This is a genomic window from Streptomyces sp. P9-A4, from assembly GCF_036634195.1.
Taxonomy (GTDB): Bacteria; Actinomycetota; Actinomycetes; order Streptomycetales; family Streptomycetaceae; genus Streptomyces.
Genome location: NZ_JAZIFY010000001.1, coordinates 571,851 through 802,536, shown reverse-complemented (window position 1 = coordinate 802,536; position 230,686 = coordinate 571,851). Strand labels below are relative to the sequence as shown.

General features: G+C 73.3%; 173 protein-coding genes and 4 pseudogenes (2 of these 177 only partly in view). 95 read left to right on the top strand and 82 right to left on the bottom strand.

Going from position 1 to position 230,686, the window contains the following annotated elements; genetic code table 11:
* On the top strand, positions 1-752 hold the 3' portion of the coding sequence (locus V4Y03_RS03405) for a sigma-70 family RNA polymerase sigma factor (RefSeq protein ID WP_332433944.1). 187 nt of this gene lie to the left of the window's left edge; 752 of the gene's 939 nt are visible here — the last part of the coding sequence; its start codon lies beyond the left edge, outside the window; it ends in the stop codon at positions 750-752.
* A gap of 60 nt (positions 753-812) precedes the next feature.
* Here V4Y03_RS03405 and V4Y03_RS03400 read toward each other — a convergent pair whose 3' ends face one another.
* Positions 813-1,265: a VOC family protein gene (locus tag V4Y03_RS03400; RefSeq protein ID WP_332433943.1), complete on the bottom strand. Its 453-nt coding sequence runs from the start codon at positions 1,263-1,265 to the stop codon at positions 813-815.
* A gap of 184 nt (positions 1,266-1,449) precedes the next feature.
* Here V4Y03_RS03400 and V4Y03_RS03395 point away from each other — a divergent pair, with 184 nt between their 5' ends.
* Positions 1,450-2,826, top strand: coding sequence for a cytochrome P450 (locus V4Y03_RS03395; RefSeq protein ID WP_332433942.1), 1,377 nt, complete (start codon positions 1,450-1,452; stop codon positions 2,824-2,826).
* Between the two features lie 31 nt (positions 2,827-2,857).
* Here the strand turns inward: V4Y03_RS03395 and V4Y03_RS03390 are convergent, their stop codons facing one another.
* The 4 genes from V4Y03_RS03390 to V4Y03_RS03375 form a co-directional block, all read right to left on the bottom strand.
* Positions 2,858-4,069, bottom strand: a complete 1,212-nt coding sequence (locus V4Y03_RS03390; RefSeq protein WP_317878100.1) for a helix-turn-helix domain-containing protein — start codon at positions 4,067-4,069, stop codon at positions 2,858-2,860.
* 215 nt (positions 4,070-4,284) lie between these two features.
* Positions 4,285-5,226: a hypothetical protein gene (locus tag V4Y03_RS03385; RefSeq protein ID WP_332433941.1), complete on the bottom strand. Its 942-nt coding sequence runs from the start codon at positions 5,224-5,226 to the stop codon at positions 4,285-4,287.
* A gap of 56 nt (positions 5,227-5,282) precedes the next feature.
* Positions 5,283-6,932: a DUF6801 domain-containing protein gene (locus tag V4Y03_RS03380; RefSeq protein ID WP_332433940.1), complete on the bottom strand. Its 1,650-nt coding sequence runs from the start codon at positions 6,930-6,932 to the stop codon at positions 5,283-5,285.
* Between the two features lie 120 nt (positions 6,933-7,052).
* On the bottom strand, positions 7,053-7,688 hold the full coding sequence (locus V4Y03_RS03375) for a hypothetical protein (protein WP_317876229.1): 636 nt from the start codon (positions 7,686-7,688) through the stop codon (positions 7,053-7,055).
* A gap of 520 nt (positions 7,689-8,208) precedes the next feature.
* Between V4Y03_RS03375 and V4Y03_RS03370 the strand changes: the two genes are divergently transcribed.
* The 13 genes from V4Y03_RS03370 to V4Y03_RS03310 are packed head-to-tail and all read left to right on the top strand — an operon-like array spanning position 8,209 to position 20,295.
* Positions 8,209-9,225, top strand: coding sequence for an ABC transporter ATP-binding protein (locus V4Y03_RS03370; protein ID WP_317876228.1), 1,017 nt, complete (start codon positions 8,209-8,211; stop codon positions 9,223-9,225).
* Positions 9,222-9,986 (top strand): MlaE family ABC transporter permease, encoded by a 765-nt coding sequence (locus V4Y03_RS03365; protein WP_209493641.1) that lies wholly within the window; start codon positions 9,222-9,224, stop codon positions 9,984-9,986. Before V4Y03_RS03370 ends, V4Y03_RS03365 begins: the two co-directional genes overlap by 4 nt.
* Positions 9,987-9,991: 5 nt before the next feature.
* A complete protein-coding gene (locus V4Y03_RS03360) occupies positions 9,992-10,798 on the top strand; it encodes an MlaE family ABC transporter permease (RefSeq protein WP_250769500.1) in 807 nt (268 codons plus the stop codon).
* Position 10,799: 1 nt separating this feature from the next.
* Entirely contained in the window at positions 10,800-12,053 is a 1,254-nt protein-coding gene (locus tag V4Y03_RS03355) for an MCE family protein (protein WP_317876227.1), read from the top strand.
* Entirely contained in the window at positions 12,050-13,105 is a 1,056-nt protein-coding gene (locus V4Y03_RS03350; protein ID WP_332433939.1) for an MCE family protein, read from the top strand. Before V4Y03_RS03355 ends, V4Y03_RS03350 begins: the two co-directional genes overlap by 4 nt.
* Complete coding sequence (locus V4Y03_RS03345; protein WP_317876225.1) at positions 13,102-14,148, top strand: MCE family protein; 1,047 nt, start codon at positions 13,102-13,104, stop codon at positions 14,146-14,148. Before V4Y03_RS03350 ends, V4Y03_RS03345 begins: the two co-directional genes overlap by 4 nt.
* The gene (locus V4Y03_RS03340) at positions 14,145-15,170 is read left to right on the top strand and encodes an MCE family protein (RefSeq protein WP_332433938.1); all 1,026 of its coding nucleotides are present in this window, start codon (positions 14,145-14,147) and stop codon (positions 15,168-15,170) included. Before V4Y03_RS03345 ends, V4Y03_RS03340 begins: the two co-directional genes overlap by 4 nt.
* The gene (locus V4Y03_RS03335; RefSeq protein ID WP_317876223.1) at positions 15,167-16,405 is read left to right on the top strand and encodes an MCE family protein; all 1,239 of its coding nucleotides are present in this window, start codon (positions 15,167-15,169) and stop codon (positions 16,403-16,405) included. The genes V4Y03_RS03340 and V4Y03_RS03335 overlap by 4 nt, the downstream gene beginning before the upstream one ends.
* On the top strand, positions 16,402-17,676 hold the full coding sequence (locus V4Y03_RS03330; protein ID WP_332433937.1) for an MlaD family protein: 1,275 nt from the start codon (positions 16,402-16,404) through the stop codon (positions 17,674-17,676). Before V4Y03_RS03335 ends, V4Y03_RS03330 begins: the two co-directional genes overlap by 4 nt.
* Entirely contained in the window at positions 17,673-18,188 is a 516-nt protein-coding gene (locus tag V4Y03_RS03325; protein WP_317876221.1) for a hypothetical protein, read from the top strand. Before V4Y03_RS03330 ends, V4Y03_RS03325 begins: the two co-directional genes overlap by 4 nt.
* The gene (locus V4Y03_RS03320; RefSeq protein ID WP_442809754.1) at positions 18,185-18,880 is read left to right on the top strand and encodes a hypothetical protein; all 696 of its coding nucleotides are present in this window, start codon (positions 18,185-18,187) and stop codon (positions 18,878-18,880) included. The genes V4Y03_RS03325 and V4Y03_RS03320 overlap by 4 nt, the downstream gene beginning before the upstream one ends.
* 26 nt (positions 18,881-18,906) lie before the next feature.
* Positions 18,907-19,449: a hypothetical protein gene (locus V4Y03_RS03315; RefSeq protein WP_332433936.1), complete on the top strand. Its 543-nt coding sequence runs from the start codon at positions 18,907-18,909 to the stop codon at positions 19,447-19,449.
* Positions 19,450-19,497: 48 nt separating this feature from the next.
* The gene (locus V4Y03_RS03310; RefSeq protein WP_332433935.1) at positions 19,498-20,295 is read left to right on the top strand and encodes a hypothetical protein; all 798 of its coding nucleotides are present in this window, start codon (positions 19,498-19,500) and stop codon (positions 20,293-20,295) included.
* Positions 20,296-20,362: 67 nt separating this feature from the next.
* Here V4Y03_RS03310 and V4Y03_RS03305 read toward each other — a convergent pair whose 3' ends face one another.
* Together V4Y03_RS03305 and V4Y03_RS03300 are read right to left on the bottom strand one after the other, a co-directional pair.
* A complete protein-coding gene (locus tag V4Y03_RS03305; protein WP_332433934.1) occupies positions 20,363-21,133 on the bottom strand; it encodes a putative protein N(5)-glutamine methyltransferase in 771 nt (256 codons plus the stop codon).
* Positions 21,126-21,608 (bottom strand): glutathione peroxidase, encoded by a 483-nt coding sequence (locus V4Y03_RS03300; protein WP_317875930.1) that lies wholly within the window; start codon positions 21,606-21,608, stop codon positions 21,126-21,128. Before V4Y03_RS03300 ends, V4Y03_RS03305 begins: the two co-directional genes overlap by 8 nt.
* 36 nt (positions 21,609-21,644) lie before the next feature.
* Between V4Y03_RS03300 and V4Y03_RS03295 the strand changes: the two genes are divergently transcribed.
* Both V4Y03_RS03295 and V4Y03_RS03290 read left to right on the top strand, forming a co-directional pair.
* Positions 21,645-21,869 (top strand): DUF6011 domain-containing protein, encoded by a 225-nt coding sequence (locus tag V4Y03_RS03295; RefSeq protein ID WP_332433933.1) that lies wholly within the window; start codon positions 21,645-21,647, stop codon positions 21,867-21,869.
* 51 nt (positions 21,870-21,920) lie between these two features.
* Positions 21,921-22,712 (top strand): DUF2785 domain-containing protein, encoded by a 792-nt coding sequence (locus V4Y03_RS03290; RefSeq protein ID WP_332433932.1) that lies wholly within the window; start codon positions 21,921-21,923, stop codon positions 22,710-22,712.
* Between the two features lie 40 nt (positions 22,713-22,752).
* On the opposite strand, the gene V4Y03_RS03285 is transcribed toward V4Y03_RS03290, so the two are convergent.
* Positions 22,753-23,616: an acyl-CoA thioesterase gene (locus V4Y03_RS03285; RefSeq protein WP_332433931.1), complete on the bottom strand. Its 864-nt coding sequence runs from the start codon at positions 23,614-23,616 to the stop codon at positions 22,753-22,755.
* Between the two features lie 13 nt (positions 23,617-23,629).
* The gene (locus tag V4Y03_RS03280) at positions 23,630-26,203 is read right to left on the bottom strand and encodes a DEAD/DEAH box helicase (protein ID WP_317875934.1); all 2,574 of its coding nucleotides are present in this window, start codon (positions 26,201-26,203) and stop codon (positions 23,630-23,632) included.
* Positions 26,204-26,273: 70 nt separating this feature from the next.
* Between V4Y03_RS03280 and V4Y03_RS03275 the strand changes: the two genes are divergently transcribed.
* Complete coding sequence (locus V4Y03_RS03275) at positions 26,274-27,065, top strand: metal-dependent hydrolase (RefSeq protein ID WP_332433930.1); 792 nt, start codon at positions 26,274-26,276, stop codon at positions 27,063-27,065.
* A gap of 80 nt (positions 27,066-27,145) precedes the next feature.
* A pseudogene (locus V4Y03_RS03270) lies at positions 27,146-27,975 on the top strand (IS5 family transposase).
* A 101-nt stretch (positions 27,976-28,076) separates the two neighbouring features.
* Here the strand turns inward: V4Y03_RS03270 and V4Y03_RS03265 are convergent.
* Both V4Y03_RS03265 and V4Y03_RS03260 read right to left on the bottom strand, forming a co-directional pair.
* Positions 28,077-29,858, bottom strand: a complete 1,782-nt coding sequence (locus V4Y03_RS03265) for an ABC transporter ATP-binding protein (RefSeq protein ID WP_317875936.1) — start codon at positions 29,856-29,858, stop codon at positions 28,077-28,079.
* The gene (locus tag V4Y03_RS03260) at positions 29,855-31,666 is read right to left on the bottom strand and encodes an ABC transporter ATP-binding protein (protein ID WP_332433929.1); all 1,812 of its coding nucleotides are present in this window, start codon (positions 31,664-31,666) and stop codon (positions 29,855-29,857) included. Before V4Y03_RS03260 ends, V4Y03_RS03265 begins: the two co-directional genes overlap by 4 nt.
* Positions 31,667-31,859: 193 nt before the next feature.
* On the opposite strand from V4Y03_RS03260, the gene V4Y03_RS03255 reads away from it, so the two are divergent.
* A complete protein-coding gene (locus V4Y03_RS03255) occupies positions 31,860-33,467 on the top strand; it encodes a peptide-N4-asparagine amidase (protein ID WP_332433928.1) in 1,608 nt (535 codons plus the stop codon).
* Positions 33,468-33,515: 48 nt separating this feature from the next.
* On the opposite strand, the gene V4Y03_RS03250 is transcribed toward V4Y03_RS03255, so the two are convergent.
* The 3 genes from V4Y03_RS03250 to V4Y03_RS03240 all read right to left on the bottom strand — a co-directional run bounded on the left by V4Y03_RS03250 (position 33,516) and on the right by V4Y03_RS03240 (position 38,675).
* Positions 33,516-34,940, bottom strand: coding sequence for a Gfo/Idh/MocA family protein (locus tag V4Y03_RS03250; RefSeq protein WP_332433927.1), 1,425 nt, complete (start codon positions 34,938-34,940; stop codon positions 33,516-33,518).
* 257 nt (positions 34,941-35,197) lie between these two features.
* Positions 35,198-38,122: an FAD-binding and (Fe-S)-binding domain-containing protein gene (locus tag V4Y03_RS03245; RefSeq protein ID WP_332433926.1), complete on the bottom strand. Its 2,925-nt coding sequence runs from the start codon at positions 38,120-38,122 to the stop codon at positions 35,198-35,200.
* Between the two features lie 73 nt (positions 38,123-38,195).
* A complete protein-coding gene (locus V4Y03_RS03240) occupies positions 38,196-38,675 on the bottom strand; it encodes a MarR family winged helix-turn-helix transcriptional regulator (RefSeq protein ID WP_317876715.1) in 480 nt (159 codons plus the stop codon).
* A gap of 90 nt (positions 38,676-38,765) precedes the next feature.
* Between V4Y03_RS03240 and V4Y03_RS03235 the strand changes: the two genes are divergently transcribed.
* Both V4Y03_RS03235 and mltG read left to right on the top strand, forming a co-directional pair.
* Positions 38,766-40,634 carry an ABC transporter ATP-binding protein gene (locus tag V4Y03_RS03235; protein ID WP_317876719.1) on the top strand — a complete coding sequence of 623 codons (1,869 nt, stop codon included), beginning with the start codon at positions 38,766-38,768 and terminating at the stop codon, positions 40,632-40,634.
* A gap of 287 nt (positions 40,635-40,921) precedes the next feature.
* Positions 40,922-41,824 carry an endolytic transglycosylase MltG gene (gene mltG / locus V4Y03_RS03230; RefSeq protein ID WP_332433925.1) on the top strand — a complete coding sequence of 301 codons (903 nt, stop codon included), beginning with the start codon at positions 40,922-40,924 and terminating at the stop codon, positions 41,822-41,824.
* 12 nt (positions 41,825-41,836) lie between these two features.
* Here mltG and V4Y03_RS03225 read toward each other — a convergent pair whose 3' ends face one another.
* The 4 genes and pseudogenes from V4Y03_RS03225 to V4Y03_RS03210 all read right to left on the bottom strand — a co-directional run.
* Positions 41,837-42,976 carry an NAD(P)-binding domain-containing protein gene (locus V4Y03_RS03225; RefSeq protein ID WP_443079722.1) on the bottom strand — a complete coding sequence of 380 codons (1,140 nt, stop codon included), beginning with the start codon at positions 42,974-42,976 and terminating at the stop codon, positions 41,837-41,839.
* 99 nt (positions 42,977-43,075) lie between these two features.
* On the bottom strand, positions 43,076-44,287 hold the full coding sequence (locus V4Y03_RS03220; RefSeq protein WP_332433924.1) for an LLM class flavin-dependent oxidoreductase: 1,212 nt from the start codon (positions 44,285-44,287) through the stop codon (positions 43,076-43,078).
* Complete coding sequence (locus V4Y03_RS03215; protein WP_332433923.1) at positions 44,287-44,964, bottom strand: hypothetical protein; 678 nt, start codon at positions 44,962-44,964, stop codon at positions 44,287-44,289. Before V4Y03_RS03215 ends, V4Y03_RS03220 begins: the two co-directional genes overlap by 1 nt.
* A gap of 35 nt (positions 44,965-44,999) precedes the next feature.
* Positions 45,000-45,164, bottom strand: a pseudogene (locus V4Y03_RS03210) (sulfonate ABC transporter ATP-binding protein); the annotation flags it as partial.
* 766 nt (positions 45,165-45,930) lie between these two features.
* On the opposite strand from V4Y03_RS03210, the gene V4Y03_RS03205 reads away from it, so the two are divergent.
* Both V4Y03_RS03205 and V4Y03_RS03200 read left to right on the top strand, forming a co-directional pair.
* Positions 45,931-46,479, top strand: a complete 549-nt coding sequence (locus tag V4Y03_RS03205; protein ID WP_332433922.1) for an FABP family protein — start codon at positions 45,931-45,933, stop codon at positions 46,477-46,479.
* Between the two features lie 4 nt (positions 46,480-46,483).
* Positions 46,484-48,604, top strand: a complete 2,121-nt coding sequence (locus V4Y03_RS03200; protein ID WP_332433921.1) for a prolyl oligopeptidase family serine peptidase — start codon at positions 46,484-46,486, stop codon at positions 48,602-48,604.
* On the opposite strand, the gene V4Y03_RS03195 is transcribed toward V4Y03_RS03200, so the two are convergent.
* The gene (locus V4Y03_RS03195; RefSeq protein ID WP_317876122.1) at positions 48,552-49,535 is read right to left on the bottom strand and encodes a helix-turn-helix transcriptional regulator; all 984 of its coding nucleotides are present in this window, start codon (positions 49,533-49,535) and stop codon (positions 48,552-48,554) included. The two genes, V4Y03_RS03200 and V4Y03_RS03195, sit on opposite strands and share 53 nt — an antisense overlap.
* 148 nt (positions 49,536-49,683) lie before the next feature.
* Here V4Y03_RS03195 and V4Y03_RS03190 point away from each other — a divergent pair, with 148 nt between their 5' ends.
* Both V4Y03_RS03190 and V4Y03_RS03185 read left to right on the top strand, forming a co-directional pair.
* Entirely contained in the window at positions 49,684-51,096 is a 1,413-nt protein-coding gene (locus V4Y03_RS03190) for an aminopeptidase P family protein (RefSeq protein ID WP_332433920.1), read from the top strand.
* A 194-nt stretch (positions 51,097-51,290) separates the two neighbouring features.
* Positions 51,291-51,782: a nuclear transport factor 2 family protein gene (locus V4Y03_RS03185; protein ID WP_317876120.1), complete on the top strand. Its 492-nt coding sequence runs from the start codon at positions 51,291-51,293 to the stop codon at positions 51,780-51,782.
* Here V4Y03_RS03185 and V4Y03_RS03180 read toward each other — a convergent pair.
* A complete protein-coding gene (locus tag V4Y03_RS03180; protein WP_332433919.1) occupies positions 51,705-52,595 on the bottom strand; it encodes an ABC transporter permease in 891 nt (296 codons plus the stop codon). The genes V4Y03_RS03185 and V4Y03_RS03180 overlap by 78 nt on opposite strands.
* Complete coding sequence (locus tag V4Y03_RS03175; RefSeq protein WP_332433918.1) at positions 52,592-53,512, bottom strand: ATP-binding cassette domain-containing protein; 921 nt, start codon at positions 53,510-53,512, stop codon at positions 52,592-52,594. Before V4Y03_RS03175 ends, V4Y03_RS03180 begins: the two co-directional genes overlap by 4 nt.
* Before the next feature lie 207 nt (positions 53,513-53,719).
* On the opposite strand from V4Y03_RS03175, the gene V4Y03_RS03170 reads away from it, so the two are divergent.
* The 3 genes from V4Y03_RS03170 (at position 53,720) to V4Y03_RS03160 (ending at position 56,187) form a co-directional block, all read left to right on the top strand.
* On the top strand, positions 53,720-54,901 hold the full coding sequence (locus tag V4Y03_RS03170; protein ID WP_317876117.1) for a sensor histidine kinase: 1,182 nt from the start codon (positions 53,720-53,722) through the stop codon (positions 54,899-54,901).
* Complete coding sequence (locus V4Y03_RS03165) at positions 54,898-55,560, top strand: response regulator transcription factor (protein WP_332433917.1); 663 nt, start codon at positions 54,898-54,900, stop codon at positions 55,558-55,560. Before V4Y03_RS03170 ends, V4Y03_RS03165 begins: the two co-directional genes overlap by 4 nt.
* 216 nt (positions 55,561-55,776) lie before the next feature.
* Positions 55,777-56,187 (top strand): STAS domain-containing protein, encoded by a 411-nt coding sequence (locus V4Y03_RS03160; RefSeq protein WP_332433916.1) that lies wholly within the window; start codon positions 55,777-55,779, stop codon positions 56,185-56,187.
* Here the strand turns inward: V4Y03_RS03160 and V4Y03_RS03155 are convergent.
* Positions 56,184-56,357 (bottom strand): annotated as a pseudogene (locus tag V4Y03_RS03155) (DNA-binding response regulator); the annotation flags it as partial. The gene V4Y03_RS03160 and the pseudogene V4Y03_RS03155 sit on opposite strands and share 4 nt — an antisense overlap.
* Before the next feature lie 24 nt (positions 56,358-56,381).
* On the opposite strand from V4Y03_RS03155, the gene V4Y03_RS03150 reads away from it, so the two are divergent.
* Complete coding sequence (locus V4Y03_RS03150; RefSeq protein ID WP_317876114.1) at positions 56,382-56,801, top strand: hypothetical protein; 420 nt, start codon at positions 56,382-56,384, stop codon at positions 56,799-56,801.
* A gap of 369 nt (positions 56,802-57,170) precedes the next feature.
* On the opposite strand, the gene V4Y03_RS03145 is transcribed toward V4Y03_RS03150, so the two are convergent.
* Positions 57,171-57,830, bottom strand: coding sequence for a class I SAM-dependent DNA methyltransferase (locus V4Y03_RS03145; protein WP_332433915.1), 660 nt, complete (start codon positions 57,828-57,830; stop codon positions 57,171-57,173).
* A gap of 87 nt (positions 57,831-57,917) precedes the next feature.
* Here V4Y03_RS03145 and V4Y03_RS03140 point away from each other — a divergent pair, with 87 nt between their 5' ends.
* Positions 57,918-58,544 carry an isochorismatase family protein gene (locus V4Y03_RS03140; RefSeq protein ID WP_317876112.1) on the top strand — a complete coding sequence of 209 codons (627 nt, stop codon included), beginning with the start codon at positions 57,918-57,920 and terminating at the stop codon, positions 58,542-58,544.
* 339 nt (positions 58,545-58,883) lie between these two features.
* The gene (locus V4Y03_RS03130) at positions 58,884-61,523 is read left to right on the top strand and encodes an NB-ARC domain-containing protein (RefSeq protein ID WP_332433914.1); all 2,640 of its coding nucleotides are present in this window, start codon (positions 58,884-58,886) and stop codon (positions 61,521-61,523) included.
* Between the two features lie 51 nt (positions 61,524-61,574).
* On the opposite strand, the gene V4Y03_RS03125 is transcribed toward V4Y03_RS03130, so the two are convergent.
* A complete protein-coding gene (locus V4Y03_RS03125; RefSeq protein ID WP_332437095.1) occupies positions 61,575-63,473 on the bottom strand; it encodes a hypothetical protein in 1,899 nt (632 codons plus the stop codon).
* A gap of 322 nt (positions 63,474-63,795) precedes the next feature.
* On the opposite strand from V4Y03_RS03125, the gene V4Y03_RS03120 reads away from it, so the two are divergent.
* The gene (locus V4Y03_RS03120) at positions 63,796-64,182 is read left to right on the top strand and encodes an anti-sigma factor antagonist (protein WP_332433913.1); all 387 of its coding nucleotides are present in this window, start codon (positions 63,796-63,798) and stop codon (positions 64,180-64,182) included.
* Between the two features lie 102 nt (positions 64,183-64,284).
* Positions 64,285-64,731, top strand: coding sequence for an ArsR/SmtB family transcription factor (locus V4Y03_RS03115; RefSeq protein ID WP_332433912.1), 447 nt, complete (start codon positions 64,285-64,287; stop codon positions 64,729-64,731).
* 104 nt (positions 64,732-64,835) lie between these two features.
* Here the strand turns inward: V4Y03_RS03115 and V4Y03_RS03110 are convergent, their stop codons facing one another.
* From V4Y03_RS03110 to V4Y03_RS03095, 4 genes are all read right to left on the bottom strand, one after another.
* A complete protein-coding gene (locus V4Y03_RS03110; RefSeq protein ID WP_332433911.1) occupies positions 64,836-65,369 on the bottom strand; it encodes a carboxymuconolactone decarboxylase family protein in 534 nt (177 codons plus the stop codon).
* Positions 65,370-65,447: 78 nt separating this feature from the next.
* Positions 65,448-65,777, bottom strand: a complete 330-nt coding sequence (locus V4Y03_RS03105) for an NAD(P)-binding protein (protein ID WP_332433910.1) — start codon at positions 65,775-65,777, stop codon at positions 65,448-65,450.
* 22 nt (positions 65,778-65,799) lie between these two features.
* On the bottom strand, positions 65,800-67,536 hold the full coding sequence (locus V4Y03_RS03100; protein ID WP_332433909.1) for an FAD-dependent monooxygenase: 1,737 nt from the start codon (positions 67,534-67,536) through the stop codon (positions 65,800-65,802).
* Positions 67,537-68,142: 606 nt separating this feature from the next.
* On the bottom strand, positions 68,143-69,651 hold the full coding sequence (locus V4Y03_RS03095; RefSeq protein WP_332433908.1) for an aminotransferase-like domain-containing protein: 1,509 nt from the start codon (positions 69,649-69,651) through the stop codon (positions 68,143-68,145).
* 132 nt (positions 69,652-69,783) lie between these two features.
* On the opposite strand from V4Y03_RS03095, the gene V4Y03_RS03090 reads away from it, so the two are divergent.
* Both V4Y03_RS03090 and V4Y03_RS03085 read left to right on the top strand, forming a co-directional pair.
* Entirely contained in the window at positions 69,784-71,034 is a 1,251-nt protein-coding gene (locus V4Y03_RS03090) for a Tm-1-like ATP-binding domain-containing protein (protein ID WP_332433907.1), read from the top strand.
* Between the two features lie 112 nt (positions 71,035-71,146).
* Positions 71,147-71,980, top strand: a complete 834-nt coding sequence (locus V4Y03_RS03085; protein WP_317878642.1) for a phosphoenolpyruvate hydrolase family protein — start codon at positions 71,147-71,149, stop codon at positions 71,978-71,980.
* Positions 71,981-72,018: 38 nt separating this feature from the next.
* On the opposite strand, the gene V4Y03_RS03080 is transcribed toward V4Y03_RS03085, so the two are convergent.
* On the bottom strand, positions 72,019-73,890 hold the full coding sequence (locus V4Y03_RS03080) for a serine/threonine-protein kinase (protein WP_443079858.1): 1,872 nt from the start codon (positions 73,888-73,890) through the stop codon (positions 72,019-72,021).
* Between the two features lie 347 nt (positions 73,891-74,237).
* Here V4Y03_RS03080 and V4Y03_RS03075 point away from each other — a divergent pair, with 347 nt between their 5' ends.
* Complete coding sequence (locus tag V4Y03_RS03075; protein ID WP_317877287.1) at positions 74,238-76,298, top strand: SpoIIE family protein phosphatase; 2,061 nt, start codon at positions 74,238-74,240, stop codon at positions 76,296-76,298.
* A 34-nt stretch (positions 76,299-76,332) separates the two neighbouring features.
* Here V4Y03_RS03075 and V4Y03_RS03070 read toward each other — a convergent pair whose 3' ends face one another.
* The 3 genes from V4Y03_RS03070 to V4Y03_RS03060 form a co-directional block, all read right to left on the bottom strand.
* Positions 76,333-76,959 carry a DinB family protein gene (locus V4Y03_RS03070; RefSeq protein WP_317877286.1) on the bottom strand — a complete coding sequence of 209 codons (627 nt, stop codon included), beginning with the start codon at positions 76,957-76,959 and terminating at the stop codon, positions 76,333-76,335.
* 180 nt (positions 76,960-77,139) lie between these two features.
* Positions 77,140-77,544, bottom strand: a complete 405-nt coding sequence (locus V4Y03_RS03065) for a TOBE domain-containing protein (protein WP_332433905.1) — start codon at positions 77,542-77,544, stop codon at positions 77,140-77,142.
* Positions 77,545-77,554: 10 nt separating this feature from the next.
* The gene (locus tag V4Y03_RS03060) at positions 77,555-78,031 is read right to left on the bottom strand and encodes an Lrp/AsnC family transcriptional regulator (RefSeq protein ID WP_317877284.1); all 477 of its coding nucleotides are present in this window, start codon (positions 78,029-78,031) and stop codon (positions 77,555-77,557) included.
* A 169-nt stretch (positions 78,032-78,200) separates the two neighbouring features.
* On the opposite strand from V4Y03_RS03060, the gene V4Y03_RS03055 reads away from it, so the two are divergent.
* The 4 genes from V4Y03_RS03055 (at position 78,201) to V4Y03_RS03040 (ending at position 82,821) form a co-directional block, all read left to right on the top strand.
* Positions 78,201-78,608, top strand: coding sequence for a YciI family protein (locus tag V4Y03_RS03055; RefSeq protein ID WP_317877283.1), 408 nt, complete (start codon positions 78,201-78,203; stop codon positions 78,606-78,608).
* Between the two features lie 66 nt (positions 78,609-78,674).
* Positions 78,675-79,820 (top strand): RNA polymerase sigma factor, encoded by a 1,146-nt coding sequence (locus V4Y03_RS03050; RefSeq protein ID WP_332437094.1) that lies wholly within the window; start codon positions 78,675-78,677, stop codon positions 79,818-79,820.
* 299 nt (positions 79,821-80,119) lie between these two features.
* On the top strand, positions 80,120-81,622 hold the full coding sequence (locus V4Y03_RS03045; RefSeq protein WP_332437093.1) for an FUSC family protein: 1,503 nt from the start codon (positions 80,120-80,122) through the stop codon (positions 81,620-81,622).
* Positions 81,623-81,765: 143 nt separating this feature from the next.
* On the top strand, positions 81,766-82,821 hold the full coding sequence (locus tag V4Y03_RS03040) for a lactonase family protein (protein ID WP_332433904.1): 1,056 nt from the start codon (positions 81,766-81,768) through the stop codon (positions 82,819-82,821).
* Positions 82,822-82,916: 95 nt separating this feature from the next.
* Here V4Y03_RS03040 and V4Y03_RS03035 read toward each other — a convergent pair whose 3' ends face one another.
* Together V4Y03_RS03035 and V4Y03_RS03030 are read right to left on the bottom strand one after the other, a co-directional pair.
* Positions 82,917-83,840: a sirohydrochlorin chelatase gene (locus V4Y03_RS03035; RefSeq protein WP_332433903.1), complete on the bottom strand. Its 924-nt coding sequence runs from the start codon at positions 83,838-83,840 to the stop codon at positions 82,917-82,919.
* 134 nt (positions 83,841-83,974) lie between these two features.
* Entirely contained in the window at positions 83,975-84,997 is a 1,023-nt protein-coding gene (locus V4Y03_RS03030; protein ID WP_332433902.1) for an N-acetylglucosamine kinase, read from the bottom strand.
* 32 nt (positions 84,998-85,029) lie between these two features.
* Here V4Y03_RS03030 and V4Y03_RS03025 point away from each other — a divergent pair, with 32 nt between their 5' ends.
* Positions 85,030-85,707 (top strand): uracil-DNA glycosylase, encoded by a 678-nt coding sequence (locus V4Y03_RS03025; protein WP_332433901.1) that lies wholly within the window; start codon positions 85,030-85,032, stop codon positions 85,705-85,707.
* Between the two features lie 101 nt (positions 85,708-85,808).
* On the opposite strand, the gene V4Y03_RS03020 is transcribed toward V4Y03_RS03025, so the two are convergent.
* Positions 85,809-86,891, bottom strand: coding sequence for a WD40/YVTN/BNR-like repeat-containing protein (locus V4Y03_RS03020; protein WP_317876463.1), 1,083 nt, complete (start codon positions 86,889-86,891; stop codon positions 85,809-85,811).
* A 124-nt stretch (positions 86,892-87,015) separates the two neighbouring features.
* Complete coding sequence (locus tag V4Y03_RS03015; protein WP_332433900.1) at positions 87,016-88,098, bottom strand: NADH:flavin oxidoreductase/NADH oxidase; 1,083 nt, start codon at positions 88,096-88,098, stop codon at positions 87,016-87,018.
* Positions 88,099-88,222: 124 nt separating this feature from the next.
* On the opposite strand from V4Y03_RS03015, the gene V4Y03_RS03010 reads away from it, so the two are divergent.
* On the top strand, positions 88,223-88,576 hold the full coding sequence (locus V4Y03_RS03010) for an ArsR/SmtB family transcription factor (protein WP_317876461.1): 354 nt from the start codon (positions 88,223-88,225) through the stop codon (positions 88,574-88,576).
* A gap of 102 nt (positions 88,577-88,678) precedes the next feature.
* Here V4Y03_RS03010 and V4Y03_RS03005 read toward each other — a convergent pair whose 3' ends face one another.
* On the bottom strand, positions 88,679-89,329 hold the full coding sequence (locus V4Y03_RS03005; RefSeq protein ID WP_317876460.1) for a DUF305 domain-containing protein: 651 nt from the start codon (positions 89,327-89,329) through the stop codon (positions 88,679-88,681).
* A gap of 176 nt (positions 89,330-89,505) precedes the next feature.
* Here V4Y03_RS03005 and V4Y03_RS03000 point away from each other — a divergent pair, with 176 nt between their 5' ends.
* The gene (locus V4Y03_RS03000; RefSeq protein ID WP_317876459.1) at positions 89,506-91,041 is read left to right on the top strand and encodes an LVIVD repeat-containing protein; all 1,536 of its coding nucleotides are present in this window, start codon (positions 89,506-89,508) and stop codon (positions 91,039-91,041) included.
* On the opposite strand, the gene V4Y03_RS02995 is transcribed toward V4Y03_RS03000, so the two are convergent.
* From V4Y03_RS02995 to V4Y03_RS02980, 4 genes are all read right to left on the bottom strand, one after another.
* A complete protein-coding gene (locus V4Y03_RS02995; protein WP_332433899.1) occupies positions 91,020-91,691 on the bottom strand; it encodes a TetR/AcrR family transcriptional regulator in 672 nt (223 codons plus the stop codon). The genes V4Y03_RS03000 and V4Y03_RS02995 overlap by 22 nt on opposite strands.
* A gap of 129 nt (positions 91,692-91,820) precedes the next feature.
* Positions 91,821-92,495, bottom strand: a complete 675-nt coding sequence (locus V4Y03_RS02990) for a phosphatase PAP2 family protein (RefSeq protein WP_317876457.1) — start codon at positions 92,493-92,495, stop codon at positions 91,821-91,823.
* Positions 92,496-92,606: 111 nt separating this feature from the next.
* Positions 92,607-93,542: a M56 family metallopeptidase gene (locus V4Y03_RS02985; RefSeq protein WP_332433898.1), complete on the bottom strand. Its 936-nt coding sequence runs from the start codon at positions 93,540-93,542 to the stop codon at positions 92,607-92,609.
* Positions 93,543-93,693: 151 nt separating this feature from the next.
* Positions 93,694-94,296 (bottom strand): DUF5134 domain-containing protein, encoded by a 603-nt coding sequence (locus V4Y03_RS02980; RefSeq protein ID WP_332433897.1) that lies wholly within the window; start codon positions 94,294-94,296, stop codon positions 93,694-93,696.
* 172 nt (positions 94,297-94,468) lie between these two features.
* On the opposite strand from V4Y03_RS02980, the gene V4Y03_RS02975 reads away from it, so the two are divergent.
* The 5 genes from V4Y03_RS02975 (at position 94,469) to V4Y03_RS02955 (ending at position 99,429) form a co-directional block, all read left to right on the top strand.
* Positions 94,469-95,020, top strand: a complete 552-nt coding sequence (locus tag V4Y03_RS02975) for a GNAT family N-acetyltransferase (RefSeq protein WP_317876454.1) — start codon at positions 94,469-94,471, stop codon at positions 95,018-95,020.
* Positions 95,021-95,200: 180 nt separating this feature from the next.
* Positions 95,201-96,607 (top strand): DUF6421 family protein, encoded by a 1,407-nt coding sequence (locus tag V4Y03_RS02970; RefSeq protein ID WP_317876453.1) that lies wholly within the window; start codon positions 95,201-95,203, stop codon positions 96,605-96,607.
* A gap of 35 nt (positions 96,608-96,642) precedes the next feature.
* Positions 96,643-97,404, top strand: coding sequence for an SDR family oxidoreductase (locus tag V4Y03_RS02965; protein ID WP_332433896.1), 762 nt, complete (start codon positions 96,643-96,645; stop codon positions 97,402-97,404).
* A complete protein-coding gene (locus tag V4Y03_RS02960; protein WP_317877149.1) occupies positions 97,401-98,480 on the top strand; it encodes a threonine aldolase family protein in 1,080 nt (359 codons plus the stop codon). The genes V4Y03_RS02965 and V4Y03_RS02960 overlap by 4 nt, the downstream gene beginning before the upstream one ends.
* Before the next feature lie 256 nt (positions 98,481-98,736).
* Positions 98,737-99,429 carry a B3/B4 domain-containing protein gene (locus V4Y03_RS02955; RefSeq protein WP_332433895.1) on the top strand — a complete coding sequence of 231 codons (693 nt, stop codon included), beginning with the start codon at positions 98,737-98,739 and terminating at the stop codon, positions 99,427-99,429.
* Positions 99,430-99,543: 114 nt separating this feature from the next.
* Here the strand turns inward: V4Y03_RS02955 and V4Y03_RS02950 are convergent, their stop codons facing one another.
* Positions 99,544-100,266 carry a lysophospholipid acyltransferase family protein gene (locus V4Y03_RS02950; protein WP_332433894.1) on the bottom strand — a complete coding sequence of 241 codons (723 nt, stop codon included), beginning with the start codon at positions 100,264-100,266 and terminating at the stop codon, positions 99,544-99,546.
* A gap of 261 nt (positions 100,267-100,527) precedes the next feature.
* Here V4Y03_RS02950 and V4Y03_RS02945 point away from each other — a divergent pair, with 261 nt between their 5' ends.
* The 6 genes from V4Y03_RS02945 (at position 100,528) to V4Y03_RS02920 (ending at position 107,260) form a co-directional block, all read left to right on the top strand.
* On the top strand, positions 100,528-100,839 hold the full coding sequence (locus V4Y03_RS02945) for a TlpA family protein disulfide reductase (protein WP_332433893.1): 312 nt from the start codon (positions 100,528-100,530) through the stop codon (positions 100,837-100,839).
* A gap of 197 nt (positions 100,840-101,036) precedes the next feature.
* Entirely contained in the window at positions 101,037-101,567 is a 531-nt protein-coding gene (locus V4Y03_RS02940; protein WP_317877144.1) for a flavin reductase family protein, read from the top strand.
* 199 nt (positions 101,568-101,766) lie between these two features.
* Positions 101,767-102,552 (top strand): electron transfer flavoprotein subunit beta/FixA family protein, encoded by a 786-nt coding sequence (locus V4Y03_RS02935; protein WP_317877143.1) that lies wholly within the window; start codon positions 101,767-101,769, stop codon positions 102,550-102,552.
* 89 nt (positions 102,553-102,641) lie between these two features.
* Complete coding sequence (locus tag V4Y03_RS02930; protein ID WP_317877142.1) at positions 102,642-103,604, top strand: electron transfer flavoprotein subunit alpha/FixB family protein; 963 nt, start codon at positions 102,642-102,644, stop codon at positions 103,602-103,604.
* A gap of 153 nt (positions 103,605-103,757) precedes the next feature.
* Positions 103,758-105,047 carry a DUF6986 family protein gene (locus V4Y03_RS02925; RefSeq protein ID WP_332433892.1) on the top strand — a complete coding sequence of 430 codons (1,290 nt, stop codon included), beginning with the start codon at positions 103,758-103,760 and terminating at the stop codon, positions 105,045-105,047.
* Between the two features lie 89 nt (positions 105,048-105,136).
* Positions 105,137-107,260 (top strand): protein kinase domain-containing protein, encoded by a 2,124-nt coding sequence (locus V4Y03_RS02920; protein WP_443079719.1) that lies wholly within the window; start codon positions 105,137-105,139, stop codon positions 107,258-107,260.
* A 68-nt stretch (positions 107,261-107,328) separates the two neighbouring features.
* Here the strand turns inward: V4Y03_RS02920 and V4Y03_RS02915 are convergent, their stop codons facing one another.
* A complete protein-coding gene (locus tag V4Y03_RS02915; RefSeq protein WP_332437092.1) occupies positions 107,329-108,357 on the bottom strand; it encodes a LacI family DNA-binding transcriptional regulator in 1,029 nt (342 codons plus the stop codon).
* Between the two features lie 187 nt (positions 108,358-108,544).
* Here V4Y03_RS02915 and V4Y03_RS02910 point away from each other — a divergent pair, with 187 nt between their 5' ends.
* On the top strand, positions 108,545-109,555 hold the full coding sequence (locus V4Y03_RS02910) for an ROK family protein (protein ID WP_332433890.1): 1,011 nt from the start codon (positions 108,545-108,547) through the stop codon (positions 109,553-109,555).
* On the opposite strand, the gene V4Y03_RS02905 is transcribed toward V4Y03_RS02910, so the two are convergent.
* A complete protein-coding gene (locus V4Y03_RS02905) occupies positions 109,541-109,723 on the bottom strand; it encodes a hypothetical protein (RefSeq protein ID WP_317876394.1) in 183 nt (60 codons plus the stop codon). The two genes, V4Y03_RS02910 and V4Y03_RS02905, sit on opposite strands and share 15 nt — an antisense overlap.
* Positions 109,724-109,868: 145 nt before the next feature.
* On the opposite strand from V4Y03_RS02905, the gene V4Y03_RS02900 reads away from it, so the two are divergent.
* Positions 109,869-110,903 (top strand): NUDIX hydrolase, encoded by a 1,035-nt coding sequence (locus V4Y03_RS02900; RefSeq protein WP_317876395.1) that lies wholly within the window; start codon positions 109,869-109,871, stop codon positions 110,901-110,903.
* Between the two features lie 100 nt (positions 110,904-111,003).
* On the opposite strand, the gene V4Y03_RS02895 is transcribed toward V4Y03_RS02900, so the two are convergent.
* Together V4Y03_RS02895 and V4Y03_RS02890 are read right to left on the bottom strand one after the other, a co-directional pair.
* Positions 111,004-111,696, bottom strand: a complete 693-nt coding sequence (locus V4Y03_RS02895; protein WP_332437091.1) for an MBL fold metallo-hydrolase — start codon at positions 111,694-111,696, stop codon at positions 111,004-111,006.
* A 108-nt stretch (positions 111,697-111,804) separates the two neighbouring features.
* On the bottom strand, positions 111,805-113,169 hold the full coding sequence (locus V4Y03_RS02890) for a dipeptidase (protein WP_317876396.1): 1,365 nt from the start codon (positions 113,167-113,169) through the stop codon (positions 111,805-111,807).
* 464 nt (positions 113,170-113,633) lie between these two features.
* On the opposite strand from V4Y03_RS02890, the gene V4Y03_RS02885 reads away from it, so the two are divergent.
* Entirely contained in the window at positions 113,634-114,983 is a 1,350-nt protein-coding gene (locus tag V4Y03_RS02885; RefSeq protein WP_317876403.1) for a geranylgeranyl reductase family protein, read from the top strand.
* A 52-nt stretch (positions 114,984-115,035) separates the two neighbouring features.
* Here V4Y03_RS02885 and V4Y03_RS02880 read toward each other — a convergent pair whose 3' ends face one another.
* Complete coding sequence (locus V4Y03_RS02880) at positions 115,036-115,530, bottom strand: nitroreductase family deazaflavin-dependent oxidoreductase (RefSeq protein WP_332433889.1); 495 nt, start codon at positions 115,528-115,530, stop codon at positions 115,036-115,038.
* A gap of 173 nt (positions 115,531-115,703) precedes the next feature.
* Between V4Y03_RS02880 and V4Y03_RS02875 the strand changes: the two genes are divergently transcribed.
* Entirely contained in the window at positions 115,704-116,399 is a 696-nt protein-coding gene (locus V4Y03_RS02875; RefSeq protein ID WP_332433888.1) for a TetR/AcrR family transcriptional regulator, read from the top strand.
* A 44-nt stretch (positions 116,400-116,443) separates the two neighbouring features.
* On the opposite strand, the pseudogene V4Y03_RS02870 reads toward V4Y03_RS02875, so the two are convergent.
* Positions 116,444-116,857, bottom strand: a pseudogene (locus V4Y03_RS02870) (MmyB family transcriptional regulator); the annotation flags it as partial.
* A 161-nt stretch (positions 116,858-117,018) separates the two neighbouring features.
* Here V4Y03_RS02870 and V4Y03_RS02865 point away from each other — a divergent pair.
* Both V4Y03_RS02865 and V4Y03_RS02860 read left to right on the top strand, forming a co-directional pair.
* Complete coding sequence (locus V4Y03_RS02865) at positions 117,019-118,326, top strand: sensor histidine kinase (RefSeq protein WP_332433887.1); 1,308 nt, start codon at positions 117,019-117,021, stop codon at positions 118,324-118,326.
* A complete protein-coding gene (locus V4Y03_RS02860) occupies positions 118,323-118,988 on the top strand; it encodes a response regulator transcription factor (protein WP_332433886.1) in 666 nt (221 codons plus the stop codon). The genes V4Y03_RS02865 and V4Y03_RS02860 overlap by 4 nt, the downstream gene beginning before the upstream one ends.
* A gap of 177 nt (positions 118,989-119,165) precedes the next feature.
* On the opposite strand, the gene V4Y03_RS02855 is transcribed toward V4Y03_RS02860, so the two are convergent.
* Together V4Y03_RS02855 and V4Y03_RS02850 are read right to left on the bottom strand one after the other, a co-directional pair.
* Entirely contained in the window at positions 119,166-119,930 is a 765-nt protein-coding gene (locus V4Y03_RS02855; RefSeq protein ID WP_317876404.1) for a maleylpyruvate isomerase family mycothiol-dependent enzyme, read from the bottom strand.
* Positions 119,931-120,016: 86 nt separating this feature from the next.
* Positions 120,017-121,255 (bottom strand): MFS transporter, encoded by a 1,239-nt coding sequence (locus tag V4Y03_RS02850; protein WP_317876401.1) that lies wholly within the window; start codon positions 121,253-121,255, stop codon positions 120,017-120,019.
* Between the two features lie 127 nt (positions 121,256-121,382).
* On the opposite strand from V4Y03_RS02850, the gene V4Y03_RS02845 reads away from it, so the two are divergent.
* Entirely contained in the window at positions 121,383-122,609 is a 1,227-nt protein-coding gene (locus V4Y03_RS02845; protein ID WP_056563430.1) for an ROK family protein, read from the top strand.
* A 77-nt stretch (positions 122,610-122,686) separates the two neighbouring features.
* Here V4Y03_RS02845 and V4Y03_RS02840 read toward each other — a convergent pair whose 3' ends face one another.
* Positions 122,687-123,157, bottom strand: a complete 471-nt coding sequence (locus V4Y03_RS02840) for an SRPBCC family protein (protein ID WP_332433885.1) — start codon at positions 123,155-123,157, stop codon at positions 122,687-122,689.
* 101 nt (positions 123,158-123,258) lie between these two features.
* On the opposite strand from V4Y03_RS02840, the gene V4Y03_RS02835 reads away from it, so the two are divergent.
* The 4 genes from V4Y03_RS02835 (at position 123,259) to V4Y03_RS02820 (ending at position 128,026) form a co-directional block, all read left to right on the top strand.
* Positions 123,259-124,023, top strand: a complete 765-nt coding sequence (locus V4Y03_RS02835; RefSeq protein WP_317878577.1) for a class I SAM-dependent methyltransferase — start codon at positions 123,259-123,261, stop codon at positions 124,021-124,023.
* A 240-nt stretch (positions 124,024-124,263) separates the two neighbouring features.
* Positions 124,264-124,584 (top strand): SHOCT domain-containing protein, encoded by a 321-nt coding sequence (locus V4Y03_RS02830; protein ID WP_317878578.1) that lies wholly within the window; start codon positions 124,264-124,266, stop codon positions 124,582-124,584.
* Positions 124,581-125,471, top strand: coding sequence for an ABC transporter ATP-binding protein (locus V4Y03_RS02825; protein ID WP_332433884.1), 891 nt, complete (start codon positions 124,581-124,583; stop codon positions 125,469-125,471). Before V4Y03_RS02830 ends, V4Y03_RS02825 begins: the two co-directional genes overlap by 4 nt.
* Complete coding sequence (locus tag V4Y03_RS02820; RefSeq protein WP_332433883.1) at positions 125,468-128,026, top strand: FtsX-like permease family protein; 2,559 nt, start codon at positions 125,468-125,470, stop codon at positions 128,024-128,026. Before V4Y03_RS02825 ends, V4Y03_RS02820 begins: the two co-directional genes overlap by 4 nt.
* A 56-nt stretch (positions 128,027-128,082) precedes the next feature.
* Here the strand turns inward: V4Y03_RS02820 and V4Y03_RS02815 are convergent, their stop codons facing one another.
* On the bottom strand, positions 128,083-128,712 hold the full coding sequence (locus V4Y03_RS02815) for an ATP-binding protein (protein WP_332433882.1): 630 nt from the start codon (positions 128,710-128,712) through the stop codon (positions 128,083-128,085).
* A gap of 205 nt (positions 128,713-128,917) precedes the next feature.
* A complete protein-coding gene (locus V4Y03_RS02810; RefSeq protein WP_332433881.1) occupies positions 128,918-129,256 on the bottom strand; it encodes a hypothetical protein in 339 nt (112 codons plus the stop codon).
* Positions 129,257-129,431: 175 nt separating this feature from the next.
* Here V4Y03_RS02810 and V4Y03_RS02805 point away from each other — a divergent pair, with 175 nt between their 5' ends.
* On the top strand, positions 129,432-130,574 hold the full coding sequence (locus V4Y03_RS02805; protein ID WP_317876542.1) for a PLP-dependent cysteine synthase family protein: 1,143 nt from the start codon (positions 129,432-129,434) through the stop codon (positions 130,572-130,574).
* Here the strand turns inward: V4Y03_RS02805 and V4Y03_RS02800 are convergent.
* From V4Y03_RS02800 to V4Y03_RS02790, 3 genes are all read right to left on the bottom strand, one after another.
* On the bottom strand, positions 130,534-131,034 hold the full coding sequence (locus V4Y03_RS02800; RefSeq protein WP_332433880.1) for an SRPBCC family protein: 501 nt from the start codon (positions 131,032-131,034) through the stop codon (positions 130,534-130,536). The genes V4Y03_RS02805 and V4Y03_RS02800 overlap by 41 nt on opposite strands.
* A gap of 114 nt (positions 131,035-131,148) precedes the next feature.
* On the bottom strand, positions 131,149-131,589 hold the full coding sequence (locus tag V4Y03_RS02795; RefSeq protein ID WP_332433879.1) for an SRPBCC family protein: 441 nt from the start codon (positions 131,587-131,589) through the stop codon (positions 131,149-131,151).
* A complete protein-coding gene (locus tag V4Y03_RS02790; RefSeq protein WP_317876545.1) occupies positions 131,586-132,413 on the bottom strand; it encodes a DeoR/GlpR family DNA-binding transcription regulator in 828 nt (275 codons plus the stop codon). The genes V4Y03_RS02795 and V4Y03_RS02790 overlap by 4 nt, the downstream gene beginning before the upstream one ends.
* A 134-nt stretch (positions 132,414-132,547) precedes the next feature.
* On the opposite strand from V4Y03_RS02790, the gene V4Y03_RS02785 reads away from it, so the two are divergent.
* Positions 132,548-135,034, top strand: coding sequence for a hypothetical protein (locus V4Y03_RS02785; protein ID WP_332433878.1), 2,487 nt, complete (start codon positions 132,548-132,550; stop codon positions 135,032-135,034).
* Here the strand turns inward: V4Y03_RS02785 and V4Y03_RS02780 are convergent.
* From V4Y03_RS02780 to V4Y03_RS02765, 4 genes are all read right to left on the bottom strand, one after another.
* Positions 135,004-137,418: a right-handed parallel beta-helix repeat-containing protein gene (locus V4Y03_RS02780; protein WP_317876547.1), complete on the bottom strand. Its 2,415-nt coding sequence runs from the start codon at positions 137,416-137,418 to the stop codon at positions 135,004-135,006. The genes V4Y03_RS02785 and V4Y03_RS02780 overlap by 31 nt on opposite strands.
* 244 nt (positions 137,419-137,662) lie before the next feature.
* A complete protein-coding gene (locus V4Y03_RS02775) occupies positions 137,663-138,271 on the bottom strand; it encodes an Rv1733c family protein (RefSeq protein WP_332433877.1) in 609 nt (202 codons plus the stop codon).
* A 164-nt stretch (positions 138,272-138,435) separates the two neighbouring features.
* Complete coding sequence (locus V4Y03_RS02770; protein ID WP_317878205.1) at positions 138,436-139,260, bottom strand: MOSC domain-containing protein; 825 nt, start codon at positions 139,258-139,260, stop codon at positions 138,436-138,438.
* 54 nt (positions 139,261-139,314) lie between these two features.
* Positions 139,315-139,812: a DUF6643 family protein gene (locus V4Y03_RS02765; protein ID WP_332433876.1), complete on the bottom strand. Its 498-nt coding sequence runs from the start codon at positions 139,810-139,812 to the stop codon at positions 139,315-139,317.
* Between the two features lie 373 nt (positions 139,813-140,185).
* On the opposite strand from V4Y03_RS02765, the gene V4Y03_RS02760 reads away from it, so the two are divergent.
* Positions 140,186-140,944, top strand: coding sequence for a thioesterase II family protein (locus V4Y03_RS02760; RefSeq protein ID WP_332433875.1), 759 nt, complete (start codon positions 140,186-140,188; stop codon positions 140,942-140,944).
* A 55-nt stretch (positions 140,945-140,999) separates the two neighbouring features.
* Here V4Y03_RS02760 and V4Y03_RS02755 read toward each other — a convergent pair whose 3' ends face one another.
* The 3 genes from V4Y03_RS02755 to V4Y03_RS02745 form a co-directional block, all read right to left on the bottom strand.
* Complete coding sequence (locus tag V4Y03_RS02755) at positions 141,000-141,545, bottom strand: TetR/AcrR family transcriptional regulator (protein WP_317878208.1); 546 nt, start codon at positions 141,543-141,545, stop codon at positions 141,000-141,002.
* Positions 141,546-141,632: 87 nt separating this feature from the next.
* Positions 141,633-144,941: a type I polyketide synthase gene (locus V4Y03_RS02750; protein WP_332433874.1), complete on the bottom strand. Its 3,309-nt coding sequence runs from the start codon at positions 144,939-144,941 to the stop codon at positions 141,633-141,635.
* Positions 144,938-156,937, bottom strand: a complete 12,000-nt coding sequence (locus V4Y03_RS02745) for an SDR family NAD(P)-dependent oxidoreductase (RefSeq protein WP_332433873.1) — start codon at positions 156,935-156,937, stop codon at positions 144,938-144,940. Before V4Y03_RS02745 ends, V4Y03_RS02750 begins: the two co-directional genes overlap by 4 nt.
* Before the next feature lie 197 nt (positions 156,938-157,134).
* On the opposite strand from V4Y03_RS02745, the gene V4Y03_RS02740 reads away from it, so the two are divergent.
* Positions 157,135-158,169, top strand: coding sequence for a 3-oxoacyl-ACP synthase III family protein (locus V4Y03_RS02740; RefSeq protein ID WP_317878281.1), 1,035 nt, complete (start codon positions 157,135-157,137; stop codon positions 158,167-158,169).
* A gap of 92 nt (positions 158,170-158,261) precedes the next feature.
* Here the strand turns inward: V4Y03_RS02740 and V4Y03_RS02735 are convergent, their stop codons facing one another.
* The 4 genes from V4Y03_RS02735 to V4Y03_RS02720 are packed head-to-tail and all read right to left on the bottom strand — an operon-like array spanning position 158,262 to position 162,598.
* Positions 158,262-159,731, bottom strand: a complete 1,470-nt coding sequence (locus V4Y03_RS02735; protein ID WP_332433872.1) for an FAD-dependent monooxygenase — start codon at positions 159,729-159,731, stop codon at positions 158,262-158,264.
* A 4-nt stretch (positions 159,732-159,735) separates the two neighbouring features.
* Positions 159,736-160,614 carry a TIGR03621 family F420-dependent LLM class oxidoreductase gene (locus V4Y03_RS02730; RefSeq protein WP_332433871.1) on the bottom strand — a complete coding sequence of 293 codons (879 nt, stop codon included), beginning with the start codon at positions 160,612-160,614 and terminating at the stop codon, positions 159,736-159,738.
* On the bottom strand, positions 160,611-161,834 hold the full coding sequence (locus tag V4Y03_RS02725; RefSeq protein ID WP_332433870.1) for an alpha/beta hydrolase: 1,224 nt from the start codon (positions 161,832-161,834) through the stop codon (positions 160,611-160,613). The genes V4Y03_RS02730 and V4Y03_RS02725 overlap by 4 nt, the downstream gene beginning before the upstream one ends.
* The gene (locus V4Y03_RS02720; protein WP_317877985.1) at positions 161,831-162,598 is read right to left on the bottom strand and encodes a 2-oxo acid dehydrogenase subunit E2; all 768 of its coding nucleotides are present in this window, start codon (positions 162,596-162,598) and stop codon (positions 161,831-161,833) included. The genes V4Y03_RS02725 and V4Y03_RS02720 overlap by 4 nt, the downstream gene beginning before the upstream one ends.
* Before the next feature lie 166 nt (positions 162,599-162,764).
* Here V4Y03_RS02720 and V4Y03_RS02715 point away from each other — a divergent pair, with 166 nt between their 5' ends.
* The 7 genes from V4Y03_RS02715 to V4Y03_RS02685 all read left to right on the top strand — a co-directional run bounded on the left by V4Y03_RS02715 (position 162,765) and on the right by V4Y03_RS02685 (position 170,831).
* A complete protein-coding gene (locus tag V4Y03_RS02715; protein WP_332433869.1) occupies positions 162,765-164,000 on the top strand; it encodes a cytochrome P450 in 1,236 nt (411 codons plus the stop codon).
* 5 nt (positions 164,001-164,005) lie between these two features.
* Positions 164,006-164,233, top strand: a complete 228-nt coding sequence (locus V4Y03_RS02710) for a ferredoxin (RefSeq protein WP_317877983.1) — start codon at positions 164,006-164,008, stop codon at positions 164,231-164,233.
* Positions 164,230-165,858 carry an ABC transporter substrate-binding protein gene (locus V4Y03_RS02705; RefSeq protein WP_332433868.1) on the top strand — a complete coding sequence of 543 codons (1,629 nt, stop codon included), beginning with the start codon at positions 164,230-164,232 and terminating at the stop codon, positions 165,856-165,858. Before V4Y03_RS02710 ends, V4Y03_RS02705 begins: the two co-directional genes overlap by 4 nt.
* 2 nt (positions 165,859-165,860) lie before the next feature.
* Entirely contained in the window at positions 165,861-166,793 is a 933-nt protein-coding gene (locus tag V4Y03_RS02700) for an ABC transporter permease (RefSeq protein ID WP_332433867.1), read from the top strand.
* The gene (locus V4Y03_RS02695; RefSeq protein WP_332433866.1) at positions 166,790-167,737 is read left to right on the top strand and encodes an ABC transporter permease; all 948 of its coding nucleotides are present in this window, start codon (positions 166,790-166,792) and stop codon (positions 167,735-167,737) included. Before V4Y03_RS02700 ends, V4Y03_RS02695 begins: the two co-directional genes overlap by 4 nt.
* Positions 167,727-169,370: an ABC transporter ATP-binding protein gene (locus tag V4Y03_RS02690; RefSeq protein WP_332433865.1), complete on the top strand. Its 1,644-nt coding sequence runs from the start codon at positions 167,727-167,729 to the stop codon at positions 169,368-169,370. The genes V4Y03_RS02695 and V4Y03_RS02690 overlap by 11 nt, the downstream gene beginning before the upstream one ends.
* 396 nt (positions 169,371-169,766) lie before the next feature.
* Positions 169,767-170,831 (top strand): LLM class flavin-dependent oxidoreductase, encoded by a 1,065-nt coding sequence (locus V4Y03_RS02685; RefSeq protein ID WP_332433864.1) that lies wholly within the window; start codon positions 169,767-169,769, stop codon positions 170,829-170,831.
* Here the strand turns inward: V4Y03_RS02685 and V4Y03_RS02680 are convergent.
* The 10 genes from V4Y03_RS02680 to V4Y03_RS02635 all read right to left on the bottom strand — a co-directional run bounded on the left by V4Y03_RS02680 (position 170,771) and on the right by V4Y03_RS02635 (position 200,751).
* Positions 170,771-171,826 carry an LLM class flavin-dependent oxidoreductase gene (locus V4Y03_RS02680; protein WP_317876808.1) on the bottom strand — a complete coding sequence of 352 codons (1,056 nt, stop codon included), beginning with the start codon at positions 171,824-171,826 and terminating at the stop codon, positions 170,771-170,773. The two genes, V4Y03_RS02685 and V4Y03_RS02680, sit on opposite strands and share 61 nt — an antisense overlap.
* Positions 171,827-171,883: 57 nt before the next feature.
* A complete protein-coding gene (locus V4Y03_RS02675; protein WP_317876809.1) occupies positions 171,884-172,651 on the bottom strand; it encodes an AfsR/SARP family transcriptional regulator in 768 nt (255 codons plus the stop codon).
* Between the two features lie 40 nt (positions 172,652-172,691).
* Entirely contained in the window at positions 172,692-173,192 is a 501-nt protein-coding gene (locus V4Y03_RS02670) for a flavin reductase family protein (protein WP_332437090.1), read from the bottom strand.
* Between the two features lie 136 nt (positions 173,193-173,328).
* Positions 173,329-176,238 carry a helix-turn-helix transcriptional regulator gene (locus V4Y03_RS02665; protein ID WP_332433863.1) on the bottom strand — a complete coding sequence of 970 codons (2,910 nt, stop codon included), beginning with the start codon at positions 176,236-176,238 and terminating at the stop codon, positions 173,329-173,331.
* Between the two features lie 173 nt (positions 176,239-176,411).
* A complete protein-coding gene (locus V4Y03_RS02660) occupies positions 176,412-177,947 on the bottom strand; it encodes an MFS transporter (RefSeq protein WP_332433862.1) in 1,536 nt (511 codons plus the stop codon).
* Positions 177,948-178,083: 136 nt separating this feature from the next.
* On the bottom strand, positions 178,084-184,773 hold the full coding sequence (locus tag V4Y03_RS02655; protein WP_332433861.1) for a type I polyketide synthase: 6,690 nt from the start codon (positions 184,771-184,773) through the stop codon (positions 178,084-178,086).
* 68 nt (positions 184,774-184,841) lie between these two features.
* Positions 184,842-197,570 (bottom strand): SDR family NAD(P)-dependent oxidoreductase, encoded by a 12,729-nt coding sequence (locus V4Y03_RS02650; protein WP_332433860.1) that lies wholly within the window; start codon positions 197,568-197,570, stop codon positions 184,842-184,844.
* Positions 197,571-197,774: 204 nt separating this feature from the next.
* Positions 197,775-198,620, bottom strand: a complete 846-nt coding sequence (locus tag V4Y03_RS02645; protein WP_332433859.1) for a thioesterase II family protein — start codon at positions 198,618-198,620, stop codon at positions 197,775-197,777.
* Positions 198,617-198,859 (bottom strand): acyl carrier protein, encoded by a 243-nt coding sequence (locus tag V4Y03_RS02640; RefSeq protein WP_317878355.1) that lies wholly within the window; start codon positions 198,857-198,859, stop codon positions 198,617-198,619. Before V4Y03_RS02640 ends, V4Y03_RS02645 begins: the two co-directional genes overlap by 4 nt.
* Positions 198,856-200,751, bottom strand: a complete 1,896-nt coding sequence (locus V4Y03_RS02635) for an HAD-IIIC family phosphatase (RefSeq protein WP_332433858.1) — start codon at positions 200,749-200,751, stop codon at positions 198,856-198,858. The genes V4Y03_RS02640 and V4Y03_RS02635 overlap by 4 nt, the downstream gene beginning before the upstream one ends.
* A 243-nt stretch (positions 200,752-200,994) precedes the next feature.
* On the opposite strand from V4Y03_RS02635, the gene V4Y03_RS02630 reads away from it, so the two are divergent.
* The 5 genes from V4Y03_RS02630 to V4Y03_RS02610 all read left to right on the top strand — a co-directional run bounded on the left by V4Y03_RS02630 (position 200,995) and on the right by V4Y03_RS02610 (position 208,030).
* Positions 200,995-201,141 (top strand): hypothetical protein, encoded by a 147-nt coding sequence (locus V4Y03_RS02630; protein ID WP_317878357.1) that lies wholly within the window; start codon positions 200,995-200,997, stop codon positions 201,139-201,141.
* A gap of 98 nt (positions 201,142-201,239) precedes the next feature.
* Positions 201,240-204,689, top strand: coding sequence for a lantibiotic dehydratase (locus V4Y03_RS02625; RefSeq protein WP_332433857.1), 3,450 nt, complete (start codon positions 201,240-201,242; stop codon positions 204,687-204,689).
* Positions 204,690-204,784: 95 nt separating this feature from the next.
* On the top strand, positions 204,785-206,356 hold the full coding sequence (locus V4Y03_RS02620) for a lanthionine synthetase C family protein (protein ID WP_332433856.1): 1,572 nt from the start codon (positions 204,785-204,787) through the stop codon (positions 206,354-206,356).
* Positions 206,357-206,459: 103 nt separating this feature from the next.
* On the top strand, positions 206,460-207,350 hold the full coding sequence (locus tag V4Y03_RS02615; protein WP_317879058.1) for a metallophosphoesterase family protein: 891 nt from the start codon (positions 206,460-206,462) through the stop codon (positions 207,348-207,350).
* A complete protein-coding gene (locus V4Y03_RS02610) occupies positions 207,347-208,030 on the top strand; it encodes a 4'-phosphopantetheinyl transferase family protein (RefSeq protein ID WP_332433855.1) in 684 nt (227 codons plus the stop codon). Before V4Y03_RS02615 ends, V4Y03_RS02610 begins: the two co-directional genes overlap by 4 nt.
* A gap of 75 nt (positions 208,031-208,105) precedes the next feature.
* On the opposite strand, the gene V4Y03_RS02605 is transcribed toward V4Y03_RS02610, so the two are convergent.
* Positions 208,106-209,338, bottom strand: a complete 1,233-nt coding sequence (locus tag V4Y03_RS02605) for a glycosyltransferase (protein WP_332433854.1) — start codon at positions 209,336-209,338, stop codon at positions 208,106-208,108.
* A 58-nt stretch (positions 209,339-209,396) separates the two neighbouring features.
* On the opposite strand from V4Y03_RS02605, the gene V4Y03_RS02600 reads away from it, so the two are divergent.
* From V4Y03_RS02600 to V4Y03_RS02575, 6 genes are all read left to right on the top strand, one after another.
* A complete protein-coding gene (locus tag V4Y03_RS02600) occupies positions 209,397-210,191 on the top strand; it encodes a glutamate racemase (RefSeq protein ID WP_317877535.1) in 795 nt (264 codons plus the stop codon).
* Positions 210,192-210,319: 128 nt separating this feature from the next.
* Positions 210,320-210,886 (top strand): hypothetical protein, encoded by a 567-nt coding sequence (locus V4Y03_RS02595; protein ID WP_317877536.1) that lies wholly within the window; start codon positions 210,320-210,322, stop codon positions 210,884-210,886.
* Between the two features lie 151 nt (positions 210,887-211,037).
* Entirely contained in the window at positions 211,038-212,636 is a 1,599-nt protein-coding gene (gene lnt / locus V4Y03_RS02590; protein ID WP_332433853.1) for an apolipoprotein N-acyltransferase, read from the top strand.
* 18 nt (positions 212,637-212,654) lie between these two features.
* Positions 212,655-213,137 (top strand): NUDIX hydrolase, encoded by a 483-nt coding sequence (locus tag V4Y03_RS02585; RefSeq protein ID WP_317877538.1) that lies wholly within the window; start codon positions 212,655-212,657, stop codon positions 213,135-213,137.
* Between the two features lie 55 nt (positions 213,138-213,192).
* The gene (locus V4Y03_RS02580; RefSeq protein ID WP_317877539.1) at positions 213,193-214,014 is read left to right on the top strand and encodes a 3-hydroxybutyrate dehydrogenase; all 822 of its coding nucleotides are present in this window, start codon (positions 213,193-213,195) and stop codon (positions 214,012-214,014) included.
* A gap of 104 nt (positions 214,015-214,118) precedes the next feature.
* Positions 214,119-216,020, top strand: a complete 1,902-nt coding sequence (locus tag V4Y03_RS02575; protein ID WP_332433852.1) for a helix-turn-helix domain-containing protein — start codon at positions 214,119-214,121, stop codon at positions 216,018-216,020.
* Between the two features lie 70 nt (positions 216,021-216,090).
* Here the strand turns inward: V4Y03_RS02575 and V4Y03_RS02570 are convergent, their stop codons facing one another.
* Positions 216,091-217,458 (bottom strand): MFS transporter, encoded by a 1,368-nt coding sequence (locus V4Y03_RS02570; RefSeq protein ID WP_332433851.1) that lies wholly within the window; start codon positions 217,456-217,458, stop codon positions 216,091-216,093.
* 303 nt (positions 217,459-217,761) lie between these two features.
* Here V4Y03_RS02570 and V4Y03_RS02565 point away from each other — a divergent pair, with 303 nt between their 5' ends.
* On the top strand, positions 217,762-218,592 hold the full coding sequence (locus V4Y03_RS02565) for a hypothetical protein (protein WP_332433850.1): 831 nt from the start codon (positions 217,762-217,764) through the stop codon (positions 218,590-218,592).
* Positions 218,593-218,762: 170 nt separating this feature from the next.
* Here V4Y03_RS02565 and V4Y03_RS02560 read toward each other — a convergent pair whose 3' ends face one another.
* The 3 genes from V4Y03_RS02560 to V4Y03_RS02550 form a co-directional block, all read right to left on the bottom strand.
* Positions 218,763-218,948, bottom strand: a complete 186-nt coding sequence (locus tag V4Y03_RS02560) for a hypothetical protein (protein ID WP_332437302.1) — start codon at positions 218,946-218,948, stop codon at positions 218,763-218,765.
* Between the two features lie 95 nt (positions 218,949-219,043).
* Positions 219,044-221,197, bottom strand: a complete 2,154-nt coding sequence (locus V4Y03_RS02555) for a DUF6351 family protein (RefSeq protein ID WP_317873712.1) — start codon at positions 221,195-221,197, stop codon at positions 219,044-219,046.
* Positions 221,198-221,257: 60 nt separating this feature from the next.
* Positions 221,258-222,400 carry a mandelate racemase/muconate lactonizing enzyme family protein gene (locus V4Y03_RS02550; RefSeq protein WP_317873713.1) on the bottom strand — a complete coding sequence of 381 codons (1,143 nt, stop codon included), beginning with the start codon at positions 222,398-222,400 and terminating at the stop codon, positions 221,258-221,260.
* Between the two features lie 203 nt (positions 222,401-222,603).
* Between V4Y03_RS02550 and V4Y03_RS02545 the strand changes: the two genes are divergently transcribed.
* The 6 genes from V4Y03_RS02545 to V4Y03_RS02520 all read left to right on the top strand — a co-directional run.
* Positions 222,604-223,605, top strand: coding sequence for a LacI family DNA-binding transcriptional regulator (locus tag V4Y03_RS02545; RefSeq protein WP_332433849.1), 1,002 nt, complete (start codon positions 222,604-222,606; stop codon positions 223,603-223,605).
* A 94-nt stretch (positions 223,606-223,699) separates the two neighbouring features.
* Positions 223,700-225,037, top strand: coding sequence for an ABC transporter substrate-binding protein (locus V4Y03_RS02540; RefSeq protein ID WP_332433848.1), 1,338 nt, complete (start codon positions 223,700-223,702; stop codon positions 225,035-225,037).
* A 7-nt stretch (positions 225,038-225,044) separates the two neighbouring features.
* Positions 225,045-225,995 carry a carbohydrate ABC transporter permease gene (locus tag V4Y03_RS02535; RefSeq protein WP_332433847.1) on the top strand — a complete coding sequence of 317 codons (951 nt, stop codon included), beginning with the start codon at positions 225,045-225,047 and terminating at the stop codon, positions 225,993-225,995.
* Positions 225,992-226,873 carry a carbohydrate ABC transporter permease gene (locus V4Y03_RS02530; protein WP_317873717.1) on the top strand — a complete coding sequence of 294 codons (882 nt, stop codon included), beginning with the start codon at positions 225,992-225,994 and terminating at the stop codon, positions 226,871-226,873. Before V4Y03_RS02535 ends, V4Y03_RS02530 begins: the two co-directional genes overlap by 4 nt.
* A 37-nt stretch (positions 226,874-226,910) precedes the next feature.
* Positions 226,911-229,223, top strand: a complete 2,313-nt coding sequence (locus V4Y03_RS02525) for a hypothetical protein (RefSeq protein WP_332433846.1) — start codon at positions 226,911-226,913, stop codon at positions 229,221-229,223.
* On the top strand, positions 229,220-230,686 hold the 5' portion of the coding sequence (locus tag V4Y03_RS02520) for an FAD-dependent oxidoreductase (RefSeq protein WP_332433845.1). 765 nt of this gene lie beyond the right edge of the window; the window shows 1,467 of its 2,232 coding nt (coding positions 1-1,467); it begins with the start codon at positions 229,220-229,222; its stop codon lies beyond the right edge, outside the window. Before V4Y03_RS02525 ends, V4Y03_RS02520 begins: the two co-directional genes overlap by 4 nt.

The following is a 230,686-nucleotide window of genomic DNA, read 5'->3' as shown; positions in this document are numbered from 1 at the left end:
TCTGCGTCGACCGGCTCCGCTCGGCGCACGCCCGCCACGAGCGCGCGGCCGGATCCTGGCTGCCCGAGCCGCTGCTCGACGGCGACCCGATGCTCGGCCCCGCCGCCACCTTCGAGCAGCGCGAATCGGTCTCCCTGGCCGTACTCACCCTCATGGAGCGTCTCTCACCGGTCGAGCGGGCCGCCTATGTGCTGCGCGAGGCCTTCTCGTACCCGCACGCCGAGATCGCCGGGATCCTCGACATCACCGAGTCCGCCAGCCAGCAGCACGTCCACCGGGCCCGGACCCGGATCGCCGCCGAGCGCCGCCGAGGCGAGGAGGTCGACCCCGCGACCGCGCGCCGGGTCGTCGAGGAGTTTCTCGCCGCCGCCGCGTCGGGGCGCACCGAACGGCTGGTGGCGCTGCTCACCTCCGACGTGACGGCGGTGAGCGACGGGGCCGGGCTCGCCCGCCGGCTGCTGCGGTACACGACGCCCGAGCGCGTCGCCTCCCATGTGCGGGCCGGGTTCCGGCCGACACCGGCGAAGCGGCGGCTGGCCGGGGGCTCGCCCGCGTTCCACCTCGCGCGGGTCAACGGCTCCCCGGCCGTCCTCGCCGTGGCCGGCGACCGGGTCGTGGGCACCGTGGTGTTCGAGGTCGCCGACGGCAAGGTCGCGTCCCTGTGCGGGATCGCCGCCGCCGGCCGCCTCGCGCGCCTCGGCGAGGCCTGGCGGCGGTACGGACCCGACGCGCCGGCCGTCCACACCTGGTGACCGGCGCCACCGGTCGCGGGCCGGGCCGGAGCCGGGGCGGGCGCGCGCCCGCCCCCGCTCTCAGACGAGGCAGAACTCGTTGCCCTCAGGGTCCTGGAGGACCACCGCGTAGTAGTCCATGCCGTTCGGCTCGTCCATCGCGTACAGGATCGTGGCGCCCAGGGCCGTCAGACGGGCCACCTCGCCGTCCACCCGCTCCCGGCGCAGAGCCAGCGGGACAGCGCGCCCGCCGCCGACCTTGAGGTCCAGATGGACACGGTTCTTGACGGTCTTCGGCTCGGGGACCTTCTGGAACCAGACGCGCGGGCCCAGGCCCTTCGGGTCCATGATGGATTCCGGCAGCTCTCCGGCGCCGTCGCCCAGCTCGTCCTCGGGGACGCCGATCGCCTCCCAGTACGCCCGCCAGGTGGCGTGGCCCTCGGGCGGCGGGTCGGGGACGTAGCGCAGGGCCTCGATCCAGAAGGGCACCAGCCGCTGCGGGTCGGCGCAGTCGATGGTCAGTTGCAGGGTCATCTCGGGTCGCCCGGATGCTTCCGGCGTTACGGCTCGTTCCATGGTGCGAGCCTCTCAGACGGCACTGACAACCACACTGTTCGAGTCAACCGGCCAGATTCGGACCGCTGTTCGGCCATCCCTACCCGCCAGTCACCTACTGGGGGAGAATCGCTGCGCATCCGCCGACCGAGGGGAACCGACCATGGCCAGCACCACCGGTACCGAAGCGCCCGAACTCGCGGGACTGCCCCTGCTCGGTTCCATGTTCGACCTCAAGAACGACTCCCTGGGCACCTTCCTGCGGGCCCGACGCGAGCACGGCGATGTCGTCCGCATATGCGCGGGACCGCCCGGCATCCGCACCACCGTGTACGGCGTCTTCTCCGCCGAGGGCGCACAACAGGTCCTCGCCGGCGAATCGGCCAACTTCCGTAAGGACAACGCCTTCTACCAGGAGATACGCGAGTCCTTCGGCAACGGCCTGCTCACCAGCCAGGACGAGGACTACCTCCGTCAGCGCCGACTCGTCCAGCCCCTCTTCACCCGCCGCCGCGTCGACGGCTACGCCTCGGCCGTCGCCACCGAGGTCGCCCACCTCACCGGGGAGTGGCGGGACAGCGGTGCCGAATCCGTCGACGTCCTGCAGGAGATGGCCCGCCTCGCCCTGCGCGCCGTCGCCCGCATCCTCTTCGGCACGGACGTCGACGAAGCCGTCGGGATCGTCGAGAACAGCTTCCCCGAACTCGGCGCCTATGTGCTCCGCCGCGGCTACTCCCCGCTCAACGTCCCCCGCGACTGGCCCACCCCCGGCAACCGCCGCGCGGCCCGCGTCCACCGGGCCCTGAACGAGGTCTGCGACCGGATCATCGCCGAACGCCGGGGCGCGGGCGGGGCCGCCCCCGGTGAAGGCGACGACCTCCTCACCCTGCTCGTCGAGGCGGAGAGCGCCGAGGACGGCAGCTTCGACGCGACCGAACTGCGCGAGCAGGTCCTCGTCTTCCTGCTGGCCGGACACGAGACCACCGCCACCTCCCTCGGCTTCGCCCTGCATCTCCTGGCCCTCCACCCGGAGGAGCAGGAGCGGGCCCACGAGGAGGTCGACCGGGTGCTCGGCGGCCGGGACCCCGGCGCCGCCGACCTCGACGCGCTGCCGTACGTCACCCGGGTGCTCAAGGAGGCCATGCGGCTCTTCCCGGCCGCCCCGGTCATCGGGCGCCGCGCCGTCGCCGCCACCGAGGTCGGCGGCGTGACCATCCCGGCCGGCGCGGACGTGATCGTCGCCCCCTGGGTGACCCACCGCCACCCGGACTACTGGGAGGACGCGGACCGCTTCGACCCGGACCGCTTCACCCCCGAGGCGGAGGCGGCCCGTCCCCGGTACGCCTGGTTCCCCTTCGGCGGCGGTCCGCGCGCCTGCATAGGCCAGCACTTCTCGATGCTGGAGTCGGTGATCGCCCTCGCGATGATCCTCCAGCGGTACGACTTCGAGGCGGTCGACACCGAGGTGCCGGTCGCCCCCGCGATCACCCTCCAGGCGGCCGGCCCGGCCCGCTGCCGCCTGCGGCCCCGGCAGGCGTAGGGGCCCCTGGCGGGGCCGGTCCGCGTGGGGCTCAGTCCGTCCGTTTCCCGTTCTGCAGGTGCAGGGAGCGGAGGGCCGCTTCGAGGGCGAAGCGGTGGTCGGGATCGAGGAGCCGGTCACCGAAGTGGTTGTCCAGGTTCCGCAGCCGGTAGCGGACCGTCTGGGCGTGCACGCCCAGCATCTCGCCGACCTGTTCGGCGGGGGCCCGGGTGGAGATGTGGACGCGCAGCGTCTCGATCAGCCGCTCGCGCCGGGTGCCGGACAGGCTGTCGAGCGGGGCCAGTTCGCGCCGGGTGAGATGGGCGACGAGTGCCGGGTCGGACAGCAGCCACAACGTTGTCAGGTGGTCCTCGCAGTGCACGACGGGGGCGTCGGGAACGATGCCGTCGTCGATGAGCTGGAGGACGCGCCGGGCCCAGCGGATGGAGTGCGCGGCCTGCGCGGCCGGCACGGTCGGGCCGATGGCGGCGGGGGTGCCGGCCAGGGCGGAGCCGAGCATCGCGAGGCGCTCGGCGGTGAGCGGGCCGGGGATGAGCAGATGCGGCTCGGGGAGCGTGAGGTCGGCGAGGACGTCACGGTCGAGGCCGGCCTGGACGAGTTCGGCGACGGGGGGCCGGACCGCCACCAGGGTGCATTCGGCGGGGAGCTGCCAGGAGGCCTCCTGGCACAGTTCGGCGATGGTCGCCCGGGGCAGCGGGGGACCGGCGACGACGAGGTGGAGCAGCTGTCTTCGCAGCGCCGCCACATCGGTCACCGCTCTCGCCTGGACCATCAGATAGCCCTCGCGGGAGAGGGCCTCCAACTCGTCGACGTACGCGAAGAGCGCGTCCGCGAAGGCCAGGATGAGGGTGGGGGAGAGGTTGTACGTGCGGCCGATGCTCTTGGCCCGCCGTAACGCGATGCGCGCGCCGAGGCGGTACGCGCCCTGCAGGGTGTCGAGGTCCCGGCCCTCGTAGGCCTCCACCCGGCCGAACTTGCGCAGCAGTTCGTCCCGGAGCGCCGAGTTCCGCCCGGGGTCCGCGACCCTTTCCACGAACGCCGCGAGCGCCTGCTCCACGCCCAGCCGGATCGCGTCCGAGTGGGGCCCCTTGAAGAGGTGGGCGTACACGGGGTAGGCCCGCTGGACCTCCACGCCGATCTCCTTGATGAGGCCGGGTATCTCCGGTCGCATCAGGGCGGCGAACTCCCGGGGGAGCGGATCGAGCGGCTCACCGATGTGCGGTGACTGTGCGGTTGCGGGCATGAACCGATCCCTTGCTCTGCTACGTGACCGGTGGGGGAGCGGCGTGCGGCGCCCGACCTGGTGCGGAGGGCGCCGCCGTGGCCGTCAGTTACGTACCGACGTTGACTGCTGAAGCTAAGACAACTGCTGTGTGCTGTACACAACTTGAGCAGGAGTTGATCCGCCCGAAGGGGCCCGGGGAGTCGACTCGGCCGGTTATCGCCCTTGGGTGGCCGTTACTTGACGGCCGCGTGCCAGTTCTGCGCGAACAGCTTTCCGGCGTCGGGCGCGGCGACACCGGGGGCGTAGAGGCCGGTCAGGTAGGTCTGGGTGTTGTTGAGCGTGATGCTGTTCTTCCCGGCGGCGGACGGCAGTCCGGTCTTGAGGTTCACCGCGCCGTTGACGAGGCCGAGGCCCAGGCCGCAGCCGCTGGCGCCCGGGACGGCGAAGGTCGTGTCGGTCTGGGTGGAGCCGAGCATGTTCAGGCGGCTCATGTCGCCCTCCTCGTTCGGGGAGCCGTCGCCGTTGAAGCGCTCGACGGAGAAGTCGGGGGAGGTGAGGTTGCTCGGGTACAGCATGATCGGGTTGGCCTTCGTACCGATGTAGCAGTTGCTGCCGAGGAACGGGTTCTGGAGGTGGATGCGGACCGGGATCCGCACGATCGGCATGTCGGTGAGGACACCCGCGATCTGGTTGAAGTCCGAGGGAGTGCCGACCGATTCCACGGTGGCGGTGATCTTGTTCAGGCTGGCGTCCGACAGCTGCCGGCAGATGTCCGTGATGAACGGGATGTCGCTCGGACACATCAGCCCGAGCAGACCGCCGGGAACGGTGGCGGAGTCGGCGATGAGCGAGCCGGCGGGCGGTCCGACGACCGTGTTGGTGCCGTCGGCGTTCTGGATCACGCCCATCTGGAGGTTCGTCTTCCCGGTGACGACGGTCGTGTTGCCGAGCTTGATGGTGCCGCTGGGGGAGGAGGACGAGACGCACTGCGGCGCCTGGTCGAGGCCGTCGGCGGCGAGCATCGCGGGGGCGTCGACCGGGCAGCGGTCGAACGGGGCCCAGGAGCCGTTCAGCACGGGGGAGGCCGCGGTCGCCGTGCCGACGGAGACGAAGGCGCCGAGCGCGGTGAGGGCGGAGAGGGTGGCGAGACGGGTGCGGGAGGAGACGAGGGGCATGGCGGTTGCCTTCCGTTGGAGGGGAGCGGAGAAGAAGGAGGGGTGGGTGCGCGGGCTCAGCGCTCGGGCTTGGGGACCACGTACGGCTGACGGTCCGCGGTGCACTGGCCGTCGGTGGGCACCTCGACGCCCACGGCGCAGGTCTGGCCCTGGATCTGCTTGATGTAGTTGCCGGACCCGGAGATGGAGGCGGTGAGGAGCCGGTCGAGGTTCTCGCCGCCGGCGCCGCAGCCCTTGAAGGCGGGAACGGTCACCTCGCCGGTGAGCGGGCCACCGGTGGTGAGGACGTATCCGGTGGCGTCGGTGCCGTTGATGAGCTGCCCCTTGCCCAGGAGCACCAGGTGGTCTCCGGGGTACTTGGCGGGCTGGGGTTCGGGAGAGCTGATCGGCTTCTCCGTACGGCAGGAGGGGCCGACGTCCAGCCGGGTGCCGTTGACCCGGACGTCGAGGACGCGCAGGACCAGGGGGACCCGGATGTAGCTCTCCGCGATGTTGTCGGGGAAGACGAGGAGGATGTCCGACTCGACGGTCATGGGGCCCGCCTGCTCCAGGACCAGCGTCGCCGTGACCGGGGCGAAGCCGAAGGTCAGGAAGGTGGACTCGAAGGGCGGGGACTGCTTTCGCCCCTGGTAGGAGAGGCCGCCGACCGACTTCTGGACCAGGTGCAGGGTGCCGTCGGGGCGGAACTCGATCTCCGGTATGCCCTGTTCGATCTGGACGCAGGAGAGCGGGATGAGCGAGGCGCCGTTCAGCTTCCGTACGTTGGAGTAGCCGGTGATGTACGCCGACAACGACGTGGGGGTCGGCTTCTCGGTCACACAGGGCGGTGCGGCCCGCCGGTCCGGGGCGGCGCCCGGCGTGTTCGCGTCGGCCGCCTTCGCGTCGTCGTCCGCCCGGGGCCCGGTCAGCGGCCCCTTCGCGACCGGGCCGTTCGCCTCCTCGCCCGTACCGGCCTGGCCCTTCCCTCCCGCGGTCGCCGGTGCCTTCGGGGCGTCCGGCCGGGGGAAGGGGGACGAGGTGGAGGGCGGCAGCGGGCCGGACGGCGAGGCGGGCGGCGTGCCCGGTTCTCCGCCGGGGGTGCCGGCGCCGACCGGGACCGTGGCGAGCAGCGTGCGCTCCCGCGCGTCCTCACCGGGTACGCAGCCGACGGAGAGCGCGGCGGGAGTGGTGGCCGCGCCGTCGGCTGCGCTCGGGGCGAGGTCGACGGCCAGACCCCCGGCGGTGAGGGTCAGATCGCCCGCCGCGTCCGTGGTCAGGATCGGGACGTCGCCGGTCGTGGTGAGCGTCAGGGGGCCGTCGGCGGGTACGGCGAGGGGCTCGGCCGTTCCGCGCCAGACGGCGTCCGTGCCCCGTCCGTTCTGCGCCGCGCCGACCGTGAGCTGGGTCTCCGCGCGTACGGTGGCGGCCTTCAGCGCGAGCAGGTCGGCCACGGCGGCGGCCGGGAGTTCCAGCGTCGTCGTCACGTCGGTGGGCCGGATCTCCTCGCCGACGGCGGCCCGTTCGGGGAGGGTGCCCTTGATCCGTACCGTCGCGGGCTGCGCGCCGGAGGGCAGGGTGCACAGATAGGGGATCTCGGCGTCGACCTCGTGCGTGCCCAGGGCCACGGCCGCGGCGGGGAGAAGGGGGGCGAGTGCCACGAGTGCGGCGATGGCCGCGCCGCGCGCGGGGGCGCGGGAAGTGCGCTGGGCGGCTCGCTGGCCTCTCATCTGGGGCTCCGCTCGGATCGTGCGCTCGCGGGCGCGAGGGGGTGAGGGCGGTCGGGGTGCGGACAGCCCGCGTCCGCCCGGCCGGGGTCGCCGGCCGGGCGGACGCGGGTTCCTGCGTCCTTACGGGTTGGAACCGACGATCGTCGGGATGGTGCTGGTGCCCGACACCTTGGCGAGGTAGGCGCCGGTGAAGAGCGGCTTGGCACCGACCGGTACGGCGGAGCCGCAGTTGGTCGACGAGACGACGTTCAGCTCGCCGGAGGTGCTGGCGACGGCGAGCTTGCCCGTCGAGTTGGTGTACGTGCTGGAGGCCTTGCCCGTCACGCGGAAGACACAGGCGCCGACGGTCACCGTGGCGTCGACGTTGCCGACGTAGCCCTTGGTGACACCGGTCGCGGCGGTGTAGTCCTGCGCCACGATCGTCCAGGGGGTGGTCGGCACGGTGGTCACGTTGCCCAGGACGCTGGTGCAGGGCGCGCCGCTGGCGCCGAAGGCGATGGAGCTGATGGATCCGACCGTCGCCGGGTTGCCGGTGGCGCTCTGCATCGTGCCCGAGGCGTTCGACTTCGTACACGTCATGGCGATGCCGTTGACGCTCAGGACGATGTTTCCGCTGTTCGCCGCGGTGAAGCTGGCCGGCGTGGGGTTGACCGTCCAGACCGTGGAGGCCACCGCGGAGGCGGGGCTGACGGCGAGGACGAACGCGGCGGAGGCGGCTCCGGCGACGACGGCGAGGTTTCTGATCGGCTTCTTCATGGCTCTGGGACGCTCCTTGGGGATTGACCGGCAGAGATGGCCGCGGTGGGGGTGGAGAACGGCCGGCGGCCCAGCGATTCTCGGCCGCGAAACCTGACGTTACTTGCGGGAAACTTAGCTGAACAATGGCGGAGTCCAAGATTCTTTGAACAGGTTGCATTGCCTGTCAAGTGGGTGAGCGATGGCGTGAATCCACTTGGTTCCATGGTGCGCAATGTCGACAATTATGATCGATCAACCGGGGTGGCGGATGGCCATTCGGCCCCCTCCCGCGAAAAGTCGGAATCCGGTATTGCCGAGGGAGGTTACTCGGCCGTAGCGTTCCCCGGGCCGACGCTGAGTCGCAGGTCGGCGCAGTAATCTATCTCGCCGGAGACAAGAGTTGATTCCGACTTTGTCTGCGCGGTGACAAATGCCGGAGCGGATCAAGGATTTTGCGCCACATCTATTGTCCGGGTGATCAGTTCCGGCTTACCGTGCGCCCGCGGCGCACACCCGACACACGCTTGCTGGAGGTGGTATGGGAATCGAAGTAGTCGTTGAGGGTCTGACCATGTCCTTTGGCAAGCAGAACATCTGGCAGGACGTGACGCTGACATTGCCGGCCGGAGAGGTGAGCGTCATGCTCGGCCCTTCCGGAACCGGTAAGACCGTCTTCCTGAAGTCGCTCATCGGGCTGCTGAAGCCCCAGCAGGGCCGTGTCCTCATCAACGGGGTCGACATGGTCAGCAGCCCCGAACGGGACATCTACGAGACCCGGAAGCTCTTCGGCCTCATGTTCCAGGACGGAGCCCTCTTCGGCTCCATGACCCTGTTCGACAACATCGCCTTCCCGCTGCGCGAGCACACCCGCAAGCGGGAGTCGGAGATCCGCCGCATCGTCATGGAGCGCATCGAGCTCGTCGGCCTCCTCGGCGCGGAGGGCAAGCTGCCCGGCGAGATCAGCGGAGGCATGCGCAAGCGCGCCGGACTGGCCCGCGCGCTCGTCCTCGACCCGCAGATCGTCCTGTGCGACGAGCCGGACTCCGGGCTCGACCCGGTCCGCACCGCGTACCTCTCCCAGCTGCTGATCGACCTCAACGCGCGGATCGACGCGACGATGCTGATCGTCACCCACAACCTCGACATCGCCGCCACCGTCCCCGACAACATGGGGATGTTCTTCCGGCGCAACCTGGTCACCTTCGGACCGCGCGAAGTCCTTCTCACCAGTGACGAACCGGTGGTCACCCAGTTCCTCGCCGGCCGCCGCGAAGGACCCATCGGCATGTCCGAGGAGAAGGACGCCGCGCTGGTCGCCGCCGAGCTGGACAACTCCGCCGGCCACCCGGTCGCGCCCCGCGTCATCGTCCCGCAGCTGCAACCCTCGCCCGGCCTCCCGCCGCGCGCGGCGGTCGGCCGCCGCCGGGAGCGCGTCCTCGGCATGTTCGACCGGCTGCCGCCCGCCGCCCAGGCCGCCATCCGCGACACCTACGCGAAGGACGACGCGGCGTACACCCTGCCCCAGCGGGAGCGGACCACGGGGAGTGCCTCGTGATCACCGGCGCGCTGCGGCAGACCGGCCGCCTCTTCGCCCTGGCCGCCGAGGTGAGCCGGGCCGTCTTCCGACGGCCCTTCCAGTTCCGGGAGTTCGTCGAGCAGTTCTGGTTCGTCGCGAGCGTCACCATCCTCCCGGCCGCGCTCGTCTCCATCCCCTTCGGCGCGGTGATCGCGCTCCAGGTCGGCTCGCTCACCCAGCAGCTGGGCGCCCAGTCGTTCACCGGCGGCGCCAGCGTCCTCGCCGTCATCCAGCAGGCCAGCCCGCTCATCGTCGCCCTCCTGATCGCCGGAGCCGGCGGGTCCGCCATCTGCGCCGACCTCGGCTCCCGAAAGATCAGGGAGGAGCTGGACGCGATGGAGGTCATGGGCGTCTCGCCCGTGCAGCGACTGGTCGTCCCGCGCGTCCTCGCCACCATGGCGGTCGCCGTCCTGCTCAACGGCATGGTCTCCGTCGTCGGCACGCTGGGCGGCTACTTCTTCAACATCATCCTGCAGGGCGGCACCCCGGGCGCGTATCTCTCCAGCTTCTCCGCCCTCGCCCAGCTGCCCGACCTCTACATCAGCGAACTCAAGGCCCTGATCTTCGGGTTCATCGCGGGCATCGTCGCCGCCTACCGCGGACTCAACCCCCGCGGCGGCCCCAAGGGGGTCGGCGACGCCGTCAACCAGTCCGTCGTCATCACCTTCATGCTGCTGTTCTTCGTGAACATGGTGCTGACGGGCATCTACCTGCAGATCGTCCCGCCGAAGGGAGGCTGAGCGCGATGGCCTCCCCGTTCGTCTGGCTCGACCGGTCCGGTGACCAGCTCCTCTTCTACGTCCGCGCCCTGCTGTGGATCCCGCGCACCCTGCGCCGCTACCTCAGAGAGGTCCAACGGCTCCTCGCCGAGGTCGCGTTCGGCTCCGGCGGCCTCGGAGTCATCGGCGGCACCATCGGCGTGATGATCGCGATGACCCTGTTCACCGGAACCGTCGTCGGCCTCCAGGGCCACGCCGCCCTCGAACAGATCGGCACCGCCGCCTTCACCGGCTTCGTGTCCGCCTACTTCAACACCCGTGAGATCGCCCCGCTCGTCGCCGGGCTCGCCCTCTCCGCGACCGTCGGCGCCGGATTCACCGCCCAGCTCGGCGCCATGCGGATCAACGAGGAGGTCGACGCCCTCGAAGGCATGGGCATCCGCTCCATGCCGTACCTGGTCACCACCCGCATCATCGCGGGTGTCGTCGCCATCGTCCCGCTGTACGCGATCGGCCTCCTCTCCTCCTACCTGGCCTCCCGATACGTGACGGTGCTGTTCAACGGCCAGTCCCAGGGCACGTACGACCACTACTTCAACCTCTTCCTCTCCCCGACGGACGTCCTCCTCTCGGTGCTCAAAGTGCTGATCTTCAGCGTGATGGTGATCATCGCCCACTGCTACTACGGCTTCCGCGCCTCCGGCGGCCCCGCCGGCGTCGGCATCGCCGTCGGCCGCTCCGTGCGCAACGCCATCGTGCTGATCAGCGTCACCGACTTCTTCCTGTCGCTGGCCCTCTGGGGCGCGACCACGACCGTGAAGGTGGCGGGGTGACATGAGCGACTCCCGTGCCGAGACCCTGCGCCGCAGGTTCGCCGGCGTCGTCTTCCTGCTGGTGCCCGCCCTGCTCGCCTGGCTGGCGGTGGCCGTCTACGACAAGAGCTTCACCGCATCGGACCCGATCGTCGTCGAGACCGGCAGCATCGGCAACGAGATGCACCTCGGCGCCGAGGTGAAACTGCGCGGCGTCGTCATCGGCGAGGTCCGCGCGATCGACGCCGTCGACGGCGGAGCCCGCCTCACCCTCGCCATGCGCCCCGGGACCCTGAACCACGTCCCCTCCGACGTCCGCGCCCAGATGCTGCCCACCACGCTCTTCGGTGAACGCTTCGTGGCCCTCGTACCGCCCGAGAGCCCCTCGGCCGCACCGCTGGGACCCGGCGCCGTCATCCCCGAGGACCGCTCCAGCAACGCCATCGAACTCCAGCAGGTCCTGGACAACGTCCTGCCGCTGCTCTCCGCCGTCCAGCCGCAGAAACTGTCGGCGACGCTGTCGGCCGTCTCGCAGGCCCTGGAGGGACGCGGCGACCAGCTCGGCACGACCCTCGCTCAGCTCGACGCGCACCTCCGCGAGTTCAACCCCCATCTGCCCGCCCTCACCCGCGATCTGAAAGAACTCGTGAAGGTCAGCCACCTCTACGCCGACGCAGCCCCGGACATCGTCACGGCGCTCACCGACTTCACCACCACCAGCGGCACCCTCGCCGCCCAGGAGGAGCAGCTCGCCGGCACCCTCGGCGCCACCACCCGCACGGCCCAGGACCTGACCGCCTTCCTGCGGCAGAACAAGGACAACATCATCCGGCTCAGCGCCACGAGCAGGCCCACCCTGCAACTGCTCGCCGAGTACTCCCCGTCCTTCCCCTGCACCCTGCGGACCCTCGCCCAGTTCGTGCCCGCCATGGACAAGGCGCTCGGCAAGGGCACCGACCGCCCCGGACTCCACGTCGACGTCACCACCGTGCCCTCGCGCGGCGCTTACGTGCCCGGCCGCGACACCCCCTCCTACGGATCGGGCGGCGGCCCCCGCTGCTACCCCGTGCCCTACCTCGGCGTCCCCGCCGCACCCGCCGCACGGGCCTCCGCCGCGGCCGACCAGCACCTCGGCCCCGCCAACTCCCCGCAGGAGAACGACCTCGTCAACGAACTCCTCGCCCCCGCGGCGAAGAAGCGGCCCGGCGACCTGCCGGACTGGAGCAGCCTGCTCGCCGGACCCGCGTTCCGCGGTGCGGAGGTGACCCTGCGATGACGACACGGCCCACCCACACCCGACGACGCGGCCTGACCGGGACCCTGCTGAAGTCCCTCGCGTTCGTCCTGGTCACGGCGCTCGCCACCACTGTGCTCGGCTTCAGCATCGCCAACACCGGCGTCGGCTCCGAGACCCGCTCCTACAAGGCGCTGTTCACCGATGTCACCGGGCTCGTCAAGGGCGACTCCGTGCGCATCGCGGGCGTCAAGGTCGGCGAGGTGACCGACGTCCGCGTCGTCGAACGGCGCACCGCCCAGGTCACCTTCACGGTCCGCGAGGACCGGGAGCTGCCCAGGTCGGCCACCGCCGCCGTCAAGTACCTCAACATGGTCGGGCAGCGCTACGTCTCCCTCGGCCGGGGCAGCGGCGAGGTCACCGGCGCCCTCCGGAGCGGGGACACCATCCCGCTCGACCGCACCACACCGGCACTGGACCTGACCCTCCTCTTCAACGGCTTCAAGCCGCTGTTCGAGGGGCTCTCGCCGGCCGACGTGAACGACCTCGCGGGCTCGCTCGTGCAGGTCCTCCAGGGCGAGAGCGGAACCGTCGACAGCCTCCTGAAGCACATCGGCTCCCTCACCAGGACGGTCGCCGCGAAGGACAAGGTGGTCGGCGAGGTCGTCACCCACCTCAACACCGTCCTCACCACCCTCAACACCCGCGAGGCCGGCTTCAAGGACCTCGTCGTCACCCTCCAGAAACTCGTCACCGGCTTCAACACCGACCGCAAACCCCTCGGTGAGGCGGTCCAGGCCGTCGGTGACCTCACCACGACGACCGCCGGGCTGTTCCAGGAGGGACGCGCCCCGCTCAAGAAGGACATCCGCGAACTCGGCCGGCTCTCCGGGACCCTCGGTGACCACAGCCCCCGCATCGAGACGTTCCTCGCCAACACCCCCGGCAAGATGACCGCCCTGGCCCGGCTGTCCTCGTACGGCTCGTGGTTCAACCTCTACCTCTGCGAGGCGCGCGTGAGCGGCGTGGGAACCTCCGACGGCTCGAAGCCGCCGACCGGGATCGCCGTGACCGAAGCGAGGTGCCGCGGATGAGCCCCCGCCTGTTCAAGCCGGTCAAGGAACGCAACCCCGTCGCCGTCGCCGTCGTCGGACTCCTCCTCATCGCCCTCATGGCCACCCTCGCGTACAACGTGGAACGGCTCCCCCTCGTCGGCGGCGACACCGCCTACAGCGCCGACTTCACCGAGGCCGCCGGACTCGACACCGGCGACGAGGTGCGCATCGCCGGCGTCAAGGTCGGCAAGGTCACCGGGGTCGCCCTCGACGGACCCAAGGTCAAGGTGACCTTCGAGGTCGGCGACGCCTGGATCGGCGACCGGTCCACCGCCGCCATCGCCATCAAGACCCTGCTCGGCGAGAAGTACCTGGCGCTCGACCCGCTGGGCTCCGCGCCGCAGGACCCCGGGACCCGCATCCCGCAGACCCGCACGACCTCTCCGTACGATGTCACCCAGGCCTTCCAGGACCTCAGCGGCACCGTCGACGCCATCGACACCGCGAAGCTCGCGGAGAGCTTCGAGACGATCTCCGACACCTTCAAGAACTCCCCGCCGCACGTGCGCAACGCCGCCACCGGCCTGTCCGAACTGTCGAAGACCGTCTCCAAGCGCGACACCGAACTCGCCCGGCTTCTGGAGAACAGCAAGAAGTTCACCAAGACCCTGGAGGACAAGAAGTCCAGCTTCGAGATCCTCCTGGAGGACGGCGGCTCGCTGCTCGGGGAGCTCAGGAAGCGCCGCGACGCCATCCGCGCCCTGCTCAAGGGCAGCCGGGACCTGGGCACCGAACTCAGCGGCCTCGTCGGCGACAACGACCGGCAGCTCGGCCCCACCCTGAAGGCCCTCAGCCGCGTCACCGGCGTCCTGGAGAAGAACAGCGGCCAGCTCGACAAGACGCTCGCGCTCATCGGCCCCTACTACCGGCTCGTCGGCAACACCCTCGGCAACGGCCGCTGGTTCGACAGCTACCTCTGCGGCGTCGTGCCCCGTACCTACGTGCCCGAAGCCTCGCAGCCCAAGACCGGATGCATGCCGCCGCGGACCAAGGCGACGGCCAAGGGGAGCGGTGAACGATGAACAGAGCCAGAAAGCCCCTCGTCGCCGGCCTCGCCCTCGTGGTGCTCGCCGCCTGCGGTCTCGTCGCCGTACGCGTCCTCGGCGACGACGGCACCCGCGTCACCGCCTGGTTCGACCGGGCCGTGGGCATCTACGCCGGATCCGACCTGCGCGTCCTCGGAGTACGGGTCGGGGAGGTCGAGTCCGTGGAGCCGCAGGGCACCCGGGTACGCGTCCGGCTCCGCCTCGACGAGGGCGTACGCGTCCCCGCCGACGCGCGGGCCCTCGTCGTCGCCCCCAGCATCGTCGCCGACCGCTACGTCCAGCTCACCCCCGCCTACAGCACGGGACCCGCCCTCGCCGACGGCGCCGAGCTGCCCGCCTCCCGCAACCGCACCCCCGTCGAGATCGACCAGCTGTACGCCTCCATCACCGAACTCGGCGAGGCGCTCGGCCCCGACGGCGCCAACTCCACCGGAGCCCTCTCCGAACTCCTCGACACCGGCGCGAAGAACCTCAAGGGCAACGGCACCGCCATCGGCACCTCCATCGAGGAGTTCGGCAAGGCCGCCAAGACCCTCGACGGCAGCAGCGAGAAGCTGTTCACCACCCTCAGCCAGCTCCAGACCTTCACCACCATGCTCAAGAACAAGGACGGCGACGTCCGCACCGCGCAGGAACGCCTGGACGAGGTCGTCGGCTACTTCGCCGAGAACAAGGACGACCTCGCCGGCGCCCTCAAGGAACTCGGCAAGGCCCTCGCCCAGGTCAAGACCTTCATCAAGGACAACCGCGGCGAGCTGAAGAAGAACATCGACCGGCTCGTACCCCTCACACAGACCCTCGTCGACCAGCGCGCCTCCCTCGCCGAAGCGCTCGACGTGGCCCCGCTCGCCGCCGGGAACGTCGTCAACGTCTACAACCCGGACACCCGCACCCTCGACGGCCGCGCCAACCTCAACGAGATCAGCGCGGGCGGACCCCTGCTCCCGCTGCCGATGAGCGGCGCCGCCTCGACCAGCACCGGAAAGGGGGAGCGGTGAGACGCGCCACCCTGCCCTCCGGGAAGGCCGCCGGGGCCGGCGCCGTCGGAGTGATCGCGCTCGGCCTCGGCCTCGCCGTCGTCCTCGGCGCGCTCCCCGCCAACCCCTTCCGCTTCGACGGCATCGAGGACCTGCCGCTCCCCGGCGGCGCCGACCTCGGCTCCCACCCCTACACGGTGACCGCCGAACTCGACGACGTACTCAGCCTCGTGCCCCAGTCCGCGGTCAAGGTCAACGACGTCGCCGTCGGCCGCGTCACCGCCATCGAACTGGGCGACGGCACCTGGTCCGCCCGCGTCACCCTGAAGATCAACGGCGACGTACGGCTGCCCGCCGACGCCGGCGCCCGCCTGGAGCAGTCCAGCCTCCTCGGCGAGAAGTACATCCAGCTCGTCGCCCCCCGGAAGGGCGACGGCGCGCGCCTCGCCGACGGCGGTGTCATCCCGCTGGCGCGCACCAGCCGCAACACCGAGGTCGAGGAGGTGTTCGGCGCGCTGTCCCTGCTGCTCAACGGCGGCGGCGTCAACCAGCTCAAGACCATCACCCGGGAACTCAACGCGGCCCTCGGCGGCCGGGAACCCGAGGTCCGCTCCATGCTCGACCGGGTCAACACCCTGGTGACGACCCTGGACGCGCACCGCGGCGACATCACCCGCGCCCTCGACGGCGTCAACCGGCTCTCCGCCACCCTCGCCGGCCGCAAGAAGGACGTCGACACCGTCCTCACCGGCCTCTCACCCGGCCTCAAGACACTGGAGAACCAGCGGGGCTCCCTGCTCACCATGCTCCGCGCCCTGGACACCCTGTCCGGGGTCGCCGTCACCACCATCGACGCCAGCAAGAAGGACATGGTCGCCGACCTCAAGGCCCTCGCGCCGACCCTGACCGCCCTCGCGGACGCCGGCGCCGACCTGCCCGACTCCCTCCAGGTGCTGCTCACCTACCCCTTCACCGACGAGGTGATGAAGGGCATCAAGGGCGACTACCTCAACACCTATCTGCACCTCGCCGCCACGCCGGGGACCGAGGTCATCCCGCCCCTGGTCCCCAAGGCCGACCCCACGCCCGCCCCGACGACGCCCGCCCCCGCCGGCCGGCAGCGGCCCGCGACGGGCGGAGCCGCCCGGAGCCCGGAATCGGCCCTGCCGCTGCCCGCCGTCCCGTCGGGAAGCCCCTCCGGAACCGGTACGACCGGCCGGGCCACCCCCTCGAAGGACGGAGGCGAGAGCCGGTGATCACCCGTACCGTACGGCTGAAGAACCTCGCGTTCCTCGTCATCGCCGTGCTCGTCCTCGGCTTCGTCGGCGTCCGCTACGCCGACCTCGGCCGCTACGCCGGCGTCGCCGACCACTACACCGTCCGGGTCCATCTCGCCCGCACCGGAGGCCTGTTCACCCACTCCGACGTCACCTACCGGGGCGTCTCCGTGGGGCGCGTCGGCGCCATCGACCTCACCGCCGACGGCGTCGTCGCCGAACTGCGCATCAAGAACTCGGCCCCCCTGATCCCCGCCGACGCGCGCGCCGTGGTCGCCGGACTCTCCGCTGTCGGCGAGCAGTACATCGACCTGCGCCCCGAGAGCGACGGCGCCCCCTACCTCGCCGACGGCGCCCGCATCGAGCTGGCCGACACCGAGGTACCGGCACCCGTCACCGACGTCCTCACGAGCATGAACGGCCTCGCCTCCTCCGTACCGCTGGACTCCCTGCGCACGGTCGTCGACGAGTTCGGCAAGGCCTTCGAAGGACACGGCGACGACCTGCAGGTCCTCCTCGACAGCGGCAGCCGCTTCGTCGAGGCCGCCGACACGTCCCTGCCCGCCACCACCCGGCTCATCGACGACGGGGAGGTCGTCCTGCGCACCCAGGCCGACGAGAGCCGCGCCATCCGGGACTTCGCCACCGGCGCGCGCGACCTCGCCGCCACCCTCAAGGGCTCCGACGCCGACCTGCGCCGTCTCCTCGCCGTCGCACCCGACGCGACGGGCCAGGTCAGCGGCCTCCTGCGCGATCTCGACCCGAGCCTGAGCGTCGTCCTCGCCAACCTCCTCACCACCTCGGAGCTCGCCGTCACCCGGCAGCGCGGCATGGAGGAACTGCTCGTGAAGTACCCGGCCGCGGTCTCCGCCGGAGCCACCGCCGTCGACGGAGGACGGGTGAACTTCGGCATGGCCGTCACCTTCTTCAAGCCACTGCCCTGCACCTCCGGATACGGCGGTACGCGCTACCGCAACGGACTCGACCTGGGGACCGCGCCCGCCCTCAACACCCGCGCCTCCTGCACGGGTTCGGCTGCCTCCGGAGTGAACGTACGAGGCTCGGCGCACGCGCCGAAGAGCGGCCCGGTACCCGAACCGGCCCGCCCCGGCTCCCTTCCCTCGGGCGGCGCCCGCACCACGGCCGGCGACCGGGCCACGCTGCCCGGCGCGCTCGCCCTGCCGGGCCAGAACGGCGGGCCGACGGACATGGCCGGGCTCCTCGGCCTGAACACCGGGAGCACACGATGAAGCGGGCCCGGATCCTCGGAGCCGCCGCCCTCGCCGTCGCCCTGGGCTTCTGCGGGACCGGCGCGTGGACCTACGCGCAGGCCCGCACCGACCAGGAACTCGCCTTCGGCCGCGAGCGGGACACCGCGCTGGCCGAGGGACGGAACCGCGTCACCGTCCTGAACACGCTCGACGCCTCGACCCGCGAGCGCGCGGAAGCCGGCATCCGGGCCTGGCGCGAGGCCTCCACCGGCCCGCTCCGCACCGAACTCGGCCGCACCGAGCCCGCGGTGGGCGCCTCCGCGCGCGCCACGGTCACCGAGGCCGCCCTCACCGCGCTCGACACCAGAGCCGGTACGGCGAAGCTCATCGCGACCGTACGCGTCGACGTCACCCCGCGCGGATCCGCCGCCGCGACCACCGACCGCAAGCGCCTGGAAGCCGTCCTGACGCGCACCGGCGAGAACACGTGGAGGGTGGCGGCGCTGACGGCGGTCCCCGTCGCCGGGGCCCAGGAGAGCGAGGACGAGTGACGCGACTGCTGCGCGGGACGACCGACCGGACACTTGAGACGGACGAGGAGCCGACGCCCGTCACGACCGACGAGGCTGCCGACACCCCGGACCAGGCTTCCGAGACCCCTGACCAGGCTTCCGGCACCGCCGACGACCCGACCGGAGCCACGGACGACGCCCCCGCGCGCGGCAGTGGGCGGTTCGCCTTCACCGGCAAGTGGCGCCGCGCCGCCCTCGCCACCGGCGTCGTCGCCCTGCTCATCGGCGGGAGCGCCTTCTTCTACGGCGCCCACCAGCTCCGGTCCACCCCGTCGGCGAGCAACCGGGCGCTCACCGACGCCGCGGCCACCGCCCGCGTCGGCGGCGACGTCGGAGAAGGCCTCGCCCGGATCTTCTCCTACACCCCCGCCCGGACCGACACCGCCGAACGCTCCGCGAGCAACGTGCTGGCCGGACGCGCCGCCCGGCAGTACGAGGAGCTGTTCGCCCAGATCCGCGCGAGTCTGGTCCAGCAGAAGCTCACCCTCAGCACCCAGGCCGTCCGCACCGGAGTGATCGAACTCGACGGGAACACCGCGCGCCTGCTCGTGTTCCTCGACCAGACCTCGCGGCGGGACAAGGCCGCCGCCACCTCCGCCGCGGCCCAGCTCACCGTCACCGCGGAGTTCCGGGGCGACCGGTGGCTGATCGTCGACATCAAGGCCCGCTGAGCATGAGCGGGAGACGGGAGCACCCCATGACACGCGCGGTCCGCACCCCGGCGGGCATCCGCCCGGCCCTGGCCGTGGCCCTCGTGCTCACCCTCGTCGCGGGCGGGTTCGCGGCCTGGGCCGGCCGGGACTGGTACGCGGCGGCGCACGACGACTCCGCCGCGTACGCCCTGCAACGCGACCGGGCGCTCGAAGCGGGGGAGCAGGCCGTACAGAACCTGAACACGCTCGACCACCGGCGCGTGGACCAGGGGATCGACCTCTGGGAGTCCTCCACGACCGGCGAGCTGCACAAGCAACTGGTCGAAGGCCGGACCGAGTTCACCAACCAGGTCAAGACGGCGAAGACGGTGACCACGGCGCGGGTGCTGTCCGGGGCCGTCACGGAGCTCGACGACCGCGCGGGACGGGCCCGGCTGCTCGTCGCCCTGCGGATCACGGTCACCACGCCCGACAGCAAGAGCACGGAGAAGGACAGCCGGATGCTGGGCGAACTCACCCGCGCCGACGGCCAGTGGAAGCTCAGTGGTCTGGGGCAGGCCCCCGTGGGCGGTACGTCGACCGGTTGACCCCGGCCGCACCGCGAGAGCCGCCCGCCCCCGAAAGGACACCGCACGATGCCGACGCCCCGCCACCACCTCAACCGCCAGCGCCGCCGCCAGGCCCTCGCCGACCAGTCGGCCGCCGCCCCCGCCGCCACCCGCGCCGTGTCCGAGGACGGCGCTTCCCGGCCGTCCGGCGGCGCCGGGTCCCGTACGGTGCTCCTCGCCGAGCCCGCCCCCCGGGCCCGCACACGGCCGTCGGCCGCCCCGGCACAGGCCACGGCCGACGAGCCGAAACGGGACACCGCCACGGGCGCGCGCCCCCGTCCCCTCGTCCCGCTCGTCGTCCTGTGCGTCCTGACGCTCCTCCTCGGCGGCTTCGCCGGACTGGCGTACAGCAGGGCGGAGGCGCTCCGCGACGACCCGGTGCGCGGCAACACGGCCCTCACCGACCTGGCCCGTACCAGCGAGATCAAGGGGCAGACCGCCGCGGCCGTGGCCGCGCTCTTCTCCTACGACCACGCCGACCCGGCCCCCTTCGAACGGGCCGGGAAGACCCTCCTCACCGGGAAGGCCGTCGCCCAGCACCGGACGCTGCTCGGCGGGGTGCTCGCCAAGGCGGCCCAGCAGAAGCCGGTGATCACCACGGTGGTCACGGACAGTGCGGTCGAGCGGATCGACGGCGACCGCGCCCGGGTCCTGGTCTACGCCGACCAGAGCAGCGTCAGTACGGCGGGGACCGGCAAGGCCGCCGGAGGGAAGCAGCCGAAGGCCCAGGACCAGGGGGTCTACGCGGGCGCCATGTTCGCCGTGGACGTCGTGCTCCGCGACGGGCGCTGGCTCATCGAGAACATCGACACCTTCGGCCGCTGATCCGCCGGAGAGCCGGGAGAGCCGGGAGGGGCGCCGGGAGGGCCGGGGACGGAACCGAGGTGTCCCGTCACCCCCGCCAGGTGGCGACGAGCACCGTCGCGTACTTCTCCTCGCAGCTGACGATCCGGGCCTCCAGGCCGTACGCGGAGACCGCCTGAAGCGCCGGACCGGTCTGCCGCTCGCTCGTCTCGACCAGCAGGTGCCCGCCCGGCGCCAGCCACAGCGGCGCCTCGGCGGCCACCCGGCGCAGCACGTCCAGACCGTCCGGGCCGCCGTCCAGGGCGACCAGCGGCTCGTGCTCGCGCGCCTCGGGCGGCAGCAGACCGACCTCCTCGGTCGGTACGTACGGCACATTGGCGACGAGGACCTCGACCCGGCCCCGCAGCTCCCCGGGCAGCGGGTCGAAGAGGTCGCCCCCGTACACCCGGCCACCGCGCGGCTCGACGTTCCGCCGGGCGCAGCGCACCGCCGCCGGCTCGATGTCCGAGGCGTGCACCTCCGCGCCCTCGATCCGGTCGAGGAACACCGCGCCCGCCGCGCCGGAGCCGCAGCACAGGTCGAGGCAGACGGCGCCGGGCCGGGCCAGACCCACCGCGTGCTCGACGAGGAACTCCGTACGCCGCCGGGGGACGAACACCCCGCCGTCGACCTCGATCCGCAGCCCGGCGAACTCCGCCCAGCCCACGACGTGCTCCAGCGGCAGGCCCGAGGCCCGCCTCTCGACCATCAGGCCGAGTTCGTCGGCGTCGGCCGCCGCCGCGAACAGCATCTCCGCCTCTTCCTCGGCGAAGACACAGCCCGCGGCGCGCAGCCGCTCGACGACGCCTATGTCAGACAAGCTGGGCCTCGATCGCGGACACGACCTCGGGGGCGTCGGGCTCGGTGCGCGGCCGGAAGCGGGTGACCAGGCCGTCGCGGCCGATCAGGAACTTCTCGAAGTTCCACTGCACGTCACCGGCCTCGCCGTCGGCGTCGGCGACCTTCACCAGCTCCGCGTAGAGCGGGTGGCGGGCCTCGCCGTTGACGTCCGTCTTCTCCAGGAGGGGGAAGGACACGCCGTACGTCGTCGAGCAGAAGGTCCGGATCTCCTCGGCGCTGCCGGGCTCCTGGCCCGCGAACTGGTTGCAGGGCACTCCGAGCACGGTGAAGCCGCGCTCGCCGTACTCCTTCTGCAGCCGCTCCAGACCCACGTACTGCGGGGTGAGGCCGCACTTGGAGGCGACGTTCACGACGAGGACCGCGCGGTCCCGGTAGTCGGCGAGGGAGACCGGCTCGCCGGTCAGGGTCTTCAGCGGGATGTCGTACAGGCTCATGGACAGCTCCTCGGGGGAATAGGGTTTGATCTCAGCATGGGAGACGAACCACTGGCAATCCCGATCGATTCCGCGCCCGGGGCGGCAGCCCGCCCGGTGCGCTGCCGGCTCTGCGGGCGGCCCCTCACGGGGGCCGACTCCCGCCGTACCGGTCTCGGTCCGACCTGCGACGCCAAACTGCACCCGCCGGCCCCGGACATCCGGACCCGCCGCCACGAGGTCGAACAGGACACCCTCCCGGGCATCGACCGGACCTCGTGAGGGACATAATTCGCAGGCGCGCGGCAGGGACGGCGACCTAGTCTGCCCCTCATGATCGACTGGAAGAGCGTCGAGGCCGCCGACTGCGCCGTGCCCGCCGAGCCGCCCATGGACGACCTCGTCCGTGAACTGTCCCGCGCCCTGGCGGACCCCGATCCCCGGATCCGGGACGGCGAGCCCTACGGCGTCCTGGAGACCTGGATCGCGCGCGGGACGATCCCGGCGCCCCGGCGGCTGGAGCTGGGGGACGAGATGGCCGCCCGGTTCACCGACCCGAGGGTCGAGGCCCGCACCTTCGCGCCCCTCGTGCTCGGCATGCTGGTGTCGGCGGGGGACTTCAGGGCCGGCTGGGTGGACGCGTTCGAGCGGTGGTACCCGGCGGAGCGGGATCTGCGCGGCCACGACGGGACGCTCGGCTGGCTGCACGCGGTGGCGCACGGCGCGGACCTGCTCGGCACCTTCGGCCGCCACCCCGAGGTGGCGCCCGTGCGGATGCTGGACCTCGCCGCCGCGCGGCTGACGGCGCCCACCGACCACGTCTACGACCAGCTGGAGGACGACCGCCTGGCACGGGCGGTCGCCCGGGTCCTCACCCGCGCCGATCTGAGCGAACGCGACTCCGTCGACTGGCTCGCCCCGATCGCCGACACCTTCGGCGCCGACCGCGTCAGCACGCCCGTGCCCGCGCACCTCAGCAATGCCCTGCGCACCCTGCGCCTGCTGTACGTCCTCGCCGACCGGGGCGTGCGCCCCACCAGTGAGTTGCCCCCGGAACCGCTCCACCACCGCGAGGCGGTCAAGTCCGGCGTCGCCGCCGTCCTGGACCGGATCGTCAAGCGCTGACCGAAGCGAAGGCGTGACCGTCCGTCCCGCCCGGCGTCGCTCAGAGCTTGCGGAACAGGCCCTCCTGGACCACCGACACCAGCAGCCGGCCCTCGCGGTCGTAGATCCGGCCCCGCGCGAGTCCCCGGCCGCCCGTGGCGATCGGGGACTCCTGGTCGTACAGGAACCACTCGTCGGCGCGGAACGGCCGGTGGAACCACATCGCGTGGTCCAGCGAGGCCATGTCGAAGCCGCGCGGGCCCCACAGCGGCTCCACGGGGATCCGTACCGCGTCGAGCAGCGTCATGTCCGAGGCGTACGTCAGGGCGCAGGTGTGGACCAGCGGGTCGTCGCCCAGCGGCCCCACGGCCCGCATCCACACCGCGGAGCGCGGGTCCGCGCCCTTGACCTCGTCCTTGCTCCAGCGCAGCCGCTCCACGTACCTGATGTCGAAGGGCTGGCGGCGGGCCATCCGCTCCAGCGCCTCCGGCAGCGCCCCCAGGTGGTCGCGGATCTCGTCCGCGAGCCTCGGCAGGCTCTCCGGGTCCGTCATGTGCCTGGGCGGCAGCTGGTGCTCGAAGGCACCCTCCTCCGGCAGGTGGAAGGAGGCCGTCAGGTTGAAGATCGTCCGGCCCTCCTGCACCGCCGTGACCCGCCGGGTCGTGAACGAGCGCCCGTCCCGTATCCGCTCGACCTGGTACACGATCGGCACCCCCGGCCGACCCGGCCGCAGGAAGTAGGCGTGCAGCGAGTGCACCGGCCGGTCGCCGTCCGTGGTGCGGCCGGCCGCCACCAGGGCCTGCCCGGCGACCTGCCCGCCGAAGACCCGCTGCAATGACTCCTGCGGGCTGCGCCCACGGAAGATGTCGACCTCGATCCGCTCCAGGTCGAGCAGGGCGACCAGGCTCTCGGCGGGATTGGTCACGGCGCGTACTCCTCTACAGCTGTCCGACGGCCGTCACACGGAGCACCGCGCGGCCCTCCTCGTCGGAGGCCGCGAGATCCACCTCCGCGCTGATGCCCCAGTCATGGTCGCCGTTCGGGTCGGCGAAGGTCTGCCGGACGCGCCACAGCCCGTGCGCCGCGTCCTCCTCGATGCTGAGCAGCTTCGGGCCGCGCGCGTCCGGACCCGTACCGAGGTCGTCGTACTCGTCCCAGTACGCGTCCATCGCCTCGCCCCACGCGTCGGCGTCCCAGCCGGCCTCGCCGTCCAGCTCGCCCAGCGCGGACAGGTTGTCGAGCGCGGCCAGCTCCACCCGGCGGAACATCGCGTTGCGCACGAGGACCCGGAAGGCGCGGGCGTTGGCCGTGACCGGCTTGACCTGGTCGGCCTTCTCCTGGGCCTCCTCGGCGGTCTGCACCTCCGGGTTGGCCAGCTGCTCCCACTCGTCGAGCAGCGAGGAGTCCACCTGGCGCACCATCTCGCCCAGCCAGGCGATCAGGTCCTCCAGGTCCTCGGTCTTGAGGTCGTCGGGGATGGTGTGGTCGAGCGCCTTGTACGCGCTCGCGAGGTACCGCAGCACGATGCCCTCGGTCCGCGCCAGCTCGTACCAGGAGGTGAACTCGGTGAAGGTCAGCGCCCGTTCGTACATGTCACGGATGACCGACTTCGGCGACACCGGGTGGTCACCGACCCACGGGTGCGACTTCCGGTAGACGTCGTACGCGTGCCAGAGCAGCTCACCCAGCGGCTTCGGGTACGAGATCTCCTGGAGCCGCTCCATCCGCTCCTCGTACTCGACGCCGTCCGCCTTCATCTGCCCGACGGCCTCGCCGCGCGCCTTGTTCTGCATGGCGGCGAGGATCTGGCGCGGGTCGTCGAGCGTCGACTCGACGACGGACACCATGTCCAGGGCGTACGAGGGGGACTCCGGGTCGAGCAGGTCGAAGGCGGCGAGCGCGAACGTCGACAGCGGCTGGTTCAGCGCGAAGTCCTGCTGGAGGTCGACCGTCAGCCGGATCGTGCGGCCCTCGGCGTCCGGGGTGTCCAGCTGCTCCACCACACCGCCGTCGAGCAGCGAGCGGTAGATCGCGATGGCCCGGCGGATGTGCCGCAGCTGGGCCTTGCGCGGCTCGTGGTTGTCCTCCAGGAGCTTGCGCATCGCGTCGAAGGCGTTGCCCGGCCGTGCGATGACCGAGAGCAGCATGATGTTGGTGACCTTGAAGCGGGAGGTCAGCGGCTCGGGCTCGGCGGAGATCAGCCTCTCGAAGGTGGTGTCGCTCCAGGCGACGAAGCCCTCAGGGGCCTTCTTGCGGACCACCTTGCGGCGCTTCTTCGGGTCGTCACCGGCCTTGGCGAGCGCCTTCTCGTTCTCGATGACGTGCTCGGGGGCCTGCGCCACCACATAGCCGGCGGTGTCGAAGCCCGCCCGGCCCGCCCGGCCCGCGATCTGGTGGAACTCACGGGCCCGCAGGGTGCGCACCCGGTTGCCGTCGTACTTGGTCAGGGCGGTGAAGAGCACCGTACGGATCGGCACGTTCACGCCGACGCCGAGCGTGTCCGTCCCGCAGATCACCTTGAGCAGACCGGCCTGCGCCAGCTTCTCGACGAGCCGCCGGTACTTCGGCAGCATGCCCGCGTGGTGCACGCCGATGCCGTGGCGGACGTAACGCGAGAGGTTCTGGCCGAACTTGGTGGTGAAGCGGAAGTTGCCGATCAGCTCGGCGATCTTGTCCTTCTCCTCGCGGGTGCACATGTTGATGCTCATCAGCGACTGCGCCCGCTCGACCGCCTGCGCCTGCGTGAAGTGCACGATGTAGACCGGCGCCTGCTTGGTCTCCAGGAGCTCGGTCAGCGTCTCCGTGATGGGGGTCAGCACGTACTCGTACGAGAGCGGCACCGGTCGGGTCGCCGAGCGGACCACCGAGGTCGGCTTGCCCGTGCGCCGGGTCAGGTCCTTCTCGAACATCGACACGTCGCCGAGCGTCGCCGACATGAGAACGAACTGTGCCTGGGGGAGTTCCAGGATCGGGATCTGCCACGCCCAGCCGCGGTCCTGCTCGGCGTAGAAGTGGAACTCGTCCATGACGACCTGGCCGATGTCGGCGTACTTGCCGTCCCGCAGCGCGATGGAGGCCAGCACCTCCGCCGTGCAGCAGATCACCGGGGCGTCCGCGTTCACGGAGGCGTCGCCGGTCAGCATGCCGACGTTCTCGGTGCCGAAGAGCTTGCACAGGTCGAAGAACTTCTCCGACACCAGCGCCTTGATCGGCGCGGTGTAGAAGGTCACCTGGTCGTTCGCGAGCGCGGTGAAGTGCGCCCCCGCCGCGACCAGCGACTTTCCCGATCCGGTGGGCGTGGAAAGGATCACGTTGGCCCCGGAGACGACCTCGATCAGCGCCTCTTCCTGGGCCGGGTAGAGCGTGATGCCCCGGTCCTCGGCCCAGGAGGAGAAGGCCTCGAAGAGGGCGTCGGGGTCGGCGGTCGGCGGCAGCTGATCGATAAGGGTCACGCCCCCATCTTGCCCGCATTCCGCTCGGATGAGGGAACCGGCCACCGGATCGAAGATCACGAACGATAGGCTCGTCCGTCGACCGGTCGTCAACTGAGCGCCGGCACGGGAGAAACGGGGCGGGCCAACCATGATGGGACCGGCGCATTCGCTGTCCGGAGCGGCGGCCTGGCTGGGTGTCGGAGCGGCGGCGGCCGCCTTCGACCACCCGATGCCCTGGCCGGTTCTCGCCGTCGGCGCGCTCATCTGCGCGGGCGCCGCCCTCGCCCCGGACCTGGACCACAAGTCGGCGACCATCTCGCGCGCCTTCGGACCGGTCTCCAAGGGCCTGTGCGAGATCGTCGACAAGCTGTCGTACGCCGTCTACAAGGCGACCCGCTCCTCGGCCGATCCCCGCAGGTCCGGCGGCCACCGGACCCTCACCCACACCTGGCTCTGGGCGGTCCTGATCGGCGGCGGCGCCTCCGCCGCGGCCGTCACCGGCGGTCGCTGGGCGGTCCTGGCGATCCTCTTCGTCCATCTGGTCCTGGCCGTGGAAGGCCTGCTGTGGCGGGCCGCCCGGATGTCCAGCGACGTGCTGGTGTGGCTGCTCGGAGCCACCAGCGCCTGGATCCTCGCGGGCGTCCTCGACAAGCCCGGCAACGGCTCCGACTGGTTCTTCACCGGCCCCGGCCAGGAGTACCTGTGGCTGGGCCTGCCGATCGTGCTCGGCGCGCTCGTCCACGACATCGGCGACGCCCTGACCGTCTCGGGCTGCCCGATCCTCTGGCCCATCCCGCTCGGCCGCAGGCGCTGGTACCCGATCGGCCCGCCGAAGGGCATGCGCTTCCGGGCCGGCAGCTGGGTCGAGCTGAAGGTCCTGATGCCCGTGTTCATGCTCCTGGGCGGGGTGGGCGGGGCCTCGGCGCTCGGGGTCTTCTAGTGCTGCCATCACACTTGTGTGTGGTTGCAGTACTAGGCGGTGTCTTCAAATGATCACCGCTGGTGGATCATGGTTGCGTGATACGTCGTCATGAGCTGTCTGATGCCGAGTGGGAGTTCGTCCGGCCGTTGCTTCCCGTGTCGTTGCGGGGGCGGAAGCGGCTGGACGATCGCAGGGTGTTGAACGGGATCGTGTGGAAGTTCCGGACCGGGACGGCCTGGCGGGATGTGCCCGAGTGTTATGGGCCGTGGGCCACGCTCCACACGCGTTTTCGCAGGTGGGCGGCGGACGGGACGTTCGACCGGATGCTGCGGGCCGCGCAGGCGAAGGCGGACGCGGCGGGCGACATCGAGTGGCTGGTGTCGGTGGACTCCACGGTCGTCCGCGCCCATCAGCACGCGGCCGGGGCCCGAAAAAGGGGCTCCGCGACCCGGCCCTCGGCCGGTCCCGAGGCGGCCTGACCAGCAAGATCCACCTGGCCTGCGACGGGCGGGGCCGTCCGCTCGGCTTCGTCGCCACGGGCGGCAACACCAACGACTGCACCCGGTTCACCGCGGTGATGGAGGCGATCCGGGTGCCCCGGATCGGTCCGGGACGGCCCCGGGTCCGGCCCGATCACGTGCTGGGAGACAAGGGCTACAGCTCGAAGGCGATCCGTGCCTGGCTCCGCCGTCGGGGCATCCCGCACACGATTCCCGAGCGGGCCGACCAGGTCCGCAACCGGGCCCGGCGAGGCAGCCGCGGAGGCCGCCCGCCGGCCTTCGACCGCGAGGCATACAAGCACCGCAACGTCGTGGAACGCTGCTTCAACCGCCTGAAGCAGTGGCGGGGCATCGCCACCCGATACGACAAGACCGCCCAGTCCTACGAAGCAGCTGTCACCCTCGCCTCACTCCTGATGTGGGCGTGACATTTGACGACAGGGCCTAGGGCCTGTCACGAGGAAGGGGGCCCGCGCCGGACATCCGGTGCGGGCCCCCTTCCTCGTACGCCCTCGCGGGTCCGCGCACATCAGCCGTGCCAGGACCGCCACAGCGCCGCGTACGCCCCGTCCGCGGCGACCAGCTCCTCGTGGCTGCCCAGCTCGCTGATCCTGCCCTCCTCGACCACCGCGATCAGATCGGCGTCGTGCGCGGTGTGCAGCCGGTGCGCGATGGCCACGACCGTCCGCCCGTCCAGGACCCGGCCCAGCGAGCGTTCCAGGTGCCGGGCCGCGCGAGGGTCGAGCAGCGAGGTCGCCTCGTCCAGGACCAGGGTGTGCGGGTCCGCGAGGACCAGCCGGGCCAGCGCGATCTGCTGGGCCTGCGCCGGGGTCAGCGACCGGCCGCCCGAACCGACCTCCGTGTCCAGGCCCTCGTCGAGGCCCCGGGCCCAGACCTCCGCGTCCACCGCCGTGAGCGCGGCCCACAGCTCGGTGTCGGTGGCGCCGGTCCTGGCCAGGAGGAGGTTGTCGCGGAGCGAGCCCACGAAGACATGGTGTTCCTGGTTGACCAGGGCCACGTGCTCGCGGACCCGCTCGGCGGGCATCCGGGCCAGTTCGGCGGCGCCGAGGGTGACCGTGCCCGTCCGCGGGGCGTAGATCCCCGCGAGCAGCCGGCCGAGGGTGGACTTGCCCGCGCCGGACGGGCCGACCAGGGCGAGGCGGGTGCCCGGCGCCACCGTCAGGGTCACCTCGTGCAGCACGTCGGCGCCCTCGCGGTAGCCGAACCGGACCTCGTCCGCGCGGACCGCCCGGCCCTCCGGCCGCACCTCCGCGTCGCCCGCCTCCGGCTCGATGTCCCGGACGCCGACGAGCCTGGCCAGCGACACCTGCGCGACCTGGAGCTCGTCGTACCAGCGCAGCACGATCCCGATCGGGTCGACCAGCATCTGCGAGAGCAGCGCGCCCGTGGTCAGCTGCCCCACGTCGATCCAGCCCTGGAGCACGAACACCCCGCCGAACAGCAGCACCGCGCACAGCACTGTCGTATGGGTGAGGTTGACGACGGGGAAGAGCACCGAGCGCAGGAACAATGTGTACCGTTCCCACGCCACCCACTCCGAGATCCGGCGGTCCGAGAGCGCGATCCGGCGGGCGCCGAGGCGGTGGCTCTCCACCGTGCGGCCCGCGTCGACCGTCTCGGCGAGCGCGGCGGCCACCGCCGCGTATCCCGCGGACTCCGAGCGGTAGGCGGACGGTGCCCGCTTGAAGTACCACCGGGCGCCCACGATCAGCAGCGGCGCGGCGAGCAGCGCGGCCAGCGCCAGCGGCGGCGCCGTCACCGCGAGGCCGCCGAGCAGCAGCCCCGCCCAGACGACGCCGATGGCCAGCTGCGGCACGGCCTCGCGCATCGCGTTGGAGAGCCGGTCGACGTCCGTGGTGATCCGGGAGAGCAGATCGCCGGTCCCGGCCCGTTCGAGCACGCCCGGCGGCAGTCCGACAGCGCGGACGAGGAAGTCCTCGCGCAGGTCCGCGAGCATCTCCTCGCCCAGCATCGCCCCGCGCAGCCGGACCAGCCGCACGAACACGGTCTGGACGAGCAGCGCGACCGCGAACAGTGCGACCGTACGCTCCAGACGCAGGTCACGCGCCCCGTCCGCGAGGCCGTCCACCACCGAACCCAGCAGGTACGGGCCGGCCATCGAGGCGATCACGGAGACCGCGTTCACCCCGATGAGCAGCGCGAACGCCCGGCGGTGCCGGCGCAGCAGCTCACGGACGTAGCCGCGGACGGTGGCGGTCCTCGCGACGGGCAACGTCGTCGCCGTCTTCGGGGCCGCCGGGTCGTACTCCGGAGGCGCCAGGCCGATCATGCCGATTCCCCTTCCAGTGCTTCGAGTTCGCCCGCGCCGCGGGACGCGGTGGCGAGCTCCTCCTCGGTCTCGCGGGTGACGACGGCGCGGTAGCGGGGCTCCGCGGCGAGCAGCGCGCGGTGGGTGCCGACGGCGACCGCCTGCCCCTCGTGCACCAGGACCACCCGGTCGGCGCGGTCCAGGAGCAGCGGCGAGGAGGCGAGGACCACGGTGGTCCTGGTCCTGCGCAGCTCCCTGATGCCGGTGGCGACGGCGGCCTCGGTGTGGGCGTCGACCGCCGAGGTGGGCTCGTCGAGGACGAGCACCTCCGGGTCGGCCACCAGGGACCGCGCGAGCGCGAGACGCTGGCGCTGGCCGCCGGAGAGCGACCGGCCGCGCTCGGTGATGCGGGTGCGCATCGGGTCCCCGTCGGTGTCCACGGAGGCCTGGGAGAGGGCGTCGAGGACGTCCTCGCACCGGGCGGCGGCGAGCGCCGCCTCGGCCGGGACGGCGCCCGAGGCGGGCACGTCGAGCAGTTCGCGCAGGGTGCCCGAGAGCAGCACCGGGTCCTTGTCCTGGACGAGGACGACGGTACGGGCGTCCGTCAGCGGCAGTTCGTCGAGCGGCACCCCGCCGAGGAGTACCGAGGTGTGGTCGGCGTCCGGTTCGGCGGGGTGCCCGCCGAGCCGGTCCGCGAGCCTTCCGGCCACGTCCGGGTCACCGCAGACCACGGCCGTGAGGAGGCCGGCCGGGGCGCGCAGCCCGGTCAGCGGGTCGTACAGGTCGCCGGTCGCCTTCCGTTCCCCGTCCCCGTGCCCGTCCGTGGTCGTGCTCGTACGGCTGAGGGCGAGGACCCGGGCGGCCCGCTTCGCTGAGGGCCGCGAGAAGGAGTACGCCATCGCGATCTCCTCGAAGTTGCGCAGAGCGTGATGGGTGAGGGCCACGGCGCTGTAGACCGTGACCAGCTCGCCGACCCCGATCCGCCCGTCGAGCGCGAGCCGGGTCCCGTACGCCACCACGCCGATCATCAGCAGGCCGGGCAGCACGACCTGGACGGCGGCGATCAGCGCCCACATCCGGGCGCTGTGCACGGCCGCCGCGCGGACCTCCTGGGATGCGGCGCGGTAGCGGCCGAGGAACAGCTCCTCGCCGCCGATGCCGCGCAGCACCCGGAGTCCGGCGACGGTGTCGGAGGCCAGTTCGGTGGCCTTGCCCGCCTTCTCGCGCTGGACGTCCGCCCGGCGGGTCGCGCGGGGGAGCAGCGGCAGCACGGCGAGCGCGATGACGGGGAGGCCGACGGCGACCAGGATCCCCAGGGCCGGCTGGTAGACGACGAGGCCCACGCAGATGACCACGAGGACGACGGCTGCCGCGGCGAACCGGGACAGCGCCTCGACGAACCACCCGATCTTCTCGACGTCGCCGGTGGAGACGGCCACCACCTCGCCGGCGGCGACCCGCCGGGTCAGCACGGAGCCCAGTTCGGCGGTCTTGCGGGAGAGGAGCTGCTGCACCCGGGCGGCGGCCGTGATCCAGTTGGTGATGGCGGTGCGGTGCAGCATCACGTCGCCGAGGGAGATGGCGGCCCCGAGCGCCACGAGCAGCACCCCGGCGAGGGCCAGCCGTCCGCCGTCGCGGTCGACGACGGCCTGGACGGCGATGCCGATGCCGAGCGGAAGACCGGCGATGCCCAGATGGTGCAGCAGTCCCCAGAGCAGGGACTTCACCTGCCCGCCGAGCTGCTGACGGCCGAGCCAGACGAGGAACCGGGTGCCCGAACGGACATCGGGGACCCCTGGGTCGGCATAGGGAAGATCTCGAATCTGCATGGCGTCCCAGGGTCTCCGGGTCTTGTCTGGGGGAACGCGCGCCGGGGGTGTGCGACGGCGGTGTGGAAACCGTGCAAGGTTCGCGGTTTCACCGGGGAGCGGCAATCGAATTTCCCCAAGAGGGAACAGATCGCGCCATGTCCGCTCATCGTCCTCTGGACCGCGCCGCACGACCGCGCTTCACTTCCGCCCCATGAGATCACTCAAGATCATGAGCATGCTCGGCGGCCTGGTCCTCGCCGCCGGGGCCCTGCTCGGCGCGCACCCGGCCGCCGCCGAGGGCCCGAACGGTCCGACGCCCCCGGCCGAGTTCACCAGTGACTGGCACGACCCGGTCACTGCCGCCCCGCCCGTCGGTGCCCCCGGCACCCGCGGCTGCGAGGTCACCCTCGCCGCCGCGCAGTTCCGCGACTTCACGCCCTACCAGGGGAGTTACACCCCGCCCAAGGAGTGCGGCACCCGCTGGAACAAGGTCGTCCTCCGTCTGGAAGGAAAGGTGAAGGGCCGCCAGTACGACCGGCTCGGCCATCTCTCCGTCGGCGGCGTGGAGATCCTCCGCACCTCCACGCCCCAGCCCTCGCCCGACGGCATCGCCTGGTCGGTCGAGAAGGACGTCACCCGCTACCGCGACACCCTCAGCCGCCCCGGGCCCGTCGAGATGCTCATCGGCAATGTCGTGAACGAGACCTACACCGGGGTCATCGACGTCCGCGTCACCCTCACCTTCCACACCGCCCGGGGCCGGGTGAAGCCCGCCGCCGGCACCCCCGACCGGGTCGTCCCGCTCACCGGCTCCACCCTCACCACCCCGCGCAACACCGAACGCGTCCTCGCCGAGGTGTACGCCACCGGCTCCGGCGGCGGCTGCGAGGAGTACTGGTACCTCTCCGTCCCCGACGCCGCCCCCTACTCCTGCCGGGCGACCGGCGGACCGCACCGGGAGGTCCGCGTCTCCGTCGACGGACGCCTCGCCGGCATCGCCGCCCCCTTCCCCACGGTCTGGACCGGCGGCTGGTCCAACCCCTTCCTCTGGTACGTCACCCCCGGGCCGCGCGCCTTCGACGTCCAGCCGGTCGTCTACGACCTGACCCCCTTCGCCGCGCTCCTCAACGACGGCAACGCCCATCGCGTGGAGGTCGCCGTCGCCGGGGTCCCGGCGGACCTGGCCGGCTGGTCCACCCCGACCAACGTGCTGCTCTGGCAGGACGAGGGCAGCGAGGTCGTCACCGGCGGCCTCGACCGCCACGAGGAGAGCGTCCCGATCAACTCGTCGGTGTACACGGCGGGTTCGCCGCACCGGGTCGACACGGAGGCGAGCCACCGGCTCACCGTCGCGGGCCACCTGAACACCTCGCACGGCCGGGTCGACACCACCGTGAGCCGGACCGTCACCGGTGACTCCGTCCACCGCTGGGGCCCGGACGAGAACCCGGACGCGTTCACCGCGCGCTGGACCGACCGGGAGACCGTGACCTCGGGCCGGACCGTCACCCGCACCGACCGGACGTACACCATGGACGGCGAGACCACGATCGGCGCCGGTGACCGGCTGCGGACGGTCCTCACCCTCGGGGACCGCGCCGACACCGCCGTCGTACGCGACGGGCGGCGCCTCTCCTGGTCGCGGCTCGACGACACGTACACCGGGGACGCGACGTACACCACGGGCGTACCGCGCGACCAGCGGCACGCGGTCGGCACCACCACCGAGCGCTACCGGCTCCACGGCTCGGCGGGCTGCTACGACCGGAGCCTGACGACCGTTCAGGGGACGCTCACCGAGGATCTGCGGCGCTGCTGAACACGGCGGTGCCCGGCCCCCCACCGGGGGAGCCGGGCACCGCACACCTCAGACGGGCCGCGCCGAGTCCATCCCCGCGCGGGCCTTGCTCCACTCGCCCCGGGTGAAGTCGGGGATCTCCTGCGGCGCGCCCTTCGCCTTGATCGAGGCGTGGCTGAGCGGCACCGGAGCCGTCCAGGTGGCCGCGTCGTAGACGTCGAAGTCCGGTACGAGCCCCAGCTGCACGCACTGCATCAGGCGGTAGACCATGATGTAGTCCATGCCGCCGTGGCCGCCCGGCGGGTTGGCGTGGTCCTTCCACAGCCAGTGGTCGAACTCGCCGGCGTACGCCGAGAAGTCACCCCACTGGTCGTTCCGGTGGTCCGGCTCGATGTAGATCCGCTCCGGATAGTCCTCGAACACGCCCCGCGTGCCGCCCAGGCTGTTGATCCTGCTGTACGGGTGCGGGGTGGAGACGTCGTGCTCCAGCCGGATCACCCGGCCCAGGGCCGTCTGGACCAGACTGATCGTCCGGTCGCTCTCGATGTACGTCTCCTTCCAGCTGGGGTCGCCGGAGGGCATGTGCTCCGCCCGGTACTCGGCGAGGCCGAGCGCCGGGGTGCCGAAGCTGCTGATGCTCACCACCCGGTCGCCCCGGTTGACGTCCATGTAGTTGGCGACCGGACCGAAGCCGTGGTTGGGGTACAGGTCCCCGCGCAGCCTGGTGTGCCAGAGGCGGCGCCACGGGCCCTCGTAGTACGTGGGGGAGAACATCAGCCCCCGCAGGTCGTGGTTGTACGCCCCCGCCCCGTGCAGCAGCCGGCCGAACTTCCCGGCGTGCGCCATCCGCAGCACCCGCAGCTCGTTCCGGCCGTAGCAGCAGTTCTCCAGCTGCATGCAGTGGCGGCGGGTCTGCTCCGAGAGGTCCACCAGCTCCCACAGCTCGTCGAGCCGCATCGCGACCGGACACTCCACGCCGACGTGCTTGCCGTTCAGCATCGCGGCCCGCGCGATGGCGAAGTGACTGTCCCAGGGGGTGGCCACATGGACGAAGTCGATGTCGGAGCGGGCGCACAGGTTCTCGTAGTCCTCCTCGCCGTGGGTGTACACGGCGGGCGCGGGCTGCCCGGCGGCGACGACCTTCGCGGCGGCCCGCTCGGCCTTCTCGCGCACCGGGTCGCAGACGGCGACCACCCGCACCCAGGGGAGGGCGAGATAGAGGCCGATCATGCCGTTGCCCCGGTTGCCGAGGCCGATCAGCCCGACACGGACGGTGGAACGGCCCTCGAAGGGCACCCCGGCCATGGTGGCCCCGCGGCGCCGGGGGGCGGTGGCCGATCCGGCGGCGGTCTCCGGTGGCGCCGCCGGGGCGGCCGCGGTGGCGGCCTGGGCGTCGATGCCGCCGAGGGCGCCGATACCGAGGCCCGTGCCGGCCGCGGCGGTGCTCCTGAGGACCTTGCGGCGGCTCGGGACGTGCGGACTCTGCTCGTTCATGGAACCTCCCGGACGGTGTGCACGGCTGTTTCATGAATCCCGCACAGGACCCTGGCCCTGGTGTCCGACGGCGCGCAAGGGCGCCGACAGGACTCTTGTGACGGGTAGTTGGACTTTACTGTTCCGGATCTCCCGCCGAGCCGTAGCGAACACCGACCGTCACCCGAACGTACGAAGGGCCCCTCACCGGCCGGGGTGAGGAGCCCTTCTGTCTGGGCTTTGTGACGTACGGTCAGGGCTGAGCCCCTGACGTACGGTCAGGGGCGCGTCGCGCGCTCCAGGGCCAGCAGCACCGATCCGTACGTGCGGCCCGTCGCCCGGTCCATCCCGATCTCGCACATCCGGTTGGCCGAGAGATGCGCGTCGAAGGGGCGGGAGGTGACCTCGGCCGCCTCCCTGGCCGTCGCCGACTCCGTCAGCTCAGGGTGCAGCATCCCCCGGTCACCCGCGAAGGCGCAGCAGCCGGCGTCGACGGGGACGACGACCTCCTCCGCGCAGGCCCCGGCCAACGCGGTCAGCCGGTCCTCGTCGCCCAGATGCCGCATCGAGCAGGTCGGATGGACCACGGCGGAAGCGACCCGGCGGCGCACGTCGAGCCGGGGGAGCAGCTCGTCCGCCGCCCACACCAGCGAATCCAGCACCGTCAGCTCGGCATGCAGCTCCCGGTTGTCCGCCGTCAGGTACGGCACCACCTCGTGCGCGATGCCGAGCGTGCACGAGGAGGCGTCCACCACCAGCGGCAGCTTGCCGCCGGCCGTCCAGCCCCAGGCCGCCTCGACGATCCGGTTGGCCATCACCTCGTTGCCCCGCTCGTACCCCTTGGAGTGCCAGATCGTCGCGCAGCAGGTTCCGGCCACGTCCTCGGGGATCCACACCGGCCGCCCGGCCCGCGCCGACACCGCGACCACGGCCTCGGGCAGCGACGGTCCCGGCTCGCCCTCCGGACCGCCGAAGATGCGGTTCACACAGGCCGGGTAGTAGACGGCGGCGGCCGAAGGCCGGTGCGTGCGGGGAAGCCGCCGCGCCGCCGCGCCGGGGATCTCCGGCAGCCACTCCGGTACGAGGTCGGGGCGGACGGCCTTGCGGGCCAGGCCCGTCACCGATTCCAGGACCCGGTCGCCGATCCGGTCGGCGGCGCCGACCGCGAGCCGGGCGGCGGCCTCCACCGCCCGGAAGTTCTTCGCGGCCAGGGCGGCGACCCGCTCCTCGCGCGGCGAGTGCCGCTCGTGCCGGAACTCCTTCATCAGCGCCCCGGTGTCGATGCCCACCGGGCAGGCCAGCTTGCACGTGGAGTCCCCGGCGCAGGTATCGACGGCGTCGTAGCCGTACGACTCCAGGAGACGGGCCTCGACGGGGGAGCCGTCGGCCTGCCGCATCATCTCCCTGCGCAGCACGATCCGCTGGCGCGGGGTGGTCGTCAGGTCATTGCTGGGACAGGTCGGTTCGCAGAAGCCGCACTCGATGCAGGGATCGGCGATCGGCTCCACCGCCGGGATCGTCTTCAGACCCCGCAGATGGGCCTGCGGGTCCCGGTCGAGGACGATCCTGGGGGCGAGCACCCCGCCGGGGTCGATCGCCTCCTTGACCCGCCACATCAGCTCGGTCGCCTTCGTGCCCCACTCCAGCTCGAGGAAGGGAGCGATGTTGCGCCCGGTGGCGTGCTCCGCCTTCAGCGAGCCGTCGAAGCGCTCCACGGTCACCTTGCAGAACTCGTCCATGAAGGCCGCGTACCGCTCGACGTCGGAGGGGTCGGCCGCGTCGAAGGCCAGCAGGAAGTGCAGGTTGCCGTGCGCCGCGTGACCGGCCACGGCCGCGTCGAAACCGTGCCGCGACTGGAGTTCGAGCAGGGTCGCGCAGGCCTCCGCGAGACGCGCGGGGGGCACCGCGAAGTCCTCGGTGATCAGGGTCGTACCGGAGGGCCGCGAACCGCCGACCGCCGTCACGAAGGCCTTGCGGGCCTTCCAGTAGCCGGAGATCTTCCCCGGGTCACGGGTGAACGCGTTCTCCACGGAGGCCACCGGAGCCACCAGGTCAAGGCCGGTGAGGACCTCCCGCGCCTTCGCCTCGTACGCCTCGCGCGCCGCGGCGTCCGGCGCCCGGAACTCGACCAGCAGCGCCGCCGTCTCCCTGGGCAGCTCCGCCCAGTCCGCCGGCACGCCCGCCACGCTCACCGAGGCCCGCAGCGTGTTGCCGTCCATCAGCTCCACGGCGAGCGCCCCGGCCTCGTTGAACAGGGGCACGGCCTCCGCCGCCGCCGGCAGCGAAGGGAAGAAGAGCAGCGCCGTGGAGACCTCGCGGTCCAGCGGCAGCGTGTCGAAGACGACCTCCGAGATGAAGCCGAAGGTGCCCTCGGAGCCGACCATGAGGCCCCGCAGGATCTCGGTGGGCGTCGCGCCGTCGAGGAAGGCGTCGAGCCGGTAGCCGTTGGTGTTCTTGATGGCGTACTTGGCCCGGATCCGGGCGGTCAGCCCGGCGTCCGCCTCGATCTCCGCCTTGAGCGCCGCCAGCTCCGCGCACAGCCGGGGCTCGGCGCGCGCCAGCTCCTCGTCGGCGTCCGGGCCGGCCGTGTCCACCACGGTCCCGCTCGGCAGCACGACGGTGAGCGAGGAGACGGTCCGGTACGAGTTCCGGGTCGTGCCCGCGGTCATGCCCGAGGCGTTGTTGGCGACGACCCCGCCGATCGTGCAGGCGATGGCGCTCGCCGGGTCGGGCCCCAGGACCCGCCCGTGCGGGGCGAGCGAGGCGTTGGCCCGTACGACGGTGGTGCCGGGACGGATCCGGGCGCGCGCACCGCCGTCCAGGACCTCGACGCCCACCCAGTGGCGGCGCACGTCGACGAGGATGTCCTCGCCCTGCGCCTGGCCGTTGAGGCTGGTCCCCGCCGCACGGAAGACGACCTCGCGGCCCTTGCCGTGCGCGTACGACAGGACGGCGGAGATGTCGTCGATGTCCTCGGCGACCACGACGACCTGCGGGACGAAGCGGTACGGGCTGGCGTCCGAGGCGTAGCGGACCAGGTCGGAGATCTTCGACAGGACCTTCTCCGGGCCGAGCAGCTCGGTCAGCTCCTCGCGCAGCCGCCTCGGCGTCCCCCGGGCCTGGAGCTCCGGCACGCGGTCCGGGGCCGGGGTCCGCTTCGTCCCGGGGCGCAGGGCCTGCGGGTTCGGCTCAAGCAGCGGCATGTCACGGCTCCCCTTCGGCGCGCCCGGGTCCCGGGGAGTGCCCCTGCCGGTGCGGGCAGGCCACCCCCGGGGGTCAGCAGCCGCCCTCCGGACCCGGGTCGACCAGGGCGGACAGCAGACCTCCGAGTTCCTCGCGCTGTTCGACGGTCAATGGAGCAAGGATGTCCTCTGCGGCCGCCCGGCGCGCGCTGCGCAGCTCACGCAGCGTGGCGCGCCCCTCGTCGGTGAGCTCGATCCGGACCACCCGGCGGCTGTTCGGGTCGGGCACCCGGCGGACCCGGCCGACGGCCTCCAGGCCGTCGACGAGACTGGTCACCGCGCGCGGGACGACTTCGAGGCGGGCCGCGAGGTCGGCCATCCGGGGCGGTTCACCGAAGTGTGCGACGGTCCGCAGCAGCCGTGACTGGGCGGGTGTGATGCCGACCGGTTCGAGGTGGCGCTTCTGGATGCGGTGCAGGCGCCGGGTGAGCCGGAGGAGCTGCTCGGCGAGGAGGCCGTCGGCGTCGGGTTCCCCCGGACGGTCGAATCCGGTCGGGACGGCGGAGGTGCTCATACGGGAACAATATCAGGACCATGTTCATTGTGAGCATAGGTAACAATGACCTATGCTCTCATCGGCATCACCGAACCCTCGAAGGAGCCCATGCGCCCCCACGACCAGTCCGACTGGACGCCCCCGCCACGCGACTCCGCCCAGCCCAAGGAGCCCGCGCAGCTGCGGCGCATCCTCGGGCTCTTCCGCCCCTACCGCGCGCGCCTCGTGCTCGTCGGCCTCCTGGTCGGCGCCGCCTCGCTCGTCTCGGTCGCCTCGCCCTTCCTGCTCAGGGAGATCCTGGACACCGCGATCCCCCAGGGCCGCACCGGGCTGCTCAGCCTGCTCGCCCTGGGCATGATCGCCACCGCTGTCCTGACCAGCGTCTTCGGTGTGCTCCAGACTCTGATCTCCACCACCGTCGGCCAGCGCGTCATGCACGACCTGCGCACCGGGGTGTACGAGCAGCTCCAGCGGATGCCGCTGGCCTTCTTCACCCGGACCCGCACCGGCGAGGTCCAGTCCCGCATCGCCAACGACATCGGCGGCATGCAGGCGACGGTGACCTCCACGGCCACCTCCCTCGTCTCCAACCTCACCGCCGTCGTCGCGACCGTCGTCGCCATGCTCGCCCTCGACTGGCGCCTCACCGTCGTCTCGCTGCTCCTGCTGCCCGTCTTCGTCTGGATCAGCCGGCGCGTGGGCCGCGAGCGCAAGCGGATCACCACCCAGCGCCAGAAGCAGATGGCGGCCATGGCCGCGACCGTCACCGAGTCCCTCTCGGTCAGCGGCATCCTGCTCGGCCGCACCATGGGCCGTGCCGACTCGCTGACCAGGTCCTTCGCGGAGGAGTCCGAGCGGCTCGTCGACCTCGAAGTGCGCTCCTCCATGGCCGGGCGGTGGCGGATGTCCACCATCGGCATCGTCATGGCCGCGATGCCCGCCCTGATCTACTGGGCCGCAGGCATCGCCCTCGGCTCGGGCGGCACCGCGATCTCGCTCGGCACGCTCGTCGCCTTCGTCTCGCTCCAGCAGGGCCTGTTCCGGCCCGCCGTCAGCCTGCTCTCCACCGGTGTGCAGATGCAGACCTCGCTCGCGCTCTTCCAGCGCATCTTCGAGTACCTCGACCTGCCCGTGGACATCACCGAGCCCGCCGAGCCCGTCCGGCTCCCCGAGGTCCGGGGCGAGGTCTCCTTCGAGAAGGTCGTCTTCCGGTACGACCCCGAGGGCGCGGGCCGCGCCACCCTCGACGGCATCGACCTGACGGTCCCCGCCGGGGGCAGCCTGGCCGTCGTCGGCCCCACCGGCTCCGGCAAGTCGACCCTCAGCCATCTGGTGCCCCGGCTGTACGACGTCACCGACGGCCGCGTCACGCTCGACGGCGTGGACGTGCGTGACCTGGACTTCGACACGCTGGCCCGCGCGGTGGGCGTCGTCTCCCAGGAGACGTACCTGTTCCACGCCTCCGTCGCCGACAACCTCCGCTTCGCCAAGCCGGACGCCACCGACGAGGAGATCGAGGCCGCCGCGCGCGCCGCCCAGATCCATGAGCACATCGCCTCCCTGCCCGACGGGTACGACACCCTGGTCGGCGAGCGCGGCCACCGCTTCTCGGGCGGCGAGAAGCAGCGCCTGGCCATCGCCCGGACCATCCTGCGCGACCCGCCGGTGCTGATCCTCGACGAGGCCACCAGCGCCCTCGACACCCGCACGGAACACGCTGTGCAGCAGGCCATCGACGCCCTGTCGGCCGGCCGCACCACGATCACCATCGCCCACCGGCTCTCCACCGTCCGCGACGCCGACCAGATCGTCGTCCTCGAGGCGGGCCGGATCGCCGAGCGCGGCACCCATGAGGAACTGCTCGCGCGCGACGGGCGGTACGCGGCTCTGGTCCGCCGGGACGCGCGGAGCCTCCTGGACACCACGAGCGGCGGCGAACAAACGAACGTGGGAGCGGTTGTTCCCCAGAACGTGTGATCGTGCCGGGATTCGTTGCCCAACTCCCGTACGGCATCGGAAGATTGCTTTGTGCGATCGACGGGCTGCAGACCGTGACCGCACAGTCCCACTGATGTACCTGTACGAGGAGAAGCACCACCATGAACGTCATCACCAACCTGCTCGCCGGCGTCCTCCACTTCCTGGGATGGCTCGTCTGACGATCGCAGTGCCCGGCGCCGTCGGTCCCCCGTCCCAGGGGGTCGGCGGCGCCGCCGCGTGCGCGGTTCCCCGGATTCCGGTTCGAGCCGGGTTAGCGTGCGGCCATGACGTACCGGCCGCCGTCACCGTACGCACCCCCACGCCGCCGCTCCCGGCTCCCGTCCCTGGCCCGGGGGCCCCGTCCGCCCCGCCGCCCCCGCCTCACCCGGCGCGGCCGGTTGGCGCTGCTCCTCGGGGCCGTCCTCGCCGTCGCCACCGCGGTCACCGTCCCGCTGCTCCTCTCGCAGGACGAACCTGCGGTCGAACAGCCTCGTACGCTCCTCGTCCCCGAGGGCTGGCGGGCCGGCCGGATCTACACGGCCGTCGACCGGGCGCTCGGACTGCCCGAAGGGACCGCGCGGAAGACCGCGACCGCTCCCGGCACCTCCCTGGCGCTCCCCCCGGCCGCCGGAGGCAATCCCGAGGGCTATCTGTTCCCCGCGACCTATCCCGTGCTCGGCGCCACCACCCCCCAGGGGCTGCTGCGCTTCATGGTGGACACGGCGGCCAAGCGGTTCGGTGCCGCGCGGATCGTCGAGGGCGCGAAGGCACACGGCCTCAGCGTCTATCAGACGGTGATCGCGGCCAGCATCGTGCAGGCCGAGGCCGACAACCCGGAGGACATGGCGAAGGTCGCCCGGGTCGTCCACAACCGGCTGGCCCGGGGCATGGCCCTCCAGATGGACTCGACCCTCAACTACGCGCTGGGCCGCAGCACCGTGGACACGACGTACGAGGACACCCGGAGCGCGAGCCCGTACAACACCTACGAACGCAAGGGCCTGCCGCCGACGCCGATCGGCAACCCGGGCGACGAGGCGCTCGACGCGGTGGTCCGTCCGGCGGACGGCGACTGGCTCTACTTCGTCACGGTGGCCCCCGGCGACACCCGCTTCACGGCCGACTACGCGGCTCACCAGGCGAACGTGGCCGAGTTCAACGCGAACCGGGGCGCGGAGAAGAGCTGAGACGGAGGCCGGTCAGAGGGCGGCCGGGACGACCTGGTCGACCGGGTCGGTCAGGTCGACCGCGCCGGTCCGATCGGGTGCGGCGTCCGCCGTCGTGGGGCGCGCGGTGCGGCCTTCCAGGAGGCGGCGGATGTCGGAGACCGCCGCCCGGCCCGCCCGGTTGGCGCCGATCGTCGAGGCCGAGGGCCCGTAACCGACGAGGTGCACGCGCTCGTCCCGTACCGCACGCGTCCCCTCGACTCGGATGCCGCCGCCCGGTTCGCGCAGCCGCAGCGGGGTCAGATGGTCGATCGCGGCCCGGAAGCCGGTCGCCCACAGGATCACGTCCACGTCGACCGTCCGGCCGTCGTCCCAGGCCGCCCCGGTCGGAGTGATCCGGTCGAACATCGGCAGCCGGTCCAGGACCCCGCCCGCGCGGGCCGCGCGGATCGCGTCGTTGAGGGGGAGCCCGGTGACCGAGACGACGCTCTGCGGCGGCAGCCCGCGCCGTACCCGCTCCTCCACGAGGGCGACGGCCGCCCGGCCCTCCATCTCCCCGAAGGGGCCCTCCCGGAAGACGGGCTCACGCCGGGTCACCCAGAACGTCTCGGCGGCGACCTCCGCGATCTCCATCAGGTGCTGGGTCCCCGAGGCCCCGCCGCCCACGACGAGCACCCGCTTCCCCGCGAATGCCTCAGGGCCGGGGTAGCCGGAGGTGTGCAGCTGGCGTCCCCGGAAGGTCTCCTGCCCCGGGTAGCGGGGCCAGAACGGGCGGTCCCAGGTGCCGGTGGCGTTGATCAGGGCACGGGTCGCGTACGTGCCCTCGGAGGTCTCGACCCGCAGCCGGCCGCCCTCGCCCTCCCGGACGGCGGTGACGTCGACCGGGCGGTGCACCCGCAGGCCGAAGGTCCGCTCATAGGTGTCGAAGTACGTCCCGATCACCTCGGACGAGGGGCGCGCCGGGTCGGCACCGGTCAGCTCCATCCCGGGCAGCGCGTGCATCCCGTGGACCTTGCCGTACGTCAGCGAGGGCCAGCGGAACTGCCAGGCGCCGCCCGGGTGCGGGGCGTGGTCGAGGACGACGAAGTCCCGGTCCGGCTCCAGGCCGGACCGGGACAGATGGAAGGCGGCCGAGAGCCCCGCCTGTCCGGCGCCGATGACGACGACCTCCATGGCGCGCACCTCTGCCGACGCGACCTCTTGTGCCCCGAAAACGTTCACGGTTCTACCAACCGGGACGGGGGCGCGGATCTTCCCGTCCGCCGCCCGCGTCTACCGTCCGCCGGGCACCAGCAGCGGCGCGCCCCCCGGTGCCGAGGCCGGACGGCCGTTCACGGCCGGGACGCCGAGGAGCGGGGAGACCGGGGACGCCGGCAGCAGCCCGCGCGCCGCGAGCTCCGGCCGCACGCCCTCGCCGAACCAGTACGCCTCCTCCAGATGCGGGTACCCGGACAGCACGAAGTGCTCCACGCCCAGGTCGTGGTACTCCTCGATCCGGTCCGCGACCTCGGCGTGGCTGCCGACCAGCGCGGTGCCCGCCCCACCCCGTACCAGACCCACGCCCGCCCAGAGGTTCGGCGAGATCTCCAGCTGGTCGCGGCCGAGGGAGCCGCCCCGGTGGAGCGCCAGCATCCGCTGCTGGCCCACCGACTCGCTGCGGCCGAGCACCCGCTGCGCGGCGGCCACCGTCTCCGCGTCGAGGTCGGAGAGCAGCCGGTCCGCCGTCGCCCAGGCCTCGCGCGAGGAGTCGCGGGAGATCGTGTGCAGCCGGATGCCGAAGCGGACCGTCCGGCCGCGCTCCTCCGCGAGCCCCCGGATCCAGTCGATCTTCTCCTTCACCTGCCAGGGCGGTTCGCCCCAGGTCAGATAGACGTCCGCGTGCTCCGCCGCCACCGGGCCGGCCGCCGCCGACGAGCCGCCGAAGAAGATCTCGGGCAGCGGGTCCGGCGGCAGCGCGGTCAGCCCGCCCTCGATCCGGAAGTGCTCGCCCTCGAAGTCGAACGGCCGGCCGCTCCACGCGCCCCGCACCACCGAGAGGAACTCGGCCGTGCGCGCGTACCGCCGGTCGTGGTCGAGATGGTCGCCGAAGCGGCGCTGTTCGGTGGAGTCGCCGCCGGTCACCACGTTGAGCAGGAGCCGCCCCCGGGTGATCCGTTGGTACGTGGACGCCATCTGGGCCGCCAGCACCGGCGAGATCACTCCGGGCCGGAACGCCACCAGGAACGTGAGGCGTTCGGTGTGCTGGGCGAGCGCGACCGTGGTCAGCCACGCGTCCTCGCACCACGTGCCCGTCGGGGTCAGCACGGCCTCGAAGCCCAGCTGCTCGGCCGCCTTGGCGATCTGGATCAGATAGTCGATGTCGGGCGCCCGCACCCCCGACACGGCACGGGCGCGGGTGATCCCGCCGTCCGTGTAGGCGTGCCGGTCGACGAGGGTCCGGCCGTCGCCGCCGGTCGGCAGGAACCAGTGCAGATGGACGGTCATCAGGAGGCCTTTCGGTAGCTGCGCGCCGGGGTGGTGGACGGCGGCAGGTCCTTGTTGAAACGGCGGTCGACGTAGTCGGCGAAGCGGAAGGTGCGCGGGATCAGCCCGAGGGAGGCGAAGGTGTCGGCGATCCGCTGCTCGGAGGCGACGGCGGCGTCGTCGAGGGCCACCGGGATACGGGTGCCGTTGCTGCGCTTCACGGCGGCCAGGGCCACCTCGTACGGCAGGCCGGTCTCCTTCGCCCAGACCTTCGCCCAGTCCTCGGGGTGCTCGAACACCCAGCCCTGGGCCCGCCGCAGGCGCTCGACGAAGTCGCCGACGGCCTTCGCCCTCGCCGGGTCCGCGAGCGCGGCCGGGGCGGCGACCTGGAAGCCGAGGCCGTTGACGAGGCCGCGCCCGTCGGTGAGCACCCGTCCCTTGCCGCTGAGCAGGACCTGTGAGGTGTACGGGTCCCAGACCGCCCAGGCGTCCACCTTGCCGGTGGTGAACGCGGCCAGCGCGTCGGCCGGCTGGAGCAGCGCCTCGGCGCCGCCCTTCTGGTCGCCGACGTTCAGGACGAGGGAGCCCTCGCCGTCGGAGTTCGACGACGGGCCCGCGGCGGAGGCGCCGGAGCAGGCGGAGGCGACGAGTGCGAGCGGCAGCAGCAGGGCCGCGGTGGACAGACGGAAGGACTTCACTGGTCACTCGTTCCGGTGGTCGGGGCGGTCATCGTTCAGGCCGCCTTTCCTGCGAACTCGCTTTCACCGACGCCGAGTTCGGAGAGCAGGCGGCTTCGGAGCGGGGCGAGGGCCGGATCGCCGAGGGAGCGGGGGCGGTCGAGGCCGACGGTCGTGTCGTACGCGATGACGCCGTCCCGCATCACCAGTGCGCGGTCCGCGCCCACGGCCGCGACCGGGCCCCCGGCCGGGCGTCAGCGACTCGACGTCCAGACGGGGCAAAGGTGAGATATCGGGCGGTGAAGGGGGTGGGGCATGGTCGACCGTCATGGCGGGACTCCGGAGGAGAGCAGGCGGGGGTACGCGTCAGCGGCCGTGGGCGCAGAGCGGGCACGCGCGCACGGCGGACGGAGCGTCAGGGACGAGAGGGCGAAGGGGCGTCAGCGACCGCGGCGACACGCGGCGGAGGCCACCCGCAGCAGGTCGATGTGACCGCGCGTGGTGAGCAGGGCTGTACGCGACATGGCGCGAAGGTAGCGGCGCCGACGCGCCGGGTCAACGGGCGTCTCGCCCCATGGACGGGAGCGGCGGGCAGGTGGGGGAGGTGGCGGGTCGCCCGGCGCGGGGGAGCGGGCTGGGCGCGCGGCGACCGGCGCTGAGCATCGGTGGACCGCCCTGTGCGGCGGGACGGCGCGCCGGCGAGCGGCCCGGCGCCCCGCCACCCGGCGCCCGCTCCGCAGCTCCCGGACTCGCGCTCCCCGCCCGACCTGCCGCCCACCGCCTGAGACCGACCGGCAAATGGGGGGCGGCGTCGCGGGGCTGGGCACGCACATCTGCCGCGTTGTCGTCAATCCCCATGGCTCCGCCATGCCTCAATCCTCCGCCTCGCAGCTGCACGCACCCAGCCCCGCTCCTTCTTCCACCGCCCAATTTGCCGGTCGGTCTAAGCTGCCCACCGGCACACGTCCCGACCCAGGAGCGCAGCGCATGTCCGACCGCGACCGGAAGTTCCCCTACCCCGACGCCTTCCGGGCGGACGAGGCGCCCGCGCCGCACGAGCTGCTTGCGCCGGTGACCGGACTCCTCGGAGTGTGGACCGGCCGGGGGCGCGGTGGGTACCCGACGCTCGCCGAGGAGTTCACGTACGCGCAGGAGGTCACCTTCAGTCACGACGGGCGGCCCTTCCTGCACTACGACGCCCGCGCCTGGCTGATCGACGCCGACGGGACCCCGTTGCGGCCCGCCGCGCGCGAGAGCGGCTGGTGGCGGCTCAAGCCGGAGGGGCACATCGAGGCGCTGATCACCCAGCCCACCGGGATCGCGGAGATCCTCGTCGGCCGGGCCGAGGACGGCGCGATCGACCTCACCACCCATGAGGTCGCCCTCGCCCCCACCGCCAAGCAGGTCGACGCCAGCCGTCGGCGCTACACCCTCACGGACGGCGGCACGCTCGACTTCGTCCACGACCTCGCGGCGGTCGGCAGGCCTCTGGGGCACCACCTCGCGGCCCGGCTGCGGCGCGAGGGCGGACAGTAGAGCCATGGACAAGGCGAACGGGGACGACCCGTACCTGTGGCTGGAGGACATCTCCGGCGAGGCGGCGCTCGCGTGGGTGGCCGAGCGGAACGCCGAGACCGCGCGTGACGTGGCCGGTGACGCCGGGTTCGACGCGCTGAAGACACGGCTGCGCGAGGTGCTCGACGCCTCGGACCGGATTCCCTACCCCGTGCGGCGGGGCGCGTACCTCTACAACTTCTGGAGGGACGCCGAGCACGTACGCGGTGTGTGGCGGCGCACCACCCTGGAGGGGTACCGGGAGGACGAGCCCGAGTGGGAGGTCCTCCTCGACGTCGACGCGCTCGCCGACGCGGAGGGCGAGAAGTGGGTCTGGGACGGGGCGCGGGTGCGGCGGCCCGACTTCGAGCGGGCCCTCGTCAGGCTCTCGCGCGACGGCGGCGACGCCGTCGTGGTCCGTGAATTCGACCTCCTCACCGGGGAGTTCGTCGAGGACGGGTTCCGGCTGCCCGAGGCCAAGACGCGGATCTCCTGGGTCGACGCCGACACCGTCCTGGTCGGTACGGAACTCGGACCTGGCTCGCTCACCGACTCCGGGTACCCGCGCACGGTCCGCAGATGGCGGCGTGGGACTCCCGTGGAGGACGCCGAACTCGTCTTCGAGGCCGACCGGGGCGACGTGGCGGCCTGGGGGTACCGCGACACCACGCCCGGCTTCGAGCGGGAGTTCGTCGGGCGCTCGGTGGACTTCTTCCGCAGCGAGACCCACCTGCTGCGGCCCGACGGCACCCGCGTACGCATCGACGTGCCGGACGACGCCGTCGCCTACGCGCACCGCGAGCACCTGATCGTCACCCTGAAGTCCGCGTGGCTGGACCGGCCCACGGGCTCCCTGCTCGCGTTCGACCTCGACGGGTTCCTGGCGGGGGACCGGACCCACGAGGTGCTGTTCACGCCGGACGCGCGGACCGCGCTCGCCGGACACACCTGGACCCGGAACCACCTGGTCCTGGAGACGATGCGGGACGTCAGCACCCATGTCGAGGTGCTCACCCCCGCCGACGGCGGCGGCTGGACGCGCGACCCGCTCGCGGGGGTCCCCGCCCTGTCTGCGGTCAGCGTCTTCGGCACGGACCCGGACGTCTCCGACGAGTACTTCCTCGATGTGTCCGGCTTCCTCCAGCCCTCCACGCTCCGCTTCGGGCGCATCGGCGCCGGGTCCGAGGCGATCAAGCGGGCCCCGGAACGCTTCGACACCGGCGGCCTCGCCGTCGGACAGCACTTCGCCACCTCCCGGGACGGCACCCGGGTCCCGTACTTCGTCATCGGACCCGACCGCACCACCACCGGCCCCGGCCCCACCCTGCTCTACGGGTACGGCGGCTTCGAGGTCTCCCTCACCCCGTTCTACGGGGCGGTCACGGGCCGGGCCTGGCTGGAGCGCGGCGGCACCTACGTCATCGCCAACATCCGGGGCGGCGGCGAGTACGGCCCCGACTGGCACCAGGCGGCCCTGCGCGCCGAACGGCCCCGGGCCTTCGAGGACTTCGCGGCCGTCGCCGAGGACCTCGTCGCACGGGGGACCACCACCCCGGCCATGCTGGGCGCTAAGGGCGGCAGCAACGGCGGCCTGCTCATGGGCGCCATGCTCACCCGTCACCCCGAGCTGTTCGGCGCGATCGTCGCCCAGGTGCCGCTGCTCGACATGACCCGCTTCCACAAGCTCCTCGCGGGCGCGTCGTGGATCGCCGAGTACGGCGACCCGGACGACGAGGCCGACCGGCCGCACCTCCACGAACTCTCCCCGTACCACCGGCTGGCGGCGGACCGCGCGTACCCGCCGGTCCTGCTGATGACCTCCACCCGCGACGACCGGGTGCACCCCGGACACGCCCGGAAGACGGCGGCGCGGCTGCGGGAGCTGGGTCACCCGGTGCTGTTCCACGAGAACACGGGCGGCGGCCACGCGGGCGCGGGCGACAACGAGCAGGCGGCGCACAACAGCGCGCTCGTCCACACCTATCTGTGGCAGCGGCTCGCCCGCACCGCCCCGGAGGGCGTACCCGCGGGGGAGGGGGCAGCCGCCGGGCCGCTCACAGCCACCCCGAGCGCTGTGCCTGCAACGCCATCTGGAAGCGGCTCGTAGCGCCGAGGCGGGCCATCAGGATCTGCACCCGGCGGAACAGCGTGCGGCGGCTGACCCCGATCTCCCGCGCGATCACCTCGTCGCTCGCTCCGGCCGCGAGGAGCCGGAGCAGGCGACGGTCCGCCGGGAGCAGCGCGGCGGGCCGCGCCGTGCGGCCGTGCAGGGGCAGCGCGCTCTGCCAGGCCTGCTCGAACAGCGCCACGAGCGCCGAGAGCAGCCCGCACGGCTGTACGACCAGCATGGTGTTGTAGACGTCCGTCTCCCTGATCGCCAGGGCGACCAGGGCGTACGCGTCGTCGATGATCAGCAGCTTGACCGGAACCGAGGGCAGTACCCGCGCCTGCTCGCCGGCCTCCACGCACGGCTCGATGGCGTTCTCCAGCTGCCCCGGGTACTCCAGCGACTCCCGCGAGTACACGACGCGCTGCGTCACCCCCCGCGCGAGGGTGGCCAGCGCGTCGTCGGTGGCGCCTTCGAGCGGGAAGTACGGCGGCGAGTCGAACTGCCGGATCTGCTCCCGCGCGCTCGCCCAGGCCTGGCGCATCCGCAGTCCGATGGCGTCGCCGGTGACGACCTCCACGAGCGGGTCGTGGTACCCGGCGAGCCGGTGCCGGCGGAACGAGTCGAAGGCGCCCCCGACCGTGATCCGGGACTCGTCGAGCTCGGCCGCCCGCCGCCGCCCGAGGATCTCCAGGCCGGCGGCCGGCGGCACCGGGGCCACGACGTCCCTTCCCTCCTCGGCGGTGCTCGCCAGACCGGAGTCGACGAGTTCGCGGTACGCCTCCGCCAGCGCTGCCCCTTCGAGACCGGCGGCGGTGCCGATCGCGCTCAGGGGCGCGGGCCCCATGTCGAGCAGCCTGCCGTAGACGCGGACGGCCTCCGGACCGATCCCCAGCAGCCGCAGGGCCTCACCGAGCTTCTCGTTCGCCATGACGCCATTATCGGTCCGCCCGCTCCCCGGGCGTGGCCGATTCGTGCCACTGGCGGTCCTGGGCACCCGGGGCGGCCGGAGAGCGGTACTTTCCGGTTGCCGCCGCCGACCGGTGGCCGAGGAACCCATGCGGAAGAAGGAGCAGGACGTGGCGAAGGGTCGCAAGAACGGCCTCTACGGAGGAGTCTCCGAGGAACTCTCCACCCTGATGAGGACCGGGTGGGCGGACACCGAGCGGCACGATCTCGAACCCGCAGAGCAGGCCCCGTACGCGGCCCGGCGCCGTGCCGAGCTCTCCGCGCACTTCCCCGGCGAGCGCCTGGTGATCCCCTCCGGCAACCTGAAGACCCGCTCCAACGACGACACCTACCCCTTCCGCGCGTACTCCGGCTACGTCCACATGACCGGGGACAAGGCCCGCGACAGCGCCCTGGTCCTCGAACCCCGCGCCGACGGCGGCCACGACGCGTACTGCTACGTGCTGCCCCGCGACAGCCGGGACAACGACGAGTTCTGGATCGGCTACACGGCCGAGCTGTGGATGGGCCGCCGCCCCTCCCTCGCCGAGTACGAGACGGTCCTCGGCCTGCCCTGCCGCGACGTCCGCTCCCTGGCGACGGACCTCGCCGCCGGCGAGGGCGTGCCGACCCGCATCGTCCGCGGCCACGACCCCGTCCTCGAAGCCGCCGTCACCACCGACGAGGAGCGTGACATCGAGCTGGACGGCACGCTCAGCGACCTCCGGCTCGTCAAGGACGCGTGGGAGCTCGGCGAGATGCGCAAGGCGGTGGACTCCACCGTCCGCGGCTTCACCGACTGCGTCGGCGAGCTCTCCCGGGCGGTCGCCACCTCCGAGCGCTGGATCGAGGGCACCTTCTTCCGCCGGGCGCGCCTGGAGGGCAACGCCCTCGGCTACGGCTCGATCTGCGCCGCCGGGGACCACGCGACGATCATGCACTGGACGGAGAACGACGGACCGGTCCGCCCCGGCGAGCTGCTGCTGCTCGACGCCGGTGTGGAGACCCACTCCCTCTACACCGCCGACGTCACCCGCACCCTCCCCATCAGCGGCACCTTCACCGACGTGCAGCGCAAGGTGTACGACGCGGTGTACGAGTCCCAGGAGGCCGGCATCGCGGCCGTGAAGCCGGGCGCCGCCTACCGCGACTTCCACGAGGCGTGCCAGCGCCACCTGGCGGAGCGGCTCGTCGAGTGGGGCTTCATCGAGGGCCCCGCGGACCGCGCGTACGAGCTGGGTCTCCAGCGCCGCTTCACCATGGCGGGCACCGGCCACATGCTCGGCCTGGACGTCCACGACTGCGCGCAGGCGCGCACGGAGGAGTACGTCGACGGCGTCCTGGAGCCGGGCATGGTCCTCACCGTCGAGCCGGGTCTCTACTTCCAGCCCGACGACCTGACCGTGCCGGAGGAGTGGCGCGGGATCGGCGTCCGGATCGAGGACGACCTGGTGGTGACGGAGGACGGCAACGAGAACCTGTCCGCCGGTCTGCCGCGCTCCTCGGACGAGGTCGAGGCGTGGATGGCGAGGTTCGCGGGCTGAGCCGCGATTGAGCCGGGCGGGCGGTCGGGGCGACTGAGGGAGGTCTGCCCCGGCCGCCCGTCCTTTTTCGTGGGGGCGGCCGGAACCCAGTCTTCGTGGCGGCGCCCGGAACCCAGCCGACCACTGGACGGCGAGGCGGCCATGCGATTAGCTGCATCTGCACCTAATCAAAAAGTTGCCCATGGAGCCGCATCATGCACCCGTTCCGTCAGGCCGTGGAGCACCGCGACCACGCCGCCGTCGAGGCCATGCTCGCCGAGGACGTCGTCTTCACCAGCCCGGTGGCCTTCCGCCCGTACCCCGGCAAGGCCATCACCGCCGCCATCCTGCGCGGGGTCGTCCGCGTCTTCACCGACTTCCGGTACGTCCGCGAGATCGAGAGCGCGGACGGCCGCGACCACGCGCTCGTCTTCACCGCGAAGGTCGGGGACAAGGAGATCAACGGCTGCGACTTCCTCCACTTCGACGAGGAGGGGAGGATCGACGACTTCACGGTCATGGTCAGGCCCCTCTCCGCCGCCCAGGCACTGTCCGCCGCCATGGGCGCCCAGTTCGACCGCATCGCGGCGGAGGCCCTCGCGGCGAGCGGCGGTACGGGCGAGGCCCGTTCACACGTCGCGGCGCCGTACGACGACCACGGCGAGTGCGACGGCGATCAGCGGCCAGAGCGCGTACACGGTCCATGAGCCGGGGACGGAGGCGCTGTAGGCGAGCGAATCCGGATCCGGTGCCCAGGTCTGGACGAGACGCTTCCAGGCCGTGACCGGCATCGCATGGCTCACGGCGGCGGACCAGCGTGTGCTCTGCGAGAAGATCGGCGGCAGCATCACCAGGATGAAGGCGCTGGTGACCATGGTGGCGGCGCTGTGCCTGATCAGCGCTCCGAGGCCGAGGCCGGTCAGTGCGCAGACCGGGGCCAGCAGGGCGGAGGCCACCAACGCCTTGAGTACTCCGGGATGGCTGAGCGGAACCCCGGCCCGCTGCGTGTCCAGGACGGCCTGGGACACGAGGAAGCCACCCGTGGAGACGACCGCCCCGACCACGGTCCAGAGCGCGGCGGTGACGACCGCCTTGGCCAGCACCACCGCACCCCGGGCGGGGACGGCCACGGTCGTCGTGCGGATCAGACCGCTGCTGTACTCGCTCACGACGGTGAGCGCGCCGACGCTGCCGGCGACGAGCATCAGCGTCATATAGCCGGCCGCGGGGAACGCGTCGAAGACCTGGAACCCCCGGTCGGCCCGCGCGGCCGGGCTCATCGTCCGAAGGGCGTCGACCTCCGTCAGTGCCGCCACGGCGGCGGACCCGATCACGAACAGCGTGATGAGGGCGAGGGTCCACGGGGTGGAGCGCAGGGACCGTATCTTGATCCATTCGCAGCGGAGCAGGTTGCGGAAACGGACGGGCGGATCGACGACCGCCACGGCCGAGGGGGTCGGGGTGGCCGATGGGGCCGGAGTGCCCGCGGTGGTCGAGGTGGCCGGGGAATGTGTGGTCATCGGGGTTCTCCTGCCCGGTATTCGACGCTCGCGGCGGTGAGTTCCATGAAGGCCTCCTCCAGTGAGGCGGTGCGGGCGGTCAGTTCGTTCAGCAGGATCCGGTTCTCGAAGGCGAGCGCCGCGATCCGGTCCGCCGGCAGACCGGTCACGGCGAGCTTCCCGGCGCCCGCCGGTCCCTCCGGCTCGACCGAGGCCCCCGCGGCGGTCAGTACCGCCGTCAGCTCGGCGGCCTGCCCCGTGCCCACCAGGACGCCCAGGCGGCTGCTGCGCGCCGCGAACTCCCGTACCGGCTCGGCGGCGATGAGCCGGCCCCGGCCGATGACGACCAGCTCGTCGGCGGTGTTCTCCATCTCCGACATCAGATGGCTGGAGAGGAAGACCGTACGGCCCTCGGCCGCGAGACGCCGGAAGAGACGGCGCATCCAGAGCACGCCCTCCGGGTCCATGCCGTTGACCGGCTCGTCGAACATCAGCACCGGCGGGTCGCCGAGCAGCGCGGTGGCGATCCCCAGGCGCTGCTTCATACCGAGCGAGAAGCCGCCGATGCGGCGGCGCGCGGCCTCGGACAGGCCCACCTCGTGCAGCACCTCGTCCACCCTGCGCGGGGAGATCCCGTTGCTGTGGGCCAGGGCGGACAGATGGGCCGCGGCCGTGCGCCCGCCATGGACCTGGCCCGCGTCCAGGAGGGCGCCGACGTGCCGCAGTCCGCGCGGGCGGCTGCGGAAGGGGACTCCGCTGACGGTGGCGGCGCCGCCGGTCGGCGCGTCCAGGCCGAGGATCATGCGCAGGGTGGTGGTCTTGCCCGCCCCGTTCGGGCCCAGGAATCCGGTGACCCGGCCCGGTCGCACGGTGAAGGACAGCTGGTCGACGGCGGTCTTCCCGCCGTAGCGCTTGGTGAGTTCATTGACTTCGATCACAGGCCCAACCCTGCCGGGAGGGCACCGCCCGGTCATGGGGCCGTGGACGGCAATCGACCGGCCGGGTTCGCCCGCGGGTGTAAGTCCGTGGGCGGATTCCCGCAGCGCGGCGGCTGGATAGTGTCGCGGGATGAACGCCGTACGGACCACCCCCTCGCCCGCGCGCCTCGCACAACGCGGCGCCCCTCATGAGCGGCCGCACCTCCGATGACCGGAACGAAGACCACGGCCTGGGCGGGAGGCGCCCTCTACCTCCTCGCGGTGGGCCTGCTCGTCGGAGGTGCGCCGCGCGCCTCGGGCACGGTCCACGGTGTCGGCGCCCTGCTCGCCGCGAGCCTGCTCGTCGGCGTGCTGCGCCGCGCGCCGCTCCCGGCCCTGTGCCTGGCGCTCCTCGGGTCCACCACCGTGGTGGTGGGCGTCCCGGGCTCCGGCGGTGCGAGCCTGTCGGCCGCGTACCAGGGCCAGTTCCTGTCCTTCCTCGCGGTGGACCTCGTCCTGGGCTTCGTCGTCGCCACCCGCGCGCGGCGGACCTCGATCCTCGCCGTGGCCGGATCCCTCGTCGTCCAGCTCCTGGTCATCGGCGGCTTCTCGCGCGGGGACAACCTGACCGTCAACGCCGTCATCGCCCTCCTGGCGACGGCCGCGGCCTGCACGGGCGGACTGCTGATCCGCGAACGCGGCGAGCACGCGGTGGCGTTGCGCTCGCAGGAGCTCGCCGAGGCCGTGACCGCCGAACGGCTGCGCATCGCACGGGAGTTGCACGACATGGTCGCGCACAGCATCGGGATCATCGCCATCCAGGCCGGGGCGGCGAGCCAGGTCATCCGGACCCGGCCCACGGAGGCCGGCGAGGCGCTGCGAGCCATCGAGGCCACCAGCAGGGAGACCCTGTCGGGCCTTCGGCGCACCTTGACGGCGCTCCGCAGGACGGACCCGGGCACGGAGGCCACGGGGAGCGATGGCGGTCTCGCGCCCTCGCCGGGTCTCGCGGACATCGACCGGCTGACGGCGGCCACGGCCGACGCGGGCGTACGGGTGGACGTCCGCCGCAGCGGGCGGGAGCGGCCCCTGCCGGGCGATGTCGACCTGTCCGCCTTCCGTATCGTTCAGGAGGGGCTGACCAACGTGGTCCGCCACGCGGGCACCGGACACTGCCGGGTGCTCATCGGCTACGGGGACGAGGAGCTGACCGTGGAGGTCGTCGACGACGGGCGCGGGGCGATCGAGAAGTACGGCGCGGCCCACGGGTTCGGCCTCGTGGGCATGCGGGAGCGGGTCGCCCTGCTGTCCGGCGACTTCAGTGCCGGGCCGCGCGCCGAGGGCGGATTCCGGGTGGCGGCCCGACTGCCGCTGTCCGACGCCGCCCGCGTTCCCCTGGAGGCCCGATGACCACGGCTCCCCTGCGCATCGTGCTCGCCGACGACCAGCCACTGGTCCGGTCCGGCCTGCGCCTGGTCATGGCCGATCACCCCGATCTGGAGGTCGTCGGAGAGGCCGCGACCGGTGCCGAGGCGGTCCGGCTGGTCAGTGACGTCGACCCCGACGTCGTGGTGATGGACATCCGGATGCCCGGTATGGACGGGATCGAGGCCACGCGCCTGATCACCGCAGGGCCGACCGCGACGCGTGTCCTCGTCCTGACCACCTTCGACGAGGACGACCACGTCTACGGCGCGCTGCGGGCCGGGGCGAGCGGCTTCGTGGTCAAGGACATGGCCCTGAACGACATCCTCGCGGCCGTCCGGGTGGTCGCCACCGGCGACGCGCTGATCGCGCCCGGGGTCACGCGCCGGCTCATCGCCGACTTCGTCGGGCGCCCCACGCGGCGCTCCGCACAGCCGGTCGAGGGCATCACCGAGCGGGAACGGGAGGTCCTGACCCTCATCGGGCGCGGCCTGACGAACACCGAGATCGCGGAGGACCTGTTCATCACGGTGGCCACCGCCAAGTCGCATGTGTCGCGCCTCCTCACCAAACTGGGCGCCCGGGACCGGGTGCAGCTGGTGATCACCGCGTACGAGACGGGGCTCGTGACGCTGCCCGGCTGAACGACCGGAAGCGGATACGGGCGCGGACACGGACAGGGATACGGTCATGCGTACGGGCGCGTATCGGCCTCGTGTGCGCACATCGATTGTCCGTACGAGGTGACATGGGCCCCATATTCACCGATTCAGGTGACAGCGTCCGAGGCGAAACGTCCCTCCCGGAACGGGGGCGGTCACGCTCGGAGCGACACATGGAGCCACCCTGTGGAGCGTCCGATGCAGCTGATCCCCCGTCATGACCCGTACCTCGTCGTCCGATCGGCCGACGGTCACACCGTCGCGTCCCTCCAGGGCGAACTCGACCTCGTCCTGGTGCGGCACCTGCGGCCCGAGCTCGACGCCCTCGTCAGGGAGTCCGACGCCCTGACGGTCGACATCAGGGGCCTCACCTTCTGCGACGCCACCGGACTGGGCCTCCTCGCCCACTGCGCCGGGCGCATGCACCGGCGTGGGGCGCGCTGGCGGCTCGTGTGCGACCAGCCGCGGATCCTGCGGCTGATCCGCCTCACGGCACTGGGCGACCTGCTGCGCCCGGAGGCCGGACTTCCGGACGGGGTGGGCCCCCCTCACCCGGGGCCGGCGGACCCCCGCCCCTCCGCGCCGGGCGAGACGAGCCCCGTCTCATAGGCGGCGATCAGGCGGCGGGTGATCGCCGGGGCCGGCAGCGCGTCGCCCGAGCGGACGAGACGGACCGCCGCCGTGGGGTGCTCCGGGGTCACGTCCTTGAGCGGGAAGCCGCTCGCGCCCGCGCCGAGCGCCGCGTACACGTACCGGTCGAGGTCGTACGTGGTGAGCATGAATCCTCCGCATAGGGTGGCCGCATGTCACTGGGTCAGACAGTTCTCTCGTCCGGTCGTTGGATCCGGCTCACCGAGCTGCGGATGTCCTCGACCTACGCGGGGATGCTGGAGGGCTACCCGTGCAAGCGAGTCAACGACCGGAAGGTCGACTGGCTCCAGCGGGACGCCGAACGCGCGTATGCCTCCATGCCGTTTCATTTCGTTCCGCCCTCCCGCGAGTACCCGGACGAGACCGCCGGCGCCTTCGGCCCCGTCGAGGTGCTGCCATCCGTGTTCTGCGTCGGCGTCTTCGACTCCGCCGCGCTCGACCCGGCGATGGACGGATCCTCCCTTGTCGTCGCCTGGTTCCAGCCCGCCCCCGAGGTACCGGCCGGTGAGGACGCCGATCCCGCGCTTCGCGGCGTCCGCTGGGAGGAGCTGGCCCAGGACTACGAGCTGTAGCGACGGGATTCCGCGCGTACCGCCCGCGGCGCTCTCCGCGGCCGGTCAGCCCGGGTGGGTGAGCGAGCCCAGCGGTGGGCAGGGGACGAGCGCGGTGCCGACGCCGGGACGTTCGACGAAGGCCCGGCCCTCGGCCGCCCGTTGACGCCGGGGAGGCCCGCGGTGCCCACCGCGCCGGGTCCCTCGGTCAGGATCGCCACCTGCAGTTCGTGAACACGGGCGGCGAGTGAGCTGACGGTGTCGACCATGGATCTCCTCGTACCTCGGTGGAGAAGAGCGAAGGGTGTCGAGTCCGTCGCGACCCCGGTGGAGATGACGGGCGGACGCGATGAGCGGCTCCTGCGGGCCGGGGCGGGCTTCTCGCCCGGACTACGCCTTGCGAGCCAGGAGTTGGATCTCGCGGAACTGGCGGCGGTCCGTGGGCTTCGGCTCGAGCCGGAGGCGGGCGGACTCCTCCAAGCCGTGTGCGCGGAGGAGCGCGGCGAGGTGGTCGGGGCACCAGCGGTAGGCCGTCGCCACCGTGTGGTCGTAGGACTGCGACTTCTCGTCGGGGCCGTCCGTGGCCGGGAAGGCGATCAACAGGTGGCCGCCGGGGGCCAGTACCCGGGCGAACTCGGCCAGGACCCCCGGCACGTCCTGCGGCGGCGTGTGGATGACGGACCACCGTGCGAGCACCCCACCGAGCGTGCCGTCCTCGATGTCCAGCGCCGCCATCGAGCCGACCTCGAACCGGATCCCCGGGTGGGCCTCGCGCGCGAGCCCGACCATCACGGGGGAGGCGTCGACTCCGAAGACGTCCAGGCCGAGACCGTGGAGGTGAGCCGTGATGCCACCGGGCCCGCAGCCGAGATCCGCGACCGGGCCGTGGCCGTCGCCGTCGCCGCTCGCCCGTACCAGCTCCGCGAACGCGCTCAGGAGGGCCCGCTCCAGCGGCCGGTCGCGGAGCTGGTCGTGGAACATCTCGGCATACGTGGGGGCGATGGCGTCGTAGGCCTCGCGGGTGGTGTGCAGGGTGTCGAGTTCGGTCACCCGGAGACCCTAGCGGGAGGGCCGGGTGCGCGCCCGGCCGGGCGAAACTCCGTGGCAACAGGGGCCGATGGGACTGATGATGACCTGATGACCTCGTACGCGCCCCCGCCCGCACCCGTACCCGCGCCCCCGCACGCCCCGCCCGTCGACGCCCTGATCGTCGTGGACGTCCAGTCGGCCTTCGTGACCGGCGCCGGGGCCGTGCCCGCCGCCGCCCGGCTCGTCGACCGTACGACCGACCTGATCGCGCGGGCCCGCCGGGCCGGCGCGCTCGTCGTCCACCTCCAGAACGACGGACCTCCCGGCGCGGAGGACGAACCCCACACGCCAGGCTGGGAACTCCACCACCCCGTCGCGCCCGGCCCCCGCGAGACCGTGATCCGCAAGCCGCGCGACGACGGCTTCGAGGGGACCCCGTTGGGCGGCGTGCTCACCGACGCGGGGGTACGCGCGCTCGCCGTCTGCGGAGTGATGTCCGAGATGTGCGTCCAGGCGACGGCCCGTACCGCCCTGGCACGCGGCTACCGGGTCGTCGTTCCCCATGACGCCCATGCCACCCAGAACGTTCCGGCCGCGCCCGGGATCAGCGACGCGATTCCCGCCGCCGTCGTCTCCCGCGTCGCGGCGTACGCCCTGGGGAGCGACGCGGAGGTCACCGTACCGGCGGCCGACGTCACCTTCACGGCTCCCGCCGCGGACCGGGCGGGCGCGTAGAACCTCGCCGCCGTCACCGACGTCACGGTGAACCCCTGCGGGCCGCACTCCTCGTACCACCTCGGCGCCGTCGTCAGCAGGCGCTCGCCCGTGGCTTCGCCACGCTGCTGCTTCGGGGACATGGGCACACCCTGGTGGCCCCGATATAGGAGGAAATCGTTCCTGCGGCGACGGTACGGGTGAGGCGAGCCCCGGCGCCCGGCGGGCGGAACGCGCCACGGGACGCCTCGGCGCGACGGCGAGCGGGCTGTTCAAAGCCTCGCCGATCTCTCTACGGTGGTCACGGGGCGTCCCGTCGACGCACCGGCGCGAGGTGATGCGCGACAGAATGGGGGAGCGGTGGAAGAGCTGGCGGCGCTTGCCATGTCGGGGGTGACGACCGTGTTCGGGCTCGTCGTCTCGGACGTCTGGGAGCAGGCCAAGGCGCGTGACTGGCGCCTGTTCCGCCGCCGGGGCGGAGGCGTGGAGGGTGATCGGCCCGACGGCGCCGGTACGGCCGTGGGCTCGGGCGGCGGTGACCAGGACGGTCAGGACACCGGCCGGGTCGTCGGTGAACTGGAGGCCGCAGGACGCGAGGTGGCGGCAGCGCGGGCCGCCGGGGACGAGACCGCCGCCCGCGCCATCGAGGCGCACTGGAGCGAACGGCTCCTCCGGGTGCTCCGCGACGACCCCGCCGCCGTGGCCGAACTCCAGGAACTCATCGCCGCCTTCGGACCTCCGGCCACCACCGCGTACCACTTCGGCGGGGTGAACCACGGCCCGGCCTTCCAGGGTTCGCGGATCCACGGCGATATCAACGTCACCGTGCACCAGCATCAGGACCCCGCCGCCTCCGGCCCCGTACCTTCCGGCCCCGTACCCTCCGGTCCGCGTCCCGACCAGGTACCCGCCCTGACGGCCGCGTTCGTCAACCGCACCGCCGACCTGTCCGAGCTGGACCGCTGGTTCGGCCCGCCGACAGCACGCGCCGGTACGGCGGGCGGGGCGGCGGTGGCCGGGACCGCGCCGGGCGCGGCCGCGTCCGCCGCCCCGGCGCCGGCCCGGACCGCGTCCGCCCCCGTCGGCATCGGCGTCCTCCACGGGCTGCCCGGTGTCGGCAAGACGGCGACCGCCTGGCACTGGGCCGCCACCGCCCGGGACCAGTACCCCGACGGGCAGCTGTACGTGGACTTCGCCGCCCTCCGCGGACAGACCGGCGGTGACGTCTCCGAGGCCGTCGCCATGTGCCTGCGCGGTCTCGGCGTGACCGACACCTACATGCCCGGCTCGCTCCAGGAACGCGCCGCGCTCTTCCGCTCCCGCACCGCCGACCGACGGCTCCTCGTCGTCCTCGACGACGTCGGCGAGCCCGCCCAGGTCCGCCCGCTCGTCCCCAAGGGCCCCGGCAGCGCCGTACTCGTCACCAGTCAGTCGCCGCTCGGCGAACTCGTCCTCGACGGGGCCCGGACCCTCGCCCTCCGCCCGCTGGACCGGGACGGCGCCCTGCGGCTGCTCGCCGAACGGTGCGGCGCGGACACCGTCGCCGCCGATCCGGCCGCCGCCGAACACCTCGTCGCGCTCTGCGGCGGTCTGCCCGTCGCCCTGCGGATCGCCGCCGCCCGCCTCCTCACCGACCCCTCGCTCACCACGGCCGCCCTGGCCGGGGAACTCGCGGACGAGAACCGCAGGCTCGACGCCCTGTCCCTGGGGCCGCTGGGAGGAGACCACTCGATGTCCGCCGTCCTCAACCCCACGTACCGCCTGCTGCCGACCGGAGCGGCCCGCCTCTACCGGTACCTCGGCTGGCACCCCTGCCGCACCCACGACGCCGACACCTCCGCCGCCGCGCTCGGCGCCACACCCGCCGAGACCGCCCCGCTGCTCGGCCGGCTCGCCGCCGACGGACTGCTCGAACGGACCACCGACGGCCGCTACCGCATGCACGACCTCGTCCGCCTGCACGCGCGCGCGTGCGCCGACGCGGAGGAGCCCGCCACAGGCGAGGCCGCGCTCGTCGACCGTGTCCTCACCCACTTCCTCGTCCTCACGGCGCTCGCCGACCGTGCCGTCCGCGCCGACCGGCTGCGCGTCGCCGACCTCGACGTACTCCTGGACGGGGTACGGGACCCCTTCGCGGCGCCCGGCGGACCCGCACCGCTCATCTGGCTGGAGAGCCGCAGCGCGGACCTCCTCGCCGTGCTGCGCGCCGGCGCCGCCACGGGCGGCCTCGACACCCCCGTATGGCAGCTGGCGGAGGCGTACAGCGTGCTCTTCCTCCACCAGCGGGCCCTGGGGCCCTGGCGGGAATCGCTCGAACTGGGAGCCGCCGCCGCCGCGTCGGCCGTGGCGCCGGCGGCCGAGGCCCGGCTGCGCAGCCTGCTCTCCAGGCCCCTGCTCGACCTGGGCGAGGACGACCGGGCGCGCGCCGCCCTCGACCGGGCCCTCGCCTGCGCCGAGGTCGCCGGGCACGCCGTGCTCAGCGCCTCCGTGCGCGAGTTCGACGGCCGGTACTGGGACCGGCACGATCCGGCTCGCGCCATCGCCGCCTACCGGGCGTCCCTGGAGCTCAACACCCGGGCCGGGGAGGCGCGCGGCGCGGCCATCGCCACCTACTTCCTCGGCTGCGCCCAGGACGCGGCGGGCGAGCCCGCGACCGCCCTGGAGACCCTGCGCACCGCCCACCGGTCGCTGACCGACTGCCGGGACCGGCGCATGGCGGCCCGCGCCACCGCGGCGCTCGGCATCGTCCACGACCACCTCGGCGACACCGACGCGGCGATGCGCGACCTGGAGGACGCCGCCACCACCCTCGGCGCGGAGCACGCCACGCACTACGAGGCCCAGGCACTCGTCGCCCTCGCGGACATCGCGGAGCGCACGGGCCTGCGTACGACGGAGGTCCCCGACTGGCTGACCAGGGCGGCGGACATCCACGAGGCCGGCGGCAGCCCCCTGGCCCCGATCATGCGGGAGCGTCTGAGGGCCCTCGGAGCGGAGTGAGGACGGGGAATCCACGTCCGGGAGGGTGGGCTCAGCGGCTGTGACCTCGGCTCAGCCGGTGGTCGGGCTCCGGCCCGGTGCGGTGACGGTGCGCAGGACCAGGATCAGGACCAGGCCCGCCGCGCCGGAGGCGTCGCCGTACGGCGACCCCTCACCGTGCGGAGCGCGCCCCCCGAGCGCGGGCACCCCACCGTCCGGAGAGCGCCGCTCGTGCACGGACGACAGCCCACCGTCCGGGGCGCGCCCCGCGCGCACGGACACCGGGCCGTCCAGGGGGAGTCCGGTGCGCAGGCACGCGTAGACCGCCGTCGCCGGAAGATGCGGGTCGGTGAAGGAGCCGCCCTGCGTCACCTCGACGCCCCGCCCGTCCCGCAGCCCCACCAGATGGCCGCCCGCGTCGAGCGAGGTCGCCGCCACGAGGCAGCCCGGCCGGGCCCCGAGCGTCTCGTCGATCCAGCCGAGCGCGGCCGTCGCGGTCGCGGCCGGCGCCGCGCTCAGGACGACCGACGCGCTCTCCACGATCCCCAGGTCCCGTTCCGCGTCCGTGCAGGTGAGAGGCGAGAACAGCTCGACGGCGGGGGATCCCGCATCCGGCACCCCGTCCGGGGACCCGTACGTCGCTCCGTCCGGCGACCCTTCCGGCGCTCCGTCCGCCACGGCGGACGGGAAGCGTTCCACCTCGACCACCACGGCCGAAGTCCCGGCGTCCCGGGTCACGCGCGCGCGTACCCGCCAGGACGTGACGGGCTCCGCCGGTACACGGACCGGAGCGAGGGCGCGCACCGGAGGCGGAGCGGACGACGGCTCCGGCAGGCGCAGGAGGTCGTACAGGACCGTGCGCAGCCTGCCGAGCGCCCGTCCCGGTTCGCTGAACGCCCGGTCCGCCACCTCCGCGTACCCCGCGCGCGCCGCCGGCTCGAACGCCGCCTCCACCTGTCCGCGCGCGTCCCGCCCCGGGTCGAGGCGCGGCGCGTGCCGGCCCAGTACCTCCGCCGCCGTACCGGGTACGGAGTCGCTCCCGAACGCCGAGAGCAGCACCGGCCGGCCGAGCGCCGCGCCGTACAGGGTCACCGAGCCGTGGTCCCCGACCACCAGGTCCGACGCGAGGAGCACGGAACGCCAGGCGTGCACCGGCGGGACCAGCAGCAGGCCCGCGTCCAGCGCGGCGGCGAGGTGGCGGCGGAGCTGCCAGGAGCCGTGCGCCGCCCACACGTTGGGGTGGACGACGGCCGCCACGCGGTAGTCGTCGTACGGGAGCGCGCCGAGCAGCCGCGCCGGAAGGCCGGGCCGCTCGCCGAGCAGCGAGGTCGGCCCCCACGTCGAACTGACCACCACGAGCCGCTGCCCGGCGCCGACGCCGAGCGCCGCGCGGTACGCGGACCGCAGCGGCGCGCTGGCCATCAGCTCGTCGAAGCACGGGTCGCCCACCAGGAGCGTGCGGCCGGCCGCCTCGGGGTGGGCGGAGAGCAGTTGTTCGCGCTGGTCCGGATGAGAGGTCGCCAGCCAGGCGCGGCCCGCCGCCAGGAGCGCGTCGGGCACGAGACCGGAGAGCCGGACCCGGTCGGCGCGCGAGTCCGGCACGTACTTCTGGAAGCCGATGCCGTGGGGGAGGACGAGGACGGGGTACGCGCCCTCGGGGACGTCGATGTTCTCGCTGGCGGTCAGGACGAGGTCCGGGGCGAGGTCACGGAGCTGCGTCCAGGGCATCACACGGCAGCCGGAGTCGTGCAGCAGGTCGAGGACGCCGTCGTTGAAGGCGGAGGTGGGGTCGTAAGCGAAGACGACGCTCACCCGGGTGTCGTCGCGCAGGACGGCGGGGAGGCACTCCAGGACCCGGGTGGTGGAGACGACGGTGCGCGCGGCGACGACGAGGGTCCGCTCAGCGGGGAAGGTCCGCCACCGCTCGGCGTCCGGCCCGACGGGAACGCGGAGGGGCCGATCAACGTGCATGGCCACCCCGCCAACGTACGCCCCGCTCACCCGTTACGCGGCTCGCGGCTCGCGGCTCGCGGCTCGCGGCTCGCGGCTCGCGGCTCGCGGCTCGCGGCCATCGTCCTGGTACCTCAATTTCTCGGGGAAGACAACGGTTCCGCGGCCCGGTCGCGGGCCGACCGTCACCCTATCCGTTCGCACCGTCCGGGCGTCCGGCAGGAACCTGTGAATTCAGAGAATTGCATCTTTATGCAAATAGGTGGGATCCTGGTCCGGCCAACCGATGACCGGGCCCTCCGTGCTTCCGCTGTGAGCCCGCACGAGAGGGACGACGACGTACATGACCATCGAATGGCGTTACACCGTCCAACAGGACCTGGGTGTGCTGTCCCTGGCCGGTTTCCTCGGCTCCGACGCCGTGGGGCGCTTCACCGGGGCCGTGGGGTGGGCGGTCGCGCGCGGCACCGGTCCGGTCGTCCTCGACCTGACCAGGCTGCGGGGCTGGTCCGTGGGCGGGCAACTCGCCGTCGCGGAGGCGGCCGTACGGCTCCGCGCCGCCGGCCGGGTCCTCGAACTGGCCGCGATCCCGGCCGACGGCTCCCTCGTGCCGGCCGGTGACGGCCCCGCCGTCCAGGTCCACCGCGACCTGGCCGCCGCACTCGCCGCCCATCGCGGCGCGGGCGCGGAGCAGCGGGAGTGGCGCAGCGATGCGTGGCCGAGCGCCTGAACGGCCCGAAGTTCCCGTCCGGTACGCCCCCGGCCACCGTTCGCGCGAGGATGGGGGCATGGTGCAGAGTGCTGGATCGACGCGACGCGCGGGGTGGATACGATGAGCGCGCCGCTCTACCAACTGAAGGCGGAGTTCTTCAAGACGCTGGGGCATCCGGTGCGCATCCGTGTCCTGGAGCTGTTGAGCGAGCGTGAGCACGGCGTCGCCGAGATGCTGCGCGACACCGGGGTCGAACCGGCCTACCTGTCCCAGCAGTTGGCCGTTCTGCGGCGGGCGAACCTGGTCGCTGCCCGTCGTGAGGGAACGGCCGTGTACTACGTCCTGACGACTCCTCAGGTCGCGGAGCTGCTGCGGACCGCCCGCACGATCCTCTCGGGCGTCCTGGCGGGCCAGGCCGAACTGCTGGCCGACCTCCGGGCCGCACCGCCGGCGCGTAGGGCCCGGGATGCGGCCCGCGTGGCCCCGGACGGGCATCGCCCGGTCCCGGATGCGCCCCGGGTGGCGCGCGAGGCGGCCCCCGAGGGCGAGCGGGCCGTGCTGCCCTGACCCCTCCGGGCTGTCCTCACCTGAGGGCCCTGCGGGCCGGTCGCTCACCCCGAGGTTCCACCGGTCCCGCGGCCGTCCGCCCCTCCTCCCGCCTCTGCCCTGCCTCACCCCTCCGCCTTCTCCGGCTGGATGCCCGCGAGCAGGTTGAAGGCTCCCGTCAGGAGGTTCAGGGTGACCACGCCGACCACCTCCGCGACCACCCGGTCGCTCCAGCCGTGGGCCCGTACCTCCGCCACGTCCTCGTCGCCCAGCGAGCCCGGCTCGGCGAGGACGCGGAGCGCGAGGCCGATCAGCGCGGCCTCGCGGGGGTCGGTCGACGTGCCCTGGCGGGCCAGCTCGATGTCCGTCTCGGTCAGCCCCGCCGCCCGGCCGGCGGCACGGTGCGCCTCGCGGCAGGTGCCGCAGCCGATCCACTCCTGGACGGCGAGCGACAGCTTCTCGCTCAGGGCGCGCGGGATCTTCACCCGCTTCATGGCCCGGGACAGGTTCAGATAGCCGTCGAGCAGCGCGGGCGAGTGCGCCATCGTCGACACCATCTCCCCGACCGAGCCGTGTCGTTCGACGATGTCGGCCAGCAGCTCGCCGGCCCGGCCCGGCGCCTGGTCGGGGGTGAGTGCGGTCAGTCTTCTCGTGGACATGAAGCCTCCTCCGGGGTGCCCTCTGCATACCCTTGGGGGGTATGACGAACGAGAGCCGGGAGAGGTTCCCGGGGAAGATCACCCGGCCGGAGGGCGGCGGCCCGGCGACCGCTTCGGACCGGGCCCCGCGACCGCCCCGGACCGGGGCCCCTCCTCCGCTCCCCCCGGCCTCCCGCTCACCGGCCCGCCCCGCGCACTGCCTTCGGTGATCTCGACCCGGAAACCGAGCCGCTCCAGTTCGTACGCGGCGACCAGCCCGGCCATCCCCGCGCCCACCACGGTGACCGTGCGGTCGGCGCGGGTGCGTCGCTGGGCGCGGATGGCGACGGGGCTGGACGCCGCCGATGGTCCGAGTGACGCAGGTGCTCTGCGTGGCGGCGATGCTCTGTGTGCGGTGGTGCTCTGCATGCCGGTCCGACTCCCGATCGGTTCAGTGCGCACGGCGAGGGCGGAACTGCGGCGACCCGCCGACGGCACCGGGGCCGTCGGCGGCGAACGCCGTGAGGTAGTCGCGGAGCAGGTCGGTACGGGCGAGCGGGGCGACCAGACCCACATAGCCGTCGGGTCGCACCAGTCGGAGGTCGTCGGGATGGCCGAGAGGGCCGGAGCCCGGCTCGTCCCAGGGCGTGACCGGCAGGATCCTGACCGGCACCGGGAGGACGGCGCAGGCCTCCCGCAGGGCGTGCAGCACCTCCACGCGGGCGCGTGAGGCGTCCAGGAGCAGGGTCCAGTACTCGTATCCGAGCAGGGTGTGCAGCCGGGCGGGTTCCGGACTCGGCCGGTCCGAGAGCCGGGTGGTGACCGTGACGTCCGGCATGCGGTCGCCCGCGCGGGGGCCCGAGCGGTGCAGGCGGCCGGCGCGGTGCCAGGACAGGGCGCTGTCCCTTTGGCTGCGCCCCAGGTCGCTCAGGCGCAGGTCCAGCCGCTGCTGGAAGCCGCGCCGGGCGAGGGCGACGGGCACGGTGGCGGTGAACGCCCGGTAGCCCCACGGTGGCAGCGGCAGCTCCATGAAGTTGAACCGCATCTCGCGGATGTACCGCACGGCGAGCAGCCGCTGTTCGTCGCTGTACGTGTCGAGCAGCTCCTCGCCCGCGTGCCCGTGGTGTACGGCGGCCAGCTTCCAGGCGAGGTTGTGGGCGCCGAGGATGCCCACGTTCATGCCGTGGCCGCCGACGGGCGCCCAGGCGTGGGCCGCGTCCCCGGCGAGCAGCCCGCGCCCGCAGCGGAGCCGGGCGGCGACCCGGTCGCTGAACCGGGCCCGGTTCAGCCAGGGCGTCCCGGCGGGCCCGAGCCGCAGCCCCGGCATCCGGGCGGTGTCCGCGACCAGATCCCGGAGTTCGTCGAAGGCGGGGGCGGCGGTCAGCGTGGGATCGGGGTCGTCGCGGAAGCAGGAGAAGCGGTAGCCCCCGCCGGGCAGCGGGAACACGAGCAGCGAGCGGCGCGGGGCGAGGAATATGTGGCCCCGGCCGGGTTCCTCGCCCAGCGGCCAGGTGGGGCGGGCGTTGCCCTGGACGACCTGGAGTCCGGTGCGGCGGCGGCCCTCGAAGGGGATGCCGAGCCGGTCCCTGACCACGCTCGCGGTGCCCTCGCAGCCGACGATCCACGGGGCGGCGGCGGACTCCACCGTGCCGTCGTCGTGCCGCAGCGTGAACTCCGCCCGGTCGTTGTGGACCTTGACGTCCGTCAGCTCGGTGTTCCACTCGACACCGGTGCCGAGCCGCGCCAGCTCCGTGCAGAGGAGCCGCTCGATGTCGTGCTGCTCGATGCTGAGCGGGCGGGCGTACGCCGACCGGGCCCAGCCGGTGGTGAGTTCGCCGAGGACACGGTCCCGGGCGTGGATCGTCACCACGTCCAGCTCCACCCCGTTGCGCCGGAGCGTCTCACCGACCCCGAGGGCGTCGAACGCTTCTCCGGCCCGCGCCCAGAGCACCAGGGCGCGGGCCTCGCGCTTGGTCGCGGGCGCCTTGTCGACGATCCGGACGCGCAGTCCGAGCAGACGCAGCCCGATCGCCAGGGTGAGCCCGACGGGACCGGCGCCGACCACGCAGACGTCCACGTCGCCGGCGCTGGTGCCGGCACCCGTGGCCGAACCGGCACCCGAACTCGAACCCGTGCCCCGGCCCGTACTGCCGGGCTCGTCCTCGCCCGTGTCCCTGTCAGTCCCCACCGGGGTCACCCGCCTTCCGCTGTCCGCCGCTGAGCCGAACCGCTCGGCGCGCCCGGTCTTCAGACTGCGGGCGGACGATCATCTTCAACAGGGCGTGCGGTGGGGCGCGGGAATCACGATGACCTGGGGTGATAACTACCTGTGCATCAGATGTCACGTTTGAGTGACGGTGGATGGATCCGGCCGCCCACGGCTCTTGCCGAGGGGCGGCCCTGACGGGGGTGAAGGACGTCTCGCCGTCGCGGCGCGTACGAACGGCAAGGTCGTCGCATCCGGTCGGCATGGGCGTGTCGCCGCCTGGGACCAGCGGAAACAGGGATCGGCGTGGTGTACGCGCCCAGGCGCGACCGGCAACCCACCGGGAGTGCCGGACTGGCCGAATCGTCACCCTCGGAGGCGGCACCAGCCCTCGGAATCGACCTGCTGGGCGGCGACTGGACGGGCCCGGAGCCCGTCCTCGTCGCGTACGTCCCCCGGGGTGTGGCCAGTTGTCGACAGGGCGGCCGCCTCCGCGCCCGCCCGGAAGGAGCGCCCGCCGGTGGCGGCCCCGACCGCGCGGGCCCCTCACCCGACGGCGCGGGCCCCTCACCCGACGGTGCGGGCCCCTCACCCGACCGTGCGGGCCGCGCACTCCAGGAGGGTCGGGATCGCCGCCGCCAGGGCGTCCGTCCCGTGCGCGTACGGCAGCCGGAGCCTGTCCCGGAAGCCGTCCACCGGCGAGAAGGCCGAGCCCGGCACCACCGACACGCCGTGCCGCCGCGCCAGCTGGGCGAGGGCCTCCGTGTCGGAGCCGGGGACCCGCACCCACAGTGCGGGACCGCCCGCAGGCCGGGTCCACTCCCAGTGCGGCGCCGTCGCGCGCAGCAGCGCCTCCGCCGCGTCCCGCTGCCCCCGCAGTTCCGCCCGGCGACGCGCGCGTGCCTCCGGAAGGCGGTCGAGCAGACGCACGGCGACGAGCTGGTCCACGACCGAACACGACAGGTCCACCGAGGTCTTGATCTTCGCCAGCCGGGACACCACCTGGGGCGAGGACCGGACCCAGCCCACCCGCAGACCGCCCCAGAAGAGCTTCGACAGCGTGCCGACGGTCACCGTCGACCCCATCGGAAGCTCCGCCACGAGCGGCACGGGAGCCGCGTCGTCCCGGGGCGACGTTCGCGGGCCGCCACCGTTCCGGCCGTGCCCGCCGTCTCTCTCGTTCCTCTCGTCTCCCTCATCTCCCAGGGCGAGTTCGGCGCAGGCCGTGTCCTCGACCGTGAACAGCTCCAGGTCCGTCAGGACCCGCTGCCACTCCCTGCGCGCCGCGCCGTCCAGGCTGCGCCCCGTCGGGTTGTGCACCGTCGGCTGGAGGTAGACGAGCCGGGGCCGGCCGTGGGCGCACAGCCGGCGCAGCGCCGCCGGGTCGGCCCCGTTCGCACCCCCGCCGGGACCGTCCCCGCCCACCGGGACGAGTCGGGCGCCACGCGCGCGCAGCGCCTCCAGGGCGCCCCGGTAGGTGGGGTTCTCCACGACCACCGTGTCGCCCGGCTCGACCAGCGCCTGCGCCACCAGCCACACGGCCTGCTGCGAACCCGAGGTCACCAGGATCTGCCCCGCCTCCGTCGGCACCCCCGCCGCCCGGTAGTACGCGGCGATGCCCTCCCGCAGGGCCGGGATGCCGTACGGGTGGTAGCCGTCGTTCCCGAGCAGCGCGCCCAGGTCGCCGCCGCTCAGGGCGTCCACCGCCTCGCCCACCGCGCCGAGACCCGGCAGCGCGCCGCTCGACAGGTCGGCGGTGCCGGCGGTCCGCGAGCGGGCGTCGAAGCTCACGAGCCGCCCCTCGGTCACGTACCCGTCGAGTGCCCCCGACCCCCGCAGCCGGGAGCCGCTGCCCCGCACGCTCTCCAGCCAGCCCTCGCTCTCCAGGAGCCCGTAGGCGGCCGTGACGGTGGACCGGCTCACCCCCAGCACCAGGGCCAGTTCGCGTTGTGAGGGCAGGATGCTGCCGCCCGCCACGTCGCCCCGCTCGGCCAGCTCGCGCAGGGCGTCCGCGAGCCGCCGTGGCAGCGGACCGGGCCCCTCCGACGACCAGCCGGTGAGCAGTCGGGACAAACGGGTCGAAGCAATCCTGGCCATGGCACCCATACTGCGCCACGACGCAGGCCAATCCGGCCCGACTGGTCGTTGTCGCCGCAGGTCACACGACGGAGGATCGACGACGGCGGGACCGGGTCACGGGCCCGGGCGGGACCGGAGAAAGGTGAGGGCATGGCGACCGTCGTGCTGGTCGGCACACTGGACACCAAGGGCGAGGAGTACGCCTGGCTGCGCGAGCGGCTCAGGGAGTACGGCAGCGACGTCCTCCTCGTCGACACCGGGATCATGCCGCCACCCGCCCACGCGCCGGTGGCGGACGTCTCCGCCGATGTCGTCGCGCGGGCCGGGGGCCACGACCTCGCCACGCTGCGGGCCGCCGGGGACCGCGGTGCGGCCGTCGCCGCGATGGCCCAGGGCCTCAGTCGGGTCGTCGTCGACCTCTACCGCAAGGGGCGGCTCCACGCCGTGCTCGCCGCCGCGGGCAGCGGCGGCTCGGCCATCGCCGCGCAGGCCATGCGGGCCCTGCCCATCGGCGTACCGAAGGTGCTCGTCAGCACCATGGCCGGGGGCGACGTCTCCCCGTACGTCGACAGCAGCGACCTCACCCTGATGTACAGCGTCGTCGACATCTCCGGCCTCAACTCCGTCTCCTGCCAGGTCCTCGGCAACGCCGCCGCCGCTGCCGCCGGCATGGCCCGCCGCTACGAGCGCAACCACGACGAGCCCGCGGGCCGGGGGAGGCCGGTCGTCGCGGCCACCATGTTCGGCGTGACGACCCCTGCCGTCGACGTGGCCCGTGCCCGGCTCGCCGAACTCGGCTACGAGGTCCTCGTCTTCCACGCCACCGGCGCGGGCGGCCGGGCCGTCGAGAAGCTCGCGAGGGACGGCATGCTCGACGGCGTTCTCGACCTCACCACCACCGAACTCGCGGACGAACTCGTCGGCGGCGTCCTCAGCGCGGGCCCGTCCCGGCTCACCGCGGCGGGCGCGGTCGGCATCCCGCAGGTCGTCGCCCCCGGCGCCCTCGACATGGTCAACTTCGGACCGGCCGCGACCGTGCCCGAGCGGTTCGCCGGGCGACAGCTGCTCGTCCACAACGCGACCGTGACCCTGATGCGCACCACCGTCGAGGAGATGGCCGAACTCGGCACCTCCATGGGCCGCAAGCTCCGCGACGCACGAGGTCCGTCCGAGGTCTTCTGGCCCCTGCGCGGCATCTCGGCCGTGGACGTGACCGACGGGCCGTTCGCGGACCCGGAGGCGGACCGGGCCGGCCTGGACGCCCTGCGCGCCGCGGTGCGGGGCGGCGAGGTCCGCGTCCACGAACTCGACGCCCACGTCAACGACCCCTCGTTCGCGGTCGCCATGGCCGACCGACTCCACCGGCTGATCACCGAGCACGCGCGCGTGGCTGCCCACTGACCGGGGCGGGGAACCCCGTAACGGCCCCCGAAGAACCCGAAAGACCCCGAAGAACCCCGAACAGTCCCGAAGAACCCCCGCCCCCCCCGCAGACCACCGAGGAGTGATCACCGTGACCACCATCAGCCGTCAGGACGTACTCGACCGGCTGCGCGCCCAGGTCGCCGCCGGCCGTCCGATCGTCGGCGCCGGGGCCGGCACCGGCCTCTCCGCCAAGTGCGCCGAGGACGGCGGCGTCGACCTGCTGATCATCTACAACTCGGGCCGCTACCGGATGGCCGGGCGCGGCTCGCTCGCGGGACTCCTGCCGTACGGGGACGCCAACGCGATCGTCAAGGACATGGCCCGCGAAGTGCTGCCCGTGGTCCGCGACACGCCCGTCCTCGCGGGCGTCTGCGGCACCGACCCCTTCCGCCGCATGGACCTCTTCCTCGACGAGCTCAAGGCCATGGGCTTCGCGGGCGTCCAGAACTTCCCCACGGTCGGCCTCTACGACGGCACCTTCCGCGTCAACCTGGAGGAGACCGGCATGGGGTACGGCCTGGAGGTCGACATGGTCCGCGCCGCCCGCGCGCGCGACCTGCTCACCGCCCCGTACGTCTTCGACCCGGAGCAGGCGGCCGACATGGCGCGCGCGGGAGCCGACGTGCTCGTGCCGCACGTCGGCCTCACCACCAAGGGAGCCATCGGCGCCGGGACGGCCCTGACCCTCGACGCCGCCGCCGCGTCCGTCCAGGAGATGCACGACGCCGCCAAGCGCGTGAACCCCGACATCCTGGTGCTCTGCCACGGCGGGCCGATCGCGGAGCCAGAGGACGCGCGGTACGTCCTGGAGCACACCACCGGGGTCGTCGGCTTCTTCGGCGCCTCCTCCATCGAGCGCCTGCCCACGGAACGGGCCATCACGGAGCAGACCCGCGCGTTCAAGGCGCTGACCACCGGCTGACCCCGTCCGGCCGGCTCCGGTCGACGACCGCCGGACGGTCAGTCCTTGCGGGGGTGGCTCTCCGTCACCCGGCCCTTCGCGTCGGCTTTCAGATAGACGGAGCCGTACGCGTCGGACAGGTACACGGTGATCCCCGCCTCGTTCCCGGCCAGCGTCGAGGCCGGGACGACGACGACGTACCGACTGGTCGGCTTGTCGACACCCAGCTCCTTGTCGGCGCGCTGGAGCAGCGTCGGCAGGGCGTCCCAGTTGAACGCGTCGAGGTCGGCGGGGACCGTGCCGGGGAAGGACGTACCCGATCCCTGACGGACCGCCACGTCCTCGCCCCGGTAGATGTAGCGGTCGTAGCGCTTCGTGCTGCCCTTGACCAGGGACTCGGCGACCGCGTACTCCGGGTACACGACGAAGGCGGTGGCCTTCGTCCCGCCCGAGGCCGCCTTGACGGCGGTGATGGCGGCGCGGACGCCGGCGGGCGTCAGCAGGTTGCGCGGGACGGGATCGGCCTCCGTCGTGCGCGTGGGCTTCGGCGTCGTCCGGGGACGCTGGGCGACCGGGCCCTGCTGCGAGGGCGGAGCGCTGCTCGCCCCGCTGCCCGGGTCGGCCGGCTGCCAGTCCCAGGTCATGGCGGCGACGGGAATGCCGACGGCGAGCACCACCACGGCGGCCGACCCCAGGAACCGGCGGGCGAACCCCCGCCGCCGGCCGTCGGCCCCACGGGCCGGGGAGACGGAGGGAGCCGAGGGGACGGTCACCGCACGGGGGTCGGCCGGGGCCGGAACCGGTGCGGGGGTTGAGGCCAGTGCGGATGCAGGAGTCTCCACAGGCGCAAGAGACTCCGAAGGCGCAGGAGTCTCCGGAGGCGCAGGAGATTCCGGAGGCGCCGGAGACGGAGAAGGTGCGGGAGTCTCCGAAGGCGCAGGAGATTCCGGAGGCGCTGGAGACGGAGAAGGTGCGGGAGCCTCCGGAGGCGCCGGAGACGGGGATGGCGCGGGAGTCTCCGGAGGCCCAGGAGTCCGAGAGGGCGCGGCGGCCGGAGGCGGCGTCAGCCGGAACGAGGTGGCTTCGCTCCCGGGCTCCTCCTCCTCTTCCTCCTCCGCCTCCTTCTCATGGCCGTCCGCTTCCCGAGCCCCGGCCTCCCCGCTCCCCGTCGCCATCTCGCCCAGCACCCGTTCGAGTTCCTCCGCGTCCGGACGGGCCGCCGGGTCCCGTACCAGGAGGCGCGTCAGTACGTCGGTCAGCGCACCGGCCCGCATCGGCGGCGGTACGTCGTCCGAGAGGACGGCCGCGAGCGTCGCGAGGGTGTTCTCCCGGCGCAGCGGGTGGTGGCCCTCGACCGCCACGTACAGGAGCATGCCGAGCGACCACAGGTCGCCCGCCGGGCCGCTGGCCGCCCCGCCGCGGATGCGTTCGGGTGCCATGTAGTCCGGCGAGCCGATGATCGAGCCCGAGGCCGTCAGGACGGTGGACTCGCGGATCGCCGCGATGCCGAAGTCGGTGAGCACCGGCCGCCCGTCGGGGCGCAGCAGTACGTTGGCGGGCTTCACGTCGCGGTGCTCGATGTCCCGCGCGTGGGCGGCCCGCAGGGCGGCGAGCAGCCCCCGGCCGATGGCGACGGCCTCGGCGGGCGTCATCGGGCCCCGGTCGAGCCGGTCCTGCAGTGAGCCTCCGGTGACCAGCTCCATCACGAGCCAGGGGTAGGTCCCCTCGCCCGCGTCCACGATGTGGTGGATGGTCACCACGTTGGGGTGGTCGATCCGGGCCAGGGCGCGGGCCTCGCGCAGGACACGCGCGCGCAGCGTGCGGGCGCCCTCCACGTCGTGCTCGGCCATGGCGGGATCCGGCGGGCGTACCTCCTTCAGCGCCACGTCACGGTGGAGGGCCAGGTCGCGGGCGCGCCAGACCGTTCCCATGCCGCCGCCGCCCAGCCGTTCCACCAGCTCGAAACGGCCGTCGATCACTCTGCTCACGCGCACACCCCTGTACTCCGATCCCCGGAGCGGCGGCCCACGGCCCGGCCCCGCCCACTTCGCCGTACACGTCCGTCCGACAGCGCCCCGCCGAGCTCGCGGACCTGCCCCCCCCGGGGCGTCGCGAGCGGCGTCGGCGGCTGTGACGGGCTCGACCGTACCGTGTGGGGCCGACACCTCCGCCGCCAGCCGATCGGCCGCACTGCGCAGCGCCCCCGGCCAGGTCCTCGGATAGGGTGATTCGGTAGGGATTGCGCCCCCTGGGGCAGGCCGAGGCGTAGGGCGATGCGTTGGAGACTGACCAGTCGTCGAGCAGGGTTCCGCAGCCGCCCCGGGCGGCCGTCGGTGACGCGGGTGTGCTCCGCGAGCTGCTGCCGATCGCCCTCTGGCGGGAGGACGCGGACGGCCGCATCGTCGAGTGGTCGCTCGCCGCGCAGGACCTCCTCGGTCACCGGCCCGAGCATGTGCTCGGGCGGCTCGCCACCCCGCTGCTCGTACCCGACGCCAACCGCGAGCTCGCGGACAAGCTCACCGACCGCGTCCAGGCGGGCGAGACCATGGTCGGCACCCTCCCCGTCCGGCACCGCGACGGGCACACGGTCGCCATGGAGATGTGGATCGTGCCCGCCGCCGACCCGCAGGGGCGGCCGGGGGCGATGCTCATCGCGGTCGAGACCTCCGAGGTCCTGCGGATGCGGGAGAACCTGGCGGCGATGGAGAGCCTCTTCACCCAGTCGCCGATCGGCCTCGCCCTCCTCGGCCCCGACCTGCGGTTCCTGCGGGTCAACGACGCCCTGGCCCGGATGAACGGGGTGACGGCGGCCGAGCACGTGGGCCACCGCCTCACCGAGGTCGTCCCCGGCGTCAACGCCGTCTCCCTCGAATCCCTGATGCGCCAGGTCCTCGAAAGCGGGCACGCCGTCGTCGACGCCCGCCGGGTCGGCCGCACCCCCGCCGACCCCGACCGCGACCACATCTGGTCCTGCTCCTACGCACCGCTCGTCGACCGCGCGGAGCCGCGGTCCCTGGGGATCATCGCCTCCCTCGTCGACATCACCGAGAGCCAGGAGGCGCACAGCGAGGTCGAGCGCGCCCGCCACCGCTTCGCGCTGCTCGCCGAGGCCGGGGCCAGGATCGGTACGACCCTGGACCTGCGGCAGACGGCCGAGGAGGCCGTCCGCTTCCTCGTACCGCAGCTGGCCGACTCCGCCGACGTACAGATGCTGGAGTCCGTCCTCGCACCGGACGACCCGGTCGCCTCCACGCGCGGGGTGCTGCGCCGGCTCGCGGCCCGCTTCCCCGACCCGACCGCCCCCACCTCGCTGCTCGCCACCGGGCAGACCTTCCAGATCCCGCTGGACTCCGTGTACGAGCAGGTCGTCGCGCGCGGACGCCCCATGAACCTCTACACCTCCGACCTCCCGGCGCTCTTCACCGACCCGAGCACGGAGGCGCTCCGCGCCTACTTCGCGACCCGCATCGGTTCGACGCGGCTGGTTCCCATGGTGGCCAGGGGAAAGGTGCTCGGTGCGGTGACGGTGACCCGGCTGCGGACCCGCGAGCCCTTCGACGCCGAGGACTGCGTCCTCATCGACGAGGTCGTCGCCCGCGCCGCCCTCAACATCGACAACGCCCGCCTCTACACCACTCAGCGCGAGGCCGCGCTGACCCTCCAGCGCAGCCTCACCAACAGCGCGCTGCCCGCCGTCACCGGGCTCGAACTGACCGGCCGCTATCTGCCGGCGAGCGCCCATGACGTCGGCGGCGACTGGTTCGACGCCATCGCGCTCCCCGGCGGACGGACCGGTCTCGTCATCGGCGACGTCATGGGACACGGTATCCACGCGGCGGCCGTCATGGGCCAACTGCGCACGGCGGTACGGACCCTGGCCCGGCACGACATCCCGCCGGCGCGGATGCTCAGCTCGCTCGACGCCGTCGTGGCCGACCTCGGTGAGGACACGATGGCGACCTGCGTGTACGCGGTCCACGACCCGGCCACCAAAGGCTGGGTCATCGCCCGCGCCGGCCATCCGCCGCCCGCCGTGGCCACCCCGGACGGGTCTGTCACCTTCCTCGACGGACCGCCGGGAACCCCGCTGGGCACCGGCGCCCACGACTTCGGTACGCAGGAGGTGGCCCTGCCCTCCGGCGGGCTGCTCGTCCTCTACACGGACGGTCTCATCGAGGCCCGCGACCGGGACCTCGACGAGGGGATGCGGCAGCTCGGCCGGGCGCTGCGGCATCTCGACCGCCCCTTGGACGCGCTGTGCGACGAGATCCTCGGGCAGCTGCTCGCGGCGCCCGCGCAGGACGACGTGGCGATGCTGCTGGCCCGTACGACTCGCTGAACTCCCTTACGGGGAAAGGGAACCGCTCCCCGGGTCAGGCGCCCGGGTGCTGGACGCGGAACAGGTCACGGAGCAGCGCGATCTCCGCCCCGTGGTGCAGCAGCTCCTGGTTCATCCACCACACGATCTCCAGGAACGGGTTCTCGGCATCGCTGCCGTGGGGGTACGTGCTGTGCCCGATGGTGTCGAGCGCGGTGTCGTCCGCGGACACCAGCGCCGCCCGCCAGGCGTCGGCCGCCGTGTCGAAGGCGGCGACGGCGGTCGCGGCGTCGCCGCTGATCTCGTAGTCGTCGCGGGTCAGGCTGTGGGTGCCGGTCGTGTGGTCGGCGCGCAGCGCGAGCATCTCGCTGAGGTGGCTCAGCCGCCAGGCGATCGTCGTGAACGGAGGCGGGACGGGGTGCGGCGGGGGCGCGGTCTCCCGGCCCCAGGCACCGACGCCGGTCAGGAGGGCGGCGGCGGGTCCCGGGCCCTCGCTGTGGAGGCGGACGGACCAGCAGCCCGGACCCGGCTCCCAGAAGTACTCCGCGTCGGTCATCGGACCGACCGCGACGTCCGTGCCGTTCCCGCTGTCCACCACCGGGCCCGTCATACGGTCGGTCAATCGCTGCCGGGCGAAGTCGAACTGCTCCAGGAGGGGCAGGAGTCGGGCAGGCGGGGCCATCGAACGCTCCGGGGCAGGGGGACAGGGCGGTCGTACTGTGCCACAGGCCGTTCGCGCCCGCCTTCGGATTTCGGCCGGGTGTTCACGGCCGAGCGTCCGGAGCGGACGGTGCGGAGGCGGGTGCCCGGAGGGGACGGTGCGCCGCCGAGCGCCCGCGGCGGACCGATCGGCGCCGAGCGCTCAGGGCCGGTCGATGTGCACGCTGGTCGACTTCACGCGGGCGGTGGCCTCGACGCCGACCTCGAGCCCCAGTTCCTCGACCGCCTCACGGGTGAGCAGTGACACGAGCCGGTGCGGCCCCGCCTGGATCTCGACCTGCGCGGCGACGTCGCCCAGCTTGACCGCCGTCACGATCCCGGGGAACGCGTTGCGCGCCGAGGTGTACGTCAGGCCCTCGTCGCCCTGGCCGCTCGGCCCGCCCTGGCCGACCTCGACCGCGAAGGCGGCCAGATCGCGTCCCTCGATGAGACGCCGGCCGTTCTCGTCGCGCCGGGTCGTGACCCGGCCGGCGTCGGCCCACCGGCGTACGGTGTCGGGACTCACGCCCAGCAGACGTGACGCCTGCCCGATGGTGTAGGACTGCATGGGCGCCACACTAAGCGGTGCGAGATCGCCCGACCGCCTCGACCAGCGGCAGCAGCCGATGGGCCACCCGCTCCCGCAGCGCGATCTCGGTGCGCGTGCGGACCACGCCCGGCAGCTGGATGAGCCGCTGGATCACGTCCTCCAGATGCCCCGCGTCCCGTGCCACCACCCGGGTCAGCAGGTCGCCGCCGCCGGTGATGGAGAAGGCCTCGACGATCTCCGGCACCCCGGCGAGCGCGTCGCCGACCTCGTCCAGATGCCCCTGCGTCACCTCGACGTGCACGAACGCGAGGACCGGGTGCCCCAGCGCGGCGGGGGAGAGGACCGGACCGGTCGCCGTGATCACCCCGTCCCGCTCCAGACGGTCGATCCTCGCCTGCACGGTGCCCCGCGCCACGCCCAGCACGCGCGCGTACTCCCGCACACTGGTCCGGGGCTGCTCGATGAGCAGCCGCAGGATCCGGGTGTCGAGCTCGTCGACCGCCATGCTCCGTCGTCCTCCTCCGGTACGGAAACACCCCATTCTGGTACGGATTCCACCGCGCGCGGAATTCGGGTGAGAAATTCCGTCCGGGGATGTCGAGAACCCGCGCCGTGCTCCGTCCCCGAGGTGAACGCGCCCACAATGGGCCGTACCGGCACCGAGGAGAACCGTCATGGCCAAGTACCTGCTCCTGAAGCACTACCGCGGCGCTCCGGCCGCCGTGAACGACATCCCCATGGACCGCTGGACGCCGGAGGAGATCTCCGCCCACATCGCGTACATGAACGACTTCGCGGCCCGTCTGGAGAAGACCGGAGAGTTCGTCGACGGCCAGGCGCTCGCCCCCGAGGGAACCTTCGTGCGGTACGACGGAGAGGGCCGCCCGCCGGTCACCGACGGTCCCTTCGCGGAGACCAAGGACCTCATCGCCGGCTGGATGGTGATCGACGTCGACAGCTACGAGCGCGCCGTCGAGCTGGCAGGGGAGCTGTCGGCCGCCCCCGGGGCGGGCGGAGAGCCGATCCACGAGTGGCTCGAACTGCGCCCCTTCCTCTCCGCGCACCCCACCGTCACGGAGTGACCCCACGAAGGAGCGGAGCGCCGCTGTGACCTGCCCGACGACCGAGGCCCCGCTGTGAACGCTCCGCTGGACGAGGCCCTGCTCCGGAGCCTCACACCGAGCGTGATCGGGGTCCTCGTCCGCCGCGGAGCCGACTTCGCGGCGGCCGAGGACGCCGTGCAGGACGCGCTGGTGGAGGCCGTCCGCGTCTGGCCGGCCGACCCGCCCAGGGACCCGAAGGGCTGGCTGGTGACGGTGGCCTGGCGCCGCTTCCTCGACGCGACCCGGGCGGACACCGCCCGGCGTCGCCGGGAGGACCTCGTCGACGAGGAACCGGCGCCCGGTCCCGCGACCGGGACCGACGACACGCTCCAGCTCTACTTCCTGTGCGCCCATCCCTCCCTGACGCCGTCGTCCGCGGTCGCGCTCACGCTGCGCGCCGTGGGCGGGCTCACCACCCGCCAGATCGCGCGGGCCTACCTCGTCCCCGAGGCGACCATGGCGCAGCGCGTCAGCCGCGCCAAGCGCACCGTCTCCGGGGTGCGCTTCGACCGGCCCGGCGACGTCGGCACCGTGCTGCGCGTCCTCTACCTGGTGTTCAACGAGGGCTACTCCGGCGACGTCGACCTCGCCGCCGAGGCCATCCGGCTCACCCGGCGGCTCGCCGCCGGGGTCGACCACCCAGAGGTGTCGGGGCTCCTCGCCCTCATGCTGCTCCACCACGCCCGGCGAGCCGGGCGGACCGCGCCCGACGGCAGTCTGGTGCCGCTTGCCGAGCAGGACCGCGGTCTGTGGGACACGGAGGTCATCGCCGAGGGCGTCGAGATCCTCCAGGCGGCCCTTGCCCGCGACCGGCTGGGTGAGTTCCAGGCGCAGGCGGCGATCGCCGCGCTGCACGCCGACGCGCCCGTCGCCGAGGAGACCGACTGGGTGCAGATCGTCGAGTGGTACGACGAACTCGCGGGGCTGACCGACAGCCCGGTCGTCCGGCTCAACCGGGCGGTGGCCGTGGGGGAGGCCGACGGACCGCACGCGGGTCTCGCGGCGCTCGCGGAACTGAGCGACGCGCTGCCCCGGCACACCGCGGCGGCGGCGTACCTCCACGAGCGCGCGGGGGACCTGGCGACGGCGGCGCGACTGTACGCCGAGGCCGCCCACAAGGCGCCCAACCTGGCCGAACGCGACCATCTGACCCGCCAGGCCGCCCGTCTCAACGCCCACCGGCCCCGCTGACGACAGCCGGGGGCCCGGGCCCCCGGCCGACCTGGTGGTCCGTTGGCCCTCCGTCGGACAGGCCGGACGCCCGCACGCTGGGCCAATGGCCCAGCAACCCTCCGTTGAGTTGAGCCAGAGGCCACCCGAATGCTTTCCTTGTCCTATCCAGGTACTTTCGGCGCCGCGCAGCGCCGGGTCGGCGACGAGGCCGGTCCGGACCGCGGCGCCTTCGTCGTGTCCGCGCGCTCCCACCACCCCGGGAAGCCGCCGACGGGGCGGAAGGCAAGACAAGGGGGCGGTTCACCACCGTGCAGAGGATTTTCGTGGCGCCGGATCCGGGGCTCGTCAGGTTCAAGAACGCGTTCCGCGCCGTCGTCGGCATCGCTCTCGCCGTCGCCCTGGCGGAACTCGCCGGACTGTCGCTGACCGCGTCGATCACGGGCGGCCTGGCCGCGCTGCTCGCGCTGTTCACCGTGACGGACGCGACCGTGCGCGCGCAGCGCGTGACCACCCTGCTCCTTCCGCTGGCCGGCTTCCCCGTCCTCGCCGTCGCGACCGCGCTGCACGACCTCACGCCGCTGCGGGACATCGCCTTCCTCGTGGTGGTCTTCTGCGGCGTGTACGCCCGGCGCTGGGGCCCGCGCGGCCACGCGCTCGGGGTCTTCGCCTTCATGAACTTCTTCACGACCCAGTTCCTGCACGCCGTGCCCTCGCAGCTCCCCGAGCTCTTCGCGGCCGTGGGCATCGCCCTGGCCGCAGCGGGCGCGGTGCGCTTCGTCCTCTGGCCGCTGGAGCGGCGCACGCCGCCCGCCGCCGTGCCCGCCCCGCTGCCCGGCGTCGGACTCGCCCGGGTGACCACCCGGCAGGCGATCCAGGCCGCGGCCGCCTGCGCCGTGGCGCTCGGGATCGGGCAGGTGCTGTCCGAGGACCGCTGGTACTGGGCCGTCGGCACGACCTGGTGGATCTTCGTGAACACCGTGTCGCGGGGAGAGACGCTGGTACGCAGCTTCCGCCGGGTGCTCGGCACCGTGATCGGGATCGGCATCGGCATGGTGGTCGCCATCCCGCTCGACGGGGCGGCGGCACCGACGGCCCTCCTGGTGGCGCTCTGCGTCTTCGGGATCTTCTACACCGCGCCCGTCTCGTACAGCTGGATGACGCTGTCCGTGACCGTGATGGCCGGTCTCCTCTACGGGCTCCTCGGCGTGCTCGATCCGGCGCTGCTGGTGCTCCGGTTCGAAGAGACCGCCGTCGGCGCGGTCTGCGCGGCGCTCGCGGTGCTCCTGATCCTCCCGGTCACCACCCACGCGATCAACGACGCGTGGATCCAGCGGGCCCTGCGGGGCGTGCGGGCCGCCACGTCCGCGTCGCTGGGACGCCTGTCCGGCGACCCGGACGCCGACCCGAGCCCGCACGCGGCGGAGCTGGAACTGCACCTCGGACGCGTACGGATGTCCCTGGCGCCGCTGGTCCACCCGCTGAGCCCCTTCCGTGGCCGCAAGGCCCGAGCCCGTCAGGTGCTCGCGCTCCTCGACGAGTGCGCGGACGAGGTGCGGGGACTCGCCGCGGTCGCGGCCGACCCGGCCGCCGGCCACGACGCCCGGCTCGCGGCGGCCTGCTGGCGCGTAGAGGCCGCCGTCGAGCGGCTGACGTCGCCGCGGAGCGGCGACGGGGCGGGGGAGGAGAGCCCGGCGGCCACCGCCGCCGGACCGGCCGCCGGACAGGCCGCGCTGGGTCATGTGAGCGGTCTGGAGAAGCTCCTGGCCGCCCTGGACGAACCCCTGCGAACCCCGCCGGGCTCCCTGTTGGTCCGCTCCTGACGGCAAGGGCCCGGACCGGACGGGGCCGCACCGGCCCCGCCCGCAGACCCCCACCTCCCCCCGTTCTGGTCTAGACCCCCTGCTACCGTCGGCCCGACGACGGCCGGTCGACCGCGATCGGCCCCGGACACAGGGGAGGCGCCGTGGGCGGCACAGGGACGGTTCAGGGGCGGGACGCCGTACGGGCGTACATCGGGTCCTTCACCTCGGCGGGCGGGCTCGGCGTGCTCGCCGCCGACGTGGACGCGGAGACGGGCGCACTGACCGTCACCGGCGGCAGCGACGCCGTCGCGGACCCCTCGTTCCTCGCCCTCGCGGGCACCGTGCTGCACGCCGTGTCAGAGACGGAGGCGGGGGCCGTCGCCGCCTTCGACATCACCGGGCCCGCACCCCGCCCGCTCGGCCCGCCCGTCCCCGTCGACGGCGCAGCGCCCACCCACCTCGCGCTCGCCGCCGGCCACCTCCTCACCGCCAACTACACCTCCGGCAGTGTCACCGCGCTGCCCCTGGCCGAGGACGGCACCGCCCGCCCCGCCACGACGGTCCTCCGGCACGAGGGCAGCGGCCCCGTCACCGCCCGCCAGGCCGCCCCGCACGCCCACCAGGTGCTCCCCGACCCCAGCGGCCGGTGGGTGGTGAGCGTGGACCTCGGCACCGACTCCGTACGGATCTGCGCCCTGGACGCCGGGACGGGGGCGCTCACCCTCCACGGCGAGACCGCGCTGCGCCCCGGCACCGGCCCGCGCCATCTGGTCTTCCACCCGGCCGGCACGTACGCGTACGTCCTCAACGAGCTGGAGCCCACCCTGACCGTCTGCCGCTGGGACGCCGAGGCGGGCGTGCTCGAACCGCTCGGCGATACCCCTGTGGTCCCCGAGGGCGCCACGGGCCCCAGCCACCCCTCGGAGGTGGTCGTGGCCCCCGACGGCCGCTTCCTCTGGGCGGCCGTGCGCGGTGACGACACCCTCGCGGTGCTCGCCCTCGACGGGGACGGCGCCGCCGCGTCGCTTCTCGCCTCCGTGCCCTGCGGCGGCACCTGGCCCCGCGACCTCACGCTCGACCCGGCCGGCCGGCGCCTGTACGTGGCGAACGAGCGGTCCGGCGACGTCACCTGGTTCACCCTCGACCCGGAGACCGGGACCCCGGCCCGCGCGGGCGCGATCGAGGCCCCGGCAGCCTCCTGCGTCGTCTTCGGCTGAGAACCCCGCACCAGCGCCGCCGCCGTACACACCGAAGGGCCCGCACCGGACATCCGGTGCGGGCCCTTCGGCGTACGGGCGAGGCGGCGCGGACCTCAGAGCGAGGCGGCGCCCTGCGCCTGCTGCGGCGGGATGCCGAGCGCGGCCGTGTACTGCGAGAGCACCAGCTTGCCGATCGCGGGGTAGGCCCCCAGCGGCTCGGCGGCGGCGCAGCCGGCCTCCTTCGAGGCGATGTCGAGCAGACCGTCGGCCAGCTCGGGGCCGATCAGGTACGGGGCGAGCGCCAGGTTCTCCGCACCGGCGGCACGCAGCTGGTCGGCGACGGAGGCGATCGAGCCCTCCTGGTCGAGCGCGGCGGCCATCACCGGGACGGCGAGGCGCGCGGCGAGCAGCATGCCGGTGATCCCGGCGGCCTGGACGGCCTCCTCGCCGCCGACCGTGGCCAGGATGATGCCGTCGGCGGCCGTCGTGACCGTGAACAGCCGGGCGCGGTCGGCGCGGGCGAGCCCCGCCTCGGAGAGACGCACGTGCAGCGCCTCGGCGAGCAGCGGGTGCGGGCCGAGGACATCGGTCAGCTCGGCGGTGTTGCCCGCGTCCATGACGCCCTGGCGCACCTGGCGCGTCTGGGCGCTGTCCGGACCGGCGAGCAGCGGGACGACGACCGCGGCAGGGCCCGTCGGGGCGGTGACCTCACGGCCGGCGGCCACGGCCAGCTCGTACCGCTCGGTGCGCAGCGCGGCGGCGGCCGTCAGCACGGTCGCGAGCGAGGGGTACTCGGTGTCGTCGCCGTCGAGGAAGGCGATCAGGGCGTCGAGGCCGGGCAGCTCGGAGCGGGCGATGCTCACGACCTCTTCGGCGAGCGAGCGTATGGCGGCGGAAGGCGCGCCGGGCACAGCGAGAACCAGTGCGGGAGCGCCCTCGGGCGCCGCCGCGGGTTCGGGGCGACGGTGCCGCCCGGACTGACGGGGTCGAGGCATTCGTACAGGCAGGCCGGAAGCAGGCCCAGTGGGGGAGCTCATGGCCCGGCATGCTACTGGTTTCGCCCGGCGCGCCGTCGGCTGAGGTACGGTCACGCGCCTTCTGCCCCCCTATGTCCCCCCTTGCCGGTGGCAGGGTGGCTTACACCGCCTCCGACCTGGGAGGATGGCCCCGCTCACGCCGCGCCGACGCCGAACAGCCGCAGCAGCGAGGCGTCCTGCGGCAGTCGCGGCGTCCCGGTGGCGAGCGCCGCCGCGAGCGTCACGGCCCCGGCCAGCGGATCGCCCGCCGCGTCCACGGTCCGGGCGTGCGGGAGCCGGTCCCGGAGCGCCGCCCGCAGGGGTACGAGCAGGGGGTCGCCCATCTTGAACAGTCCACCCGTCAGCGCCACCAGCGCCTCCGGTCCCGCCGGGCAGACGGCTTCGGCGGCCTCGGCGATGTGCACGGCCGCCCGCGCGAGGATGTTCGCCGCCACCGGATCCGCGGCGGCGCACCGCCCCACCTCCGGGGCGAAGGAGGCGAGCACCGCGGGCCGGTCCGTACGGGGGTAGAGCGCGCCCGGCAGTCCCGCCGCCGGCCCGAACAGCTTCTCGGCGCGGGCGAGCAGCGCGGCCGAACCGCCGCTCCGCCCGTCGTACGCGCGCATCGCCGCCTCCAGGCCGGCCCGGCCGATCCAGGCGCCGCTGCCGCAGTCGCCGAGGAGATGGCCCCAGCCGTCGGCCCGCCGCCAGGAGCCGAGGTCCGTGCCGAGCGCGATCATGCCGGTGCCGCCCGCGACGACCGCGCCGGGCCGCTGCCCGAGCGCTCCGGCGTACGCCGTGACCGCGTCGGCGGCGAGGGCGACCCGCCGCACCCCCAGGGCCTCGGCGTACGCCCCCGGCAGCTCGGCCCGCAGTTCGTCCCCGAGGGTGGCCATCCCGGCGGCGCCCACCGCGACCGCGAGGAGCGGACGCCCGCCGTGGGCTCCGGTCAGGGACCGGACGGCGGGCAGGGTCTGGTCCAGGAAGTGCCGGGCGGAGATCCCGCCGGAGCCGGTCCGCACCGGCTCGCGGGAGGCGAAGGTGCCGAGGACGGTGCCGGTCGACGCTTCGGCGAGGGCGATCCGGAGTCCCGAACCACCGGAGTCGACACCGACGACCAGGCCGTCGGAGGGGGCGGAGGGCTCGGCGGGGGCGGAGGACTCGCTGCGCTCGGTCACGCTGTCACTGTAGGCCGGTAGAGTGACGGACCGTGACAGCGCGACCGTTGAACGAACTGGTGGAGCCCGGCTGGGCGGAGGCCCTCGCCCCCGTGGCGGGGCGTGTGGCGGAGATGGGCGCCTTCCTGCGGGCGGAGATCGCCGCGGGCCGGACGTACCTGCCGTCCGGGGCGAATGTGCTGCGGGCCTTCCAGCAGCCCTTCGACGATGTGCGGGTCCTGATCGTGGGTCAGGACCCCTACCCGACACCGGGGATGGCGATGGGGCTCAGTTTCTCCGTCGCGCCGGAGGTCCGTCAGCTCCCCGGCAGCCTGGAGAACATCTTCCGGGAGCTGCACACCGACCTGGGGATGCCCCGGCCGTCGAACGGCGATCTCACGCCGTGGACCGGGCAGGGAGTCCTGCTGCTCAACAGGGCGCTGACCACCGCCCCGCGCAAGCCGGCCGCCCACCGGGGCAAGGGCTGGGAAGAGGTGACGGAGCAGGCGATCCGCGCGCTCGCCGCCCGGGGCAAGCCGCTGGTGTCGATCCTGTGGGGCCGGGACGCGCGCAACGCCCGCCCGCTGCTCGTTGATCTGCCGGCCGTCGAGTCCGCGCATCCGTCCCCCATGTCGGCGGACCGGGGCTTCTTCGGCTCCCGGCCGTTCAGTCGCGCCAACGAGATGCTGCTCGGCATGGGCGCCCAGCCGGTGGACTGGCGCCTGCCCTGAGGCAGGGCCGGCCGACCGCCCTGCCCGCCCCCGCACTTGACCGGGGGCGCCCGGATCACCGGCACGTGGCCGGGAGCGCCCCGGCACATGGCCGGGGGTGCTCAGATCACCGCCGCCCGGACACAGAGCACGTCCGGCAGGTGCTCGGCGAGGAGCTGCCAGCTGTCGCCGTCGTCGGCGCTCGCGTACACCTCGCCGTTGCGGTTGCCGAAGTACACGCCCGCGGGGTCCGCGTCGTCCGTGCAGAGCGCGTCCCTGAGGACCGTGCCGTAGTGGTCGCCGCCGGGCAGTCCCTCGGCCAGCGGCTCCCAGGTCGCCCCGGCGTCGCTCGTACGGTAGACCCGGCACCGCCGTCCCGCCGGGACCCGGTCGGAGTCCGCGGTGATGGGGAAGACATAGGCGGTGTCCCGGCGGTGCGGGTGCGCGGCGACCGCGAAGCCGAAGTCGGACGGGAGCCCCGAGCCGATGTCGGACCAGTGGGCGCCCGCGTCGTCGCTGCGGAAGACGCCCCAGTGGTTCTGGAGGTAGAGCCGGTCCAGGTCGCCCGCGTCCTGGGCGATCTTGTGGACGCACTGCCCGAACTCGGGGTGCGGGTCCGGCAGGAACACGGCGGACACCCCGTCGTTCGAGGGCGCCCAGCTGTTCCCGCCGTCCTGTGAGCGGAACACTCCGGCGGTCGACACCGCGACGGTCAGCGCCGCCGGGTCGCGCCGGTCGGTGACCACGGTGTGCACGGCCTCGCCGCCTCCGCCGGGCACCCAGCGGGAGCGCGTCGGGTGCTCCCACAGCGGGCGGACCAGCTCGAAGGACTCGCCGCCGTCCGCCGACCGGAAGAGAGCCGCCGGTTCCGTCCCCGCGTACACGACGCCGGGGGAGTGCTCCGGTGCCGGGTGCAGCTGCCAGACCCGCTCCAGGGAGGCCCCGGTGTCCTCGGGGAACTTCACGGCGGGCCGCTCCGGCTCCGTCCACGTCCTGCCGAGGTCGTCGGAGTGGAAGACGGACGGCCCCCAGTGGGAGCTGTCCCCGCCGACGAGCAGGCGCGGGTTGGGCCCGCGCGTGTCGACGGCGACGGAGTAGACCGCCTGCGCGGGGAAGGCGGGATCGTCGAACTCCCATCGGCCGTCGTGCCTGCGGCCGATGAAGAGCCCCTTGCGGGTGCCTACGGTGAGGAGTACGTCGGGCATGGCTGCCACCTCCAGGACGCCGTTGTCGCGGATACGGGCCAGTCTGCACCCGCCCACTGACAACGGGCCCCCGGACACTCCCGCGCGCCGCCGCCGGCCCGCGTCCCGCGCGGGACGCCCCGGGTCAGATCGCCCAGGCGTACTGCGACGGGGCGTGGGTCGTGGCGCCGAGTTCGCGGGCGGCGCGGCGGGGCCAGGAGGCGTCGCGCAGCAGCTCGCGGCCGAGAAGGACGGCGTCGGCCTCGCCGTTGGCGACGATCTTCTCGGCGTGCTCGCTCTCGGTGATCAGACCGACGGCGGCCACCGGCAGTCCGGTCTCCGCCTTGACGCGGGCGGCGAAGGGCACCTGGTAGCCGGGGCTCAGCGGGATCTGCGCGGGTCCGCCGTTGCCGCCGCTGGAGACGTCGAGGAGGTCGATGCCGTGCTCGCGAAGGAGTGCGGCGAACCGGACGGTCTCGTCGGGCGTCCAGCCCTGCTCCTCCAGCCAGTCGGTGGCCGAGATCCGGAAGAAGACGGGGAGGTCCTCGGGCCAGACCGCCCGGACGGCGTCGACGACCTCCAGGGCGAACCGGGTCCGGTTCTCGAAGGAGCCGCCGTACTCGTCGGTGCGGTGGTTGCTGTGCGGGGAGAGGAACTCGCCGATGAGGTAGCCGTGCGCGCCGTGCACCTCGACGACCTGGAAGCCGGCGTCGAGGGCGCGGCGGGCCGCGTCCGCGAACAGGCCGGTGATCTCCCGGATCCGTTCCACGGTCAGCTCGGTGGGCACGGGGTGGCCCTCGGCGAACTCGACGGGGCTGGGGGCGACGGGCTGCCAGCCGGGGCCGCCGTCGGGGACGGGGCCCCGGCCCTCCCAGGGGCGCTTGGTCGAGGCCTTGCGTCCGGCGTGGCCGATCTGGATGCCGGGCACGGTGCCGTGCTCCTTGAGGAAGCCGGCGATCCGTCGCAGGCTCTCGGTCTGGGTGTCGTTCCAGAGGCCGAGGTCCGCCGGGCTGATCCGGCCCTCGGGGGCGACGGCGGTGGCCTCCACGAGGATGAGTCCGGCGCCGCCGGTGGCGCGGGAGCCGTAGTGGGCGAAGTGCCAGTCCGTGGCGACGCCCGCGTTCGGGCCGGTCATCTCCGCGGAGTACTGGCACATGGGCGCCATCCAGACCCGGTTGGGCACGGTGAGGGACCGCAGGGTGTAGGGCTCGAACAGGGCGACGCTCATGACGGACTCCGTTTCGGGGTGCCTGGAGGGACGCTAGTACGATATCCCTCGTAGTACGAGATCTGTCAAACTACGAGAGTCCTCGTACAATGAGCGGTACCCCGGATGAAGTGGAGCCGCCACGATGACGACGACCACCAGCCCCCGCGAGCTGGAACACCCCGCGCGCGACCGGATCCGCCTGGAAGCGGTGCTCCACGCGCTCGCGGATCCGGTGCGCCTGCAGATCGTGTGGGAGATGGCGCGCGAGGGCGTCGGGCTGAGCTGCTCGTACTTCGACCTCCCGGTCACCAAGTCCACGACGACCCACCACTTCCGGGTGCTCCGCGAAGGCGGCGTCATCCGGCAGACCTACCGGGGTACGGCGAAACTCAACTCCCTGCGCCGCGACGACCTGGACGCCCTCTTCCCCGGCCTCCTCGACAAGGTGCTCACGGCGGTGGCCGCCCAGACCGCCCGCGAGGGCGGCGCGATCTAGGGGGCTCTTCGGGCCATGGGCGGCGGCGGTGCGGTCGTGCCGCCGCCCGGCCGAGCCGTCGGCCGGACAGGCGCGCGGGCCGTCGGACCGTCAGCGCAGGTCCTACAGCGACCGCATCCGGTTGATCTCCGAGGTCTGCTGGGCGATGACGTCGTTCGCCATCTCCTCCACGAGGACGTTGTTTCCCTCGGTCAGGACCTCCGCCGCCATCGTCACCGCGCCCTCGTGGTGCGTGATCATCAGCTTCAGGAACAGTGTGTCGAAGGCCTTGCCCTTCGCCGCGCCCAGTTCCTTCAGCTGGGCCTCGGTGGCCATGCCCGGCATCGAGTGGTGGTCGTGGCCCGTCTGTTCGCGCGGGCCACCGTTGGTTTTCAGCCAACCTTCCATCGCGCCGATCTCCGGCTTCTGCGCCGCCGCGATCCGCTCGGCCACCTTCTTCACCTGCGGGGAGCCCGCCCGGTCCGGGGCGAGGGCCGTCATGGTGAGGGCCTGCCGGTGGTGCACGATCATCATCTGCGCGTAGCGGAAGTCCGCTCCGTTGGGGCTCTCGTCGGGGAGCAGGCGCGCGGCCTCCTCCGGGGATATCCGCCGGGCCGGTTCACCCGGCTTCCCCGGCGCCACCACCGTGTTCCCGGTCGACGCCCCGGCCCTCGGGTCCCCCTTGTCGGGAGCCGACTCGCAGGCGGCCAGGGCGAGTACGGCGACGGCGGACAGGGCCACGGCGACGACGGCACGCTGACGGCGGATCAACAACGCGACCTCCAGGTGTTCTTGCGGGGACAGTGACCGTTCCTAGCACCTTTCTCGGGGTGACCGATCAAAAACCTTCATTACGTCTGCGTTGCCATCTGTTGAGATGTGCACGGCAAGGAAGATACTGCCGGGGTCCAACACCCGTTCAGTGCTGAACGGATACCAGGGAGGACGGAGTGACTTCGTTGCGTACCCCGCGTACCCCATCCATCACGCGTGACCCGCGTGCTCGGATCAGACGCCTGGGCGTGGCATCCGCCGCGGCCGGGCTGCTGGCCACACTGCTCACGACCGGCCCCGCGGCCGCCACACCCGACCCGGGAGACGCCCTCGTGCAGGGCAAGGTCACCTCGCAGCAGGCGGCCGACGCGCGCTCCGCCATCCAGAGCGGCGAGATACCCGGCGTGGACGAGATCGTCCACAGCTCCAACATCGAGCACCTCGCGAACATCCCCAAGGACGCCCTCCAGAGCCTCAACACGGACCTCGCGTTCCAGGGCAAGTACGCCTTCGCCGGCAACTACGACGGCTTCCGGATCTACGACATCAGCAACCCGAAGGCCCCGAAGAGCGTCGCGCAGGTCCTCTGCCCCGGTTCCCAGAACGACATCTCCGTCTCCGGGAACCTGCTGTTCCTCTCGACGGACTCCTCCCGGAGCGACAACTCCTGCGCCAGCACCACGCAGCCCGCCTCGGTCAAGGAATCCTGGGAGGGCATGAAGATCTTCGACATCAGCGACATCGCCAACCCGAAGTACGTCGCCGCCGTCGAGACCTCCTGCGGTTCGCACACCCACACCCTGGTGCCGAAGCGCAAGGACGTGTACGTCTACGTCTCCTCGTACTCGCCCAACGCCGCCTTCCCCGACTGCCAGCCCCCGCACGACGGCATCTCGGTCATCAAGGTGCCCCGCAAGGCGCCCGAGAAGGCCGCGATCGTCAACTTCCCCGTCCTCTTCCCGGGCGAGGGCCCGGACGGCGGCGGCAACCCGGGCGGACCCACCAACCCGGGCGTCTCCAAGACCACGGGCTGCCACGACATCACCGTGCTGCCGGAGAAGAACATCGCCGCCGGTGCCTGCATGGGTGACGGCATCCTCTTCGACATCGAGGACCCCGAGCACCCGAAGGTGATCGACCAGGTCCAGGACAACGTCAACTTCGCGTTCTGGCACTCCGCCACCTTCAACCAGAAGGCCAACAAGGTCGTCTTCACCGACGAGCTCGGCGGCGGCGGCGCGGCCACCTGCAACGCCGAGGTCGGCCCCAACCGCGGTGCCGACGGCATCTACGACATCGTCGGCAAGGGCAAGAAGAGCAAGCTCGTCTTCCGCAGCTACTTCAAGATCCCGCGCCACCAGGCCGACACCGAGAACTGCGTCGCCCACAACGGCTCGCTGATCCCGGTCAAGGGCAAGGACCTCATGGTCCAGGCCTGGTACCAGGGCGGCGTCTCCGTCTGGGACTTCACCGACTCGGCCAAGCCCAAGGAGATCGCCTACTTCGAGCGCGGCCCGCTGTCCGCCACCACCATGTCGACCGGTGGCTCCTGGTCCGCGTACTACTACAACGGCTACATCTACTCGAACGACATCGCCAAGGGCTTCGACGTCCTGAAGCTCTCCGACCGCCGTACCGACCCCGCGAAGCGGATCCGGATGGACGAGCTCAACGTCCAGACGCAGCCGGACTACTCCGACTTCGACGACTGACCGGGCCCATGAGGGCCGGCTGACGGACTGAGCGCCGGCGTGCCGTCGGGCGGACCCCCGCCCGGCGGCACACCCGCCTCCCAGTCCAGCCCGTAACGGTGGAACAGCTCCGACCGCAGCCGCGCGATCGGCATCCCCGCGCCCGGCAGCAGCACCGCCACCACCGCGCCCATCAGCAGGGCGCGCAGCAGCGGATAGTCGGTGTCCACGTCCTCGGAGCCGTACCGCGTGACCGTGTCCCGCAGCAGGAACGCGAGCCGCTGCTGCTCCTCGCACTGCACGAACCCCTCGGCCTGCAGGATGCCCGCCATATGGGTCCGCATCAGCGTGGGGCGCTTCGCCGCCAGGCCCAGGATCGCGTCGATCGCGCGGGCCAGCCGCTCCCGGCCGTCCTCCGTACGGGGCTCCCGCTCCAGCGCCTCCTCCAGCGTGAGGTGCATCAGCCGGTGCACCGCCGCCTGCAGCAACTGCTGCTTGCCGGGGAAGTAGTACGAGATCAGACCACGTGCCGTGCCCGCCCGCTTCGCGATGTCACCGAGGGTGGCCGCCTCGTAGCCCCGGGTGTCGACCAGCTCCACCGTGGCCTGCAGAATGCGCTCCCGCGACCTGCGGCGAAGCTCTTCATTGACCGATGGGCTACGCGGGGACATGCTGGACTCCTGCGTTGACTGGCTGCCAGCCAATATACTCGGCGCATCCCGTCGGCACGCCCGTGTGGCATACCGCCGGGGATGCCGTCTGTTCTGGGCGACACGGGGGATCGTCCAGAACAGGCGGCTTCATCGTTCCTCTTCCATTCTGCTCCCGTCGCCGGCGGGAACCGTGCGCCCGTCCCGCCGCTCGCTCCAGCGGTACGTGAGGACCGCCACGGCCACGCAGCACCAGCCGAACAGCCAGCCCCCGAGCACATCCGAGGGCCAGTGCACGCCCAGGTAGACCCGCGTCCACCCGACCCCCAGGACGGACACGACCGCGGCGCCCGCGAGCGTGCCCCAGCCGCGCCACTCGTCCCGCCAGTGGATCGAGAGGACCCAGAGCAGCAGCCCGCAGGTCACCGTCGCCGTCATCGCGTGCCCCGACGGGAACGCGGCGTACCGCGCCGAGTCGACCGGATCGACCCAGTGCGGCCGGTCCCGCCCCACCAGCGCCTTCAACGCCTGCTGGAGCCCCACGGCCAGCAGGCTGGTCCCCACCACCCACAGGGCCGTCCGCCGCTCCCTGCGCCACCACAGCAGCAGCGCGGTCGCCCCTGCCAGGGCACGCATCGTCCACGGGTCCCATGCCCAGTCGCTGAGGACGCGGTTGAGGTGGGTGAACCCGGGGTGCGTCACGGCGTGCCGGTGGAGAGCCTCGGCGACCGACCGGTCGAAGGAGAGCAGCGGGGCCCAGCCCACGGCGACGAGCACGAGCAGAAGGACGGCCAGAACCCCGGTGACCACGGCGGAGGTGCGCATGCGTCGATCCTGCCCGACGATCCGCACCGGGTGATCGTCACCCCGGTCCCCGCGCGCCGTCGCGTGCGCCGAGGTGCGCGCCCAGGACGGGCCCGCTGTCGCCATCGGCCGCTATCCCAGTGCGCTGAGCGCCGGCACGAACGCCACGAGGACCGGGACCACCGGCACCAGGGACGCGGCGGCCGTGAGCCGGAGCCGGCGTCCGGCCGTGAGCCGGGGCGCGGCGGTGAGCAGCCGGTTCACCCGCAGCGGAAGGTCCGCGTACGGGCCGGACGCGGGGCCGAACACCCCTCGGTCCTCGTTGAGTTCGACGAGGGCGAGCGCGATCGTCAGCCGCCCGAACCGGCGCGAGGCCACGTCGTCGGCAGCCAGCTCCACCAGCCGGTGCATCTCCCCGCGGAAGGCCGCGAACACCGGGATGCCCGGGAATCCGGCCGCCAGCGCCCCGGAGCAGTGCAGCAGCCAGTCGTGCCGGGCGCGCGCGTGCCCCTGCTCGTGCGCCAGGACGGCGTCCAGCTGACGTCCTTTCAGCCGCCGCAGCGCCGCCGTGGTGATGACCAGCCGGGGCGTCGCCCCGGACATCCACCAGGCGTCCGCCCGCTCGCCCTCCAGGATCACGAGACGCTCGCCGCCCGGCTGTTCCCCGGGCAGCAGGGGCGCGCGGACCAGCAGATCGCAGCGGCGCTGCCGCCGCCGGGCGCGGGCGCCGCTGATCTCGCGGCCCAGCATCGCCCCGGTCCACACCCCGCCGGCCGCCAGGGCCACCGCGAGCACCGCGGACCACGGCCCGGTCGTACCCAGCTCGTAGGCGTCGACCACCGCGCGCGGCGCGGGGGCGAAGACCTGGCCCCGGACGGCCTGCCAGGCGGTCGACGCGCTGAACGTCATGGAGAGCGCGAAGCTCAGCAGCACGGCGGCGACCACGCACTGCCAGACCCACAGGGCCACCACGGGTTCTCGCTCCACCCAGTCGGCCCGCGACAGCAGCCGGGGGGCCGCGAGAGCGGTCAGGAGGCCGAGCAGGAACAGCGCGAGGGAGACCCACATGGGCGTCACTTTATGAGCGGGATACGGGTCGGGGGTACGGCCTCGCGAAGCAAGTGACGTACGCCACGGTTTCGTTGCCCGTACGGCGCGCCTCTGGGCCCCTTTGCACCGTGCGGCGCCCACCGCCACCGGCCCGCCCGGTGCCGCGCGCTCACACGGTCAGCAGCATGCCCAGCATCGCGAGCGCCATCGACAGGCGGCAGGCGAGCGTCAGTTCCGGCCGTCTCGCCCAGGCCGGCCCGGGCCCGCCGACGGCCACCGAGGGTGCCCCGGCGGGCACCGGGCCGCGCACGGCCGCCGGTGCCACCACGGGCACGAGTCTCGCGCCCGTGTGGAGCACGTACACCCCGTAGTAGAGGAGAAGCCCGCCCGTGAGCGCGGGTATGCCGCCCGCCGTGCCCGCCGTGTGCCCCGCGTGCGCCCCCGCACCGGCCGAGGCCATCGCCACCGCCATGTAGACCATGGCGAGCGAGCCGACCAGATGGTGCAGATGGTGACGGCCGTGCCGGACCGCCATCAGGGCGTGCAGGGTCGCCCCGCCGAACACCGCCGCGTACACCGCCCAGCTCCACTCCGGCGGCGAGAGCACCGCCGCCGGCAGCGCCATGGACGCCATCCCGAAGCCCATCACCGCCTCGGCGCCCGCCGACCGCCGCTCCTCCCCGGCGCACGCCCGCATCCGCAGCAGGCAGTACACCCCCGTCGCCACGCACAGCGCGACCATCAACCACCCCGAAAGGGCCGGTCCGTGCACGGCACACCTCCCCCTCGACGCCGTCACCTCCAGGGAGGCATGCCCGCCACCGGACGGGCACACGCGGGCGCACAGGCGCGTACAGGCGTACGAAGGGGAGTGAACGGCTCGCGTTAGGCTCGGCACGATCGCGCACGACGATCGCCAGCGCCCGAGGGGAGCCCCCGTTCACATGGACACCGCCACGTCGCACGAGACCGGCCGTATCAGCTACCGCGAGGCGGTCCTGGACGATGTCCCGGCCCTCGTCCCGCTCGTCGAGTCGGCCTACCGGGGCGACGCGAGCCGGGGCGGCTGGACCACGGAGGCGGACATCCTCCAGGGTCAGCGCACCGACCCCGAGGGTGTGGCGGCCGTGATCACCGCGCCCGCCAGCCGCCTCCTGGTCGTCGAGCGCGACGGTGAGCTCGTCGCCTGCTGCCAGCTGGAGCACCGGGGCGAGGCCGCGTACTTCGGCATGTTCGCCGTCCGTCCCGAACTCCAGGGCGCCGGTCTCGGCAAGCTGATCATCGCGGAGGCAGAGCGCCGGGTGCGCGAGGCCTGGGACGTGAGCGAGATGCACATGACGGTGATCTCCGTACGCGAGGAGCTCGTCGCCTGGTACGAGCGGCGCGGCTACCGGCGTACCGGGCGGATGACCCCGTTCCCGTACGGCGACGAGCGCTTCGGGCTGCCCCAGCGCGACGACCTGGAGTTCGAGCTCCTGGTCAAGCCGCTGGGCTGACGGCGGGCCCCTGCCGGGGCCGGGCCGTATGGCGGAAGGGTGGCTTCAACCCTGACCGACAGGAAAAACTTCTGTCGACAGGGGGGTCGCGCAGGATAATTTCTCTTGCCTCCCCTTGTGGTGAAGAACCGTCGATGGTTACGGTGTCTTAACGCGAGGTTCTCCTGTGGAGGAAGAGGCATGACGGAAATTCTTGTGCAGGACGTGACCGGTGGGGGGATATCCACCGACGCCCGGGTGATCGACCACCCCGCCTGGCCCGAGCTCAAGAATGCCGTGGAGGAGATCCGCGTCTGGCAGAGCGCGGACGGTTCCATCGACTTCGAGCGCGAGGGCGCGCCCGCCCGCGCCCTGGCCGAGCTGACCCTCGACCGCGTCATCGCCGCGGTCGAGCAGCTCTCCCCGCTCGTCACGCACGACGGCGCCTACCACCAGGCCCTCGTCTCCGACCTGCGCGCCTGGGTCGAGGGCGGCTTCGCCGTCCCGGACTTCCTGGACTCGCTGCTGGCCTTCCAGCCGGCCGCCGACCGCGTGGACGGGCTCCAGCACCTCGTGCTGTTCCCGATGTACACGCAGAACGGCAACCCGGACCGCAACCTCGAAGCCGTCGTGCTCCGCATGGTGTGGCCGGAGTGGCTCTCCGAGCTGGAGCGCACCCGCTACGACAACCCGCTCTTCTGCGGCATCACCTTCGAGGACTTCACCGCCGGGTACGACACCCACTCGGCCGTCCTCTTCCCGGAGACCATCGCCGTCCGCGAGGCCCCCGAGCGCTTCACCTGGGGCGGCATCTTCTGCGACCGCGAGGCCGCGCGCTTCCGCAAGGTCACCGAGGCCGCGGTCGACACCCTGGGCATCGAGCTGCCCGAGGACATCGCCGCCATGATCGGCGACCAGACCCGCTGCGAGCAGGCCTTCGTGCTCTGGGACATGGTCCACGACCGCACCCACAGCCACGGCGACCTGCCCTTCGACCCCTTCATGATCAAGCAGCGCCAGCCGTTCTGGATGTACGGGCTCGAAGAGCTCCGCTGCGACCTCACGGCCTTCAAGGAGGCCGTGAAGCTGGAGGCCGAGGGCAACGCGCACGGCCGTGACGTGCAGTACGCGGTGCTCTTCGACCGGATGTTCCGCTTCCCGCTCTCCGGCGACCGCAACCGCAACTACGACGGTCTGGGCGGCCAGCTCCTCTTCGCGTACCTCCACAAGAACGACGTGGTGCGCTGGACGGACAACACGCTCAAGATCGACTGGCAGCGGGCCCCCGAGGTCACCAACCAGCTCTGCGCCGAGATCGAGACCCTGTACCGCGACGGCATCGACCGTCCGAAGCTGGTCCACTGGTTCAAGGCGTACGAACTGGTCTCCACCTACCTCGCCCCGCACCCGGGATCGAAGTGGGCCAAGGGTCCCGACGCCCTCGACCTCTCCCTCCCGCCCCGCAAGCTCGTCGACGACGTGCTTCCGGACGAGTTTCCGCTCAGCATGTTCTTTGAGGCCCTCGCCAAGAAGCTGAAGGGCGTGATCGCCGACACGAAGGGGATCACCGCCGCCGACGTCTCGCGGACCGAGCGGGCCGCCGCGTGAGCGCGCGAACCGAGGACACGGAGGAGGCGTCGCCCATGAACGCCAACGGAAACGGCGGGCCGCTCGACGGCGCCGTCATCGCGGTCGCCGGAGCGGCCGGCCCCGCGGGCCGCGCGGTCCTGCTGCGGCTCGCCGAGGCGGGCGCCACGGTGGTCGCGTCCGACGCGGACCCGGCGCGCCTCGCGGAGGCCGTCGACGCCGCCCGCTACGCGCACGGCGGAGCCAAGGTCGTCGGCGACACCGTCGACCTCCTCGACCTGGACGCCACGCGCGACTGGGCCGCCAAGACCGAGAAGGAGTTCGGGCGGATCGACGGCCTGGTCCACCTCGTCGGCGGCTGGCGCGGCAGCGCCTCCTTCACCGAGACGGACCTCGCGGACTGGGGCTTCCTGGAGAAGCTCCTCATCCGCACCGTCCAGCACACCTCGCTCGCCTTCCACGACGGACTGCTGCGGGCCGGCGGACGCGGGCGCTACGCCCTGATCAGCCAGGTCGGCGCGCACAAGCCGCTGGCCAAGAACGCCGCGTACAACGCGGGCAAGGCCGCCGCCGAGGCCTGGACCCTCGCCATGGCGGACTCGTTCCGCAAGCTGGGGGGCGACGACGGCCCGCAGGCGGCGGCTGCCATCCTGGTGATCAAGGCACTGGTGCACGACGCCATGCGCGCCGAACGCCCCAGCGCGAAGTTCGCGGGCTTCACCGACGTGAAGGACCTGGCCGACGAGATCGCCGGGCTCTGGGACAAGCCCGCCCAGGAACTGAATGGACAGCGTCTGTGGCTGACCCCCAAGCCGTGACCCCGGCCCTCGGCCCCCGGACCGACGCACGTCGTCACCACGACCCGTCGGTCCGGGGATTCGCCAGCGACAACTACGCCGGCGCCCACCCCGAGGTCCTCGCGGCGCTCGCCCTCGCCAACGACGGCCATCAGGTCGCCTACGGCGAGGACCAGTACACCGAGCACCTCCAGCGGATCATGCACAGCCACTTCGGCCCCACCGCCGAAGCCTTCCCGGTCTTCAACGGCACCGGGGCGAACGTGACCGCCCTCCAGGCGCTCACCGACCGCTGGGGCGCCGTGATCTGCGCCGAGTCCGCCCACATCAACGTGGACGAGGGCGGTGCCCCGGAGCGGATGGGCGGCCTCAAGCTGCTCACCGTGCCGACCCCGGACGGCAAGCTCACCCCCGAGCTGATCGACCGGCAGGCCTGGGGCTGGGAGGACGAGCACCGGGCGATGCCGCAGGTCGTCTCGATCACCCAGAACACCGAGCTGGGCACCGTCTACACGGTGGACGAGATCCGCGCGATCGTCGAGCACTCCCACGCCAAGGGGATGAAGGTCCACCTCGACGGGGCCCGGATAGCCAACGCCGCCGCCTCGCTCGACGTGCCGATGCGCGCGTTCACCAACGCGGTGGGCGTCGACGTCATCTCGTACGGCGGCACCAAGAACGGCATGCTCTTCGGCGAGGCGATCGTCGTCCTCGACCCGGACGCGGTCAGCCACATGAAGCACCTGCGCAAGCTGTCCATGCAGCTCGCGTCGAAGATGCGCTTCGTGTCGGTGCAGCTGGAGGCCCTCCTCGCGAAGGACCTGTGGCTGCGCAACGCCCGCCACGCCAACGCGATGGCCCAGCGCCTCGCGGCCGGGGTGCGCGAGGTCGACGGGGTGGAGATCCTCTACCCGGTGCAGGCCAACGCGGTCTTCGCCCGTCTCCCGCACGATGTGACCCGGCGGCTCCAGGAGCGCTTCCGCTTCTACTTCTGGGACGAGACGGCCGGCGACGTCCGCTGGATGTGCGCCTTCGACACCACGGAGGACGACGTGGACGCCTTCCTCCAGGCCCTGAAGGAAGAGCTGGCCCGCTGAGCACCACCGGGTGAAGCAGTGCGCGGACATACGGCCGGACGGAAGTCATCGACTTCCGTCCGGCCGTTTCCGTGTGCTCCACCCGCGCCGCCGGGCCGGACCGTGCGGCCATGGTTCAGTGAAGTGCACTATCCAGTGCCCTACACTGGACCTCACCGGCCGTTCCGGACACGCTGCGCGCGGCGTCCGACCGGCCGTACCCCTGGCGGACGCTCCCCACGGAGCTCCGGCCCTGGACCCCGGCGAACGGCGGATCATGACTCTCACGCTCACTGTCTCCGACGAGGTGCGCACCCTCGTCCCCGGCTTCACCTCACTGGTGATCGAGGCCCACGGGCTGGTGAACGGCCCCAGTGACGAGACCGGCTCGGCCCTCCTCGACGAGGCCGCACGGCGGCTCGCCGAGCGCCTCGACGGCCGCACCCCGGACCAGGACCCGCACATCGCCGCCTGGCGCGCCGCGTACACCGCGTTCGGCGCCAAGCCCTCCCGTACCCGCAACTCCGCGGAAGCGCTGGCCAAGCGCGCGCTGGCGGACGGCGGGCTGCCCCGTATCAACCGTCTCGTCGACGTCTACAACGCGATCAGCGTCGCGCACCTGATCCCGGTCGGCGGTGAGGACCTGGGCCGGATCCGGGGCGCGATGCGCCTGGTCAGGGCCGTCGGCGACGAGCCCTTCGTCACCACGGCCGGCGGGGTGGAGACGGTGGAACACCCGGAGCCGGGGGAGATCGTCTGGTGCGACGAGGAGGGCGTCACCTGCCGCCGCTGGAACTGGCGCCAGGGCCCGCGCACCCGGATCGACGACGACACGACCGACGCCGTCTTCCTGCTGGAGGCGCTCGCCCCGATGACGCTGGAGGAGCTGGTCGCGGCGGGGGCGGAGCTGGCCGCTTCCCTGGAGAAGGTGAGCCCGGGGGCCCGGATCACCGTGCGGGACCCGCGGTAGCGGCGGCTGCCCGCAGGGTGCGCGGGCCGGGCTCCGGGTACGCCCTGCGGGGCGCCGGGACCCGCAGTAACGGTTCTTCGTTCGAACGGTGGCGTGCGCGCCCGCGCGCTGCCGTCAGCCGGCTTCCTTGACCTGGGCCGGTGTCGGAGCCGTGCCCCCGAGGTGCGCGGGCACCCACCAGGTGTCACCCGCGTCCTTGGGGCGCACCGGGTAGGCGCGCTGCGCGGCCTCGAGGAGCTCCTGGCAGCGCTCGCGCAGCCGCCGAGTGATGGCGCCCGCGTACTGGTCGGCGGGGGCCTCCAGGGGCTCGCCGACGCGGATCGTCACCGGGATGTGGCTGCGCTTGAAGTTGCGCGGTCGGCCCTTGGTCCAGATGCGCTGCGTACCCCAGAGCGCCATCGGGATCAGCGGGACGCCCGCCTCCTGCGCCAGGCGCGCGGCACCCGTCTTGAAACCCTTGAGGGTGAACGACTGGGAGATGGTCGCCTCGGGGAAGACGCCGATGATCTCGCCGGCCCGGAGCGACTCGAGCGCGTGCTTGTAGGCGTGCTCGCCGGCCGAGCGGTCCACCGGGATGTGCTTCATGCCGCGCATGAGCGGTCCCGAGACCTTGTGGCGGAAGACCGAGTCCTTCGCCATGAAGCGCACCAGGCGCTTCTGCGGGAGCGCGGCCAGGCCCGTGAAGATGAAGTCCAGATAGCTGATGTGGTTGCTCACGAGCACCGCGCCCCCGGTGCGCGGGATGTGCTCCGAACCCTGCGTGTCGATCTTCAGGTCGAGCGCCTTGAACAAGGTCAACGCGGCGCCGATGACCGGCCGATACACGAGTTCTGCCATCTGAGAGGAACCCTTCTTCTGTGCCTGGGGAGGGCTCTCCCGGCGGAAGTTACGCGGCCGTAGGTTTTCGGCTTTGGGCAGATCGTGCCCCATGTGGGCCGCCGTGACCAGTCCAGGCGGCTTCGTACAGGGAGATTCTCGTCACTCGCGGTGGCCGTGGCGGGAATCGAACGCTGCCGTGCGACGCTGCACCTGACGACAGGGCCGGAGAGACCGGCCGGACGGATCCTGAAGAGAAGGCGGCGAAGGCGGGTGACACGAGTGACCGAAGTCCTCGGATCCGAGGTGCTCGGGGCCCCACTGGGGGAGCGCGCCACCCTCGTGCAGTTCTCCACCGCCTTCTGTCAGCCCTGCCGCGCCACCCGCCGCACCCTCGCCGAGGTCGCCGCGATGGTGCCGGGCGTGGGTCATGTGGAGATCGACGCCGAGGAACGGCTCGATCTCGTACGCGCACTGGGCATCGAGCGGACCCCCACGGTGCTCGTCCTCGACCGCGCGGGCCGCGTCGTCCGCCGGGCGTCCGGGCAGCCGCGCACGGCGGACGTCATCGCCGCCCTGGGGCGCGCGGTCTGACGTCGTGACACTTCTCCCACATCCCGGTACGCACTTGACTGCACGCGGCAACGATCGTCACCCTGACGGAGTGCCCCCAGAACTCCTTCTCTACGGCCGGACCCACGTGGACCTGGCCCGCAACGCGAGCGCGCGCTGTCCGGGCGTCTGACGACCCCAGGACCTCTCCCATGCCGCCCTCGCAGAAGGACAACTCCATGACGGTTACGCCGGACCTCCGACCCCGTACGGTTCCCACGATCGGCGCACCCCGACAGGCCTCCCCGGATCTGCTCCGCTCCGTCTTCCGCCGCCACGCGGCCGGTGTCGCGGTCGTCACCGCGCACGGCGAGCACCCCGTCGGTTTCACCGCGACCTCGCTCAACTCCGTCGCCGCCGAACCCCCGCTCATCTCCTTCGGGGTGGGCACCTCCTCCTCCAGCTGGCCCGTCATCGCCGAGGCGGAGCACATCGGCGTGCACATACTCGGCGAGCATCAGGAGGACCTGGCCGCCACCTTCGCGCGCAGCGGCGCCGACCGCTTCGGTGAGGGGACCCGCTGGAGCGTGGGTCCCGAGGGCGTGCCCGTGCTCGACGGCGTACTGGCCTGGCTGGTGTGCCGTGTGGTCGCCCGGGTGCCCGCGGGGGACCACCGGATCGTCATCGCGCAGGCGGTCGCGGGGGACCCGGACGGGGCGGGCCGGCCTCTCCTCTACCATCACGGCCGCTTCAACGCGCTGCGCGACTGAGAGTTCCCGCGCGCGCCACTCTCCGCGCATGGGCCAGATCACATGCCTGAGCGCTTGCTCACTGGTAACAAACTGGGTGTACTGGCGAGTAATATTTCGGTCGGGGCGTCCGGCGCCCCGACCGGAAACCCGCCCTTCAGGCGCCTATGCTGCGAGCAACAAGGCAGCCCAGTTATGACGATGCAGTAGGAGAGCCGGCGTGAGCTTGAGGATCGTTGTCTGTGTGAAGTACGTGCCCGACGCCACCGGCGACCGGCACTTCGCCGATGACCTGACCGTCGACCGCGACGACGTCGACGGCCTGCTGTCGGAGCTCGACGAGTACGCGGTCGAGCAGGCCCTGCAGATCGCCGAAGAGGCCGACGACGCCGAGGTCACCGTGCTCACGGTCGGCCCCGAGGACGCCAAGGACGCGCTGCGCAAGGCGCTCTCCATGGGCGCCGACAAGGCGGTCCACGTCGAGGACGACGACCTGCACGGCACCGACGTGATGGGCACCTCGCTGGTGCTCGCCAAGGCGATCGAGAAGACCGGCTACGACGTCGTCATCGCCGGCATGGCCTCCACCGACGGCACCATGGGCGTCCTCCCGGCGATCCTGGCCGAGCGCCTGGGCGTCCCGCAGGTCACGCTGCTCTCCGAGGTCAAGATCGAGGACGGTAAGGTCACCGGCCGCCGCGACGGCGACACCGCCTCCGAGCAGTTGGAGGCCTCCCTCCCGGCCGTCGTGTCCGTGACCGACCAGTCGGGCGAGGCGCGCTACCCCTCCTTCAAGGGCATCATGGCCGCCAAGAAGAAGCCGGTGGAGTCCCTGGACCTCTCCGACCTCGGCATCGAGGCCGAGGAAGTGGGCCTGGAGGGCTCCTGGACGGCGGTCGACTCCGCCGCCGAGCGTCCGGCGCGCACCGCCGGCACGATCGTCAAGGACGAGGGCGAGGGCGGCAAGCAGCTGGCCGAGTTCCTCGCGAGCCAGAAGTTCATCTAGCCGATTCCCCGGGGCGCGGCCCCGGGACCGGCGGGCTCGCGCAGAGCCACCAGACCGCCCCCTTTCCGTTCGCAGGAGATTGAAGTCCCATGGCTGAGATTCTCGTCTACGTCGACCACGTCGACGGAGCCGTCCGCAAGCCCACCCTGGAGCTGCTGACCCTCGCCCGCCGCCTCGGCGACCCGGTCGCCGTCGCCCTGGGCAACGGCGCCGCCGACACCGCCGCCGCGCTCGCCGAGCACGGCGCGGTGAAGGTCCTGACGGCCGACGCCCCCGAGTTCACCGAGTACCTCGTGGTCCCGAAGGTCGAGGCCCTCCAGGCCGCCTACGAGGCCGTCTCCCCGGCCGCCGTGCTCGTCCCGTCCTCCGCCGAGGGCAAGGAGATCGCGGCCCGCCTCGCGGTCCGCATCGGTTCCGGCATCATCACCGACGCCGTGGACCTGGAGGCCGGTGACGAGGGCCCGGTCGCGACGCAGTCCGCGTTCGCCGCCTCCTTCACCACCAAGTCCCGTGTCTCCAAGGGCACCCCGGTCATCACGGTCAAGCCGAACTCGGCCCCCGTCGAGGCCGCCCCGGCCGCCGGCGCCGTCGAGGCCCTGGCCGTCTCCTTCTCGGAGCAGGCGCACGGCACCAAGGTCGTCGGCCGCACCCCGCGCGAGTCGACCGGCCGCCCGGAGCTGACCGAGGCCGCGATCGTGGTCTCCGGCGGCCGTGGCGTCAACGGTGCCGAGAACTTCGCGATCATCGAGGCGCTCGCCGACTCGCTCGGTGCCGCCGTCGGCGCCTCGCGCGCCGCGGTCGACGCCGGCTGGTACCCGCACTCCAACCAGGTCGGCCAGACCGGCAAGTCGGTCTCGCCGCAGCTGTACATCGCCTCCGGCATCTCCGGCGCGATCCAGCACCGCGCGGGCATGCAGACCTCGAAGACGATCGTCGCGATCAACAAGGACGCCGAGGCGCCGATCTTCGACCTCGTCGACTACGGCGTCGTGGGCGACCTGTTCGACGTCGTCCCGCAGCTGACCGAAGAGGTCAAGACCCGCAAGGGCTGACCTGCGGTTCTGTTGGGCCCGGGGGCCGTACGGTGATCACTCGCCGTGCGGCCCCCGGTCGTTTCGGACAACCATTGACTCAGGTCCCGACGGCCTACTAACTTCGCTATACGGATTGTTGATTCCGTGCAGCGGAAAACAGGAGGATGTGGGATGGGTCAGCAGGAGAAGGTGTCGACGAGCCTCGCGGGCGCGGTCAGCGAGGGCATCAGTGCCTCCCTCGCAGCGGTGGACGCGGAGCTGGACCGCCGCTACCCGGGGGACCCCGGCACCCGCCAGCCCGTCCACACCGTCTACGTACCGGGCAACGTCTTCGACGCCGGAACCATCCGCTCCTGGGGCGACCAGGCCCTCGCCGCCCTCGACGAGCACGCCCCCGACGCCGCCTCCTTCGCCGCCGTCCTCGGCCTCTCCGACGACCTCGCCGAGGACGTCTACGGCCGCGTGCGGGCCAAGCTGGAGCGCGAGCCCATCGAGGACCTGCGGGTCGACTTCGAGGACGGCTACGCGGGCGCCGACGAGGACCAGGACGCCGCCCGGGCCGCCCGGCTGATCTCGGAGGCGTACCGGAACGGCACCGCCGCCCCCTACATGGGCATCCGGATGAAGTGCATGGAGTCCGCCGTACGCGACCGGGGCATCCGCACCACCGACGTCTTCCTCACCGGCCTCCTGGAGAGCGGCGGCCTCCCCGACGGGCTCGTCCTCACCCTCCCCAAGGTCACCTACCCCGAGCAGGTCTCCGCCTTCGTCCGCCTCCTCGAAGCCTTCGAGAAGGCCCACGGCCTCGACGCCGGCCGCCTCGGCTTCGAGATCCAGATCGAGACCAGCCAGTCCATCCTCGCCACCGACGGCACCGCCGCCGTCGCCCGCATGATCGGCGCCGCCGAGGGCCGCGCCACCGGACTGCACTACGGCACCTTCGACTACAGCGCCTGCCTCGGCGTCTCCGCCGCCTACCAGGCCAGCGACCACCCCGCCGCCGACCACGCCAAGGCGATCATGCAGGTCGCCGCCGCGGGCACCGGCGTCCGCGTCTCCGACGGCTCCACCAACGTCCTCCCCGTCGGCACCACCGAGCACGTCCACGAGGCCTGGCGCCTGCACTACGGCCTCACCCGCCGCGCCCTCGCCCGCGCCTACTACCAGGGCTGGGACATGCACCCCGGCCACATCCCCACCCGCTACGCCGCCGTCTTCGCCTTCTACCGCGAGGGCTTCGAGGCCGCCGCCAAGCGCCTCTCCGCCTACGCCAACCACGCCGGCGGCGACGTCATGGACGAGCCCGCCACCGCCAAGGCCCTCAGCTCCTACCTGCTGCGCGGCATCGACTGCGGCGCCCTCGGCACCGCCGAGGTCGACGCGCTCACCGGCATGGACCGCGCCGCGCTCGACCGCTTCGCCGCCCCGCGCCGCGGCGACCTCACCGCCTCCGCCGAGTAGCCGGCGAAAGCCGTCCCGAGCTGATCGGCCCACGGTCTCGAACCAGCCAACTGCCCCGTACCCTGTACGAGTTCACGCGCTGTAGGCGCATGTGCTCGACAGGGAACGGGGCATCGGTGTCATCGGGGGAGAACGAACGGCTCGCGGGCCGCTACAGAGTGGTGCGCCAGCTCGGGCGCGGCGGCATGGGGGTCGTCTGGCATGCAGTCGACGAGGTCCTCGGCCGTGAGGTCGCCGTCAAGGAACTCCGCACCTACACGGACGCGGCCGCACCCGAACTGGCCGATCTGCGCCTGCGGATGACCCGCGAGGCGCGCGCCGCCGCCCGCGTCCGCCACCCCGGAGTCATCGCCGTCCACGACGTCACCGAACACCAGGGCCGGCCGGTCATCGTCATGGAACTCATCGACGGGCCCTCGCTCGACGACGTCCTCGGCACCCGGGGCACCCTCGAACCGGCCGAGGCCGCCCGGATCGGCGCCCACGTCCTGGAAGCACTCGCCGCCGCGCACGAGGTGGGCGTGCTGCACCGGGACGTGAAGCCGGGCAACATCCTGCTCGACCGTCCCCAAGCTCCCGACTCCGCTCGGGCGGGGGAGACCCCATGGGGCCGGATCGTCCTCACCGACTTCGGCATCGCCACGATGGAGGACCCGGGCGACGGCTCCGCGACCCATCTGACCCGCAGCGGCGAGATCGTCGGCTCCCTCGACTACCTCGCCCCCGAGCGCGCCAGGGGTCAGGACCCGGGCCCCGCCTCCGACGTGTGGGCGCTGGGCGCGACCCTGTACGCGGCCGTGGAGGGCGGCTCGCCCTTCCGCCGTACGTCGACCTGGTCGACGCTCGCGGCCATCGTCACCGAGCCCCTCCCGGAACCCCGCCGCGCGGGACCGCTCGCCCCGGTCCTGCTCCGCCTCCTGGACAAGGACCCGGCCGCCCGGCCGACGGCCCGCGAGGCGGCGCGGCTGCTGGGCGCGGTGGGGGAGACGGCTCCGGAGGCGCACGCGGTGGGGGCGGTGGGGGCGCCCGCTTCGGAGGCGACCACTTCGGATGCGCCGGGTGTGGAGACGCCTCTTGCGGGGGCGCAGGACGTGGGGGCGCAGGACCTGGGGGCGCAGGCCGTGGAGGCATCCGCGCCGAACCCGTACGGGGGTTCCGTAGGGCCTATCCCGTACGGGGGTTCCGTGGAGCCGAACCCCTACGGGCGTTCCGTGGAGTCGATCCCCTACGGGGGCGCCGCAGCGCCCAGCCCCTACGGGAGTTCCGTGGAGCCGAACCCGTACGCCGGGGCCGACCCCGCCCCGACGGCGTCTCCGGCGCCCGCCGCCGCGCCGCTCGCCGGGGCCTTCGGTCCGGTCCTCCCCGTGCCACCGCCCGTGCACCTCGACGCGGGCACGGCCGGCCGCGCCGGGACGCGGGCCGCCCGCCGTGCCGGGACGAAGCCCCGCCGGGGGAACGTGCTGGTCGCCGCCTCCGTGACCGCCGTCCTGCTGGCCGGAGGCGGGCTCACGTACGCCCTCATGGACCGGGATTCCGGGGTCCTGGCCTCCGACGGGACGCCGGGCGACAGCGGCCGGGGCGCCGCCGGGGGCGACCAGGGCCGCGCAGTGGACCCGGGGACCAGCGGCGTACCGTCGCCGGGTCGGTCGAGCGGCACCGCCTCGCCCTCCGCCGGGGACCCCTCGGGGCCCGCCCCGTCCGGCTCGGCCGACGGCACCGGCCGCCCCGACCCCGACCGTGCGGACCCGGCATCGGACCCGGACTCCGGGGGCACGGAGTCGCGCGGTCCCGGCACGGGGACCGTGGCCGGCTCCGACGGACAAGGCGGCGGTACGACCGCACCGCGCACGCCCGGCACCCGCACACCCACCACGGGCGCCTCGTCCGGGGGCGGTGGCACGGCCGCGCCCACCACCGGGGCGCCGCCGCCCGCCACGGGCTGCGCGCCGGCCGGCTCCTCCGCCACCTGCCAGGTCGTGCGGAGCGCCACGAGCACCCGCTACGACGGCGGGGAGATGGGCACGGTGGGCTCCGGCCCGCACGTCTTCTTCTGCCAGGTCGACCTGGACCGGAGCGAGACGTACGGCGGACGCACCAGCCGCTGGTTCGCCAGGACGGACGACGACAGCGGCAACACCAACGTCTACCTCAGCGTCCTGCACCTGTCGGGAGGCGCGGGCGGCGGCCCGGTGGAGGGGCTGCGCGTCTGCTGAGCGTCCCTCCGGCGCGCTTCTCGGGAGTGCTGCTCAGTGGTCGTCGGCACGGCAGTGCTCAGCGACGGTCAGTACGGCGTGATCTCGCCCGAGCCCCGGGCGAGGAGCGTCGTGCCGAGGACCACTCGCTCCGGCGCCTCGTCGACCCCGTCGAGCCGCCGGAACAGGCGCTCCGCCGCCGTCCGGCCGAGCGCGGCGGGGTCCTGCGCGACGACCGTGACGCCCAGCAGGTCGGCCAGTTCGATGTCGTCGAAACCGACCAGGGCGACCGGCCGGTCGTGCCCGGCGAGGGCGCGGACCACGGTGACGGTGACCCGGTTGTTCCCCGCGAACAGGGCCGTCACGGGCTCCGGCGCCGCCAGCAACTCGCGTACCGCCGTGCTCACCCGCTCCGGATCCGTGGACCCCAGCGCGATCCGGTCCTCCCGGACGGGGAGGCCCGCGTCCTCCATGGCCGCGCGGTAGCCGCGCAGCCGCTCGGCCGAGGTGTGGATGCGGGGGCGGTCGCCGATGAAGCCGATCCGCCGGTGTCCGTGGGCGATCAGATGGGCCACGCCGTCGTGCGCCCCGCCGAAGCTGTCCGAGAGGACGGCGTCGGCCTCGATCTGCCCCGCCGGACGGTCGACGAAGACGGTGGCGACACCCGCCCTGATCTCCGGCTCCAGATAGCGGTGATCGTCACCGGCGGGGATGACGATCAGGCCGTCGACCCGGCGCGCGCACAGGGCGAGCGCCAACTCCTGCTCCCGGTGCGGGTCCTCGGCGCTTGACCCGTTGATGAGCAGCGACCCGTGCGCCCGCGCGACCTCCTCGACCGCCCGGCTGAGCGGCCCGTAGAACGGGTCGGCGAGATCCTCCAGGACGAGACCGACGGTCGCGGTCCGGCCCTTGCGCAGCACCCGCGCGCTGTCGTTGCGGCGGAAGCCGAGGATCTCGATGGCCTCCCGGACCCGGCGCTCGGTGTCCGGGGTGACCCCCGGCTCGCCGTTCACGACCCGGGACACCGTCTTCAGGCCGACACCCGCGCGCGCGGCGACGTCCTTCATCGTGGGCCGGTTGCCGTAGCGGTGCTCGGAGTGGCGGGCGATATCGGCCACGGTGCGCGGTTCCTTCGTCGTGGGGCGGGACCGGGCATCCGCCGCCAGGGCGCCGTCCGATCGTGTCACTGGCCGAAGCATAGAGTGTGGACAACGTTGTCACGCCGGGGGAGACTGTGCGGGACACCGCCCCGCGAGACGGACATCCCCCGGGTCCGACCGCCGCCGACTGGAGAACCCCGCGCCCATGCAGACCGATTCCGCGACGGTCCCGGCCGAGCGCCGATTCCCTTCCGGCGGCCTCGTCGTCGCCCTCGACATCGGTGGCACCAAGATCGCCGGAGCCCTGGTCGACGCCGGGGGCCGCATCCGGGTCCGCGCGCAGCGGCCCACGCCCGCGCGTGGGGACGGCGAGACGGTGATGCGAGCGGTCGAGGCCGTACTGACCGAACTCTCCGGCTCGCCCCTGTGGGCCTCCGCCGGGGCCGTCGGCATCGGCAGCGCGGGCCCCGTCGACGCGCACCGGGGAACCGTCAGCCCGGTCAACGTGCCCGGCTGGCGCGACTTCCCGCTGGTCGAGCGGGTCCACCGGGCGACGGGCGGACGACCCGTCACGCTGGTCGGTGACGGCGTCGCCATGACGGCCGCGGAACACTGGCTCGGGGCTGCCCGGGGCCATGACAACGCCCTGTGCCTCGTGGTCTCCACGGGCGTCGGCGGCGGTCTGGTCCTCGGAGGACGGGTTCACCCCGGCCCCACCGGCAACGCCGGTCACATCGGCCACATCGTGGTGGACATGGACGGAGACCCCTGCGCCTGCGGCGGACGCGGCTGCGTCGAACGCGTCGCCAGCGGCCCCCACCTGGCCCGCCGCGCCCTGGAAGGCGGCTGGCGGCCGGGACCCGACGGCGACGTCTCCGCCGCGGCCGTGGCCGCCGCCGCGCACGCCGGCGACCCCGTCGCCCTCGCCAGCTTCGCACGCGCGGCGCAGGCCCTGGCGGCGGGCATCGCCGCCACGGCGGCGCTCGTCGAGATCGACATCGCGGTGGTCGGCGGCGGCGTCGCGGGCGCGGGCGAAGTCCTCTTCGCCCCGCTCCGGAGCGCCCTCGCCACCTACGCCACGCTCTCCTTCGTCCGGGACCTGACGGTCGTCCCGGCCGTCACGGGCACGGACGCGGGCCTCCTCGGCGCGGCAGCGGCGGCGCTCGCGGCGGACGGGGGAGGCCCGCCCTCCCCGGCCGCCTCACTCCTCCCGTAGCCGCTCCGGCGTTCGTTGCTCGACGATCACCAGGAAGGCGTCCGACTCCAGGTCCATCACGACCCGGGCCGGCACCCCCTCGTCCCGCCGTGCTCCGGCGAATTCCTCCGCCGGCCAGCTGCCCCGCGGGCCGCCGGCCGGGAAACGTTCGAGAACCGTACGAGTCATCTGCGCACCCCCTCGTGCTTGCGGAACTCAACGACGGCGGCCCGGAAGTGTCACGCACATGCCGAGAAGCCGGGACATGTGTTCGTGGGTTTCCGTGGCAGGGTGTTGCGGGCAAGCCACAGGGGGCTATCCAAGAGGGGGAATCGTGATCGTCTGGGTCAACGGTGCGTTCGGCGCGGGGAAGTCCGGAACCGCACGCGAACTGGTCGATCTGATCCCGAACAGCACGCTGTACGACCCCGAGGTCACCGGCGGGGGACTGCGCCGGCTCCTGCCGGCCAAACGGCTCGCGGAGGTCGAGGACTACCAGGACCTGCCGATCTGGCGGCGCCTGGTGGTGGACACCGCGGCGGCCCTGCTCGCGGAGGTCGGCGGAGTCCTGATCGTTCCGATGACGCTGCTGCGCCAGGAGTACCGCGACGAGATCTTCGGCGGGCTCGCCGCCCGCCGCATCGAGGTGCGCCACGTCCTGCTCGCCCCGGGGGAAACGATCCTGCGACAGCGCATCGACGGACGGGCGGAGTACGGCGACCCCGAGACCGACGCCCGCGTCAGGGAGTGGAGCCACGCGCACATCGCGCCCTACCGCGCCGCGGCGGACTGGCTCACCCGCGACGCCTACGTCCTCGACACCTCGGCGCTCACCGCCACCGAGGCCGCCCGGTCCGTCGCCGACGCGGTCCGGTCCGGCCTCGCCACCCCCTGCGGCATCGTCCAGACCCCCGAGCCGACCGGCGAGACCCTCGCGGCCGGGGTCCTGCTCTTCGACGAGCAGGACCGTTTCCTCCTGGTCGACCCCACCTACAAACCGGGCTGGGAGTTCCCCGGTGGCGTCGTCGAACCCGGCGAACCACCGGCCCGTGCGGGCATGCGTGAGGTGACCGAGGAGATAGGCCTCGAACTGGACGCCGTGCCCCGCCTCCTGCTCGTCGACTGGGAACGCCCCCAGCCCCCGGGCTACGGAGGACTGCGCCTGCTCTTCGACGGCGGAAGGCTCGACGCGGCCGACACCGCGCGTCTCCATCTGCCCGGCGCCGAACTCCGCGGCTGGCGCTTCGTCACAGAGGAGGAGGCAGCCGACCTCCTGCCGCCCGTCCGCTACCGCCGCCTCCGCTGGGCCCTGCGCGCCCGCGAACGCGGCACGGTCCTCAACCTGGAGGCGGGCGTCCCGGTCGGCTGACCTTCAGTGGTCGTCCCCTACGGCCGCCCCCTGCTGAGGAGCCCCTACGGCTGAACTCCCAAGGCCGAACTCCTAAGGCCGAACTCCTCAGGCCGAACCCCTACGCCCGGCCCGCTTCCGCCGCCGCCGCGAACCGCTCCGCCGTGTCCGTGGTCACCGGCGCCCCGTGCCCGCAGCACAGCACCGACGGAGCCAGCTTCGCGAGGCGCCGCATCGAGTCCAGGGCGAGCGGGCGGTCGACGTGCAGGACGCCGAACATCACGTCCGGCACCGAGGCCACCGTGTCCCCGGTGAACAGCACGCCGTGGCGCGGCAGATGGACGGCGATCGAGCCGGGGGTGTGGCCGGGGGCGTGGACCACCACGGCCCCGTCGCCGAAGCCGAGCTCCTCGCCGTCCTCGACCTCCCGGTCCACCCGGGTCGGCGGCGCCTCCGGCGAGGTCAGACCGTGCTCGAACAGCGGGCGTTCCCAGTCGAGGACGTCGGGCTCCGGGACCGGGGCCTCGCCCCGGATCACCGGCGTGTCCAGCCGGTGCGCGAGGATCTCGGCCCCGTGCCGGTCCGCGAGCTCCTGGGCCGAGCCCACGTGGTCCCGGTGGCAGTGGGTCAGCACGATCCGGCGCAGCCGGTCCGGCTCCAGTCCGGCCGCCCGGATCGCCGCCGCCGTCCCGTCCGCCGTGCCGGCCCAGCCCGCGTCGATCAGGGTCAGCTCCTCCTCGTCCTGCCACACGTACGCCTGGCCGATGGAGTAGTCGAGGAGGTGCAACCGAGGGGTGATCCGGGTCGGTTCGATGGATGCCATACGGCGAACCTACGCATCCGCGCAGGTCCGCCGTATGCCTCTACGCTCTCGGCGAGCTTCGCCGAACGCTGAATCGGATCAGTCGTGGGCCGTGGGCCGTCAGGCCTGCTTCGAGCGGGCGTAGTTGACGAGGAAATGCGCCTCGGCGACCGAGAGCCGCTCCAGCTCCTCCGGCGAGACCGACTCGTTCGGCGCGTGGATCTGCGCCTCCGGCTCGCTCAGGCCGATCAGCAGGATCTCCGACTCCGGGTACAGCGACGCCAGCGTGTTGCACAGCGGGATGGACCCGCCCATGCCCGCCGACTGCATCTCCTGACCGGGGTACGCGATCCGCATCGCGTCCGCCATCGACGCGTACGCCGGGCTCGACGTGTCCGCCTGGAACGCCTGCCCCTGGCCGACCTGCTCCAGCGACACGCGCGCGTTCCACGGCGTGTGCTTCTCGATGTGCGCGAAGAGCAGCTTCGTCGCCTCGGCCGCGTCCTGGCCGGGCGGCACCCGCAGGCTGATCTGGGCGCGCGCCGAGGAGGGGATCGACGGGGTCGCGCCGGCCACCGGGTGGCAGTCGATGCCGATCACGGTGACGGCAGGGCGGGCCCAGATCCGGTCCGCGACCGTGCCGGAGCCCGGCAGGTCGACGCCCGCGAGCACCTTCGCGTCCTGGCGGAAGTCCTCCTCCGGGTACTGCAGGCCCTCCCAGGCCTTGTCGCCGGGCAGCCCGTCGATGACGGTGGACCCGTCGGGGCCGCGCAGCGAGTCCAGTACGCGGATCAGCGCGGCCAGCGCGTCCGGCGCGGCGCCGCCGAACTGACCGGAGTGCAGATTGCCCTCCAGGGTCTCGATGCCCACCCGGATCATCGTCATGCCACGCAGGGTCGCGGTCACCGTCGGCAGGCCCACCCGGAAGTTGCCCGCGTCGCCGATCACGATGGCGTCCGAGACGAGGAGTTCGGGGTGCTGCTCGGCGTACCGCTCGAGACCGCCGGTGCCCTGCTCCTCGGAACCCTCGACGATCACCTTGACCGTCACCGGGACGCCGCCGTTGGCCTTGAGGGCGCGCAGCGCGAGCAGGTGCATGACGACACCGCCCTTGCAGTCGGCGGCGCCGCGCCCGTACCAGCGTCCGTTGCGCTCGGTCAGCTCGAACGGCGGGGTGTGCCAGGCGGACTCGTCCAGCTTCGGCTGCACGTCGTAGTGCGCGTAGAGCAGGACCGTCGGCGCGCCGGCCGGGCCGGGCAGGATGCCGTAGACCGACTGCGAACCGTCCGGGGTGTCGAGCAGCGCCACGTCCTGGAAGTCCTCGGCGCGCAGGGCGTCCGCGACCCAGTTCGCGGCGGCCTCGCACTCGCTGCGGGGCGCCACGGCCTCGTCCGCCACCGACTCGAAGGCCACCAGCTCGGTGAGCTCGGCCTTGGCCCGGGGCATCAGGGACCGGACGGTCTCGGCGATCGGATTCGAGGTCATGGGCACGCTCCTGATGGGTGCGACGTTACGACGTAAGGACGGCGTTCGGCGTATGTCGTGGTACGGCGAACGCACCGCCGATCCTACGGCGCGGGTGCCTGGCTACCGCGCCGTAGGATGCGTCAGGAGCAGACCACCGGTCGGATCAGGAGCAGAAGCACATCGTGAGCAGCGAGCACGCAGAGAACGCCGGTCCGGAGAACACCGCGCCCGAAGGCGCGACTCCTGAGGGCATCGGTGTGGAGGCAGCGGCGACGGAACCGGCGAAGGACGGGGCGCCGGACGGGACCACGGAGAAGGCCGGGGCCGGGGCGGATGCCCCGGGTGACGATGCGTCGGACGGGGTGGGCGAGGCGGCCGGGCCGGCTGTGGCGTCCGAGCCGTTCGACGCGGCTGAGGTCCCCGCGTCGGCCGAGTCGTCCGAGGTCCCCGAGCCGGCGGAGTCGGCCGAGGTATGGGACGTCGTGGTCGTCGGTGCCGGGCCGGCCGGGGCCTCCGCGGCCTACGCGGCGGCCGTGGCCGGGCGCCGGGTGCTGATCCTGGAGAAGTCGGAGCTTCCCCGCTACAAGACCTGCGGCGGCGGCATCATCGGCCCCTCCCGCGACTCCCTGCCGCCGGGCTTCGAACTGCCGCTCCAGGACCGGGTGCATGCCGTCACCTTCTCCCTGGACGGACGCTTCGCCCGCACCCGCCGCTCGCGCAAGATGCTCTTCGGGCTCATCAACCGGCCCGAGTTCGACGCGCAGCTCGTCGAGCACGCGCAGAAGGCCGGTGCCGAGCTGCGGACCGGCGCCACGGTGAGCCGGGTGGAACAGCACGGCCCGGCCGTGCCGGACCGGCGGACCGTCGCCGTCGTCCTCGCCGACGGCGAGACCGTGCTCGCGCGCGCGGTCGTCGGCGCCGACGGCAGCGCCAGCCGGATAGGCGCTCACGTGGGGGTGAAGCTCGGTCAGGTCGACCTGGGCCTCGAAGCGGAGATTCCCGTCCCGCCGTCCGTGGCGGAGGACTGGAAGGGCCGCGTCCTCATCGACTGGGGCCCGATGCCCGGCAGCTACGGATGGGTCTTCCCGAAGGGCGACACGCTGACCGTCGGTGTCATCTCGGCGCGCGGTGAAGGCGCCGCGACCAAGCGGTACATGGAGGACTTCGTCGCCCGGCTCGGGCTGTCCGGCTTCGAGCCCACCATCTCCTCCGGTCATCTGACGCGCTGCCGCACCGACGACTCGCCGCTCTCCCGCGGCCGGGTCCTCGTCTGCGGTGACGCGGCCGGTCTCCTGGAGCCGTGGACGCGTGAGGGCATCTCGTACGCGCTCCGCTCGGGCCGGCTCGCCGGCGAGTGGGCGGTACGGGTCGCCGAGGCCAACGACGCGGTCGACGCCCGGCGCCAGGCCCTGAACTACGCCTTCGCCATCAAGGCCGGGCTCGGCGTCGAGATGGCCGTCGGCCGGCGGATGCTCACGGTCTTCGAGCGGCGACCGGGGCTGCTGCACGCGACGATAACGGGACTGCGGCCGGCCTGGAACGCCTTCGCGGACATCACCCGCGGCTCGGCGACCCTCGGCGGCATGGTCCGCTCGAACGGCATGGCCCGGCGCGCGCTGGAACTCCTCGACAAGCGCATGGACACCACGACCGGAGTCGGCCCCGCGGGCCGGGGAGTCGCGCAGAGGGAGCGATCGGCGCCGGAGAACGCGGGTGAGGGCGAGGGCGCGGACGCGGGTGCCGGCGTTGGCGCGGGCACGGCCTCCGGCGCGACCGAGGGTGCGGCCACGAAGGACGCCCAGGAGGCTCCGGGGGCTCCCGAGGCCGTCTGAGGTTCCCGGGATGTGATGCGTACGGCGGACGGGCTCCGCCGCTCCGGTCGGCTCATGCCGCCGGAGTGGCGGGGCCCGTCGGCGTGATGCGGAAGACGGGGTGCTTGGGGGCGATGGCACGCAGCTCCGCGTCGGAGGATTCGGCGCCGACGCCGCCGAAGAAGGCGCCGACCTCGGCCTTCCAGCGCTTGAGGTAGGCGCGGAGGAGTGCGGGCTTGTCGTCATCGGAGACCTCGACGGCGGTGAACTCCTGCACGTGCTTGCCGAGGATCAGCTGCCCGCCCCCCGCGGCCCGCATGTTGTGGGTCCACTGGACGTGGCCGCGAGGCGCCACGAGGTACCGGACGCCGTCGACGGTGAGGAGGTTGACGGGGGTGCGGCGCCACTCGCCGCTCTTGCGGCCCCGGACGGCGAGGACCCGGGAGCCCCAGACGCTGAACCCGCGCCGGGTCGCCCAGGCGACGGCGCGGTTGAACACGTTCACCGTGAACCAGCCGGGCTTCACGACGTGTGCGGCGGGGGTGGAGTCGCTGTGGCGAGCGGGCATGTCTTCCTCCTGTGGAAGCGATGGGGCGGTGGGGCGACGGGCGTCGGGACGGCGGCGGAAGCGAAGTGTGAGCACTGCTCTCGCTTGAGATCAGTGTGCACGCATCGCCGCTCACAATCAAGAGCGGCGCTCTCGTTTCGTATCGGCGCTCTGGAAATGGCACACTGCTCTCCATGACGACCGTTCGAGGAGCCCGCGCCCGCGCCCGCATCGAGATCACCGCAGCCATCAAGGACGAGGCCCGCACCCAGCTCGCAGCCGAAGGCGCCGCGAAGCTGTCCCTGCGCGCCGTCGCCCGCGAACTCGGCATGGTGTCCTCGGCGCTCTACCGCTACTTCCCGAGCCGCGACGACCTGCTCACCGCCCTCATCGTCGACGCCTACGACGCCGTCGGCGCCGCCGCCGAGCGGGCCGCCGCCGAGACCGCCGACCGGCGCCCCCTGGAACGCTGGACCGCCGTCTGCCGGGCGGTCCGCGCCTGGGCCGTCGCCCACCCGCACGAGTACGCCCTGATCTACGGCTCGCCGGTCCCCGGCTACACGGCCCCGCAGGACACCATCGCCCCCGCCGCCCGCGTAGGACTCGTCCTCATCGAGATCGCCCGCCGCGCCCACACCGGCGAGGGCGTCGCCCTCCCGCCGCTCCCGGAGGCCCTCCGCCCCGAGGCCGCCCGGCTGGCCGCCGACATCGCCCCGGACCTGCCCCCGGCGCTCGCCGTCGGCCTCGTGGCCGCCTGGTCGCAGCTCTTCGGCCTGATCTCCTTCGAGGTCTTCGGCCAGTTCCACCGGGTCGTCGAGGACCGCGACACCTTCTTCGCGACGGCCGCCCGCCGACTCGGCCAGGACGTGGGCCTGCTGCCGCGCGGCTGACCCGGTACGAGGGGCCTGGGGCTGCGCCGCCATCCGTCAGCCGGTCACGGGTGGCGGTGCTGTGTGTCCCGTACGGGCGGTGCGGTCCGGGGCGTCGTCATGTCGAGCAGGGTCATGGCGTCGTGGTCGGGGGTGCCGGGTTCGGCGGTGTAGACGCCGAGCCGTTGGCCGGGGGTGCCGTCGAGGAACATGGACTGACCGGTGAGGTTCATGGTGCCGACCTGCGGGTGGTGGAAGGTCTTGCGGGCGGGCTTGGCGCCGGTGACCTCGTACCGTTCCCAGAGCCCGGCGAACTCGGGGCTCTTGAGGAGGAGTTCACCGACGATTCCGACCAGGTCGGGGGCGTCGGGGGCGTCGGGGGCGGTGCCGGCGGTGGCGCGCAGGCGGACGACGCAGGCCCGGACCTGGCGGTCCCGGTCGGGGAACAGCACGCGCGACGCGGGGTGGAGGAAGACGACACCGGCAGCACCCTGTTCTTCGACCACCACGATCCCGCCATGGTCGACTGGCTCGCCCAGCGCCGCGTCGGCTGAGCCGCCCGTCTACTCCGGTGGAAGTACGCGTGACCACCCCGTCTGGCTGACGTCCTCGGAGCGCCCCCGCGACTAGCGTGGCGGGCATGGACCAGGAGCGGACCGGCGGGCGCGGGCACCGGCACGAGGACGGACCCCTCGCACACGGACGCGAACGCGCGAGCGGACGACGTCGCGGGCCCGGGTGGCGCGGGCACGGCATCGCGGAGTCCCGGCTCGACGGCCGGGAGCCCCACCACCCCCGCCGCCCCGGCAGCCGTGGCCTGCCCTGGCGCTCCACCGTCCTCATCACCCTGATCGTCATGGCCGGGACCGGCTTCGCCGCCCGCAACCAGCCCGACCGCGAGGCGGTCGACGCGCTCGGGCGCGCCCTGCTGCTCCTCGGGGCGGCGCCGCTGCTGTTCCGCTACCGGTGGCCCGTACCCGTGGTGTTCACCGTCGCGGCCGTCACCCTCGGCTACCTCGTGGCCGGATACCCGTACGGCCCGGTCTTCGTCCTGATCGCCGTCGCCTGCTTCGCTGCCGTCGTACGCGGTCACCGCACCGCCGCCGCATGGGCCCTCGGCCTCCTCTGGACCGGCCACCTGCTGCTCTCGCACTGGCTCTACCAGTGGCTGCCCCCGGCGGGTGACGGCCCGGCCCCCTGGGGACAGGAGCTCCCGGCGGCGGCGTTCGCCGTCGCCGTACTGGCCGCCTCCGAGACCGTACGGGTGCGGCGCGAGCAGCGGGCGCAGCTGCGGGCCGAGCGGGCTGCCGCCGAGCGGCGCCGCGCCGACGAGGAGCGGCTCCGCATGGCCCGGGAGCTCCACGACGTGCTCGCCCACTCGATCTCCGTGATCAACGTGCAGGCCGGCGTCGGCCTGGCCCTCCTCGACTCCGACCCCGAGCAGGCCCGCACCGCGCTGACCACCATCAAGGCGGCCAGCAAGGAGGCGCTCGGCGAGGTGCGCCAGGTCCTCGACACCCTCCGTACGCCCGGCGACGCACCGCGCGCCCCGGCCCCCGGGCTCGACCGGCTCCCCGAACTCGTCGAACAGGCCGCCGCCACCGGTCTCACCGTCACCGTGGCGACGAGCGGACCGCGTACGGCCCTGCCACCGGGCGCCGACCTCGCCGCCTTCCGGATCGCGCAGGAGGCCCTCACCAACGTGGTGCGCCACTCCGGTTCCCGTACGGCCCGGGTACGGATCGCGTACGGCTCCGGCCGGGTGGACCTGACGGTCGACAACGAGGGCCCCGCCACCGGGACCGAGGCGGGCGGCAGCGGCAACGGGCTCGCCGGGATGCGGGAGCGGGCCGCCGCCCTCGGTGGCACCATCGAGGCGGGCGCCCGCCCGGACGGCGGCTTCCGCGTCCACGCCGTACTCCCGCTCCGCACCGAGGAGACCTCGTGATCCGTGTGCTGCTGGCCGATGACCAGTCGCTGGTACGGGCGGGGTTCCGCGCCTTGCTCGACGCCCAGCCGGACATCGAGGTGGCGGGCGAGGCGGCCGACGGCGCCGACGCGGTGGAGGGGGTGCGGACCCTGCGCCCCGACGTGGTCCTCATGGACATCCGCATGCCCCGGCTCGACGGCCTCGAGGCCACCCGGCGCATCACGGACGACCCGGACCTCGGCGAGGTCCGGGTCGTCATGCTGACCACCTTCGAACTCGACGAGTACGTCTTCGAGGCGATCCGCGCCGGGGCCTCCGGCTTCCTCGTCAAGGACACCGAGCCGGAGGAACTGCTCCGCGCCGTCCGCGCGGTCGTCCACGGTGACGCCCTGCTCTCGCCGGGCGTCACCCGTCGGCTGATCGAGGAGTTCGCCGCCCGCTCCAAGGCCCCGGGGGTCACCGCCGCGCTCGGCGTGCTGACCGAGCGGGAGCGGGAGGTGATGGCCCTGGTGGGGATCGGTCTGTCGAACGTGGAGATCGCCCGCCGCCTCGTCGTCAGCCCGCTCACCGCCAAGACCCACGTCAGCCGCGCCATGGTGAAGCTCGGCGCCCGGGACCGCGCCCAACTCGTCGTCCTCGCCTACGAGTCGGGGCTCGTGCGGCCGGGATGGCTGGGCTGAGTCGGGGTCGCCCGGGGCCGGGAGGGGCCGGGCGGGGTGGACCGAGGCAGGCTCTCGGGGTCGGTCAGGGGCGGCTCATAGGCGGTCGGGGCAAGTCGGGGTCGGCTCGGGGTCGGATCCCGGAGCCGGATCCCGGAGCCGGATCCCGGAGCCGGATCCCAGAGTCGGATCCCGGCGTCAGATCCCGGAGTTCTCCCGCCACAGCCGGGCGAGTCCCTCGTCGCCGGTGAGCGTCACCGCCTCGACGGGCAGCCGGTTCCAGAGCATCAGGTACAACCGGTCGGCGGGGCCGCTCAGTTCGGCGTCAGGTGTTTCCGCCGCCGCGCTCCCCGTCGCTGCCGCCGCGTCCTCGCGCTCCGTCCGGGGCGGTTCGTCCGCCGACAGGCGTACGGTCCAGGCGTCGCCGGTGTCCGTCGTCCGCATCCGCAGGGTCCGGGGCTCGGTCGTACGGACCCGGCTGCGGTCCCGGCCGTGGAAGCCCCGCAGCAGTTCGTCGATGCCGTCGGCGGCGACGGCCGGGTCCACCGGCCCGGGGCCGGCCGCGAGCGCGGACTCGGCGTCCGCACGGTGGACGGTCGTCTCGTGGGCCTGCCGCCGTGCCCAGGACGCCAGCGGCGAAGGCGCGGGCAGGAAGGTCCAGCACTCCAGCGTCTCGGGCGCCGCCCGGAGCGCCGCCACCAGGGCCGTGTGGCCCTCGCGGTAGTACGCGAGCAGCGCGTCGCCGTCGAGGTCCGGTCCTTCGGCCGGCGGCAGGGGCGAGGTGCGCCGCTCGACCACCAGGTCAGTGGCCCAGCGGTGCACCTTCGCCGTGTGCCGGAGGAGGTCCCTGATCCGCCACTCGGGGCAGGTCGGCACCTCCGCGTCCGGGCCGGCCTCCGCCGCCGCGTCCGCCAGGGCCCGGCCGGCCTCTTCCAGTGCGTCGATGTGCTCCGCGATCTTCATGGTTCCCCCGGTGTTCTCGTCCATGGCGCCGATTCTCGCAGCCCGGAGGCAGGAACGCCGGAGTTCCTGACACCTGTGGCGAGGAATCAACCCGCCCTGGACTCCCCGGCGTTCCGTGCCCAGTAGCCCATCGCCGCCGCTCCGGCGGCGAGCACCGCGACCGTGGTGAGTGCCACGGGCAGCGAGATCAGGTCGGCGAGGAAGCCGATGGACGGCGGCCCGAGCAGCATCCCTCCGTAGCCCAGCGTGGACGCCGTCGCCACCCCGCCGGGTCCGGCCACCGCGCCCGCGCGGGCCACGGCGACGGGGAAGATGTTGGCGAGTCCGAGACCGGTCACCGCGAAGCCGAGGAGCGTGGCCCAGACGGTGGGTGCGAGCGCGCCGAGCAGCATCCCGGCGGCGGCCGTCGCGCCGCCCGCGACCAGGGTGCGGGTCTGGCCGAGGCGTTCGAGCAGGGCGGTGCCGGAAAGACGCCCGGCGGTCATCGTCAGGGCGAAGACGGAGTACCCGGCGGCGGCGACCCCGGGGTGTGCGCCGAGGTCCTGTTCGAGATGGAGCGCGCCCCAGTCGGCGAGCGCGCCTTCGCCGTACGCCGTGCAGAGCGCGATCACCCCGAAGACGAGCACGGTGCGCCGCGCCGCTTTGGACGGCCGCGCGCCGCCGCCGTCCCCGGGGGCGGGCGTGGGCGTGAGGGACTCCGGCGTGGCGGGGGAGGGGTGCCGCAGGAGTACGGGCCCGGCGGCGGCGGTCAGGACCAGCCCGACGCCCGTGAGGCCCAGCAGATGAGCGGTGGGGGACAGGCTTCCGGCGAGCAGCCCGCCGAGCCCCGCGCCCAGCATGCCGCCGAGGCTGAACGCGGCGTGGAAGCTCGGCATCACCGGGCGCCGCAGCGCGGTCACGAGGTCGACGGCGGCGCTGTTCATCGCGACGTTGATGCCGCCGTACGCGGCGCCGAAGACGAGCAGGACGAGTCCGAGCGCGAGCGGGGAGCGGGTCAGCGCCGGCAGGGCGACGGAGAGCGAAAGGAGGACGGCGGTCACCACGGTGACGGTGTGCGCGCCGTAACGGCGGCACAGACGGCCCGTCAGGGTCATGGTGATCACGGCGCCCGCCGAGACCCCGAGGAGGGCGAGGCCGAGATCTCCGGCCGAGGCGCCGGTCTGCTGCTTGACGGCGGGGATCCGGACCACCCAGCCGGCGAACAGGAAGCCGTCGAGGGCGAAGAAGAGGGTCAGGGCGGAGCGGAGGCGGGGCAGGGCGTCGGTGGCGGTGTCTCCGCCGGAACCCCCCGATACGGCCATCCGCACTTTGTTTAGTAGCGGCACAAACTAAGGATAGGGGGCGACGGCGGCCGGAATCAACCGTGCGGGCAGCGCGGGAACACGGGCCGGAACCGTGCGCCCACCGGAGTACGGGACCGTCGTACCGCCCGATCGTGGGAGACTCGCCCCCATGAACGGCAAGGCGACGACGACCCGGACACGGCTGGACAGGGGGCGCAACGCGCTCGGCCCCGCGCTGGAACTGGTGCACACCGGAAGGGCGCCGACACGGGCCGTCCTCACCGCCGAACTCGGCGTCACCCGCGCCACCGCCGGGGCGGTCGCCGCCGAACTCGAGGCCCTCGGCCTCATCCGCGTCGACTCCAACCCCGGCGCCGCCGCCGGCTCCCAGGGCCGGCCCTCGCACCGCCTCGCCGTCGACGAGAAGGGCCCCGTCGCCCTCGCCGCCCAGGTCCACGCCGACGGCTTCCGCGCCGCCCTCGTCGGCCTCGGCGGCACCATCGTCGCCACCGCCCCCGGCTGCGTCACCGTCTCCGCCGACCCCGCGCAGGTCCTCGGCGCCGTCGTCGACGCCGGTGCCGCGCTGCTCCGCGAGAGCGGCCGCCGCTGCGTGGGCGCCGGGCTCGCCGCCCCCTCCGCCGTGGCCGAGCCCGAAGGTACCGCGCTCAATCCGCTGCACCTCGCCTGGCCCGCCGGTGCGCAGGTCCGGCAGATCTTCGCCGAGCGGGTACGGGCCGCCGGTATCGAAGGCCCCGCCTTCACCGGCAACGACGTGAACCTCGCCGCCCTCGCCGAGCACCGCCACGGCGCCGGGCGCGGCGCCCGCGACCTGCTGTGCGTGGCCACCGGCCACCGGGGCGTCGGCGGCGCGCTCGTCCTCGACGGGCGCCTGCACACGGGCAGCGCGGGCCTCGCCCTGGAGGTCGGCCACCTCACGGTGAACCCGGAGGGCCGCCCCTGCCACTGCGGCAGCCGGGGCTGCCTGGACGTCGAGACCGACCCGCTCGCCTTCCTGACCGTCGCGGGCCGCACCCCCGGCCCCGAGGTCTCCCTGCTCCAGCAGTCCCGCGACCTGCTGCGCACCAGCCCCGACGACCCGGGCGTCCGGGTCGCCGTCGGGGAGCTGATCGACCGTCTGGGCCTCGGCCTCGCGGGCCTGGTGAACATCCTCAACCCGGACCGGATCATCCTGGGCGGCCTCCACCGGGAACTCCTCGACGCCGACCCGGAGCGCCTCCGCGCGGTCGTCGCCGACCGCAGCCTCTGGGGCCGCAGCGGCGGTGTACCGATCCTCCCCTGCACCCTGGACCACAACAGCCTCGTGGGCGCCGCCGAGCTGGCCTGGCAGCCGGTCCTGGACGACCCGCTGGCCGCTTTGAGCCGCGAGGCGGTCTGAGCAGGCCCGAGCCGTCCGAAGCGCCCTGAGCGGTCGGAACGCCCGGTGCGCGCATCGGCCCCGTCAGGCGCCCGCCGCTACACCTCCGGCCGGCCCTCCGCCAGCGCGGCCAGGCGGTCGAGTGCCATGCGGGTGCCCGTCTCGTTGTCGGCGGCGGGGACCCCGTCGGGAACGCCCTCGTGGACGAGGATCACCTCGGTCCCGCCCTCCATCGGGATCAGCGTGGTCGTAAGGGTCATCGGGCTCCGCAGTCCGGGGTCGTCCGTCTCGAACTCGGTGACCTCGACCACCCGTTCGTCCGGCAGCAGCTCCACGAAGCGCCCGTGGTACGTGTCCGTGCGGGCCCCCGACTTGCCGGTTCCGCCCTCCTCTGCCCCGTACGTCAGGGAGACCCGGAAGACACCCCCCTCGCGTGCGTCGAAGTCGTGTACCTCGCAGGTCATTCCGTACGGCACCCGCCAGCGTGCGACGGCCTCCGGATCGAGGAGGGCCCGGTACACGGCCGAGGGCGGGGCGTCGACATGGCGGGAGACGCGAGTGCTGTACACGCCTTCCAGGCTAGGACGAGTCCGCGCGCACCGCGCTTCTTCGGCCCCTTCGGCCGAAAACCGCTGGGAGAGCGGGCCCGGACGACGTACCGTTCCGCTCCGTGACCACCCAAAGTGATCTTCCTCCGCGCCTCGGCAGTCTCACCTTCCACGGCCCGCTCTCCGAGGCCCGTGCCGCGCGCCTCATCGAGCGCCTCGCCGGCACCGGGCCCGCCGATGTGCTCGACATCGGCTGCGGCTGGGGCGAGTTGCTCCTGCGCGTCCTGGACGCCGCGCCCACCGCCAAGGGCGTCGGCATCGACATCAACGCCGAGGACCTGGCCCGTGGCCGCAAGCTCGCCGAGGCGCGCGGGCTCGCCGACCGGGTCGAGTTCGTCGAGGAGTCGGCGCTCGGCACCGAGCGCGGCCCCGTCGACGCGATCCTCTGCCTCGGGTCCAGCCAGGCGCTCTGCGACCCCGAGGTGCACGACCCCGCCGCCGCCCTGCGCGAACTGCGCCGTCTCGTCCGCCCCGGGGGCCGGGTCGTGCTCGGCGAGGGCTTTTGGGAGCACGCCCCCACCGACGCCGAGCTGGCCGCCATGTGGCCCGGCGCGCACAGCGGCGACCACCTGAGCCTGGGCGCCCTCGTCGACCTCGCGATCGAGGCGGGCTTCCGCCCCGCGTGGATCGAGACCGCGAGCCAGGACGAGTGGGAGGAGTTCGAGTCGGGCTACCGCCACGACACCGAGGTCTGGCTCGCCGCCCACCCCGACCACCCGCTCGCCGCCGAGACCCGCGAGCGCGTCGACCGGCAGCGCTCGACCTGGGTCAACGGCTACCGGGGCGTCCTCGGCATCGCGTACCTCACGCTGGTCGCCGTGGCCTGACCCGAGCGGGGGCGGCGGGGAACGCGGGCCCGCGCCCGCCTCCCCGGGCTCAGATCGATCGCGGTCACCGAGGAAGGCCCTCCCCCGGTGACCGCGTACTCCCCCCCCTCGTACTCCCCCCCCCCTCGTACTCCCTCCGTCGTACGCGCGAAGCCGCTGCCCGTACGACGCCCCGAACCCCCTCCCGGCGAGAGGCTCGAAGCAGGACATCACCACAGCGCACCGAGGAGCTGAACCCTCATGAACACACTCGCCTACGCGGGCCCCGGCCCGTGGGCCCTGCTCTTCCCCCTCGTCTGGGCCGTCGCGATCGTCGGGATCGTCACCGTCGCCCGGCGCGCCGGATGGCGGCGCGGCCGACGCGGCCACGGCCCCTACGGCGGCTTCGACCGCGACGGATCCCTCGGCCGTGACGGTGGTCCGGACGAGAACTCGCCGATCGCCCTGCTCGGCCACCGGTTCGCGGCCGGCGAGATCGACGAGGACGAGTACTGGCGCCGGCTGACCGTCCTCGAGGAGCAGTTCGGCCGCACCACGGACCCCAAGGGGCGTCGGGCATGACCACGCCCCGCACACCGTCCCCGTACCCGCCCGCCCCGCAGCCCCCGGCCGGGTCCGTCTCTCGGACGACTCCTGCCGGGCCCGTGGCCGTGCGCGTCGTCGACGCCGTCAAGGTCTACGGGCGCGGCGACACCGAGGTCCGGGCTCTCGACGGGGTGAGCGTCGACTTCCCCGTCGGCCGTTTCACCGCCGTCATGGGCCCCTCGGGCTCCGGCAAGTCCACCCTCATGCACTGCGCCGCCGGGCTCGACACCCTCACCTCCGGCGCCGCCCTCCTTGGCGACACCGACCTCTCCGCGCTCGACGACCGCCGTCTCACCCTGCTGCGGCGGGACCGGATCGGCTTCGTCTTCCAGGCGTTCAACCTGCTGCCGACGCTCACCGTCGCCGAGAACATCACCCTCCCGCTCGACCTCGCGGGACGCACCGTGGACCGCGAGCGGTTCGACCGGCTCGTCGACACCGTGGGCCTGCGCGACCGGCTCCACCACCGGCCGAGCGAGCTGTCCGGCGGGCAGCAGCAGCGGGTGGCCGTCGCCCGGGCCTTCGCCGGCGACCCCGACGTCGTCTTCGCCGACGAGCCCACCGGCAACCTCGACTCGCGCTCCGGCGAGGAGGTGCTGCGGCTGCTCGGCCGTACGGTACGGGAGACCGGCCGTACGGTCGTCATGGTCACCCACGACCCGGTCGCCGCCGCCCACGCCGACGAGGTGATCTTCCTCGCGGACGGCCGGCTCGTCGACCGCATGACGGCCCCGACGGCCGACCGCGTACTCGACCGTATGAAGGCCTTCGAGGGCGGGCCGACACCCGCGACGGGTCACCGGCCCGCGGAACCCGGGGCCACGGCTCCCGCGCCCCTCACGACCGGGGGAGTGGCGCCATGAGAACCCCCGCCGCCCTCCGCCTCGCCCGTTCCTCCCTCAGCGCTCACCGGCGCCGTTTCCTCGGCACCTTCGCCGCGGTGCTCCTCGGGGTCGCCTTCCTCACCGGCACCCTCGTCATGGGCGACACCCTGCGCGCGAGCTTCGACTCGCTGTTCACCGGCGCCACCCGTGGCACCGACGCCGTCGTCCGCAGCGCCGTCACCGTGACCGCCCCGGGCGAGGCGCAGGGCGCCCGGGGCCCCGTCGACGCGGCGCTCGCCGAGCGCCTCGCGCGCGTGCCCGGGGTCGCGGCCGCCGCGCCCCGGATCGAGGGCGCGGGCCAGCTCCTGGCCGCCGACGGCACCCCCGTCGGCGGCAAGGGCCCGCCCACCCTCGCCGGGAACTGGATCGACGACCCGGCCCTCAACCCGTACAAGCTCGCCGAAGGCCGTGCCCCGAGCGCCACCGGCGAGATCGTCGTCAACCGGGGCGCCGCCAAGACGGCCGGTCTCGGGCTGGGCGACACGACGGTGCTGCGCACCCCCGACCCCGTGAAGGTCACCGTCGTCGGTCTGGCCACCTTCGGCGGCGCCGACGGCATGGGCCAGGTCACCTGGGCCGGCCTCACCCGCGCCGACGCGGAGAAGTACCTGACCGCGCGCCCCGGCGAGGCGACGAGCATCGCCGTACGCGCCGGGCCCGGCGTCTCCCAGGAGGAACTGGTCACCGCCCTGGCGCCCGTCCTGCCCGACGGGGTCGAGGCGATCACCGGGCAGCGGGCCGCCGAGGAGAACACGGAGATGGTCTCCGGCCGCTTCCTCAGCCTCTTCACCACCTTCCTGCTGGTGTTCAGCGGGGTCGCGGTGCTCGTCTCGGTCTTCACCATCCACAACACCTTCGCCGTCCTCGTCGCCCAGCGGACCCGTGAGAACGCCCTGCTGCGCGCGCTCGGCGCCGCCCGCCGTCAGGTCGTCACCGGCACCCTCGTCGAGGCGCTGGCCATCGGTCTGCTCGCCTCGCTCGGCGGTCTGCTCGCCGGGGTCGGCGTCGCCGCCGGACTCCAGGCGCTCTTCCCTGCCGTCGGATTCCCCTTCCCCGAGGGCGACCTCGTCGTGTCCGGCACCTCCCTGGTGCTCCCGCTCGCCGTCGGACTCGCGGTCTGCGCCGGCTCGGCGCTGCTCCCCGCCGTACGGGCCGGTCGTACGGCCCCGCTCGCCGCGCTCCGCGAGACGCAGGTCGACACCTCGGGCACCTCACGCGCGCGCGTGCTGACCGGCGGCGCCCTGCTCGGCGTGGCGGTCGGCACGGTCCTCACCGGAGTGCTCGGCACGCCCTCGCTCTGGCTCGCCGCCACCGGCGCCGCGCTCGCCGTCGCCGCCTTCGTGGTCCTCGGACCGGTCGCCGCCTCGGTCGCACTCCGGGTCCTCGGCCGCCCGCTGCGCGGGGCCAACCGGGGCCTCGCCCGCCGCAACGCGCTGCGCAGCCCCGGGCGTACGGCCGCCACGGCCACCGCCCTGATGATCGGGGTCGCCGTGGTCACCCTCTTCACCGTCTTCGGCGCCTCCCTCAAGGCGACGATGGACGACACGGTCGACCGTTCCTTCGCGGGCGACGTGGCCATCAGCGGGGCCTCGTTCGGTGCGGGCGGCGCCGGGCTCAGCCCGGGTCTCGCGCCCGCCGTCGCCGCCCTGCCCGAGGTGGACACGGCCGTCGGCCTGGGACGCGGAGTGGCCGACGTCGACGGCCGGGGCCGGGCCCTGACCGTCACCGACCCGGCCGCGCTCGCCCGCACCCTCGATCTGGGGGCGGTACGGGGATCCCTCACCGGCCTGGGCGCGGACGGCCTGGCCGTCGCCGCCGACGAGGCCGCCTCGTCCGGTCTGACGCCCGGCCGGACGGCCGTGCTGACGTTCACCGACGGCACCCGGCGCACCTTCACCGTCCGGGCGGTCTACGAACGCTCCGACCTGGCGGGCGACTACCTGGTCACCCGGGAGGCGTGGGCACCGCACCGCACACAGGACGCCGACCGGCTGGTCGCCGTCTCCTTCGCGGACGGCGTCACCGCCGAACGGGGCAAGGCGGCGGTGACGCAGGTAGCCGACCGGTACGGCCGGCCCGAGGTGCAGACCAGGCAGGAGTACGCGGAGTCCTCCGCGGGCGGCATCGACATGATGCTCACCCTCGTCTACGCGCTCCTCGCGCTCGCCGTCCTGATCGCGCTGCTCGGCATCGCGAACACGCTGACCCTGTCCGTCCACGAACGCACCCGGGAACTCGGCCTGTTGCGGGCCGTCGGACAGACCCGGGCGCAGCTGCGGGCCATGGTCCGGTGGGAGTCGGTCCTGGTGGCCGCGTTCGGCACGCTCGGCGGGCTGACGCTGGGCGGCTTCCTGGGGTGGGTGCTCGTCCGCGCCTCCGAGGGCTCGGGCGACAGCGCGTTCGTCTTCGCCCTGCCCGTCGTGCGGCTGGTGGCCGTGGCGCTGGTCGGGCTGCTCGCCGGGGCCGTGGCGGCATGGCGTCCGGCGCGCCGGGCGGCCCGGCTGGAGATCCTCCGGGCGATCGCCACGGAGTGAGCACGGCGGGCGGGGCCCGGCCCGTGGGCCGACGGGCGTTCCTTCCGGAGCGTCGGTCAGCCCGCGTGGCCCACCGGCACCCGGCGGGCCCTGGCGACGGCCGGCGCCGGCGCGAGGGGGGTGGGGCCGGGGGCCGCAGCCGGGTCGGCCGGGACACCGACGGGGACGCCCGGGAAGGGCGCGTACCCCAGGAAGGGGCCCTCGGTGGTGGAGCCGTACACGGCGTAGGAACCCGTCGTGACCGGGACGGCGGGCGGTGGCGCCGAGAGGGTGAACCACACCACCTTCCCGTCGGCCCCGCAGGGACGGACGCCCCAACTCTCGCTGACCGCGCCGACGATGGCGAGGCCGCGGCCGGAGGTGGCCAGCCCGTCGGCACCGCCGGAGAGGTCGAAGGCGTCGAGCGGGTCCGCGCAGCCGGCCTGCGGTATCCGGGGGTCGTTGTCCCGGACGGAGACCGTGAGACGGTCGAGCAACAGCTCGATCTCGACGGTGCACCGCTTGTCCGGCCGTGCGTGCCGGTGGACATTGGTCAGAAGCTCGGTGACGCCCAGGACGGCGGGGTCGACCAGGGCGTCGAGACGCCAGTGGCGCAGATGCGCGGAGACAATCCTGCGGATCTGACCGATCCGCGACGGCAGGGCCTGGAGCTCCACCGCGTAATACCTGCTCGGCTCGCTGATCACGGCTGCGACTCCCCGAAGTAGTCCGGAAGAAGACGAAGATTCGGATCTCACATGCGGTACAGCAGGGTGGCGACCTGAACGTGATGTCACCACCGGTCAACCCTCGGTGAGGTGGTTCCAGCCTGAACCAGTGGTGACCGTCCCGCAACTCACGGCGACGGGGATCAGCGCGGCCCGCCGTCCGTTTCGGGGCCGCCGAAGGGGTTCAGCGGCGGCCCGCCGCCCGCTTCAGGGCCGCGAGGAAGCGCCCCGACGCCTCCGCGTCCTCGTGACGGGCCTCCTCGGCGTCCCCGCTCCCGCCCCGGTCCTTGTGCAGCGTCAGCCGGTACCGGGTGCCGTTGACGGTCGCCACCGCCTCGTCGGGCTTCGCGAACCACGGGCGGCCCGCCCGGACCGCGTCCACCGGCGCGCTGTCGATCTCGCTGCCGTAACTCGTGAGCAGCGCGAGACGGCCGTCCTCGATGCGGACCTCGCCCGCGCGCGTCAGTGACCTGGGCCAGCGGGCGATCCCCACGCCCCTGGCAGTGAACTCGGGTTCCGACATGTCGATCCGCCCCTTTCACCCGGTTGTCGCTCCCAGTGTGCCGGGCCCGCGCCGCCCGCACCAGTGGCCCTACCGCAAGCCATCCCTATGGAGAGTCAAAGGAAACGTTTGCCCAGGTGAGAGGGGTATTGTCGGCATCGGGACAAGCGGGGGAAGCGACCGAGGAGAGGCACGGATGAGCACCACGGAGAACAGCGCGGTGAGCGGCGCAGCCGCCGCGGCGGTGACCGTCGACGTCGACCGCAGCGATCCGGCCTACCGGAACTGGCTCAAGGAGGCAGTCCGCAAGGTCCAGGCGGACGCCAACCGTTCCGCCGACACCCACCTGCTGCGCTTCCCGCTCCCCGAGAAGTGGGGCATCGACCTCTACCTCAAGGACGAGTCGACCCACCCCACCGGCAGCCTCAAGCACCGGCTCGCCCGCTCCCTGTTCCTGTACGGCCTCTGCAACGGCTGGGTCCGGCCGGGCAAGCCCGTCATCGAGGCCTCCAGCGGCTCGACCGCCGTCTCCGAGGCGTACTTCGCGAAGCTCATCGGCGTGCCGTTCATCGCCGTGATGCCGCGTACGACCAGCCCCGAGAAGTGCCGGCTCATCGAGTTCCACGGCGGTCGGTGCCACTTCGTCGACGACTCGCGCACGATGTACGAAGAGGCCGTGGCGCTCGCCGAGCGGACCGGCGGCCACTACATGGACCAGTTCACCTACGCGGAGCGGGCCACCGACTGGCGGGGCAACAACAACATCGCCGAATCGATGTACCAGCAGCTGAAGCTGGAGCGCTACCCGGAGCCCGCCTGGATCGTGGCCACCGCGGGCACCGGCGGCACCTCGGCCACCATCGCCCGCTACGTCCACTACATGCAGCACGACACCCGGATCTGTGTCGCCGACCCGGAGAACTCCTGTTTCTTCGACGGCTGGACACATCACGACCCGAACGCCACCGCCGACTGCGGCTCGCGCATCGAGGGCATCGGGCGCCCCCGGATGGAGCCCAGCTTCGTGCCCGGGGCCGTCGACCGGATGATGAAGGTGCCCGACGCGGCGAGCGTCGCCGCCGTCCGCGCGCTGGAGACCGCGATCGGCCGCAAGGCGGGCGGCTCCACCGGCACCGGGCTGTGGAGCGCCTTCAAGATCGTGGCGGACATGGTCGCCCACGACCGGACCGGCAGTGTCGTCACGCTGATCTGCGACCCCGGCGAGCGCTACCTCGACAAGTACTACTCCGACGAGTGGCTCGACGCGCAGGGGCTCGACATCGCCCCGTACACCGCCGTCATCGAACGCTTCCTGGCGACGGGGGCCTGGCCGGAGTGAGCCGCCGGTCGAGCCGGCGCGCGGCGTCCCGGAAGGACAGCCCCACACCCGGCCCGGCGAGCCGCAGCGCGAGCCGGAACGGGGTCGCGCCGGCGGCGGCCATCGTCCACCGCAGCCGGGTGCCCCGGCCGTCGGGGGAGAGGGTCCACTCCTCGGCCATGGCCGTCACGCCGGGGGCGTTGGTGGAGTCCACCCGGTAGGCGTACCGCAGATCGGGCTCGGCGGCCAGGATCGTCTCCTCGAAGACGATCCCGCCCCGGAGCCGGACGGTGCGGCCGGCCCCGTCGCCGGTCGGGACGGCGGAGGCCACCGCGGTGAACCACGCGGGCGTGCTCCCCACCTCCACGGCGAGCGACCGGTAGACGGCCGCGGGCGGTGCGGCGAGCGCCGCCGTGAACACCAGGCGGACGGGCGCGGATGCGGTGAAGTCGAGCTCCACCGGCGTCAGTCGGCGTGCCATGGACCGAACCTCCAGGACGAAGCGGAAGAGCACCCTAGCTGACGCACTGTCAACAGCACAGAGGGAGGGGGTGCGGAAAGGCCTGCCGAGCGGTTCCCCGCCCGCCGCCCCCGCTCACCCGTTCCGCAGCAGCCCGTCCACCGCCCGGCCGAACAGGAACCGTCCCGCCCACCCCAGCACCGGATCGAAGAGCCGCGGCACCCCGCGCACGGACAGCTCCTCCGTCCACACCACCCGGCTGCCGCCACCGGACGCTCCCGTGACCTCGACCAGCGCCCAACCCCGTACCGACCGGCCCGACTTCTCCAGCCGGCACACCCCGGGGCCGCCCGGCGCCGGAGGTTCCCAGCGCACGACCTCCATCGGGTCGTCGAAGGACAGCCGGCCGATTCCGGTACGGGCGGTGAACCGGGTCCCGGTCCCGTTCGGGCCCGGGGTCAGCACCCGCGTCCGGGTCAGCGGCACCTGCCGGCCGTGCGCCGGCCAGTCCGTGAGCCGCCGCCACACCTCCTCCGGTGCCGTCGGCACCGTCCGCTCCACCCGGAAGAGGGTCACTCCTGCTCCTCGCCCGCCACCACCAGCCCCGGCAGGTGCTCGGCGACCTCCGCCCGTACTCCCTCGGACAGCCCCCGGTCCGTCACCCAGGTGTCCACCTCCGTCAGGTCGGCGAAGGAACTCAGCCCCACCGTCCCCCACTTGGTGTGGTCCGCGACCACCACCACCTGGCGCGCGGACCGCATCAGGCACCGGTTCGTCTCCGCCTCCGCCAGATTCGGCGTGGAGAGACCGGCCTCCACCGACACGCCGTGCACGCCGAGGAACAGCAGGTCGAAGTGGAGCGAGCGGACCGCCCGGTCCGCCACCGGCCCCACCAGGGCGTCGGACGGGGTGCGCATGCCGCCGGTCAGCACCACCGTCGCCGCACCGCGCCGCGACTCGCTCCCGCCGGAGGTGAGTTGGGCCTCGTGGAACACGTCCGCCACCCGTACCGAATTGGTCACCACCGTCAGATCCGGCACGTCCAGGAGGTGCCGGGCGACGGCGTAGGTGGTCGTGCCGCCGGACAGGGCGATCGCCGTACCCGGCGCCACCAGGGCCGCCGCCGCGCGCGCGATGTCGTCCTTGGCACTCGGTTCGAGCACCGACTTGGCCTCGAAACCCGGCTCGTGCGTACTCGCCTCGACCACCGGAACGGCCCCGCCGTGCACCTTCGCGAGCATGCCCTGCCGGGCCAGCGCGTCGAGGTCGCGGCGGATCGTCATGTCCGAGACGCTCAGACGACGGGTCAGCTCGTTGACCCGGACGCCGCCGCGCCGCCGGACCTCGTCGAGGATCAGGGCGCGCCGCTGCTCCGCGAGGAGGTTCTGGTTGTCAGTCACCGCCGGGGCCGGTCCTTCCGCAGAAGACAAGGGGATGGGTGTCGGATTCGGTGAGGGACGGTGCGCAGGCGCACGCCCGTCCGCGATCCTGGTGCCGACGTCGCATCTTCCCACTCCGAGAGGAAGTCGCCTCAGTGTCCCCTGCCACACCCGCCCCGGAGAGCGGGGGCGCGGCGCTCGAACTCCTCGTCCACGGAGTCGGCGGAGCCACCCCCCAGGACATGCTCGACGACCCCAGGACCGTACGGGTCACCGGCGACCGGACCGCCGCCGTGTACCGCCGCGCCGAGGACCTCGACGCCGAGGACCACCCCGAGCGGTACGCGGCCCGCCCGGTCCCGGAGGCGTACTGCTGGTCGAACCTCACCTCCGGCGACGGCGCCCGAGCCCTCTGGCTGCTGCTCCTGCCCTTCATGGTCGTCAACCTGGCGCACTGGATGCGCCCGCCCGCCCGGCGCCGCCCGGGACTCGTCCGGCTGTACGGGGTGCTCGTGAGGCTCGTCGCCCTCACCCTCACCGTGCTGCTCACCGCCGCGGCCTGCGAGGTCGCGCTCGATCTGACGGCCTGGCAGTGCGCGGCCACGGCGGGCTGCGCCGACGCGCACTCCTGGCTGGGCTTCCTCTCCGCCGGCCGTGGCGGCTGGTGGTCCCTGCCGGGCCGCCGTCTCGCGCTCGCCGCGCTGGTGCCGACGGCGCTGGTCGGCCTGCTCTGGTACCTCTCGAACCGCACGTGGAGCGCGTACGAGGCCCAGCGCCCGCCCGCGGGGTACGACGCCCCGCTGCCGGACCCCCGACCCGAACCGGAACCGGCCGGTGCGGAACCCGCCGGTGCGGGACCGGCCGACGGACAGACACACGGCGCCGCGTCCGCCGGCATCACGTCCCCCAGCACCGCGTCTCCCGGGCCCACGCCACCTGACACCGACCCCGCCGAACCCCGCCCCGCCCTCGGCCGCCCCGGTTTCTGGTACGGCCGCCGCCTCGTCGCGCGCCTTCGGGCCGCGCACACCTCCGCCGGGTTCCTCACCGTCGCCGCCGCCCTCGTCACCGCCACCGTCCGGCACGACGCCGTGAACCCGGGTCCCGGTGCCGTCCTGGGCCGGCTGCTCCAGGCCGCCGTAGCCGTCCTCGCCCTGGTCGTCCTCTGGGTCGTGTGCCGACGAGGCCGCAGCGAGCGCCGCCTCGACCTGCGCGTCGAACGGGCCCTGGTCTCCTGGCTGCCCGGCGCCTCCCTCGCCCTCCTCGTGCTCACCGCCCTCCACGCCTGCTGGTCCCGCCCCGGCTGGACCTCCACCGGCACCCTCCCCGGCGACGCCGTGTTCGGTGCCCTCACCCTCGCCCAGGGCGGCCTTGTCGTCGCCCTCGGCGTGGTCGCCCTGCTCCTCCAGCGGCCCCGGCGGGACCCGCGTACCGCCCTGCGCGGACTCGGCGGCCCCGCCGTCGCGATGCTCGCCTGCGCCCTCGGCGGGGTCATGTCCGGGGGAGTGGCCCAGCGGGTCGCCGACTGGCTCGACGGCCCCGCCACCCCCGGCATGGGTGACGCGGGCCCCCGGATCGCCCCGCCCGTGCTGCTCAGCTGGCAGGCGTCCGTGATCCCGGTGCTGCTCCTGCTGCTGCTCGCGCCCGCCGCCGTCCTCGCCGTACGGACCGTGCTGGCCGGCCGACGGCTGCGGGCCGCCGTCGAGGCCGACTACCCGGGCGACGAGCGGGACCCCGTCCGTACCGGGCAGATCGCGGACGGCCGGGCACGGGCGTCGCTCACCGACTCCGCGCCCGTTCTCGTCGGTGTGGTGTCCGGCGCCACCCTGCTCCTCGGGGCCGGCTCCGTCGCGGGCGCCTGGACCAGCGGCAACGTCCCCGGGCGGGCCTTCGACGGCGCCCACCCCGCCCTCGCCCCGCTCGCCTCGGCGACCCAGGCCCTCGGCTCCTGGATGATCGGCTTCGGCTTCCTGCTCTTCGTCACCTGGGGCCGCCGCGCCTACAAGGACGCCTCCGCCCGCCGCACCATCGGCATCCTCTGGGACGTCGGCACCTTCTGGCCGCGCGCCGCCCACCCCTTCGCCCCGCCCTGCTACGCCGAACGGGCGGTCCCCGACCTCACCTGGCGGATGAGCTCCTGGACCCGCAGCACCGGCGGCAGGCTCGTCATCTCCGGCCACTCCCAGGGGAGCGTGCTGGCCGCCGCGGCCGTCTGGCAGCTGCGCCCCGACACCCGGCGTCGCGTCGCGCTCCTCACCTACGGCTCACCCCTGGAGCGGCTCTACGGGCGCTGGTTCCCCGCCTACTTCGGCCCCGAGGCGCTGCGCGGCCTGAACCGTACGGTCCACTGCTGGAGCAACCTCTACCGGGCCACCGACCCCATCGGCGGACCCGTCCGGGTCCCCGCCGAGGACGGCAGGCCGGCGGTCGACGCCGGGGTCCTGCTCGACCCGGTCGCCTACGGCCGCACCCGCGAACACCCGCTGCCCGAACCGATACTGGGCCACTCCGACTACCAGGCCGACCCGGTCTTCGCCGACCGGCGCTCCGCCCTCCTCGACCGCCTGCCGCCCGCCCTCCCACGGCAGCGGGGCGGCGACGAGTCCTCGGATCAGGGGAGTTCGGGAAGATCGTCCGGGTAGAGCAGCGTCAGGTCGTCCGTGCTCGTCTCGGCGAGCGCGGAGACCCGGCCCGCGTGCCGCTCCACCATCGACTCGAAGGTCTGCCGGGCGGTGCGCCCGTTGCCGAACGCCGGGCCCTTCGGCAGCTTCGCGAAGTACACGAGCAGCGCCTCGTCGGTGCCCGCCGCGAGCCGGTACTCGTGCTCGTCCGCCTGCTGGCCCACGATCCTGAGCAGCTCGTCCGGATCGTAGTCCCCGAAGGTGATGGTCCGTGAGAAACGGGAGGCCACACCGGGGTTGACGGTGAGGAAGCGCTCCATCTCCGCCGTGTAGCCCGCGACGATGACCACCACCGCGTCCCGGTGGTCCTCCATCAGCTTCACCAGCGTGTCGATCGCCTCACGGCCGAAGTCCCGGCCCGAGTCCTCCGGCGACAGGGCGTACGCCTCGTCGACGAACAGCACCCCGCCGCGCGCCCGGTCGAAGGCCTCCTGGGTCCGGATGGCCGTCGAGCCGATGTGCTCGCCGACCAGGTCCACCCGGGAGACCTCCACCAGATGACCGCGCTCCAGGACCCCGAGCGAGGCGAGGATCTCGCCGTACAGCCGGGCCACCGTGGTCTTTCCGGTGCCGGGGTTGCCGGTGAAGACCAGATGGCGGCGGACCGAGGCCGCCTTGAGCCCTGCCTCCTGGCGCCTGCGCCCCACCTCGATCATGTTGGTGAGGCTGCGTACCTCCAGCTTCACGCTCTCCAGACCCACCAGGGCGTCCAGTTCCCCGAGCACGTCCTGCGAGGAGCGGGCCGAGGGCGCGGGCTCCGGGGCGGCCGGCACCGGTACGGCCGGCGCCGGGGTGCGCGGCACGGGCACCGTCCCGAGCAGCCCCGGCGACTGCGTGGCCGTCAGGACCGTCCCGCCGTCCGGTACGGAGGAGCGGACCGCGCTCTCGTCGCTCGTGCAGTCCTCGGCGCTCGCCCCCTCCTCCGGGAACTCGTAGCCGCCGCGAGCGCAGCGCTCCGTACGGCACTTGCGCAGGCTCGTCCGGCAGCCGTCCGTGACGTGGAACCCGTAGCCGCCGCTGCCCGTGACCCGGCAGCCGGTGAAGGTGCCGCGGCCCTCCGCGGAGACGTAGAAACCCGCCTCGGCGGGCGAGGTGACGGTGCACCGGTCGATCGTCGGGTCGGCGCCCTTGGTGACGATGACGCCGGTCTGCACGGAGTCGATCGTGCAGCCGCCGAGGGTGCCGCCGCTGCCGTGGTCCCGGAACCAGGCGCCCGTGGAGGCCTCCCGGATCCGGCAGTCGTCGAGCTGGGCCGTGGCCCCGTCGCTCACCGACACCGCCGTGTTCCGCACCTGCGAGAGGTCGCTGTCGACGACGTCCACCCGCGAACCCCGGTCGAGGACGAACAGCGCGTCCGGTACGTCGTGCACCCGGCAGGCGTCGAGGACGGCGGTCGCCCCGTCGCTGACCCACACCGCCGGGTAGTCGCCCGTGCTGTCGTGGATCTCGCACTGGTTGGCGTCCACCCGGGTTCCCGGGTCCCACACGGAGAGGCCGTTGCGGCCGAACCGGCGGACGGTCGACCGGGTCAGCGTCAGCACCGAGCGGGAGCGCAGGTCGACCGCGTTCTCCGGCACGTCGTGGATGTCGCAGTCCGACAGCGTCAGGACCGCGTCCGTGTCGAGGGTGATGCCGTCCGCCGAGGTGCGGTGCACCGAGGAGTCCGTGAGATGGGCGGTGGCCCTGGCCGCGATCTGCAGGCCCGCGCCCTTGATCTCGTACACCTCGCAGCCGACGCCCTCAAGGCCGCTGCCCTCGCCGGTCACGGCGATCCCGGCGCCGGACGCGTGGTGGACCCGGCAGCGCTCCAGGCGCGGATGCGCCCCGCCCCGTACCGAGATCCCCGCCTGTCCGGCGGACACCACCTCGCACTCCTCGAACACCCCGCCCGCGCCGTCGAGCACGGCGATGCCGACCCCGGCGGGATTGTCGACCGTGCAGCGCCGGACCGTCGGGCGGGCCGAACCCCGCACCTCTATCCCGGCGGCCGAGCGGGTCATGATCCGCAGGTCGAGCAGTTCGGGGGTGCCGTCCTCGACGAGCAGCGCCGGCGCGGCGACGTCCTGCCCCTCGATGTGCAGGTCCCGCACGGTGACGGAGGCGCGGAGCGTCAGCGGCACCCCGTCCGGCGGTGCGATCCGCACCGAGCCGATGCCGCCCTCGGGGCCGCGCAGGGTGACCGCCCGCCGCACCACGAGGTTCTCCCGGTACGTGCCGGGGGCGACGGTCAGCACGTCCCCGTCCCCGGCGGCCTCGAGGGCGGCGGCAAGCGAGGGGTACTCACCCGTGCGGCGCCGCCACCGCGATGTGCCGGTGTGCGTCACCTGGACCGTGCCCTGTGCCATGGGTGTGTCCTGCCCCCGCCTCATGCCTCGCCGCTGATCCGATGCCCCACCGTAGCGCGCGCCGGGCCACGGGGTTGACGGGTCTCGGGCCCGCACCCGTACGGACGGCCGGGCAGGTGACGGGCTCGGTCGGGGACGGTCGGGGGTGGTCGAGGTCGGTCGGGCTCGATCGCGCTCCGGCCCGGTCCGGCCGACGGGCGGCCGGGACACAGGCCCGCCCGCCCGGTCGGCGGGGGCCGGGGGGTCAGCTGCCCGTGCCCGTACGGCCCCAGTCCGGGCCCGTCGCCGCCCACGCGCGGTCCAGGCGCGCGTACCGCGTCAGCACGAGACGGCGTACGGCGAGACGGCGGACGGTCTCGACCAGGAGGCCCGCGAGCAGAGCGGCCGTCAGACCGGCGACCACCGCGTGCGCGCGGGCCGCGTCCGCGTTCATCGGCGCGGCCACGGGCTGCCCGGACCGGTCCGTCCAGAGCGGGAAGGTGGAGCCGGGCGCGGAGCGCCGCCGGGCCGTCGACACCGTCCCCGTACGCGTCGAGCCGTCCGGCGCGGTCCACTGGGCCACCACCGAGCGGCGCAGCCGGTCCTCCCCGGCCGCCTCGGCGGTCCGCCCGCCCGTCGCCGGCCGGTCGGCGGCCCGTACGACCCGGGCGGTCGTCGGCGCCCGCTGCTCCTGCTGGGTACGGGCGGCACGCTGGAGCGAACCGTTCGCGGAGGCGCCGGCCGCCCACCCGGTCAGCGGCACCAGGACACAGAGCAGCGCCGCCGCCACGAAGGCCACCCAGGCCTCGGCGAGATCCGTGCTCCGGCGCAGGGGATTGTGCCGCCAGCGCCAGAGTCCGATGGCAGCGCGCACGTCGGGACCCCCTCGTTGTTCACCGATCCTCCAACGAGTGTGCCCCGGGGCGGGGTTCCCCGCCTGCCGGACGGCGAAGTGTGACGGGGTCCCTCGTGGCCGGTTCGCGAAGTGCGACCGGGGTCCCTCGGGCCCGGTTCGCCGAGGTGGCGCCCGCTCCCGGCTCAGTCCAGGATCTTCACCTCGTCGCCGACCCGGACCGTGCCGGTGTGCTCGGGGACGAGGTTCTGGCCGAAGATGACCCGGCCGTCGCTCTTGCGGTGCCGGGCGAGGGTCCGCAGCGGTTCCTTGCCGCGCTCGGCGGTCAGCTGGTCCGTCGTGGTGACGACGCAGCGCCCGCAGGGACGGGCGACCCGGAAGGTGACCTCTCCGACCGTGAGCCGCGTCCAGCCGTCCTCCGCCCAGGGGGCGGTTCCCTCGATCACCAGGTTCGGCCGGAACCGGTTCATCGGCAGCGGGCCCTCGTCGGCGTGGTCGCCCTGGGCGATGAGGGAGTTGAGGGCGTCGAGCGACGTGGTGGTGGTGACGAGCAGCGGATAGCCGTCCGCGAAGCTCACCGTCTCGCCGGGCAGCGCGTAGTCGGGGTCGACGGGCCGCCGGTGCTCGGGCGCGTCCATGTGGACGAACCGGAAGTCGCCTTCCAGATACGCCGAGACCCAGGCGGCGGCGTCGGGCCCGGCGGGGACGGCCTCCACCGGCTTGTCGAAGATCTCCACCGTGATCGTGGAAGTGGGGTGCGGCACCTCGACGGTCAGCGGCGGGTGGCCGGGCGCGGACAGCACGACGCCGCCGCCCGGTACGGGTTCCGCCGTGGCCAACGCCATCCGGGGGTGACGGCGTTGGGTCACGATCCTGCCCGCGGCGTCGACGACCGCCCAGCGGCGGTCCCCGGCCAGCCCCCAGGGCTGGACCTCGGCCGCCGTGGGAGCCAGCGCGCGCATGGCCTTCACCGGGTGGACGTGGACGGAGCGGAGCACAGGAGTCGGCATACGGTCATCCTGCCAGCCGCCCCGGGCCGGCCACGGCCCGGGAGCGGAAGCCGGTCAGTAACCCCCGCCCTGGTAGGGGCGGTTGTACGGGTCGTCGTACGGAGCGGGGGCCGGGACCGGCGCCGGAGCGGGCCGGGGGGCCGCCGGACGCATCGCCTCGTAGCCCGTGGGCGCCGGGCGGGGCTGCTGCGGGTACTGACCGCCCTGGTAGCCGCGCGGGGCCACCTGCTGCTGCGGGATGTACGGGGCGGGGGCGTGCTGCAGGGGCACGGGGGCCATCTGAGGCGTGGGCTGCGGGTATCCGTAGCCGTTGCCGTAGGAGGGCTGCTGCGGGCTGGGCGCCGCCGGGAGGGCGGGCAGTGCCGAGGGAAGCGCCGGCAGGTAGGAACCGCTCGCGGGGAAGCTGCTGCCGGTGTCGTAGGCGGCGGGCACTCGGATCGGGGCGATCTGAGGCGTGCCCCGCTCCGCGACCAGGGAGTCGTAGATCGGGGTGTCCGGGAAGGACGGCGCGGTGTGGTAACCGCCTCCATAGGTGGAGCGGGGGGAGGTCATGGCACATAAGTTAAGCCCACGATGTGCCGGTTGGGGAGTCCCCATCTCGGGGATATCCGTTTTACGCTGGTTTTCTCCGTCTGGCCTGCCAAAACATCGTTAAAGGCTGCGTTAACAGAGGGGGTTCGGTGGGGCTCGACCTTTAACGAGAAGTGTCGGGGCGGCTACAAAGGGCGACAGTCGTGCGGCGCCCTCACCAGGACCGACGGGTTCGGATTCCCTGGAGCGAGAGAAATGCGCGAAGCCCGCGAGAACCTCACCGTCATTCGCGGGTTCTTCGGTGACCTTGAAGACCCGGGCACGAAATCGGGGCTTAAGGAGGGTGGGTGAGGATGGCTCGTTCCCAGGGGAAGCCGATGTGAGGAGTGCGGGCATGACGGGGCTGATGACCGGCAGTGACGTGTGGATCAGGCGGTTCCATCCGCCTGCGGCGGGGGAGCCCGAGCGGACCCCGTTGGTCTGTTTTCCGCACGCGGGCGGGTCGGCCGCCTACTTCCACGGGCTCTCACGGCTGCTGGGTCCCGCCGGCATCGAGGTGCTGGCCGTTCAGTACCCGGGGCGGCAGGACCGCAGGGGCGAGGCCCCGATGGAGGACGTGCGGGAGATCGCGGCCGCGGTGGTCGAGGCGATCTCGCCGTGGGCGGGGCGCCGGCCCGCGTACTTCGGGCACAGCATGGGCGCCGTCGTCGCCTTCGAGGCGGCCCGGCTGACCGAGCCCCGGGTGCTGTTCGCCTCCGGGCGGCGCGCGCCGTCGACCCATCGGACGGAGGCCTTCCATCTGCTCGACGACGACGCGCTGATCGCCGAGACGGAGCGGCTCAGCGGGGTCTCCTCGGAGCTGCTCGCCGACCCGGAGATGCGGGAGCTCGTGCTGCCGCCGCTGCGGGCCGACTACCGGGCGATCGAGACCTACCGCCCGGAGCCGGACGCCGTCGTACGGGTGCCGGTCGAGGCGATCGTGGGTGACCGCGACCCGCGGGTGAGCGAGGACGAGGCGCGGGCCTGGCAGGTGCACACCACGGGGGAGTTCGGCTGCACCGTCGTCCCCGGCGGCGGCCACTTCTATCTGGCGGACCGCACCGACGAGCTCGCCGGGCTGATCTCCCGCAGGCTCGCCGGGCTGCCGCGCTAGAGCCTGTCGTCACAATCCCGTCGTCGCCCGAAGGGCTGCCTCGCGGCGGGGCCGGTCAGTGCCGTGGCGGCCAGAGGCCATCGATCATGACCGTCAGGACCTGGTCGGCCTCGTCGGGGGCGTGTTCGCGGGTCCAGGCCGCCGCGGCGATCAGCGCGAACAGCTCGGCGGCCGTGATGTCGTCCCGCACCTCGCCGGTCCGCTGCGCCCGCTCCAGGAGCTGCTGGCCCGACGACTGCATCGACGTACAGGCGTTGTTGAGCTCGGAGGTCTCGTCCTTGAGGCTGTCCATCAGCAGGGTCACGAGCCCCCGGTAGGTGGTGGCGTGCGCCACCGCCGCCCGGACCCAGGTCGCGAGGGCCGCACCGGCCGGCTCCGTGTCCAGCAACTCACGTGCGGTGCCGCCGAGTTCGGAGAGGCTGTCCCGGAGCATCGTTTCGAGCAGCGCCTCCCGGGTGGGGAAGTGGCGGTACAGCGTCGCGTTGCCCAGCCCCGCCTGCTTGGCGATGTCGTCGAGAGAGGTGTGGATGCCGTGCTTGTCGAAGGCCTTCCTGGCCTCGGCCAGGAGTCGCTCGTAGTTGCGGCGGGCGTCTGCGCGCATCGTGCTGTCTTCTCCTCAGCCGTGCTCGAACGGTGCCGCCGCCGTCGGTGACGGCGGCGGCACCGTAAGCGGGGTATAGCCCCGATTCTATCCTGCCTCCCCGCCGATCTCCCTGCTCAGGCGGGCGGCCAGCTCCGCGGGCGTCGGGTGGTCGAACGCGAGCGTCGCCTCCAGTTCGAGCCCGGTCGCCTCGGCCAGCAGATTCCGCAGCTCAAGGCCGGTGAACGAGGTGAATCCGGCCTCCAGGAAGGTGGCGTCCGCAGCGATCTCGGCGCCGGAGTCGTGCCCGAGCACGGACGCCGCCGAGGACAGCACCAGTTCCAGGAGCTCCGCCTCCCGCTCCGCGGGGGCGAGCCCGGCGAGATTCCGGCGCGGGACGGGATCTCCGAGGGCATCGACGACTTCGGAGCCGCCGTCCCGCGCCGGGGTCGAGAGGGCCGCCGGCTCCTCGGCGAGCCGTACGGCCGGGGCGTGCAGCCAGTAGGGACGCCGCTGGAAGGCGTACGACGGAAGGGGCACCCGCCCGCCCGCGGGGGCGAGCCCGGTCCAGTCGACGGGGCGACCGTGCGCCCAGGCCAGGCCGAGCGCCGAGAGCAGCGTCCGCGGCTCGGGGCGGTCGCCCCGCAGCGCCGGGACCAGGACCGGCGGCTCCTCGCGCAGGCTCTGCGCGGCGAGCGCCGCGAGGACACCGTCCGGGCCGAGTTCCACGTACAGCCGCACGCCCTCGTCCTCCAGGTGCCGGACGCCCGGGTGGAAGCGGACGGGCTCGCGGACGTGCCGCACCCAGTGGTCCGGGTCGGCCAGTTCCTCGGCGGTCGCGGGCCGGCCGGTCAGGTTGGAGACCAGTGGGATCACCGGCGGCTTGAAGGACAGCGCCGCGACGGCCCGGCGGAACTCCTCCAGGATGCCGTCCATGTGGTGCGAGTGGAAGGCGTGGCTGACCCGCAGCCGCTTGGTCTTGCGGCCCCGCGCCCGCCAGTGCGCCGCGGCCTCGGCGGCGGCGTCGGCGTCGCCCGAGACGACCACCGACCGGGGCCCGTTGACCGCCGCGATCGACAGTCGGGCGTTTGTGAAGCCCCGCGAGCCTTCCGCGTCCTCCGCGCCCTCGGTGCCCTCCGCGAGGAAGGCCTCGACCTCCTCCTCGGAGGCCTGGAGCGACACCATGGCGCCGTCGCCCCGCGCCGACTCCATGAGCCGGCCGCGGACGGCCACGAGTGCCACCCCGTCCTGAAGCGTCAGCACCCCTGCCGCGTACGCGGCGGCCAGCTCGCCCACCGAGTGCCCGATCACGAAGTCCGGTACGAGGCCGTGGTGTTCCAGCACCCGGAACAGCGCCGTCTCCAGCGCGAACAGGGCGGCCTGCGCGTACCGCGTACGGTCGAGCAGCGCGGCCTCGGGAGTGCGGGGTGCCGCGAACACGACGTCCCGCAGCGGTCGTTCCAGGTGCTCGCCGATGAGCCCGCAGACCTCGTCGAAGGCGGCGGCGAACACCGGGTGGGACCCGTACAGTTCGCGGCCCATGCCGAGGCGCTGGCTGCCCTGGCCGGTGAAGAGGAACGCGGTGCGCGCACGGCGCTCGGTCCTGCCCCGGACGACCGCCGCGGACCGGGAGCCGGACGCGAGGTCCTCAAGGCCCCGCAGCAGGGCCTCGCGGTCCTCGCCGAGCACGACGGCCCGGTCCTCGAGGACCGGCCGGGCGGCCAGGGTCCGCGCCACCTCGGCGGCGGTCGGCCCGGGGCGCTCCGTCAGATGCCCGAGCAGCCGCCGTGCCTGCGCGGCCGGGGCTCCCGCGCCCCGCCCGGACAACGGCCAGGCGACCAGCGGGAGCGAGGCACCCGCTCCGATGCCGGAAGCCTCGGAAGCCTGAGGAGTCCCGGAAGTCTCAGCGACTCCCGAAGTCCCAGAAGCACCGGCCGACTCCGCCGTCTCCGCGCCCCCCGGTTCTTCCTCCGGAGCCTCCTCCAGGATCAGGTGCGCGTTGGTGCCGCTGATCCCGAAGGAGGAGACGCCGGCCCGGCGCGGGCGGCCCTCCTCGGCCGGCCACGGGCGGGGCGCGGACAGCAGCCGGACCGCGCCTTCCGACCAGTCCACGTGCGGTGTCGGCTCGTCCGCGTGCAGCGTGCGGGGCAGCACGCCCTTGCGCAGGGCCATCACCATCTTGATGACGCCGCCCACGCCGGCCGCCGCCTGGGTGTGCCCGATGTTCGACTTGAGCGCGCCCAGCCACAGCGGGCGGCCGGCGGGCCGGTCCTGCCCGTAGGCGTTGATCAGGGCCTGTGCCTCGATCGGGTCGCCGAGCGTGGTGCCGGTGCCGTGGGCCTCGACGGCGTCGAGGTCGGCGGGGGCCAGCCGGGCGTTGCCGAGGGCCTGACGGATCACCGCCTCCTGGGCGGGACCGTTCGGTGCGGTGAGCCCGTTGCTCGCGCCGTCCTGGTTGACGGCGCTGCCGCGGACGACGGCGAGTACGTCGTGGCCGTTGCGGCGGGCGTCGGACAGCCGCTCCAGGACGACCAGGGCCGCGCCCTCGCCGAAGCCGGTGCCGTCGGCGCCGGCCGCGAAGGACTTGCAGCGGCCGTCGGCGGACAGACCCCGCTGCCTGCTGAACTCGGTGAAGAGACCCGGTGTCGACAGCACCGTCGCGCCGCCCGCCAGGGCGAGCGAGCACTCACCCTGGCGCAGCGCCTGGACGGCCAGATGGATCGCGACCAGGGAGGAGGAGCAGGCGGTGTCGACGGTGACGGCCGGGCCCTCGAAGCCGAAGGTGTACGCGATGCGGCCGGTGGCTACCGACGGCGCGGTGCCGTTGCCGATGAAGCCCTCCACCTCCTCCGGGATACGGGGGAGCCGTGCCGCGTAGTCGCTGTACATCAGGCCCGCGAAGACCGCCGTCCGGCTGCCCCGCAGCTCGCGCGGGTCGAGCCCGGCCTGCTCCAGCGCCTCCCAGGCGGTCTCCAGGAGCAGCCGGTGCTGCGGGTCGGTGGCCAGCGCCTCGCGCGGGCTGAGTCCGAAGAAGCCCGCGTCGAACTCGGTGGCGTCCGGCAGGAAGCCTCCGTTGCGGGTGTACGAGGTACCGGAGCGCTCCGGGTCGGCGTCGTACAGCGCGTCGAGGTCCCAGCCCCGGTCATCGGGGAAGCCGCCGATGGCGTCGGTGCCGGAGTCCACGACCCGCCACAGGTCCTCGGGGCCGCGGACGCCGCCGGGGTAGCGGCAGCCGATGCCGACCACGGCGATCGGCTCCCGGGCCGCGGACTCGGCCTCGGCGAGCTTCTGCCGAGTCTCGTGCAGGTCCGCGGTGATCCACTTGAGGTACTCGACCAGCCGCTCCTCCTGGGAGGCGGGTTCGGCGGTGGTGTCCGTCTCGGTGGTGCTGTCTTTCGTCGTCGGACTCGTCGTCACTTCGACCGGGCCTTCCTGCCGAATTCGCTGTCGATGAGGTCGAGGAGGTCGGTCGCCGAGGCGGACTTGATCCGGGCGGCCACGTCCTCGGGGCCGGCCTTCGGGGAGCCGCCCGCCGCGGAGGCCGAGGCCTCCAGACCGCTGAGCAGCTCCCGCAGTCGCCTGCCGACCTCCGTACGGGTGCCGGTGTCGGTCTCCGCCGTCAGGGAGAGGGCCTTCTCCAGGGCGTCGAGCCCGGCGAGCGGGCCGGAGCCGGCGGCCGGGTCCGTGCCCCGAGCGGCCGCCGCCTTCGCCGCGGCCTCCTCCGCCCGGGTGCGCAGCAGCGTGGCCAGCGCGGCGGGCGACGGGTGGTCGAAGACCACGGTCGCGGGCAGCCGCAGCCCGGTGGCGGCGCTCAGCCGGTTGCGGAACTCCACCGCCGTCAGGGAGTCGAAGCCGAGCTCCTTGAACGAGTGCTCGTCGTCGATGAGGCCGGTGTCACTGTGACCGAGAACGAGTGCGGCGGTCTCCCGCACCAGGTCGAGAACCAGGCGCTCCCGCTCCTTCTCCGGCACCTGGCCGAGGCGTTCGGCCAGGGAGCCCGACGGTGTCGCGGAGGCGGCCCGGCGCGCGGGCGCGGGGACGAGCCCGCCGAACAGCGGCGGCAGGAGCCCGGCCCCGGCGCGGCGCCGTAGTTCGGCGCGGTCCAGGCGCGCGGCGACGACGGCGGCCGGCGCACCGGCCAGGGCGCGGTCGAGGAGGGCGAGCCCGTCCTCGGCCGTGAGGGGTACGACGCCGTCGCGGCCGAGCCGGTCGCGTTCCCGCCCGTCGAGGTGGCCGGTCAGCGCGCTGCCGTCGGCCCAGAGCCCCCAGGCCAGGGAGAGCGCGGGCAGGCCGAGGGCCCGGCGGCGTACCGCCAGACCGTCCAGCAGGGCGTTGGCGGCGGCGTAGTTGCCCTGTCCGGCGTTGCCCACCACACCGGCGAGCGAGGAGAACAGGACGAACGCGGCGAGCGGCAGCTCACGGGTGAGTTCGTGCAGGTGCAGCGCCGCGTCGGCCTTGGCGGAGAGCACCGTGTCGAGCCGCTCCGGCGTCAGCGACTGGATGACGCCGTCGTCCAGGACGCCCGCCGCGTGGACGACCGCCGTGAGCGGGTGGCCGGCGGGGATCCCGGCGAGCAGTGCGGCGAGCCCGTCGCGGTCGCCCGCGTCGCAGGCCTCGATCCGGACCTCCGCGCCCAGCGCGGTGAGTTCGGCGGCGAGTTCCGTGGCGCCCGGGGCGGCGGGTCCGCGCCGGGAGGTGAGCAGCAGGTGCCGTACGCCGTGGCCGGTGACGAGCCGGCGGGCGACGAGCCCGCCGAGGGTGCCGGTGCCCCCGGTGACCAGGACGGTGCCGTCCGGGTCCCACGGCCGGGCCCCGGCCCCGGCTTCGGCACCGGCCTCGACTCCGGCGCCGGGCCTCGGCGTGTCCGGCACCGTGGTGAGCCGGGGCGCGTACCAGGTGCCCTCGCGCAGGGCGAGTTCGCTCTCGCCGGGGCCGGTGCCCGCGGCCAGGGCGCGCAGCGAGGCGTCCGTGCCGTCGTGGTCCACCAGCGCGATCCGGTCGGGGTTCTCGCTCCGCGCCGTGCGCAGCAGCCCCCACGCGGCGGCGGCCACCGGGTCGACGGTGTCGCCGTCCCGTACCGCGACCGCGCCGCGCGCGGCCACCAGGAGGCGTCCTGCGGCGAGGTGTTCGTCGGCCTGCCAGTCGCGCAGCAGCGCGAGCAGCGGGTCGAGCACGGCCCGGACATCGGCGCCCGTCGGGACGGCGCCGGTCACGCCAGCGGGCTCCTCGGCTGCCGGAAGGGCGGCGAGGACGGTGTCCGGCAGCCGCGGCGCGCCCTCGGCGACGGCAGCGCCCAGCTCGGCCGTCCCGGCGAACACGGGCGCGTCGCCGAGCGCCGCGGCGATCTCGCCGCCGTGCTCCCCGAGCACCGCCCACGCACCCTCGACCGGGGCGGTCGGGGCCACCGGGGCGGCCTGACCGGTGGTCGTCCAGCCGACCGCGTACAGCGGCAGGTCCGCCGTACCCCGTGAGCGCAGCGCGGCCAGCTCGGCGGCCGGCAGCGGACGCAGGGACAGCGTCTCGACGTCGGCGACGGGCGCGCCCTCCGCGTCGGTGAGCCGCAGGGCGACCGAGGTTCCGCCGGTCCTCGTCAGCCGCGCCCGCAGCGCCTTCGCGCCGGTGCGGTGCAGCCGTACGCCGCCGAAGGAGAACGGCAGCAGGATCTCGGGGAACCCGTCTGATTCTCCGGAGCCGGCCGTGCCGTCCGTGCCGGTCGGGACTTCGGTGCCCGCCGGTGCGAGCGCCAGCGGGTGCAGGGCGGCGTCGAGGAGCGCCGGGTGGACGGAGTGGCCGGTGGTGTCGGTGTCCTCGGGCAGCTCGACCTCGGCGTAGAGGTCGTCGCCGTCGCGCCACAGCGCGGTGAGACCCTGGAACAGCGGCCCGTACGCGTAACCGCGGGCGAGCAGCTCGCCGTACGCGTCGCCGAGGTCGACCGGATCCCCGGCCGGCGGCCAGGCCGGGTGCCCGGCGGATGCCGGGTCGGCCGGGCCGGCGGCGGAGGCGGCGCCGAGCGTCCCGGTCGCGTGCCGGATCCAGCCCGCGTCCTCACCCGTCCGGGAGTGGATGCCCAGCGGCCGGAGACCCGACCCGTCCGGCGCGCCGACCGTCACCTGGAGCACCGCCGCTCCCTGTTCGGCGAGCCTCAGCGGGGCCTCCAGGGTGAGGTCCTCGACGCCATCCGCGCCGGTGCGGTCCGCCGCGTGCAGTGCCAGGTCGAGGAAGCCCGTGCCCGGCAGCAGCGCCGTCCCCTCCACCGCGTGCTCGGCGAGCCAGGGGTGGGTGCGCAGGGAGACCCGGCCGGTGAACACGATCTGACCGGAGTCGGCGAGCGGGACGCTGGCACCGAGCAGCGGATGCCCGGCCGTGTCCAGGCCGAGGCCGTCCGCGTCGACGGCCGCGCCGGTCCCCTCCAGCCAGTAACGCTGCCGCTGGAACGGGTACGTGGGCGGTCCCGCCGGGTCCGCGGGCGGCAGCGCGGGCCGCCACGCCGCGGGCGAGGTGCCGGTGACGTGCGCCTCGGCCAGCGAGGTGCCGAAGCGGCCGATGCCGCCCCGGTCGCGACGGAGCGTGCCGAGCGCGACCGCCGAGGCGCCCGCGTCCGCCACCGTGTCCTGGATCGCGGGCACGAGCACGGGGTGCGCGCTGACCTCGACGAAGGTGGTGTGTCCGGCGGCGAGCAGCCCGCGCACGGTCTCCTCGAAGAGCACCGGCTCACGCAGATTGCGCACCCAGTACTCGCCGGTCAGCTCGGTGCCCGCGAGCGGGCCGCGCGCGACCGTGGACCAGAACGGCACGTCCGTGGCGCGGGGTTCGATCCCGCCGAGCAGCTCGCGCAGCTCCTCGCGCAGCGCGTCGACGTGCGGGGAGTGCGAGGCGTAGTCGACGGGGATCAGCCTGGCCCGGAACCCCTCGGAGGTGAACCGCTCCTTGAGCGTCTCCAGGGCCCGCGGGGCGCCCGAGACGACCGTGAGGGCGGGGCCGTTGACCGCGGCGACGTAGGTGTCCTCGATCAGCCGCTCCCGTACGACGTCGGCGGGCAGCTGCACCGACAGCATGCCGCCGGTGCCCGCGAGGCGGGTGATGGCCCGGCTGCGCAGCGCCGCCACCCGGGCGGCGTCGTCGAGGCTGAGCGCGCCGGCGAGGTACGCGGCGGCGATCTCGCCCTGGGAGTGGCCGATCACCGCGGCGGGCTCCACGCCGTGCCCGCGCCAGAGCCGGGCGAGCGAGACCATCATCGCGAAGAGCGCGGGCTGTACGACGTCGACCCGGTCGAGCGAGGCGGCGTCGGGGTCGCCCGCGAGGACCGCGGTCAGGTCCCAGTCGGTGTGCGGGGCGAGCGCCTCGGCGCACTCCCGTACGTATCCGGCGAACTCCTCGCTGTCACGCATCAGCGCGCGGCCCATGGCGAGCCACTGGCTGCCCTGGCCGGGGAAGACGAACACGGCGCGGCCGGGCTCGTGGCCCACCGCCGTGCCGGTCACCAGGCCGGGCACCTCCCTGCCCCCGGCGAGCGCGTCGAGGCCGGCGAGCAGGGCCGTGCGGTCGCTCGCGTCCACGACGGCGCGGTGGTCGAAGCGCGCGCGGGCGGCGAGCGTGCCCGCGACCTGCCGTACCGGCACCTCGGGGTGTTCGGTGGCGTACGTGTGGAGCAGGCGTGCCTGTTCCTTCAGTCCCTCACTGGTCTTCGCCGACAACAGCCACGGCAGGTAAGGGAGTTCTTGCTCCCCGGCGCCGGTCTCTTCCGGTGCCTGTTCGATGATCACGTGGGCGTTGGTGCCGCTGATGCCGAAGGAGGACACTCCCGCCCGGCGCGGCTCGTCGCCCGGCGTGCGCCATGCCTGTTCCTCGGTGAGCAGGCGCACCGTGCCGTCCGACCAGTCGACGTGCGTGGTCGGCCGCTCGACGTGGAGCGTCCTCGGCAGCCGGCCGTTCCGCATCGCCATCACCATCTTGATGACGCCGCCGACACCGGCCGCCGCCATCGTGTGCCCGATGTTGGACTTCAACGAGCCGAGCCAGAGCGGGTGTTCGGCGTCGCGCTCCATGCCGTACGTGTTGATGAGCGCCTGCGCCTCGATCGGGTCGCCGAGCCGGGTGCCCGTGCCGTGGGCCTCGACCGCGTCGACCTGGGCGGCCGTCAGGCGTGCGTTGGCGAGGGCCCGGCGGATCACGCGCTCCTGCGAGGGCCCGTTCGGCGCGGACAGGCCGTTGCTCGCGCCGTCCTGGTTCGTCGCCGTGCCCCGTACCAGGGCGAGGACCGGGTGGCCGTTGCGGCGGGCGTCGGAGAGCCGCTCCAGGAGCAGCAGACCCGCCCCCTCGCCCCAGCCGGTGCCGTCCGCGGAGTCCGAGAAGGCCTTGGCGTGACCGTCGGGCGACAGCGCCCGCTGCCTGCTGAACTCGACGAAGCTCGTCGGGCCCGCGAGGACCGTCGCGCCGCCCGCGAGGGCGAGCGAGCACTCGCCCTGCCGCAGCGACTGCGCGGCCAGGTGCAGCGCCACCAGCGACGACGAGCACGCCGTGTCCACCGAGACCGCCGGACCCTCGAATCCGAAGGAGTAGGCGATACGGCCGGAGGCCACGCTCGCCGTGGTACCGGTCGCGAGATACCCCTCGACCGCCTCCGGCGCCTGCCCGAGCCGGGTCACGTAGTCACCGGCGACGACGCCCGCGAACACGCCCGTGTCGCTGCCGCGCAGCGCCGTCGGGTCGATCCCGGCCCGCTCCACCGCCTCCCAGGCCGTCTCCAGGAGCAGCCGCTGCTGCGGGTCCATGGCCGTCGCCTCGCGCGGGTTGATCCCGAAGAAGGCCGCGTCGAAACGGTCGGCGCCGGTGAGGAACGCGCCGCGCCGCGTGTACGAGGTCCCGGACCGGGTCGGATCGGGGTCGTACAGGGCCTCCGTGTCCCAGCCGCGGTCCTCCGGGAACTCGGTCACCGCGTCCGTGCCGGACAGCACGAGCCGCCACAGGTCCTCGGGCGAGGCGACACCGCCCGCGTAGCGGCAGGCCATGCCGACGATGGCGATCGGGTCCTCGTCGGCCGGCACCGCCGGGGCCGGTGTCGCGTGCCGGGCGGCCGGAGCCGCGGCCGGCTCGGCGTCGCCGAACAGACCGGTGCGCAGATGCGCCGCGAGGGCGGCCGGCGTGGGGTGGTCGAAGACCAGCGACGACGGCAGCCGCAGGCCGGTGGCGGCGTTGAGCCGGTTGCGCAGCTCGACCGCCGTCAGCGAGTCGAAGCCGATGTCCTTGAACGCCCGCTCCGGGGCGAGCGTGTCACCGGAGCCGTGCCCGAGCACCGCCGCCGTCTCGGCCCGCACGAGCGCGAGGAGCTGCCGGTCGCGCTCGGCCGGATCGACGGCCGCGAGCCGCTCGGCGAGCGACCCGGCACCGGCCGGGGCCGGCCGGCCCGCCGCCGCACGCCGGGTACGGGAGCGCACCAGACCGCGCAGCAGCGGAGGCAGGGTGCCCGCCTCGGCGCGGGCCCGCAGCGCGGACGGGTTGAGCCGCAGTGGGACGAGCAGCGGCTCGTCGGTGGTCAGCGCCTCGTCGAACAGCGCCAGGCCCTGCCGCGGGTCGATCGGCGCGAAGCCCGCGCCCGCGAGCCGGGCCAGGTCACCCGCGTCGAGCGTGCCGGCCATGCCGCCGCCGTCCCCGCCGTCCGCCTTGCCTTCCGCACCCCACGGGCCCCAGGCGAGCGAGACGCCCGGCAGCCCGTTGGAGCGCTGGTAGGCGGCGACGCCGTCGAGGAAGGAGTTGGTGGCCGCGTAGTTGGACTGTCCTGCGTTGCCGATGACCCCGGCGAACGAGGAGAACATCACGAACGCGGCCAGGTCCAGGTCCCGTATCTCGTCCGTGATCAGCCAGACCGCGTCCTGCTTGGAGCGTGCCACGGTGTCGAGCCGCTCCGGGGTCATCGACTCGATCGTGCCGTCGTCGAGCACACCGGCCGTGTGCACGACGGCGGTCAGCGGGTGCGCAGGGTCGACCGACGCGAACAGCCGCCGCACCGACGCCGGGTCGCCCGTGTCGCAGGCGACGACGGTGGCCCGGGCGCCGACCTCCGCGAGCTCGGCGACCAGCTCGTCGGTGCCGGGCGCCCCGGGACCGCGCCGGCTCGTCAGGAGCAGGTGCCGGATCCCGTGCCGGGTGGCCATGTGACGGGCGAGGAGCCGCCCGAGGGTGCCGGAGGCGCCGGTCACGAGGACCGTGCCTTCGGGGTCGAGGTCGCGCGGCAGGGTGAGGACCACCTTGCCGGTGTGCCGGGCCTGGCCCAGGTGCCGGAAGGCGTCCCGGGCCCGCCGCACGTCCCAGGCCTCCACCGGCAGCGGGCCGAGCCGGCCCGCCTCGAACAGCGCGAGGAGGTCGTCCAGCATCTCCCGGATGCGGTCCGGTCCCGCCTCCATGAGGTCGAAGGCGCGGTAGACCACACCGGGGTGGGCCTGCGCCACCTGCTCGGCATCGCGGATGTCGGCCTTGCCCATCTCGACGAACCGGCCGCCGCGCGGCAGCAGCCGCAGCGACGCGTCGACGTACTCGCCGACGAGCGCGTCGAGGACCACGTCCACGCCGCGGCCCTCGGTGGCGGCCAGGATCTCCCGCTCGAAGTCGAGCGTGCGGGAGTTCGCCAGATGGGCGTCGTCGAAGCCCTGGAAACGCAGCGCGTCCCACTTGGCCGGCGAGGCCGTGCCGTACACCTCGACACCCAGGGCGCGGGCGATCTGCGTCGCGGCCATGCCGACACCGCCCGCGGCGGCGTGGATCAGCGCCGTCTGCCCGGCGCGGGCGCCGGCCAGGTCGGTCAGCGCGTACAGGGCGGTCAGGAACACCACCGGCGTCGCGGCGGCCTGGGTGAACGACCAGCCGGCCGGCACCCGGGAGAGCAGCCGGTGGTCGGTGACCGCGACAGGTCCGGCCGCACCCTCGGTGAACAGCCCCATCACCCGGTCGCCGGGCGCGAGACCGACGACGTCGGGGCCGGTCTCCAGGACGTATCCGGCGCCCTCGCTGGCGATCGGCGCCTCGCCCGGGTACTGGCCGAGGGTGATCAGGACGTCGCGGAAGTTCAGTCCCGCCGCCCGCACCCCGACCCGCACCTGACCCGGGGCGAGCGGCGCGTCGGGCGCCTCGGCGGGCAGCAGCGCCAGGTTCTCCAGGGTGCCCCTGGCCGTCGCGCCGAGCCGCCAGCCCGCACTGCCCGCCGGGACGGCGAGCCGCCCCTCGGGCGCACTCGGCGTCAGCCGGGCGGCGAGCACGGTGCCGCGGCGGAGCGCCAGCTGCGTCTCGTCGGGCGTGCCGAGCGCCGTGCCGAGCGACCGGTACGAGGCCTCGTCCCGGTCCACGTCGACCAGCAGGAAGCGGCCCGGGTGCTCGGTCTGCGCGGAGCGCACCAGACCCCACACGGCCAGGCTCTGGTCCCGGATCGACTCGTCGTAGCGGGTGGAGACCGCGTTGCGGGTGACGACCACCATCCGCGAGCCGGCGAACCGCTCGTCGGCCAGCCAGCGCTGGATCAGCCCCAGCATCCGGTGCGGCGCCTCGCGGGCGATCGCCACCGGGTTGTACGTGCCCCGGGGCGGGCGCCCCGGCGTGAACGGCACCAGGACCTCGGCCGGTACGGGCCCGGCGGCGGCCAGCTCGTCCAGGTCGGCGTACCGCACGGCACCGTCGCCGAGAGCGTCGGCGACGCCGATGACGTCGGGGCCCACCACCGCGCGCACGGGCGCGGCGGCCGTCGCGTCGTCCTCCGTACGGGTTTCGGCGGCGCCGGGCACGGGCCGCCAGTCGACCCGGTACAGGGCGTGCGAGCCGTCGCCGGAGGCGGCGGACACGGCGCCGACGTCGGCCGGGCGGATCAGCAGGGCGCCGACGTCGACGACAGGGCCGCCCTCGGGGTCGTCGGCGGTCAGCGTGACCGTGTCGGCGCCGGACCGGGTCAGCCGGACCCGCAGCCGGGCGGCGCCGGTCGCGTGCAGGGTGACGTCGGACCAGCTGAACGGCAGCCGCACCGTCTCCGGGGTGCCGCCCACCAGGTCGAGCAGCAGCGGGTGGAGCGCCGCGTCGAGGAGCGCGGGGTGCACCGGGTGCCCGAGGGCGTCGGCCTCCTCGGGCAGCTCGATCTCGGCGTACAGGTCGTCGCCGTCGCGCCAGGCCGCCCTGAGGCCCTGGAAGGCGGTGCCGTACGCGTAGCCCTGGGCGTGCAGCTCCTCGTAGAGACCGGTCAGGTCGGCCTGCTCGCCGGGCGGCGGCCACGGCAGGGACGCGCGGTCCGCCCTTGTGCCGTCCGGGGCGGGGGAGAGGGTGCCGGAGGCGTGCCGGGTCCACGACTCGGCATCCTCGCCGCGTGCGTGGATCGTGAACGCCCGGCGCTCGGACCCGGCCGCCGCCTCGACCACCAACTGCAGCTCGACCGCATCCTTTTCGCGCAGGACGAGGGGCGCTTCGAGGGTGAGGTCCTCCAGGGCCGGAGTGTCGGTGTGGCCGGCGGCGTGGAGGGCCAGGTCGGCGAAGGCGGTGCCGGGCAGGAGGGCGGTGCCGGAGATGGTGTGGTCGGCGAGCCAGGGGTGGGTGCGCAGCGAGATGCGGCCGGTGAGGACCAGCTGGTCCGTGTCGGCGAGGGTGACCAGGGCGCCCAGGAACGGGTGCCCGGCGGAGGCGAGCCCGGCCGACCTCACGTCGGACCCGGAGGCGGTGGTCCGCTCGATCCAGTAGTGCTCGTGCTGGAAGGGGTAGGTGGGCAGGTCCTCGGGGACGCGGGTGGGGGGCTGGGGCTGCCAGGTGGTGGGGGTGTGGCCCGTGGTGTGGAGTCGGGCGAGCGCGGTGGCGAGGGTGGTGGGTTCGGGTGCGTTCTTGCGCAGCGTCGGTGCGAGGACGGCCGGCCCGGTCAACGTGTCCTGGGCGAGCGCCGTGAGGGTGGCGTCGGGGCCGAGTTCGAGGTAGCGGGTGGTGCCGTTGGTTTCGAGGTGTTGGATGCCGGGGTGGAAGCGGACGGTTCCGCGGATGTGCCGTGCCCAGTAGTCGGGGGAGCGGAGGTCGTCGTCGGTGGCGGGCAGGCCGGTCACGTTGGAGATGACGGGGATCTTCGGGGCGTGGAAGGTCAGGCCCGCGATCGCCTCGCGGAAGTCGGCAAGGACCTCGTCCATGTGCGCGGAGTGGAAGGCGTGGCTGACCGTCAGGCGCTTGGCGCGGCGGCCGAGACCGGTCCAGTGCGCGAGGGCCTCGGTCACGGCGTCCTCGTCACCCGAAAGCACCGTCGCCTCGGGGCCGTTGAGCGCTGCGACGGTCAGCCTTCCCTCGTACGCGGTCAGGAAGGGGGCGATCTCGTCTTCGGTGGCCTGGATGGCGAGCATGGCGCCGTCGTTGCGGGCGGTCTGCATCAGCCGGCCGCGAACCGCGACCAGCGTGACGGCGTCCGGCAGATCCAGGACGCCGGCGGCGTGGGCGGCGGCGATCTCGCCGATGGAGTGGCCGATGAGGGTGTCGGGGGTGAGGCCGTGGTGTTCCAGGGTGCGCTGCAGTGCGGTCTGGAGGGTGAAGAGGGCTGCCTGCGCGTACTGGGTCTGGTTGAGGGTGGTGGCGTCCTCGCCCCACATCACGTGGCGCAGGGGCTGGTCGAGGTGCTGGTCGAAGAGGGTGGCGATCTCGTCGAAGGCGGTGGCGAACACCGGGTCGGCTTCGTGGAGTTCGCGGCCCATGCCGAGGCGCTGGCTGCCTTGTCCGGTGAAGAGGAAGGCGGTCTTTCCGGTGAGGGTGGTGCCGGTGGTCAGACCGGGTGCCTCGCCGCCTTCGGCGTGGGCGTCCAGGGCGGCGAGGAGCGCGGTGCGGTCGCCGGTGGTGTCGATGGTGGCGCGGTGCTCGAAGCGGGCACGTGCCGCGAGCGCGCCCGCGACCTCGTGCGGCGGGGTGTCGGGGTGTTCGGTGGCGTACGTGTGAAGCCGGCGTGCCTGGTCGCGCAGCGCCTGCTCGTTCTTCGCCGACAACAGCCAGGGAAGAGCGGTGGGTTCGGCCCTGTCTGTGACCGTGGGGGCTTCCTCGGGTGCCTGCTCGATCACGACGTGCGCGTTCGTTCCGCTGATCCCGAATGACGACACGCCCGCGCGGCGCGGCTCGTCGCCCCTCGCGTCCCAGGTGCGCTCCTGCGTGAGCAGCCGTACGGTGCCGTCGGACCAGTCGACGTGGTCCGTCGGGTCCTCCGCGTGCAGCGTCCGGGGCAGCACCCCGTTCCGCATCGCCATGATCATCTTGATGACGCCCGCGACGCCCGCGGCGGCCTGCGTGTGCCCGATGTTGGACTTCAACGAGCCCATCCACAGCGGGTGTTCGGCGTCGCGTCCGGTGCCGTACGTGTTGATGAGTGCCTGTGCCTCGATCGGGTCGCCCAGGCGGGTGCCGGTGCCGTGGGCCTCGACCGCGTCGACCTGGTCGGCCGTCAGGCGGCCGTTGGCGAGGGCCTGTCGGATGACGGCCTCCTGCGCGAGGCCGTTGGGGGCGGTGAGGCCGTTGCTCGCGCCGTCCTGGTTCGCGGCTGTGCCGCGGATCACCGCGAGCACCGGGTGGCCGTTGCGGCGGGCGTCCGAGAGACGCTCCAGGACGAGCAGCGCGGAGCCCTCGCCGAAGCCGGTGCCGTCCGCGCCCGAGGCGAAGGCCTTGCAGCGGCCGTCGGCCGCGAGCCCGCGCTGCCGGCTGAACTCGGTGAGCAGCACCGGGGACGCCATGACCGTCGCGCCACCGGCAAGCGCGAGCGAGCACTCTCCCTGCCGCAGCGACTGGGTGGCGAGGTGCAGTGCGACCAGCGAGGCCGAGCAGGCGGTGTCGATGGTGAGCGCAGGGCCTTCGAGGCCCAGGGTGTAGGCGATCCGGCCGGAGGCCACGCTCGTCGTGTTGGTGACGAGGTAGCCCTCCAGCTCGGGGCGGATCTCCTCGGGGCGCGCGTAGTCCTGGGCGATGGCGCCGACGAACACGCCGGTGTCGCTGCCGCGCAGGCTGTCGGGGGAGATCCCGGAGCGCTCCAGGGCCTCCCAGGCGGTCTCCAGGAGCACCCGCTGCTGCGGCTCCATCGCCTCGGCCTCGCGCGGGCTGATGCCGAAGAATCCGGCGTCGAAGAGGCCCGCGTCGTGCAGGAAGCCGCCCTTGGCCACATAGGTGGTGGCCTGGGCGTCGGCCCCCGGGTCCGGCGCGTGCAGCCGGTCGAGGTCCCAGCCTCGGCCCTCGGGGAAGTCCGTGATGGCGTCGCCGCCGGCGGCGAGCAGCCGCCACAGGTCCTCGGGGCTGCGCACATCGGCCGGGAAGCGGCAGCCGATGCCGACGATCGCGATCGGCTCGTGCGCCGCGGCCTCGACATCGGTCAGCCTCTGCCGGGTCTGCCGCAGGTCGGTCGTCACCCGCTTGAGGTAGTCCCGGAGTTTCGCTTCGTTGGCCATGAACCCATCCCTCGCAATGCCAGACGGTCGTCCGGGCAACGTCGCGGACGCGGCTTGCGGGCTGCTTAGCGTGACCTAAAGCCTTCGCCGAGCCGTGGCGGTCGCCTCTTGACCGGCGCGGATGTCCCGTACGGCGCCTAAGGGCTTCTTTAGACAGCCGTCAGCGGGGCGTCAGCCGGGCGGCCGAAAGTGGCGGTATGGAAGCCTCGGAAATCCACATCCTGTCGGTGGGCACCGCCCTGCCCGGTGACCCCCTGGAGAACGCGGACCTGGCCCGGCACTTCGGTATGGACCCGATCTGGGTGGAGTGGGTCGACGCCTTCGTCGGGACCCGTGCCCGGCATCTGTCGGTGGACCTGGCGACCGGCAGGCTCCGCTCCACACTTGCCGATCTGGCCACCGAGGCCGGTGCCCGCGCCCTGGCGGACGCCGGTCTCGGACCCGGCGACATCGACCTGGTCGTCCTCGGCACCGCCACGCCCGACCAGCTGATGCCCGCGACCGTCAACATCGTCGCGGACCGGCTCGGGATCGACGGTGTGCCGACCTACCAGCTGCAGTCGGGCTGCGCGGGCGCCTTCCAGGCGCTCGACGTCGCCGGCCAGATGCTGCGGGGTGGCGGGCACCGTACGGCCCTGGTGATCGGCGGTGAGCTGTGCTCACGGCACTACGACCCGAGCGTCGACCTCGCGAAGCTCGACTCGGGCGAGCTGGTCAACTTCGTGCTGTTCGGCGACGGCGCAGGCGCGGCCGTGCTGACCTCGGAGCCGACCGAGGGCGCGCCGGTGATCCGCCGGGTTCTCAACCGGCTGACCGGGCGGGGCCGGGAGCCCGGCCAGATCGTGGAGTGGACCGGCGCGCTCGACCGGGCCGACGCGGACCGCGCGCACATCAAGGAGGACTACAAGGCGATCGAGGAGTCCGTCCCGGTGATGTCCCGGGAGATCGCCGAGGAACTGCTCGGCGATCTGGGCTGGGCGGTCACGGACGTGGACTACCTGCTGCCGCCCCAGCTGTCGGGGCGCATGACGCGGCGGATCGTCGAGGGCCTGGACATGCCGCTCGCGGAGGAGATCACCCTCGTCGACACCATCGCCAACACGGGCAACGCGATGCCCTTCTTCCAACTGGAGGAGCTTCTGCCGCAGTTGGCTCCGGGTGACCGCGTCCTCGGGATCTCCGTCGAGTCCAGCAAGTGGCTGAAGGCGGGGTTCGCCCTCGAACTGGCCTGACCGCCCGCACCCGGCCCGACCGGCCGCATCCCCCCCGTACACGAGAAGCGCCCGCGGTGACCGCGGGCGCTTCCTCCGTCTCCTCACCGTGCTCAGCTCGGCGCGCCAAACCAGTTCTTCAGGGCCGTCTCCAGCGAGCCCGAGCCCTCGGCCCATACGACGTGGCCGTCCGGGCGCAGCAGTACGGAGCCGGTCGCGTCGACCGAGGGCGCGACGCCCACCCGGTCGGCCCAGGCCGCCGCCGCACGGGCGTACGCCCCGGCTTCGCCGTCCCCGCCGTCCCCGCCGCCCTCGCCGACGAGCAGCAGGCCGCGGCCGTCGTGGAGCAGGGGCGCGGCGCCGGGGACACGGCCGCCGAGCGCGGGGTCGGGGGCGGCGGAGCCCGAGGTGCCGTCGGCGCCCAGGCGGTAGCGCACGTCGACGCCGGTCACCAGCTCCACCAGATACCGGTTGACGTCGTCGAAGCGGGCGAGGTCCGCGAAGAGCGACCGGGCCCCGGCGGTGCGGGCCGCCGGGTGCATCAGGGCCAGCTGGGCGTCGAGCGCGAGCCGGGCCCGCTCGCCTTCCGGGTGACGCTCGGCGTGGTACGTGTCGAGCAGGCCGGGCGGCGCCCAGCCGGCCAGGTCCGCGGCGAGCTTCCAGCCGAGGTTGACGGCGTCCTGGAGGCAGGTGCTCAGGCGCAGCCCTCCCAGCGGATAGAAGGAGTGCGCCGCGTCGCCGGCGAGGAACACCCGGCCGGACCGGTAGCGTTCGGCGTTGCCGCTGTGGCTGGTGAACCGGCGGGCCCACAGCACCTCGCGGGCCGGCAGCGGCTGCCCGGTGAGATGCTCGACCTCACCCTGGAGTTCCTCCGCGGCGACCGGGCCCGACGCGGTGGGAGGCGTGGTGCCGAACACAGTGGTGATCACCCGGAGCACTCCGGGTCCGGCGGGTGCGCCGGAGTACACCCCGCCGGCGGGCAGGTAGTGGGCGCCCAGGTGGTGGACGGCGAGCTCGGAGAAGTCGGCCGCGACGTCGCCGACGATGCCCGACACGGTCCAGCCGCTGCCCGGGAGGTCGATCTTCGCCAGGCGGCGCACGGTGCTTCCGGCGCCGTCGGCCGCGACCACGTACGAGCCGCGCAGCGTCGAATCGCCCGCGGAGGTGCGCAGCTTCAGCGTCACGTGTCCGGGGGACTGGCGGAGTTCCGTCACCTCGTGGCCGCGGCGGATGTCCACACCGAGTTCGCGGGCCCGCCGCTCAAGGACCTCGGTCAGCCGGGGCTGGGGCACGAGAAGTCCGGTGCCCACCTCGGGCCGGTCGGCGGCGAGCTGCTCGGGGTGCAGCCACAGCAGGGAGAAGTGCGCGCCGGGCAGCGGGAGTCCGGACGCGCGCAGCGCGTCCGCCAGGCCTCGCTGTTCGAGGAGCGCGATGACGCCCGCGTTGACGGCCTGGCCGGGGGCGTGCGGATCAGGTGTGTCGCGTCGGTCGAGGACGACGACGGGCGCGCCGGCCAGGCCCAGCTCGCAGGCGAGCATCAGTCCGGTGGGGCCGGCGCCCACGACGATCACGGGGTCGGTCACGGGGTCATCCCTTCCGCAGGAGCGGGATCACGGGCGCGAAGTCGTACAGGTGGGCGGAGAGGACCATGAACGACGTGAGGCCGTAGCGGTCGTGCCCGCGCCGGACCTGCTCGGCTATCTCCTCGTGGGTGCCGATGAACAGGGTCGGCAGAGCGAGGAGTTGATCGCTCGTCAGGTGAGGCGCGAGGGCGGGGCGCAGCGCCTCGGCGGCGGCCTTGCGGTCGTCGGTGACGACGACCTTCTTGACTCCCACGTTCAGTTCGGGGGAGCGGCCGAGTTCGGCGGCGCGCCGCCGGACGGTGGCCACCTGGGCGGCGAACTCCTCGGGGCCGAGGAGCACCAGATCGCTGCCCGGGGGCAGCGCGGCGCCGATGAAGACGACCGTGTCGGCCCGGCGCGCGGCGAGTTCGAGCTCCTCCGGCTCACCGACGCCGATCATCAGCCGCGGCCTCGGAGTGCTCAATGGGCGGGGCAGTTGCTCGGGGTCCGTCAGCAGCCGGTCCAGGACGTCCACGGTCGCGGCGAGCCGGTCACGCTTGTCCTGAGGGGTGAGCGCGGCCGTCGCGGCGCTGCCGGTCCAGCCCGCGTGCAGACCCACGCTGAGCCGCCCGCCGGTCAGCCGGTCGGTGCCGGCGATCTCCCGGGCCAGTACCTCGGGGTCCCACAGGGACGCGTTGGTGAGGTAGGTGGCGACCTGGAGCCGTGTGGTGGCCGCGGCCGCTGCCACCAGTGACGGGAACGGGGCCGCCAGGCCGAGGTGGTCGGTGGTCGCGAGGGTGTCGTAGCCCAGCCGCTCGGCCTCCCGCGCGCGTTCGGGCCAGTCGGCCTCGGGGGAGATCTCGTTGACCCCGAAGCGGAACTCCGTACCGGGTCCGCCGCTCATGCGTCGCCTCCTGTCGTGGCTGTCGTGGCTGTCGTGGCTGTCGTGCCTGTCGTGACCGAGGTGATCGTCGTGCCTGTGGTGCCTGTGGTGTCCGGTGTGTCTGGTGCGTCCGGCGTGCGGCCGAGTGCCCCCGCCAGTCGCTCGCGGGCCCGGATCGCGGCCAGGCCCAGGCCGAGGAACCGGCGCTGGGGCCCGAAACCGCCCAGGGCGTCCAGGGCGGAACGCAGGCTCCACAGCCGGGACTCGGCGACATGGGACGGCGAGCCGTGCACGTCGTCATGGACGAGCAGCCGCAGTTCGCGCACATGGTTCTCGAGGAGAAGCCGGTCGCCGGGCGGGATGATCTCGTCGCGCGCGCTCACCGTGTACGCCACGGGCACCTGGATCGCCGCGAGTTCGCCCCCCGTCAGCGCCAGATCCGCGAGCCCGGGCAGCACGGTGTCCGGGGTGAGGCCGGTGAGGTGGGCCAGGGTGTCGACGGTGACCCGGGGCACCCGGGGCCGCCATCCGGCGTCCGTGAAGAAGTCGCCGATCGGCGCGCCCGCCGTCACCACGCCCTGGATCCGCTTGTCGTGGAGGGCCGCCCGCAGCGCCATGTGGCCGCTGAAGCTCATCATCACGGCGATGGTCCGGTCGGTGTCCGCGCGGTCCGCGAGGGCGTCGAGGATCTCGGAGACCATGTGGTGGCTCTCCGCCCCGTAACGCTGCTCGTTCTCGCCGACGCCCGGCATCTCGACGGCGACGACGGCCAGGCCCAGCCGTCCCGCCTTGGCGAGGATCGGACCGAACTGCTCCTTCACGCTGACGATGCCGCCGCTGAGCAGCAGCACGGGCGCGCGTTCGCCGCCGCGCGGGGCGAGCCCGGCCGCCCAGCAGCGCACCCGGCCGCCGGAGAGATCGAGGTCGACCCGCTGGATCCCCGAGGTGTCGCCGAGCCGCCAGCGGTCGAAGGAGGCGACGGTCCGCGCCTGCGCGTCGGCGCGCGCCGGGCCGTCCACGTAGGGGAAGCGGGCGATGTTGAAGTGCCGTCCGGCCTCCACCTCCCGGCCCTGCCGCTCCAGTTCGACGCCGGCCTCGGTCCACTCCCGGGCCCAGGAACCGGCCTCGCCGTCCTCGTCGTGCCGGATCCGCCCGAGGACCTGGGCCAGCCGCCCGCCCGGGATGCCGAGGATGCGGCCGTGCACCTCCACGAACTGCTTCAGCTCCGTGACGTCGTTCATCGCAGCGCCTCCTCGGCCGAGAAGCCCTCTAGCGTCTCCTTCACCTCGGTGAGCACGTCCGCCGCCTCCGCGCCGTCGATCACACGGTGGTCGAAGGTGAGGTTCAGCCGCATCACGGGCGCGCTCGTCACCTCGCCGTCCCGCACCACGGCGCGCTGCGCGATCCGGCCCACGCCGAAGGTGAGGGTCGTGCCGCCCACCGAGTGGAAGCCGTCGACCGACCGGTGGCCCAGGGACGACACCGAGAAGGTGCCGAAGAAGCGCGGGTGGGCGAGGAGCGGGCGCACCGCACGGCGGTAGGCGGCGCGCGCGAGCAGCGACGGCAGCCGGTGCAGCAGCAGCATCGAGGCGAACTCCGGCATCGTCTCCGGGTCGCCGTCCCGGAAGCGCTCCAGCTCGTGCTGGATGCCCTTCAGATCGGTCCGGTCCAGATCCGGCAGGACCGTGGAGACCACGACCCGCCGGCCGCCGACCCGCTTGTCGAGGGCGACCTTCCCGGCGACCTCGCCGTAACGGGCGACCTTGGGGCGCAGCCGGCCGCGGATCGCGGCGTTCGCCTCCGGGTGGGCGGCGATCACCCGGGCCGCCGAGTGGAGCACATAGGTGACCACGGACAGCCGGCTGTCGCCGCGGTGGGCCTCGCGGTGCGCGAGCACCCCGGACATGTCCACCTCCGTGTCGAGGTGGACCGGCGCGAAGGGCCGAATCTCGTCGAGGAAGAAGAGCGTGTGTCGCCGCTCCCGGGCGATGGCTGCGATCTGCATCCCGCCAATCTCCGCAGCCCGGCTAAAGCACCCTTTAAGCGCGCCCTAAACCCGACTTCCGGCCGCTTTCGCGGGCGCCACCCCACAGTCGCCCTTTAGAGCGGCGCAAGACACCGATTCCAGTCTTGCCCCCAGCCCGAATGTCGCCGCTCGCAGGAGATCGCGTATGTCACGCCCCAGCGCCGTGGGCCTCACCACCGGAAACGCGCCGTTGCCCGACTTCCCGCAGCTGCGCACCTGCCCGTACCAGCCGCCGCCCGGCTACCGCGATCTGCGGCTGACCGAGGGGCCCGTGGTGCGCGCCCGGCTGTACGACGGCCGTCCCACCTGGGTGGTGCTCGGCCATGCCGTCGCCCGTGAGCTGCTCATCGACCCGCGGCTGTCCTCCGACTGGGGACGGCCGGACTTTCCGTCACCGAGCCCCCGCCGCAAGGCCATCCAGAAGTCGACGATGCTCATCGGGATGGACCCGCCGGAACACTCCGCGTACCGCCGCCGGGTCATCCCCTCCTTCTCCGTGCGCCGCACCCGCGAGCTCGGCGAGTCGATCCACCGGCGCGCCGGTGAACTCGTCGACGCCCTCCTCGAACAGGGCCCGCCCGCGGAGATCCTGCGCGGTCTCGCGCTGCCCCTCTCCTCGCACACCATCTGCGCGATCCTCGGCGTGCCCTACGAGGACCACGCCTACTTCGAGGAACAGTCGGCGATGCTCGTCTCGTCCCAGGTGTCCGAGGAGGACGCGACCGGGGCGCTGATGAACCTGCGCGACTACCTGACCTCCCTGGTGGACCGCAAGGAGAAGGAGTCGGAGCCGGGCGAGGGCCTGCTCGACACCCTGGTGCACAAGGACCTCGCCGACGGTTCGCTGTCCCGCGACGAGGTGATCGGGCTCGGCATCATCCTGCTGATGGCCGGTCACGAGACCACCGCGAGCATGATCACGCTCAGCACCTTCACGCTGCTGCAGAACCCGAGCCAGCTGGAGGCCTTCCGTAACGACCCGGACGGCGCGGGTCCGGCCGTCGAGGAGCTGCTGCGCTACCTCTCCATCGGAGACGTGGCCATGCGGATCGCCGCCGAGGACATGACCATCGGTGACGCCCACATCAAGGCCGGCGACAGCGTCATGCTGTCCGCCGCCGAGATCAACCGCGACCCGGAGGCCTTCGAGGACCCCGACGTACTGGACCTCGGCCGCGGCGCCCGACACCATCTCGCCTTCGGCTACGGGGTGCACCAGTGTGTCGGCCAGAACCTGGCCCGCGCTCAGATGCAGAGCGCGCTCACCCTGCTCTTCTCCCGCATCCCGGGGCTGCGGCTCGCCGTTCCCGCCGAAGAGGTGGAGATCAAGCCCGCGCAGAGCGGTGTGCAGGGCATCTACGAACTCCCCGTGGCGTGGTGAGGCCGGTGCGCATCGTCGCCGACTCCGGCCGCTGCATCGGCGCGGGCCAGTGCGTCCTGACCGCACCCGACCTGTTCGACCAGGACGAGGACGGCCTCGTCGTCCTGCTGACCGGCTCCGTCGCCACCGAGGCGGACGCGGAACTCGCCCGGTCGGCCGAGCACCTGTGCCCGGCCGCCGCGCTCCGGGTCACCTCCGGCACCGACGACGCCGAGGGGCAGCCGGGCGCATGAGGACCCGTACGCATCGCACCCTCGTCCGCCGGGCCCTGGTGGCGGCGCTGGCCCTGGCCTGCGTCGCCACCGGGTGCGGCGCCGGGACCGGCCGGGCGGGCGGGCGGGACGGCCGGATCGTGTACGCCGTCGACACCCAGCCCGACTGCCTGGACCCGCAGATCAGCCCGTACGACGTGACGGCGGCCCTGGGCCGCGGCGTCTTCGACTCGCTGGTCGCCATGGACGCCCGGGGCCGCGTCCGGCCCTGGCTCGCCACTTCCTGGCAGATCTCCGGCGACGGGCGGGCGTACACCTTCCACCTGCGCGACGGCGTCCGCTTCCACGACGGCACCGCCTTCGACGCGACCGCCGTCAAGGCCACCCTCGACCACACCGTCGCGCCCGAGACCAAGTCGCAGTACGCGGCCGGGCTCATCTCCATGTACGAGAACGCGACCGTCGTCGACGCCCGCACCGTACGGATCCGGCTCTCCCGCCCGTACACGCCGCTCCTCCAGGTGCTGTCCACCGCCACCTTCGGCATCCAGTCGCCCACCGCGCTCCGCGCGAACCGTGGGCGGACGTGCCTCAAGCCTGTCGGCAGCGGCCCGTTCGTCTTCGCCGGCTGGACCCGCAACCGGCGGATCGACCTGGACCGCAACCCGGACTACGCGTGGGGCCCGCCGGACGCCGCCAACCGGGGACCGGCGCATGTCGCCGGCGTCACCGTCGAGTTCATCCCGGAGGCCGCCTCGCGCTTCGGCGCCCTCAGCTCGGGCCAGGTCGACCTGGCCTCCGCCGTACCGCCCAGCCACGTCGGCAGGCTCCGGCAGGCCCACGGCTTCCGGCTGATGCGGGCCACCCAGCCGGGCGCGCCGTACACCCTCATGCTCAACATCAACCGGGCGCCGCTCGACGACCCGCGCGTGCGCCGCGCCCTGCAGCGCTCCGTGCGCTTCGACGCGCTGGTGAAGGCGCTGTACTCGGGCGCGTACGAGCGCTCCTGGAGCGCCCTGACCCCCGCCACCGGCGACTACGCCCGGGCGACCGAGGGCGGTTGGCCGTACGACCCCGAGGAGGCGGCCCGTCTCCTCGACGCGGCCGGGTGGACCGGGCGCGACGACGCGGGCTACCGCACCAGGAAAGGCGTCCGCCTCACCGTGCACTGGCCCTACATGAACAGCCTGATGCGCGACCAGCGGGCGCTGCTCGGCCAGGGCATCCAGGCCGAGGCCAAGCGGGCCGGCATCGAGCTCCGGTTCACCGCCCTCGAACCCGGCGCCTACCTCCAGAAGGCGGGCGGCCGCGACGCCGACATCCTCGCCTTCAGCTGGAACCGCGCCGAACCCGACATCCTGCGGACCTTCTTCGACTCCGCGCAGACCGGTGACAAGGGCGGCGTCAACGCCTTCGGAGTCGCCGACCCGCAGCTCGACGGCTGGCTCCGCGAGGCCTCCGCCACCCGCGACCCCGCCCGCCGCGCGGCCCTGTACGCGAAGGCCCAGACACGCGTGAACGACCAGGCCTACGCCCTGCCCGTGTACGCCCCCGCCACCCTCCTCGGGGTTGCGGACCGAGTGCGCGGCGTGACCTTCGACGTCCAGGCGTACCCCCGCTTCCACGACGCCCGGCTGGAGGACTGACCGTGCCGCCCCTGCGCTGGTTCGCGCGCCGGCTGCTGCTGGCCGCCCTGGTCGTGTTCGGCGCGGCCAACGCCGTCTTCTTCGCCTTCCGTCTGCTTCCCGGCGACCCGGTGCGCAGCGTGCTCGGCAACACCAACCCCACGCCCGAACTCGTGGCACGCGTACGGCACGACCTCGCCCTCGACGAACCGCTCGCCGTACAGTACGGGCGGTTCATGCGCGGGCTGATCACCGGCGACCTCGGCGAGTCCTTCCAGCTTCAGCAGCCGGTCGGCGAGGTGATCGGCGGGCAGCTGTGGCCCACCGTCCAGCTCGCCGTCGCGGCCCTGCTGCTCGCGCTGCTCGTCTCGGTGACCCTCGCCGTGCTCACCGCCCACCGGCCGAAGGTCCGGCGGATCGCCTCCTCGCTCGAACTCGTCGCCGTCTCCACACCGGCCTTCTGGACCGGCCTGCTCCTGCTGGCGCTGCTGTCCTTCCGGCTCCGCTGGTTCCCGGCGATGGGCGGCAGCGGCGCCGCCGCCGTGGTGCTCCCGGCGGTCACCCTCGCGGCCGGACTCGTCGGCGCCTTCACCCAGGTGCTGCGGGAGGAGCTGGAACGGGCCCTGGAGCAGCCCTTCGTGCTCACCGCGCGCGCCCGGGGCGGCGGCGAGACCGCGATCCGGCTCCGGCACGCGCTGCGGCACGGACTGATCCCGCTGATCACCCTGTCCGGCTGGGCGGTGGGCGCGCTGTTCGGTGGCGCGGTCGTGGTGGAGACCGTCTTCAGCCGCCAGGGCCTCGGCCAGGTCACGGCCGCCGCCGTGGCCGGCCGTGACCTGCCGGTGGTGACCGGCGTGGTGCTGGTCTCCGCCGTCGCCTTCGCCCTGATCAACCTCGCGGTGGACGTGCTCTACCGGCTCGTGGACCCGCGCATCGACGAGAGGAGCATCGGATGACCGCGTCCGCCTCGGCCTCCGCGTCCGCCTCGGCCTCGGCCTCCGAGCTGGGTGCCGGGGCCGGCGCCGACGGGACGGCCGCCGACACCCCCGGCGACGCCGCCCCCGCGCTCCCGCGCCGCGCCCCGCACCGGTTCCGGCCGGGTGCGGTGCTCGCCGGGGCGGTGCTGCTGGCCGTCGCCGTCGCCGCCGTGGCGCCGGATCTGCTCGCGCCCCGGCAGCCGGACCTCATCGACCCGGTCGACGCGCTCGCGGGGCCCGGGGCCGGACACTGGCTGGGCACCGACCAACTGGGACGCGACGTGTTCAGCCGGATCGTGCACGGGGCCCGTACCTCGCTGGTCATCGGCTTCGGCGCGACCGCCCTCGCCGTCGTGGCCGGCTCGCTGCTCGGCGTGTTCGCCGCGACCGCGGGCCGGGCCGTCGACCAGGTCCTGATGCGCGCCACCGACATCCTGATGGCCTTCCCCGGGCTGATGCTGTCACTGGTGGTCGTCGCCGTCCTCGGCCCCGGCACCGGCAACGCCACCCTGGCCATCGGCGCCTCGCTGCTGCCCGGCTTCGTCCGGCTCGCCCGCGGGCAGGCGCTCGCCATCCGCGACAGCGACTACGCGCAGGCGGCCCTGGTGATGGGCCGCGGCCGGGCGTCGATCCTGTTCCGGCACCTGCTGCCCAACGCCCTGCCGCCGCTGCTCGTCCTGGCCACGGTCAACGTGGGCAGCGCCGTCATCGCCGGGTCGACCCTCAGCTTCCTCGGCCTCGGCCCGCAGCCGCCCTCACCCGAGTGGGGCGCGATGCTCGCCGAGGGCCGCGACCACCTGGACACCGCGTGGGCGGCGGCCGTCTTCCCCGGCCTGGCCATCACCGTCACCGTCGTCTCCGTGACGGTCGTCGGCCGGGCCCTGCAGCACCGCTTCGACCGGAGGGACGGCCGTGAACACTGACACCACCCGCGCGGAGCGGGCACTCGTCCTCGTGGAGGACCTGCGGATCTCCTTCGGTCGCGGCCGTGACCGCACCGAGGTCGTGCACGGCGTCGACCTCTCCCTGCGGGCCGGCGAGTGCCTGGCCCTGGTCGGCGAATCGGGCTCCGGCAAGACCCTCACCGGCCGCACCCTCGCCGGACTCACCGGGCCCGGCGCCACCGTGACCGCCCGCACCCTCGAATTCGACGGCCGGGACCTGACCGCCCTCGACGAACGCGCGTGGCGGCGGCTGCGCGGCGCCGAGACCGGCCTGGTGCTCCAGGACGCGCTGGTCTCCCTCGACCCGCTGCGCCGGGTCGGCGCCGAGATCGAGGAGTCGCTCGCCAACCACGGCATCGGCACCCGCCGCGACCGGCCGGGCCGGGCCGTCGAGCTGCTGCGCGAGGTCGCCGTGCCCGAACCCGAGCGGCGGGCGCGGCAGTTCCCGCACCAGCTGTCGGGCGGGCAGCGGCAGCGGGCGCTGATCGCCTCCGCCCTCGCCGCGGGACCCCGCGTCCTGATCGCCGACGAGCCGACCACCGCGCTCGACATGACCGTGCAGGCGCAGATCCTCGACCTGCTCGCCGCCCGCCGGGACGCGGGCACCGCAGTGCTGCTGATCAGCCATGACCTGGCGGCGGTCGCCCGGCTCGCCGACCGGATCGCGGTGATGCGGGCCGGCCGGATCGTGGAGAGCGGGCCCGCCGCGAAGGTCCTCGCCGCGCCCGCCCATCCGTACACCCGGCGTCTCCTCGACGCGGTCCCGGACGCCCGTGCCGCTCGCCGGCGGAGCACCGGAAGCCCCGGCGCCGGTACGGAGGTGCTGCGCGCCGAGGGCCTGGTGAAGCGTTACGGCGGGCCCGGCGGCGGCATGACCGCGCTCGACGGCGTTTCCTGCGTGCTGCACGCGGGCGAGACGCTCGGCGTCCTCGGCGAGTCCGGCTCCGGAAAGTCCACGCTGGCCCGGATCGTGCTCGGGCTCACCGAGCCCGACCGGGGGACGGTGACCCTGCTCGGCCGGCCCTGGTCCGGTGCGGGCGAACGCTCGCGGGCCGCTCTGCGCGGCCGGATCCAGCTGGTGCAGCAGGATCCGCTGTCCTCCTTCGACCCGCGCTGGACGGTGGAGCGGATCGTGGCCGAGGCGCTCGGCGCCGGCGGCCGGCGGGCCGCCCGCCGCCACCGGGAGCGGGTCGTCGAACTCCTGGGCCTGGTCGGCCTGGAACCCGAGCTGCTCGACCGCGGTCCACGCGGGTTGTCCGGCGGGCAGCGGCAGCGGGTGGCCATCGCCCGCGCGCTCGCGCCGGAACCGGACGTGCTGGTCTGCGACGAGCCGGTCTCCGCGCTCGACGCCTCCGTGCAGGCGCAGGTGCTCGACGTGTTCGACCGGATCCGTGAACGGCTGGGCGTGGCCCTGCTGTTCATCTCGCACGACCTCGGCGTCGTGCGCCACGTCAGCGACCGGGTCGCGGTGATGCGGGCGGGCCGCGTCGTCGAGACCGGCCCGGCCGAGCAGGTCTTCACCCGCCCGGAGCACCCCTGGACCCGGGAGCTCCTCGGTGCGGCGGCCCCTGTCGTCCCGCCGGCCAGGCAGGACGCCGGGAGCCGGGCGTGACGACCGGTGTACCCGGCCTGACGACCGGAGCGACCGGCCCGACTGCCGGTGTGCCCGGCCTCACGGCCGGAGCGACCGCCGTGACTGCCGGTGTGACGACCGGTGTGCCCGGCCTGACGGCCGGAGCGGCCGGCCCGACTGCCGGTGTGCCCGGCCTGACGACCGGAGCGACCGGCCCGACTGCCGGTGTGACGACCGGTGTGCCCGGCCTGACGACCGGCATGCCCGACGGGACGGGCATGGCCGGTATCCCTCGGGGCGCCCCCGGGCGCCCCCGGAGAGCCCTGTCCGCACCGCCCCCGCGGGCCGTCGGCACCGTGCCGCGGTCCGCCGTCTCCTCAACCACCCTGGCCGGGACTTCGGGTTCCGGCCGTGTCCGACGATAGTGAGTCGCCCATGAACGACACCGCCCCCTTCCGTCTGTCCGTGCTCGACACGGTGCCCGTCTTCAACGGGGTTCCGGCCGCCCAGTCGCTGCGGGAACTCCTGGAGCTCGCGCCGGAGGTGGAGCGGCTCGGCTACCACCGCTACTGGCTGGCCGAGCACCACAACATGCCGGCCTTCGGCACCTCCACGCCGCCGGTGCTGATAGGTCAGCTGGCCGGTGTCACCTCGACGCTGCGGATCGGCTCGGGCGGTGTGATGCTGCCCAACCACGTGCCGTACATCGTGGCCGAGCAGTTCGCCACCCTGGAGGCCTTCCACCCGGGCCGGATCGACCTCGGCGTCGGCCGCGCGCCGGGCGGCGAGCCCGCCACCGCGCGGGCGCTGCGACGCACCGGCGACCCGGCGCACGAGGGCGCCTTCGGCGAGCAGCTGGCCGAGCTGATCGGCTATCTGTCGCCGTCCGCGCCGGATGCCCGTCCGCCGGTCGCCGTCTGTCCGGCCGTGGAGCAACCGGTGCCCGTGTGGCTGCTCGGCACGAGCCCCTCCAGCGCCTCGCTGGCGGCCCGGCTCGGTCTGCCGTACGCCTACGCCCACCACCTCAACCCGGCGGGCACGGAGGCCGCGGTGACCCGCTACCGTGCGGAGTTCCGCCCCTCGGAGCGGCTGGAACGGCCGTACGTCGCGGTGTCGGCGCAGGTGGTGGTGGCCGAGTCCGACGAGGAGGCCGAGTACCAGGCAGGGCCCGCCAAGGTGGCCCAGGTGGAGGGGCGGATCAATCCGCTGACCCTGTTCCGCACGCCCGAGCAGGCGGCCGAGTATCCGCTGACGGGCGCCCAGCGGCGCTTCCTCGAGGAGTACGCGGCTCCGCAGATCATCGGCGGGGTGGAGACGGCGGGCCGGCGACTTGCCGGTCTCCGTGCCCGCACGGGCGCCGACGAGCTGCTCGCGTCGGCGCCCGTGTACGGCCTCAAGGCCAGGGTCCGGGGGTTCCGGCTCCTCGCCGAGGCGATGGCTCAGGCCACGTCGGCCGGGGCGGGGGCGCTCAGCCCGGTCACCTCGGCCAGCAGCTCGTAGGACCGGACCCGCTCGTCGTGGTCCTGGATCGCGCTGAGCATCAGCAGTTCGTCGGCGCCGGTGGCCTTGACGAACTCGGTGATCCGCTGTCGCGCGGCCTCGGGTCCGCCGAAGATCTGCGGCCCGTACAGCTGCTCGACGACCGCCCGCTCCTCCGGGGTGTAGGAGAAGCGGGCGGCCTCCTCCACGGCCGGGAAGTACGGGTTCTGGCCGCGCAGCGACCGGGCGGTGATCACGCGCAGCGGGTCGCTCAGCCGGGCCGCGCGCTCGTCGTCCTCGGCCACGCCGCAGAACGCGGAGACGATCGTGTACGGCTCGGCGAGGTACTCGGAGGGCCGGAACTCGGCGCGGTAGGCGTCGAGCGCGGCGGTCGTGCCGTGCGGGGAGAAGTGGTGCGCGTAGGCGAAGGGCAGCCCCAGGGCCGCCGCGAGCTGCGCGCTGTAGCCGCTGGAGCCGAGCAGCCAGACGGGGACGGAGTGCTCGGCCGCGGGCACGGCGGAGACGGTGCCGTGCCCGGGTTCCGGGACGCGCGCGGCGCCGGAGGGCGGCGCGAAGTAGCGGATGAGCTCCTGGATCTGCGCGGGGAAGTCGTTGCCGCCGAGCGGGCCCGCCTGGCGCCGCAGGGCCCGGGCCGTCAGCGGGTCGGTGCCGGGCGCGCGGCCGATGCCGAGATCGATCCTGCCCGGGTGCAGGGCGGCCAGGGTGCCGAACTGCTCCGCCACCACGAGGGGCGGGTGGTTGGGCAGCATGACGCCGCCGGCCCCCACCCGCAGATGGGTGGTGGCGGCGGCGATCTGCCCGGCGAGGATCGCCGGCGACGAGGTCGAGAGGGCCGGCATGTTGTGGTGCTCGGCCAGCCAGAAGCGGTGGTAGCCGAGCCGGTCCACAGCACGGGCCAGCCGGACGGTGTTGCGCAGTGACACGGTCGCGGTCGACCCCTGCCACACCGGAGCGGTGTCCAGGACGGACAGTCGGAATCCCAGTTCGGTGGTCATGGGACGAGAATATGGGGACTGTCCCCGTTTTTCAACACGGCCCGGACACCGCCCGGTTCACGCCGCTCTGGTCAGCACGGGACCGGAGTCCAGCAGGATCTCCTGGTGCAGCTCGTGCAGCTGGCGGCACGGGCTGATCCCGAGCTCCCGGTCGAGCGAGGAGCGCACCGTGTGGAAGGCCTGGAGCGCGTCGGCCCGGCGGTCGGAGCGGTAGAGGGCGAGCATCAGCTGACGGTGGAACGCCTCGATGAGCGGGTGCTTGGACACCAGCGCGTACAGCGGCCCCACCAGCTCGCGGTGCCGCCCGAGGGCCAGATCGGCCTCGTTCCGCAGCTCCACGCACTCCAGCCTGGTCTCCTCGGCCCAGGTGGCGAACTCGTCGACGATGTCACCGCCGCGCAGCTCGCCGAGGACCGTGCCGCGCCACAGCGACAGCGCCTGGCCGCACAGCGCGGAGACCTCCCCGTGCCGGCCGGCCCGCGCCGCGGCCCGGCCCTGCTGGGCAAGCCGCTGGAATTCGTGGGCGTCCAGCGTGTGGTCGCCGAGCTCCAGGACGTAACCGGGGAATCGGGTGACGATCGGGCTCGGCTCGGCGTTCGCCCCCTTCAGCATCTTGCGCAGCTGGGATATGTACACATGCAGAGTGGCGGTGGCCCGCCGCGGCGGATCGTCGCGCCAGATTCCGGCGCACAACTGGTCGGTGGATGTGACGTTCCCGGCGCGGACCAGCATGGCGGCGAGAAGGCATTCCACCTTCGGCGCGCTGATGGTGAAAGTCCTGTCGGCGTCCGTCATGCGCAGGCTGCCCAGGATTTCGAATCGCATGTCTTGTTGACCTTCCGAAGATCGCGGAACCCGACAGTGCTCAGCGCGACACTGAGCCGTAGTGACCGTCGAGATAGACGAGAGGACGGGCCTGGCGGCCCTGGTACGCGCGAATCGGCTGCGCGATCACCACGGTGTGATCGCCGGCGGGCAGGTCGTACACCTTGCGGCAGACCATCGCCGCGGGAACGCCGTCGAGCAGCGGCACGCCGTGCGGGCCGGCACTCCATCGGGTGGGCGGCGCGAAGCGGTCGGCGCCGCTGCGCGCGAAGGTCGAGGCGAGTTCCTGCTGGTCGTGAGCGAGCAGATGCACCGCCACGTACTCGGCGGCACAGACCGTGGCCCACGACGAGGCGTTCCGGCCCACCCCGAACGACAGGAGCGCGGGCGCGGAGGAGACGGAGGCGAGTGAGGTCGCCGTGAAGCCGGCGGGCTGTCTCTCGCCCATCGCCGTGATGATCGCCACACCGGCCGGATGTGTCCGGAAGACGCCCCGGAACGCGTCCTCCGTCAGCGGCTCCTCTTCCGCCGCGCCGGCCACCGGACATCTGGCGGAAGGCGACCAGACGTGATGATGGGCGATCTCCCCGTGACTCACTTCAACCCCCTGAAGAATTGCTCCGGTGCCGGTCGTGTCCAGCCCCGTTCATTGCTGTGCCTTCAGGCTCACAGAAGGATCACGTAGCGACATCCGTGGAAATACGTACGGCCATCAATCGAGCCAATTCAGCACGCGATCCGATCTCCAATTTGCGGTAGATCCGGGACAGATGGACCTCCACGGTGCGCGGACTCAGCCCCAGCGCCTCGGCGATCTCCCGGGTCCGCCGGCCCGTTCCGGCCTCTCGCGCGACCTCCCGCTCGCGCCCGGTCAGTACCTCCAGACCGTTCACGAGAGGGATCGGCGCGGGCAGCAGCGCGTGGCAGCCGCGGCCCAGCGAGTTCTCCAGCGGAGTGTCCGGATTCAGCCGGGCGAGCAGCAGTACGTCCCACTGCTCGGCCAGTTCCTGCGCCGAGGCCCACAGCTCCGCCGCCAAGCCCGGACGGCTGCTGTTGCTCGCCGCACGGGCCGACCGGATACGCGCGGTCAGCCGGTGCAGCCGCAGCTGGGCGCCGTCGAACGCCCGCTCCGCCTCCTGGTACAGCGTCACCGCCGCGTCCCAGTCGGCCTGCTCGGCGAGCACGTGTCCGCGCGCGAGCAGCGCGTACGCCCGGTTGTGCGGCAGCCGCAGCCCCTGCGCCGCGCCGTTCGCGCGGTCGGCCCACATCGAGGTGCCGCCGGAGCTGCCGGTGCCGCCGGAGAGCGAGGCCAGGGCGAGCAGCTCGAAGCCCCGGGGCCGCAGCGTGGGGTCGAGCCGGGGCAGGTCGGGGCCGCCGAGGTCCAGGAGCAGGCTGACGCAGCGGTCCGGACTGCCCTGCATCAGCAGCGCCTCGGCCAGCGCGAGTACGGACGCGCCGTGCCAGCGGCCGACGGAGCGGCGCAGCGAGTGCACGGCCTGCTCGGTGAGCGCGGAGGCCCGGCTGCTGCCCGGCGGCTCGGCGTAGGTCACGCACAGCGCCTCCTGGGCGAGGGCCACCACGCGCAGCTGTTCGGCGCCCAGGTAGCCGGCGAGCTCGGTGGCCTCGGCGGCGGACCTGCGGGCGCTCTCCAGGCGGCCCTGCCGCAGCTGGGCCTCGGCGAGGCCGCTCAGCAGCACCGGCAGCATCGCGTTGTGGGAGCAGTTCTGGATGACGGTGGTGCCGCGCTCGAAGAACGACTCCGCCTCGCGCGGCCGGCCGAGCGCCATGGCGCACTGGCCGAGCAGCGCCAGGTACTCGCTGTGGCAGGTGATCTCGGTGTTCGAGAGCTCGTCCATCTGGCGCACGGCGGCGTCGTACGAGGCCAGGGACTGCGCCACCCGGCCGGCCGCGAGCTCGCCGAGGGCGTGCAGCGCCATGGCCCCGGCCAGGGTGGTGCGCTTCCCGCCGGACCGGGCGAGGACGAGGGCCTGGGAGGCGATCCCGGGCAGCTCCTCGTCGCCGCGCATCGAGGAGATGATCCCCCGGCAGATCATGAGCTGGGCGAGGATATCGTTGTCGGCCTTCGCCGCCCGCAGGTCGGTGAGGGCGGCCGACACCAGCTCCGTCGCCGCGCTGAATCGTCCCTGCAGACACTCGACGATGACGCAGAGCCCGATCGCCGCCCGGCCCGCGTCGTCGGGGCCCAGCGGTGACCCCTGGGTCAGCAGGGCGCGCAGTGGGGCGTCGTCGGCGAGGTAGTCGGAGGCCTGCAGCGCCCGTGCCAGGGGCGGGATGAGGGCGAGCAGTCTGCCGGTCGGCTGCTCGGAGGCGGGCAGCTCGTGCAGGGCCGTCAGGAGCCACCGAACGGCGTCGTAGGGAGAGCTCTGCTCGGCCTCCTGGCCGGCCCTGGCCAGCGTCTCCAGGTCCTCGGGGGTGAAGGAGCTGGTCGACAGCTCGATGTGCACCGCCCGCTCGGACGCCGAGGCGGCACGGCGGTTGAGCACGGTCAGTGCCCTGCGGTGGGCCCGTGAGCGCCAGCAGCGGTCGGTCTGGTCGTGCAGCACCCGGCGCAGCATCGGGTGCCGGAAGCCCAGGAGGGTGCCGGAGGAGCGCAGTGGCCGCAGCACGTCCAGCTGGAGCAGCGCGTTGACGACGGTGCAGGTCTCGTCGGTGGGCAGCTCGGAGACGGCCGCCAGCTCGTCCCGGCTGAACCGGTCGCCGAGGACGGCCGCGGACTCGGCCACGAGCCGTTCCGCCGGGTCCAGCCCGGCCAGTTCGGCCGCCAGCGGCGCGAGACGCCCGGTGTGCAGCTGGGTGCGCGGGTCCGCGCCCCTCGTCGCCGATTCCTCCTGGGCCAGCAGATAGAGCGGATGGCCGTTGCTCTCGTCGAGCGCCGAGGGCAGCCAGACCGTGTCGGGCCGTACGCCGAGCAGCCGGGCCGCCTGGTCCAGGTCGAGCGGCGGCAGGTCGATGCGGTCCACCCGGCCCTGCTCGGCGCCCTGGGCGAGGGTGCTGAGCAGTGAGGGCGCGGCCTGCCGCGGCCGGTGCGCGACCACCAGCAGGACCGGGGCCTGGAAGGTCCAGCGGGCCAGATGGTCGGCGAGCGCCAGCGACTGCGGGTCGGCCCAGTGGAAGTCGTCGAGTACGAGCAGCAGGCCGTGATCGGCGGCCTGGCTCAGCAGTGCGTGCAGCGCCTGGGAGAGCTGCAGCGGCGCCAGTTCGGTGCCCCGGCCGCCCAGCCGGGCGCAGAGGCCGGCCCGCAGCAGCTCGGCGTGCTCGCGCGAGAGGGCGGACAGCCGGTCGGCCGTCATGATGCCGTTCACTGCGCGGGTGAAAACGTGCAAAGGTTCGTCGAGTTCGGACGGATAGCAGCGTCCGTCGAGAACGGTGACGCCTCGGTCGCGTGCGACGGAGGTCAGCTGGGCCAGCAGACGGCTCTTGCCCGAACCGGGTTCTCCGAGCAGCTCGACGATGCCTCCGCGGCCTTCCTGCAGTGCCTGCAGCGCGCTCAGCAGTTGTAAGGATTCCCTGCACCGGACCGAAGACGTGCTCTGTTTGGCGACCAGCGACATGATGGTCGTGACCATCCCTTCCCCCTTGGGTTGACGTCTCGCGTGGAGCCATCCTGATCCCTCAGCCACGATGGTACGAGCGCATTGTTACGGCAGCCCGAACCGGAGGATGTCCGACGCGCGGGCGCACGAACGCGCCCTGACCGGCGAGAACCGGCCAGGGCGTCGCGTGGAGTCGCGAATGGGAACTATAGGGACGTGGCGTGCTGCGCGGGGTTGCCGGACTGCTCCGGGGAGTCCTCCGCGGCCTGCTCCGCGCCGCCGCCCATTGGGACGGAACGCATGATGAGGGTGAGCAGGATGGTGAGGGCGGTGAAGCCGGCACCCCAGACGAAGGCCGTGGTGACGCCCTCGGTGAGGACGAAGTCCGCGGTGCCCTTGGTGTCGAGACCGGCCGGCACCTCGTCGGCGGCGCCGCGGCTGGCGGCGCCGAACACGGTCACCATGATGGCGAGGCCCAGCGCGCCGCCGATCTGCTGCATGACGTTCAGCAGACCGGACGCGGCGCCGGTCTCCTCGGGTGCGAGGCCGGACATCAGGATGGTGGTGACGCCGACGAGCAGGGTGCCCATGCCGAGACCGGCGACGAGCATGGGTCCGAGCATCGCGGAGACGAACTGGGAGTCGGGGGTGAGCTGGGCGAACCAGATCAGGCCGACGCTGATGGCGGCGGCGCCGACCGCGGTCAGGACGCGCGGCCCGGCCTTGGGCAGAAGCTTCGCGGCGATGCTGGAGGTGGCCAGAATCAGCAGGGCGAGCGGCACGAAGGCCAGACCCGCCTGGATCGGGGTGAAGCCCCGCACCTCCTGGAGGAACTGGGTGAGGAAGAAGAACATCGAGTTGCCCGCCGCCATCACGAACAGCAGCGAGAGGTAGCCGGTCGCGCGGTTGCGGTCGGCGAACAGCCGCAGCGGGGTGATCGGCTGCTTGGCGTGGGTCTCGATGAAGACGAAGAGCACGAGCAGCACGACCGCGGCGGCGAAGGAGACCAGGGTGAGCGTGTCGCCCCAGCCGCTCTCGGCGGCCCGGATGAAGCCGTAGACCAGGGCGCTCATGCCGATGGTGGAGGTGAGCGCGCCGCCGAGGTCGAAGCGGGCGGGCTTGCGCTCGGTCTCGTGGATGAACATCGGGGCCGCGATCAGCAGCGCGACGCCGATCGGCACGTTGATGAAGAGCACCCAGCGCCAGGACAGCCAGTCCGTCAGCAGGCCGCCGCCGATGAGGCCGATGGCCGCGCCGGAGCCGGAGACCGCCGCGTACATGCCGAGGGCCTTGGCCCGGGCCTTCTCGTCGGTGAAGTGGGTCGCGATCAGGGCGAGCACGGTGGGCGCGGCGAAAGCGGCGCCGACGCCCTGGAGGGCGCGCGCGGCGAGCAGCATTCCGGCCGAGCTGGACAGACCGCCGAGCAGCGAGGCCGCGGTGAAGATCGTGACGCCGAGGAGCAGCCCGCGGCGGTGGCCGAGGACGTCTCCGGCGCGACCGCCGAGGAGCAGCAGACCGCCGAAGGTCAGCAGGTAGGAGCTGAGGACCCAGGAGAGTCCGGTGGGGGTGAAGTCGAGCGCGACCTTGAGGTCGGGCAGGGCGATGTTCACCACGTTCACGTCGAGGATCAGCATCGTCTGGAGGGTGAGCACGATGAGGAGCACCATGCCGTTGCGGCGGCCGGCCGCCTCGGCGGTGGGCGGGCCCTGCCCCGCGGCGCTCGTGACGGTCTTTTCACTCATGATTCAGCATCTCCTCGGCACGCTAAACGGGGACTTCCCACGGTTCTGTTCCCGAACATACAGGGACGGTCCCCGTTTAGCAATCGGCAACGGCGCCGGGCCAGTTGAAGGCCCGGCCGAAGGCTCCTGCGACCGCTCAGTTGACGCCGAGCTCCCGGTCGATGAAGTCGAAGAGGTCGTCGTCGGACGCCTCCGTCAGCTCCACCGCGTTCACCTCCGCCGCGTCGCCGCCCTCCGACTCCAGGCGCAGCAGGAGATCGCGCACCCGTCCGGTCAGCCGGCCACGACCGCCCTCGGCCGCGCCCAGCGTCACGAGCCGCGCCTCGATGCGGTCGAGCTCGGCGAGAGCCGACGCCACCGGGTCCTCCTCGGCCGGGGCGAGCGCCGTCAGCAGGTGCCGGGCCAGCGCCAGCGGCGTCGGATGGTCGAACACCAGCGTGCTCGGCAGCCGAAGACCCAGCTCCGCGTTGAGCCGGTTGCGCAGTTCCACCGAGGTCAGCGAGTCGAAGCCCAGCTCCTTGAAGGGCCGCTCGGTGCCGACACCCGCCGCGTCCGTGTGCCCGAGCACCGTCGCCACATGGCCGCGCACCAGCCCGAGCAGCAGGTCGAGACGCTCGGGACCGGCCAGCGCGGCGAGCCGCTCGCGGACCCCGGTACCTCCGTCCGCCGCGGCCGACGCACCGCCCGCCGCCTTCCGTACCGTCCGTCCCTCGCCGGCCAGCTCACCGAAGAGCGGCGGCAGCGAGCCCGCCCGCGCCCGCGACCGCAGCGCCGCCGGATCGAGCCCGACACCCACGGCCAGCGGCTGCCTGCCTTCGAGCGCCGCGTCGAAGAGCGCGAGGCCCTCCTCGTCGCCCAGCGGCAGGATGCCGTCCCGTGCCATCCGTGTGAGGTCGGTGTCGGTGAGGTTTTCGGTGAGTGTGCTGTGGTGGTTCCAGAGGCCCCAGGCGAGGCTGGTGGCGGGTTGTCCTTGGGTGTGGCGGTGGTGGGCGAGGGCGTCGAGGAAGGTGTTGGCGGCGGCGTAGTTGGCTTGTCCGGGGGTGCCGGTGAGTCCGGAGAGGCTGGAGTAGAGGAGGAAGTGGGTGAGGGGGTGGTTGTGGGTGGTGGTGTGGAGGTGCCAGGCGGTGTGGGCTTTGGGGTTGAGGGTGGTGTGGAGGTGGGTGGGTGTTTGGTTGTGGAGGGGGGTGTCGTGGGTGGTGCCTGCGGTGTGGATGACGGTGGTGAGGGGGTGTTGGGTGGGGATGGTGTTGAGGAGTTGGGTGAGGTTGTGGGGGTTGGTGGTGTCGCAGGCTTCGATGCGGATGTGGGCGCCGTGTTGGGTGAGTTCGTGGGTGAGTTGGGTGGCGCCGGGGGCGTTGGGTCCGCGTCGGCTGGTGAGGATGAGGTGGCGTGCGCCGTGGTGGGTGACGAGGTGGCGGGCGAGGAGGCTGCCGAGTGCGCCGGTGCCTCCGGTGATCAACACCGTCCCCTCCGGGTCCGGCGGAGCCGGCAGCGTCAGGACCGCCTTGCCGGTGTGCCGGGCCTGACTCAGATGACGCAGCGCCTCCGGCGCGTGGCTCACGTCCCACGCGGTCACCGGCAGCCGCCGCAGCTCCCCGGACTCGAACAGCCGCACCAGCTCGACCAGCATTTCCTGGACCCGCTCGGGCTCCACCCGCATCAGGTCGTACGCCGTGTACGACACACCCGCGTACCGCTCCCGCACCTCGGCCGCGTCACGGATGTCGGTCTTGCCCATCTCCAGGAACCGGCCGCCCGGCGCGAGCAGCCGCAGCGAGGCGTCCACGAACTCCTGGGCCAGCGAGTTCAGCACCACGTCGAAGCCCCGGCCGCCGGTGGCCGCCCGGTACTGCTCCTCGAAGTCGAGCGTCCGGGTCGAGGCGATCCGGTCCTCGGGCACACCCAGTGAACGCAGCACGTCCCACTTGGGCCTGCTCGCCGTGCCGTAGACCTCCAGGCCCCAGTGGTGCGCGAGCTGCAGCGCGGCCATGCCCACACCGCCGGTCGCCGCGTGCACGAGCAGCGACTCGCCCCGGCGCGCCTTCGCCAGGTCCTCGAGCCCGTAGTACGCGGTGAGGAACACGACCGGGATCACCGCGGCGTCCGTGAACGTCCAGCCCTGCGGCATCCGGGTCACCCAGCGGTGGTCGGTGACCGCGACCGGCCCGATCGCGCCCAGCGGGAACAGCCCCATCACCCGGTCGCCGACCGCCACCGAGGTCACGCCGGGCCCCGTCTCCAGGACGACACCGGCCGCCTCGCCGCCGATCCGCGCCTCGTCGCCCGGGTACATCCCGAGACCCACGAGGACGTCACGGAAGTTCAGACCCGCGGCCCGCACCTGGACCCGCACCTCGCCGTGCCCCAGCGGCGCGCCCGCCTCGGGAGCGGGCAGCAGCGCCAGATTGCCCAGGGTGCCGGAGCTGTGCACGTCGAGCCGCCAGAACGGGGTGTCCTTCGGCGGCACGAGCACCTCGGGCGCCCGGTCGGCCCGCACCAGACGGGGCGCGTAGACACCGCCGTCGCGCACCGCGAGCTGGTGCTCGTCCCCGGCGAGCAGCGCCGACACGGCGGCGGCCAGCCCCTCCGTACGCTCCTCGACGACCTCGTCGAGATCCAGCAGACCGAATCGGTCGGGGTGTTCGGTACGGGCGGCGCGCAGCAGGCCCCACACGGCGGACGCGGCCAGATCCCGTATCTCGGGCCCGGGCCTGGCGGCCACGGCGCCCCGGGTCACGGCCACGAACCGAGGCTCCGCCCCGGCGCCGGCCGGCCATTCCCACTCCAGCCAGTCCTGCGTCAGCGCGAGCGCCCGGGTGCTCAACGCGTCCACCCGCGACGGAAGCCCGTCGTCCGTGACCGGGGTCTCGTCGAGGAAGGTGGCGAGGACCACACCCGGCGCCCCGGCGCCCGCCGCGACGGCCGCGTGCAGCGCGGCGGCATCGGGGTGGACCGGCACGCCGAGCGCCGCCGCCAGACCCAGCGGGTCCGGGCCGAGAACGGCGACCGCCTCCGACGCGGCGGACGGCGTCCCGGCCGAGGGCAGCGGCTTCCAGTCGACCAGGAGCAGCGGCGTCCGCCCGGCACCGGACCCGTCCGCGCCGGCCGAGAGATCGGCCGGAGCGCCGGCCCGCGCGGTCACGGCCGCCACCGTGGCGACCGGAGCGCCGGCCGGGTCGGTCAGCCGCAGCCGTACGGTGTCCTCGCCGGTCCGGGTCAGCCGCAGCCGCACCCGGGTCGCCTCCACGGCGTGCAGCGTCACGCCCTGCCAGCTGAACGGCAGCAGCACGCTCCCGGCGTCCTCGCCCATGACCTCGCGCGCCCATGGGTGGAGTGCGGCGTCGAGGAGGGCGGGGTGAAGGGTGTGCCCGGTGGCGTCGACGCCCTCGGGGAGCTCGATCTCGGCGTGGAGGTCGTCGCCGTCGCGCCAGAGCGCGGTGAGGCCCTGGAAGGCGGTGCCGTACGTGTAGCCGTGGGCGTGCAGCTCCTCGTACGCGCCCGTGAGGTCGACGCGCTCGCCCGGCGGCGGCCACGGCAGCTCCTCGGGCGTGTCGACCGCGTCCGACAGGGTGCCGGAGGCATGCCGGGTCCAGGACTCGGCGTCGTCCGTACGCGAGTGCACGGCGATCGTCCGGCTGCCGTCGCCGGCCGCCGGGCCGACCGTGACATGCAGGGTCACCGGCGTGTCCGCCCGCAGCATCAGCGGGGATTCGAGGGTGAGTTCGTCCAGCGTGGGCGTGTCGGTGTGGCCTGCGGCGTGCAGCGCGAGATCGGCGAGGGCCGTGCCGGGAAGCAGCGTGGCGCCGGCGATGGTGTGGTCCGCGAGCCAGGCATGGGTACGCGTCGAGATCCGGCCGGTGAACACCAGCTGGTCGCTGTCCGGGAGCGTCACCAGGGCGCCGAGCAGTGGATGCCCTGAGGTCACGAGACCCGCGGACGCGACGTCCGTCGCCACCGTGCCGGGCGACAGCCAGAAGCGCTCACGCTGGAAGGGGTAGGTGGGCAGGCCCTCCAGGGACGGCGCCGGGGTCTGGGGCTGCCAGGTGGTGGGGGTGTGGCCCGTGGTGTGGAGTCGGGCGAGCGCGGTGGCGAGGGTGGTGGACTCGGGTGCGTTCTTGCGCAGCGTCGGTGCGAGGACGGCCGGCCCGGTCAGCGTGTCCTGGGCGAGCGCCGTGAGGGTGGCGTCCGGGCCGAGCTCCACGAAACGGCTCGTGCCGTGGGCTTCGAGGTGCTGGATGCCGGGGTGGAAGCGGACGGCCTGGCGGATGTGGTTCGCCCAGTACGCCGGAGTGACCAGGTCGTCGCCGGTGGCGGGCAGGCCGGTCACGTTGGAGATGACGGGGATCTTCGGGGCGTGGAAGGTCAGGCCCTCGATCGCCTCGCGGAAGCCGGGAAGGACCTCGTCCATGTGCGCGGAGTGGAAGGCATGGCTGACCGTCAGGCGCGAGGTCTTCCGGCCGAGCGCCGCGAAGTGCTGCGCCACCGCCTCGGCCGCGTCCCTGGCCCCGGAGATCACCGTGGCCTCCGGTCCGTTCACCGCCGCGATGTCCAGATCGCCCCCGACCCCGGCGAGGGCCTCCCGCACCTCCGCCTCCGAGGCGCGCACGGCGAGCATCGCGCCGTCACCGCGGGCGGCCTGCATGAGCCGGCCGCGAACCGCGACCAGCGTGACGGCGTCCGGCAGATCCAGGACACCGGCGGCGTGCGCGGCGGCGATCTCGCCGACCGAGTGGCCGATCAGCGCGTCCGGGACCAGACCGTGGTGCTCCAGGGTCCGGTAGAGCGCGGTCTGCAGGGTGAAGAGCGCGGCCTGCGCGTACTGCGTCCGGTTGAGCGTCGCCGCGTCCTGGCCCCACGTCACCTCGTGCAGCGGCCGGTCCAGGATCGCGTCGAAACGGTCGCAGACCTCGTGGAAGGCGGCGGCGAACACCGGGTGGGAGTCGTACAGTTCGCGACCCATGCCGAGGCGCTGGCTGCCTTGTCCGGTGAAGAGGAAGGCGGTCTTTCCGGTGAGGGTGGTGCCGGTGGTCAGACCGGGTGCCTCACCGCCCTCGGCGAGGGCGTCCAGGGCGGCGAGCAGCCCCGCGCGCTCGCCCGTCGCGTCGACGGCGGCGCGGTGCTCGAAGCGGGTACGGGCCGCGAGCGCGCCCGCGACCTCCCGCGGCGGGGTGTCCGGGTGCTCGGTCGCGTAGGTGTGCAGGCGGCGTGCCTGCTCCCGCAGGGCCCGATCCGACTTCGCCGACAACAGCCACGGCACGGAAGGGAGTTCGACGGCCCCGTCCGTCGGCTCCGGGGCACCTGCCGGACCGTCGTTCCCTCCGTCGCCGATGGCCTCGGGGACCTCCACGCCCGCCGCTTCCTGGCGGGCCGGCTCGCCGCCGGGCTGCTCCGCGTGCTGCTCGGCGGTCCGCTCCGTCGACTGTTCGATCACGACGTGCGCGTTGGTGCCGCTGATGCCGAACGACGACACGGCGGCCCGCAGCGGGGTCTCGTCGGGGGCCGTCCAGGGCTGCTCCTCGGTGAGCAGTCGTACGGTGCCCGCCGACCAGTCGACATGGTCCGTCGGCCGGTCGACGTGCAGGGTGCGCGGCAGCCTGCCGTTGCGCATCGCCATCACCATCTTGATGACGCCGCCGACCCCCGCGGCGGCCTGCGTGTGGCCGATGTTGGACTTCAACGAACCGAGCCACAGAGGGCGTTCGGCGTCACGCTCCCGCCCGTACGTGTTGATCAGGGCCTGCGCCTCGATCGGGTCGCCCAGGGTCGTGCCGGTGCCGTGCGCCTCGACCGCGTCCACCTGGTCGGACGCCAGCTGGGCGTTGGCGAGCGCCTGGCGGATCACCCGCTCCTGGGACGGACCGTTCGGCGCCGTCAGCCGGCCGCTCGCGCCGTCCTGGTTGGTCGCGGTGCCGCGTACGACGGCGAGGACCGGGTGGCCGTTGCGGACGGCGTCGGAGAGCCGCTCGACGAGCAGCAGGCCGACGCCCTCGCTCCAGCCGGTGCCGTCGGCCGTCGCGGAGAACGCCTTGCAGCGGCCGTCGGGGGAGAGGCCGCGCTGACGGCTGAACTCCACGAAGGTGTTGGGCGTGGCCATCACCGTCGCGCCGCCCGCGAGGGCGAGCGAGCACTCGCCCTGCCGCAGCGACTGCACCGCGAGGTGCAGCGCCACCAGGGACGAGGAGCAGGCGGTGTCCACGGACACCGCGGGGCCTTCGAGACCGTAGACGTAGGAGAGGCGGCCCGAGGCCACACTGCCCAGGCTGCCGCTGGCGAGATAGCCCTCGTACCCCTCGGGCGCCGGCCGCAGCCGCGAGGCGTAGTCGTTGTACATCACCCCGGCGAAGACGCCGGTGTCGCTGCCGCGCAGGGTCGTCGGGTCGATGCCGGCCCGCTCGAACGCCTCCCAGGCCGTCTCCAGGAGCAGCCGCTGCTGCGGGTCGGTGGCCATCGCCTCGCGCGGGCTCAGCCCGAAGAAGGCCGCGTCCGCCTGCGCCGCCTCGTGGACGAACCCGCCCCGGGCCGTCGTCGACCTGCCGACGGCCTCCGGGTCCGGGTCGTACAGGTCCTCGTCCCAGCCGCGGTCGTCGGGGAAGGGCCCGATGGCGTCGGTGCCCTCGCTGACCAGCTTCCACAGGTCCTCGGGCGAGGACACCCCGCCCGGGTAGCGGCAGGCCATGCCGACGATCGCGATCGGCTCGTGCCGGGCCTGTTCGATCTCCGAGATCCGGCGCCGCGCCAGCCTCAGGTCGGTGGTCGCCCGCTTGAGGTAGTCGCGGAGCCTGTCTTCGTTGTTCGCCACGTTCGCCACGGGAGCGTTGTTCGCCACGGGAGCTCAACCTTCACTGCTGTCGAAAAGAGGAATGGACAGGGCGGCACCGGCCGCCGGGGCGGAGATCAGGACAGGCCGAGCTCCTTGTCGAGGGCGTCGAACAGCTCGTCGTCCGTCGCGGAGCCGAGGTCGTCGGCCGCCGGCTCCCCGAGGGAGGCGGTCAGTCCGTGCCAGCCCTGCAGCACGGACTGCAGCCGCTGGGTGATCTCGGCCGCCTCCGCCGCGTCCCGGGCGGCGGCGCCTGCCGAGTGCTGCCGCAGCAGCTCCTCCAGCCGCTCGATCGCCTCCAGGGGATCGGCCGGGCCCGCGGGCCCCGCCGGAGCGGCCGTCACGGCCAGCCCGTCGAGCAGGTGGCGGGCGAGCGCCGCCGGCGTGGGGTGGTCGAAGACCACCGTCGTGGGCAGCCGCAGCCCCGTCACGGCGTTGAGCCGGTTGCGGAACTCCACCGCCGTCAGCGAGTCGAAGCCGAGGTCCAGAAGCCCCCGTTCGGCGTCGATCCGGTCCGGCGAGCCGTGCCCGAGGACGGCCGCCACCTGCTGCCGCACCAGACCGAGCACCAGCTCCTCGCGCCCCTCGGCCGGCGTCGCCGCGAGCCTTTCCGCGAGCGGCACCGCACCGCCGGCGGTCCGGGCGCCGGGGCCCGCCGCCGCACCGCGCCGCGCCGGCCCGCCGCGTACCAGCCCGAGCAGCGGCTCCGGGCCCGTACCGGCGGCCGCGAGGGTCCGCAGGGCGTTCAGGTCGAGCCGCGCCGGGTAGAGCAGCGGCTCCGTCGAGCCGAGCGCCGTGTCCAGCATCCGCAGTGCCTCCTCCGACGACATCGGCACGATCCCTGAGCGGCGCAACCGTGTGAGGTCGGTGTCGGTGAGGTTTTCGGTGAGTGTGCTGTGGTGGTTCCAGAGGCCCCAGGCGAGGCTGGTGGCGGGTTGTCCTTGGGTGTGGCGGTGGTGGGCGAGGGCGTCGAGGAAGGTGTTGGCGGCGGCGTAGTTGGCTTGTCCGGGGGTGCCGGTGAGTCCGGAGAGGCTGGAGTAGAGGAGGAAGTGGGTGAGGGGGTGGTTGTGGGTGGTGGTGTGGAGGTGCCAGGCGGTGTGGGCTTTGGGGTTGAGGGTGGTGTGGAGGTGGGTGGGTGTTTGGTTGTGGAGGGGGGTGTCGTGGGTGGTGCCTGCGGTGTGGATGACGGTGGTGAGGGGGTGTTGGGTGGGGATGGTGTTGAGGAGTTGGGTGAGGTTGTGGGGGTTGGTGGTGTCGCAGGCTTCGATGCGGATGTGGGCGCCGTGTTGGGTGAGTTCGTGGGTGAGTTGGGTGGCGCCGGGGGCGTTGGGTCCGCGTCGGCTGGTGAGGATGAGGTGGCGTGCGCCGTGGTGGGTGACGAGGTGGCGGGCGAGGAGGCTGCCGAGTGCGCCGGTGCCTCCGGTGATCAACACCGTTCCCTCCGGATCGAACACCCCCGCGGTCGGCGCGCCTTCGGTGCCCGAGGCCACCTCGGCCGAGGGGTCCAGCTCGGCGCGGGCCAGCGTCGGGGCGAACAACTGCCCGTTCCGTACGGCAATTTCGCCACGCCCTGTGGCGGCCACGGCGGGCAGCGACTCCGCCTCCGCCGCCCAGTCGTCCTCGAACCCGCCCACGGCACCATCGGTGTCCGGGGTCGGCGGGAGGTCCACCAGGGTGAACAGGCCCTCGGTCTCCTGCTGCGCGGTCCGCAGCAGGCCCCACAGCGTCGACACACCCGGTGAGGTCACCCGGGGATCCGGCCCAGCCGCGACGGCGCCGCTCGTGACCATGAGGAGCCTGGTGTCGGCGAGGCGTGCGTCGGACAGCCACTCCTGCACCACGGCGAGCGCGTCGACCGCCGTGGCGTCGGCGGTGGCGAGCACGTCGTCGCCGTCCTCCCGCCAGGGCAGCACGACCACCGACGGCACCGCCTCGCCCGCGTCCAGCGCGGCCCGCAGCCCCGCCAGGTCCGCGTGCCGGGCCCGGATGCCGAGCCGTCCGGCCACCGCGTCGCCGTCCTTGCCGAGCGTCGCCCACGAGGCGGCCGGCGCGTCCGGATCCGTCGGCCGCTCCGCCGCAACCTGCCGCCAGCGCAGCACGTAGAGCGGATCGCGCGAGCCCGCCGAGGCCCCGGCGAGCGCGCTCAGGTCCACGGCGCGCAGGGCCAGTTCGGCCACCTCGGCCACCGGCGCGCCGGTCGTGTCGGCCAGGGTCAGGGCTGCCGTGTCCGGCCCCGTCCCGCGCAGCCGCACCCGCAGCGCCCGGGCACCCTCGGCGTACGCGGAGATGCCGGACCAGCTGAACGGCACCCGGGGCGGTGCCTCGGGGTCGGCCACCAGCAGGGCGTGCAGCGCGGCGTCGAGCAGCGCGGGATGCAGCACATGACCCACGGTGGCGTCGTCCTCGGCGTCGTCCGGCAGGGCGACCTCGGCGTACAGGTCGTCGCCGTCGCGCCACAGGCCCGTGAGGCCCTGGAACAGTGGCCCGTACGCGTACCCGCGGGCGGCGAGCGCGTCGTACGCGTCGGTGAGGTCGACCGGCTCGCCCGCCGGGGGCCAGGCGAGATGGTCCGGGGACGCGCCGTCGGACGCGTCGGCGCCGAGGGTGCCGGTCGCGTGCCGGGCCCAGTCCGTCCCGTCACCGGCCCGGCCCCCTGCGGTCTCCTCGCCGACGTCCGCCGGGCGCGAGTGCACGGTGAGCGGCCTGCGGCCCGCCTCGTCGGGGGCGCCGACCCTCAGCTGGACGTCGAGGGCGCCCGACCCGGGCAGCAACAGCGGGGCCTCCAGGGTCAGGTCGTCGACCGACCCGGCCGCGGCGAGGTCCGCCGCGTGCAGCGCCAGGTCGGCCAGGGCCGCGCCGGGCAGCAGCACCGCCCCGCCGACGGCGTGCTCCTCCAGCCATGGGTGGCTACGCCGGGACAGCCGTCCGGTCAGCACGAAACCGTCGTCGGCGAGCCGGACCGCGGTGTCCAGCAGCGCGTGCCCGGATCCGGCGCCGCCCGTCCGCTCCGTGCGGCGGGTGAGCCAGAAGTGGTCCTGCCGGAAGGGGTAGGTCGGCAGGTCCTCGGGATGCGCCGGGGTGCGGTCCGGCCGCCAGTTCGTGGGGGAGAGCCCGCCGACGTGCAGCCGGGCCAGGGCCGCGCCGAACGTGGCCGCCTCGTCGCCGCCGCGGCGCAGGGCCGGGGCGAGCACGGCGGGACCGGACAGCGACTGCCGGGCCAGGGCCGTCAGGATCGCGTCCGGGCCGAGCTCGACGTACCGCACGACGCCGCGCTCCTCCAGGACGCGGACGTGGTCGGTGAAGCGGACCGTGTCGCGGATGTGCGCCGTCCAGTGCGCGGCGGTCGTGGGGTCGCCGCTCATGACGAGCGGGACCGAGGGCTGCCGGAAACGGATCCCCGCGACGGCCTCCCCGAACTCACGGAGCATCGGCTCCATGAGCGGCGAGTGGAAGGCGTGGCTGACCTTGAGCCGGGTGGTGCGCCGGCCGAGCGCGGCGAACGCGTCGCGCACCGCGAGCGCGTCCTCCTCGGCGCCCGAGACCACGGTGGAGTCCGGGGCGTTGAGCGCGGCGACGGACAGACCCGGGGTGAGGTGCGGCAGCACCTCCTCCTCGGTCGCCTGGACGGCGATCATCGCGCCGCCGGCAGGCAGCGCCTGCATCAGCCGGCCGCGGACCGTGACGAGCCGGGCCGCGTCGTTCAGACCGAGGACGCCGGCGGCGTGCGCGGCGGCGATCTCGCCGATGGAGTGGCCCGCCAGCTGGTCGGGGACGACGCCCCGGTGCTCGAGCGCCCGGTAGAGCGCCGTCTGCAGGGCGAAGAGGGCCGGCTGGGTGTACTCGGTACGGTTCAGGAGCTCCGCGTCCTCGCCCCACATCACCTCCCGCAGCGGCCGGTCGAGATGGCGGTCGAGCGCCGCCAGCGTCTCGTCGAGTGCGGCGGCGAACACCGGTTCGGCTTCGTGGAGTTCGCGGCCCATGCCGAGCCGCTGACTGCCCTGACCGGTGAACAGGAACGCGGTGCCGCCGCTGAGGGCGGTGCCCGCGGTCAGACCCGGGGCCTCGGCCTCCTCGGCGAGGGCGGTGAGGGCGGTGAGCAGCGCGTCCCGGTCGTCGGCCTCGACGACCGCGCGGTGGCCGAAGCGTGCGCGGGCGGCGAGCGAGGCCGCGACCTGCCGTACCGGCACCTCGGGGTGTTCGGTGGCGTACGTGTGGAGCAGGCGCGCCTGTTCCTTGAGGCCCTCGCCGGTCTTCGCCGACAACAGCCAGGGCAGGTGCGGGAGTTCTTCCTCCCCGGCGCCGGTCTCTTCCGGTGCCTGTTCGATGATCACGTGGGCGTTGGTGCCGCTGATGCCGAAGGACGAGATGCCCGCGCGGCGCGGCTCCCGGCCGGCCGGCTGCCAGGGCCGGTTCTCGGTGAGCAGGCGTACGGTGCCGTCGGACCAGTCGACGTGGTCCGTCGGATCCTCCGCGTGCAGGGTCCGGGGCAGCACCTCGTTCCGCATCGCCATGATCATCTTGATGACGCCGCCGACACCGGCAGCGGCCTGGGAGTGCCCGATGTTGGACTTCAACGATCCGAGCCAGAGCGGGTGTTCGGCGTCGCGCTCCATGCCGTACGTGTTGATGAGCGCCTGCGCCTCGATCGGGTCGCCGAGCCGGGTGCCGGTGCCGTGGGCCTCGACCGCGTCGACCTGGGCGGCCGTCAGGCGTGCGTTGGCGAGGGCCTGACGGATCACGCGCTCCTGCGAGGGCCCGTTCGGCGCGGTCAGACCGTTGCTCGCGCCGTCCTGGTTGGTGGCCGTGCCCCGGACGACCGCGAGCACCTGGTGCCCGTTGCGGCGGGCGTCGGAGAGCCGCTCCAGGAGCAGCAGACCCACGCCCTCGCTCCAGCCGGTGCCGTCGGCGGCACTGGAGAACGACTTGCAGCGGCCGTCCGGCGAGAGACCGCGCTGCCGGCTGAACTCCACGAAGGTGCCCGGAGTCGCCATCACCGTCGCGCCGCCCGCCAGGGCGAGCGAGCACTCGCCCTGCCGCAGCGACTGCGCGGCCAGGTGCAGCGCCACCAGCGACGACGAGCACGCCGTGTCCACGGTGATCGCCGGCCCCTCCAGGCCGTAGGTGTAGGCGATACGGCCCGACACCACACTCCCGAGCGTCCCCGTCAGGAGGATGCCTTCGAGTTCGTGCGGCATGTGCTGCACATGCGGTGCGTAGTCGTGGTACATCGTGCCCGCGAACACACCCGTGTCGCTGCCGCGCACCTCGCCCGGGTCGATACCGGCGCGTTCGAGGGTCTCCCAGGCCGTCTCCAGGAGCAGCCGCTGCTGCGGGTCCATGGCCGTCGCCTCGCGCGGGCTGATGCCGAAGAACTCGGCGTCGAACTCGCCCGCGCGGTAAAGGAATCCGCCCCGGTCCGTACTGGACCTTCCCACCGCCTCCGGATCCGGGTCGTACAGGTTCTCCAGATCCCAGTCGCGGTCCTCGGGGAACGGCCCGATCGCGTCCGTGCCCTCGCTCACCAGCCGCCACAGATCCTCGGGCGAGGCCACCCCGCCAGGGAAGCGGCAGGCCATGCCGACGATCGCGATCGGCTCGTACGCGTCGGCCGCCCCGCTCCCGGCCACGGCCCGCGCCGCCGGGGCGAGCGCGGAACCACCGGAAGCACCCGGGGCCCCGGAGGAGGTGAGCCGCTCCCGCAGATGCGCCACCAGTGCCTGCGGCGACGGATAGTCGAAGACCAGGGTGGCCGAAAGCCGCAGCCCCGTCGCCGTGTTGATCCGGTTGCGCAGCTCCACCGCGCTCAGCGAGTCGAAGCCGAGGTCCTTGAACCCGGTGGTGACCTCGACGGCCGACGCCGAAGCGTGACCGAGCACCGCCGCCGCCTGCTCCCGCACCAGCTCCGTGATCCTGCGCCGCTGCCCTGCCTCGTCGAGACCGGCGAGCTCCGCGGCGAGACCGCCCCCACCGGCCGGCGCGGCGGCGGCGACCCGCCGCAGCGGCGCGCGGACCAGGCCGCGCAGCAGCGGCGGCACGCCGTCGGCCGCCGCCCGTGACCGTACCGCCGCCAGATCGAGCCGCGCGGGCACGAGCAGCGGCTCCGGACGGCCGAAGGCCGCGTCGAACAGCGCGAGGCCCTCGGCCTCCGTCATCGCCACCACTCCGGACCGGGCCATCCGGGCCAGGTCGGAGCCGCCGAGCTTCTCGCCCATGCCGCCCTCGCCCCACAGGCCCCACGCCAGCGCGGTCGCCGGAAGACCGAGCGCGTGGCGGTGGTGGGCGAGGGCGTCGAGGAAGGTGTTCGCGGCGGCGTAGTTCGCCTGACCGGCCGCGCCGATCAGACCCGACACCGAGGAGTAGACGACGAACGCCGCCAGGTCCAGGCCCGCGGTCAGCTCGTGGAGGTGGAAGGCGGCCTCCGCCTTCGGGCGTACCACGGTGTCGAGCCGCTCCGCCGTCAGCGCGGTCACCACGCCGTCGTCGAGGACACCGGCCGTGTGCACGACGGCCGTCAGCGGGTGCTCGGCGGGCGCCGAAGCGACCAGCGCGGCGAGCGCCTCCCGGTCGGCGGTGTCGCAGGCCACGACCCGCGCCTCGGCACCCGAATCGGCGAGCCGGGCGACGAGTTCGTCCGCACCGGGCGCCTCGGGACCGCGCCGGCTGGTGAGCAGCAGATGCCGTACGCCGTGCCGGACGACCAGGTGCTCGGCGAGCAGCCGGCCGAGCCTTCCGAAGGCGCCGGTGATGAGGACGGTGCCGTCGGCGGCGAGGGGAGTGAGGGGCGCGAGAGGCACGAGGGGCGCGAGGGGCGAGAGGGGCGAGAGGGGCGCGGGGGAGGCGGTCGGCGCGTCCGCCTCGGTCCGGGCGTCCGCTTTGACCCGGGCGTCCGTTCCGATCCGCGTGTCCTCTTCGACCCGGGCCAGTCGGGGCACCCGGATCTCGCCCGCGCGGACCGCGCTCTGCGGCTCCCCGCCCGCGATCACGGTCCGCAGCCGCTGCCACGACTCGGCGGCTCCGTCGACGTCGACGAGCGCGAAACGGCCGGGGTACTCGGACTGCACCGAACGCAGCAGGCCCCACAGCGGTGCGGCGACCAGTCCCCGCGCCGTCACCTCGGGAGCCACGCCCACGGCCGGGGCCTGCGCGGTGGTGCCCACGGCGTCCCGCGTCACGACCAGCATCCGGGTGTCCGCGAGCCGCTCGTCGTCCAGCAGCGCCTGCACCGCCGCCAGGGCCTCGTGCGCGGTTCCGCGTGCCTCGGCCGACGGGAAGGCCGGGCCGGCGCCGGCCGTCACGGCCGCGTGCACGACGAGCCCTGGCACGGTCGCCGTGCCGGCGTCCAGAGCCGTTCGCAGCGCGTCCAGCGACGCGTACGCCTCGGCGCCGAGCGCGACGGCGAGTTCCCCGGCCTCGGGCGAGGCACCGAGCACCACCCGCTGCTCACGGTCGTCGCGGTCCTCGTGGCCTGCGGCTCCGGCGGCCGGGGACGGCTGCCATTCGACCGTGAACAGCGGCTGACGGCGGGCACCGTCCGCGAGCCGCCCGGCCTCCACCTGGCGCAGCACCAGCGACTCGACGACCGCGACCGGCGCGCCCGCCGGATCGTCCAGACGCAGCGTGACACCGCCGTCGGCGGACGGGGTCGCGTGCACCCGCAGCCGGGTCGCACCCGTCGAGTACAGGGTCACGCCGCCGAAGCCGAACGGCAGCAGGCCCTCGGCTCCGTCGACCAGCGGGTGGAGTGCGGCGTCGAGCAGGGCGGGGTGAAGGGTGTGCCCGGTGATGTCGACGCCCTCGGGGAGCTCGATCTCGGCGTAGAGCTCGTCGCCGTCGCGCCAGAGGGCGGTCAGACCCTGGAATGCCGGGCCGTACGAGTATCCGTGCGCGTCGAGCCGCTCGTACGCGCCCGAGAGGTCGACCCGCTGACCCGGCGGCGGCCACGCGATCGGCTCGGGAGCCGGGGCGGCGTCCGTGAGCGTGCCCGAGGTGTGCCGGGTCCACGGCTCCGACTCGTCCGTGCGTGAGTGCACGGTGATCGCCCGGCGGCCCGCCGGGTCCGCCGCCTCCACCGCCACCTGGAGGGTGACCGCGGTGTCCGCGCCCAGGGCGAGGGGAGACTCCAGGGTCAGGTCCTCCACCGTCCGGACCTGCGCGAGCCCGGCGGCGTGGAGGGCCAGGTCGGCGAAGGCGGTGCCGGGCAGGAGGGCGGTGCCGGAGATGGTGTGGTCGGCGAGCCAGGGGTGGGTGCGCAGCGAGATCCGGCCCGTGAGGACCAGTTGGTCGGTGTCGGCGAGCGTCACCACCGCACCGAGCAGCGCGTGATCCGTGGCGGTGAGCCCGGCGGCCGTGACGTCCGTGCCGGCCCGCCGCGACGAGAGCCAGTAGTGCTCGTGCTGGAAGGGGTAGGTGGGCAGGTCCTCCACGGTCGGCGCCGGCGTCTGGGGCTGCCAGGTGGTGGGGGTGTGGCCCGTGGTGTGGAGGCGGGCGAGCGCGGTGGCGAGGGTGGTGGGTTCGGGTGCGTTCTTGCGCAGGGTGGGTACGAGGACGACCGCAGGCCCGTCCAGGGTCTGCTGGGCGAGGGCGGTGAGCACGGCGTCGGGGCCGAGTTCGAGGTAGCGGGTGGTGCCGTTGGTTTCGAGGTGTTGGATGCCGGGGTGGAAGCGGACGGTTCCGCGGATGTGCCGTGCCCAGTAGTCGGGGGAGCGGAGGTCGTCGCCGGTGGCGGGCAGGCCGGTCACGTTGGAGATGACCGGGATCGTGGGCGCGTGGAAGGTCAGGCTGCTGATCGCGGTCCGGAACTCGTCCAGGACCTCGTCCATGTGCGCCGAATGGAAGGCGTGGCTGACCGTCAGGCGCGAGGTCTTCCGGCCCAGCGCCGTGACGTGCTCCTGAACTGCGGCGACCTTCTCCGCATCGCCCGAGACCACGAGCGAGCCGGGCGCGTTGAGCGCGGCGATGTCCACGCCCTCGGTCAGGAAGGGTGCGATCTCGTCTTCGGTGGCCTGGATGGCGAGCATGGTGCCGTCGTTGCGGGCGGTCTGCATGAGCCGGCCGCGGACCGCGACCAGCGTGACGGCGTCTGGCAGATCCAGGACTCCGGCGGCGTGGGCGGCGGCGATCTCGCCGATGGAGTGGCCGATGAGGGTGTCGGGGGTGAGGCCGTGGTGTTCCAGGGTGCGCTGGAGTGCGGTCTGGAGGGTGAAGAGGGCTGCCTGTGCGTACTGGGTCTGGTTGAGGGTGGTGGCGTCCTCGCCCCACATCACGTGGCGCAGGGGCTGGTCGAGGTGCTGGTCGAAGAGGGTGGCGATCTCGTCGAAGGCGGCGGCGAACACCGGCTCGGCTTCGTGGAGTTCGCGGCCCATGCCGAGGCGCTGGCTGCCTTGTCCGGTGAAGAGGAAGGCGGTCTTTCCGGTGAGGGTGGTGCCGGTGGTCAGACCAGGTGCCTCGCGGCCTTCGGCGAGGGCGTCCAGGGCGGCGAGGAGCGCGGTGCGGTCGCCGGTGGTGTCGATGGTGGCGCGGTGATCGAAGCGGGCACGTGCGGCGAGCGCCCCTGCGACGTCTCGTACCGGGGTGTCGGGGTGTTCGGTGGCGTACGTGTGAAGCCGGCGTGCCTGGTCGCGCAGTGCCTGCTCGTTCTTCGCCGACAACAGCCAGGGAAGAGCGGTGGGTTCGGCCCCGTCTGTGACCGTGGGGGCTTCCTCGGGTGCCTGCTCGATCACGACGTGCGCGTTCGTTCCGCTGATCCCGAACGACGACACGCCCGCGCGGCGCGGCTCGTCACCCCTCGCGTCCCAGGCGCGCTCCTGCGTGAGCAGCCGTACCGTGCCGTCGGACCAGTCGACGTGGTCCGTCGGGTCCTCCGCGTGCAGGGTCCGGGGCAGCACCCCGTTCCGCATCGCCATGATCATCTTGATGACGCCCGCGACGCCCGCGGCGGCCTGCGTGTGCCCGATGTTGGACTTCAACGAGCCCATCCACAGCGGGTGTTCGGCGTCGCGTCCGGTGCCGTACGTGTTGATGAGTGCCTGTGCCTCGATCGGGTCGCCCAGGCGGGTCCCCGTGCCGTGGGCCTCGACCGCGTCGACCTGGCCCGCGCTGAGGTCCGCGTCGGCCAGGGCCTGGCGGATGACGGACTCCTGCGAAGGACCGCTTGGTGCGGTCAGGCCATTGCTCGCGCCGTCCTGGTTGACCGCGCTGCCACGTACGACGGCGAGGACCGGGTGGCCGTTGCGGACGGCGTCGGAGAGCCGTTCGACGAGCAGCAGGCCGACGCCCTCGCTCCAGCCGGTGCCGTCGGCCGTCGCGGAGAACGCCTTGCAGCGGCCGTCCGGGGACAGTCCGCGCTGGCGGCTGAACTCCACGAACATCCCGGGGCTCGCCATGATCGCGGCGCCACCGGCAAGCGCGAGCGAGCACTCTCCCTGCCGCAGCGACCGCACCGCGAGGTGCAGCGCCACCAGGGACGAGGAGCAGGCCGTGTCCACCGTGATCGCCGGGCCTTCGAGGCCCAGGGTGTAGGCGATGCGGCCGGAGGCGACGCTCCCGAACTGGCCCGTCAGCAGGTAGCCGTCGACGCCGCCCTCGGCGGCGTCCGCGAGCCGAGGCCCGTACTCCAAGCCGTAGGTGCCGGCGAAGACGCCGGTGTCGCTGCCGCGCAGGGTCGTCGGGTCGATGCCGGCCCGCTCGAAGGTCTCCCAGGCCGTCTCCAGGAGCAGCCGCTGCTGCGGGTCCATGCCCGTCGCCTCGCGCGGGCTGATGCCGAAGAAGCCGGCGTCGAACCCGCCCGCCTCGTAGAGGAATCCGCCTCGGGCGGTCGAGGACTTGCCGACGGCCTCCGGGTCCGGGTCGTACAGGTCCTCGTCCCAGTCCCGGTCCCGGGGGAACGGGCCGATGGCGTCGGTGCCCTCGCGGACCAGCTTCCACAGGTCCTCGGGCGAGGACACCCCGCCCGGGTAGCGGCAGGCCATGCCGACGATCGCGATCGGCTCGCCGGGATCGACGTCCGCGCGGCGGCCCGTGCTCCCGGGCGTCGCGGCCGTCTCGTACAGCAGCGCGTGCAGATGCGTGGCGAGCGCGTCGGGCGTGGGGTGGTCGAAGGCGACGGCCACGGGCAGACGAAGCCCGAGCGCCTGGGCCAGACGGTTGCGCAGCACGACCGCGGCCGAGGACTCCAGGCCGAGGTCGCGGAACGTGTCGCCGGGCGCCCCGATCGCGGCGCCCCGGCCCGCTCCGAGCGCGTCGGCGGTCTGCTCCCGTACGACCTCCAGGAGGCGCCGAAGGCGCTCAACCTCGGTCAACGCATCGATTTCGGAGCGGAGTTCGGATACGGAGCGGGCCGCCTCGGCGGCGTCCGCGGCGATGTCGTACGGAGGCAGCTCCAGACGCGCGGGCCCACCGGCGCCCCGGCCTTCTCCGCCTAGGTCATCCCTGCGCTGGTCCTCCCCGCCCAGGTCTTCGGTGTCCCGGTCTTCCCGGCCCTGGTCTTCGCTGCCCGCGTCCTGGGCCTGGTGAAGGGTCGCCGCCCGGGTCAGGTCGACAGGCAGGCCGTGCGTCCACAGGTCGGCGAACGCCGCCGACAGGGCCTGCCGCCCGTCGCGGTCGCGCACCAGCGACCCGGCCACCACGACGTCCGCCGCGAGACCGGTGTCCTCGACCGTCTCCTCGACGGCCAGCTTGAGCACGGGATGCGGTCCGGCCTCCAGGAACGCGCCGTGACCGTCCGCGAGCAGCGCGCGTACCGCCGACTCGAACCGCACCGGACGGCGCAACTGGCCCGCCCAGTAGGGCCCGTCGAGCTCCGTCGTGTCCACCGAGGCGCCGAGCGCGGAGGAGTAGAACGGGATCCGGGACGCGGCAGGCCGTACCGTTCGCAGCTCCGCGAGCAGCCGGTCCATGATCGTGTCCACCTGTGCCACGTGGACCGGTACGTCGGACCGGATCCGGCGGGTGCGTACGCCCTCGGCGGCCAGCGCCGCCAGGAGCTCGCCGAGCGCCTCCTCCTCGCCCGAGACGGTCACCGAGCGGGGACCGTTGACGGCGGCGAGACCCAGCCGGCCGCCCCACGGCGCGAGACGCTCCCGCATCTCCTCGGCGGGCAGCAGCACCGCCACGATGCCGTGCCCACCCGCGAGTTCGTCGGTGAGGGCCGCACCCCACACCGCCGCGATCCGCAGCGCCTCGGCCCGCGGCAGCGCCCCGCACGCGTGCGCGGCGGCCATCTCGCCGATGCTGTGCCCGACCACCGCGACCGGCTCGACGCCCAGCGAGCGCCACTCCTCGGTCAGCGCGATCATGACGGCCACCAGGGCCGGCATCACGACGGCCGCGGACTCCAGCTCCGGGGCGCCCTCGGCGCCCCGCAGGACATCGAGCAGGTCCCAGCCGACCAGCGGGCGCAGCTCGTCGGCGCAGGCGGTGAGACTGTTCCGGAACGCCTCGGAGCCGTCGAGCAGGTCGACGCCCATGCCGTCCCAGTGCGCGCCGAATCCGGAGTAGACGAAGACGGCCCCGGGCGCCGCACCGTCCTCCGGCAGCCGGCCCCGCCGTACCTCCGTGCCGGCGTCCTCGATCCGGCCGGCCGCCAGCGCCCGCAGCCCCGTGAGCAGCTCGTCGCGGTCCCGGCCGAGGACCACGGCCCGGTGGCCGGCCGCCTCGTCGGCCGCCGTCAGCGCGGCCGCGGCCGACGCCGGGGACAGGCCGGTGAGGCTGTCGAGCAGTTCCCCGGCAGCGGCGGCGCGGGCTCGCAGCGAGGCCGGCCCGGGCGCCGAGACCGGCCACAGTACGACGGGGCGGGGTGCAGCAGTCATCGTCTACCGTCTCCGAATTTCGGTGTGCGGGGCTTCAGGTCGAGCTGGAGTGGAGGGGACCAGGGGGTGCGGGGTGAGGGGGGTGTGGAGGGTGCGCAGGGCGTGGGGTTACGGCGCGGTCCGAGGTCCGGGACGGCGCCCTCGGGACCCGGACCGGCGGTCTCGGGACCCGGGACGGTGCCCTCAGGCCCCGGGCCGACGCCCTCAGGACCGGGCGCTGTGCTCGGCGCCGAGCAGCGAGGCGACCAGCCGGAGGACGATGCCGGGTGTCGAGCGGTGGAAGAAGTGCCCGCCGGCCAGGGTGAACACCCGGAAGTCGGCCGTCGTGTGGCGGGCCCACTCGGCGGCCAGCCGTGGTGTCACCAGCGGGTCGCTCGACCCGGCGAGCGCGCGGATCGGGACCGGCAGCGGGTCGAGCGCCGTGGTGGCGCCCCGGCCGGAGGTGTGGCTGTGCACGAGGCTCAGGTCGTCGCGCAGCACGGAGACGGCGAGCCGGAGCCACTCCGGGTAGCGCCGCACCAGCTCGGGCAGCCCGCCGAGGCCGGCCATCCATGCCGTCAGCTCTTCGTCGGTGCGCCGCTGCGGGGGGACGCCGTCGTCCAGGTGCGGCCGGTGCGGCGGCGGGCAGGCCCCGACGAGGAGTTGCCGGGGCGGGGTGAGACCGCGCTCGATCCGCCGCCGGGTCAGCGCGTGGGCGACGATGCCGCCCATGCTGTGCCCGTAGAAGGCGTAGGGAGCGTCGAGCAGCGGGTCGAGCGCCTCGTCGAGCTCGTCGACGAGCCGCGCGAACTCCCGCAGCCTGGGCTCCTTGACCCGGTGCTCGCGGCCGGGCAGCTGCACCGGTACGACGGCGACGGCGCCGCCCAGACGCTCCTGCCAGCCGGAGAACGAGGAGGCCGCGCCGCCCGCGTGGTGGAAGCAGAACAGTCGCAGCGGCGCCCGCGTCGGGTCGGGCTGCCGGGGCAGCAGATACGCCGAACGGGCCGGGCCCGGGGCCGAGCCCCGGCGGGCCGGCACGGTCGTACCGGACCCGACGGAGGCGCCGGTCATGTCCCCACCGTCCGTGCCGCCGCCGTGAGCGCGAAGATGTCGTGGAGGCTGGTCGACTCCAGGACCTGCGTCATCGGCACCCGCTGCCCGGTCTCCCGCTCGATCGCGGTCAGCAGCGTCAGCAGGTGGAGCGAGTCCCAGCCGGGCAGTTCGTCGAATCCGGCGCCGACCGTCGCGGGCGTGAGGGACAGACCGATCTCGCTCTCCACGAGGGTGAGGAAGTCGTCGAGGTTCTTCACTGGTGCAGCCCTCCCAGGCTCAGGGTCAGCCGGACGTGTTCCGGCGGCGCGGTGATGTCCGCCAGGTCGTGACGGAAGAGGACGGGCGAGCTGTCGGGGCCGGCGCCCGGGGCGGCCGGCGCGAAGCCGTTGGCGGGATAGAAGTCCCGCACCTTGCCGTTCTTGGCCGACGGCCGGTAGCCGGCCCGTGCCGTGCTCAGACCCTGCTCACGAGCGTGGCCGAGCAGCGCCGACAGGCAGGCCTGCTCGATGCCGCGGGCGAACACCCGGCAGCTGAGCAGGAAGTTGTCGATGACGAGGGCGTCGTCGTCGCGGTGGGCGAGGACGGCGCCGACGACGCCGTTGTCGCCGAACCGGTCGCCCGAGCGGATGGTCAGGACGAGCGAGCCCGGCGCTGCCGCCCGCTCGGCCACCTCCGCCTCCTGGAGCCGCTCGGTGGTCAGGTTGAACTGGTTCGTGCGCAAGGTCAGTTGGGAGACCCGGGCCAGTTCTGCGGGTGAGGCGTCGGCGAACCGCACCTGGACTTCCAGCTCGCGCAGGTAGTCGTCGAGGGACGAGAAGCTGTCCAGGAAGTCCTTGCGGTCCAGATCCTCCCGGTACCGCTCGGGGCGCTTCAGATCGTCGGCCGTGACGTCCCGTACGGTGAACCAGCCGTCTCGCAGCAGCTTCTCGACGTGCAGCGCCGGCTCGTCGTCGAGCGCGACCACCGCGACGTCCGGCAGCTCACGGGTGACCAGGCCGCACTCGTACGGACTGTCGTCGGCGAACACGAAGCTGTCGACGCCGAGGTTCAGCTCGGCGGCCAGCTCGCGCAGATTGTCGTGCTTGGGACGCCAGTTGGCGACCACGCGGACGAAGTCGTCCTCGCGCAACGTCATGTCCGGGTGCGAGCCGAGCACCTCGCGCACCGGCTCCAGGTCGTTCTTGCTGACCGCGGCGAGCAGCACGCCCTGCGAGGCGATCTGCCGCGCCGAACGTTGCAGCTTGCGGAAGGCCTCGCCGCGGTAGGAGCCGGACACCTCGATGCCCTCGATCCCGTCGTCGCCGAGGATCCCGCCCCACACCGTGTTGTCCAGGTCGAGGACCAGGACCTTCTTCGCCCGCCCGGCGGTCGCGCGGAACACGCCGGCGAGCTCGCCCGCGTACGCCGCCTGCGCCTCGGGTGACAGCTCGGTGTGCGTGTAGACGCCGAGCCGGTCGTCGCGCAGCGGCAGCTCCGCGCCGAGCAGCGGGTCGAGGTCGAGGACGGTCAGCGAGGGGTGCTCGTCCATCAGGCGCAGCAGGCGCGCGTTGGCCTCCCGCCACACCGCGCCGAGCCGCGCCCGGTCGCGCAGCGCGACCAGCTGCGCCGGCCACTCGCGCGGCAGCGGAAGGGTGTTGAGGACCAGGGTGCCGCGGCCCACACCGTCGAACACGCCGGCGAGCCCGCCGAGCAGCCGCAGCTTCTCGTCGAAGACCCGGGCCACGTCCTCGGGCCGCCAGGGCAGCGGGACCTCGTCGAAGACGACGGAGGCGTCCAGCAGGCACACGACGGCGTCGGGCTTCGCCGCGTACAGCTCGCTCCCCGTGTCCGACAGGTCGAAGACGTAACTGTCGAAGTCGGACACGTGCGGGCGCAGCAGCAGTCCGTGCCGGGCCAGCTCGGCGGTGACCGGCGCGACGAGACCGGACACGGTGCTGTGCCCGGTGAAGGCCACCGACACCACCGGTGTGCCCGGGTGTTCGGCGAGCACGGCGTCCGGGCCGACGCGGGCCAGCAGGTTGCCCGCCCGGCGCCGCCCGGCGGTGTCGGTGGCGCCGACCAGCGCCCGAACCCGCGGGTACTCGGCGGCCACCCGGCCCCGCTCGTGCAGCGACCGCAGCGTGCCGTCGTCGTCCGTCTTCTCGACCATTCCCAGCTCTCCCGTACGTCGGGTGCGACGTCGGCCATGCTTGGCGAGCGTTCTAAAGCCGCCCTTGCAGCCGCCTATGCCGGGTCTTGCGGATCTCGGTGCGAGGGGAGCGGCGTCAGAGCGGGGTTAGGCCCTCTTAAGTCGTGGTTTGGCGAGCCCGCCTAGATCTTGGTCCGCGCAACGGCGTGAACGGCGGCCGGCCGACCCGGCCGTCTCGGCGACCGCGATTCCTTGGAGGAACACATGGCGACCGCACTTTCCGCAGAGCTGGAGTTCGACCTCGACCTCGACCTGGAGGTCGTCGTCCAGGACGCCCCGGCGACGGAGGCCAAGTCCTTCACGGGCACCGGCACCTGTCTCTCCTGCCCGGTCACGTCCTGGCACTGCTGATCGGCCCCACCGGCTGATCGCGCGCCGGGCGGCACGGCCCTCCGGGGCCCGCGCCGCCCGGCGCACCCATGCCACTGCCACCACGTACGCACGTACACATGTACGCACGCACAGAACGGACCGGGGACGGACACGTGACGGACAGCGAGATCTTCGACGCCGCCGGGACGGTGCTGCTGCGCGCCGCCGCCCGCCCCGTGCCACCCGCCGACGGCGCGCCCCCCGCTTGCGGCGCCGTCGACCTCGACTTCGCCTCCGACGAGGAGCTGCGGGCCGAGGTCGTGCGGCTCGCGGGCGACCCGGTCTTCCTCGCGGCGGTACGGCTCGCCAGCCCGAGCCTGGCCGACGAGGCCGAGAAGGTACGGGCCGGGGCCCCGACCAAGCGCAGGCGACTCGTACGTACGGTCGTCTCGCTCACCAAGTACCGCCTCCGTGCCACCTTCCGGGCCACCCCCTTCGGCCACTTCGCGGGCGTCGCGCTCGCCGGTACCGACATCGGCACCGGTACCGACGTCGTACGGGAGGTGGGCGACGCGCACCGGAGCGCGAGCCGGCCCGACGCGGCCTGGCTGCACGGCCTGCTCGCCGACGAGGTCGTCACGACCCCGGGACTGCGCGAGCGCGCCGCCCTGACCGCCAACCCGCTGCGCACCGTACGCGACGGCCGCGTGGTCCTCGTCGACCACCACGATCCCGGCGGGAAGCACCAGTTGGCGCACTCCGTGCGGTCCAGCGCGGTCGTCGCCCATGTCCTGGAGCGCGCCGCCGAGCCGGTCGCCTGGCCCGAGCTGGTCGCCGGACTCGCCGAGAGCTTCCCGCAGGCCCCGGCGGCGACCGTCGAGCGGACGGTGGCGCAACTGGTGGGCGGTGGCTTCCTGTTGAGCGACCTGATGCCGCCGCCCGACCACACGGCCCCGCTCGACCACGTCCTCGACCGTCTCGCGGGCGTCGCCCACCCGTTGCCCCGGGCCCTCGCCGGGATACGTGCCGGGCTCGCCGCCCTGGACACGGCACCGCCCGCCGGGCGTGGCCCGGCGCTCGCCGAGGTCACCGCCCGGATGCGGGCGCTGCGCGAGGCCGACGACCTGATCCAGTCGGACCTGCGGCTCGACGCGCGGCTCGTCCTGCCGGCCGAGGTCGGCCGGCAGGCCGAGCGGGCAGCCGCCGCCCTCTGGCGGACCACGGCCACCCGCCCGGGCATGCCGCACCTGCGCGCGTACCACCTGGCCTTCCTGGAGCGGTACGGCACCGAGCGGGCCGTGCCGCTGCTCGAACTCCTCGACGAGGCGCGCGGCCTCGGCCTCCCCGAGTCCTACCGGAGCGGCGCGGGCGCGGACGGCACACCGGCCGAGCCGACGTCCCCCTCGGCGGACGGCCGCCGCCGCGACCAGTTCCTCGGAGAGCTGTTGCAGGCGGCCCTGCGGAGCCCGGACGGGGGCGGGGACAGCCCCGCCGAGATCGTCCTCGACGACACGACACTGGAGGCGCTGGGCGAGTCGACGGAGGGCAGCGCCCCGGAGCGCGGAGTGCCGACCTCGCTCGAACTGGGCGCCGAACTCGCCGCCCGGAGCTGGGAGGCCCTGCTCGCCGGCGACTTCCACCTGGTCCTGGGCGCGAACCCCGGCTCGCCCCGAGCGGGCGCCACGTTCGGCCGCTTCGCACCGGTCCTGGCCGACGGCGGCGCGGCACTCGCGGCGATCGTCGCGCGGGCGGAGGGGCTGGCGGGGCAGTCGGCGGGGGACGGGGCGGGCCGGTCGGCGGGGGGCGAGGCGGGGCGGTCGGCGGAGGGTGAGACAGGGCGGCCCGACGTGGACTCGGCGGGCCGGTCCGCGGGGGATCCGGCGGGGAGTTCCGCAGATGGTGAGGCGGGCCGGTCCGCTCTGGACTCGGTGGGTGGGTCCGCGGTGGACGCGGAGAGCCGGTCCGCCGAGGACCCGGCGGTGGACCCGGTGCGGCCTCCCTCGGCGGATGTGCCCCGCGCCCCGACGGGCGAACTGGTCGCCACCGTCGCGTACCGGCCCCGCGTCGCCCGTTCCGCGAACGTCGCCACCGTGCCCCCGTTGCTCCCGTACCGCATCCCGCTCGGCGTCCCGGCCTCCGCCGCCCGCGACGACACCACGGACCTGCGCCCCGAGGACCTTGCCGTCCACGCCGACCTGAACCGGATGTGGATCGTCCACACGCCGACGGGCCGGGCGGTGCGCCCGGTGTCGCACTCGATGCTCAATCCCGGCAGCGGTCATCTGCCGTACGTGGCACGCTTCCTGCTCGAACTCGGCTACGAGGGCCACGACTGGTGCGCCCCCTGGAACTGGGGCTCCTGGGCCGCCGCCCCGGCCCTGCCCCGGGTCCGGCTGGGCCGCACCGTGCTCGCGCCCGCCCGCTGGCTCCCGGACAGCGCGCTGCGCGAGGACGCCGCCGCCCGTACCGACGGCACGGGCCCGGGCTGGCGCGAGGCCGTCGCCGGGTGGCGACTGCGCCTCGGGGTACCCCGGTACGTGCTGCTCGCGCGGGCGGACAACCGGGTCACGGTCGACCTCGACGACCCGCGCCATCTGCTCGTCCTGCACGACGAGGTGAAGCGGCCGAGGGGCCTGGTGATCAACGAGTGGTACGGCGGCCCGGACGGCACGGGCTGGTTCGCCGGGCCCGACGGCCCGCACGCCTGCGAACTGGTCGTCCCGCTCTTCGCCCGCCGGCCCCGCGCCGCGGCTGCCCCGGCCGTGCCGCCAGCCGCCGCGCAGGCGCACGCCGGTCGGCGGGCCGTGCTGCCCGGCGGCGAGTGGCTGTACGCCAAGGTGTACGTCCCCGAAGGCCTCCAGGACCAGGTCCTCTCCCGGCACCTGAGCCGGCTCGTCGACTCGGACGCGGTGCGCGCCGCCGGGCCCGAAGGCTGGTTCTTCCTCCGCTACGCGGACCCCGATCCGCATCTGCGCCTGCGCTTCCGGGGCAAGCCGGAGACCCTGTGGCCGGTGCTGCTGCCGGCCGTACGGGAGTGGGCGGAGGAGCTGCGGGACGTCGGCCTGACGGACCGGCTGGTGCTCGACACGTACGACCCCGAGACGGAGCGGTACGGAGGCCCGGCGGCGCTCGGCCACGCCGAACGGGTCTTCCACGCGGACAGCGCGGGCGTGCTGGCGCAGCTGGCGGGTGGCGGCGACGGCGGCGGGCTGCCGGTGGTCAAGCGGGCCGCGCTCGGCATCCTCGACCTCCTCACCGGGCTCGGCAGCCCGGAGGAGGCCCTCGACTGGCTCGGCGACCCCCGCTTCCTGGCCCGGCGCTCGGAGGTAGCCCGCGCCACGAAGGAGGCCGTCGCCGGCCTCTTCTCCGGCGCCGCCGGTTCCGCGCCGCGCGCCGCCCTCGCCGAGACGCTGACGGCCCTGCGCGCCGCCCTCGCCCCGTACCGCAGGGCCCCGGTCGCGCTGAGCCTCGCGCACATGCACTGCAACCGGTTGATCGGCCCCCGCCGCGAGGAGGAGGTCCTCGCACACGTGACGGCCCGCGAAGGCCTGGCCCTCGCCCTCAGCAGGATGAGGCACAACCGATGACCCAAGCCCACCGAGACAACCGGAACGAGAAAGCCCCGGCTCCGGCTTCGGCCCCGGCCCCGGCCCCGGCTTCGGCTTCGGCCCCAGGCCAGGTCTTGGCCTCCGCACCGGCCTCGACCCTGTCCTCGCCCTCGCCCTCGCCCTCGCCCCCGACTCCGGCCTCGGCCTCGCCCCCGGCCCCGGCCCCGCCCCCGACCCCGGCCCGTACTCCGGCCCCCAGCCCCGACCCCGCCGCCAATCCCACTCACCGCCCAAACTCACGCGACTCCGCACTCCGCGTCGCCCTCGACGTCGCCGAGCGGCTCCGCGATCCCGAGCGGGTCGCCGGGGTCACCGCAGAGGAGTTCGCCGGGGTGCCGGGGGAGTTGATGCTGCCCGGGTGGCAGCCGGCCTCCGTGCTGCTCGGGCATCCCGGCGTCGGTCTGCTGCACGACCGTTGCGCGCGGCACGACGACGCGTGGCGCGCGCCCGCGCACGCGCATCTCGCCGCCGCCACCGCGCTCGCCCCGCGTGAGGGACCCGCGGCCGTCGGGAACCTCTTGCTGCCCGCGCTGCTCGGCGCCGAGTCCACCGGCGGCTACACCCGGCTGCTCGAACGCGGCACCGGCGTGCTCGCCGGGCACGCCCGGGCCCGGGCCGCCGCGCTGCGCGAGCGCCGGGACACCGGGCTCTCGTACCTCGACTACGACGTCGTCGCGGGTCTCACCGGCCAGGGCAGGGTGCTCCTCGCGGCGGCCGTCCGGGGCGACGAGCGGGCCGCCGAGGCCCTGGAGGACGTCCTCGCCCTGCTCGTCGCGCTCACCGAGCCGCGGCGGGTCGACGGCATCGAGGTCCCGGGCTGGTGGTGCGCCCCCGAGCGCTACGCGGTGCCCCGCGACCGGGCCGCCTACCCGCGCGGCGACTTCAACGCGGGCGCCGCCCACGGCGTCTGCGGCCCGCTCGCCCTCCTGTCACTGGCCCACCGGGCCGGCCACGGCGTGCCGGGCACCCCCGACGCGCTCCGGCGGATCACCGACTGGGTGGGCGGTCACGCGTACGAGGACGGGCACGGCGCGGTCGCGTGGCCCGGCCGGGTCGCCTTCGACGAGGAGACCGGCGCCGCGCCGCCCGCCCGGGGCGCGACGACGCGGGCCGGGTGGTGCTACGGCACCGCCGGCATCGCCGGCGCGCTCCACCTGGCCGGCACGGAGCTGGGCGACCCCGCGGTCTCCCGCCTGGCCGTCGACGCGATGACCGCCCTCCTCGCCCGGCCGCTCGCCGAACTCGGCGGCGACGACCCGGGTTTCTGCCACGGCCTCGCAGGCGTCCTGCACGCCGCCGTCCGGCTCGCCGAACGCACCGGCGAGCCGGCGCTCTGGCGCGGCTCCGACCGCCTCGCGGACGCGCTGGTCTCCCTCCACGACACCGAATCCGCCTTCGGATACCGCCAGTTGGTACGGACTCCCGGAGGTACGGTCGTCCTGGAGAGCCCGTCGCTCATCGACGGCGCCGCCGGCGTCGCCCTGACCCTCCTCGGCTACGCGGAGGCGGCGCGGGCCCAAAGGCCGAGGGCCCCGGCCACCGTGGACGGGGTCACCACGGATGGGGCCGCCACGGACCCGACCGCCCCGGCCGGGGCCGCCGACGGGCTCCCCACGGACTGGGACGCGGTCTTCCTGACCTCGTGATGACCACCGCGTGTGCACCGCCGTCCGGCCGGGCCCTTCCGGCCACGCCCGTCCGGCCAGGCCTCGGGCCGCACCGGAACCGACCGACGACAGGAACGACGGCATGACCGAGAGCAAGGGCCGCCTGCTGGCCATCAGCGACCTGCACGTCGCCTACCGGCAGAACCGGGCGATCGTGGAGTCGCTGCGCCCCACGACGGACGACGACTGGCTGCTCGTAGCCGGAGACGTCGGCGAGCTGTCCGAGGACATCGAGTGGGCCCTGTCCCTGCTGAGCGAGCGCTTCGCCCAGGTGGTGTGGACACCCGGCAACCACGAACTGTGGACGCCGAAGGAGGACCGGGTCCAACTGCGGGGCCAGGAGCGGTACGAGCACCTGGTCGCCCTGTGCCGCCGCCTAGGCGTCCTGACGCCCGAGGACCCGTACCCCGTGTGGCGCGGCGTGGGCGGCCCGGTCACGGTCGCGCCGCTCTTCGTGCTGTACGACTACTCGTTCCGCGTGCCCGGCGTCACCACCAAGGAGGAGTCCCTCGCCCGCGCCGAGGAGAACGGCATCGTCTGCACCGACGAGTTCTTCCTCCACCCCGACCCGTACCCGAGCCGCGAGGCCTGGTGCGAGGCCCGCGTCGCGCTGACCGAGAAGCGCCTCGCGGCCGTCGACCCGGAGCTGCCGACGGTGCTCGTCAACCACTACCCGCTCGTCCGCGAACCCACCCGGATCCTGCGCCACCCCGACTTCGCGCAGTGGTGCGGCACGGAACGGACCGCGGACTGGCACCTCCGCTTCCGGGCCCGCGCGGTCGTCTACGGCCATCTGCACATCCCCCGGACGACCTGGCACGACGGGGTGCGCTTCGAGGAGGTGTCGGTCGGCTACCCGCGCGAGTGGAGCCGGCCGCGCCACCCGGAGGTCGGCCTCCGCCGGATCCTCCCCGAGGAGCGCGAGCACGGGGAACGCGAGCACGGGGAACGCAAGCCCGGGGAGCGCAAGTGATCGAACGCCTCGTGCCGGAGAGCGTCGTCGCCGTGGACGCCTTCGAGGACATCGCCGAGCCCGGCGACCTCCACCCGGAGGAGTCCGCGCTGATAGCGAAGGCCGTGGACACCCGGCGCCGCGAGTTCACCACCGCCCGCCGGTGCGCCCGGCAGGCCCTGGCGGCCCTGGGCGCGCCCGCCGCGCCGCTGCTCCCCGGCCCGCACGGCGCACCGGTCTGGCCCGAGGGCACCCTCGGCAGCATCACCCACTGCGCGGGCTTCCGCGCGGCGGTCGCCGCCCGCTCGCCCGGCGTCGCCGCCCTCGGCATCGACGCCGAACCGAACGAACCCGTGCCCGACGGCGTCCTCGGGGCCATCGCCCTGCCCGGCGAGCAGCGGCATCTGCGCGAGCTGGCGCGGGCGGAGCCGGAAGTCCGCTGGGACCGGCTGCTGTTCAGCGCGAAGGAGGCCGTGTACAAGTCCTGGTACCCCTGGACCGGTCAGCGCCTGCGCTTCGAGGACGCGGCCCTCACCTTCACCCTGGACGAGGGCACGGACGACAGCGGCAGCCGCCTCCGCGGCGCCTTCACGGCCCGCATCCTGCCCCTCGCCCCGCCGGGCCGGGACCTGCCGGCCCGGCTCGAAGGGCGCTGGCTCGCCGAGCGCGGACTCCTGCTCACCGCGATCACGGTCGTCTGATCCGTACGTGGGGCCAGGACGGACGCAGGGCGGGCGCAGGACACGGAGGCCGGACGGGTCGCCGGGCCGGGCCGGTCATCTCTCCGGAGACGCCTCCGGGCGCGCGTACGTCCGGCCCTTCCACGCCGCACCGACACCCCGGTAGTGCCGCACCGCCGAGTCCACCGTCATCAGGAGATACAGGAACGCGGTGAACGGCAGCAGCGGTGCGAGCCACGACGGCTGCCGGTAGTAGCGGAGCATCGGCAGATACGTCCCCGCCATGACCGCCCAGGCCGCGCCACCGGCCCACGCCGCCACCCCGTCCCCGCCCGCCAGCCCCGCCACCAGGGCCACCGGCGGCACCAGGTACACCAGCACCAGACCCGCCACCGTCCCCAGGAGCAGCAGCGGGTTGTGCCGCAACTGCGCGTACGCGCTGCGCGTCACCATCCGCCACAGCTCGCCGAGCCCCGGATACGGGCGCACGCTGTCGACCCGGTCCGCGAGACCCAGCCAGATCCGGCCGCCCGACCGCCGCACCGCCCGCGCCAGCGACACGTCGTCGATCACCGCCTGCCGGATCACCTCCGGAACGCCCGCCGCCACCGCGGTCTCCGTCCGCAGCAGCACGCAGCCACCTGCCGCCGCCGTCGCCAGCGGGCGCTTCCGGTTGATCCACCGGAAGGGATAGAGCTGGGCGAAGAAGTAGACGAACGCCGGCACCACCAGCCGCTCCCACGGGCTCACGACCCGGAGCCTGGCCATCTGCGACACCAGGTCCAGTTCGTGCCCCACCGCCGCCGCCACGAGCAGCCGCAGGCTGTCCGGCTCGTGCGCGATGTCCGCGTCCGTCAGGAGCAGGAACTCCGGCCCACGCGCGCGTGCCAGCGCCATGCCGTGCCGCAGCGCCCACAGCTTGCCCGTCCAGCCCGGCTCGGGTTCACCGGGCGACACCACCGTCAGGGGCAGCCCGCCGCACCGGCGGGCCAGCTCGACCGCGAGCGCCCCCGTCCCGTCCGCACTCCCGTCGTCCACGAGGACCACCTCCGCGACGCCCGGATAGTCCTGTGCGAGCAGTGACGGCAGACTCAGCGGCAGCACCCCGGCCTCGTCCCGGGCCGGTACGACGACGGCCACACGCGGCCACCGGTCCGCGTCCCCGCGCGAGACCGACCCGCGTGCGTCCCCGCCCGAGCCCGACCCGCTCGCGGGCCCGCGAGCCGCCGATGGCAGGCGTTGGTCCGTACGCCAGAAGAACCCCTGGCCCAGCAGCAGCCAGACCCAGACGGCCAGGGAAGCGAGCGCGAACCAGGCGAGGGTGCTCATTCGCGGCAGTCTGCCCCAGATCGCGGGGGATATGAGGCTCATCAGCTAGGGTGACCGGGTGAAGATCGCGCTCATGGACTCCGGAATCGGCCTGCTCCCGGCAGCGGCCGCGGTGCGGCGCCTCCGGCCCGACGCCGATCTGCTGCTCTCCAACGACCCCGACGGCATGCCGTGGGGCCCTCGTACCCCCGAGGACCTCACCGGACGCGCCCTCGCCGTCGCGCTCGCCGCGGCCGAGCACGACCCGCAGGCGCTGATCGTGGCCTGCAACACCGCCACCGTGCACGCCCTGCCCGCCATCCGTGCCGCCCTCGAACCGCACATCGCCGTCATCGGCACCGTGCCCGCGATCAAGCCCGCCGCCGCCGGTGGCGGCAAGGTCGCCATCTGGGCCACCCCGGCCACCACCGGCAGCGCCTACCAGCGAGGGCTCATCCGCGACTTCGCCGACGGCGCCGAGGTCACCGAGGTGCCCTGCCCCGGACTCGCCGACGCCGTGGAGCACGCCGACCCCGAGGCCGTGGACCGCGCGGTCGCCGCCGCCGCGGCGCTCACCCCCCGCGACGTCCACACCGTCGTCCTCGGCTGCACCCACTACGAACTGGTCGAGGAGCGCATCCTCGCCGCCCTCGAAGCCCGTGGCCGCGCCGGACTGCCCCCGCTCGTCTTCCACGGCTCCGCCGACGCCGTCGCCGCCCAGGCGCTGCGCCGGGTCGGCTCCGAACCCGCCCCCGACGCGGACCCCACCGGCACCCTCTCCGTCCTGCTCAGCGGGCGCCCCGGCACGCTCCCCGCCACCGCCCTCGGCTACGCCGAAGGCCGCACCCTCGGGACGGTGGCGGCCGCGCACTGAGCGTCGCCCCCCGACCGTCACGAGGCCGCCCGCCCTCCCCGTACACCCTCCACCCGTGCTCACCGAGCGTGAGCGGACCGCTTCGCTCCGGCGCGCTGCGCGGGGCGATCCTGGGTATTCTTCCCGGTATGAGGCAGCATGCCCGGAAACCGCGTGCCGACGAGCGGACCCCCGCCGTCTGGACCGGCCGCGCCACCAACCGCTTCCAGTGGGTCGCGGCCGCCGCCGGCGCCGCCTGCATGGCCCTCGGCATCACCCTCGCCGTCGAATCGGCCTGGACCTCCGGCATCGCACCCCTCCTCATGGCCGTGATCGGCTGCGTCGCCGCCGGACTCCTCGTCCTCTTCGGCACGCTTGCCTTCGTCCACGTGGCCGTGAAGGTCGACGACCGCGCGATGGAGGTCCGCTGCGGCCACATCGGTGTGCCGCGCCGCCGCATCCCCCTCTCCCATGTCGTCGGCGCCGACTTCGAGCCGAGCGTCACCCCGCGCCACTGGGGCGGCTGGGGCTACCGCTGGCGCCCCGAGATGGGTACGGCGGTGGTCGTCCGCAGGGGCGAGGGCCTGGTCCTGCGCCTCGGCGACGGGCGTACGTTCACGGTGACCGTCGACGACGCGGAATCCGCGGTACGGGTCATCCGGGACCGCCTCGCCCACCCGGTCCCGCCCGGACCGCCCACACCGACCGGGGCGTGAGCCCCCGGAAACGCCGCGCGGGACACGCGCCCCCGGGCGCACGGGCGGGGGCCGGGCAGGTCATCCGCTTCGACCGGGGGGCCACCCCAGTTCCCGTACCCCCGTCGCACCGGCCTCCGCGCCCACAGGGGCGACCCGTAGACTCCGCAAGGTGAGCGCCACCATCACCCCCGTCGACGTGTCCGGAGCCGACACCGCACCCACGCCGGGTTCCCGGCTGCTGCGGTTCGTGCGACCCGGGACGGCCCTGCTGTCCGGGTTCCTGCTCTACCTGAGCTTCCCGCCGCGCCCCCTTTGGTGGCTCGCGCTGCCCGCCTTCGCCCTGCTCGGCTGGACCCTGCGGGGCCGCCGGCTCCGCGCCGGGTTCGGCCTCGGATACCTCGCCGGGCTCGGCTTCCTGCTTCCCCTCCTCGTCTGGACCGGTGAAGAGGTCGGGGCCGGCCCCTGGCTCGCGCTCGCCGCCGTCGAGGCACTGTTCGTGGCCGCGGCGGGACTCGGCATCGCCGCCGTGTCCCGGCTCCCGTGGTGGCCGTTCTTCGCCGCCGGGGTGTGGATCCTCGCGGAGGCGGCACGCGCGCGCGTGCCCTTCGGCGGCTTCCCCTGGGGCAAGATCGCCTTCGGACAGGCCGACGGCGTCTTCCTGCCGCTCGCGGCCGTCGGCGGCACCCCCGTGCTCGGCTTCGCCGTCGCCCTCTGCGGCTTCGGTCTGTACGAGGTGTACCGCCGGGTCCGGGTCTACCGCGCCACCGGCACCGTCCCGCGCGGCCCGCTCGCCGCCGCCGCGCTCTCCGTGCTCCTCCCGGTCACCGGCGCCCTCGCGGCGCTCCCGCTCGTCGACGACTCGGCCGAGGACGGCACCGCGACCGTCGCCGCCGTCCAGGGCAACGTGCCCCGCCTCGGCCTGGACTTCAACTCCCAGCGCCGGGCCGTCCTCGACAACCACGTCGCCCGCACCCGCGAACTCGCCGCCGACGTCAAGGCGGGCCGCGCCCCGCAGCCCGACTTCGTGCTCTGGCCCGAGAACTCCTCGGACATCGACCCCTACGCGAACGCCGACGCGGCCGACGTCATCGACGGCGCCGTCCGCGCCATCGGCGTACCGACCGTGATCGGCGCGGTCGTGACGCCCGAGACCGGCAAGCTCCGCAACACCCTCATCGAGTGGGACCCGCGGCGCGGACCGGTCGCCACCTACGACAAGCGGCACGTCCAGCCCTTCGGCGAGTACATCCCGATGCGCTCCTTCGTCCGCCTCTTCAACAGCAACGTCGACCGGGTCAGCCGAGACTTCGGCGCCGGTACGAAGGTCGGCGTCTTCGACCTGGCCGGCACCAAGGTCGGGCTCGCCACCTGCTACGAGGCCGCCTTCGACTGGGCGGTCCGCGACACCGTCACCCACGGCGCCCAGCTCATCTCCGTGCCCAGCAACAACGCCACCTTCGGCCGCAGCGAGATGACCTACCAGCAGCTCGCGATGTCCCGGGTGCGGGCGGTCGAGCACAGCCGGTCGGTCGTCGTCCCCGTCACCAGCGGGGTCAGCGCGGTCATCCGCCCCGACGGCGAGATCGTCGCGCAGACGAAGATGTTCACCCCGGACGTCCTGGTCGAGAAGGTGCCGCTGCGCTCCTCGCTGACCCCGGCGACCCGGATGGGCACCCTGCCGGAGGCCCTGCTCGTCGCGCTCGCGGCGGTCGGCCTCGGCTGGTCGGCCCTCCGTTCCGTACGAGCCCGCCGGTCCCGGGCGAACTGATGATCTAGGGTCGGGTCCATGCCTACCCCTGACTTCATCCGCGCCCTGCGCGAGACGGCCGGCCAGCAGCTTCTCTTCCTGCCCGGGGTGAGCGCCGTCGTCTTCGACGACCGGGGCCGGGTGCTGCTCGGCCGGCGGTCCGACAACGGCCGCTGGGCGGTCATCGGCGGCATCGTCGAACCCGGTGAGCAGCCCGCCGACTGCGCGGTCCGCGAGGTGTTCGAGGAGACCGCGGTGCGCTGCGAGGTCGAGCGGATCGTGCTCGTCGAGACCCTGCGCAAGCCCGTCGTCTACCCCAACGGCGACCAGTGCCAGTTCCTGGACGTCTCCTTCCGCTGTCGCGCGGTGGGCGGCGAGGCGCGGGTCAACGACGAGGAGTCCACCGAGGTCGGCTGGTTCGACGTGGACGACCTGCCGGAGATGAAGCGTTTCTCGTATCTGCGGATCGAGAAGGCACTCGCCGACGAACCCACATGGTTCCGCACCACAGCAACCGACTGAACTATGGGCTGGACACACATGGGTGAGGGAGAGGCCCCTTCATAGGGTGCGGAACATGAGCGCCCCCAACACCGCCCTCGGATCCGGCTCCACCGAGCCCCTGCCCCGTGCCGTCGTCCTCGACCTCACCGGCCGCACCGCGCTCGTCACCGGCGCGGCCGGCGGCATCGGGCGCGCCTGCGCCCTGCGGCTCGCCGCCTGCGGGGCCACGGTCAGAGCCGTCGACCGGGCGGCCGAGGGCCTGGAGAGCCTGGCCGAGGAGGCCGCCGGGCTCCCGGGCGACCTCGAACCCCGCCTGCTCGACCTCACCGACCTGGACGCCGCGGAAGCCGCCGCGGCGGGCACCGACATCCTCGTCAACAACGCCGGACTCCAGCTGGTCCGGCCCATCGAGGAGTTCCCGCCGGAGGTCTTCCACACCGTCCTCACCGTGATGCTGGAAGCGCCCTTCCGGCTCATCCGGGGCGCCCTGCCGCACATGTACGCGCAGGGCTGGGGCCGGATCGTCAACCTCTCCTCCGTCCACGGGCTGCGGGCCTCCGCCTTCAAATCCGCGTACGTGTCGGCCAAGCACGGCCTGGAGGGGCTCTCCAAGACCGCCGCCCTCGAAGGCGCCCCGCACGGGGTCACCTCCAACTGTGTCAACCCCGGCTACGTACGCACCCCGCTGGTCGAACGGCAGGTCGCCGACCAGGCGGCGGCGCACGGCATCCCCCCGGAACGCGTCCTCACCGAGGTCATGCTCAAGGACTCGGCGCTCAAGCGCCTCATCGAGCCCGAGGAGGTCGCCGAGGCGGTCCTCTACCTCTGCACCCCCCAGGCCTCGTTCATCACCGGCACTTCCCTCGCCCTCGACGGCGGCTGGACCGCCCACTGAGCGCCGCCCCTGTGCCCCCGGAGCCCCGGCCCGGGCCGCCGGCCCCCGGGAAGGTTGTCCACAGGGGTGGTGCGACCACACGTACGGCAGGTATCCCTGTGTCCATGTCCCACGAACACGTCTCCTACCTGGAACTCCTCGCGCGGGGAGCGGCGACGGAGGCCTACGACAGGCCCGTGCTGCTCGCCCGTGCGAGCGGCGCGGGCCCCGAGGCGCTGGCCGGGCTCGAAGAGGCCAAACAGCTCGCCCTGCGGGTCCGGGCCGAGCTGGAGGGGCGGCGACGGCGCGAGGCGGAGCTCTCCGCGCTCTTCGCCACCGCCCACGACCTCGCGGGACTCCGTGACCTCGACGCCGTGCTGCGCGCCATCGTCCAGCGCGCCCGCGCGCTCCTCGGCACCGAGGTCGCCTATCTCAGCCTCAACGACCCGGCCGCCGGCGACACGTACATGCGGGTCACCGAGGGCTCGGTCTCCGCCCGCTTCCAGCAGGTCCGCCTGGGCATGGGCGAGGGCCTCGGCGGCCTCGTGGCCCAGACCGCCCGCCCGTACGTCACCGACGACTACTTCGAGGACCCGCGCTTCCAGCACACCCGCACCATCGACGCGGCGGTGCGCGACGAGGGCCTCGTCGCCATCCTCGGCGTACCCCTCAGCCTCGGCAGCCAGGTGATCGGCGTCCTGTTCGCCGCCGACCGCAGGGCCAGGGTCTTCGAGCGCGAGCAGGTCGCGCTGCTCGGCTCCTTCGCCGCGCACGCCGCCGTCGCCATCGACACGGCGAATCTGCTCGCCGAGACCCGCTCCGCCCTCGCGGAGCTGGAGCGCGCCAACGACATCATCCGCGAGCACAGCGGGGTCATCGAGCGGGCCTCCGAGGTCCACGACCGGCTCTCCGAACTGGTCCTGCACGGCGGCGGCGTCCACGACGTGGCCGAGGCCGTCTCCGAAGTCCTCGGCGGCACCGTCGAGTTCACCGAGCAGGGCGCGGGAGCGGTACGCCAGGCGGGCGGCCACGCGGTCCGCGAGGGCGAGGACTGGGTGGCCACCGTCTCCGCCGGCGGCGAGACCCTGGGCGCCCTGGTGCTCCACGGGCAGCCCGACCTCGACCCCGTCGACCAGCGCACCCTGGAGCGGGCCGCCCTGGTCACCTCACTGCTGCTGCTCGCCCGCCGTTCCGCAGGCGAGGCCGAACAGCGGGTACGGGGCGAACTCCTCGACGACCTCCTCGACGCACCCGACCGGGACCGCCGCCTCCTCCGCGAGCGCGCGGCCCGGCTCCGGGCCGACAGCGCCGCCCCGCACGTCGTGCTCGCCGCCCGGATCGACCGGGCGGGCGGAGCCGCCGAGACCGACGCGGCCGACTCCGGCGGACGCGAGAGCGCGGACCGGCAGCGCCTCTGGTCGGCGGCCACCCACCTGGCCGCCACCCGCCACGGACTCGCCTCGGCGCGCGACGGCGGGACGGTCCTGCTGCTGCCGCTCGGCCCGGGGGAGAAGGCCGCCGACCTGGCCCGCCAGACCGCGCGGAGCCTCGGCGGCACCCTGCGCGAACCCGTCACCGTCGGCGCCTCCGCCCCGGTGCGGGCCCCGCTCGACCGCCCCGACCAGGTGGCGGGGGCGTACGAGGAGGCCCGCCGCTGCCTGGACGCGCTGCGGCTCCTGCACCGCTCGGGCCAGGGCGCCGCGGCGGAGGACCTGGGCTTCCTCGGACTCCTCCTGGCGGACAGCCGGGACATCGACGGCTTCGTCGACCGGACCGTGGGCCAGGTCGTCGCCTACGACCTGCGCCGGGGCACGGACCTGGTCCGCACCCTGGACGCCTACTTCGCCAGCGGCATGAGCCCCGCCCGTACCAAGGACGAACTCCACGTCCACGTCAACACGGTGGCCCAGCGCCTGGAGCGGGTCGGCCGGCTCCTCGGCCCCGACTGGCAGTCCCCGGCCCGCGCCCTGGAGATCCAGCTGGCCCTGCGTCTGCACGCCCTCTCGGACGCGGTCACCGGCACCTGACCCCGGACGGCCCCGTGCCCCGCTCGTCGGCGAGCGGGGCACGGGGCCGAGTACGTCACGGGTGCCGGGCTCAGACGTCGGCGCCCACCTTGGTGTCCGAGGGGGTCCGGTCCTCGATCTCCCCGAGGTCGCGGTCACGGGTCTCGCGGGCACAGGCGATGGCGACGACGGTGAGCAGCGCGGCGCCGATCACGTACAGGGCGATCGGGGTGGAGCTGCCGTAGTCGGCGAGGAGCGCGGTCGCGATGAGCGGCGCGGGCGCGCCGGCGGCCACGGAGGAGAACTGGGCTCCGATGGAGGCCCCGGAGTAGCGCATCCGGGTCGCGAACATCTCGGAGAAGAACGCGGCCTGCGGCGCGTACATCGCCCCGTGCAGGACGAGACCGACCGTCACGGCGAGCAGCAGGCTGCCGAAGGTGCCCCGGTCGATGAGGGTGAAGAACGGGAACATCCAGGCACCGACACCGACCGCGCCGATCAGGTAGACGGGGCGGCGGCCGAGCCGGTCGGACAGCGCGCCCCAGAGCGGGATCACCGCGAAGTGAACGGCGGAGCCGATCAGGACGGCGTTGAGGGCGGTCTGCTTGGACAGGCCGACCTGGGTGGTCGCGTAGACGAGGATGAACGCGGTGATCACGTAGTACGAGATGTTCTCGGCCATACGGGCACCCATCGCGATCAGCACGTCGCGCCAGTGGTGCTTCAGGACGGCGACCAGCGGCATCTTCTCGGCCGTGCCCTCATCGGACGTGCGCTGCTCGGCGGCGGCGAGGGCCGCCTTGAAGACGGGCGACTCGTCGACGGAGAGCCGGATCCAGAGGCCGACGATCACCAGGACGCCGGAGAGGAGGAAGGGGACGCGCCAGCCCCAGGAGACGAAGGAGGCGTCCGAGAGCAGCGCGGTCAGCGCGGAGAGCACACCGGTCGCGAGCAACTGCCCGGCGGGCGCCCCGGTCTGCGGCCACGAGGCCCAGAAGCCGCGCCGCTTGGCGTCCCCGTGCTCGGACACCAGCAGTACGGCCCCGCCCCACTCACCGCCGAGCGCGAAGCCCTGCACCAGCCGCAGCACGGTCAGCAGCACGGGAGCGGCGGACCCGACGGTCGCGTGCGTCGGCAGCAACCCGATGGCGAACGTCGCCCCGCCCATCATCAGCAGACTCAGGACCAGCAGCTTCTTCCGCCCGAGCCGGTCCCCGTAGTGCCCGAACACCAGCGCCCCGAGCGGCCGCGCGGCGAACCCGACCGCGTACGTCAGGAAGGACAGCAGCGTCCCGACGAGCGGATCGGAGTCGGGAAAGAACAGCTTGTTGAACACGAGCGCGGCGGCGGACCCGTACAGAAAGAAGTCGTACCACTCGATGGTGGTGCCGATGAGGCTGGCGGCGACGATCCGCTTGAGGGAACCGGGTGGGGTGGGGGAGGTTGTTGCGGCGGCCATGTGCACCACTTCCAGGCAAGTGCGGGGACGATTCGGTGTCGCCACACCGTAGGAAGGGCCAGGTCAGGGGCGTATGTGGTGGGACACCATAGTTCGGGTGTGCCGTGTGCGCCCGGCCTCCATGGCCTGCTGTCGCGCCCCTGCCGAAGGCCTTCGATGCGCCCGGAGAGGAGCTGTCCGGGTTGTGCTGATCGGGCATGTCTTGGTGGTGCGGCGCTGACTCCCGTGCCGGTTTGGTGCTGACTGAAATCCCATGTCAGGTCCTCCCCGTTGCCGGGGGTTTCCACGACTAGCCTCCACATCATGCTGCGTATCGTCGACACCCGTTCCGGCCACCTCGTGGGGATTCCCTCCGTACGCCGCCATCTGCTGAGCATCTGTGTCCATCTGCCGGGCGGAGACGCCGGGATCGGCCTGATGGATCTGCGGGCGCTCCTGGTCGGTGACGTACTGGCGCGTACAGCGGAGCTGCACGGCCTGCAGTCCCGCACGTTCCTCACCGGGCCGGACCTGCCACAGGAGCAGGCCGAGGCGCTCGGTCGTGCCATGTCCGCTCTTGGCATCCACCCGCCCGCCGACGCCGGTGTCCACCGTCCGAACGGAACCCTCTGCGCCGCTGCCGACGTGCACGTCTGCGCGTACGGGACCGCCGCACAGGACGCGGTCGGAGGGGTCCGCATCGAGGTGGGCGAGGTCGGCCCGGCATCCACGGAGGGGGGCGTCGCGGACCGTGCCCACCTCCTGGCCCCGGGTCTCCTGGACGCCGTCACCCTGGAGGGAACCGATCCGCTGGCTGTGAGGCTGCTGGTGCTCGGCCACCCTTACCGCACGCCGGTCACGGTCACCGGTACTGCGCTGGAGGAGGCCCGGCGGGCGCTGAGGGACTGGCGGCAGCTGGTCGCCGACTGGGCACAGGAGCCGTCCAGGCCAATCCCCGCCGATGTGCTGCGAGACGCCCGTGACGTGCTGGCTGACGATCTCGGCGTCCCCGCTGTCCTGGAGACGCTGGCCGACGTGGCGACGCGCGCCGACGTACCGGCCGGTGCCAAGTTCGAGACGTTCGCCTTCCTCGACCGAGTCCTCGGACTGGACCTCGCGCGCGAGGTGGGTCACCAGCACCGGGCGGCGCCATGATGGCGGGTGCGCGGGCCTCGTGGCGGCGGTCGTCACAACGGCCCCAGCGCATTCACTCCGCCGAGGCCGCCCTTCCGGATCGCCACACGTGAGCGTGCTCGATCCATGTTCAATTGTACGACTGTGGGCCGGGCACGGCAGGAGAGCAGCGGGCCACCGGGCAGTCCGGCTCAGCCGTGTTCTTCCTCTTCGGCCTCCACGCGGCGGATTCCCTGGTGGGTGAGGGAATCCATCGCGGGGGTGTTGCCCGGTTCCCAGTCGACGGTGATCAGCTTCCGGTGGAAGAGTTCGGTGATGTCCCCGATCGCCGCGCCGACGGCGGGAAGGGTGGACCGGACGACAGGGGCGGACAGCACAGCGACGCCGGACCGGTCGGCGATCTACTGGTGCGAAGGTGCATGACACCCGTTCCCGTGCGCGGTCCCCGACCGCCTGCCCCTGTCGGTTCAGGTCAGCCCGTGCCGAAGGAGAGCCATGTCCCGACGAGCCCCTGCTGCCCCGCCCCGGGAACGGACCAGTCGCAGACGCCGTACGGGAAGATCACCTTCAGTGCGCTCAACTGCCCGTCAGTCACCGGCACGTGATAGTCCTCAGGGGTCACGGGCCGCTTACGGCACTTCACGATGTCGTTGGCCACATCGGCCCCGGCGACCATCCGAGGCGAGGTCCACACCGGGTAGAGCGTGTTGCACGCCGTATTGCCGATGCCCTCCACCTGCGGCTCCTCGATCTTCTGCGCGCCGATGCCGCGCGTCCAGCAGGCATCCGTGAGCCCCGCCGGCCGATTCCGGACGATCTTGTCGATGGGGGCGCCGTCCCCCGCGTCCCCCTTGATCGCGGTCAGCCACCGGTCCATGTCGGACACCATCCCGGCGAGCGTGAACCCGTGCCCGCTGGAGCGGGTCAGCATGACCTGGTTGGCGTGGGTGCCGTTGGCCTTGTCCAGCCGTGCCCGGGTGGAGAAGGAGTGGAAACGCATGTGCATGTCACCGGTCGCCGCGTCGTCCACGTAGTCGCGGTAGTCGATGATCGGCACGTTCGCGAGCCCGCCACCGCCGTTGAGCAGACGGCCCGTGCGATAGGCGAGCCGCACCGCCGCGAGATCGGCGGCGGTACGCGCAGCGACCGGCTTGGCGTCGGAGTCGAGTCCGCCGATACGCCGGTTCAGGTCGATGAACTGGTCCATGCCGATGGTTCCGTCGTTCAGGGCCTGGAGCCCGTACTGGATCCCCGTGTTGTCCAGCGGCCTGCGCGCCTTCCCGGTCTCCGGGTCCTTGCCGTACACGTTCACGGTGTGGCTGTAGACGTCACAGCGCGCACCGCCCGGGTTGGTCGCGGGGTCGTATCGCTGTGCCGCGGGCAGCTGGGCCGGGCAGTACACCGTCGGGTCGATCCGTCCGGCCGCCCTGGCCAGGCTGCCGATGCTCTCCCACTTCCCGAACCCGGAGACCGCCCGCTGCTGCTCCTGGGTGAACGCGTCGGGCGCGACCTGAGTGAAGTAGTGGTTCAGGAGCTGTGCGTCGCTGAGCGTCTGGACCGTCCCGAAGCCGACGTCGGGGAAGCTGCAGCCGGAGAGGATGCCGTCGAGCAGCCCCGGGTAGTTGTCGGCGATCTGATGGGTCTGGTACGAGCCGCCGGAGCAGCCGTTGCCGATGGTGAAGGCCGGTTCGCCGTACGTCTCCACGAAGTGTTCCTTGACCATGCTCATGGTCTCGGCGGCCAGGACGTCGTTGCAGTTGTTGCCGAAGACGTTGAGGGAGGACGAGGCGACGCCGTACCCCTTGCTCAGATACGCGTCGTTCATGATGCCGACGGTGTTGCGGCCCTGGACGTACCAGCCGCCCGAACAGCCCCCGCCGAAGCCGTACACCAGGCGCCCGTTCCAGCCCGGACCGCGCTGCAGCGGGTCGGGGTCGGGGGACTGCGGATCGTGCAGTACGGCCGTCTCGTAGATGGCGCGGTTGATGGTGCCGGTCTCGACGCGGACGATGTACGGGACCTTCGCGCCGGTACTCGTCGTGGCGGTCGCGAGGTCGGCGGGGCGTACGGCCGGGTCGGGCAGGGGGACGAACTTGCCGGCCGTGGTGCGGTACATGTAGTCGACGCGGGTCTTGATCGAGCAGTCCTGGTCGAGCGGCGGCCCGAGGGTGACGCCGGTGATCGTCTTGAACTCGGCGGTGTCACAGACGAACGGCTGCTCGTGCGGTCCGGAGAAGACCGGGCCGGTGACCGGGTGGTTCTTCAGGGTCAGTTGCCCGGATTCCGCTCCCGGGGCGCTCGCCGTGAGGAGGTTGTCACCTTGGGACAGGTCCTTGACCAGGCCTGTCAGCGCGTTGTCGCCGGAGGGCCGGAAGGCCGAGGTCACATCCCGGCCGCCCACCTCGACCCGTACCGTGCCGGCCGGTGTCGACGCGGGCACCTCGACGCGTATCAGGGCGTCGTCGCCCGACACCGTGCCGGGCCGTGACGACAGGGCGGTCACCTGGAGCTGCCCGCCTTCCAGGCTGCTGGCCGGCGTCGCTGTCGCGCCGACCAGTACGCCCATGATCGCCAGACCGGCAAGGCCCAGCCGGGCCGGTCTCCTCGTGGCTGCGGTGAACGTCACGATGGAATTCGCCTCACTTCCTGGATCGGGATTGCGTACTCGATGTCCGGACACGGCAGGTCACCAGTTGGTGAACGCCCCGTCCGCCGTGCGCAGATGGGGCCGCTCGGCCGCGGTGGCCTGGTAGCGGCGTGCGGCCTCCCGGTCGATGTCGACGCCGATGCCCGGGAGTTCGCTCATCTCCACCCGCCCCGGAACGATGGTCGGCCGTGCGGTGAACAGGGCGGCGATCTCCGGATCCGGGTCGGTCTGGTGCTCCTGGATCGCCACATTCGGGCAGGCCAGGTTGAGCTGGAGCGAGGAGGCGGCGGTGACCGGCCCGAGCGGGTTGTGGGTGGCGAGCTTGATGTGATGGGTCTCCGCCATCGCCGCGATCTTCTTCGCCTCGGTCAGGCCCGCGGCCACCCCGATGTCCACACGGGCGTAGTCGATCAGGTCGCTCTCGATCAGGGTCCTGAACTCCCATTTGGAACCGTACTGTTCGCCTGCCGCCAGCGGCACGCCGGTACGCGCCCGCAGCATCCGGTAGCTGTCCGGGTTCTCGCAGCGCAGGGGGTCCTCGACGAAGTACGGGCGGGCCGCCTCGATCTCGCGGCACAGCGTCAGCGCCTCCGGCGGATCAAGCCGCGTGTGGACGTCGAGGATCAGCTCCACCTCGTCGCCGACCGTGTCCCGCACCTGGTGGAAGAGTTCCACCGAGTCCCGCAGGCAACGGCGGGCATCGAGGGTGTCGTCCGCGTCGTGCGGCGAGGCGAACCGCAGATGGCGCCAGCCCTCGGCGACCAACTCGCGGCAGCGGTCCAGGAACCACGGACGGTCGTGGTAACCGTCCCCGACGTGCACGTAGGCCGGGACGTGATCACGTACCCGGCCGCCGAGAAGTTCATGGACCGGTACGCCGAGCGCCTTGCCGCGGATGTCCCACAGGGCCACGTCGACCGCCGCGATGGCGGCACCGAGGAAGCGGTCGGCGGGGAAGAAGCCCCGCCGGAACATCACCTGCCACAGATGCTCGATCCGCCGCGGATCCTCGCCGACGATCAGCTCCGCGAGATGCTCCAGCCCCCCCGCGACCGCCCGCTGCCGCGATCTGATGCCGACCTCGCCCAGACCGTGGATGCCCTCGTCGGTGTCGACCACCACCAGCATCATGCTGTCGCCGTGGTCGGGGAGAGTCAGCACTTCCAGGCCGGTGATCTTCATTCCGCTCCTCTATGAAAACGTTCCCGCAACATCAGCATCATTCTCGGGAACGCATCATTGGGGGCAGTCGTGCTCCAGCGCAAGACCCTTGCGTGAGCTGGATCTATTCGACGATCAAGTCGTGTCGCACGTCTTGACACTTCCCGGGAACGTTCGCAAGCATCAACCGCGTTAGCAGGTTTCAGACGACGAGGAGGCCGTCCGTGGGAGTCACGATCCGGGAGGTGGCGAGTGCCGCCGGGGTCTCCGTCTCGACGGTGTCCCGTGCGTTCACCGCGCCCGACCAGGTGCAGCCGGCGACCCGGCAGCGCATCCTCGAGGCCGCGGCCGAGCTGGGCTACTCCGCCAATCCGGCGGCGCGTTCGCTGCGCGGCGGCTCCACCGGAACCCTCGGCCTGATCGTGCCGGACATCGCCAACCCGTTCTTCCCGCCGATCATCAAGGCGATGCAGGCCCGCGCCCGCCGTCTGGGCTACACGGTCCTGGTCGCCGACAGCGACGAACGCGAGGCGGACGAACTGGCCGTCATCGCGGCCGTGTCCAAGCGGGTCGACGGCCTGATCCTGTGGGCCTCCACCCTCACCGAGGATCGCCTCCATGAACTCGCGGGCCGGATGCCGCTGGTGGTGGTGAACCGCCACGTCCCCGGCATCCCCGAGGTCCGCATCTCACTCTCCGCCGGGATCGCCCAGGCCGCCGAGCTGCTGAAGGCGTACGGTCACCGGCGCTGCGTCTTCGTCAACGCCTCCCGTGCCGAACTGAGCCGCGGCAAGTCCATCCAGGAGTCCTTCGAGGCGCTCGACCTCTCGCTGCACGAACTCGGCCCGTACGAGCCGAGGTTCGAGACGGGCGTGCACGCCGCCACCCTGGTCGCCGCTCACGAAGCCACCGCCGTGATCGCCCACAACGATCTGGTCGCCCTCGGCGTGCTGCACCAGATGGCCAACCTCGGCATGAGCGTGCCCCGCGACGTGAGCGTCATCGGCATCGACGACACCCTGCTCGCCTCCGTCTCCACCCCCGGCCTCACCACGATCAGGATCGACCCCGAGGAGATCGCCACCCGTGCGGGAGACCTCCTGATCGAGACGATCGCCGGCTCAACGGGACGTGACACAAAGGGACGTGATGTCACGTCCCCCTTCGTGGAGATCGGCTCCCGCCTGATCCCCCGTGCTTCGACGGGCCCCGCGCCCACCCACTGATCCCCAGCGAACAAAGCACCGCACCGAGCTCACCCCTGCCCTTCTTGGAGCCGTCATGCACAGAAACTTCCGCTATGCCGCCATATGTGGCTCCATGGCCCTGACCGTGACCCTCGCCGGCTGTTCCTCCCTCACTCCGACCAGCGCCGACGCCTCCGGCGATCTCGTCCTCCGGGTGCAGGGGATGCCCCCGGCCACCGACAAGCCGGGCCTCGCCCTCTTCAAGAAGCAGGTCGCCGACTTCGAGAAGGCCCACCCCGGCATCAAGGTCAAGGGCTCCACCACGGTCTTCGACCCGCTGACCTTCTCCGCCAAGCTCTCCGGCGGCAACGTCGAGGACGTCATCAAGGTGCCGCTGACCGAGCCGCAGCGCCTCATCCGGCAGAAGCAGGTCCAGCCGATCACCGGTCAGCTCAAGGAGTGGCAGCACTTCAAGGAGTTCAACCCGCAGGTGCTCCAGCAGCTCACCGACGGCGGCGATGTCTACGGCGTGCCGCAGAACCCCTACGCCCAGGGCCTGGTCTACAACCGTGAGCTGTTCGAGCAGGCCGGCCTCGACCCCGACAAGCCGCCGGCCACCTGGGAGGAGGTCCGTACCGCCGCCGAGCGGATCAGCGAGAAGACCGGAAAGGCGGGCTTCGTCCACGAGTCCAAGGACAACCAGGGCGGCTGGCAGCTGACCATGCTCTCGTACGCCTTCGGCGGCGAGCTGCAGAAGCAGGAGGGCGGCAAGTACACCGCCACGCTCACCGGGGAGCCGACGAAGAAGGCGCTGCGGCTGCTGAAGGACATGCGCTGGAAGGACGACTCGCTCGGCAAGACGCTGCTGGTCAACCAGAACGATGTGATCAAGCAGTTCGCGGCCGGACAGGTCGGCATGTTCATGGGCAGCCCGGGGACGTACCGGCTGGCGAAGATGCAGTTCGGCATGGAGAACCCCGACGCCTTCGGGGCCGCCCCGATGCCGCAGTCCGGCGGCGACGCGACCCTCATCGGCGGCGACGTCTACATGGTCCCGAAGTCCGCCGACAAGAAGCACGCGGCAGCGGCCGTCGAGTGGCTGACCTTCGCCTACGCCAAGCCGCAGTACAGCACCGAGATCGCCGCCGCCCAGGCCAAGGCGCTCTCGGCCGACCCGAAGTCCGCGGTGGGCGTACCGACCCTGCCGGTCTTCGACCAGAAGCGGCAGACCGAGATCAACGCCGCGATCAAGCCGTACGTGAACGTGAAGCTGGACCACTTCAAGCCGTACATCGACGGGCTCGCGACGCTGGAGCTGAAGCCGGAGCCGCCGTACCAGGCGCAGAAGCTGTACACCGCGCTCGACCCGGTGGTCCAGGCCGTGCTCACCAAGCGCGACGCCGACATCGACTCCCTCCTCGCCTCGGCCGAGAAGGACGTCAATGCGCAGCTCGCCGCGGACCAGAAGTAGCCCGCCGATGACTCTGCTCACTCCCTCCCGGAGCCCCGCCGCGGTGTCCAAGGAGCCCGTGCCGAAGTCGCCGATGCGGCGGAAGCGTGGCACCGGCGCCCGCAAACAGCTCACGGCCTGGCTGTTCCTCGTCCCCGCACTGCTCGTCTTCGGGCTCTTCGCCTGGTGGCCGATCGTGCGCAGCCTGCTCCTCAGCTTCCAGCGCACCAACCTCGTGGAGCCGGCCGTCTGGGTCGGCCTGGACAACTTCCGTACGCTCTTCGACGATCCGCTGCTCGCCACCGCCGTCGGGAACACCCTCTTCTTCGTGGCCCTCGGCCTGCTGATCGGCTTCCCGGCGCCACTGGTCCTCGCCGCCGTCATGTCGACCGTGCGACGCGGCGCCGGCGTCTACCGCTTCCTCGTCTACCTGCCCGTCGTCATCCCGCCGGTCGTGGCGATCCTGCTCTGGAAATGGTTCTACGACCCCGGCAGCGGCCTCTTCAACAACATCCTCGGCAAGATCGGCCTCGGCCCGTACCCCTGGCTGGAGTCCTCCGACAGCGCCATGCTCTCGCTCGTCCTGGAAGCCACCTGGGCCGGAATGGGCGGCGCCGTCCTCATCTACCTCGCCGCCATGGTCTCCATCCCCGGCGAACTCTACGAGGCCGCCGAGGTCGACGGCGCCGGCATCTGGCGCCGCATCTGGCACGTCATGTTGCCCCAACTCCGCTCCGTCATCGGCCTGTTGCTACTTGTCCAGCTGATCAACACGGTCCAGGTCTTCACCGAGCCGTACGTCTTCACCGGCGGCGGACCCGACAACGCCACCCTCACGGTCCTGCTGTTGATCTTCCGATACGCCTTCCAGGACGGCGAGTACGGCCAGGCAGCCGCCCTCTCCTTCCTGATGGTGCTCGCCCTCGCCCTGCTCTCCGCGGTCTATCTGCGGGCCACCCGCAGCTGGAGCACGTCATGACCACAGCACTCACCACGTTCGTCTCGACGAACGACCGGCAACGGCCCGGCGTCCGCGCCGCCGTACGTTCCATCCAGGGGTTCACCCTGATCCTGCTGCTGCTCATCGGCATCGGACCCCTGTACTGGATGCTCAAGGGCGCGGTCTCCCCGCCCACCGAACTCACCACGCAACCGCTCGCCCTGTGGCCGGACCGCGCGGCCCTCGGCAACTTCGCCACCGCGTACACCGACCTCAGCGTCGGCCGCTATCTGATGAACACCTTCCTGGTCGTCGGCGGATCGTGGTTCGTGCAGCTCTTCGTCTCGGCCACGGCGGGTTTCGCGCTCTCCGCGCTCAGGCCGAAGTTCGGCAAGGTCGTCTACGGGGCGATCCTGGCCACCATGTTCGTGCCGTACACGGTGAACATGGTCAGCCTCTTCATGACCGTGATCGACGTGCCGTTCCTGCACCTCAACCTGGGCGACACGTACTGGGCGATCTGGCTGCCGGCCGGCACGAACGCCTTCACGGTGCTGCTCGCCAAGCAGTTCTTCGACGCCCTGCCCAGGGAGCTGTTCGACGCGGCACGGGTCGACGGGGCGAGCACCCGGCAGCTGCTCACCAGGATCGTGCTGCCGATGAGCAAGCCGGTGCTCGCCGTGATCAGCCTGCTCGCGGTGATGCACTCCTGGAAGGACTTCATCTGGCCGCTGGTCGCCATCACCGACCCCGAGAAGCAGCCGATCAGCGTCGCGCTGGCGCAGCTCGCCACGCAGGCCCCACAGGACCAGCTGATCGCCGCGATGGTGCTGGCCGTGGCCCCGCCGGTCCTTGTCTTCGTCGTCTGCCAGAAGTACATCGTCGCCGGGCTCGGCTTCACCGGCGTCAAGGGCTGAGCCCCACCCACACCCGGACCAACAGAAGGGCACCTCCATGTCAGTCGCCCGACGCAGACTCATCCAGGGCACGGCCCTCGCCGCCGGCGCCGCACTCCTGCCGAACGTTCCCGCGTACGCAGCCGCCGACCCGGTCACCGTCGAGGCCGACGGCATCAGACTGGTCGGCCGCAGCGACGGCAGCGTCCTCGTCCAGGACGGTGCGGGAACCGACCGCATCCTCCTCAGCCACTTCATGATCAAGGACACCGCACTCGGCCAGCAGCGCACCTTCGGCGGCAGCCCCGCCCTGATCACACTCCCCGACGGACGGCCCGCGATCCAGGTCACGTACACGATGGGGAGCAGCGCGCCCGGAGTCACCGTGCGCGGCACCTTCGACGTCACCGCGCGCAAGGCGCACCTGAAGTGGGAGGTCGCGGGCTCCAGCACGCTCACCCCGTCCGGCTTCCAGTTCTCCCGCACGGTGTACGGGGCGAGCGCGCCGGAGTCGTACGAAGCGCTGACCGTCTGGGAGCGGGACGCCCGGGGCGGCATCCCGTACGAGGTGAACGCGGGCGGTACGTACGTCGAGACGTGGGAGGGAGCGAAGGGCTTCTTCTGCCTTTCCTCCACCAACCCCGCCAGTACGAACGCCACATGGATCCATGCGCCCGGCACCTCGACCGGCGCGAGCACCGCCGTCACCCAGGCCGATCTGGTCCTCGGCGACCTGCGGCCGCGCGCGGCGGGAACGATCGCAGCCAAGCGACCGCTCGGCGTGGAGGTGTGGACCGACCAGCCGTTCAACCTCTACAAGTCGGCCGGGCAGACGATGACGCTCAAGGCGCAGGTCGTCAACGGGTCGGGAGCGGCCCGGAAGGTGACCCTGACCTGGTGGGCACGGGACTTCGGCGGCAAGAAGATCGGCGGCGGGACCCTCTGCAAGGACCTCGCGGCGGGCGCCGCCTGGAATGCCTCCTTCCCTCTGACCTCTCCCTCGCAGAACATCGTGTTCACCGGAGTGGAGGCGGTCAGCGGCGCTGACCGGGCAATCGCCCGCACCAATCTGAGCGTGCTCCCGGAGTTCACTTACCAGGCCGGAAAGGAGTCGATGTTCGGCCTCGCCAACTACCCCTGGCTGCTCCAGCCCAGCAAGGATGCCGTACTCGGCCTGGTCAAGACGCTCGGCATCAAGTGGATCCGGATCGCCTACGCGGGCGCCCCCGGCATCGACATCGCGACCCTGGACGCCAACGGCATCGGCCACAACGTGCAGCTCAGTGGCATCCCCGTAGGTGGCAGCCCCGAGCAGATCGCCGCCTGGGCCGACACCAACGTCGCCAAGGCCATCGCCGCCGACGCCGCGTACTTCGAGGTCAGCAACGAGGTCAACCAGCCCTGGATGTCCGGCCGTGGCGCCGACGCCTACGTCCGCGACGGCCTGCGCCAGGTCACCACCCGCCTCGCCGCAGCCGGCTCCACGATGAAGGTCATGAACGCCGGCCTCGGCGGCATGGACCACATCTGGACCAAGAACTTCCACGACGCGGGCGGCTGGGACCTCATCGACGTCTTCGCCTTCCACCCCGGCCGCGGCAACTTCACACCCGACTTCGCACCGCCGCCGGAGGAGTGGACCCAGGGCTCGTCCGGCACGTACTGGAACTTCCTCGGCGCCCTGCGCAAGGCGCGGCAGGTCATGGCGGAATACGGCGGTGACAAGGAACTCTGGCTCACCGAGGCGTACGCGCCCACCCGCCCCAACGTCTGGTGGGGCGACACCTACCGGCACGCCGCCGAGAACACGCTGCTCTCGCTCGCCCTCGCCAAGTCGGAGAACGTGCGCTCCGTCAACTGGTACCAGCTGCACGACTCGATCATCCACCACCCGCAGGAGGCCGACCCGGCCAACCCCGAGTACCACTACGGCCTGATGAACCGCGACACCAGCGCCAAGCCGTCGCTGCTCGCCTTCGCGACCGCCGCCAGGGTCCTGGACCAGGCCGAATTCGTCCGCCATCTGGCCTTCGAGGACCAGGACATCAAGGGCCTGCTCTTCACCACCCCCGACGGCCCGATCTCGATCATCTGGAGCCGCAAGGACGGCTACATCCTCAACTCCGAACACGGTGAGGATCCTTGGTACGCGTCGCCGGAGCCCTGGGTCGACACCTGGACGACCAGGACCGAGGTCGTGGCCCAAGCGGCCGCCGGCACCGTGCGCGAGCTCAACTGCATCGGCCAGGAACGCTCCCTGAAGGCCTCCGGCGGCAAGATCGCACTCACCGTCGACGGCGCCCCGCGCATCTACTACGGCCTCGCGGCCGATCCCGACCGCAAGCCCGGAAGCAGGGGACGTACCGCATGAGGAACGAAACCGCACGGCACGACATCACCGTCGTCGGCGGCGGCCTGGCCGGGGTCTGCGCGGCCATCGCCGCGGCCCGCCTCGGTCGGACCGTCGCACTGATCAACAACAGGCCGGTCCTCGGCGGCAATTCGAGCAGCGAGGTCCGCGTCTGGGTATGCGGCGCGACCGGCCACGGCAAGAACCACAACGCCCGCGAGGGCGGCATCATGGGCGAGCTGCTCGTGGAGAACCAGTACCGCAACCCGGACGGGAACCCGTACTACTGGGACGCCGTGGTCCTGGACGCGGTACGTGCCGAGCCCGGCATCACGCTCTACCTCAACACCGATGTGCGCGAGGTCGAGGCCGAGGGCCCGGACGACGCGCGGCGGATCACCTCGGCCACCGGCTGGATGATGGGCTCCGAGCGCCGGATCCGCTTCGAGAGCCCCGTCTTCCTGGACTGCACGGGAGACGGCCTGATCGGCCACCTCGCCGGCGCCCACCACCGCATCGGCCGGGAGGCGCGTAACGAATTCGAGGAGGCGTGGGCCCCGGAGTCGGCCGACGGCATCACTCTCGGCTCCACGCTGCTCTTCTACACGAAGGACGCCGGGCGACCGGTGAAGTTCGTGCCCCCGGACTTCGCCAAGGACATCAGCACCACCTCCATCCCGCAGCGGCGGATCATCAAGGCGGGGGACAACGGGTGTGCGTACTGGTGGATCGAGTTCGGCGGAGAGCTGGACACGGTGCACGACAACGAGCGGATCCGGGACGAGCTGTGGTCGGTGATCTACGGGATCTGGGACCACATCAAGAATTCGGGCGAGTTCGACGCGGCGAACATGACGCTGGAGTGGGTGGGGTCGGTGCCCGGGAAGCGGGAGTACCGGCGGTTTCTCGGTGACTACGTGCTGCACCAGGGGGACATTCTCGGGCAGACGGAGTTCGCCGACCAGGTTGCCTTCGGAGGCTGGTCGATCGATCTGCATCCGCCGCAGGGTATGTACGCCACCGAGTCGGGGGCCCGGCAGCTCTACGCGGACGGGATCTACCACATCCCGTACCGCAGCCTGTACTCGGTGAACACCGAGAACCTGCTGTTCGCCGGGCGGAACATCTCCGCCAGCCATGTCGCGTTCGGCTCGACCCGGGTCATGGCGACCTGCGCCACGATCGGGCAGGCGGCGGGCACGGCGGCGGCGCTGTGCGCTGCCGAGGAGGTCGCGCCGCGCGAACTTTCCGTACCCGAGCTGCACCGGGTGCTGCTGCGTCAGGACGCCTCGCTCATCGGGCTGGCTTCGACGGACCCGGAGGACCAGGCGCAGCGGGCAACCGCAACCGCATCATCTGCCTTGTCCTGCCTGGCAGTTGAAGACTCCGACGAACTGTGGCCGCTCACGGCTGACGCGGGACTCGTTCTCCCCGTCGACCCGGACCTCACCGGCCTTGAACTCCTCGTCGACGCCGACCGCGAG

Coding starts and splice junctions, on each gene's coding strand:
- V4Y03_RS03400 (WP_332433943.1), bottom strand. CDS start 1,265: ATGACCCTGCAACTGACCATCGACTGCGCCGACCCGCAGCGGCTGGTG.
- V4Y03_RS03395 (WP_332433942.1), top strand. CDS start 1,450: ATGGCCAGCACCACCGGTACCGAAGCGCCCGAACTCGCGGGACTGCCC.
- V4Y03_RS03390 (WP_317878100.1), bottom strand. CDS start 4,069: ATGCCCGCAACCGCACAGTCACCGCACATCGGTGAGCCGCTCGATCCG.
- V4Y03_RS03385 (WP_332433941.1), bottom strand. CDS start 5,226: ATGCCCCTCGTCTCCTCCCGCACCCGTCTCGCCACCCTCTCCGCCCTC.
- V4Y03_RS03380 (WP_332433940.1), bottom strand. CDS start 6,932: ATGAGAGGCCAGCGAGCCGCCCAGCGCACTTCCCGCGCCCCCGCGCGC.
- V4Y03_RS03375 (WP_317876229.1), bottom strand. CDS start 7,688: ATGAAGAAGCCGATCAGAAACCTCGCCGTCGTCGCCGGAGCCGCCTCC.
- V4Y03_RS03370 (WP_317876228.1), top strand. CDS start 8,209: ATGGGAATCGAAGTAGTCGTTGAGGGTCTGACCATGTCCTTTGGCAAG.
- V4Y03_RS03360 (WP_250769500.1), top strand. CDS start 9,992: ATGGCCTCCCCGTTCGTCTGGCTCGACCGGTCCGGTGACCAGCTCCTC.
- V4Y03_RS03355 (WP_317876227.1), top strand. CDS start 10,800: ATGAGCGACTCCCGTGCCGAGACCCTGCGCCGCAGGTTCGCCGGCGTC.
- V4Y03_RS03350 (WP_332433939.1), top strand. CDS start 12,050: ATGACGACACGGCCCACCCACACCCGACGACGCGGCCTGACCGGGACC.
- V4Y03_RS03345 (WP_317876225.1), top strand. CDS start 13,102: ATGAGCCCCCGCCTGTTCAAGCCGGTCAAGGAACGCAACCCCGTCGCC.
- V4Y03_RS03340 (WP_332433938.1), top strand. CDS start 14,145: ATGAACAGAGCCAGAAAGCCCCTCGTCGCCGGCCTCGCCCTCGTGGTG.
- V4Y03_RS03325 (WP_317876221.1), top strand. CDS start 17,673: ATGAAGCGGGCCCGGATCCTCGGAGCCGCCGCCCTCGCCGTCGCCCTG.
- V4Y03_RS03315 (WP_332433936.1), top strand. CDS start 18,907: ATGACACGCGCGGTCCGCACCCCGGCGGGCATCCGCCCGGCCCTGGCC.
- V4Y03_RS03310 (WP_332433935.1), top strand. CDS start 19,498: ATGCCGACGCCCCGCCACCACCTCAACCGCCAGCGCCGCCGCCAGGCC.
- V4Y03_RS03300 (WP_317875930.1), bottom strand. CDS start 21,608: ATGAGCCTGTACGACATCCCGCTGAAGACCCTGACCGGCGAGCCGGTC.
- V4Y03_RS03295 (WP_332433933.1), top strand. CDS start 21,645: ATGGGAGACGAACCACTGGCAATCCCGATCGATTCCGCGCCCGGGGCG.
- V4Y03_RS03290 (WP_332433932.1), top strand. CDS start 21,921: ATGATCGACTGGAAGAGCGTCGAGGCCGCCGACTGCGCCGTGCCCGCC.
- V4Y03_RS03275 (WP_332433930.1), top strand. CDS start 26,274: ATGATGGGACCGGCGCATTCGCTGTCCGGAGCGGCGGCCTGGCTGGGT.
- V4Y03_RS03265 (WP_317875936.1), bottom strand. CDS start 29,858: ATGATCGGCCTGGCGCCTCCGGAGTACGACCCGGCGGCCCCGAAGACG.
- V4Y03_RS03260 (WP_332433929.1), bottom strand. CDS start 31,666: ATGCAGATTCGAGATCTTCCCTATGCCGACCCAGGGGTCCCCGATGTC.
- V4Y03_RS03255 (WP_332433928.1), top strand. CDS start 31,860: ATGAGATCACTCAAGATCATGAGCATGCTCGGCGGCCTGGTCCTCGCC.
- V4Y03_RS03250 (WP_332433927.1), bottom strand. CDS start 34,940: ATGAACGAGCAGAGTCCGCACGTCCCGAGCCGCCGCAAGGTCCTCAGG.
- V4Y03_RS03245 (WP_332433926.1), bottom strand. CDS start 38,122: ATGCCGCTGCTTGAGCCGAACCCGCAGGCCCTGCGCCCCGGGACGAAG.
- V4Y03_RS03240 (WP_317876715.1), bottom strand. CDS start 38,675: ATGAGCACCTCCGCCGTCCCGACCGGATTCGACCGTCCGGGGGAACCC.
- V4Y03_RS03235 (WP_317876719.1), top strand. CDS start 38,766: ATGCGCCCCCACGACCAGTCCGACTGGACGCCCCCGCCACGCGACTCC.
- mltG (WP_332433925.1), top strand. CDS start 40,922: ATGACGTACCGGCCGCCGTCACCGTACGCACCCCCACGCCGCCGCTCC.
- V4Y03_RS03225 (WP_443079722.1), bottom strand. CDS start 42,976: ATGGAGGTCGTCGTCATCGGCGCCGGACAGGCGGGGCTCTCGGCCGCC.
- V4Y03_RS03220 (WP_332433924.1), bottom strand. CDS start 44,287: ATGACCGTCCATCTGCACTGGTTCCTGCCGACCGGCGGCGACGGCCGG.
- V4Y03_RS03205 (WP_332433922.1), top strand. CDS start 45,931: ATGTCCGACCGCGACCGGAAGTTCCCCTACCCCGACGCCTTCCGGGCG.
- V4Y03_RS03200 (WP_332433921.1), top strand. CDS start 46,484: ATGGACAAGGCGAACGGGGACGACCCGTACCTGTGGCTGGAGGACATC.
- V4Y03_RS03195 (WP_317876122.1), bottom strand. CDS start 49,535: ATGGCGAACGAGAAGCTCGGTGAGGCCCTGCGGCTGCTGGGGATCGGT.
- V4Y03_RS03185 (WP_317876120.1), top strand. CDS start 51,291: ATGCACCCGTTCCGTCAGGCCGTGGAGCACCGCGACCACGCCGCCGTC.
- V4Y03_RS03180 (WP_332433919.1), bottom strand. CDS start 52,595: ATGACCACACATTCCCCGGCCACCTCGACCACCGCGGGCACTCCGGCC.
- V4Y03_RS03170 (WP_317876117.1), top strand. CDS start 53,720: ATGACCGGAACGAAGACCACGGCCTGGGCGGGAGGCGCCCTCTACCTC.
- V4Y03_RS03165 (WP_332433917.1), top strand. CDS start 54,898: ATGACCACGGCTCCCCTGCGCATCGTGCTCGCCGACGACCAGCCACTG.
- V4Y03_RS03160 (WP_332433916.1), top strand. CDS start 55,777: ATGCAGCTGATCCCCCGTCATGACCCGTACCTCGTCGTCCGATCGGCC.
- V4Y03_RS03150 (WP_317876114.1), top strand. CDS start 56,382: ATGTCACTGGGTCAGACAGTTCTCTCGTCCGGTCGTTGGATCCGGCTC.
- V4Y03_RS03140 (WP_317876112.1), top strand. CDS start 57,918: ATGACCTCGTACGCGCCCCCGCCCGCACCCGTACCCGCGCCCCCGCAC.
- V4Y03_RS03125 (WP_332437095.1), bottom strand. CDS start 63,473: ATGCACGTTGATCGGCCCCTCCGCGTTCCCGTCGGGCCGGACGCCGAG.
- V4Y03_RS03120 (WP_332433913.1), top strand. CDS start 63,796: ATGACCATCGAATGGCGTTACACCGTCCAACAGGACCTGGGTGTGCTG.
- V4Y03_RS03115 (WP_332433912.1), top strand. CDS start 64,285: ATGAGCGCGCCGCTCTACCAACTGAAGGCGGAGTTCTTCAAGACGCTG.
- V4Y03_RS03110 (WP_332433911.1), bottom strand. CDS start 65,369: ATGTCCACGAGAAGACTGACCGCACTCACCCCCGACCAGGCGCCGGGC.
- V4Y03_RS03105 (WP_332433910.1), bottom strand. CDS start 65,777: ATGCAGAGCACCACCGCACACAGAGCATCGCCGCCACGCAGAGCACCT.
- V4Y03_RS03095 (WP_332433908.1), bottom strand. CDS start 69,651: ATGGCCAGGATTGCTTCGACCCGTTTGTCCCGACTGCTCACCGGCTGG.
- V4Y03_RS03090 (WP_332433907.1), top strand. CDS start 69,784: ATGGCGACCGTCGTGCTGGTCGGCACACTGGACACCAAGGGCGAGGAG.
- V4Y03_RS03080 (WP_443079858.1), bottom strand. CDS start 73,890: ATGGGAACGGTCTGGCGCGCCCGCGACCTGGCCCTCCACCGTGACGTG.
- V4Y03_RS03070 (WP_317877286.1), bottom strand. CDS start 76,959: ATGGCCCCGCCTGCCCGACTCCTGCCCCTCCTGGAGCAGTTCGACTTC.
- V4Y03_RS03065 (WP_332433905.1), bottom strand. CDS start 77,544: ATGCAGTCCTACACCATCGGGCAGGCGTCACGTCTGCTGGGCGTGAGT.
- V4Y03_RS03060 (WP_317877284.1), bottom strand. CDS start 78,031: ATGGCGGTCGACGAGCTCGACACCCGGATCCTGCGGCTGCTCATCGAG.
- V4Y03_RS03055 (WP_317877283.1), top strand. CDS start 78,201: ATGGCCAAGTACCTGCTCCTGAAGCACTACCGCGGCGCTCCGGCCGCC.
- V4Y03_RS03035 (WP_332433903.1), bottom strand. CDS start 83,840: ATGAGCTCCCCCACTGGGCCTGCTTCCGGCCTGCCTGTACGAATGCCT.
- V4Y03_RS03020 (WP_317876463.1), bottom strand. CDS start 86,891: ATGCCCGACGTACTCCTCACCGTAGGCACCCGCAAGGGGCTCTTCATC.
- V4Y03_RS03015 (WP_332433900.1), bottom strand. CDS start 88,098: ATGAGCGTCGCCCTGTTCGAGCCCTACACCCTGCGGTCCCTCACCGTG.
- V4Y03_RS03010 (WP_317876461.1), top strand. CDS start 88,223: ATGACGACGACCACCAGCCCCCGCGAGCTGGAACACCCCGCGCGCGAC.
- V4Y03_RS02995 (WP_332433899.1), bottom strand. CDS start 91,691: ATGTCCCCGCGTAGCCCATCGGTCAATGAAGAGCTTCGCCGCAGGTCG.
- V4Y03_RS02990 (WP_317876457.1), bottom strand. CDS start 92,495: ATGCGCACCTCCGCCGTGGTCACCGGGGTTCTGGCCGTCCTTCTGCTC.
- V4Y03_RS02985 (WP_332433898.1), bottom strand. CDS start 93,542: ATGTGGGTCTCCCTCGCGCTGTTCCTGCTCGGCCTCCTGACCGCTCTC.
- V4Y03_RS02975 (WP_317876454.1), top strand. CDS start 94,469: ATGGACACCGCCACGTCGCACGAGACCGGCCGTATCAGCTACCGCGAG.
- V4Y03_RS02970 (WP_317876453.1), top strand. CDS start 95,201: ATGACGGAAATTCTTGTGCAGGACGTGACCGGTGGGGGGATATCCACC.
- V4Y03_RS02965 (WP_332433896.1), top strand. CDS start 96,643: ATGAACGCCAACGGAAACGGCGGGCCGCTCGACGGCGCCGTCATCGCG.
- V4Y03_RS02955 (WP_332433895.1), top strand. CDS start 98,737: ATGACTCTCACGCTCACTGTCTCCGACGAGGTGCGCACCCTCGTCCCC.
- V4Y03_RS02950 (WP_332433894.1), bottom strand. CDS start 100,266: ATGGCAGAACTCGTGTATCGGCCGGTCATCGGCGCCGCGTTGACCTTG.
- V4Y03_RS02940 (WP_317877144.1), top strand. CDS start 101,037: ATGACGGTTACGCCGGACCTCCGACCCCGTACGGTTCCCACGATCGGC.
- V4Y03_RS02930 (WP_317877142.1), top strand. CDS start 102,642: ATGGCTGAGATTCTCGTCTACGTCGACCACGTCGACGGAGCCGTCCGC.
- V4Y03_RS02925 (WP_332433892.1), top strand. CDS start 103,758: ATGGGTCAGCAGGAGAAGGTGTCGACGAGCCTCGCGGGCGCGGTCAGC.
- V4Y03_RS02920 (WP_443079719.1), top strand. CDS start 105,137: ATGTGCTCGACAGGGAACGGGGCATCGGTGTCATCGGGGGAGAACGAA.
- V4Y03_RS02910 (WP_332433890.1), top strand. CDS start 108,545: ATGCAGACCGATTCCGCGACGGTCCCGGCCGAGCGCCGATTCCCTTCC.
- V4Y03_RS02905 (WP_317876394.1), bottom strand. CDS start 109,723: ATGACTCGTACGGTTCTCGAACGTTTCCCGGCCGGCGGCCCGCGGGGC.
- V4Y03_RS02890 (WP_317876396.1), bottom strand. CDS start 113,169: ATGACCTCGAATCCGATCGCCGAGACCGTCCGGTCCCTGATGCCCCGG.
- V4Y03_RS02880 (WP_332433889.1), bottom strand. CDS start 115,530: ATGCCCGCTCGCCACAGCGACTCCACCCCCGCCGCACACGTCGTGAAG.
- V4Y03_RS02875 (WP_332433888.1), top strand. CDS start 115,704: ATGACGACCGTTCGAGGAGCCCGCGCCCGCGCCCGCATCGAGATCACC.
- V4Y03_RS02865 (WP_332433887.1), top strand. CDS start 117,019: ATGGACCAGGAGCGGACCGGCGGGCGCGGGCACCGGCACGAGGACGGA.
- V4Y03_RS02855 (WP_317876404.1), bottom strand. CDS start 119,930: ATGAAGATCGCGGAGCACATCGACGCACTGGAAGAGGCCGGCCGGGCC.
- V4Y03_RS02845 (WP_056563430.1), top strand. CDS start 121,383: ATGAACGGCAAGGCGACGACGACCCGGACACGGCTGGACAGGGGGCGC.
- V4Y03_RS02830 (WP_317878578.1), top strand. CDS start 124,264: ATGAACACACTCGCCTACGCGGGCCCCGGCCCGTGGGCCCTGCTCTTC.
- V4Y03_RS02825 (WP_332433884.1), top strand. CDS start 124,581: ATGACCACGCCCCGCACACCGTCCCCGTACCCGCCCGCCCCGCAGCCC.
- V4Y03_RS02820 (WP_332433883.1), top strand. CDS start 125,468: ATGAGAACCCCCGCCGCCCTCCGCCTCGCCCGTTCCTCCCTCAGCGCT.
- V4Y03_RS02810 (WP_332433881.1), bottom strand. CDS start 129,256: ATGTCGGAACCCGAGTTCACTGCCAGGGGCGTGGGGATCGCCCGCTGG.
- V4Y03_RS02805 (WP_317876542.1), top strand. CDS start 129,432: ATGAGCACCACGGAGAACAGCGCGGTGAGCGGCGCAGCCGCCGCGGCG.
- V4Y03_RS02800 (WP_332433880.1), bottom strand. CDS start 131,034: ATGGCACGCCGACTGACGCCGGTGGAGCTCGACTTCACCGCATCCGCG.
- V4Y03_RS02780 (WP_317876547.1), bottom strand. CDS start 137,418: ATGGCACAGGGCACGGTCCAGGTGACGCACACCGGCACATCGCGGTGG.
- V4Y03_RS02770 (WP_317878205.1), bottom strand. CDS start 139,260: ATGCCGACTCCTGTGCTCCGCTCCGTCCACGTCCACCCGGTGAAGGCC.
- V4Y03_RS02765 (WP_332433876.1), bottom strand. CDS start 139,812: ATGACCTCCCCCCGCTCCACCTATGGAGGCGGTTACCACACCGCGCCG.
- V4Y03_RS02760 (WP_332433875.1), top strand. CDS start 140,186: ATGACGGGGCTGATGACCGGCAGTGACGTGTGGATCAGGCGGTTCCAT.
- V4Y03_RS02755 (WP_317878208.1), bottom strand. CDS start 141,545: ATGCGCGCAGACGCCCGCCGCAACTACGAGCGACTCCTGGCCGAGGCC.
- V4Y03_RS02745 (WP_332433873.1), bottom strand. CDS start 156,937: ATGGCCAACGAAGCGAAACTCCGGGACTACCTCAAGCGGGTGACGACC.
- V4Y03_RS02740 (WP_317878281.1), top strand. CDS start 157,135: ATGGAAGCCTCGGAAATCCACATCCTGTCGGTGGGCACCGCCCTGCCC.
- V4Y03_RS02730 (WP_332433871.1), bottom strand. CDS start 160,614: ATGAGCGGCGGACCCGGTACGGAGTTCCGCTTCGGGGTCAACGAGATC.
- V4Y03_RS02725 (WP_332433870.1), bottom strand. CDS start 161,834: ATGAACGACGTCACGGAGCTGAAGCAGTTCGTGGAGGTGCACGGCCGC.
- V4Y03_RS02720 (WP_317877985.1), bottom strand. CDS start 162,598: ATGCAGATCGCAGCCATCGCCCGGGAGCGGCGACACACGCTCTTCTTC.
- V4Y03_RS02715 (WP_332433869.1), top strand. CDS start 162,765: ATGTCACGCCCCAGCGCCGTGGGCCTCACCACCGGAAACGCGCCGTTG.
- V4Y03_RS02705 (WP_332433868.1), top strand. CDS start 164,230: ATGAGGACCCGTACGCATCGCACCCTCGTCCGCCGGGCCCTGGTGGCG.
- V4Y03_RS02695 (WP_332433866.1), top strand. CDS start 166,790: ATGACCGCGTCCGCCTCGGCCTCCGCGTCCGCCTCGGCCTCGGCCTCC.
- V4Y03_RS02685 (WP_332433864.1), top strand. CDS start 169,767: ATGAACGACACCGCCCCCTTCCGTCTGTCCGTGCTCGACACGGTGCCC.
- V4Y03_RS02680 (WP_317876808.1), bottom strand. CDS start 171,826: ATGACCACCGAACTGGGATTCCGACTGTCCGTCCTGGACACCGCTCCG.
- V4Y03_RS02675 (WP_317876809.1), bottom strand. CDS start 172,651: ATGCGATTCGAAATCCTGGGCAGCCTGCGCATGACGGACGCCGACAGG.
- V4Y03_RS02665 (WP_332433863.1), bottom strand. CDS start 176,238: ATGGTCACGACCATCATGTCGCTGGTCGCCAAACAGAGCACGTCTTCG.
- V4Y03_RS02660 (WP_332433862.1), bottom strand. CDS start 177,947: ATGAGTGAAAAGACCGTCACGAGCGCCGCGGGGCAGGGCCCGCCCACC.
- V4Y03_RS02650 (WP_332433860.1), bottom strand. CDS start 197,570: ATGACTGCTGCACCCCGCCCCGTCGTACTGTGGCCGGTCTCGGCGCCC.
- V4Y03_RS02645 (WP_332433859.1), bottom strand. CDS start 198,620: ATGACCGGCGCCTCCGTCGGGTCCGGTACGACCGTGCCGGCCCGCCGG.
- V4Y03_RS02635 (WP_332433858.1), bottom strand. CDS start 200,751: ATGGTCGAGAAGACGGACGACGACGGCACGCTGCGGTCGCTGCACGAG.
- V4Y03_RS02630 (WP_317878357.1), top strand. CDS start 200,995: ATGGCGACCGCACTTTCCGCAGAGCTGGAGTTCGACCTCGACCTCGAC.
- V4Y03_RS02625 (WP_332433857.1), top strand. CDS start 201,240: ATGTACGCACGCACAGAACGGACCGGGGACGGACACGTGACGGACAGC.
- V4Y03_RS02615 (WP_317879058.1), top strand. CDS start 206,460: ATGACCGAGAGCAAGGGCCGCCTGCTGGCCATCAGCGACCTGCACGTC.
- V4Y03_RS02605 (WP_332433854.1), bottom strand. CDS start 209,338: ATGAGCACCCTCGCCTGGTTCGCGCTCGCTTCCCTGGCCGTCTGGGTC.
- V4Y03_RS02595 (WP_317877536.1), top strand. CDS start 210,320: ATGAGGCAGCATGCCCGGAAACCGCGTGCCGACGAGCGGACCCCCGCC.
- V4Y03_RS02585 (WP_317877538.1), top strand. CDS start 212,655: ATGCCTACCCCTGACTTCATCCGCGCCCTGCGCGAGACGGCCGGCCAG.
- V4Y03_RS02580 (WP_317877539.1), top strand. CDS start 213,193: ATGAGCGCCCCCAACACCGCCCTCGGATCCGGCTCCACCGAGCCCCTG.
- V4Y03_RS02575 (WP_332433852.1), top strand. CDS start 214,119: ATGTCCCACGAACACGTCTCCTACCTGGAACTCCTCGCGCGGGGAGCG.
- V4Y03_RS02570 (WP_332433851.1), bottom strand. CDS start 217,458: ATGGCCGCCGCAACAACCTCCCCCACCCCACCCGGTTCCCTCAAGCGG.
- V4Y03_RS02565 (WP_332433850.1), top strand. CDS start 217,762: ATGCTGCGTATCGTCGACACCCGTTCCGGCCACCTCGTGGGGATTCCC.
- V4Y03_RS02550 (WP_317873713.1), bottom strand. CDS start 222,400: ATGAAGATCACCGGCCTGGAAGTGCTGACTCTCCCCGACCACGGCGAC.
- V4Y03_RS02540 (WP_332433848.1), top strand. CDS start 223,700: ATGGCCCTGACCGTGACCCTCGCCGGCTGTTCCTCCCTCACTCCGACC.
- V4Y03_RS02535 (WP_332433847.1), top strand. CDS start 225,045: ATGACTCTGCTCACTCCCTCCCGGAGCCCCGCCGCGGTGTCCAAGGAG.
- V4Y03_RS02530 (WP_317873717.1), top strand. CDS start 225,992: ATGACCACAGCACTCACCACGTTCGTCTCGACGAACGACCGGCAACGG.
- V4Y03_RS02525 (WP_332433846.1), top strand. CDS start 226,911: ATGTCAGTCGCCCGACGCAGACTCATCCAGGGCACGGCCCTCGCCGCC.